215 protein-coding genes and 3 tRNA genes (2 of these 218 running past the window's edge) are annotated in these 230686 nt (G+C 31.4%); 85 read left to right on the forward strand and 133 right to left on the reverse strand.

Features of this window, described 5'->3' with window-relative positions:
* A protein-coding gene (locus HNV10_RS02150) for a GEVED domain-containing protein (protein WP_173299682.1) crosses the window boundary here: on the forward strand, positions 1-1202 show its end. 4294 nt of this gene lie to the left of the window's left edge; the window shows 1202 of its 5496 coding nt (coding positions 4295-5496); its start codon lies off the left edge, out of view; the stop codon is at positions 1200-1202.
* A gap of 115 nt (positions 1203-1317) precedes the next feature.
* Positions 1318-1662, forward strand: a complete 345-nt coding sequence (locus HNV10_RS02155) for a hypothetical protein (RefSeq protein WP_173299683.1) — start codon at positions 1318-1320, stop codon at positions 1660-1662.
* Positions 1663-1793: 131 nt separating this feature from the next.
* Here the strand turns inward: HNV10_RS02155 and HNV10_RS02160 are convergent, their stop codons facing one another.
* The 3 genes from HNV10_RS02160 to porZ form a co-directional block, all read right to left on the reverse strand.
* On the reverse strand, positions 1794-4163 hold the full coding sequence (locus HNV10_RS02160; protein ID WP_173300044.1) for a TonB-dependent receptor plug domain-containing protein: 2370 nt from the start codon (positions 4161-4163) through the stop codon (positions 1794-1796).
* Positions 4164-4252: 89 nt separating this feature from the next.
* Positions 4253-4972, reverse strand: a complete 720-nt coding sequence (gene recO, locus HNV10_RS02165) for a DNA repair protein RecO (RefSeq protein ID WP_173299684.1) — start codon at positions 4970-4972, stop codon at positions 4253-4255.
* 1 nt (position 4973) lies between these two features.
* On the reverse strand, positions 4974-7358 hold the full coding sequence (gene porZ / locus HNV10_RS02170) for a type IX secretion system anionic LPS delivery protein PorZ (protein WP_173299685.1): 2385 nt from the start codon (positions 7356-7358) through the stop codon (positions 4974-4976).
* 81 nt (positions 7359-7439) lie between these two features.
* Between porZ and HNV10_RS02175 the strand changes: the two genes are divergently transcribed.
* Positions 7440-8849, forward strand: a complete 1410-nt coding sequence (locus HNV10_RS02175; protein WP_173299686.1) for an MBOAT family O-acyltransferase — start codon at positions 7440-7442, stop codon at positions 8847-8849.
* A complete protein-coding gene (locus HNV10_RS02180; protein WP_173299687.1) occupies positions 8846-9907 on the forward strand; it encodes a DHHW family protein in 1062 nt (353 codons plus the stop codon). Before HNV10_RS02175 ends, HNV10_RS02180 begins: the two co-directional genes overlap by 4 nt.
* A 33-nt stretch (positions 9908-9940) precedes the next feature.
* Here the strand turns inward: HNV10_RS02180 and gdhA are convergent, their stop codons facing one another.
* A complete protein-coding gene (gene gdhA / locus HNV10_RS02185; protein WP_173299688.1) occupies positions 9941-11284 on the reverse strand; it encodes an NADP-specific glutamate dehydrogenase in 1344 nt (447 codons plus the stop codon).
* 304 nt (positions 11285-11588) lie between these two features.
* On the opposite strand from gdhA, the gene HNV10_RS02190 reads away from it, so the two are divergent.
* Positions 11589-12404 (forward strand): THC0290_0291 family protein, encoded by an 816-nt coding sequence (locus HNV10_RS02190; protein ID WP_173299689.1) that lies wholly within the window; start codon positions 11589-11591, stop codon positions 12402-12404.
* A 79-nt stretch (positions 12405-12483) separates the two neighbouring features.
* Here HNV10_RS02190 and HNV10_RS02195 read toward each other — a convergent pair whose 3' ends face one another.
* On the reverse strand, positions 12484-13623 hold the full coding sequence (locus tag HNV10_RS02195; RefSeq protein ID WP_173299690.1) for a cystathionine gamma-synthase: 1140 nt from the start codon (positions 13621-13623) through the stop codon (positions 12484-12486).
* 114 nt (positions 13624-13737) lie between these two features.
* Between HNV10_RS02195 and HNV10_RS02200 the strand changes: the two genes are divergently transcribed.
* Positions 13738-14457: a DUF3298 and DUF4163 domain-containing protein gene (locus tag HNV10_RS02200; protein WP_173299691.1), complete on the forward strand. Its 720-nt coding sequence runs from the start codon at positions 13738-13740 to the stop codon at positions 14455-14457.
* Here HNV10_RS02200 and HNV10_RS02205 read toward each other — a convergent pair whose 3' ends face one another.
* Entirely contained in the window at positions 14458-15702 is a 1245-nt protein-coding gene (locus tag HNV10_RS02205; RefSeq protein ID WP_173299692.1) for a cation:proton antiporter, read from the reverse strand.
* A gap of 83 nt (positions 15703-15785) precedes the next feature.
* Between HNV10_RS02205 and HNV10_RS02210 the strand changes: the two genes are divergently transcribed.
* Entirely contained in the window at positions 15786-16142 is a 357-nt protein-coding gene (locus HNV10_RS02210) for an arsenate reductase family protein (protein ID WP_173299693.1), read from the forward strand.
* Positions 16143-16251: 109 nt separating this feature from the next.
* On the forward strand, positions 16252-17385 hold the full coding sequence (locus HNV10_RS02215; protein WP_173299694.1) for a peptidogalycan biosysnthesis protein: 1134 nt from the start codon (positions 16252-16254) through the stop codon (positions 17383-17385).
* Between the two features lie 8 nt (positions 17386-17393).
* Here HNV10_RS02215 and HNV10_RS02220 read toward each other — a convergent pair whose 3' ends face one another.
* Entirely contained in the window at positions 17394-17873 is a 480-nt protein-coding gene (locus tag HNV10_RS02220; RefSeq protein ID WP_173300045.1) for an acyl-CoA thioesterase, read from the reverse strand.
* A 133-nt stretch (positions 17874-18006) separates the two neighbouring features.
* Between HNV10_RS02220 and HNV10_RS02225 the strand changes: the two genes are divergently transcribed.
* The 3 genes from HNV10_RS02225 to nadD all read left to right on the forward strand — a co-directional run bounded on the left by HNV10_RS02225 (position 18007) and on the right by nadD (position 20147).
* Positions 18007-18864 carry a YicC/YloC family endoribonuclease gene (locus HNV10_RS02225; RefSeq protein ID WP_173299695.1) on the forward strand — a complete coding sequence of 286 codons (858 nt, stop codon included), beginning with the start codon at positions 18007-18009 and terminating at the stop codon, positions 18862-18864.
* 24 nt (positions 18865-18888) lie between these two features.
* Entirely contained in the window at positions 18889-19479 is a 591-nt protein-coding gene (gmk, locus tag HNV10_RS02230; protein WP_173299696.1) for a guanylate kinase, read from the forward strand.
* Between the two features lie 89 nt (positions 19480-19568).
* Positions 19569-20147 carry a nicotinate (nicotinamide) nucleotide adenylyltransferase gene (gene nadD, locus HNV10_RS02235; RefSeq protein ID WP_173299697.1) on the forward strand — a complete coding sequence of 193 codons (579 nt, stop codon included), beginning with the start codon at positions 19569-19571 and terminating at the stop codon, positions 20145-20147.
* A gap of 49 nt (positions 20148-20196) precedes the next feature.
* Here the strand turns inward: nadD and HNV10_RS02240 are convergent, their stop codons facing one another.
* The 5 genes from HNV10_RS02240 to HNV10_RS02260 form a co-directional block, all read right to left on the reverse strand.
* Positions 20197-20556 (reverse strand): YraN family protein, encoded by a 360-nt coding sequence (locus HNV10_RS02240; RefSeq protein ID WP_173299698.1) that lies wholly within the window; start codon positions 20554-20556, stop codon positions 20197-20199.
* Positions 20557-20558: 2 nt separating this feature from the next.
* Positions 20559-21584: a S66 peptidase family protein gene (locus HNV10_RS02245; protein ID WP_173299699.1), complete on the reverse strand. Its 1026-nt coding sequence runs from the start codon at positions 21582-21584 to the stop codon at positions 20559-20561.
* A gap of 175 nt (positions 21585-21759) precedes the next feature.
* Positions 21760-21833, reverse strand: a tRNA-Asn gene (locus HNV10_RS02250).
* Between the two features lie 91 nt (positions 21834-21924).
* A complete protein-coding gene (gene rseP, locus HNV10_RS02255) occupies positions 21925-23268 on the reverse strand; it encodes an RIP metalloprotease RseP (protein ID WP_173299700.1) in 1344 nt (447 codons plus the stop codon).
* Positions 23269-23360: 92 nt separating this feature from the next.
* Positions 23361-25295: a M1 family aminopeptidase gene (locus tag HNV10_RS02260; protein WP_173299701.1), complete on the reverse strand. Its 1935-nt coding sequence runs from the start codon at positions 25293-25295 to the stop codon at positions 23361-23363.
* A gap of 84 nt (positions 25296-25379) precedes the next feature.
* Between HNV10_RS02260 and HNV10_RS02265 the strand changes: the two genes are divergently transcribed.
* The 5 genes from HNV10_RS02265 to HNV10_RS02285 all read left to right on the forward strand — a co-directional run bounded on the left by HNV10_RS02265 (position 25380) and on the right by HNV10_RS02285 (position 28795).
* A complete protein-coding gene (locus tag HNV10_RS02265) occupies positions 25380-26060 on the forward strand; it encodes an SCO family protein (RefSeq protein WP_173299702.1) in 681 nt (226 codons plus the stop codon).
* Between the two features lie 98 nt (positions 26061-26158).
* Entirely contained in the window at positions 26159-26386 is a 228-nt protein-coding gene (locus HNV10_RS02270) for a FeoA family protein (protein WP_173299703.1), read from the forward strand.
* The gene (feoB, locus tag HNV10_RS02275; protein ID WP_173299704.1) at positions 26379-28478 is read left to right on the forward strand and encodes a ferrous iron transport protein B; all 2100 of its coding nucleotides are present in this window, start codon (positions 26379-26381) and stop codon (positions 28476-28478) included. The genes HNV10_RS02270 and feoB overlap by 8 nt, the downstream gene beginning before the upstream one ends.
* A 9-nt stretch (positions 28479-28487) precedes the next feature.
* Positions 28488-28658, forward strand: a complete 171-nt coding sequence (locus tag HNV10_RS02280; protein WP_173299286.1) for a hypothetical protein — start codon at positions 28488-28490, stop codon at positions 28656-28658.
* Positions 28655-28795, forward strand: a complete 141-nt coding sequence (locus tag HNV10_RS02285; protein ID WP_173299705.1) for a FeoB-associated Cys-rich membrane protein — start codon at positions 28655-28657, stop codon at positions 28793-28795. Before HNV10_RS02280 ends, HNV10_RS02285 begins: the two co-directional genes overlap by 4 nt.
* A 33-nt stretch (positions 28796-28828) precedes the next feature.
* Here the strand turns inward: HNV10_RS02285 and HNV10_RS02290 are convergent, their stop codons facing one another.
* Positions 28829-29488 carry a metal-dependent transcriptional regulator gene (locus HNV10_RS02290; RefSeq protein ID WP_173299706.1) on the reverse strand — a complete coding sequence of 220 codons (660 nt, stop codon included), beginning with the start codon at positions 29486-29488 and terminating at the stop codon, positions 28829-28831.
* Between the two features lie 99 nt (positions 29489-29587).
* Between HNV10_RS02290 and HNV10_RS02295 the strand changes: the two genes are divergently transcribed.
* The 6 genes from HNV10_RS02295 to HNV10_RS02320 are packed head-to-tail and all read left to right on the forward strand — an operon-like array spanning position 29588 to position 36249.
* Entirely contained in the window at positions 29588-31840 is a 2253-nt protein-coding gene (locus tag HNV10_RS02295; RefSeq protein WP_173299707.1) for a TonB-dependent receptor, read from the forward strand.
* 40 nt (positions 31841-31880) lie between these two features.
* The gene (locus HNV10_RS02300) at positions 31881-32798 is read left to right on the forward strand and encodes a metal ABC transporter solute-binding protein, Zn/Mn family (protein ID WP_173299708.1); all 918 of its coding nucleotides are present in this window, start codon (positions 31881-31883) and stop codon (positions 32796-32798) included.
* An 11-nt stretch (positions 32799-32809) separates the two neighbouring features.
* Positions 32810-33547, forward strand: a complete 738-nt coding sequence (locus HNV10_RS02305; protein ID WP_173299709.1) for a metal ABC transporter ATP-binding protein — start codon at positions 32810-32812, stop codon at positions 33545-33547.
* A gap of 23 nt (positions 33548-33570) precedes the next feature.
* The gene (locus tag HNV10_RS02310; RefSeq protein ID WP_173299710.1) at positions 33571-33963 is read left to right on the forward strand and encodes a VOC family protein; all 393 of its coding nucleotides are present in this window, start codon (positions 33571-33573) and stop codon (positions 33961-33963) included.
* Between the two features lie 5 nt (positions 33964-33968).
* Positions 33969-35096, forward strand: a complete 1128-nt coding sequence (locus HNV10_RS02315; RefSeq protein WP_173300046.1) for a metal ABC transporter permease — start codon at positions 33969-33971, stop codon at positions 35094-35096.
* Entirely contained in the window at positions 35089-36249 is a 1161-nt protein-coding gene (locus HNV10_RS02320) for a metal ABC transporter permease (protein ID WP_173299711.1), read from the forward strand. Before HNV10_RS02315 ends, HNV10_RS02320 begins: the two co-directional genes overlap by 8 nt.
* On the opposite strand, the gene HNV10_RS02325 is transcribed toward HNV10_RS02320, so the two are convergent.
* Positions 36250-37044 (reverse strand): TerB family tellurite resistance protein, encoded by a 795-nt coding sequence (locus HNV10_RS02325; RefSeq protein WP_173299712.1) that lies wholly within the window; start codon positions 37042-37044, stop codon positions 36250-36252.
* Positions 37045-37219: 175 nt separating this feature from the next.
* Here HNV10_RS02325 and HNV10_RS02330 point away from each other — a divergent pair, with 175 nt between their 5' ends.
* The 6 genes from HNV10_RS02330 to HNV10_RS02355 all read left to right on the forward strand — a co-directional run bounded on the left by HNV10_RS02330 (position 37220) and on the right by HNV10_RS02355 (position 42110).
* Complete coding sequence (locus tag HNV10_RS02330; RefSeq protein WP_173299713.1) at positions 37220-37630, forward strand: BrxA/BrxB family bacilliredoxin; 411 nt, start codon at positions 37220-37222, stop codon at positions 37628-37630.
* Between the two features lie 106 nt (positions 37631-37736).
* Entirely contained in the window at positions 37737-39197 is a 1461-nt protein-coding gene (locus HNV10_RS02335; protein ID WP_173299714.1) for a vWA domain-containing protein, read from the forward strand.
* A gap of 48 nt (positions 39198-39245) precedes the next feature.
* Complete coding sequence (locus HNV10_RS02340; RefSeq protein WP_173299715.1) at positions 39246-39644, forward strand: hypothetical protein; 399 nt, start codon at positions 39246-39248, stop codon at positions 39642-39644.
* Positions 39645-39696: 52 nt separating this feature from the next.
* A complete protein-coding gene (locus tag HNV10_RS02345; RefSeq protein ID WP_173299716.1) occupies positions 39697-40434 on the forward strand; it encodes a lysophospholipid acyltransferase family protein in 738 nt (245 codons plus the stop codon).
* A gap of 23 nt (positions 40435-40457) precedes the next feature.
* On the forward strand, positions 40458-41438 hold the full coding sequence (locus tag HNV10_RS02350; protein ID WP_173299717.1) for an acyl-ACP desaturase: 981 nt from the start codon (positions 40458-40460) through the stop codon (positions 41436-41438).
* A 9-nt stretch (positions 41439-41447) separates the two neighbouring features.
* Positions 41448-42110 carry an HD domain-containing protein gene (locus HNV10_RS02355; RefSeq protein ID WP_173299718.1) on the forward strand — a complete coding sequence of 221 codons (663 nt, stop codon included), beginning with the start codon at positions 41448-41450 and terminating at the stop codon, positions 42108-42110.
* 6 nt (positions 42111-42116) lie between these two features.
* Here the strand turns inward: HNV10_RS02355 and HNV10_RS02360 are convergent, their stop codons facing one another.
* On the reverse strand, positions 42117-42290 hold the full coding sequence (locus HNV10_RS02360; protein WP_173299719.1) for a hypothetical protein: 174 nt from the start codon (positions 42288-42290) through the stop codon (positions 42117-42119).
* Between the two features lie 16 nt (positions 42291-42306).
* The gene (locus tag HNV10_RS02365; protein ID WP_173299720.1) at positions 42307-43185 is read right to left on the reverse strand and encodes an AraC family transcriptional regulator; all 879 of its coding nucleotides are present in this window, start codon (positions 43183-43185) and stop codon (positions 42307-42309) included.
* A gap of 248 nt (positions 43186-43433) precedes the next feature.
* Between HNV10_RS02365 and HNV10_RS02370 the strand changes: the two genes are divergently transcribed.
* On the forward strand, positions 43434-43991 hold the full coding sequence (locus HNV10_RS02370; protein ID WP_173299721.1) for a hypothetical protein: 558 nt from the start codon (positions 43434-43436) through the stop codon (positions 43989-43991).
* Positions 43992-44397: 406 nt separating this feature from the next.
* On the forward strand, positions 44398-44955 hold the full coding sequence (locus HNV10_RS02375) for a hypothetical protein (RefSeq protein WP_173299722.1): 558 nt from the start codon (positions 44398-44400) through the stop codon (positions 44953-44955).
* Positions 44956-45396: 441 nt separating this feature from the next.
* On the opposite strand, the gene HNV10_RS02380 is transcribed toward HNV10_RS02375, so the two are convergent.
* The 6 genes from HNV10_RS02380 to hemH all read right to left on the reverse strand — a co-directional run bounded on the left by HNV10_RS02380 (position 45397) and on the right by hemH (position 52277).
* A complete protein-coding gene (locus HNV10_RS02380; protein WP_173299723.1) occupies positions 45397-46473 on the reverse strand; it encodes a PA0069 family radical SAM protein in 1077 nt (358 codons plus the stop codon).
* 329 nt (positions 46474-46802) lie between these two features.
* Positions 46803-47585: an enoyl-CoA hydratase/isomerase family protein gene (locus HNV10_RS02385; RefSeq protein ID WP_173299724.1), complete on the reverse strand. Its 783-nt coding sequence runs from the start codon at positions 47583-47585 to the stop codon at positions 46803-46805.
* Positions 47586-47705: 120 nt separating this feature from the next.
* Positions 47706-49118, reverse strand: coding sequence for a sensor histidine kinase (locus HNV10_RS02390; protein ID WP_173300047.1), 1413 nt, complete (start codon positions 49116-49118; stop codon positions 47706-47708).
* Between the two features lie 155 nt (positions 49119-49273).
* Positions 49274-49822: a CopD family protein gene (locus tag HNV10_RS02395; RefSeq protein ID WP_173299725.1), complete on the reverse strand. Its 549-nt coding sequence runs from the start codon at positions 49820-49822 to the stop codon at positions 49274-49276.
* 62 nt (positions 49823-49884) lie between these two features.
* Positions 49885-51240: an MATE family efflux transporter gene (locus HNV10_RS02400; RefSeq protein WP_173299726.1), complete on the reverse strand. Its 1356-nt coding sequence runs from the start codon at positions 51238-51240 to the stop codon at positions 49885-49887.
* A complete protein-coding gene (gene hemH / locus HNV10_RS02405) occupies positions 51240-52277 on the reverse strand; it encodes a ferrochelatase (protein WP_173299727.1) in 1038 nt (345 codons plus the stop codon). Before hemH ends, HNV10_RS02400 begins: the two co-directional genes overlap by 1 nt.
* Before the next feature lie 221 nt (positions 52278-52498).
* Here hemH and HNV10_RS02410 point away from each other — a divergent pair, with 221 nt between their 5' ends.
* Positions 52499-56014 (forward strand): TraB/GumN family protein, encoded by a 3516-nt coding sequence (locus HNV10_RS02410; RefSeq protein WP_173299728.1) that lies wholly within the window; start codon positions 52499-52501, stop codon positions 56012-56014.
* A 319-nt stretch (positions 56015-56333) separates the two neighbouring features.
* Here HNV10_RS02410 and HNV10_RS02415 read toward each other — a convergent pair whose 3' ends face one another.
* A complete protein-coding gene (locus tag HNV10_RS02415; RefSeq protein ID WP_173299729.1) occupies positions 56334-57233 on the reverse strand; it encodes an AraC family transcriptional regulator in 900 nt (299 codons plus the stop codon).
* A 209-nt stretch (positions 57234-57442) separates the two neighbouring features.
* Between HNV10_RS02415 and hemA the strand changes: the two genes are divergently transcribed.
* The 7 genes from hemA to HNV10_RS02455 all read left to right on the forward strand — a co-directional run bounded on the left by hemA (position 57443) and on the right by HNV10_RS02455 (position 65038).
* Positions 57443-58690, forward strand: a complete 1248-nt coding sequence (gene hemA, locus HNV10_RS02420) for a glutamyl-tRNA reductase (protein WP_173299730.1) — start codon at positions 57443-57445, stop codon at positions 58688-58690.
* A complete protein-coding gene (gene hemC / locus HNV10_RS02425; RefSeq protein ID WP_173299731.1) occupies positions 58683-60263 on the forward strand; it encodes a hydroxymethylbilane synthase in 1581 nt (526 codons plus the stop codon). The genes hemA and hemC overlap by 8 nt, the downstream gene beginning before the upstream one ends.
* A 116-nt stretch (positions 60264-60379) precedes the next feature.
* Positions 60380-61411, forward strand: a complete 1032-nt coding sequence (hemE, locus tag HNV10_RS02430) for a uroporphyrinogen decarboxylase (RefSeq protein WP_173299732.1) — start codon at positions 60380-60382, stop codon at positions 61409-61411.
* A gap of 171 nt (positions 61412-61582) precedes the next feature.
* On the forward strand, positions 61583-62350 hold the full coding sequence (locus tag HNV10_RS02435) for an EI24 domain-containing protein (protein ID WP_173299733.1): 768 nt from the start codon (positions 61583-61585) through the stop codon (positions 62348-62350).
* A complete protein-coding gene (locus HNV10_RS02440; protein ID WP_241695443.1) occupies positions 62347-62895 on the forward strand; it encodes a GNAT family N-acetyltransferase in 549 nt (182 codons plus the stop codon). Before HNV10_RS02435 ends, HNV10_RS02440 begins: the two co-directional genes overlap by 4 nt.
* A 696-nt stretch (positions 62896-63591) precedes the next feature.
* Entirely contained in the window at positions 63592-64494 is a 903-nt protein-coding gene (gene hemF, locus HNV10_RS17200) for an oxygen-dependent coproporphyrinogen oxidase (protein ID WP_173300049.1), read from the forward strand.
* A gap of 157 nt (positions 64495-64651) precedes the next feature.
* Positions 64652-65038 carry a YchJ family protein gene (locus HNV10_RS02455; RefSeq protein WP_173299734.1) on the forward strand — a complete coding sequence of 129 codons (387 nt, stop codon included), beginning with the start codon at positions 64652-64654 and terminating at the stop codon, positions 65036-65038.
* A 177-nt stretch (positions 65039-65215) separates the two neighbouring features.
* Here HNV10_RS02455 and HNV10_RS02460 read toward each other — a convergent pair whose 3' ends face one another.
* Complete coding sequence (locus HNV10_RS02460; protein WP_173299735.1) at positions 65216-67852, reverse strand: DEAD/DEAH box helicase family protein; 2637 nt, start codon at positions 67850-67852, stop codon at positions 65216-65218.
* Between the two features lie 112 nt (positions 67853-67964).
* On the opposite strand from HNV10_RS02460, the gene hemB reads away from it, so the two are divergent.
* A complete protein-coding gene (gene hemB / locus HNV10_RS02465; RefSeq protein ID WP_173299736.1) occupies positions 67965-68957 on the forward strand; it encodes a porphobilinogen synthase in 993 nt (330 codons plus the stop codon).
* 86 nt (positions 68958-69043) lie between these two features.
* A complete protein-coding gene (locus tag HNV10_RS02470) occupies positions 69044-69451 on the forward strand; it encodes an Lrp/AsnC family transcriptional regulator (RefSeq protein WP_173299737.1) in 408 nt (135 codons plus the stop codon).
* A gap of 2 nt (positions 69452-69453) precedes the next feature.
* On the opposite strand, the gene HNV10_RS02475 is transcribed toward HNV10_RS02470, so the two are convergent.
* Positions 69454-70182, reverse strand: coding sequence for a GLPGLI family protein (locus HNV10_RS02475; RefSeq protein WP_173299738.1), 729 nt, complete (start codon positions 70180-70182; stop codon positions 69454-69456).
* Between the two features lie 132 nt (positions 70183-70314).
* Here HNV10_RS02475 and HNV10_RS02480 point away from each other — a divergent pair, with 132 nt between their 5' ends.
* The 6 genes from HNV10_RS02480 to HNV10_RS02505 are packed head-to-tail and all read left to right on the forward strand — an operon-like array spanning position 70315 to position 74790.
* Positions 70315-71433 carry a CNNM domain-containing protein gene (locus HNV10_RS02480; RefSeq protein ID WP_173299739.1) on the forward strand — a complete coding sequence of 373 codons (1119 nt, stop codon included), beginning with the start codon at positions 70315-70317 and terminating at the stop codon, positions 71431-71433.
* Positions 71433-71906, forward strand: a complete 474-nt coding sequence (locus HNV10_RS02485) for a methylated-DNA--[protein]-cysteine S-methyltransferase (protein WP_173299740.1) — start codon at positions 71433-71435, stop codon at positions 71904-71906. The genes HNV10_RS02480 and HNV10_RS02485 overlap by 1 nt, the downstream gene beginning before the upstream one ends.
* A 5-nt stretch (positions 71907-71911) precedes the next feature.
* The gene (locus HNV10_RS02490) at positions 71912-72433 is read left to right on the forward strand and encodes a PaaI family thioesterase (RefSeq protein WP_173299741.1); all 522 of its coding nucleotides are present in this window, start codon (positions 71912-71914) and stop codon (positions 72431-72433) included.
* 25 nt (positions 72434-72458) lie between these two features.
* Positions 72459-73598 (forward strand): serine hydrolase domain-containing protein, encoded by a 1140-nt coding sequence (locus HNV10_RS02495; protein ID WP_173299742.1) that lies wholly within the window; start codon positions 72459-72461, stop codon positions 73596-73598.
* Between the two features lie 9 nt (positions 73599-73607).
* Entirely contained in the window at positions 73608-74087 is a 480-nt protein-coding gene (locus tag HNV10_RS02500; protein WP_173299743.1) for a hypothetical protein, read from the forward strand.
* On the forward strand, positions 74077-74790 hold the full coding sequence (locus HNV10_RS02505) for a 3'-5' exonuclease (protein ID WP_173299744.1): 714 nt from the start codon (positions 74077-74079) through the stop codon (positions 74788-74790). Before HNV10_RS02500 ends, HNV10_RS02505 begins: the two co-directional genes overlap by 11 nt.
* 59 nt (positions 74791-74849) lie before the next feature.
* On the opposite strand, the gene HNV10_RS02510 is transcribed toward HNV10_RS02505, so the two are convergent.
* Positions 74850-78848: an immunoglobulin-like domain-containing protein gene (locus HNV10_RS02510; RefSeq protein WP_173299745.1), complete on the reverse strand. Its 3999-nt coding sequence runs from the start codon at positions 78846-78848 to the stop codon at positions 74850-74852.
* Between the two features lie 156 nt (positions 78849-79004).
* On the opposite strand from HNV10_RS02510, the gene HNV10_RS02515 reads away from it, so the two are divergent.
* The gene (locus tag HNV10_RS02515) at positions 79005-80696 is read left to right on the forward strand and encodes an ABC transporter ATP-binding protein (protein WP_173299746.1); all 1692 of its coding nucleotides are present in this window, start codon (positions 79005-79007) and stop codon (positions 80694-80696) included.
* Here the strand turns inward: HNV10_RS02515 and HNV10_RS17275 are convergent.
* From HNV10_RS17275 to HNV10_RS02560, 10 genes are all read right to left on the reverse strand, one after another.
* Positions 80691-80816, reverse strand: a complete 126-nt coding sequence (locus tag HNV10_RS17275; protein WP_262887121.1) for a hypothetical protein — start codon at positions 80814-80816, stop codon at positions 80691-80693. The genes HNV10_RS02515 and HNV10_RS17275 overlap by 6 nt on opposite strands.
* Positions 80817-81059: 243 nt before the next feature.
* Entirely contained in the window at positions 81060-81713 is a 654-nt protein-coding gene (locus HNV10_RS02520) for a CoA transferase subunit B (protein WP_173299747.1), read from the reverse strand.
* A gap of 2 nt (positions 81714-81715) precedes the next feature.
* A complete protein-coding gene (locus HNV10_RS02525; RefSeq protein WP_173299748.1) occupies positions 81716-82417 on the reverse strand; it encodes a CoA transferase subunit A in 702 nt (233 codons plus the stop codon).
* Positions 82418-82510: 93 nt separating this feature from the next.
* On the reverse strand, positions 82511-84868 hold the full coding sequence (locus HNV10_RS02530; protein WP_173299749.1) for a penicillin-binding protein 1A: 2358 nt from the start codon (positions 84866-84868) through the stop codon (positions 82511-82513).
* A gap of 5 nt (positions 84869-84873) precedes the next feature.
* Positions 84874-85389 carry a gliding motility lipoprotein GldH gene (locus HNV10_RS02535; protein ID WP_241695444.1) on the reverse strand — a complete coding sequence of 172 codons (516 nt, stop codon included), beginning with the start codon at positions 85387-85389 and terminating at the stop codon, positions 84874-84876.
* Entirely contained in the window at positions 85361-86638 is a 1278-nt protein-coding gene (locus tag HNV10_RS02540) for a PSP1 domain-containing protein (RefSeq protein ID WP_173299750.1), read from the reverse strand. The genes HNV10_RS02535 and HNV10_RS02540 overlap by 29 nt, the downstream gene beginning before the upstream one ends.
* Positions 86639-86798: 160 nt before the next feature.
* Positions 86799-87029 (reverse strand): ferredoxin, encoded by a 231-nt coding sequence (locus HNV10_RS02545; RefSeq protein WP_173299751.1) that lies wholly within the window; start codon positions 87027-87029, stop codon positions 86799-86801.
* Entirely contained in the window at positions 87029-88273 is a 1245-nt protein-coding gene (locus tag HNV10_RS02550; protein ID WP_173299752.1) for a peptidase U32 family protein, read from the reverse strand. The genes HNV10_RS02545 and HNV10_RS02550 overlap by 1 nt, the downstream gene beginning before the upstream one ends.
* 7 nt (positions 88274-88280) lie before the next feature.
* Complete coding sequence (gene trhO / locus HNV10_RS02555; protein WP_173299753.1) at positions 88281-89354, reverse strand: oxygen-dependent tRNA uridine(34) hydroxylase TrhO; 1074 nt, start codon at positions 89352-89354, stop codon at positions 88281-88283.
* A gap of 368 nt (positions 89355-89722) precedes the next feature.
* Positions 89723-91210: a RagB/SusD family nutrient uptake outer membrane protein gene (locus HNV10_RS02560; protein WP_173299754.1), complete on the reverse strand. Its 1488-nt coding sequence runs from the start codon at positions 91208-91210 to the stop codon at positions 89723-89725.
* Between the two features lie 242 nt (positions 91211-91452).
* Here HNV10_RS02560 and recA point away from each other — a divergent pair, with 242 nt between their 5' ends.
* The 4 genes from recA to HNV10_RS02580 all read left to right on the forward strand — a co-directional run bounded on the left by recA (position 91453) and on the right by HNV10_RS02580 (position 95176).
* Entirely contained in the window at positions 91453-92457 is a 1005-nt protein-coding gene (gene recA / locus HNV10_RS02565; protein ID WP_173299755.1) for a recombinase RecA, read from the forward strand.
* A gap of 101 nt (positions 92458-92558) precedes the next feature.
* Positions 92559-93011 (forward strand): hypothetical protein, encoded by a 453-nt coding sequence (locus HNV10_RS02570; protein WP_173299756.1) that lies wholly within the window; start codon positions 92559-92561, stop codon positions 93009-93011.
* A 24-nt stretch (positions 93012-93035) separates the two neighbouring features.
* Positions 93036-93581 carry an RNA polymerase sigma factor gene (locus HNV10_RS02575; protein WP_173299757.1) on the forward strand — a complete coding sequence of 182 codons (546 nt, stop codon included), beginning with the start codon at positions 93036-93038 and terminating at the stop codon, positions 93579-93581.
* Positions 93581-95176 (forward strand): outer membrane beta-barrel protein, encoded by a 1596-nt coding sequence (locus tag HNV10_RS02580; protein WP_173299758.1) that lies wholly within the window; start codon positions 93581-93583, stop codon positions 95174-95176. Before HNV10_RS02575 ends, HNV10_RS02580 begins: the two co-directional genes overlap by 1 nt.
* 81 nt (positions 95177-95257) lie before the next feature.
* On the opposite strand, the gene HNV10_RS02585 is transcribed toward HNV10_RS02580, so the two are convergent.
* Positions 95258-95995, reverse strand: coding sequence for a lysophospholipid acyltransferase family protein (locus HNV10_RS02585; RefSeq protein ID WP_173299759.1), 738 nt, complete (start codon positions 95993-95995; stop codon positions 95258-95260).
* Between the two features lie 116 nt (positions 95996-96111).
* Between HNV10_RS02585 and trpS the strand changes: the two genes are divergently transcribed.
* Together trpS and HNV10_RS02595 are read left to right on the forward strand one after the other, a co-directional pair.
* Positions 96112-97080 (forward strand): tryptophan--tRNA ligase, encoded by a 969-nt coding sequence (gene trpS / locus HNV10_RS02590; protein ID WP_173299760.1) that lies wholly within the window; start codon positions 96112-96114, stop codon positions 97078-97080.
* A 19-nt stretch (positions 97081-97099) separates the two neighbouring features.
* On the forward strand, positions 97100-97264 hold the full coding sequence (locus HNV10_RS02595) for a hypothetical protein (RefSeq protein ID WP_173299761.1): 165 nt from the start codon (positions 97100-97102) through the stop codon (positions 97262-97264).
* Here HNV10_RS02595 and dprA read toward each other — a convergent pair.
* On the reverse strand, positions 97257-98360 hold the full coding sequence (gene dprA / locus HNV10_RS02600; protein ID WP_173299762.1) for a DNA-processing protein DprA: 1104 nt from the start codon (positions 98358-98360) through the stop codon (positions 97257-97259). The genes HNV10_RS02595 and dprA overlap by 8 nt on opposite strands.
* A 122-nt stretch (positions 98361-98482) precedes the next feature.
* Between dprA and HNV10_RS02605 the strand changes: the two genes are divergently transcribed.
* The 3 genes from HNV10_RS02605 (at position 98483) to HNV10_RS02615 (ending at position 100530) form a co-directional block, all read left to right on the forward strand.
* Positions 98483-98842, forward strand: a complete 360-nt coding sequence (locus HNV10_RS02605) for a hypothetical protein (RefSeq protein ID WP_173299763.1) — start codon at positions 98483-98485, stop codon at positions 98840-98842.
* A gap of 138 nt (positions 98843-98980) precedes the next feature.
* Positions 98981-99922: an HU domain-containing protein gene (locus HNV10_RS02610; protein WP_173299764.1), complete on the forward strand. Its 942-nt coding sequence runs from the start codon at positions 98981-98983 to the stop codon at positions 99920-99922.
* A gap of 98 nt (positions 99923-100020) precedes the next feature.
* Positions 100021-100530 carry an acyl-CoA thioesterase gene (locus HNV10_RS02615; protein WP_173299765.1) on the forward strand — a complete coding sequence of 170 codons (510 nt, stop codon included), beginning with the start codon at positions 100021-100023 and terminating at the stop codon, positions 100528-100530.
* On the opposite strand, the gene HNV10_RS02620 is transcribed toward HNV10_RS02615, so the two are convergent.
* The 25 genes from HNV10_RS02620 to HNV10_RS02740 all read right to left on the reverse strand — a co-directional run bounded on the left by HNV10_RS02620 (position 100527) and on the right by HNV10_RS02740 (position 123321).
* Positions 100527-101780: a murein hydrolase activator EnvC family protein gene (locus tag HNV10_RS02620; protein ID WP_173299766.1), complete on the reverse strand. Its 1254-nt coding sequence runs from the start codon at positions 101778-101780 to the stop codon at positions 100527-100529. The two genes, HNV10_RS02615 and HNV10_RS02620, sit on opposite strands and share 4 nt — an antisense overlap.
* 27 nt (positions 101781-101807) lie before the next feature.
* Positions 101808-102602 (reverse strand): DUF4292 domain-containing protein, encoded by a 795-nt coding sequence (locus tag HNV10_RS02625; RefSeq protein ID WP_173299767.1) that lies wholly within the window; start codon positions 102600-102602, stop codon positions 101808-101810.
* A complete protein-coding gene (locus HNV10_RS02630; protein WP_317166872.1) occupies positions 102603-103967 on the reverse strand; it encodes a tetratricopeptide repeat protein in 1365 nt (454 codons plus the stop codon). It abuts the gene before it with no gap.
* Positions 103968-103971: 4 nt separating this feature from the next.
* Positions 103972-104271 carry an antibiotic biosynthesis monooxygenase family protein gene (locus HNV10_RS02635; RefSeq protein ID WP_173299768.1) on the reverse strand — a complete coding sequence of 100 codons (300 nt, stop codon included), beginning with the start codon at positions 104269-104271 and terminating at the stop codon, positions 103972-103974.
* A 41-nt stretch (positions 104272-104312) separates the two neighbouring features.
* Positions 104313-105332: a sugar phosphate nucleotidyltransferase gene (locus tag HNV10_RS02640; RefSeq protein WP_173299769.1), complete on the reverse strand. Its 1020-nt coding sequence runs from the start codon at positions 105330-105332 to the stop codon at positions 104313-104315.
* Positions 105333-105410: 78 nt separating this feature from the next.
* Positions 105411-106379 (reverse strand): tetratricopeptide repeat protein, encoded by a 969-nt coding sequence (locus HNV10_RS02645; RefSeq protein ID WP_173299770.1) that lies wholly within the window; start codon positions 106377-106379, stop codon positions 105411-105413.
* Positions 106380-106396: 17 nt separating this feature from the next.
* On the reverse strand, positions 106397-106831 hold the full coding sequence (dut, locus tag HNV10_RS02650) for a dUTP diphosphatase (RefSeq protein ID WP_173299771.1): 435 nt from the start codon (positions 106829-106831) through the stop codon (positions 106397-106399).
* 48 nt (positions 106832-106879) lie between these two features.
* On the reverse strand, positions 106880-108340 hold the full coding sequence (locus HNV10_RS02655) for an oligosaccharide flippase family protein (protein ID WP_173299772.1): 1461 nt from the start codon (positions 108338-108340) through the stop codon (positions 106880-106882).
* 164 nt (positions 108341-108504) lie between these two features.
* Complete coding sequence (locus tag HNV10_RS02660; RefSeq protein ID WP_173299773.1) at positions 108505-109527, reverse strand: hypothetical protein; 1023 nt, start codon at positions 109525-109527, stop codon at positions 108505-108507.
* 96 nt (positions 109528-109623) lie between these two features.
* Entirely contained in the window at positions 109624-110082 is a 459-nt protein-coding gene (locus HNV10_RS02665; protein WP_173299774.1) for a hypothetical protein, read from the reverse strand.
* A gap of 110 nt (positions 110083-110192) precedes the next feature.
* The gene (gene atpG, locus HNV10_RS02670; protein ID WP_173299775.1) at positions 110193-111053 is read right to left on the reverse strand and encodes an ATP synthase F1 subunit gamma; all 861 of its coding nucleotides are present in this window, start codon (positions 111051-111053) and stop codon (positions 110193-110195) included.
* A gap of 77 nt (positions 111054-111130) precedes the next feature.
* Positions 111131-112711 (reverse strand): F0F1 ATP synthase subunit alpha, encoded by a 1581-nt coding sequence (gene atpA, locus HNV10_RS02675; protein ID WP_173299776.1) that lies wholly within the window; start codon positions 112709-112711, stop codon positions 111131-111133.
* Positions 112712-112768: 57 nt separating this feature from the next.
* Entirely contained in the window at positions 112769-113305 is a 537-nt protein-coding gene (atpH, locus tag HNV10_RS02680; protein WP_173299777.1) for an ATP synthase F1 subunit delta, read from the reverse strand.
* 5 nt (positions 113306-113310) lie between these two features.
* The gene (locus HNV10_RS02685; protein WP_173299778.1) at positions 113311-113811 is read right to left on the reverse strand and encodes a F0F1 ATP synthase subunit B; all 501 of its coding nucleotides are present in this window, start codon (positions 113809-113811) and stop codon (positions 113311-113313) included.
* Between the two features lie 99 nt (positions 113812-113910).
* Complete coding sequence (atpE, locus tag HNV10_RS02690; protein WP_013993139.1) at positions 113911-114099, reverse strand: ATP synthase F0 subunit C; 189 nt, start codon at positions 114097-114099, stop codon at positions 113911-113913.
* A gap of 39 nt (positions 114100-114138) precedes the next feature.
* Positions 114139-115317, reverse strand: coding sequence for a F0F1 ATP synthase subunit A (atpB, locus tag HNV10_RS02695; RefSeq protein ID WP_173299779.1), 1179 nt, complete (start codon positions 115315-115317; stop codon positions 114139-114141).
* 89 nt (positions 115318-115406) lie between these two features.
* The gene (locus HNV10_RS02700) at positions 115407-115799 is read right to left on the reverse strand and encodes a DUF6168 family protein (RefSeq protein WP_173299780.1); all 393 of its coding nucleotides are present in this window, start codon (positions 115797-115799) and stop codon (positions 115407-115409) included.
* A complete protein-coding gene (locus HNV10_RS02705; RefSeq protein ID WP_173299781.1) occupies positions 115792-116013 on the reverse strand; it encodes an AtpZ/AtpI family protein in 222 nt (73 codons plus the stop codon). Before HNV10_RS02705 ends, HNV10_RS02700 begins: the two co-directional genes overlap by 8 nt.
* Positions 115997-116425 carry a bactofilin family protein gene (locus tag HNV10_RS02710; protein ID WP_173299782.1) on the reverse strand — a complete coding sequence of 143 codons (429 nt, stop codon included), beginning with the start codon at positions 116423-116425 and terminating at the stop codon, positions 115997-115999. The genes HNV10_RS02705 and HNV10_RS02710 overlap by 17 nt, the downstream gene beginning before the upstream one ends.
* Positions 116426-116442: 17 nt before the next feature.
* Positions 116443-119019 (reverse strand): type IX secretion system periplasmic lipoprotein PorW/SprE, encoded by a 2577-nt coding sequence (gene porW / locus HNV10_RS02715; RefSeq protein WP_173299783.1) that lies wholly within the window; start codon positions 119017-119019, stop codon positions 116443-116445.
* Between the two features lie 233 nt (positions 119020-119252).
* Entirely contained in the window at positions 119253-119975 is a 723-nt protein-coding gene (locus HNV10_RS02720; RefSeq protein ID WP_173299784.1) for an ABC transporter ATP-binding protein, read from the reverse strand.
* Positions 119976-119987: 12 nt separating this feature from the next.
* Positions 119988-121466, reverse strand: coding sequence for a DUF5687 family protein (locus HNV10_RS02725; protein ID WP_173299785.1), 1479 nt, complete (start codon positions 121464-121466; stop codon positions 119988-119990).
* 51 nt (positions 121467-121517) lie between these two features.
* Positions 121518-122207, reverse strand: coding sequence for a hypothetical protein (locus HNV10_RS02730; RefSeq protein WP_173299786.1), 690 nt, complete (start codon positions 122205-122207; stop codon positions 121518-121520).
* Positions 122208-122930: a hypothetical protein gene (locus HNV10_RS02735; RefSeq protein WP_173299787.1), complete on the reverse strand. Its 723-nt coding sequence runs from the start codon at positions 122928-122930 to the stop codon at positions 122208-122210.
* A 58-nt stretch (positions 122931-122988) separates the two neighbouring features.
* Positions 122989-123321 carry a PadR family transcriptional regulator gene (locus tag HNV10_RS02740; protein WP_173299788.1) on the reverse strand — a complete coding sequence of 111 codons (333 nt, stop codon included), beginning with the start codon at positions 123319-123321 and terminating at the stop codon, positions 122989-122991.
* Positions 123322-123479: 158 nt separating this feature from the next.
* On the opposite strand from HNV10_RS02740, the gene HNV10_RS02745 reads away from it, so the two are divergent.
* Positions 123480-124541 (forward strand): ferredoxin--NADP reductase, encoded by a 1062-nt coding sequence (locus HNV10_RS02745; protein WP_173299789.1) that lies wholly within the window; start codon positions 123480-123482, stop codon positions 124539-124541.
* 174 nt (positions 124542-124715) lie between these two features.
* Here HNV10_RS02745 and HNV10_RS02750 read toward each other — a convergent pair whose 3' ends face one another.
* Genes HNV10_RS02750 through HNV10_RS02760 form a run of 3 tightly spaced genes read right to left on the reverse strand, consistent with a single transcriptional unit; the run spans position 124716 to position 126919 of the window.
* Positions 124716-125246: a hypothetical protein gene (locus tag HNV10_RS02750; RefSeq protein WP_173299790.1), complete on the reverse strand. Its 531-nt coding sequence runs from the start codon at positions 125244-125246 to the stop codon at positions 124716-124718.
* Positions 125243-126259 carry a glycosyltransferase family 9 protein gene (locus HNV10_RS02755; RefSeq protein ID WP_241695445.1) on the reverse strand — a complete coding sequence of 339 codons (1017 nt, stop codon included), beginning with the start codon at positions 126257-126259 and terminating at the stop codon, positions 125243-125245. The genes HNV10_RS02750 and HNV10_RS02755 overlap by 4 nt, the downstream gene beginning before the upstream one ends.
* A gap of 51 nt (positions 126260-126310) precedes the next feature.
* Complete coding sequence (locus tag HNV10_RS02760; protein WP_173299791.1) at positions 126311-126919, reverse strand: DUF4254 domain-containing protein; 609 nt, start codon at positions 126917-126919, stop codon at positions 126311-126313.
* Positions 126920-126991: 72 nt separating this feature from the next.
* Between HNV10_RS02760 and upp the strand changes: the two genes are divergently transcribed.
* Positions 126992-127651 carry a uracil phosphoribosyltransferase gene (gene upp / locus HNV10_RS02765; protein ID WP_173299792.1) on the forward strand — a complete coding sequence of 220 codons (660 nt, stop codon included), beginning with the start codon at positions 126992-126994 and terminating at the stop codon, positions 127649-127651.
* Here upp and HNV10_RS02770 read toward each other — a convergent pair.
* Positions 127640-128557 carry a DUF6427 family protein gene (locus tag HNV10_RS02770; RefSeq protein WP_173299793.1) on the reverse strand — a complete coding sequence of 306 codons (918 nt, stop codon included), beginning with the start codon at positions 128555-128557 and terminating at the stop codon, positions 127640-127642. The two genes, upp and HNV10_RS02770, sit on opposite strands and share 12 nt — an antisense overlap.
* Positions 128558-128632: 75 nt before the next feature.
* On the opposite strand from HNV10_RS02770, the gene HNV10_RS02775 reads away from it, so the two are divergent.
* Positions 128633-128860 carry a DUF6341 family protein gene (locus tag HNV10_RS02775; RefSeq protein ID WP_173299794.1) on the forward strand — a complete coding sequence of 76 codons (228 nt, stop codon included), beginning with the start codon at positions 128633-128635 and terminating at the stop codon, positions 128858-128860.
* A gap of 13 nt (positions 128861-128873) precedes the next feature.
* On the opposite strand, the gene purD is transcribed toward HNV10_RS02775, so the two are convergent.
* Positions 128874-130145, reverse strand: a complete 1272-nt coding sequence (gene purD, locus HNV10_RS02780; RefSeq protein ID WP_173299795.1) for a phosphoribosylamine--glycine ligase — start codon at positions 130143-130145, stop codon at positions 128874-128876.
* A gap of 85 nt (positions 130146-130230) precedes the next feature.
* On the opposite strand from purD, the gene HNV10_RS02785 reads away from it, so the two are divergent.
* Positions 130231-131538, forward strand: a complete 1308-nt coding sequence (locus HNV10_RS02785; protein ID WP_173299796.1) for a phenylacetate--CoA ligase family protein — start codon at positions 130231-130233, stop codon at positions 131536-131538.
* On the opposite strand, the gene HNV10_RS02790 is transcribed toward HNV10_RS02785, so the two are convergent.
* From HNV10_RS02790 to HNV10_RS02895, 22 genes are all read right to left on the reverse strand, one after another.
* Complete coding sequence (locus HNV10_RS02790) at positions 131528-132301, reverse strand: glycosyltransferase family 2 protein (RefSeq protein ID WP_173299797.1); 774 nt, start codon at positions 132299-132301, stop codon at positions 131528-131530. The two genes, HNV10_RS02785 and HNV10_RS02790, sit on opposite strands and share 11 nt — an antisense overlap.
* Before the next feature lie 8 nt (positions 132302-132309).
* Positions 132310-133665: an exopolysaccharide biosynthesis polyprenyl glycosylphosphotransferase gene (locus tag HNV10_RS02795; protein ID WP_173299798.1), complete on the reverse strand. Its 1356-nt coding sequence runs from the start codon at positions 133663-133665 to the stop codon at positions 132310-132312.
* A 204-nt stretch (positions 133666-133869) separates the two neighbouring features.
* On the reverse strand, positions 133870-134469 hold the full coding sequence (locus HNV10_RS02800) for a hypothetical protein (RefSeq protein WP_173299799.1): 600 nt from the start codon (positions 134467-134469) through the stop codon (positions 133870-133872).
* A 551-nt stretch (positions 134470-135020) separates the two neighbouring features.
* Positions 135021-136109: a DUF1972 domain-containing protein gene (locus tag HNV10_RS02805; protein WP_173299800.1), complete on the reverse strand. Its 1089-nt coding sequence runs from the start codon at positions 136107-136109 to the stop codon at positions 135021-135023.
* On the reverse strand, positions 136084-137835 hold the full coding sequence (locus HNV10_RS02810; RefSeq protein ID WP_173299801.1) for an O-antigen ligase family protein: 1752 nt from the start codon (positions 137833-137835) through the stop codon (positions 136084-136086). The genes HNV10_RS02805 and HNV10_RS02810 overlap by 26 nt, the downstream gene beginning before the upstream one ends.
* Positions 137822-138919: a glycosyltransferase family 4 protein gene (locus tag HNV10_RS02815; protein ID WP_173299802.1), complete on the reverse strand. Its 1098-nt coding sequence runs from the start codon at positions 138917-138919 to the stop codon at positions 137822-137824. The genes HNV10_RS02810 and HNV10_RS02815 overlap by 14 nt, the downstream gene beginning before the upstream one ends.
* Complete coding sequence (locus tag HNV10_RS02820; RefSeq protein WP_173299803.1) at positions 138916-140241, reverse strand: hypothetical protein; 1326 nt, start codon at positions 140239-140241, stop codon at positions 138916-138918. The genes HNV10_RS02815 and HNV10_RS02820 overlap by 4 nt, the downstream gene beginning before the upstream one ends.
* 59 nt (positions 140242-140300) lie before the next feature.
* Complete coding sequence (locus HNV10_RS02825; protein ID WP_173299804.1) at positions 140301-141656, reverse strand: hypothetical protein; 1356 nt, start codon at positions 141654-141656, stop codon at positions 140301-140303.
* Positions 141657-141681: 25 nt separating this feature from the next.
* Positions 141682-142338 carry a hypothetical protein gene (locus tag HNV10_RS02830; protein WP_173299805.1) on the reverse strand — a complete coding sequence of 219 codons (657 nt, stop codon included), beginning with the start codon at positions 142336-142338 and terminating at the stop codon, positions 141682-141684.
* A gap of 709 nt (positions 142339-143047) precedes the next feature.
* Positions 143048-143584, reverse strand: a complete 537-nt coding sequence (locus HNV10_RS02835; RefSeq protein WP_173299806.1) for a GNAT family N-acetyltransferase — start codon at positions 143582-143584, stop codon at positions 143048-143050.
* On the reverse strand, positions 143581-144645 hold the full coding sequence (locus tag HNV10_RS02840; RefSeq protein ID WP_173299807.1) for an N-acetylneuraminate synthase family protein: 1065 nt from the start codon (positions 144643-144645) through the stop codon (positions 143581-143583). Before HNV10_RS02840 ends, HNV10_RS02835 begins: the two co-directional genes overlap by 4 nt.
* The gene (locus tag HNV10_RS02845) at positions 144632-145516 is read right to left on the reverse strand and encodes an SDR family oxidoreductase (protein ID WP_173299808.1); all 885 of its coding nucleotides are present in this window, start codon (positions 145514-145516) and stop codon (positions 144632-144634) included. The genes HNV10_RS02840 and HNV10_RS02845 overlap by 14 nt, the downstream gene beginning before the upstream one ends.
* Positions 145513-146208 carry a pseudaminic acid cytidylyltransferase gene (gene pseF / locus HNV10_RS02850; protein WP_173299809.1) on the reverse strand — a complete coding sequence of 232 codons (696 nt, stop codon included), beginning with the start codon at positions 146206-146208 and terminating at the stop codon, positions 145513-145515. The genes HNV10_RS02845 and pseF overlap by 4 nt, the downstream gene beginning before the upstream one ends.
* A 7-nt stretch (positions 146209-146215) precedes the next feature.
* Positions 146216-147235 (reverse strand): UDP-N-acetylglucosamine 4,6-dehydratase (inverting), encoded by a 1020-nt coding sequence (gene pseB / locus HNV10_RS02855; protein ID WP_173299810.1) that lies wholly within the window; start codon positions 147233-147235, stop codon positions 146216-146218.
* Positions 147236-147490: 255 nt separating this feature from the next.
* A complete protein-coding gene (rfbD, locus tag HNV10_RS02860) occupies positions 147491-148342 on the reverse strand; it encodes a dTDP-4-dehydrorhamnose reductase (protein ID WP_173299811.1) in 852 nt (283 codons plus the stop codon).
* Positions 148336-148884, reverse strand: a complete 549-nt coding sequence (gene rfbC, locus HNV10_RS02865) for a dTDP-4-dehydrorhamnose 3,5-epimerase (protein WP_173299812.1) — start codon at positions 148882-148884, stop codon at positions 148336-148338. The genes rfbD and rfbC overlap by 7 nt, the downstream gene beginning before the upstream one ends.
* A 1-nt stretch (position 148885) precedes the next feature.
* Positions 148886-149749, reverse strand: coding sequence for a glucose-1-phosphate thymidylyltransferase RfbA (gene rfbA / locus HNV10_RS02870; protein WP_173299813.1), 864 nt, complete (start codon positions 149747-149749; stop codon positions 148886-148888).
* A 10-nt stretch (positions 149750-149759) separates the two neighbouring features.
* The gene (gene rfbB, locus HNV10_RS02875) at positions 149760-150776 is read right to left on the reverse strand and encodes a dTDP-glucose 4,6-dehydratase (protein WP_173299814.1); all 1017 of its coding nucleotides are present in this window, start codon (positions 150774-150776) and stop codon (positions 149760-149762) included.
* The gene (locus tag HNV10_RS02880) at positions 150769-151821 is read right to left on the reverse strand and encodes a hypothetical protein (protein WP_173299815.1); all 1053 of its coding nucleotides are present in this window, start codon (positions 151819-151821) and stop codon (positions 150769-150771) included. The genes rfbB and HNV10_RS02880 overlap by 8 nt, the downstream gene beginning before the upstream one ends.
* Positions 151822-151824: 3 nt before the next feature.
* A complete protein-coding gene (locus HNV10_RS02885; RefSeq protein WP_173299816.1) occupies positions 151825-153516 on the reverse strand; it encodes a DUF6909 family protein in 1692 nt (563 codons plus the stop codon).
* Positions 153517-153543: 27 nt separating this feature from the next.
* Positions 153544-155046, reverse strand: coding sequence for a GH3 auxin-responsive promoter family protein (locus tag HNV10_RS02890; RefSeq protein ID WP_173299817.1), 1503 nt, complete (start codon positions 155044-155046; stop codon positions 153544-153546).
* Positions 155046-155915, reverse strand: a complete 870-nt coding sequence (locus HNV10_RS02895; RefSeq protein WP_173299818.1) for a M23 family metallopeptidase — start codon at positions 155913-155915, stop codon at positions 155046-155048. Before HNV10_RS02895 ends, HNV10_RS02890 begins: the two co-directional genes overlap by 1 nt.
* 114 nt (positions 155916-156029) lie before the next feature.
* Here HNV10_RS02895 and HNV10_RS02900 point away from each other — a divergent pair, with 114 nt between their 5' ends.
* Positions 156030-156212 carry a Sec-independent protein translocase subunit TatA/TatB gene (locus HNV10_RS02900; RefSeq protein ID WP_173299819.1) on the forward strand — a complete coding sequence of 61 codons (183 nt, stop codon included), beginning with the start codon at positions 156030-156032 and terminating at the stop codon, positions 156210-156212.
* A gap of 108 nt (positions 156213-156320) precedes the next feature.
* On the opposite strand, the gene HNV10_RS02905 is transcribed toward HNV10_RS02900, so the two are convergent.
* From HNV10_RS02905 to HNV10_RS02915, 3 genes are all read right to left on the reverse strand, one after another.
* Positions 156321-157301 carry a DUF4837 family protein gene (locus tag HNV10_RS02905; protein ID WP_173299820.1) on the reverse strand — a complete coding sequence of 327 codons (981 nt, stop codon included), beginning with the start codon at positions 157299-157301 and terminating at the stop codon, positions 156321-156323.
* 24 nt (positions 157302-157325) lie between these two features.
* Positions 157326-158885, reverse strand: a complete 1560-nt coding sequence (locus HNV10_RS02910) for a lytic transglycosylase domain-containing protein (protein WP_173299821.1) — start codon at positions 158883-158885, stop codon at positions 157326-157328.
* A gap of 72 nt (positions 158886-158957) precedes the next feature.
* A complete protein-coding gene (locus HNV10_RS02915) occupies positions 158958-160145 on the reverse strand; it encodes a phosphoglycerate kinase (RefSeq protein WP_173299822.1) in 1188 nt (395 codons plus the stop codon).
* A 232-nt stretch (positions 160146-160377) separates the two neighbouring features.
* Here HNV10_RS02915 and HNV10_RS02920 point away from each other — a divergent pair, with 232 nt between their 5' ends.
* Positions 160378-161532: a DNA polymerase III subunit gene (locus tag HNV10_RS02920; RefSeq protein WP_173299823.1), complete on the forward strand. Its 1155-nt coding sequence runs from the start codon at positions 160378-160380 to the stop codon at positions 161530-161532.
* Position 161533: 1 nt separating this feature from the next.
* Here the strand turns inward: HNV10_RS02920 and HNV10_RS02925 are convergent, their stop codons facing one another.
* The 8 genes from HNV10_RS02925 to HNV10_RS02960 all read right to left on the reverse strand — a co-directional run bounded on the left by HNV10_RS02925 (position 161534) and on the right by HNV10_RS02960 (position 171927).
* Positions 161534-162676 carry an MFS transporter gene (locus tag HNV10_RS02925; protein ID WP_173299824.1) on the reverse strand — a complete coding sequence of 381 codons (1143 nt, stop codon included), beginning with the start codon at positions 162674-162676 and terminating at the stop codon, positions 161534-161536.
* Between the two features lie 85 nt (positions 162677-162761).
* Positions 162762-163295, reverse strand: coding sequence for an OmpH family outer membrane protein (locus tag HNV10_RS02930; protein ID WP_173299825.1), 534 nt, complete (start codon positions 163293-163295; stop codon positions 162762-162764).
* 256 nt (positions 163296-163551) lie between these two features.
* A complete protein-coding gene (locus HNV10_RS02935; RefSeq protein WP_317166873.1) occupies positions 163552-164412 on the reverse strand; it encodes a class I SAM-dependent methyltransferase in 861 nt (286 codons plus the stop codon).
* Between the two features lie 33 nt (positions 164413-164445).
* Positions 164446-164943 carry a hypothetical protein gene (locus tag HNV10_RS02940; RefSeq protein ID WP_173299826.1) on the reverse strand — a complete coding sequence of 166 codons (498 nt, stop codon included), beginning with the start codon at positions 164941-164943 and terminating at the stop codon, positions 164446-164448.
* A gap of 74 nt (positions 164944-165017) precedes the next feature.
* The gene (gene mnmG, locus HNV10_RS02945) at positions 165018-166889 is read right to left on the reverse strand and encodes a tRNA uridine-5-carboxymethylaminomethyl(34) synthesis enzyme MnmG (RefSeq protein WP_173299827.1); all 1872 of its coding nucleotides are present in this window, start codon (positions 166887-166889) and stop codon (positions 165018-165020) included.
* Between the two features lie 79 nt (positions 166890-166968).
* Positions 166969-167382, reverse strand: a complete 414-nt coding sequence (gene ybeY / locus HNV10_RS02950) for an rRNA maturation RNase YbeY (RefSeq protein ID WP_115815501.1) — start codon at positions 167380-167382, stop codon at positions 166969-166971.
* Complete coding sequence (locus tag HNV10_RS02955; RefSeq protein ID WP_173299828.1) at positions 167375-170980, reverse strand: DUF4175 family protein; 3606 nt, start codon at positions 170978-170980, stop codon at positions 167375-167377. Before HNV10_RS02955 ends, ybeY begins: the two co-directional genes overlap by 8 nt.
* 8 nt (positions 170981-170988) lie before the next feature.
* Positions 170989-171927 carry a hypothetical protein gene (locus HNV10_RS02960; RefSeq protein WP_173299829.1) on the reverse strand — a complete coding sequence of 313 codons (939 nt, stop codon included), beginning with the start codon at positions 171925-171927 and terminating at the stop codon, positions 170989-170991.
* Between the two features lie 213 nt (positions 171928-172140).
* Here HNV10_RS02960 and gltX point away from each other — a divergent pair, with 213 nt between their 5' ends.
* Positions 172141-173649, forward strand: coding sequence for a glutamate--tRNA ligase (gene gltX / locus HNV10_RS02965; protein ID WP_173299830.1), 1509 nt, complete (start codon positions 172141-172143; stop codon positions 173647-173649).
* 6 nt (positions 173650-173655) lie between these two features.
* Here the strand turns inward: gltX and HNV10_RS02970 are convergent, their stop codons facing one another.
* Together HNV10_RS02970 and HNV10_RS02975 are read right to left on the reverse strand one after the other, a co-directional pair.
* A complete protein-coding gene (locus HNV10_RS02970; protein ID WP_173299831.1) occupies positions 173656-174108 on the reverse strand; it encodes a nuclear transport factor 2 family protein in 453 nt (150 codons plus the stop codon).
* 69 nt (positions 174109-174177) lie between these two features.
* Positions 174178-174855 (reverse strand): hypothetical protein, encoded by a 678-nt coding sequence (locus HNV10_RS02975; protein WP_173299832.1) that lies wholly within the window; start codon positions 174853-174855, stop codon positions 174178-174180.
* 97 nt (positions 174856-174952) lie between these two features.
* Here HNV10_RS02975 and HNV10_RS02980 point away from each other — a divergent pair, with 97 nt between their 5' ends.
* Together HNV10_RS02980 and HNV10_RS02985 are read left to right on the forward strand one after the other, a co-directional pair.
* Positions 174953-175885, forward strand: a complete 933-nt coding sequence (locus HNV10_RS02980; RefSeq protein WP_173299833.1) for an SPFH domain-containing protein — start codon at positions 174953-174955, stop codon at positions 175883-175885.
* Entirely contained in the window at positions 175878-176393 is a 516-nt protein-coding gene (locus tag HNV10_RS02985; protein WP_173299834.1) for a hypothetical protein, read from the forward strand. Before HNV10_RS02980 ends, HNV10_RS02985 begins: the two co-directional genes overlap by 8 nt.
* Positions 176394-176457: 64 nt before the next feature.
* Here HNV10_RS02985 and HNV10_RS02990 read toward each other — a convergent pair whose 3' ends face one another.
* Both HNV10_RS02990 and HNV10_RS02995 read right to left on the reverse strand, forming a co-directional pair.
* Positions 176458-176946 (reverse strand): DUF1761 domain-containing protein, encoded by a 489-nt coding sequence (locus HNV10_RS02990; RefSeq protein WP_173299835.1) that lies wholly within the window; start codon positions 176944-176946, stop codon positions 176458-176460.
* Positions 176947-177061: 115 nt separating this feature from the next.
* Positions 177062-179071: a glutamine--tRNA ligase/YqeY domain fusion protein gene (locus HNV10_RS02995; protein WP_173299836.1), complete on the reverse strand. Its 2010-nt coding sequence runs from the start codon at positions 179069-179071 to the stop codon at positions 177062-177064.
* A gap of 157 nt (positions 179072-179228) precedes the next feature.
* Here HNV10_RS02995 and HNV10_RS03000 point away from each other — a divergent pair, with 157 nt between their 5' ends.
* The 3 genes from HNV10_RS03000 to HNV10_RS03010 all read left to right on the forward strand — a co-directional run bounded on the left by HNV10_RS03000 (position 179229) and on the right by HNV10_RS03010 (position 180092).
* On the forward strand, positions 179229-179429 hold the full coding sequence (locus HNV10_RS03000; RefSeq protein ID WP_173299837.1) for a zinc ribbon domain-containing protein: 201 nt from the start codon (positions 179229-179231) through the stop codon (positions 179427-179429).
* 102 nt (positions 179430-179531) lie between these two features.
* Positions 179532-179894, forward strand: coding sequence for a dihydroneopterin aldolase (gene folB, locus HNV10_RS03005; protein WP_173299838.1), 363 nt, complete (start codon positions 179532-179534; stop codon positions 179892-179894).
* 127 nt (positions 179895-180021) lie between these two features.
* Positions 180022-180092: transfer RNA gene (locus HNV10_RS03010), tRNA-Cys, on the forward strand.
* 139 nt (positions 180093-180231) lie between these two features.
* Here the strand turns inward: HNV10_RS03010 and HNV10_RS03015 are convergent.
* The 7 genes from HNV10_RS03015 to rnr all read right to left on the reverse strand — a co-directional run bounded on the left by HNV10_RS03015 (position 180232) and on the right by rnr (position 185468).
* Entirely contained in the window at positions 180232-180777 is a 546-nt protein-coding gene (locus HNV10_RS03015; protein WP_173299839.1) for a GldL-related protein, read from the reverse strand.
* Between the two features lie 6 nt (positions 180778-180783).
* Positions 180784-181176, reverse strand: a complete 393-nt coding sequence (locus tag HNV10_RS03020) for an RDD family protein (protein WP_173299840.1) — start codon at positions 181174-181176, stop codon at positions 180784-180786.
* A 6-nt stretch (positions 181177-181182) separates the two neighbouring features.
* Complete coding sequence (locus tag HNV10_RS03025; protein ID WP_173299841.1) at positions 181183-181866, reverse strand: LysE family translocator; 684 nt, start codon at positions 181864-181866, stop codon at positions 181183-181185.
* Between the two features lie 44 nt (positions 181867-181910).
* Positions 181911-182582: a head GIN domain-containing protein gene (locus HNV10_RS03030; protein WP_173299842.1), complete on the reverse strand. Its 672-nt coding sequence runs from the start codon at positions 182580-182582 to the stop codon at positions 181911-181913.
* An 11-nt stretch (positions 182583-182593) separates the two neighbouring features.
* Entirely contained in the window at positions 182594-182830 is a 237-nt protein-coding gene (locus HNV10_RS03035) for a hypothetical protein (RefSeq protein WP_173299843.1), read from the reverse strand.
* A 2-nt stretch (positions 182831-182832) separates the two neighbouring features.
* Complete coding sequence (locus HNV10_RS03040) at positions 182833-183132, reverse strand: YbjQ family protein (RefSeq protein WP_173299844.1); 300 nt, start codon at positions 183130-183132, stop codon at positions 182833-182835.
* 101 nt (positions 183133-183233) lie between these two features.
* On the reverse strand, positions 183234-185468 hold the full coding sequence (gene rnr, locus HNV10_RS03045; RefSeq protein ID WP_173299845.1) for a ribonuclease R: 2235 nt from the start codon (positions 185466-185468) through the stop codon (positions 183234-183236).
* 712 nt (positions 185469-186180) lie between these two features.
* On the opposite strand from rnr, the gene rpiB reads away from it, so the two are divergent.
* Genes rpiB through HNV10_RS03060 form a run of 3 tightly spaced genes read left to right on the forward strand, consistent with a single transcriptional unit; the run spans position 186181 to position 187983 of the window.
* Entirely contained in the window at positions 186181-186615 is a 435-nt protein-coding gene (rpiB, locus tag HNV10_RS03050) for a ribose 5-phosphate isomerase B (RefSeq protein WP_173299846.1), read from the forward strand.
* 25 nt (positions 186616-186640) lie between these two features.
* Positions 186641-187540: a cation diffusion facilitator family transporter gene (locus tag HNV10_RS03055; RefSeq protein WP_173299847.1), complete on the forward strand. Its 900-nt coding sequence runs from the start codon at positions 186641-186643 to the stop codon at positions 187538-187540.
* Positions 187540-187983: a GNAT family N-acetyltransferase gene (locus HNV10_RS03060; protein WP_173299848.1), complete on the forward strand. Its 444-nt coding sequence runs from the start codon at positions 187540-187542 to the stop codon at positions 187981-187983. The genes HNV10_RS03055 and HNV10_RS03060 overlap by 1 nt, the downstream gene beginning before the upstream one ends.
* Positions 187984-187987: 4 nt before the next feature.
* Here HNV10_RS03060 and HNV10_RS03065 read toward each other — a convergent pair whose 3' ends face one another.
* The 3 genes from HNV10_RS03065 to rnpA all read right to left on the reverse strand — a co-directional run bounded on the left by HNV10_RS03065 (position 187988) and on the right by rnpA (position 191009).
* Complete coding sequence (locus HNV10_RS03065; RefSeq protein ID WP_173299849.1) at positions 187988-188824, reverse strand: OmpA family protein; 837 nt, start codon at positions 188822-188824, stop codon at positions 187988-187990.
* A 64-nt stretch (positions 188825-188888) separates the two neighbouring features.
* Complete coding sequence (locus HNV10_RS03070) at positions 188889-190523, reverse strand: S41 family peptidase (protein ID WP_173299850.1); 1635 nt, start codon at positions 190521-190523, stop codon at positions 188889-188891.
* Between the two features lie 66 nt (positions 190524-190589).
* Positions 190590-191009, reverse strand: a complete 420-nt coding sequence (gene rnpA, locus HNV10_RS03075; RefSeq protein WP_173299851.1) for a ribonuclease P protein component — start codon at positions 191007-191009, stop codon at positions 190590-190592.
* Between the two features lie 134 nt (positions 191010-191143).
* On the opposite strand from rnpA, the gene HNV10_RS03080 reads away from it, so the two are divergent.
* The 4 genes from HNV10_RS03080 to HNV10_RS03095 all read left to right on the forward strand — a co-directional run bounded on the left by HNV10_RS03080 (position 191144) and on the right by HNV10_RS03095 (position 195540).
* A complete protein-coding gene (locus HNV10_RS03080; protein ID WP_173299852.1) occupies positions 191144-192988 on the forward strand; it encodes a CBS domain-containing protein in 1845 nt (614 codons plus the stop codon).
* A gap of 5 nt (positions 192989-192993) precedes the next feature.
* Positions 192994-194184, forward strand: a complete 1191-nt coding sequence (locus tag HNV10_RS03085; protein ID WP_173299853.1) for a succinylglutamate desuccinylase/aspartoacylase family protein — start codon at positions 192994-192996, stop codon at positions 194182-194184.
* Positions 194185-194287: 103 nt separating this feature from the next.
* Positions 194288-195055 (forward strand): threonine/serine exporter family protein, encoded by a 768-nt coding sequence (locus HNV10_RS03090; RefSeq protein ID WP_173299854.1) that lies wholly within the window; start codon positions 194288-194290, stop codon positions 195053-195055.
* Positions 195052-195540, forward strand: a complete 489-nt coding sequence (locus HNV10_RS03095) for a threonine/serine exporter family protein (RefSeq protein ID WP_173299855.1) — start codon at positions 195052-195054, stop codon at positions 195538-195540. Before HNV10_RS03090 ends, HNV10_RS03095 begins: the two co-directional genes overlap by 4 nt.
* 101 nt (positions 195541-195641) lie before the next feature.
* Here the strand turns inward: HNV10_RS03095 and HNV10_RS03100 are convergent, their stop codons facing one another.
* Genes HNV10_RS03100 through HNV10_RS03110 form a run of 3 tightly spaced genes read right to left on the reverse strand, consistent with a single transcriptional unit; the run spans position 195642 to position 199926 of the window.
* The gene (locus tag HNV10_RS03100; protein ID WP_173299856.1) at positions 195642-197444 is read right to left on the reverse strand and encodes a M1 family metallopeptidase; all 1803 of its coding nucleotides are present in this window, start codon (positions 197442-197444) and stop codon (positions 195642-195644) included.
* A gap of 5 nt (positions 197445-197449) precedes the next feature.
* Positions 197450-199048: a S8 family peptidase gene (locus tag HNV10_RS03105; RefSeq protein ID WP_173299857.1), complete on the reverse strand. Its 1599-nt coding sequence runs from the start codon at positions 199046-199048 to the stop codon at positions 197450-197452.
* A gap of 17 nt (positions 199049-199065) precedes the next feature.
* Positions 199066-199926, reverse strand: a complete 861-nt coding sequence (locus tag HNV10_RS03110) for an MBL fold metallo-hydrolase (protein ID WP_173299858.1) — start codon at positions 199924-199926, stop codon at positions 199066-199068.
* 170 nt (positions 199927-200096) lie between these two features.
* Between HNV10_RS03110 and HNV10_RS03115 the strand changes: the two genes are divergently transcribed.
* Positions 200097-200435, forward strand: a complete 339-nt coding sequence (locus HNV10_RS03115) for a DUF202 domain-containing protein (RefSeq protein ID WP_173299859.1) — start codon at positions 200097-200099, stop codon at positions 200433-200435.
* A gap of 9 nt (positions 200436-200444) precedes the next feature.
* On the opposite strand, the gene HNV10_RS03120 is transcribed toward HNV10_RS03115, so the two are convergent.
* Positions 200445-202637 (reverse strand): SulP family inorganic anion transporter, encoded by a 2193-nt coding sequence (locus HNV10_RS03120; protein ID WP_173299860.1) that lies wholly within the window; start codon positions 202635-202637, stop codon positions 200445-200447.
* On the reverse strand, positions 202634-203482 hold the full coding sequence (locus HNV10_RS03125; RefSeq protein ID WP_173300054.1) for a universal stress protein: 849 nt from the start codon (positions 203480-203482) through the stop codon (positions 202634-202636). The genes HNV10_RS03120 and HNV10_RS03125 overlap by 4 nt, the downstream gene beginning before the upstream one ends.
* A gap of 131 nt (positions 203483-203613) precedes the next feature.
* On the opposite strand from HNV10_RS03125, the gene HNV10_RS03130 reads away from it, so the two are divergent.
* Positions 203614-205464, forward strand: coding sequence for a cation:proton antiporter (locus tag HNV10_RS03130; protein WP_173299861.1), 1851 nt, complete (start codon positions 203614-203616; stop codon positions 205462-205464).
* 24 nt (positions 205465-205488) lie between these two features.
* A complete protein-coding gene (locus tag HNV10_RS03135; RefSeq protein ID WP_173299862.1) occupies positions 205489-206214 on the forward strand; it encodes a hypothetical protein in 726 nt (241 codons plus the stop codon).
* A 111-nt stretch (positions 206215-206325) separates the two neighbouring features.
* On the opposite strand, the gene lepA is transcribed toward HNV10_RS03135, so the two are convergent.
* Complete coding sequence (gene lepA, locus HNV10_RS03140) at positions 206326-208122, reverse strand: translation elongation factor 4 (RefSeq protein ID WP_173299863.1); 1797 nt, start codon at positions 208120-208122, stop codon at positions 206326-206328.
* 176 nt (positions 208123-208298) lie between these two features.
* Between lepA and HNV10_RS03145 the strand changes: the two genes are divergently transcribed.
* Positions 208299-210704 carry an outer membrane beta-barrel family protein gene (locus tag HNV10_RS03145; protein ID WP_173299864.1) on the forward strand — a complete coding sequence of 802 codons (2406 nt, stop codon included), beginning with the start codon at positions 208299-208301 and terminating at the stop codon, positions 210702-210704.
* Positions 210705-210707: 3 nt separating this feature from the next.
* On the opposite strand, the gene HNV10_RS03150 is transcribed toward HNV10_RS03145, so the two are convergent.
* Positions 210708-211823, reverse strand: coding sequence for a TolB family protein (locus tag HNV10_RS03150; RefSeq protein WP_173299865.1), 1116 nt, complete (start codon positions 211821-211823; stop codon positions 210708-210710).
* A gap of 61 nt (positions 211824-211884) precedes the next feature.
* Here HNV10_RS03150 and HNV10_RS03155 point away from each other — a divergent pair, with 61 nt between their 5' ends.
* Together HNV10_RS03155 and HNV10_RS03160 are read left to right on the forward strand one after the other, a co-directional pair.
* Complete coding sequence (locus HNV10_RS03155; RefSeq protein ID WP_173299866.1) at positions 211885-213129, forward strand: M28 family peptidase; 1245 nt, start codon at positions 211885-211887, stop codon at positions 213127-213129.
* Between the two features lie 69 nt (positions 213130-213198).
* Complete coding sequence (locus HNV10_RS03160) at positions 213199-213786, forward strand: hypothetical protein (RefSeq protein WP_173299867.1); 588 nt, start codon at positions 213199-213201, stop codon at positions 213784-213786.
* A gap of 145 nt (positions 213787-213931) precedes the next feature.
* On the opposite strand, the gene HNV10_RS03165 is transcribed toward HNV10_RS03160, so the two are convergent.
* On the reverse strand, positions 213932-214465 hold the full coding sequence (locus HNV10_RS03165; RefSeq protein WP_173299868.1) for a hypothetical protein: 534 nt from the start codon (positions 214463-214465) through the stop codon (positions 213932-213934).
* A 138-nt stretch (positions 214466-214603) separates the two neighbouring features.
* Between HNV10_RS03165 and HNV10_RS03170 the strand changes: the two genes are divergently transcribed.
* Both HNV10_RS03170 and dusB read left to right on the forward strand, forming a co-directional pair.
* A complete protein-coding gene (locus HNV10_RS03170; protein WP_173299869.1) occupies positions 214604-215257 on the forward strand; it encodes a hypothetical protein in 654 nt (217 codons plus the stop codon).
* An 11-nt stretch (positions 215258-215268) separates the two neighbouring features.
* Positions 215269-216264, forward strand: coding sequence for a tRNA dihydrouridine synthase DusB (dusB, locus tag HNV10_RS03175; protein ID WP_173299870.1), 996 nt, complete (start codon positions 215269-215271; stop codon positions 216262-216264).
* Between the two features lie 7 nt (positions 216265-216271).
* On the opposite strand, the gene HNV10_RS03180 is transcribed toward dusB, so the two are convergent.
* The gene (locus tag HNV10_RS03180; protein ID WP_173299871.1) at positions 216272-217474 is read right to left on the reverse strand and encodes an ABC transporter permease; all 1203 of its coding nucleotides are present in this window, start codon (positions 217472-217474) and stop codon (positions 216272-216274) included.
* Positions 217475-217873 carry a 30S ribosome-binding factor RbfA gene (gene rbfA / locus HNV10_RS03185; protein WP_173299872.1) on the reverse strand — a complete coding sequence of 133 codons (399 nt, stop codon included), beginning with the start codon at positions 217871-217873 and terminating at the stop codon, positions 217475-217477.
* A gap of 134 nt (positions 217874-218007) precedes the next feature.
* Here rbfA and mce point away from each other — a divergent pair, with 134 nt between their 5' ends.
* Entirely contained in the window at positions 218008-218412 is a 405-nt protein-coding gene (mce, locus tag HNV10_RS03190; protein WP_173300055.1) for a methylmalonyl-CoA epimerase, read from the forward strand.
* A gap of 82 nt (positions 218413-218494) precedes the next feature.
* A tRNA-Ile gene (locus HNV10_RS03195) sits at positions 218495-218568 on the forward strand.
* Positions 218569-218678: 110 nt separating this feature from the next.
* On the opposite strand, the gene HNV10_RS03200 is transcribed toward HNV10_RS03195, so the two are convergent.
* The 8 genes in view from HNV10_RS03200 to HNV10_RS03235 are tightly spaced (at most 58 nt apart) and all read right to left on the reverse strand, a layout consistent with a single transcriptional unit that may run on beyond the window.
* The gene (locus HNV10_RS03200; RefSeq protein WP_173299873.1) at positions 218679-220055 is read right to left on the reverse strand and encodes a sugar porter family MFS transporter; all 1377 of its coding nucleotides are present in this window, start codon (positions 220053-220055) and stop codon (positions 218679-218681) included.
* A 58-nt stretch (positions 220056-220113) separates the two neighbouring features.
* Positions 220114-220935 carry an endonuclease/exonuclease/phosphatase family protein gene (locus tag HNV10_RS03205; RefSeq protein WP_173299874.1) on the reverse strand — a complete coding sequence of 274 codons (822 nt, stop codon included), beginning with the start codon at positions 220933-220935 and terminating at the stop codon, positions 220114-220116.
* Between the two features lie 10 nt (positions 220936-220945).
* Positions 220946-222793: a family 43 glycosylhydrolase gene (locus tag HNV10_RS03210; RefSeq protein ID WP_241695446.1), complete on the reverse strand. Its 1848-nt coding sequence runs from the start codon at positions 222791-222793 to the stop codon at positions 220946-220948.
* A gap of 3 nt (positions 222794-222796) precedes the next feature.
* Complete coding sequence (locus tag HNV10_RS03215; protein WP_173299875.1) at positions 222797-224503, reverse strand: sulfatase family protein; 1707 nt, start codon at positions 224501-224503, stop codon at positions 222797-222799.
* A complete protein-coding gene (locus HNV10_RS03220; RefSeq protein ID WP_173299876.1) occupies positions 224504-227107 on the reverse strand; it encodes a glycoside hydrolase family 2 TIM barrel-domain containing protein in 2604 nt (867 codons plus the stop codon). It lies immediately after the preceding gene.
* A 10-nt stretch (positions 227108-227117) separates the two neighbouring features.
* A complete protein-coding gene (gene bglX, locus HNV10_RS03225) occupies positions 227118-229460 on the reverse strand; it encodes a beta-glucosidase BglX (protein ID WP_173299877.1) in 2343 nt (780 codons plus the stop codon).
* Positions 229461-229463: 3 nt separating this feature from the next.
* A complete protein-coding gene (locus HNV10_RS03230; RefSeq protein ID WP_173299878.1) occupies positions 229464-230249 on the reverse strand; it encodes a carboxylesterase family protein in 786 nt (261 codons plus the stop codon).
* A 13-nt stretch (positions 230250-230262) separates the two neighbouring features.
* A protein-coding gene (locus tag HNV10_RS03235) for a glucoamylase family protein (RefSeq protein WP_173299879.1) crosses the window boundary here: on the reverse strand, positions 230263-230686 show its 3' portion. Its footprint extends 935 nt past the window's final position; only the last 424 of its 1359 coding nucleotides appear in the window; its start codon lies off the right edge, out of view; its stop codon occupies positions 230263-230265.

Consider the following 230686-nt stretch of genomic DNA (forward strand, 5'->3'; position numbering starts at 1 on the left):
CAATGCTTCCTGGTGTTGGGTATGCTGCAACGGCAAATACATTAGGCATGTTACCTGCTCTTCAACAGTTTCCTTTTGTAGGTGCATTTAATAATGGTGTAATTACACCAACTGTAGCTCATGTAACAGGAAGTCCTTATTCGGATTGGAATTTTATTGGTAACCCTTACCCAAGTGCTATTGATACTGCTGTGTTTTTTAGTGTGAATTCTGGCACTGTAAATACCATCTATTTATGGAGTCATGCTACACCAGAAAACATTAATGCTTCTGGTAATGAAGGTGCTAATTTCTCTGCCTCTGATTATGCTATAATTTCTGGTAGTGGTGTAAATACCGCTGGTGGATCTGGTGTAATACCAAATAATTTTGTACCCTCTGGTCAAGGCTTCTTTATTGAAACTTTAGACACCTCTCCTATTACCTTTAATAATGCCATGAGAGTCACTGGTGATAATGACCAGTTCTTTAGAAGTGAAACCACTGAAACTAGCAGAAACGTATTATGGTTAAATTTAAGTTCTGACAATGGTGTTTCTAAACAAATTGCAGTTGCACACTTAGATGGTGCAACGGATAGTTATGATGGCTCATTTTACGATGTTACTGAAAACAAATCATCAGCGCTTGCTGCAACATTCTATTCTATTATTTCTGATAGCGCAGATGAACAATTTGTGATTCAAGGAAAAGACCTAAATAGCTTGGACCTTGATGAGATTATTCCTCTCGGATTTAAAACTACTATTGATGTTGCAACGTTATACACTATTTCAATAGCACAATTTGAAGGTGGTTTCTACACAAATAATAATATTTACATAAAAGATAACCTGTTGAATTCAACTCATAATTTAAAAGAATCTGATTATACCTTCACCTCAGAACCAGGTGAATTTAACGACCGTTTTGAAATTGTATTTACAACACAAGCACTTTCTATTGAAGATGCTGTAATAAATGCCAATACTATTACTATAGTAGAATTAAATGATGGTAATGTAGAATTTAACCTTAACACTAAACAATTGAGCATAACTAATGTTGAAATTTTAGATGTTTTAGGAAGACGTATTTATAACTTTAAAGGCAATAGCGCAACAGAAGTGTATAACTTATCTAAGCTAAGCCAAGCGGCTTATATTGCTAAAATCACCTTATCTAACGGACAAATAATTAGCAAAAAGGCCATTAAAAAATAAGAGATATTAGTACATCACAGAAACAATAAATACTTTCTTGATACCTGTATTGAGAAAGTATTTTTTTTATCATTTTTTAAAAACGTAAAGAATCACCTTCCATATCACTACTATTATGAAAAAACTATTTCGACTTACATGTATAGCTAGTCTAATAATTATGACCGCTTGTTCTTCAACAAAAAATGCAAATAAAACAGTAAAAGACGAAACCAATTCAACCCAAAAAATTGATAATACAGGACGTGATGGAAGTTCTTTTGAAAAAGCAATTATTGTTAAAAGCATCAATGAAGAATATGCATTTGTAAAGAAAGACTGTATTAATTGCACTATGCTTGGACAAGCCTTAGTTTACAATGAAAAGAAACCGTTTGATATTCTTAGACTTAAAAATGCAGAAGGTAAAGAAGTCGCGTATTATTTTGATATCTCTTTGTTTTTTGGAAAAGGGTTTTAACCACTTTTTTACAAAATTCTAGCTAAGAGCTCCTTCGGGTATGCGTCGGGTGTCCTTCGGGTATGCGTCGGGTATGCGTCGGGTCAGCATCAAATACCGTTTTATTCGTTTTTAAAGTGTAATAACTTCTATTAGAGCGTATATTTTAAAGCCAGTATTAAATTTCTTCCTGGTGCAGATATACCAGAAGAATAAGGTCTGTAACGTTGGTCAGTTATATTTTCTAAACTAGCTGTAAGACTCCAATTTTTATTATACTGATATTGGGTTCTTAAATTAAAGGTGTACCAAGATGGCACATAAGGATTACCGTCGCTATCTTTAGCGTAGATATAATCTTTAGCAGCTTCAGATGCCGCTAATTGGCTATTAGAAAAAGCATTGTTGTAGACTAAAAAAGTATCTATTAAAAGTTTCTTTGTCTTCCATTTTAAATGGGTTTGCCCAAAATTTGGAGCCACATGTCTTGTAGGTTCTTCAACGCCTTCATTGTCTTCTGTTCCGCCTATAATGTTATATTGAGATTGTAATTTTAAGTGTTTAGAAAAATTAATAGACATACCAACTTCAAACCCATAAATCCATGCTTTAGACGCGTTTTGTATGGCTTGTACTGTACTTAATTCGCCATCGTATAAGAGTTCCGTTTCACCATTTAACTCGTAATCTCGTCGTATTAAGGCATTATCTAAAAAGGTGTAATAGGTGGCCAAATCTATAACCACATGGTCATTAAAATTCAATTTTAATCCTAATTCACCACCATAAGCATATTCAGCTTTTAAATCTTTATTAGGTACAACAACAGCTCCTGGTTCAGAATCAAAAACCTTACCTATGTCATCAATATTTGGCGCTCTAAAGGCGGTTGAAGCATTTAGTTTCCATTGTATCATAGCACTTGGAGACCAAGTAATACCTGCCGTACCTGTTAATGCACCAGTATCTACCCTTGCATCATCAAAAGGTAAGTTTAAAAAGACGTTATTGGCTGTAAAATCGGCTTTAGCTATAACATGGTTGTAACGCAATCCAGACTGAAACACAAACTTAGTATTGGCTTTATATTTTAAACTCGTATAAGCTGCAAACGATTGCCAACTAGAACCATCAGGATAACGTGTTACAGCAGCAGTTGCAGTTTGGATGTCAATATTTTGCTCTTCGCCATGAGAACCAACTAAATTATAAAGGTATTCCGCACCATAAAAAAGGGAGACTTTACTGTTAAAACGCTTCTCTAAATCTACGTTAAATGAAATAGCATCAACCTGCTCTTCTCTCACATCTCTAATAGCTGACTGAAAATTGCGGTCTCGTCTACTCTCTTTAAAATTCTGGTAAGCTACTGTGGCTTGGATTTTATTATAAAAACTCGATTTGCTACTCAATTTAGTTAACTGAAAATTACTCATAAACCATTGTTGTGGTCCATAACTCCATTCTGCAGAACGTAGATAATCACCATTATAACGCAATAATCTATCGTACCTAGAATAATCGGATGTACTAGAATAATAGACACCTAAATCAAAATCAACATTATCCGAAGGTTCATAACGCACCTTTTGCATTAAATTTATTTGATTGTAACCTGTAGGATTCTGAACTTCTGGATTAGAATTAGCAACAATAACATCTTCGCCATTTTGTTGGTCTACATATTCTAATCTCAAATAATCATCTGGCCCATGACTGCCCATTCTTAAATCACCAAAATCAGTGAAGCTAGCACTGGTTAAAAATGCCCACTTTTTATAACCAAGATTAATATCTAAATGACCTGTTTTTTCATTGCTTGCCGTAGCAAAACGCGTCATAGCATTGGCACTTAAATACATCTCATCTTTGTAGGAAAGCTGAGGTTTTTTAGTGTAAAAACTCATTACACCACCAATGGCATCACTACCATATACAACAGAACCTGCACCAAGAGTTACTTCTGTATGATGTATAGACAATGGATCTATTGAAATTACATTTTGTAGGTTGCCGCCTCTAAATATGGCATTATTCATACGTACACCATCTACAGTAATCAATAAACGGTTAGTAGAAAACCCTCTAATCATAGGACTCCCTCCTCCTAATTGACTTTTCTGTATGTAAATATGTCCTGTGCTTTCTAATAAATCGGCACTGGTTTGTGGCTGAGCAAAAGAAATATCTTTTGCGTTAACACTAACAATCGTTTGTGGAATATCGCGTTTATTTTGCTCAAATTTTGAAGCAGAGATGACAATCTTTTTTAAATATTCTACCTTAGGTGTGAGGTAAACAGTATCATTAAGTTTGGCAATGGCTAACTTTGTTAAACTTCTTTTTTCATATAGAAAATTCTTAAAAACAATGGTCTCTTTAGCTTTAAAACTGTCTAGAGATGCCTGTCCGTTATAATCGGTAACTAGCGTTTTACTTTTATTAGGATTGTATATTGAGACACCTAAAATAGGCATATTAGTATGTTCTTCTAATACAGTAACTGTTTGCCCAATTACCATTTGAAGTAAAAAAAATGAAATGATACTAAATAGATAGTTATTCTTCACGTGTAAACTTATTATCAATATAAAATCGTTTTGGCCAACGTTTAATGAAATACCTCGTTAAGTACTTGCAAAGATTTTGGTTTTTTAAAACTGCCCAAATGTAATTCAAAATAATACAAAAGCATATTCAAAAACTCTTGTCTTTGTATGGCATTAATTTTTATACTATTTAATGCATCAAAATTTATGCCCAATAACCGTTTTAACAGTGTTAAATTTGAACCAGAAATGGAGTAAATTCCATTATTAGAAGATTCAAAAATGCCAGACTCTAAATTAAAATAGGTGTAATTATTATCAATGTTTTCTGGCTGAAAACCTAAATAACGGGTGAGCTTTAAAAGAAATAACAAGTGGAAATTAGAAAATTGGTCTTCGTTATCTAAATATTGAAGTGCTACTGTTATAAACTCATATAAACCTTCATTCTGTTCTTCTTCCTTTAAAACATTTGAAAGAATTTCAGCTAAAAAAAAAACTATAGAACTCTTGTATATGTTGGTATGCAGGCTTTTATAAATATAACTAAACTTTACTTCTTTTATAAAATGAAGTGTTTGGTTAGGTTTATAAGATTCTTCTATTTGAAGTTGAGAGAGTGCCTGATAATACACTGTTTTAGACAACCCCTTTTTGGATTTTAAAACACCTTTTAGCAAATAACTAACAACGCCACGTTGTTGCGTATAACACTTTACAATAAGATCGTACTCTCTATATTTTAGTTTTGAAAGTACAATACTGTTGTTTTTTGAAAGCATGTTATCTAACTATTAAGACTTTGAGAACTTTAGTTTCAAAAGAATCTAAATCTGAAATTAGTATTAAATAAACACCTGTTCTAACTACGGAATTTCCTAAGTTTTTGCCATTCCAAACAGCGGTACCACCATCAATAGCAAAATTATAATTAGCATTAGATGATCTTAAATTAATATTAGACTGTGCCTCTGCTACTAAATTACCTTCAATATCAGTAATTTTAATATTAACATTATCTGTAAGCCCACTAACCTTTACCCCTTTTGTAATATCATTAAGGTCATTAAAGCCGAGAATATTATACTCTGGCCGCACAGGATTAGGGTATACAAAAGCCTCTTCTAAAGTGTCTTCTGTCTTAGATCCACCAGCTTTAAAAGCTAATAGTCCTTTGTTGGATGCGATATAAACAATTCCGTTATCGCTATCTAAAGAGACATCATTAATAGTATTAGATGGTAATGGAGAATTATCTTCTGTAAAATGATAAATAGTAGTTTGCCCATCTGATGAAAAATAAAAGACACCTGAGTCTATAGTGCTAATCCATTTGTTGTTTGATCCATCTACTTCGATATCTGTAATAATTTGGTCATCTAACAATTCTTTAGCAATACCATCTTCTAAAATAATAATTTGGCTTAAGGTTGGGCTAGGATCGTTATAAAAACCTAGTGTATTATAGAGCACTCTTAAGCCTTTTGTAGTACCAATCCACAGTTGATTATTATTATCTATTGCTAAACTGATAAACCTAGTAAATGCCTCTACATTTTGTGCTGAAGAATTAATGTTTCTTAAGGGATTATTAGAAACACTTTCATTATAAGCCAGCAGTCCATTATCGTAAGAACCAATCCATTTGGTGCCATTATTGTCTATTTCAATATCGAAAAAACCATTTTCTTCACTTGGTGGGTCAATTAAATCTGAAAAACTATAGGCTTGCCAATTTCCAGAAATAGGGTTATATGACTTTAATGGTTGATCTACAAAGCTTGTTAATGTCCACAATAAACCATTTACATCAAACTCAGTAGCAGACACTCTTATATCAACATAATTTGGATCAGAATCTAAAATTAAGCTCTCCAACCCACTATTTGTTTCATTATACAATATTGTAGGTTCAAAATTATTAATCTCTAATAATCCATTAAAAAAGGAACTTATAAAAACTTGGTTGGGATTAAAAACATTTGGAGTAATCACGTTTAATTCACTAGCTTGAAAAAGGCTATCGTACGGTAAACTCTCCCAAACATCATTGTATAAATAACTAATTCCTTTTGATGTTATAGGGTATGGATTTAATGCGCTTGTATATTCACCGAAACTTGCCCAAACCGTGTTTGTTGTAGCATCTAATTTAAATATATTATTTTCTAAAGGGCCACTTGGCCTAATTTCGGTATAATCTGTTATGTTATTAATTCCAACTTTTATAACACCTTTATCACTAGTTCCTATATAAACATTGTCATCTAATCTAATTGCTGAAGTAAAACTATCTGAACTAGTTTCAGAAGATTGAAAACTATTAACTAATTGCAAGTTTTCATTATAAACATAAGTAGCATTTGCTGCTGTATATATAAGATTTGATTCAGAAATTTCTCCATCTAGTGGAAGCATTTCAAAATTTAAAACAGTGGAAAAAGCGTTTCCATCAATCTCTAATAAAGAATTATCAGTCTTTACTGAATATACTTTATCATTAAAAGTACTGATAGTAAGAAAACTGCCATAAGCTATATTTTGCCATTGGTTATAGTCAATAAGATTAGGATTATTTAAATCTGCCTTCTTAATACCATTACCATAATAACATGCAGCATAAATTTCGTTATTAAAAATTGTTGTTTGTTTCACCGAAATCTGAGATCCATTATCGCCAATAAAGTATGTATCACCAAATTCTAATTGGTCTAAATTATATACAGAAATTCCGTAATCCGTAGAGATATAAACTAAACCATCATATTCGTAAAAATGATTAATAATTTTATTTTCAGATGTAATATTCTGTTTTTCTACAATATCTACAACAGATAATACAGATTGATCAACATCAGAATACACCTCTATCAACCCAGATTGGTATCCAATTAATAACCTCTCACTTATTTCACTATAATAAATGGTAGAAATATCCTCTCCAGACAATCCTTGTACAGTAGTAATCGTATTTATTTGGTTGGTCTGTGGGTCATAAATCAATATGGCATTTTGAGCGGCACCATATATTTTATTTTGTCCTACACAAACATCATTTACTTCATAGAACGAAAAATGACCTTCCCATAAATTCGAAAAATCTTGTGAATAATTAAATTGAAACCATAGAATAATACTAAAAAAAGTAAGTGATTTAATAAATTTCATTAGTTATGATTTATGACTCTGAAAGAAGAACCAAAAATACTATAATTTATTGTATTTTAGGGCACAATTAATAGCATCCAAATGCTCTTCAGTAGCTCAGTATTTTTATTTCTCTTTTTACCAATTACAATAATTACATATTATGCGTCTCCTAGTAAATTAAAAAACTTCACTTTACTATTATGCAGTCTATTCTTTTATACTTGGGGAGAAGGTATAATGGTACTTTTAATACTACTATCTACTATAGTCGATTACTTCAGTGCACTAATTATTGAAAGGGGTAAAAAAAAATTAGGGCTTATTTGTTCTTTAACCTTTAATCTAGGAATCTTAATATACTTTAAATACACCAATTTTATTTTTAAAAATATTAATGGTATTTTATCCTATTTAAACATTAAAGATTCCGACACTACACAACTAGCAACTATTATTCTGCCTATAGGAATTAGTTTTTTTACTTTCCAAACCATGTCTTACACAATTGATGTTTATAGAGGAAAAGTAAAAGCCAATAGAAATCTAATTGATTTTGCAACCTATGTTGCTTTATTTCCACAATTAATAGCAGGACCAATTGTTAGATACTCAGACATTAAGAAAGAATTATCTAATAGAAAACATAGTTTTTCACAGTTCTCAGAAGGCATCAAACGTTTTATAATTGGGTTATCAAAAAAGATGTTGATAGCTAATAATTGTGGTTTTATAGCTGATGGCATGTTTAGTTTAACCAATAGTGATCTCTCTATTGGCATGGCTTGGATAGGACTATTAGCTTATACGCTTCAAATTTATTTTGATTTTTCTGGTTACTCAGACATGGCCATTGGTTTAGGAAAAATGTTTGGTTTTAATTTTCCTGAGAATTTTAACTTCCCGTATATATCAAAATCTATTCGCGAATTTTGGAGGCGTTGGCACATAACTCTGTCTAAATGGTTTAAAGACTACCTATATATTGCGCTTGGAGGAAACAGAAAAGGTAAATTATGGACTTACATAAATCTTTCCATAGTATTTTTTATTACTGGTCTGTGGCATGGTGATAACTGGACCTTCATTTTATGGGGACTTTTTCATGGGTTTTTTATTATAGTAGAACGTGTTAAATTACAAAAGCTTTTAGAAAAAATACCATCCGTTTTCTCACACATTTATCTCATATTAATAGTTATGCTCTCTTGGGTGCTATTTAGATGTGAAAGTATTGAGCATGCACTTTATTATTACAAATCCCTATTCTCATTTACCACACCATTAAACAATGACTATTTAAATTTTTACCTAACAGTAGAAGTTATTATTAGTATGGTTTTGGGTATTTTATTCTCTTTACAACTACATAAGTTTTTTAAGGATTATAAACCCTTTAATCCATTAATCAAAAATATTATAGATACCTCAGTAATTGCTCTATTATTTATTCTAAATATGTTTTATATCGCTAATGAAAGTTACAATCCATTTATTTATTTTAGATTTTGAACGACAAAATAACATATCGATTCTCACAAATATTAACTATTGCATTCATAGTTGTTTTAATAGTACCAGGCTTTATTTTTATAGTCCAAGATTTTTTTGGTGAACAAAATATTTTCGAAATTCGTTTAACACAACCAAAAAAAATTAAGCATGATATTAGAAATTATTACTCAGAAAAATTTTTGTTTAATTCTCCATTTGTAAATCAATATCTTAAATTTAAAACGGACGTACTACAAGAAAACCCTATTCCGTTTAATGTAATTAAGGGTCTAAATGGTTGGTATTTCCTAGGAAACAATTATTATAATACACTTAACGATGCTTTTGGAAATGACAGTTTTAGTACAAATGAATTGACTACTATAAAAAACAACTTATTAAGTATAAATTCCTATTTAAAATCAAAACACATAGCTTTTTATGTAGTGGTTGTTCCTAATAAAAATAGTATTTACAAAGAACATTTACCTTATAAATTAAAACAGAAAAGCACCAAACTAATAACATTACAACATCAATTAGGTAATACTGATATCTCATTTATTAATCTTACAGAGCATTTAAAATCGGCTAAATCTCAACAACAATTATATTATAAAACGGACTCTCATTGGAATACCTTTGGTGCCTTTATTGGATATGAGAAAATGATGGATCATTTTCAAAATAAGTTTTCGGTAGAAGCAAATATCATCAGTGATTACAATATTGAAACTGATTTTGAGATATATGGTGACTTAACAAGACTTCTAAAAATTAATATACCAGAAAATTCAATTTATGTAAAAAAAATAAATGACAACTTATCTGAAGATTATACAAAACCTATTCTACGCTACTCCAATGGAATAAATGACATAAAACTATTAATGTTTAGAGATTCTTTTGCTAATAACCTTATTCCTTTTTTAAATGACACTTTTGGAGAAACATTATATCTAAAAGACTATACAATAAATGAAAATTTAATAGAAAAAGAAAAACCAAATATCATTATACTTCAAATTGCAGAAAGAAAATTAAGAACATTATTAAATTTAAAAAGTCCCATATAATATGGGACTTTTTATTTAAAAAATTATATCCGATTAAATCACACCTTGTGCCAACATGGCATCGGCTACTTTAACGAAACCTGCAATATTTGCGCCTTTTATATAGTCTATTGAACCATCTTCATTGGTACCATATTCTACACAAGAATCATGTATATCTTCCATAATATCCTTTAATCTAGAATCTACCTCCTCTCTAGACCAGCTTAAACGTAATGAGTTTTGACTCATTTCTAAACCAGAAGTTGCTACACCTCCAGCATTTGAAGCTTTACCTGGTGCAAATAAGATTTTTGATTTTTGAAACTCATGAATGGCTTCTGGAGTTGACGGCATATTTGCACCTTCTGATACACATATACAACCATTATCTATTAATTGTTTTGCCTCTTCTCCATTTAACTCATTTTGAGTTGCACATGGCAAAGCAATATCACATTTTACAGACCAAGGTCGTTCTCCTGCAACATATTTAGCATTAGGATAGGTCTCTAAATATTCACTTATTCTACCACGTTTTTCATTTTTAATATGCATAACGTGTTTTAGTTTTTCTGCAGAAATACCTTCCTCATCATAAATATATCCACTAGAATCTGATAATGTTAAAACTTTAGCACCTAATTCTATTGCTTTTTCAGCTGCAAATTGTGCAACGTTACCAGACCCAGAAATAACTACCGTTTTACCATCAAAAGAATCACCTTTTCTTTGAAGCATATTTTGCGCAAAATATACATTTCCGTAACCAGTAGCTTCTGGTCTAATTAATGATCCTCCCCAAGAAGCACCTTTACCTGTTAAAACACCTGTAAACGTGTTGTTTAATTTTTTATACATACCAAACATAAAGCCTATCTCTCTAGCACCAACACCAATATCTCCAGCTGGTACATCCGTATTATGACCAATATGTCTAAATAACTCCGTCATAAATGCATGACAGAAACGCATAATTTCATTATCTGACTTTCCTTTAGGGTCAAAATCAGATCCTCCTTTACCTCCACCCATTGGTAACGTTGTAAGTGAATTTTTAAACACTTGCTCAAATGCTAAAAACTTCAAAATGCTAGCATTTACAGTTGGGTGAAAACGTAAACCTCCTTTATAAGGCCCTATGGCAGAATTCATTTGAATCCTATATCCTCTATTAACTTGTATTTCTCCAGAGTCGTCAACCCAACTCACTCTAAAAGATATCAGTCGTTCTGGTTCTACCATCCTTAAAAGAATGTTCTTTCCATTATAAATATCATGCTTAGCTATGTAAGGAATTACTGTTTCAGCAACCTCTTGTACAGCTTGTAAAAATTCTGGCTCGTGACCATTACGCTCTTTAACTAAGTCTAAAAAAGCTTCAATCTTTTGTTTCATATTTATGTTTTATTACATTTTATGTTTAAATTGTTGGCAGTAATAACAATTATTACTTTACCTAAATTATATAAAAATCAATATATTAGACAAATTTTAGTAAATTATAATATATTGCCTGCAAATATACATTATCTATAAAAATAAGTGTGTATTTTTTTATTATTCTCAAATTGTTTTTTTTCTCTACGTCTTCATATTTTTCTTTTAAAAATAATAATTTGTGCATTTTATCCGTTTTATTTGGTATTTCATCGAGTTTTTATATATTTGCTCGGTAATTATTCATTAATGTGAAAATTAGATGATACAAAACATAAAAAAAATAGTCATTCCATTTATATTGCTATTGTCAATTCAGGTTGGTTATTCGCAATTAGGTTTCTCCCATGAGATAGGAATTATCGCTGGTCCCGTAATTTACCAATCAGATTTTGGTGTACGGTCTGACCTTGAAACTAACGTTGGTAATTCTGGTATTGGCTTAGGTCTGGTACATTATATCAATTTTGCATATAGAGCAGATTGTAACTGTTACACTACTGACAAATACTTTAATGATCATTTTAAATTACGTAGTGAATTATCTTGGAACAAAACAGCGCTTTCTCATTTTGGAAAATGGGTGGATCCAGATAGAGATTCTGATAACGCAGACCGTTTAAGAGGTCATACTGGAGAAGCACAAAACTGGGATATTGGTATGCAACTAGAATTTTTCCCTAGAAGTATTAGGGCTTTTGCCGCAGGTGTGAATAAATTTGCCCCTTTTGTAAGTCTAGGCGCACATTATGTTTCTTATCGTCCAGAAACCTTTACAGACTATGTAAGTGCAGACCCTTTAAACCCAAATGACATTGGTAATCCAGATGACCCAAATAACTTTTACTCTGGTTGGGATCCAGGTTCTGTAAATGATATGAGTGGCTCCACATGGTCTATTGTAAGTAGTGTTGGAACTAGATATAAGCTTTCTGTACTTTCTGATTTTATGGTCGACTTAAGATTTCAATATTATTTTACTGATTGGACAGATGGTTTAAACCACCAGCTTGAATCTAATAAATCTAATGATTGGATGGTATGGTTAAACTTTGGATACATTTATTATTTAGATTAAAAACATATTATAACATAAACAAAAAGACCAAATCAAAGGATTTGGTCTTTTTTTATATTGAACTTTTATGTTTGTTTAATTACCCAATAGCTTGTTTTAAATCTGCAATTAAGTCAGCTTCATCTTCTATACCAACACTTAAACGTATAAGAGAATCTACAACACCTATTTTTTCTCGTTCTTCTTTAGGTATACTCGCATGCGTCATACTTGCTGGATGACCAGCTAAAGATTCTACACCTCCAAGAGATTCAGCGAGCGTAAACACCTTTAAATTTTCAATAATCTTAATGGAAGCCTTATAATTATTTCCTTTTGTAGTAAAGGAAACCATACCACCAAAATCCTTCATTTGTGATTTTGCGATTTTATGATTAGGGTGATTTATAAAACCTGGCCAATACACATTCTCTATTTTTGGATGAGATTGTAAATATTCTGCAACAGCTCTTCCGTTTTCACAATGACGTTGCATTCTTACATGTAGCGTTTTTATGCCTCTTAATGCTAAAAAAGCATCTTGAGGTCCGCAAATGGCACCACTTGCATTTTGTATAAAATACAATTGGTCTGCTAATTCTTTATCTTTTACCACCAATGCTCCCATTACCAAATCACTATGACCACCTAAATATTTTGTTGCTGAATGCATTACAATATCTGCACCTAAATCTAAAGGCTGTTGTAAATAAGGTGTAGCAAACGTATTATCTACAGCAAACAAAACCTTATGCTTTTTTGCAATTTTTGCAGTTGCAACAATATCTATAATATTCATCATTGGGTTAGTTGGTGTTTCTACCCAAATTAATTTTGTGGTTTTAGAAATGTAGTTTTCTATAGAATTTGCATTTTTCATTCCAATAAACCGAAATTTTATACCGAAGTCTTCATATATTTTAGTGAACAAACGATACGTTCCTCCATATAAATCATTAGTAGAAACAACTTCGTCTCCAGGTTTTAATAATTTTAAAACAGCATCAATTGCTGCTAAACCAGAACCAAAAGCTAATCCAAATTTACCATTCTCAATACTAGCAACTGCCTCCTCTAAAGCATTCCGTGTTGGGTTGCCAGAACGTGCATATTCATAACCTTTATGTTCTCCTGGTGATGTTTGTGCAAAAGTAGAGGTTTGATAAATTGGTGGCATAATTGCACCATAAGCAGCATCTGGTTTTTGGCCACCATGTATTGTTTTTGTATTAAACTTCATAATAAAAACGTATTGAAAATTTCTATCTATAATCACAACAAATTTAAAGGATTATTCGTTCTATTTAAATCTATACAATACCTTTATTGTTTATAAAATATAATCCCATTTATTGTGAAACACATCCCTTCTATTTTGGTATTTATTTTGGCTTTAACGTCTTGTACCTCTGATATTAAACCTGCAACTTTTAAAACTATTTCTGTTAATGAAGTTTTTGATGCTCAAATCACCGCAACTTATAGCAAAGCTGAAGGCGATAGCGAACTTAGTAATACAATAAATACAAATGTTGAAAATGTTATTATTGAAACCTTAAGTACACCAGAAAATAAAATAGATTTAAAAACCCTTATTCAAGATTTCAATACTGAATATCTAAAATTTAAAAAGAACTTCTCGGAAGAATCTGAACCCGTTTGGGAATTAGATATAGAATCTGAATTAACTTATCAATCTGAATCTGTTATCTCTATTGCTATTAGTATTTATGAATTTAAAGGTGGTGCACATGGTAATGACCAAATTAAATTTTTGAATTTAGATGCTAAAACAGGAAGGGTTTTAGATTTAAACGATATTATTGAGAATAAAGAGGAATTTAAAACACTTGCTAAATCACATTTTAAAAAAACATTTGAATTAGAAAATTCTACCGTAAATATGGAAGACTTTTTCTTTGGAGAACCATTTCAATTGCCAGAAAACATTGGTTATAGCGACGAAGGTCTAGTTCTACTTTATAACGTTTATGAAGTAGCAACCTATGACCAAGGTTATATAGAGTTTGTGATTCCGTTTGAAGAGCTTGATTCTATTTTAAGAATTCTTTAATCATTTAGTTCTTGTTAAACGCTGTATAATTGGACCAACCGTTAATCCTTGGCCAACTATAGAGACAACTACCACAACGTAAGTAATTACTAAAAATAACTCTCTATGCATTTCTGCTGTAAGACTTAAAGCTAATGCAATTGATATTCCACCTCTTAATCCTCCCCAAGTCATTATTAAATTTGTTTTAGGCACAAAATCTAATCGTTTTTCAAAGAATTTTATAGGTATAAATAATGATATATAACGGCATAATAATATAATAGGAATTGCTAATAAACCAGCATATATATATTTGCCCTCTAAAGTTAATATTAACATCTCCATACCAATCATTACAAATAAAATGGTGTTTAACAACACATCTACAAGCTCCCAAAATTTATCAACGTAAGTTTCGGTGGTTTCTGACATAGCCGTATTTCTCACGGTATCATTACCTACTATTAATCCTGCAGTTACCATGGCCAAAGGCGCAGATAAATGAAATTGATGAGCCAACATAGTTCCACCCATTACAGTTGCTAGTGTAAGAATTACTTCTATTTCATAATTATCAATAGATTTCATTAAACGATACGTAATCCAACCTAAAAAGAGTCCTAAAAGGATGCCTCCAATAACTTCTTGCCCAAATAAAGTGGCTATATCAGAAAACTCAATAGCAGCATCTGGTTTTGATGCAATAGCAAAAATGGTTAAAAAAACTACTACTCCAACACCATCGTTAAACAATGATTCTCCAACTATTTTGGTTTCTAGCTTTTTAGGAGCTCCTGCTTTTTTCAAGATTCCCAAAACTGCAATAGGATCAGTTGGTGAAATTAAAGCACCAAATAATAAACAATAGATAAAATCAACCTCTAAACTCATCAGCTTTAAAACATAAAACATAGCTATACCAACTAAAAAGGTAGATACCAAAACACCCAATGTTGCAAACGCCATAATTGGCCATCGTTGTACTTTAAGTTGATCAAAATTGGTATGCAAAGCACCTGCAAATAATAAAAAACTCAACATTATATCGAGTAGAACAGTTTCAAAATCTATTAAGGCTATAAATTTTCGTTCTTGGACTAATAAAGTATCATCAAATTGAGCAATACCAACCAATACAACTGTAAAAACAATGGTAATAATCATTAAACCAATTGTTATTGGTAATTTTAAAAACCTAACGTTGATGTAACCAAAAACAGCAGATAGCACTATTAAAATGGTGGCAATTGAGTAGTAATCCATAAAATATTAATTTTCTTAAATGTACTTAAATTTCATTTTAAATACGGTTACTTTGTAATCTCAAAATTATATAGATTTCCGATATGAAAAAAATATATTATTTAAGCTCTTGTAATACCTGCATGCGAATTATTAATGAAATCAGCTTACCAGAAGATTTTATACTACAAGACATAAAAACGGAACCCATTACCTTAGAGCAGATTGAACAGATGCGAGCGTTAACAGATAGTTACGAAAGTCTCTTTAGCAAACGCGCTAGACTATACAAAGAACTAGAGCTAAAAGACAAGTCCTTAACTGAAGTCGATTACAAAAACTATATATTAGAACACTATACATTTCTAAAAAGACCTGTATTACTATACAATAACCAGATATTTATTGGTAATTCTAAAAAAACAGTAGCGGCTGCTAAAACAGCTATACATGCACAATAGATTATTTGTGTTTGTCGTCTTATTAAGAGTTAGGTTTAGGCGTCTCGTTAATTGTTCTAATGTTTTCTGGTGTATATTTAATTAATCTTAAATAATAAAAATTGCCAATTTGTCTTTAAAATCTGAAGTATTTAAAACCATTAATACTATTCCTAAAAATTATTGGGAAAGCGTAAAATGCTGCACCAATATTTACTATTCGCCAGAGTTTTTAGAGGCATTTGAAATAGCTAATAAAGATATTGAGTTTAATTATATTTTTATTTTAAAAGACAAAGAAGCCATTGCATTTGCAAATACTCAAATCGTTACTATTGGTATAGAAACCATTACCAAAAACATTTCTATGTCTAAAAAAATTAGACGATTTGTAAATAGAATGTTTTGTAATAATCATATAAGCGTTTTATTTTGTGGCAACGTCTTTTTAAGTGGAGAATACGGTACATTTCTCAAAGATGGCGAAGACAAAATTAAAACCTTTAATGCGATTGCAGAAGGTGTAAAAAAGCTATCTAAAACAACAAAAAAACTAAGTGCCATTTTTGTAAAAGATTTTGAAAACGAATCTCTTAAGATTACCAACCAACTTAAGTTGTTCGACTATGCTACTATGCAAGTTGAACCAAATATGATTATTTATTTAAAACCTGAGTGGCATTCTTTTGAAGATTATACCAATGCGTTAAAATCTAAATATCGTGTAAAAGCAAATAGAGCCGATACCAAAAGTAAATCCTTAGAAGCAAAATTATTTTTAGAAACAGATATTGAATTCTATAAATCTCAACTACAAGAATTGTATCATAACACTATTGATAATGCAGACTTTAATGCGCAAATATTAAATCTTGACACCTATATTAATCTTAAAAAAGCCTTCAAAGAGAAATTTATTGTAAAAGGCTATTTTCTAGAAAATAAATTAGTTGGTTTTTTGTCTGCTATGCAAAATGGATCACATTTAGATGCTCATTTCATTGGTATTAATTACAAAAAAAACAAAGAATTTGGTATCTATCCTAGAATTTTAAATGATTATGTACGCTTAGGTATAGAAACCAAATCAGACCAAATAAATTTAGGACGTACAGCGTCTGAAATAAAAAGTACACTTGGCGCACAACCTAAAGCGCTAACTTGCTATTGTAAGCACAAACGATATTTACCCAATCAAATATTAAAACCGTTTATACAGAATGTACATATTAAATCATTTAAACAACATTCTGTTTTTAAGTAGGTCATCTTTTATAATGTCATAGACTTTGGTTTCACACCATGCTTGCGCGTATCTGCCTTAGTTAATACTTTAAAACTTTCGGATTTAGGGAATGTATGAGCCAATTCTAACAACGTTTTTGGTAAACTCGTTAATTTTCTAGCTTTTAAATCTATCCAACCACCTTGCATTTCGCAATAAGCTAAATTCTCACCTTTATGATTATAAAAATTATGTTCAAACATAAATAGCATACCATCTTCACTTAAACCAGAAACTTCTATAGTTACTGTAATTGGTGTTCCAATAAAAGACTCTTTAAAATAGTACATGTGCTCATAAAATACCACAGGGCCAACGTTATATTTCATTATTTCTGGCATTGAAAAACCTTGTTCAGAGAAAAATGACATCCTAGCATGGCTCATAAAGTTAGTATACGCAGAGTTTGCTAAATGACCATTTGCATCCACATCACTCCATCGTATTTCAAACTGTTTTTTATACATCTTCATAACTTAAATTTAAAATAACAAAGTTACTAAAGAATCCTATGCACGCATAAGAGTTTGTAATAATTTTAATACGCACTTAAAACAGTTCAATTTTGTACCTTTGCGCAACTTTAACAGTAAAGACTTAATGATACAATCCATGACAGGTTATGGGAAATCTGTACTACAGCTCCCAACTAAAAAAATCTCAATAGAATTAAAATCTCTAAACAGTAAAAGTTTAGACCTTAACGCTCGTATGCCATCTATGTATAGAGCAAAAGAATTAGAGATAAGAAAACTTATTGCCAAAAATCTTGGTAGAGGTAAAGTAGATTTTTCGCTTTTTGTTGAAATCACTGGAGAAGACACTAGTTCTAAAATTAACAAAACTGTAGTTAAAGAATATATTAAACAACTAAAAGACGTAGTAGATGGTGATGCTACAGAGTTACTTAAAATGGCTATAAGATTACCAGATGCTGTAACTACAGAACGTGATGATATAGACGAAGAAGAATGGTCATTAATCAGTAAAGAGATTAATGAAGCTATTTCTAAAATAATAAGCTATAGAAAAGATGAAGGTGCCACTTTAAAGCAAGACTTTACAGATAGAATATCTAAATTAAGAAGCTTGTTAAATGAAGTTATTGAGATGGATCCAGACCGCATTGAAGGTGTAAGAGCAAGATTAGAAAAAGGAATATCTGACATTAAAGAAAAAGTAGATGAAAACCGTTTTGAACAAGAATTAGTTTATTACATCGAAAAATTCGATATTACTGAAGAAAAAGTAAGATTAGATAATCATTTAGAATATTTTATAAAATCCTTAAATTCTGATGATTCTAACGGAAAAAAATTAGGTTTTATCTCTCAAGAAATTGGAAGAGAAATTAATACAATTGGTTCAAAATCTAACTATGCACCAATGCAAAAATTAGTAGTTCAGATGAAAGATGAGCTTGAAAAAATAAAGGAACAATTGTTAAATGTACTTTAGTCGTATTTATTAAAATTTTATATTTTGTCTGAAATTAAAAACAAACCTCAAGGTAAACTAATTGTATTTTCGGCACCTTCAGGCTCCGGAAAAACAACCATAGTACGTCATTTATTAAAACAGCCCGAACTAAATTTAGAGTTCTCAATTTCTGCAACCTCTAGAGAAGCACGTGGTAACGAACAACATGGCAAAGACTACTATTATCTATCCTTAAAAGAATTTAAAAATAAAATTAAAAATGACGAATTTTTAGAATGGGAAGAAGTCTATAGAGATAATTTCTATGGCACTTTAAAATCTGAGATAGAACGCATTTGGGCAAAAGGAAAACACGTTATTTTTGACATTGATGTTTCTGGTGGATTACGTATTAAAAGGAAATTTCCAGAACAAACAATTGCAATTTTTGTAAAACCACCAGATTTAAATGAATTAGTAAGACGTTTAAAAGAAAGAGGTGAGGAAAGTGAAGAAAAAATTAGTATGCGTGTTTCTAAAGCACCTGCAGAATTGGCAACAGCTCCACTTTTTGATGAAATAGTAGTTAACTCTAACTTGGATGAAGCATTAGAAAAAGCATATAGTTTAGTGTCCGATTTTATAAAAAAATAGTTTTGTCATTCCTGCAAAGGCAGGAATCTACATTGAAACTAAAATTTATTAATTAAAAGATTCCTGCTTTCGCAGGAATATAGCATAAAATGAAAGTAGGTCTTTATTTTGGTACGTTTAACCCAATCCATAATGGTCATTTAACTATTGCAAATCATTTAGCAGAGCATAGTGATTTAGATCAAATATGGTTTGTTGTAACGCCTTTAAGTCCTTTTAAAAAGAAAAGTAGTTTGCTAGATAACTATCATCGTTTAGAAATGGTGTATTTAGCCACAAAAGAATACGATAAGCTAAAACCTAGTGATATTGAATTTGGTTTAAAACAACCTAATTATACTATTGACACACTTACTTATTTGTTTGAAAAATTTCCGAATCACCACTTTTCCTTAATTATGGGAGAAGACAATTTAAAGAGTTTTCATAAGTGGAAAAACTATGAACTTATTTTAGAAAACCATAGCATCTACGTTTATCCAAGATTATCCGAAGGTAAAATAGAAACACAATTTAACAACCATCCTAAGGTTATAAAAGTTGATGCACCAATAATGGAAATTTCTTCAACCTTTATTAGAAATGAAATAAAAGAAGGTAAGAACATAAGGCCAATGTTACCAGAAAACGTTTGGCATTTTATTGACGAGATGAATTTTTATAAGTAAAATACTGCGTAAGCAAGAATCTTATAACGAATTACCTAAATTTTGAAAATTAAAAGTGATAAAAAGCGTCTTCATAATGCGTTAAAGACTCCGTAGTTTTGTTCTTTAAAACAGCAATAATATCAAATCTAGTTTCTAAGTCTATATCATTTTCAGTAATAAAAGCATCCATTGCTTTTACCAACAATTTTATTTTACTTGGAGTTACAAATTCTTGTGGATCTCCAAAAAAGTCAGAATTTCTAGTTTTTACCTCAACACAAATCATGGTATTATTATGCTTTGCAATGATATCTATTTCCGCCTTCTGAAATACAAAATTTCGCACTACAACCTCATAACCCTTTGCTAACAGATAATCAGTTGCTAATTGCTCACCTAATGCACCAAGTTCGTTGTGTTGCGCCATTTTTAATCTTTATAAATAACTTCACTCTTAGCCTTTGTAACCTTCAAGCCTACCGTTTTACCTAAAACCAAGGCTCTATTGTCTTTTTCATGTCCTGCAGGCATATTAAAAGCTATTGGGAAATCATATTCTGCTAAAGCATCAAGTATTAATTGCTCTACAGAAGTTCCCCAAAGCGTCGTGTTTTTACGCATTTTAGTCATATCACCAACTACAAGCCCTTTTAAATTATCAAAATATCCTGCACGCTTCATACTTTGTAACATACGGTCAATATGATATTTATATTCGCCAATTTCTTCAATAAAAAGGATTTTATCAGTAGTATCAAGGCTGGTATCAGAACCCAACATGGTATGTAACATAGTTAAGTTTCCACCAACAATTTCACCAGAGGTTTCTCCTATTCTATTATATTTAGACCCTTCTAAAGTGTAATTCTCAGGGTTGCCAAAAATTGCAGATTTAAACGTAGAAATAGCCTCTTTAACCTCACTTAAATCTTTGGTTAAACTTACGCACATTAATGCATGTAGGGATTGAAATCCTTTGTTATGAATTTGGTTGTGCAAAGCTGTAATATCACTATAACCAATAACCCATTTTGGGTTTTTCTTAAATTCTGTATAATTTAATTTATCTAAAACTCTAACTGTTCCGTAACCACCTCTTGCACACCAAATAGCACTAATTTTAGGATTATCCATAGCATTTTGCAAGTCCTCGCAACGTTCATCATCTGTACCAGCAAAATGATTTGCCTTACTAAATACATGTTTACCTACAATAACATGCAATCCCCAAGTTTTAAGTAAATCTGTAGCTTGTTGTACTTCACGTTCTCTATTTTTTAAAATTCCTGAAGGTGCAACAATTGCAACAGTATCACCAGCTTTTAAATATGGCGGTTGAATTAGTTTTGAAGTCATTTCTGTAAAATTATCGTTTTGGTTTTGTGCTTTAACATCCCTATTTACAAATACAAGCAGAAATAAAGTTAAATACAGAAGGTGCTTTTTAAAAATCATAAAAAGAGTTTTTGTAAATATAAAAAGGAAATTTTGAAGCTTAGCGAAATTAAATAATTAATAAAATATAAGGAGTTGACTTTACCTGTACATAGAAATTGTATTAGCTCTTTTAAGATAGAAATACAATATAGTAAACACAAAAAAGCCACTACTTTCGTAATGGCTTTGTTTGCTCCTCTTCTTAGGCTCGAACTAAGGACCCTCTGATTAACAGTCAGATGCTCTAACCAACTGAGCTAAAGAGGAAGGTTATTTTTCGCGTTAGCGAGCGCAAATATAAATCATTTTTTTTATTCAAACAAAATGAAATTATATTTTTTTATGTTAAAATAAAAAATTATTTAGTGATGGCTTTAAAAATATCATTTCCATTTGCAAATAATACCAAAGCAATTAAAATAAAGAAACCTACCATTTGTGCACGCTCTAAAAATTTCTCACTTGGTTTACGACCAGAAATCATTTCGTATAGCAAAAACATTACGTGTCCACCATCTAAAGCTGGTATTGGTAATAAATTAAGTATTGCTAACATAATAGATAGAAAAGCTGTTAATCCCCAGAAATCTTGCCAAATCCATTGATCCGGGAAAACATCGAAAATAGCTTTAAATCCGCCTACCCCTTTATATGCTCCTGTACTTGGTGTAAATATCTTTCCTAATTGACCAAAATAATCTGTTACTTGTTCTTTAAATTTATCTACGCCTCCTCCAAAACTTTCTAAAAACGTATAATCTTTATGGATAATATCAAAATAACCTAATTCTGCAAATCTAGAATTATGAGTTGCAAGACCAACTTCAAATTTGGCATCGTCACTTACTTCTAAAGTTCGGTCTATTTTCTCATCACCTCTTAAAAATGTCGCCTTTACTGATTGATCTTTGTACTGTAACAGTTTATCTGCAACTTGATCAAAATAACGAATGTTTTGCCCATTAAGTGAGAGTAAAATATCTCCCGTTTTAATATCAACACTTTTATTTAATGATGTATCTGGTACATCACCTACCATAAATGGTATTCTTAATCTAAAGGTTCCATTTTCTCTCTCTGCTGAGGACAATTGACCTAAGAAATCTTCTGGAAGAACAATTTCTTTAGTTTTACCATCTCTTACTATAGAATACTTTTCACCTTTAACTAAGTTTTTCCTTACTTCACTATAAGTACTAACTTTCTGATCATTAATGGCTACAATCTTATCTCCAGTTTTAAAGCCTACGTCTAATAATAATTTATTTTCTATCCAATAACCATCTTTCATGCTATCTGTAGTAACATCTGTATCTCCATAAACAAAAGACAATGCTACATAGATAAAATATGCTAAAATGAAGTTTACAGTTACACCACCTAACATTATAATTAAACGTTGCCAAGCTGGTTTAGAACGAAACTCCCAAGGTTGTGGTGGTTTGGCCATGGCTTCTTTATCCATGCTTTCATCAATCATACCAGCAATTTTTACATAACCACCTAGAGGTAACCAACCAATACCATAAACGGTTTCTCCTATTTTTTTCTTAAAAAGAGAGAATTTAACATCAAAAAAGAGATAAAATTTTTCAACCTTAGTTTTAAAAAGTTTGGCTGGTATAAAATGTCCAAGCTCATGCAACACTATAAGCAAGGATAAACTGAGTAAAAATTGAGATATCTTTATAATAAATTCCATGTCGTCATTTCAAAATTCGATTTGCAAAAGTACGTTTTTTAAATCAAAAATTTTTATTAAATTATTTGACCTAATTTGGATGAATTTCTTTCCTAATTTTTTATAACTCTTTTGTTGATAGTCTTATCTCCTGCTTTAATTTGTAAAAATAATAAACCTGATGCTATCTCGTTTAGATCTATCTGAGAAGACCATTTAGATTGTACTAACAATTGGCCTAAACTATTATATATTTTTATACTTTCTATTTCTAATTGTTCTGGTTTTAAAATATGAATGACTGATGATGTTGGATTAGGATACACACTAATATCTTCGTTAAATTCAAATTCTAAATCACTTAAGGTAACAGTATTGTTTTTTGAAATAAGATGATAATCTGGGTCTAACAAAACCTCTTGAACCGTAAAATTAATGGTTTCAAAAAATTGCTGATTATTATTAGTGTGGTCTAAAATAATATCTAATGTTTCCCCTAAAGTTCCTATAACCCTTATTGGGACACCTGCTTCAAAAAAGGACACTGATAAATGACTTTGGGTTTGCGAAACAAGCAATTCTAACTGATTTCCATTTTGATCCCAATTCACTGTATAGCTTGGGTAGCCTTCATTGTAAATCCAATCATTAAAAAATTCATCTAAAATTTCGCCTGTAGATAATTCCATCACGTCAATAAAATCTTCTGTTTTCGCAAAATCAAACGCTAAAGCTGGCGTGTCTAAATAATCTTGTAAACCTTGATAAAATGGTGTATCACCCAATTTTCGCCTTAACATATGCAAAACCATTGCGCCTTTACTATAACTTAATCGACCACTAAAGATTCGCTCAACAATTGTGGTGTCTTGATCCGTAAGATAAACGGCTCCATCTGGTTGAGAGGTTATACTATTAATAGATTGTTGCCTCCAACTTTTAAAATTAGCTTCACCATCTAAATCTTCTATTACTAGTGCTGCCAAATACGTCGCAAAACCTTCATTTAACCAAATATCTTTCCAGCTACCACATGTTATTTTATTTCCAAACCATTGATGTGCAAGTTCATGAGCTATGAGCCCTCTGCTAAAACCACCCATAAATGAAATTGTGGTGTGCTCCATTCCTCCTCCCCAACCAAATTGTGCATGGCCATATTTTTCATCTGAAAAAGGATATTCTTCAAACAAATCAGTAAAAATATCCATAATATCTACTGTAATTTCTGTACTGGTTTGCGCTGTTACTAAACTTTCTGGATATACATAATTTATTATATCAAATGGATTTCCGTTATTAGGAACTGTATGTGAATAAACCTCATAGTTGGTTACAGCAAAAGCAATTAAGTAAGCAGGAATGGGATGACGGTGTTTAAAACGAGTAGTTTTCTCAGAATTCTCAACCACCTGACTAATTTCTAATCCATTAGAAGCCACAACATAAGTTTCATTTGAAGAATTAAATTCTGGTGTAGTGACAAGTACATCTATAGAATCAATTTTATCTATTAAATCTTGTTTGCAAGGCCACCAACCTTTAGCTCCATAAGGTTCAGAAAGTGTCCACATTATTGGGTCTCCATTATGCGTAGTTTGTTCAAAAGACCCAAAACCAGAACTAATTGGATTACCAGAATAAATTACAGATAAAGAATCTAAAATACCTTGTGCTTGTGTAGTTGGTAATGTAATAACTAATTCATCATCTGTATTTTGTACAAAACTTAAACTAGCACCACGTTGTAAAACTTGAGTAACCGTCATATTATCTGCCAAATCAAAAGTAATTTCGGTCATGGCTTCGTTCGCTTCAAAATACGTTGTGATTTCACCAGAAATTTGAGATACCGCTGGATTAACATTTAAGTCTAATCGATGATATTTAACATCATAGTTTGCTGTATTTGCATTTATGGTATTCATCATTTGACGTAATGCCATATTAGCTTCAGAAGACCGAATAGCTTTTAAGTTTTCATGATAATCTTGTGCATTTGTTTGTATAGCAAATAAGAAGATAATACATCCCAAAAATCGTTTCATAGCACTCATTTTAATGTTAAAAATAAAGCTTTTATTGAGATTCGGTCGTATTTTTGCTGCTCAACTTTCTCTAACTTATTGATAATGTCATTTCTTTCTTTTTTTAAGGGCTATAAAAATTTTGCAATCTTCTTTTCGGTTCTTTGTATTATAATTATAACAATAATTTATAATGTATTAAATGTAAAACAGCCATTGCCTATTTATCAGCCAGCCATGGTAAGTGAAGAATTAGTAGATAGCACTATTCAACACCAATTAAAATATCATAAAATTGCCGATTTCAGTTTAATCAATCAAAATGGCGAAATTATAACGCAAGAAAATTATAAGAATAAAATATATGTCGCAGATTTTTTCTTTACAACTTGCCAAACCATTTGTCCTGTAATGACTAAAAACATGGAGCAAATACAAAAGGAAATTATAAATGATGATGATGTTATGCTACTATCACACTCAGTAACTCCTAAAATTGATAGTGTTGCACAATTAAAAAAATATGCCAAAGAAAAAGGCGTTATAGACCGCAAATGGAACTTAGTAACTGGCGATAAAAAACAAATTTACGAACTTGCTAGAAAAAGTTACTTAGCTGTAAAAACTGATGGTAATGGCGATGAATATGATATGATTCATACCGAAAATTTTATGCTAATAGATAAAAAGCGCCAAATTAGAGGTTTCTATGATGGTACAAAACCAGAAGATATTGAGCGTATATTAGATGATATTAAAACGTTAAAATATTTTGACGACTTGTAATAAATTTGAAAAGCCATTAAATATTCATAGCGTAGTTTTTTACACTAATAAATTTCTCTTACTTTTGCTTCTTTAAAACTATTCTAAATAAGCAACGATTGACATTAGCAGAATTAAAACGAGGACAAAAAGGTGTAATCACTGATGTGTCTTCTATTCATATTCCATTAAAACTTCTAGAAATGGGCTGTTTACCAGGCAACTCGGTTGAGCTTGTGCAAGTTGCCCCTTTTGCAGACCCAATGTATCTAAATATTAATGGAACGCATTTAGCAATTAGAAAAGAAACTGCTGTTCATATCATAATTGAAACTATACATGAGTAAGCAGATTAATGTTGCATTAATAGGAAATCCAAATACTGGGAAAACATCTGTTTTTAATGCCCTTACAGGTTTAAACCAGAAAGTAGGTAATTATCCTGGTATTACTGTAGAAAAAAAAGAAGGTATTTGTAAACTACCTCGAGGTGTAAAAGCTCACATTATAGATTTACCAGGCACGTATAGCTTAAATGCATCTTCTTTAGATGAAAACGTAGTCATAGAATTACTGCTTAATAAAACTGATAAAGACTATCCAGATGTTGCCGTTGTTGTAAGTGATGTAGAAAATTTAAAGCGAAATCTATTATTATTTACTCAAATTAAAGATTTACAGATTCCTACAATTTTAGTGATTAATATGTCTGACAGAATGGAATATAAAGGTATTTCATTAGATATTCCATATTTAGAACAACAATTAAAAACTAAAATTGCTTTAATAAGTACAAGAAAGAACAAAGGAATTAATAAACTAAAAGAATTAATTGCCTCACACAAAGAGCTTTCTGTAGAAGCTTGTTTAGATGCATCTATTATAGATACGACCTATTTTAATAATTTAAGAAAAGCTTTTCCGCATCAGTTATTATACAAACTTTGGCTAGTTATTACCCAAGATGTTAATTTCGGAAAAACAGACCGTAAAACTTACGATGCTGTTGAAGATTTTAAAACCAAATCTAAAACAGATTTGAAACGTCTTCAGCAAAAGGAAACTATAAAGCGATACCAATTTATTAATGAAACGCTAAAAAAAGGACAAACTATAGACCTTAAATCGGCAAAAGACTTACGCATTAAATTAGACCGAATTTTAACGCATAAGGTTTGGGGATATTTAATTTTTGGTGTTATTCTTTTAACTATTTTTCAAGCTATTTATGATTGGTCTAGTATTCCAATGGACTTTATTGACAATTCATTTGCCTCATTAAGTGAATGGACAAAAGACACATTACCAGAAGGTGCATTCACCAATCTATTGGCAGAAGGTATAATTTCTGGACTAGGAGGTGTTGTAATTTTTATTCCACAAATTGCTTTTTTATTCCTATTTATCTCTATTCTTGAAGAAAGTGGATATATGAGTCGTGTTGTATTCTTAATGGATAGAATTATGCGGCGTTTTGGTCTCAGCGGAAAAAGCGTTGTGCCATTAATTTCTGGTACAGCATGCGCAATTCCCGCAATTATGGCAACCCGAAATATTGAAAGTTGGAAAGAGCGCTTAATAACAATCCTTGTTACGCCATTTACAACTTGTGCAGCCAGATTACCAGTATACTTAATAATTATAGCTCTTGTTATACCAGAAGGTCGTGTTTTTGGTCTTAGTTACCAAGCATTAACTCTAATGTTGCTATATCTTATTGGCTTTGGAGCTGCTGTTGGATCTGCATGGATTTTAAATAAAGTTTTAAAAATAAAAAGTAAAAGTTTCTTTGTGGTAGAAATGCCAAATTACAAATTACCTTTACTTAAAAATGTAGCACTAACAGTTTTAGAAAAAACAAAAGCCTTTGTATTTGGTGCAGGTAAAATAATCCTTGCCATTTCTATTGTACTTTGGTTTTTAGCATCTTATGGTCCTGGTGATAGCTTTAATAATGCTGAGCGTATAGTTACAGAACAATATGCCTCAGATAATCTAACTGAAGAAGAATTAAACCAAAAAATAGAATCTCATAAACTAGAGCATTCCTTTATCGGTATTGCAGGCCATGCTATTGAGCCAGTTATTAGACCTTTAGGTTACGATTGGAAAATAGGAATTGCCATTGTGAGCTCTTTCGCTGCACGTGAGGTATTTGTTGGAACTTTAGCGACTATTTATAGTGTTGGTAGTGACGAAGAAGAAACTATAAAAAACCGAATGGCAGGTGAGGTAAATCCTGTTCTTGGTGGCCCTTTATTTAACTTTGCTTCTGGTATTTCACTGTTATTATTTTATGCATTTGCTATGCAATGTATGAGTACACTTGCTATTGTAAAACGAGAAACTAATTCTTGGAAATGGCCAATGTATCAATTACTAATTATGAGTGGATTTGCGTATATTGTAGCATTAATCGCCTATCAAGTATTAAAATAGATGATTATAATGAATAAATACAGAATAAGTCTTGGCTTAATACTGATTGCAACCGGAATTATACTAAATCAATTAGAGTTGCAAAATGATTTAGTAGATTTTCTTATGGGAATTTTGGTTGGCTTAGGTCTTGGCATTCTTATATCTGGACTTGTAAAATCTAAACCAAAACTAAAATGAATACACTAATTCAAAATATATTAGTCTTTTCAGCACTGGCATTTGCTCTTGTATTCTTAGTTCGTAAATTTATTTGGTCACCTAAGAAAAAACCAGCTAAACCATGTGGAGGCGACGATGGTTGTGGATGTCATTAACATTATGGTAAGTATTCAAAATATCTAAAGCACTTAATTAACCATCTCTAAATAAAGGTTTTTGGCAACACTTTGAGAAACCACTATTTCAGTATCATCTAGTCTTATTTTTATAGAATTATCATATGGTTCTTTATGTATTATTGTAATTAATGTTCCTAAAGCAATTTTATTACTATCTAAATATTTTAAAAAACTTGTAGACGTATCATCTACTCCTACACATTTATAAACAGTCCCAATTTCCGCTTTAGATAATACTATTTTTTCAATATGATGAAAGTTACCTTCTTTATCAGGAATAGGGTCTCCATGAGGATCATGTTTAGGAAATTCCAAAAAAGCTTCTAACTGATTAATTAATTTTTCAGATTTAATATGTTCTAAATGTTCCGCTACTTCATGTACTTCATCCCAAGAAAAGTTTAACTTTTCCACTAAAAAAACTTCCCATAGCCTGTGTTTTCTAATAATATTTATAGCAACAAACTTTCCGTCTGCTGTTAATGTTACACCTTGATATTTTTTGTAATCTACATAGTTCTTTTCTGATAATTTTTTAATCATATCTGAAACCGAGGATGCTTTAGTGCGCATTTCCTCAGCAATAGCATTTGTATTTACAATATTTTCGCCATTATTTCCAAGATGATAAATAGCCTTAATATAGTTTTCTTCTGTAAGTGTAATCATAAGATAAAAGTCTACTACAAATATAGAAAATATATATTTCTTAAAATATTTTTAGTCTTATCTAAATTTTATTTTAAATTTGCTTTAAAATAATTCAAGGTGAAACTAATCAAATTAATATTTTTAATATTATGTTCTTCCGTAAATGCGCAATCCGCTTACAATATAGAAGGAAAAGTTTTATCCAATGGAGAACCTCTCCCTTTTGCTAATGTATATATAGAAACCACCGAAAAAGGAGCTATAACAAATGAAAAGGGTCACTTTATAATTAAAAATGTAGATAAAGGAACATACGCTGTTGTTGCTTCTTTTACAGGCTATAAAACACAAAAACAAATTATAGAGGTATCTAGCAAAACTATTTTTGTAACCTTCTATTTAAATGAAAGCGAAAATCTAGAAGAAGTTATAATTACAGGAACATTAAAAGCAGTATCCAGATTAGAAAGCCCTGTTCCTGTTGAAGTCTATACTCCAACATTTTTAAAGAAAAATCCAACCCCTAATATTTTTGAAGCACTACAAAATGTAAATGGAGTTCGTCCACAACTAAACTGTAATGTTTGTAATACAGGAGATATACACATAAATGGTTTAGAGGGTCCTTATACACTTGTTTTAATCGACGGAATGCCTATTGTAAGTGGTTTATCTACGGTCTATGGTTTATCCGGAATTCCGAATTCGTTAATAGAACAAATTGAAGTAGTAAAAGGACCAGCATCTTCTTTATACGGAAGTGAAGCTGTTGGAGGATTGATAAATGTTATTACAAAATTACCAGAAAATGCACCTCGTTTTTTTGCAGATGGCTTTGTTACAGGTTTGGGAGAAGTAAATTTAGATACAGGCTTTAAGGCAAACGTGGGCGAAAAAGCAACTGTTTTGTTTGGCACCAACTATTTTAAATACAATAATATTATTGACAATAATAACGACAATTTTACTGATTTAACGCTACAAGACCGTATTTCTATCTTTCAGAAATGGGACTTTAAAAGAACAAGTAAAAAGAAATTATCTCTAGCTGGTCGCTATTTTTACGAAGATCGTTGGGGAGGAGAATTGCAATGGACTAAAGCTGATAGAGGCGGAAACGAGGTTTATGGAGAAAGTATTTATACCTCTCGTTTTGAAATTCTAGGAAATTATGAACTACCAATAAGCGAAAAAGTAAATTTTCAATTTTCATATTCTAATCATAATCAAAACTCCGTTTATGGAGATACACCATATTTAGCACAACAACGTATTGCATTTGGTCAGTTTATTTGGGATAAAACAATCAATAAACACGATTTACTCTTTGGCTCTGCAATCCGCTATAATTATTACAATGATAATACCTCAGCAACACTCAATGCAGACGAGGTTACTATTCCTTCATTATTTTTTCAAGATGAAATCAAATTCAGTAAAAAACAAAGTTTATTACTAGGCATACGTTATGATTATGATAACAGACATAGTAATATTATTACGCCAAGAATTGCCTACAAATACAAACCAACAAACAATGATATTATTAGATTAAATGCTGGGACAGGTTTTAGAGTCGTAAATTTATTTACCGAAGAGCACGCAGCACTAACAGGAGCAAGAGACGTTATAATAGAGGAAGAATTAAAACCAGAAGAATCATATAACGTAACACTTAATTATTTAAAAAAAATATATTTAAAAAATGGGATGTATTTTACGGTTGATACTTCTGCTTGGTATACTCATTTTACAAATGCAATTATTCCAGATTATGATACCAACCCTAATCAGATTATATACGATAATTTAGATGGCTATTCTACATCAAAAGGTTTTAGTTTAAATATTGATGCTGTTTTAAACAGCGGAATTAAAGCATCTATAGGTGCAACATACCAAGATGTCTCACAAACTGAAAACGAAAAACATATTAGACAAATTTTAACTGAGAAATTTTCTGGAGTATGGTCTTTTAGTTATAAAAATTACCCAACAAATCTCTCTGTAGATTATACCGGAAACATTTATGGACCAATGCGACTGCCTCTTCTTGGTGATTTAGACCCAAGGCAAGAATATTCACCTACATGGAGTACTCAAAATATACAAATGACATACGATGGATTAGAAAATATTGAATTTTATGCTGGTGTTAAAAACCTATTAAACTGGACACCCAATAAGGGAAATCCGTTTATAATAGCTAGATCAGATGACCCTTTTGATGAGAACGTTCAGTTTAATGCCAATGGCGAAGTTATTGTTACTGCAGACAACCCATATGCACTAACCTTTGACCCTTCATATGTTTACGGACCAAATCAAGGCATTCGTTTATTTTTTGGCCTTAGATTTAAGTTAAAATAACCACCGATTTTTAGTACTTTCGTAATAAACATTTAGATACATGAAAAAAGTAATTATTCTCTTCGCTATAACTATCATTCTAACAGCCTGTAAAAACGATAACGACACTAAAGTCAATAAAAAACTCAATGTAGTAACCACTACAACAATGATTACAGATTTAGTAAAAAACATTGGAGGAGATTCTATAAATGTTCAAGGTTTAATGGGAGCTGGTGTAGATCCACACTTATACAAAGCAAGTGAAGGTGATGTTTCTAAATTAGTAAATTCAGATGTCATTTTTTATAACGGATTGCATCTAGAAGGCAAACTAGTAGAAGTTTTCGAGAAAATGAAAGGTGCAGACAAAACACCAATTGCATTAGCAAATGAACTTAATAAGAACCGACTTATCGGTTCGGACTATTTTGCTTCAAATTATGACCCACACGTTTGGTTTAATATTAATTTCTTTGAGCAATTTGTAGAAAAGGTAACACTTGTTTTATGCGAAAAAGACCCAAAAAATACTGAAACCTTTAGAGCCAATGAAAAACGTTACTTAGCTGAATTAGAAAATTTAAAAGAAGAAGTGCAAGATGCCGTAAATGGTTTAGATCCTGAAAAAAGAATTCTAGTAACAGCTCATGATGCTTTCAATTACTTCGGTAAGGCCTACGATTTTAACGTGGTTGGTTTACAAGGTTTATCTACTGCAACGGAAGCAGGTGTTCAAGATGTACAAAAATTAGCCAATTTTATTATTGATAAAAAAGTAAAGTCTATTTTTATTGAAAGCTCTGTACCTAGAAGAACCATAGAAGCGCTGCAAGAAGCAGTAAAATCTAAAGGACACGATGTTAAAATTGGAGGAACATTATACTCAGACGCATTGGGAACTGAAGGAACACAAGAAGGCACTTACATTGGTATGTATCGCTACAATATTAAAACCATTATAAGTGCTCTAATGTAATAACGATTATTATGAAACCAAAAATAGCCGTAAAAGTCGATGATTTAACAGTAGCTTACAATTACAAACCTGTACTTTGGGATATTGATTTAGAAATCCCTGAAGGCGTGCTCATGGCTATTGTAGGACCAAATGGCGCAGGAAAATCTACACTAATAAAATCTATTTTAGGTATTTTAAAACCCATAGCAGGTAGTGTTTCTATTTATGGTAAACCTTATGAGAAGCAAAGACAATTAGTGGCTTATGTGCCTCAAAAGGGAAGTGTTGATTGGGATTTTCCAACCACAGCTCTAGATGTTGTGATGATGGGAACATATGGTAGTTTAGGGTGGATAAAACGTCCTGGTCAAAAAGAAAAAAAAGCAGCATTAGAAGCACTAGAAAAAGTAGGAATGTTGGCTTTTAAAGGTAGACAAATAAGTCAGCTATCTGGTGGGCAACAACAACGTATTTTCTTAGCAAGAGCATTAGTTCAAAACGCAGCCATTTATTTTATGGACGAACCTTTTCAAGGTGTAGATGCAACCACAGAAATTGCTATTATTAATATTTTAAAAGAATTAAGGAAAGCAGGAAAAACGGTAATCGTAGTTCATCACGATTTACAAACAGTACCAGAATATTTTGATTGGGTCACCTTTTTAAACGTGAAAAAAATTGCCACAGGACCTGTAAAAGACATTTTTAATGATGATAATTTAACGAAAACTTACGGTATTAATTATAAAGTGAGTATTCAAGAATAAAAGTGAATTAACAAACCGTAAATATGAAATACGCATACACCATTTTATATGTAGAGGACGTCCAAAAGACAATTTCATTTTATCAATTGGCATTCGGGTTTCAAAAAAAATTCATCACTCCAGAAAATGATTATGGCGAATTAATTTCGGGCGAAACAACAATTGCTTTTGCTTCAAATTCTTTAGCAGAATCAAATTTTAAAAGCGAATTTAAAAAGCTATCAAAAGAAGACAAACCAAATGGAATAGAAATGGCTTTTACGACAGAACATATAGAAGACGATTTTGCAAAAGCAATAAACGCTGGAGCTATACTTTACGAGAGTATAAAAGAGAAACCTTGGGGACAAAAAGTTGGATACCTAAGAGATAATAACGGGTTTCTAATAGAAATATGTACACCTATTAAAAATTAAACATTATAGACTTTTTAGAATACATAGAACTCGTTTTTACAGACTATACCCTAAGAACAATTACTTTAGGAACGGCCATTTTAGGTGCTGTAACCGGTATGTTGGGTAGTTTTGCTGTGCTAAGAAAACAAAGTTTATTGGGTGATGCTATTTCGCACGCAGCATTACCAGGCATCGCCATAGCTTTTTTAATTACAGGTGCAAAAGATACTAATACGCTACTCATTGGAGCTTTAATTAGTGGCTTAATTGGTACGTTTTGGATTAGAGGAATCATTACTAAAACCCATTTAAAATCGGATACCGCATTAGGATTAATACTTTCCTTGTTTTTTGGATTCGGAATGTTGCTACTCACTTTCATTCAAAAACAACCTAATGCTAACCAAGCTGGCTTAGATAAGTATCTTTTTGGGCAAGCAGCAACTTTAGTAGAAAGTGATGTTTGGCTAATGGCAATTGTCACAGGTATTTGTCTCTTAGTAATGTTCACCTTTTGGAAAGAATTTAAAATCCTATTATTTGATGCCGATTATACCAAAACACTCGGCTTTAACACTAAATTTATAGATATTCTTATCACCACTTTTATAGTTTTAGCTATTGTTTTGGGCCTTCAAACCGTTGGTGTTGTTTTAATGAGCGCTATGCTTTTGGCTCCTGCAGCTGCTGCAAGACAATGGACAAATAGTTTATCCGTAATGGTATTTTTGGCAGCAATTTTTGGTGCTTTTTCTGGTGTTTTTGGTACCGCAATAAGTGCAAGCCAAAATAATCTATCTACAGGACCTGTAATTGTATTAGTCGCAGCTGTATTTGTAGCATTCTCATTTATATTTTCACCAAGTCGTGGATTACTATTTAAGCAAATTAGGTTTATAAAGAATCGACGCGATTTAGAATTACATAAAACACTTGCTTTTATGCATCATATTGCGGAAACACACCAAGACATTTCGCATCCACATACAATTAAATTACTTAATAATTTTCAAGGCTATACAAAAAGTACTCTTCAAAAATTAGTAGAAAAAGATTACGTAAAATTAAATGGAAACATGTGGAGTTTAACTAAAACAGGTTTTGAAACTGCAGAGAATTTGTACACTAAACAAACTACAGAAGATGAGTAGCGCACAAATAGAAATACAACTTATAGCGACTATCGTTGCTGTTGCATGTGCTATTCCTGGTACATTTTTAGTGCTGAGAAAAATGGCGATGATTAGCGATGCTATTAGCCATTCTATATTACCAGGAATTGTTGTGGGCTTTTTTATCACACAAGATTTAAACTCACCATTATTAATTCTTTTAGCCGCATTTACAGGAATTATAACTGTGGTATTGGTTGAGTATATTCAAAAAACAGGATTAGTAAAAGAAGATACAGCCATAGGTTTAGTGTTTCCGGCATTGTTTAGTATTGGTGTTATTTTAATTGCTAAAAATGCTAATGATGTTCATTTAGATGTTGATGCCGTGTTATTGGGAGAATTAGCTTTTGCTCCCTTCGACAGATTACTAATTGCAGGCACAGATGTTGGTCCAAAGTCGCTTTGGGTTGTAGGTACTATTTTACTCGTTACGATTACTTTATTAGTCCTATTTTTTAAAGAATTAAAAGTAAGTACATTTGACAAAGGCTTGGCCGCTTCTTTAGGGTTTTCGCCAGCTATTATTCATTACGGATTAATGTCAGTATCATCAATTACCACTGTTGGAGCTTTTGATGCTGTTGGCGCTATTTTAGTGGTAGCTTTAATGATTGCACCTGCTGCTACGGCTTATTTAATGACCACAGATTTAAAGAAAATGCTAGCTTTAGCAATATGTTTCGGGATTTTTAGTGCAATTTTTGGTTATTGGGTAGCACATTGGCTAGATGCTTCAATAGCTGGCTCAATTACAACAGTTCTAGGATTAGTGTTTTTACTAGTTTATTTATTTGCACCATCAAAAGGAATCATTGCTGTAATGTATAGAGAAAGACAACAACAAACAGAAGTGTCTCTTCTTACATTTTTATTGCATCTAAAGAACCACGATGAAATTAAAGAACGACACGTCAATCACCTTTACGAACATATTAATTGGCAAAAAGTACGAGCAAAAACAGTTCTAGATTTAGCACAGAAAAATAATATGATTCAAATTGAAAACAATGTTGTTTCATTAACCAAAAAAGGTGATGATTTTACCTCAAAAGCCATCGATTATATAATTACAAACGAAGATGCACAGATTGAAGACATGAAAGATGATTTCTTTTTGTTTAGAGGGTAGTTATTTAAACCCACGCTCCTTCTGAATATGCTCATAAGCTTCTTGTACTTGTCTAAACTTAGCTTCTGCACCTTCTTGATGTTCTTTACCTAAATGACCAACACGGTCTGGATGGTATTTTTTAGCCATGGCTCTGTAGGCCTTTTTAACTGCATCGTCAGAGACAGACTTATCAATTTCAAGAATTTTGTATGCATTATCACTAGAGTTGTAAAACATAGCTTTAATACTTTCATAATCTTTACTACTAATGCCCAAATAACCTGTAATAGTATAAATCTGTCTTAACTCATCTTCGGTAACATGACCATCGGCTTTCGCAATTCCGAATAAAAAATGCAGCAATTGCAAACGCGATGCATGATCCATCATTTGCCTAATTTGAGTAGCAACTTGGCGTGTAGATATATTTTGTTTAGTAATGCGTTTAAACAACTCAAAAGCTTTATTTGCTCTGTCTTTTCCATACATATTGGTAAACTGCTGACGCACAAAGTCGAGTTCTCTTTCGTCTTGTTTACCATCAGCTTTTATAACAATAGAAGCTAAAATCAGTAAACTCACCTCAAAATCACCAGATTGTGTTTTTGGACGAGACGATGTACGTTTACCATAATTTGGCATTGTTCTATAAGGATCTCGCTGTCTTCTCCCAGTTTGACGTTCACCAAGCAAAGGTGTTCCATTCTCAGTTAAATTATCAACAAAACTACCAATAGCTAATCCTATAATAGCACCTATTGGACCTCCAAAAGACCAACCTAAAGCGCCACCAATCCATTTTGCAAAACTCATATTTATTTATTTTTTTGAAATTCAAATATACTATTTGTTAGTCTATATTTTGTTGTTTTTGTTACTATTCAAAACATTAATAGTAGCATTTAAACTGCTAACTATAGACAATGCAATGCCTATAATTTTTCATTACCTTTGCAATTCAAATTAAGAATAATTAAAATATAGAAATATGTATCCAGCAGAATTAGTAAAACCAATGCGTGAGGATTTAACTAACGTAGGTTTTGAAGAATTACATACAGCAGAAGCCGTAGAAGAAGCACTGGCAAAAGAAGGTACAACTTTAGTCGTTGTAAATTCTGTTTGTGGTTGTGCTGCAGCAAATGCTAGACCAGGAGCAAGAATAAGTTTAGATAATACTAAAAAACCAGATAACATTGTAACTGTTTTTGCAGGTGTTGATAGAGAAGCCGTTGATGCAGCTAGAGCACACATGATTCCTTTTCCTCCAAGTTCACCAAGTATGGCTTTATTTAAAAATGGAGAATTAGTACATATGTTAGAGCGTCACCATATTGAAGGTCGTCCTGCAGAATTAATTGCAGAAAATCTAAAAGATGCTTATAACGAGTATTGCTAAGACAAGTCTCATAAATAGATTAAAAAACCACGAAATAACTCGTGGTTTTTTTTTGTTTTAGACGCAACCATTTCATGATTTCTTCATCTATTAAAAAAGCCATATCATGAAATCAATCAAACCAATTATTCTCAGTTTTATTTTAATTCTATTTTCTTGTGAATATGACGAAACAAACACTGAATCATACGTAGATTTTTACAATATTGAATTTGCCGGAGATCAATATAATGAGAATGGAGAAAACCAATTCATTAGTACGGAAACCATTCCTATTTCTACATTTTCAATAGATGCTGATGGTGCTTCATATTCCAATATTAGACGATATATTCAACAAGACCAATCATTACCTCCTGTTGCGGCTGTAAGAACAGAAGAACTCATTAATTATTTCAATTTAGATTACGCCTATAATGATGCTACACATCCTATCAATTTAAATGGTGAGATCAGTTCTTGTCCATGGAATACTGATCATAAACTGTTTAGAATTGGCATGAAAGCCAAACCTTTAAACCTAAATGATACACAAACCTCAAATTTTGTATTATTAATAGATGTATCAGGATCTATGGGTAGTGAAGACAAATTAGAACTTTTAAAAAGCGGTTTTAAAGATTTTGTAGACCAAACCTCTGATACAGATAAAATTGCCATTGTTACCTATGCTGGTTCTGCAGGTCTTGTTTTACCATCTACAGCATGTTCTAATAAGCAAACAATTAAAGATGCTATTGACAGCTTAGGTTCTGGAGGTAGCACAGCTGGTGCAGAAGGTATTATTACCGCATACGATATTGCTATTGAGAATTTTATTACTAATGGAAATAATAGAATTATAATTGGTACGGATGGCGATTTTAATGTTGGCATTAGCAACCAAGATGACTTAATAAGTTTAATTGAAGAAAAGCGAGATTTAGGTGTTTTTCTGACGGTTTTAGGAGTTGGACGTGGAAATCTTAATGACGGTACATTAGAACAAATTGCAAACAAAGGCAATGGCACTTATGAGTATATTGATACTATAGAGCAATTAAGAAAAGTCTTTATTTATGATTATAGTAAGTTTTTTACAGTAGCTAAAGATGTAAAAGTGCAAGTAGAATTTAATCCAGAAATCGTTGATACTTATCGCCTAATTGGCTATGAAAACAGAGCCTTAAATACAGAAGATTTTGAAGATGACACAGAAGATGCTGGAGAGATTGGTGCCAACCAAAACATAACAGCGATTTACGAAATTGTACCAACTGTAGAGGCCAACCTTCTTAACGAAAAAGCTTTTACAATTGCAGTGAGATATAAGCTACCAGATACTGATACTAGTATTCCAATGACTTTAGATATCTACGACCAAGAAGTTGCTTTTAGTCAATCTTCAGATTTTATGAAATTTACAGCAAGTGTTGCCTCGTTTTCAATGTTAATTACTGATTCTGAATTTAAAGGAGATACCAGTTATTCTAACATTTCAAATTGGCTGAATCAAACTAGTCTTTCAGATGAGTACAATTTTAAGAATCAATTTAAAACTATAGTCTTAGACGCATCATCTCTATAATTCTTTTCTATTTCTTTTAAATTAGAAAAACCTCTTAAAACTATTCACATGAAAAAAATTATTTTTTATCTCACATTTATAATTGTAACAAGTACAATCTTTATTGCTTGCAGTCTACCTGACGACGATCCTGTAACATGCGAAGAAATGATTGCAGAATTACAACAATTAAAAATTACAATTGAAGAATACGCAGCAACTTCAACTTGTAGCGAAGAATTTGAATGTCAATACATAGCCTTTGGTTCTAAACCATGTGGTGGTCCTTGGGAATATCTTATTTACACAACATCTATAGATACTGAGCAACTAATTATTATGGTTAATGAATATAATGAACTAGAAAATAATTACAATGAAATTTGTGGAGCGATTTCTGATTGTTCAGTACCAATTGAACCAACTGGCTTTACTTGCGAAGATAATAAGTGTATTCCTATTTTTTAAACTTTAAAAACTTAGTTATTTAGTTATTTTTGTATCACTAAACCTCGTTGTTGTGCAAAAAATACTCGCCTATCCTCTTTCGGTTCTTTTTTATTTATGCTTTGGCTTAACCTTAGTTGTTTTTCAATTTATACAGTGGTTTTGCCACAAAACATTTGGTTATAAAGGCCTTAAGAATGCCGTAGACGTTTTACAATTTGCCATAATGCGATGCCTTAATATTTTAGGTACTCAAATATCTTTCAATAATCCATATAATATTAGCACAGACCGACCATTAATTATTGTTGCTAATCACCAAAGCATGTACGATATTTCACCAATATTATGGTATATGCGCAAACATCATGTAAAATTTGTTTCTAAAAAAGAACTAGGAAAAGGCATTCCCAGTATCTCTTATAATTTACGTCATGGTGGTTCCGTTTTAATAGACCGAAAAAATCCAAGACAAGCCTTACCTGCCATGATGAAATTTGGCGAGTATATTGAAAAAACGAAAAGAGCAGCTGTAATATTTCCTGAAGGTACAAGAAGTAAAGATGGTAAACCAAGGCCATTTAAAACAAAAGGCTTAGAAATGTTAATGAAAAAAGTACCCTCTGCTTTAATTGTTCCCATTACTGTAAATAACTCTTGGAAGATGTTGCGCTATGGCACTTTTCCGATGGGAATAGGAAATCATATTAAATTTACTGTGCATAAGCCCTTAGAAATTACTAACTTTACTGATAAGGCCGAATTAATTCAGCAAGTTGAAAAAACTATTGTTGAAGCCATTGAAAGTTAAACACAAAAAAACTACTATAAAATATGTCATTGAAAAATGTAAGATTGGAAGTGATGCAACATCTCGAAAAAGATGTACAATCACTTATTGAAAAATATTTAATACCTGTTGAAAAAATTTGGCAGCCTACCGATTTCTTACCCGATTCTACAAAAGACACATTTTTCGAAGATGTTAGAGAAATAAGAGAACTTTCTAAAGAATTACCTTATGATTTTTGGGTGGTTTTAGTTGGTGATATGATTACAGAAGAAGCCTTACCAAGTTATGAATCTTGGTTAATGGATGTTGAAGGTATTGACCAAGTAGAACGAAACGGTTGGTCTACATGGTTAAGACATTGGACAGGAGAAGAAAATAGACATGGTGATGTTTTAAATAAATATTTATACTTATCTGGACGCGTAAATATGCGCGAAATTGAAAAAACAACGCAATATTTAATTAATGATGGTTTTGATATTGGTACAGGTAGAGATCCATATAAAAACTTTGTTTATACCAGTTTTCAAGAATTAGCAACATACATTTCTCATAATCGTGTAGCTAAAATCGCAAAACAAAAAGGAAATAAGCAATTGGCTAAAATGTGTAAAATTATAGCAGGTGATGAAATGAGACACCACCATGCATATTCAGAATTTGTTGAACGCATTTTTGCTGTAGATCCAAGCCAAATGATGATGGCCTTTTACGACATGATGAAGCGTAAAATTGCCATGCCAGCTCACTTTTTAAGAGAATCTGGTGAAAGTATTGGTGCCGCTTTTGAGGAATTTTCTTTTACCGCACAACGTATTGGCGTTTATACTTCTAACGACTATGTAGACATTTTACAAAAACTTATTAATCGTTGGGAAATTGACAAAATTACAAGTCTTACAGATGAAGCGGAAAGAGCTAGAGATTACTTAATGAAATTACCTCCTAGAATGTATCGTTTATCCGAACGTATGAAGATTCCAGAAAATTCGTTTCAATTTAAGTGGGTAGATCCAGCATAATCAATTAGAATGACGATTTCTGAAACAAAACTCATTGCGTCTACTATTAATTTTGTTAAAACCAAACTTAAACATGCTGAAGGTGGACACGATTGGTTTCATATAGAGCGAGTTTATAACAACAGTTTGTTAATTGCAAAGCAAGAAGATGTAAATACCATTATTGTTGCCTTAGCAGCACTATTGCATGATATTGCCGATTCTAAATTTAATGATGGAGACGAAACCATTGGTAGTAAAATAGCTAGTAAATTTTTATTGAGTGAAAATGTAGATAGTGAAATCATTGAGCATGTTTCTAAGATTATAGATAACATGTCCTTTAAAAATTCCTTTGATTTAAATACAAGATTTACTTCCAGGGAAATGGAAGTAGTACAAGATGCCGATCGCTTAGATGCTATTGGAGCTATTGGTATTGCACGTTGCTTTAATTATGGTGGTTTTAAAAATAGATCACTCTATAATCCAGAGATAAAGCCAAATCTTAACATGACAAAGTTGCAATATAAAAACTCTGATGCGCCAACAATTAATCATTTCTATGAAAAACTTTTGCTTTTAAAAGATCAGATGAATACAAAGACTGGAAAACGAATTGCATTAGAAAGACACAACTACATGAAAAATTTCTTAAATCAGTTTTACGCAGAGTGGAATGGTGAAAAATAAAAGGCCTTAATTTTCCTTTGCTACTTCTAGGGCTGTTAACTTGTATTCAATAATAGCCATCTCCTCACCATATTGAATAATTTGATCTGCTGTTAAATTATCGCTAGAGTTTACAGTATCTATAATATCCTGACCTTTTTTAGTATAATAAGCAATTGTAATATCAATTTTATCTTCCACAACTATTACGATTAAATTATTGAACCATTAGTTTTAACTCACTTCTATATTTTGAAGCACTTTTGCCAGTAAACTCTTTGAATAGCTTATTGAAATGCGAAAAATTATTAAAGCCACACTCAAAACTAACATCCGCAATACTCATTTGGCTTTCCGACAGTAATTTTGTTGCATGTACAACCCTGTACTCATTTACCATCTTTGTAAACGTCTTTCCCGTTACTTTTTTAAAGTAACGACAAAAAGCAGGTACCGTCATACTAACCTTCTCTGAGATTTCATCTAAACTAATGTGCTCTTTAAAATTTTCATTGACATGTTTAAAGACAATATCTATCTTAGCACTATCTTGTGGTTCGGTTTCAAACGCAAAGCCATCTACATTTAATAAGGTATAATCTTCAGCTTTTGCTAAACCATGCAAAACTTCTAATAAAATCAAGATTTTTTTAAATCCTTCTTTCTCATTTAGTTTTTCAATTTTAGGACCTAGTTTTTGTTTTGTTTTTATCCCAAATAAAATTCCCTTTTTTGATCGTTCAAATAGTCGATTAATTTTACCCATTTCTGGTATATCAAAAAAATGATTTCCTAAAAACTCAGGCTTAAACTGTATTAAGGTTTCAGAACCGTTAATGGTTAATCGATCCGTAAAACCATTATGAGGTAAGTTAGGTCCTATTAATAATAACTGACTATTATTAAAATAAGATAAATGATTGCCAATATGACGCTTTCCTTGGCCTTTATTAACATATACAAGCTCTATCTCAGGATGAAAATGCCAAAATGGTTTTGTTTCACCCTTGTACACATCCATCTTATGTTTCTTAACTAATAATGAACTTCCAAACTCCGGGCTTATTTTTTCTAATGTAGGTTTTCTTGGTTTCATTTCAATTTCATTATATACAAAGTTAAACCTATTTATAATGACATACTATATAAAATTATCAATAATATATACAATATTAACCCTTTATGGTTTTATTAACATGTCTTAGGTTAATTTTGAATATATAATTACCAAAATTGATGTTTTTTACAACTAAAAGCTCCTATAGATTTGCAGTGTACAATTAATTAAACGGATTGCTTAGAAAAAGAAGCATTAGGTTTTAACCCCAAAAAATTGAAAACATTATGAAAAATTTATTTAGAAACATTTTAGTATTAGCTGTAGTATTAGGATCATATAATAGCTACGCCAACGAAACCTTAAAAGTTGCAACAACTTATAAGCATGTAAAGAAGGGTCAAGAAATTTCTGTATATGATGAATCAGGTGAAATGATTTATAAAGGAACAATAAAGTACAACGGAAATTTAACTAGACTTTTTGATTTTTCGCAATTAAAAGATGGTAAGTATACTGCAGAAATTACAAAAGGTTTTGAAATAGAAGTGACTACTATTAAAGTAAAAAACAACTTAGTATCTTATTCAAACGTTTCTGGAGTAAAAATATACAAGCCAGTGTTTAGAATAGAAAATGAAAAAGTGATTATTACAAAATTAGCTTTTGAAGCTAAGAAAATGGAAGTTAAACTTTATTATGAAAATGAATTAATTCATACTGAAACTGTAAAGGGTGATGAAGTTTTAAACCGTGTTTACAAATTAGACGAATCTCAAAGTGGTAGTTACACTGCCATCGTAAAAGCTGAAGGTAGAGTTTTTGTTGAGCATTTTACAATATAAATTGTTGTTTATATATTAGTTTATTAGTCAAAAAGTGGGCCTTTTAAGAGCCCACTTTTTTAGTTTTATATCTTACTAAAGTATCGTTTTTATATATCTAATCCTTATATTTTTCTCCAGTACCTAATTTTATCCACAATCAATAGAACAAGAAAACAGAATAAACTCTAAAATCTAATTCTATTATATTATTTCCTTTTAATTGCTAGCTTCTAAATTAACATTTTAAATAACTTAAAATATTAAGACTAAATGCAATTACCCTAAATATATTCTAAATTAACCCTATTGTAATGACACAAACCTATATCGGTTAATAATGCATATAAATTGAATAAAATTGATGTTTTTTGAAGTCACAATACCCTATACATTTGTATTAGTAATCACTAAATACATTATTATTATGAGAACAGTATTTAAAAACATTTTAGTATTAGCTGTAATGTTAGGAACATGTACAAGCTACGCAAACGAAAAGTTAGAAGTTAAATCTTCTATTACTTACTTAAACAAAGGAAATCAAATTTCTGTATCAGATGCTTACGGAGAAGTTATCTATAGTGGAGAGGTTAATTATAGCGGAAACTTAACTTCTCTTTATGATTTTTCACAATTAAAAAACGGCACCTATGATGTAGAAGTAACTAATGGTTTTAAAATTGAAATTAGTACTATAAAAGTTAACCAAAATATCGTTTCTATTGTAGATGCAAACAAAAAAATCATTTATAAACCAGTAGTTAGAAATCAAAACTCTTCAGTTTTAATTTCTAAATTAGATTTAGATAAACAAGGCATGACCGTAGAACTTTATTTTGAAGGTAATCTAATACACTCTGAAAATGTAGAAGGAGATTCAGTTCTAAACCGAGCTTACAAATTAGATAAAAACGCTAAAGGTAGTTACACAACTATTATAACATCTAACGGTCGAGTTTTTATAAATAACTTCAAAATCTAAACCAACTTAAATCCCTAATGTTAAGTAAAAAGTGGTTGCAATAGCAACCACTTTTTTTGTATAAAATTATACACTACAAATAAAATTGATTAATTAATGATTTATACACTTAATTAAGCATATTATTTAACTAAAAACCTGCTATTTGTTAATTGAGTATATAATTATGGCAAAATCGATGTTTTTTAAGACCTCAATAGCTTATATCTTTGTTTATATACTTAATAAAGTATTAAGGTAATAAGTTCTATTAAGACAAAAGAATTTTAAGCCTTGTGTAAGTAAAATTAAATGACGCTCTTTAAGAGAAATTACACAATCAATAATAAGTCTAACGACTTAATAGTCATTTATAGTTAAGAATATAAATTGTTGTTTATATATTATTAGTTTATTTATTTAGTTAAAAAAGTGGGTAGTAGAGAACCCACTTTTTTTTGTTTAAAACAATTTTAATTGTCCTGTTTTATAAGCCTGATGAAGACCTGTATTTAGTACTGGCATAGTCTTATCTTTAAAATACTTACGTTTAGCTAATTTTACCAAATCATTAATTTGTTTTGCTATTTGCCCTTCTCCATGCATACGTTTGCCAAATCTGCTTTCATTTAATGTTCCTCCATGGCAATTTTCAATTTGACTTAAAACTTTATTTGCGCTATCTGGCATTGTTTTTTGTATCCAATCTGTAAAAATCTCACCAATCGCACCATTTAACCTTACAATTGTGTGAGACAGAGCCAAGCCTCCTGCGTCTGAAACTGCCTTTGCAACTGGTAATATCTCGTGACTATTAATTGATGGAATGATTGGCGCTAACATTACATTAACAGGAATCCCTACATCGCTCAACACTTTTACTGCATGTAATCGTCGTTCTATAGTTGTTGTTCTAGGTTCTAAAATTCGCCTGGTATCTTCAGATAATGATGTAATAGAAATGTTTACTGCTACTAAATTATCCTTTGCTAAGGCTTTCAAAATATCCAAATCTCTTAATATTAAAGCATTTTTAGTTATTATTCCTACAGGATGCTTATACTTTAAAAATACCTCTAAGCATTTTTTTGTTATTTGAAATTTCTTTTCAGCAGGCTGATAACAATCTGTATTACCAGACATCACAATAGTTTGCGCTTTCCAACTTTTCTTTTTTAAAAAGGTCTCTAACAGTTTTGGTGCCTCTTTTTTAACTAAAATCTTGCGTTCAAAATCTAAGCCTGGACTATAACCCCAAAACTCATGTGTATTACGAGCATAACAATAAATGCATCCATGTTCACAACCTTGGTACATATTCATAGAATAAGCCATACCAACATCTGGACTCGTCACTTTATTAACAATGGTTTTTGGAAATACACTAAGATATTGTGTTCTGTTTTTGTCTGCTAGTTCTCCTTCTTTATTACAGAATTCTAAGAAATCCTTTCTTATTTCATGAGAATATTCAAAAAAACGGTTGTGAATATTTTTCTGAGCACCTCTACCTTTAATTTTAGATTTGGAATTTTTCATACTTTAAAATTAGTATGAAATTATATTCAACATAGCTACAGCTTGTAGTTTTAACCATAATTAATATACATAATTATGCAAAATGAGAAGTTTAGCCAAAAAGAGTTAATTGTGTCTAGTTATCAGGTAAAAAAAGTGTTTTTCAGATTAAAATGAGACAATACATTTGTCAAAAATAAACACTAAAAATTATGTTCAAAATTTACAAAATACAATTGCTAATTATGAGTCCGCTTTTAGTAGCTAGCTTCATTTTAGTAGCACCTATTTATTATCTTAGTAAAATAGGACTAAAGAAATCTGTGGTAAAATAAATTTATTACAGATTTCTATTTACCAGGAAAATCAGCCTTTCGCTTTTCTAAAAAAGCAGTTGTACCTTCTACAAAATCTTCAGTACCAAAGCATTTTCCAAATTGCTTTATTTCAATTTTATAACCATCTTTTCCGTCTTTATAATTGGCATTAATTGCTTTTATTGCTTTACCAATAGCAACCGATGAATTGCGCATTATTTTACCAGCTAACTTTTCTGCAAATGGCACTAATTCATCTTGAGCTACTACATGATTTACTAAACCGTAGTTCAATGCTTGGTTAGCATCAATCATTCCGGCTGTCATTATCATTTCCATTGCTCTGCCTTTACCTACTAATTGAGGTAAACGTTGGGTACCACCATAACCAGGAATAACGCCAAGTGACGTTTCTGGTAATCCCATTTTTGCATTTGTACTTGCAATTCTAAAATGACTTGCCATGGCTAATTCTAATCCTCCACCAAGAGCAAACCCATTAACAGCTGCAATTACTGGTGTTTGTAAATTTTCTATAAAATCAAATAATAATTTCTGTCCTTCCGCTGCTAATTTACCACCTTCCTTAACACTAAAATCTGCAAATTCACTAATGTCTGCGCCTGCAACAAAAGCTTTTTCTCCACTTCCTGTTATTATAATAACTTTGGTATCTTCATTATTATTAGCATCATCAAAGGCGTTATGTAACTCTTGAATTGTATCTCTATTTAGAGCATTTAGTTTTTTGGGTCTATTAATTTTTATGGTTGTAATACCATTAAAATAGTCGACTAATATATTATCGTAGTTCATTTAAGTATGTTTTAATTCTACCAAAAAAGGGAATTTTCTGTTTTTAGACCACTAAATGTATAAATCTAATTGCAAAAAAATAATCTCTTAAATTCTTAGAGCCTGTAATGACAGTAAATTTTATTGATTTTTAGGAAATGAAACTGTAAAAATCGTCCCTTCTCCTAATTGTGAGGTAAAGGTAATACTTCCTTTATAAGTTTCCACAATATTTTTTACCATTGCTAAACCTAATCCCATTCCGCTTGATTTGGTTGTAAATTTAGGTTCAAATATTTTCGATTTTGTGTCTTCCGCAATTCCTGTTCCATTATCTTCTATGGTAATATTTACAGCATCACCTTTGCTAAAAACATGGACTTTAATTTTTGGGGTTTCAGTCTCACTAGGAATTGATTGAATACCGTTTTTAACCAAATTGGTTACTACTCGTATTAACTGAGTTCTATCAAATTTTGCAATAATTTCTTCTTCTTCAGAATGAAATTCAATATAATTTTCATTGAAAATATCGAGGGCTAATTTTACAATATTTACCACATTAAGGTTTTCACTTTTTTGAGCAGGCATCTTAGCAAAATTAGAAAATGCTGAAGCAATAGAACTCATTATGTCTATTTGCTGAATTAAGGTATTACTATATTCATTTACCTTTTGGTGAATATTCTCATCTTCGGGATTAAACTTACGTTGAAAACTCTGAACCGTTAATCGCATTGGTGTTAATGGATTTTTAATCTCATGGGCAACTTGTTTTGCCATTTCTCGCCAAGCTTGTTCTCGCTCATTTGTGGCCAAAATAACAGCACTAGCTTCTAACTCATCAATCATACTATTATAGGCATTAACTAAGGCTTCAATTTCTTCACTTGTAGATTCTATTTGTATTTTTTTATTCCGCTTTTCTAAACGTGTTTCATTCATCTTATCACTAATGGTTCTTAGAGATTTGGTGATAAAATTAGATATAAAATAAGCGAAAATAATGGCGACAATAATTAACACTAAATAAGCTAAAGCTAAACGCATTAAAAATTCTTTTAGTTCCTTATTTAAAAAATCATCATTTTCTAAATAAGGTAAGTTTAAGATCGCTAAATTTTTAAACTTCTCATCTGTTATATAGGTATAAGAGGATTGAAAGGTTTGTCCTGCTTCAACATTTTTAAACACATACCTATGATCTATTGTATTAGCTAAATTATTTAAAATTTCGGGTTTTATACAAGTATCTGTTGTGTCTCGATGAATTGTTCGTTTAGAACTTTTTAATAATTGACCATCTAAGTCGTAAAGGTTAATTTGTAGGTTGTGTATGGCATCAATATCAAAAATTTGATCTTTAAATATCAGTGGAATATTCTCAGTAGTAACAGGGTAAGTTGTTTCTCTTATAACAAAATCTATACTCTGTTTAATGGCTTTTTCCTTTCGCTCTAATCGTTCTACGTGGTAATCCTTAGCTTCTTCTCTATATTGATAAATGGTTACAGCAGCTATTAAAACCGACGCAACCAATACCAAAAGTATCATGTTTAAAATGATTCGAGCTCTTAAGGACAGACGTTTTTTTATCATTGGAATATGCTTGAAAGCTGATTTTTTTTCTGAATTATAAGTTTAAATATAGCAATAATCAATCCAAAGGCGTTAGTGTATTTTTAAATTTGAAAATTCTATTAAAAAAATTAAGCATCCGGATTTTTAGACCTAATATTTTTGTACAATTTAAAACCTAACATAATTAAGACTCCCAGAACAACCATACCAACAATTCCAAAAACCCAATTAATAGAACTTTTAAGTATCACTAAAAAAACAACGGCAAATAGAATAAATGTTGCACCTTCATTCCAGATACGCATAAAACTAGAAGTGACCTTAACTTCATCATTTTGAAGTTGCTTATAATAAACATGTGTTTTATAGTGATAAATAAAAAGTAGAAGAACAAAGAGTAGCTTTATGTGCATCCAACCCATTTGAAACCAACTTGGCATTAAAATCATTAACCAAATAGCAAATAATGTTGCTAGTACTGCAGAAGGCCATGTAATAATGTACCACAAACGTTTAGACATTAGCTTTAGTTGCTTGCCTAAAATTTCTTTTTCTGGTGATGGTTTATGAAATGCTTCTATCTGATAAACAAATAATCTAGGAATATAAAATAGACCTGCAAACCAAGTGATTACAAATATTAGATGTAAGGATTTTATGTAGTTGTAGTATTCCATTTTGTAAAAATCATAGATTGAAAGTTGATTTACTTTTGAAAACTAAAATTACGGATTAATAATTATTCTATAACTTTAGTATTAAGGTTTAATTTTACTTCGCGATGTAAAAAATATGCCGTTACTAATGTTGAAAGCACATCGGAAATCGGAAACGCCATCCAAACACCCAATGCACCATAATATTTGGGCAAAATAAAAATTAACGGAATAAAGAAAAACCCTTGACGCGTTAAGGTTAACAATAACGCAGGTATCGCTTTACCAACAGCCTGAAAATACGCAGAACCAATTAATTGAACTGCAATAATTGGCGTTGCCGCAAAGACCCAACGCATCGCTGGAGGTGTTTCCAAAAGTACCTCTGCATCTTGTGTAAATAACTTGGTTATAGCTTCTGGAAAAATCATTAAAAACACAAATATTAAAGTTGCTAGTAAAGCTGCATATTTAATAGCAGTAATAATAGTTTTCTTAACCCGATCAAACTTTTCTGCTCCATAATTAAAACCGGCTATTGGTAAAAAACCTTGAGTAATACCATACACCGGAAACAAAGCAAACATTAACATTCTTCCTACAATGGCATAAGCCGTAATAGAAGTTTCGCCACCGAGATCAAATAAAATATTATTCATCAATAAATAAGTGACACTCACAATAGCTTGCCTAGTTAAGGTTACAAAACCCAACGCACCAATCTCTTTAACAATAGGTTTATCTAAACCAAGATGTTTAAAATTAATTTTTAATTCCGAATTTTTAGATAGAAAAAACCAAAGAATAAACACAAAGCACAAAATGTAAGATCCAGTTGTTGCCCATGCTGCTCCTGCCATTCCCCATTCAAACACATTAATAAACAATACATCTAAAAGCAGATTTCCAACAGAAGGAAACATCATGGCATACATGGCGAATTTTGGTTTACCTTCTGCTCTAATGACGGTATTTCCCATCATGCAAAGTGCTAAAATTGGCACGCCATACAAAACAATTCTATAATAAGTTTTTGCAGGTTGAAAAATGGTTCCTTTTCCTCCAAAGGCTGGTACAATATCATTAATATACAATAAGCCAAAAATCACAAAAGTTACGGTTACCAAAATAGTAAGGGTAATCTGATTTCCAAATGTTTTTAATGCTTTAACCGAATTGTCAGAACCTAAAGCTCTAGAAATTATTGAAGAACCTCCAATACCTATCGCCATACCAAGTGCAGCAATAAAAAATGAAACTGGAAGCACTACATTAATTGCGGCTATGGCTGTTGGCCCAATCCAATTACCAACAAAAATAGTATCTACCAAGATATTAAGAGACATCACCAAAATACCTATTGATGCAGGTACGGCTTGCTTTATTAGTAATTTACCAATGGGCTGATTCCCTAATTCTTGAGATGATACTTTTGCCATTAAACGGCTTCTATTTTAGTCGTTGCCCATTCCTCTACAATATTGGCTAATACTTGAGCAAAATCTTCACGATCATTTAAACAAGGGATAACTGTAAATTCCTTTCCTCCCATTTCATGGAAAATTTCTTCTCCTTCCATAGCTATTTCTTCTAAAGTCTCTAAACAATCGCTAACAAAAGCAGGCGTTACAATAGCCATTTTTTTAGTGCCATTCTTACCCATTCTCTCTATTGTACGATCTGTATATGGTTTTAACCATGGGTCAAAACCAAGCCTTGATTGAAATGTGGTTGAATACGTGCCATTTTTTAAACCTAATGCTTTAGCAACATTCACAGTTGTAATTTCACATTGATGACGATAACAAAATTCGTGTTGTTTACTTCCCTTTTTAAAACAGCATTTGCCATCCATCTTACAATTACCGTTAGTAATATCACTTTTTCTAATATGTCTTTCTGGAACACCATGGTAGCTAAAGAGAATATGTTCATAATCTAAACCGTCTAATGTTTCAGCAATACTCTTAGAGAGTACATTTATATAATCTTTACGATGGTAAAATGCAGGTGTTCTTGAAATTTTTATACCCGGAAAATGTTCTGCTACTAGTTCATCTACTTTTACATCAATGGTTTCTGTTGTTGCCATGGCAAATTGAGGATAAAGCGGAACTGTTTTTATTTCCGTACAACCTTTATCTACCAATTCTTGTAAGCCCTTTTTAATTGTCATGCTACCATAACGCATAGCCAATGCAACAGGATACTCTAATTTACCTTGTAATTTATCTTGTAAGCGCTCAGACAAAACAATCAATGGAGAACCTTCTTTCCACCATATTTTTTTATAAGCTGCCGCAGATGCTTTTGGCCTAGTATTTAAAATAATTCCTTTTACCAAGAGAGTTCTCGCCCAAAGCGGTACATCTATAACGCGTTCATCCATTAAAAACTCACCCAAATAACGTTTAACATCCTTAGGGTTTGGGCTATCTGGAGACCCTAAATTGACTAATAAAATTCCTTTTGACATAATTTTCTTTTTCAAATACAAAAATACAACTCTCGTTGTAATACTTCGCCATCGTTATTATAGGTTTTATTTATTATAGTATCATCAAATATTTTATAACTTTTAAGGTTATCTTAATATAAATAAACAACTATATTTCTTACTTTTTAACGAGTTTCACTAATTCTATATGGCTATTTAAAGGATTTAAATATCTTTACAAGCCTTGACACGAATATATTATGAAAAAAACCCTATCCATATTTCTTACCTTATTTACAATAATAGCTTTCTCCCAACAACAATATCAGAGTTTACTTTGGAAAATTACAGGAAATGGCCTTGAAAAACCATCTTACCTTTATGGAACCATGCACGTTAGTAAAAAAGTGGCTTTCCGATTAGACGATGTGTTTTATAAAGCGCTCGAAGAAAGTGAATGCATTGCTTTAGAATCTGACCCAACAACGTGGCCTGGTTTTAATTATGAAATGATGTTAGACCAAATGGCTGCTTACAGCGATTATAGTAATGAGTTTTATACTAACTTGTTTAAGTTAACACATCCAGAAGAGATGGCAATTAGAGGTTCGGTTAGAATGGACAATAATGCTGTAAACGCTTATTTATACAGAAAAAATTACGCTTCAGATAATTTTGAAGAGGAAACATATTTAGATATGTTTATTTTTCAAGCCGGAAAGAAAAACAGTAAAGATATCTATGCTTTAGAAGACTTAGCTGAATCTCGTTATTTAACCACAAAAGCAGCTTACAATGCTAACAAAAAAGAACTAGATCCTTGGGTACAGAAATTATATGCTAAGGAGAACCCATATTTAATTCAAGAAAACCTGTATCGTGATAGAAATTTAGATTTATTAGATTCAATTGGTGCAGGTGTAAATACAGAATTCTACAGAGAAAATATGCTGTACATAAGAAATAAAAATATGGTTGTTGCTTTGGCAGAATTAATGCCTACAAAATCTGTTTTTGCTGGTGTTGGCGCAGCGCATTTACCTGGTGACCAAGGGATGATTAATATGTTGCGAAAAAGAGGTTATAATGTAGAAGCGTTAACTTCTGAGCAAACAGATTACAGTAAAACCGAAAAAACAAAACTAGACAGCTTATTTATTGCACCAGAACTTAAAAACCATAGTACTCCAGATAATTTTTTGAGCATTAACTCGTATGATAAACTACGTGAATTCTCATATGGTGGACAAAAATATTACTTAGATCCAGACATGACTAATGGTGCTTATTTAAGCATGAACAGAATTAGTCGTTTTACTTATTTACCAAATGAAAAGGAGAATATCACACTATCAGATATAGACCATTTATTATATGAAGATATCCCTGGAGATATTATTAAAAAGGAAGAATTAACCAAACCTTATCCTGGCATTAGTATTGTTAATAAAACCAAGAAAGGTGAATTTCAGAAATACCACATATACCAAACACCATTAGAGATTATTATTATAAAGTTTGCTGGTCGTAGTGATTTTGTTCTTAAACATCAAAACAAAATATTCGAATCTATAAAACTCAAAAGACCAACAAACAATACACAATTATTTGTTTCTCCTAATAACAAATTTCAAATAGATTTCCCTGAGTATTACGTAACTAGTAATATGCATAATTACGGTAAAAAACTAATTGAGGGCTATAAAAATGATGCTTATTATTTTCTAGAAGAGGCGGTTTTAAATGACATTTCTTATATCGAAGAAGATAGTTTTGAAGCTAAATATTTTCATCATGCGTTATACAAAAATTACAAACTCCAAGAAGTAGATGGTGGCTTTAAAGCAGGCGATTATAAAACTTATGAATCTAAAGCGCTTTTAGATTCTACTTCTAATAAAAACTTGCATTTAAAAACCATTGTAAAAAATGGTAGTTACTATTTATTGGGTTATGTTGGTACTAACGAAGCTGATAAAACTGAATTTTTCAACTCATTTAAATTCAACAAAACAAATTATTCTGGGTTTAATAAAATAATAGACACAACATTACATTTCTCAGTACATACCAATTCTAAAGCACCTGCTCCTAATCCATATAATTATGGTTACAATAGCGGAAAAAAAGATAAAGATTACGAAAGAAAAGTGAATGAAACCACATATTCTACTAATGCCAATGAGCAAATAGCAGTGTCCAGAACCAAGTTTCATGATTTACAAATGTATCATAATGTAGATAGTCTTTGGGCTGAGATAGAAAAGAAAGTAAATTATGGACCATATTATTACAATGCCCATAAAAGTTTTAAAATTTCTAACCGTTCTTCCTCAAAAAAAGATTCAATTTACACCAACTATTTTACTTACACAGATTCTGCAAGTGCAAAGCAAGTTTTGGTAAAAAATATTTTAAAAGAAGGCGTACTTTTTGAATTAAAAACGTTGGTAGATTCTATAAGTGGACCTTCACAATTTGTTACAGAATTCTACGATTCTTTTACACCAATAGACACCCTTATGGGTAAAAGCGTACTTAAAGATAAAACAGGTCAGTTTTTTGAAGCCTTAAGAGCTAAAGACAGTATTATTTTAGACTCTTATGGATTAATTAAATTTAAAAAACACAATAGTAAAAACATTGTTTCAGTACTTAAAGATTTTGAATTTGATAAAGAGCGCTTAGATATTAAATCTCATTTGGTAGGAGAGTTGATTAAAATCGATTTAAAAAATAACTTACCATTTATTAAACAGTTATATCACGACAGTTATTCTGATACACAGACACAAACCGCAATCTTAGATGGACTTTTTGAGTCTAATAACCAAGAGAATTATAAAATAGCCTTAGAATTAATGGAACGCGACTTACCATTAGGTAGTGTGAGCAGTATGTTCTATAATAATTATGGCAAAGACTCTCTACAATTAAAGGCCTCACTTTTTCCTAAAATACTAGAATACTCTACAATTTCAGAATACAAACAACCCTTGTATAATTTGTTAGCAAGAGTTACAGATAGTGGTTATGTTAAAACAAAGTCTTATAAAAAGTATAAAAACCAATTAATTAATGATGGTAAAATTGAAGTAAAACGTAGCTTAGGAAACAATAGTTACGGCTATAATTCTTACTCTTACACTTTATCGACTTACGTTAGACTTATTTTCCCGTATAGAACTGAGCGTTCTGCGCAAGATTTCTTTGAGAAATTATTGAATGTGGACGACACAAACGCACTAGTTAAATACTATGTATTGTTAACTAAAGCAAAAGAAGTCATTCCACATAAATTAACCGAAAAGCTGGTTGACGATGAAGAAAATCAATATTTACTTCTAGAAGAATTAGATGACGCTAAACTCTTAAAGAAATTAAAATCCTTTAAAATTAACCAGCAGCAATTTGCTAAATCTAAGCTGTTATCTGATGCTAATTTTGAAAAGGAAAAAGACTCAATTCAATTTCTATTTAAACGCGATTTTGTTACCGACAAAGGCAGTAAAAATGCCGTAATGTATTTCTTTAAAATAGATAAAGACGATGATTACTCTGGTAAGGTTGAAGCCTTACATTACATCTCTTTTATTAAACCAAAAGACCCAAAAGAATTGGTGGTAGATTATTATTCTAAATCTGAAAGCTACGGAACCATTGTAGATAAAACCAAGGAACTAGAAGAGCAATACACAGAAATTATCAATTTAGCTATCTACAAGGATCGCGAACGTGTAACACCAAGTGGACGTGATAATTATTATGATTATTAATTAGATATATTATTAAAACCACTCATTTAGGTGGGTGGTTTTAATTAACAATTATAGAATAATATTACAAATATATCTGAAGAATATTATTTGCAAAATTCAATCATTGTATTAATATTGAAAACACCTTCATTCAAAATAAACCTTTCATTACTGAGCCCAAATTTGTTAGAAAATTAATTCGCTTAGGTTTAATTAATGGATTTGCTTTACAAGCAAAAGAAGACGATTTAAATTTCAGAGATTACTGTTATTCACTTTTTTCGAAATAAAGAATAAAACCAATAATAAATTTATCCGTTTAAATTCTTACAAGCATTTAACTAGAACCCATAATATACTTCTTAGGCGTAGTTCCAAATTTCTTTTTAAAAGCTGCAATAAAATGGCTTCCTGTACTGTAACCCACTTTTAAGCCAACTTCGTTAACGTTATAATCGCCAGATTCTAAAAGTTTACGCGCCACTTCCATTTTATAATCAAATAAAAAACTAAAAACCGAATCGCCATAAATCTGCTTAAAGCCTTCTTTTAATTTTTTAAGGCTTAAATCTATTTCATCAGCCAATTCTTGTAACGTTGGTGGCTCAGCCAAATTGGCAATAATAATGTCTTTTGCCTTTTTTAGTTTCGCTACATTAACCTCATCGACTAAATAAGGACATTGTTCAATATCAGCATCTTCACTTCGGTTAAAAAACAAGCTTAATAACTCATATGCCTTACCTTTAAAATATAATGCCTTAATAGAACTATTCAGATTAAAACTAATCAACTGGTTTAAAACTACAGCCATTGATGGCGAAATTATACCATCTTTATAATATTTTTTGTCCTTATTATCATCCGTTAAAAACGTAACATAATTGGCATCATCTGAAAAAAGAGCATGAAATTTTTCTATAGAAATAACCAAGGAAACTAGCCAAGAATGAGGTTGTAATTCTAAATGAATTGGTAAATCGTGTTGCGGATTATAAAGCAAAAGAGAGGTCTCTTCATTTATATTTAAGGTATAACTTCCTTGATTAAACATAAAAGCTGCAGAACCCTTATTACAAAAATGAAACTGAATATAACTGCTATCAATCTCACGTTCAATAACTTTGGTATTGATACCATCATTTTTGCTAGTTAAAACAAAAAAGCCTTCTTCTAATTTAACCTCATCAAAAGTACCTGTAGCGATACTTTTTAACGTTGATTTTTCTAATTTCATTTTAAAGTTATTTAGATTCGTTCTAAACAAGAGCTGTCAAAAGCCTTGATTTTACTACAAAAATATGATAATAATCATGTTTACTTAAAAAAAGGTAGTTAAAAACCACAATCGATACTTAAAGTTCCTCTAGCGTTATTTTTTTATAAATATCAAATTTACATTTGCGCTGTTACTTTTATAAGTCAGGTAAACGAGTAAAGCAACACATGCCAAATAGAAGCAAATATTTTTACGCTATAGGTCTCAGCTATAAAAAAGCTGATGCGCGCGTACGTGGTCATTTTAGTTTAAGCGACGATGCAAAACAAAACGTTTTGTCTCAAGCTAAGCAAAATGGCATAAAAAGTCTTGTGGTTATTTCTACATGCAACAGAACTGAACTTTACGGTTTTGCAGAACATCCTTTTCAATTGATTCAATTATTGTGTGACAATACAAAAGGAACAGTTGAAGAATTTAGAGAAGTTGCCTACGTTCACAAAAATAAAGATGCTATTAACCACATGTTCCGAGTTGGTTCTGGTTTAGATAGTCAAATTCTTGGCGATTTTGAAATTATAAGTCAGCTTAAGTTTGGCGCCAAAGCATCACGTAAAGCCGGATTATTAAATTCATTTACGGAGCGTTTAGTGAATTCTGTAATTCAGGCAAGTAAGCGCATTAAAAACGAAACTGAGCTTTCTTCTGGTGCAACATCTGTTTCTTTCGCTTCTGTTCACTATATAATGAACAACGTAGAATCAATTTCAGAAAAGAACATTCTACTCTTTGGAACAGGAAAAATAGGTAGAAATACTTGTGAAAATTTAGTAAAACACACTAAAAATTCGCACATTACATTAATCAACAGAACTAAAACTAAAGCAGAAGAAGTTGCAGGCAAATTCAATTTAATTGTAAAAGATTATGAGAATTTAACCGAAGAACTTAACGTTTCAGACATTGTTATTGTTGCCACTGGTGCACAAAATCCAACAGTTTATAAATCTTTAATTTCAACCGAAAAACCTTTATTGGTTTTAGATTTATCAATTCCAAAAAATGTAAACGAAGATATTAAAGACCTTTCTAATATTACATTGGTACATTTAGATGATTTAGCCAAAATTACAGATGACACTTTAGAAAAAAGAAAAGCATTTATTCCTGCGGCCGAGTCAATTATAGAAGAGATAATGGCAGATTTTAACATATGGTTAGACACGCTTAAATTTGTACCTACCATACAGGCTATAAAACATAAATTGACAGATTTTAAAAATTCTGAATTCAATACACAACGCAAAAAATTAGCTGATTTTAATGAAGACCAAGCCGAATTGATTACTAATAATCTCATTCAAAAAATTACTAATCAGTTTGCACACCACTTAAGAGAAGACAGCAATTCTTCAGATGAAAGCATTGAGCTTATCAAAAAAATATTTCAGTTAGAAACTACCGATAATGTCTAAAATAATTCGCATTGGCACACGCGACAGCCAGCTCGCTATGTGGCAAGCAAAAACTGTTCAATCTCAACTTGAACATTTAGGTCATAAAACCGTTCTTGTGCCTGTAAAATCAACAGGAGATTTAGTTCTAGATAAACCATTATACGAACTCGGAATCACAGGAGTTTTTACAAGAACTTTAGATATTGCCATGCTCAACGGTAGTATTGATATTGCGGTTCATTCACTAAAAGATGTACCAACCGTTTTACCAAAAGGAATTGTGCAAGCTGCCGTTTTAAAACGTGGAAATATCAATGACACCTTAGTTTTTAAAGACAATGAAGAGTTTTTATCTGCTAGAGATGCCGTTATCGCAACCGGAAGTTTAAGACGACGTGCACAATGGCTCAACCGTTATCCAACACACACAATTGTTGGTTTACGTGGTAATGTAAATTCTAGATTAGAAAAACTTGAAACTAATGAAGATTGGAATGCCGCTATTTTTGCAGGCGCAGGCTTAGGTCGCTTAGGTATTACACCCGAGAATTCAATTAATTTAGGTTGGATGATTCCTGCTCCAGCTCAAGGCGCTATAATGATTACAGCTTTAGAGGCTGATGAAGAAACAAGAGAAATCTTGAATGAAATTAATGATGAAGTCACTCAAATCTGTACCTCTATTGAACGCGAATTCCTAAACCGTTTAGAAGGTGGTTGTACAGCACCAATTGGTGCTATTTGTTACATCAATAAAGAAGAAGAGGTTAATTTTAAAGGAATTCTTTTAAGTAAAGATGGTACCAAAAAGATTGAAGTCACTAAGGTTGCTGCTTTAGGAAGCCATCACAATATTGCAGAATTCTGTGCCGATTATATTATTGGAAAAGGAGGTAAAGTACTAATTGACGAATTAACACAAGGCGACAAAATAACCAACATCTATTCCACTAAAAAATTAACTAACGACCAGGTAGCTAAGTTTCATGACGATGTGGTTGCACAAAGCAACGATTCTGTAAAAATTAATCCTAATCGATTAACAAAAAGCATCGTTCGTAACGAAATTGAAAACGTGATTATTACAAGTCAGAATGCCGTTGAAGCCTTATTGACTAATTTTTCTGCTGTAGAATTACAATTCAAAAATATTTATTGCGTCGGTAGAAAAACGAAGCGTTTAGTAGAGAAAAAAATAGGAAAAGTTAAGCATTACGAACAGTATGCTAAAGGTTTAGCCAATCATATGGTTGAATTTATGGATGGTTCTGAAGCCACATTTTTCTGTAGTAATTTGAGATTAGATACCATTCCAGATATTTTAGAAGAAAACAATATAAAAGTCAACGAAGTTGAAGCTTACGAAACAAAGTTTGATGCTGAAAAAGTAGAAGGCGATTTAGATGGTGTAATGTTTTACAGTCCATCTACAGTTCAAAGTTTCTTAAAACAGAATAAAGCAAAAGGTATTGCATTTTGTATTGGCGAAACCACTGCAACAGAAGCTAGAAAGTATTTTGAAGAGGTAAGAGTTGCCAAGGTACCTTTGGTGGAAAGTGTTGTGGAATTGGTGAACGCGTTTTATGAGTAACTGTTGGCTTTTAGCCTTTAGCTGTTAGCACCACTGTTGTCATTCCTGCGCAGGCAGGAATCCAAAAAATAAAGTACAATTAAATAGATTCCTGCCTTCGCAGGAATGACAGAACGATGATAAAAAACGATTTATTCTTAAGAGCATTAAAAGGCGAAACTGTAGAACGTCCGCCAGTATGGATGATGCGTCAAGCTGGTAGATACTTACCAGAGTTTATGGAAATCAAAGCAAAATATGATTTCTTTACACGCTGCCAAACACCAGAATTAGCAAGTGAAATTACAGTACAACCGATTCGTCGTTATGGTATGGATGCTGCTATTCTGTTTTCAGATATTTTAGTGATTCCTCAAGCCATGAATATTGAGGTACAAATGAAACCTAATTTTGGACCTTACTTACCAAATCCTATTCGTTCTCAAAAAGATGTGGATAATGTAATCGTTCCTGATGTAAAAGAAGCTTTAAACTACGTTTACGAAGCCATTAAAGCGACTAAAGAAAAACTAAACGATGAAATTCCGTTAATTGGTTTTGCTGGTTCACCATGGACGATACTTTGTTATTGTGTCCAAGGACAAGGCTCTAAAAACTTTGATAAAGCTAAAGAGTTTTGTTTTACAAATCCGATTGCTGCACATCAATTATTACAGAAAATTACAGATACTACAATTACTTATTTAAAGGAAAAAGTAAAAGCTGGTTGTAATGCTGTACAAGTTTTTGATTCTTGGGGAGGCATGTTATCACCTGTAGATTATCAAGAATTTTCTTGGCAATATATTCAACAAATCATTGATGCGTTAAAAGACGATGCACCAGTTATCGCCTTTGGTAAAGGGTGTTGGTTTGCTTTAGATACTATGGCCAAATCTGGAGCGTCTGCTTTAGGTATAGACTGGACGTGTTCTGCAAGTAACGCACGTTACCTCACAGGAGGAAATATTACACTTCAGGGTAACTTTGACCCAACACGTTTATTTTCGCCACCTGCTGAAATTAAGAAGATGGTTACTCAGATGATTAACGACTTTGGAAAAGATAAATACATCGTTAATTTAGGGCATGGTATCTTACCAAATATTCCATTAGAGAACGCAAAAGCATTTATTGATGCTGTTAAAGAATATAAAAGCCCATCCTAGCCTTCCCAATTGGGAAGGAACTCAAACTCAGGCGGCTTATTCATTTTAAGAAAGTGGTTAAATTCTTAATTTTGAAATGAACTTTTAAAGCATTACAAGTTTAGTCATCAATTATTGTAACTTAAAGCCTGTTTTTGCGTCTTTTAAGTAATCATCATCAAAAACAATAATATGATAAGGAACATATTAAAAGGTATCCAAGCTTATACCGGAACTTTTGCTTTAATTTCTCAGTTAAAACTTTGGAAATACTTCGCCATTCCTATTATAATTAGTGTTGTAACAGCCTTAATGATTGGGTTATCTGCTTACGGATTATCTGACAACATTGGACGTTTTATTGCTAACATTTGGCCATGGGAATGGGGAAGTGAAACCTTCACCTCAATTTCTACATTTATTGGTGGCATTGTTGTTATTGCTATTGGACTAATTCTATACAAACACATCATCATGGCTTTTTCTGCGCCATTTATGAGTCCGGTTTCAGAAAAAATTGAAGCACATTTGACAGGTGTAGAAAGACACAACCATAGAAAAACGTCTTTTCAAGAACAATTATGGAGAGGTATTAGAATAAATATTAGAAATTTAGGAAAAGAATTACTCTTTACAACACCTCTATTACTATTGAAATTTATTCCAATAGTCAATATATTTTCAACCGTATTATTGTTTTTATTGCAAGCCTATTATGCAGGTTTTAGTAATATGGATTATACTTTAGAACGACATTTTAAATATAAAGAAAGCATCAATTTTGTTGGAAGACATAAAGGCATTGCAATTGGTAATGGTATTGTTTTCATGCTCTTTTTATTAATTCCGGTTGTAGGTGTAATTTTGGTTTTACCAATGAGTGTAACAGCTTCTTCAATAAATACCGTAAATCTATTAGAACAAGAAAATTCTCTAAACCACAATAGCGTCACAGTATGATGGTTGCAAAATTTAATGATTTCGAAATAAACCCAATACATAAAGGCGACGCTTGGAAGGTTTGTGATTTGTGTGTGGCAAATGCAGATAGATTAAAACGTTATTTTCCAAAAACCTTAGAACAGAATTTAAACCCAACCTTATCTCAACTATTTGTTGAAAAAATGGTAAAACAGTTTGAAGACAAAGAAACATTTCTATTCACTTTAAAACATTCTGAAACTAGAGAACTCGCAGGACTTATTTATATCAAGGAACTCGATTGGAACATAAAACAAGGAGAATTCGCCTACTGCATTGGTTATCCTTTTGAAGGGCAAGGCTTAATGTCTAAAGCTATTAATCAACTATCTCAACATGCATTCACTAATTTGGGTCTAGATACACTTCAAATTATTGCACACAAAGACAATTTACCAAGTGTAAAGGTGGCTTTAAACAATGATTTTAAATGGATTAAAACTTTAGTCAATGAGTTTACACCAAATGGAGAAGCACCTTTGGATATGGAGTTATATGAATTACACAGACCTAGCAGGTTTTAAAAATCTAATAGCAAATGTCATAATCCTGCAAGGTTTCCAAAACCTTGTAGGTATTTAAGAGAAAACACCATGAAACTAGAAACTTTAGAAAAAGACCATTATTATCATATATATAATCGCGGAATTGATGGCTGTAATATCTTTAATTCCGATGAAAACAAACGTTATTTTCTAGAGTTAACAGGAAAATATTTAGACAACAAAATAAAAATTTCAGCTTATTGTCTTTTAGATATTCATTTTCATTTTCTAATTCAAATTAATGCTGAAACAAAGGAAGCTACTCAAGCTTTTTCTAATCTTTTCAATGCTTACTCTAAAGCATTCAATAAGCAAAACAACAGAACTGGAAGTCTTTTCGAAAAACATTTTAAGCGAAAAAAGATAGCTTCAGAAGCTTATTTTAAAACTGTATTTTGTTACATTCATCGTAATCCTAAAAATGATTGGCAACATTACAAATTCTCTTCTTATTCTTTTTATCATCTTGAAAAAACACCGAAATACTTTAATTTAGACAAAAATTACAGTTTGGATTTATTTAGTGATTTAAACAATCTACAGTATGTCCACAACCAATATAAAATAGAAGACCTACAAGGTTCTGAAAACCTTGCAGGTCAAAATAACAACAATCATAAATCTCACAATCTACAAGGTCTCAAAGACCTTGTAAGTTTTAAACCCAACAATATTATCAAAAACAAATTCTTCAAATACATACACCAATTACAAGACACTATCACTTCTAAACTAGAAGAAGTAGATGGCAAAGCAAAATTCCAAGAAGACCTTTGGGACCGACCTGAAGGTGGTGGTGGAAGAACACGCGTAATTGAAAACGGAAACGTTTTTGAAAAAGGTGGTGTCAATATCTCTGGCGTTCATGGAAAATTACCAGACAGCATGCAAAAATACTTCGGTGTAGAAGATGCTGATTTTTTTGCTTGTGGTTTAAGTTTAGTCTTGCATCCTACAAATCCAATGGTTCCAACGGTTCACGCGAATTGGCGCTATTTTGAAATGTATGATAAAGAAGGTAACATTGTTGACCAATGGTTTGGTGGTGGACAAGATTTAACGCCTTACTACTTATTTGAAGAAGACGCCAAACACTTTCATCAAACTTGCAAAACGGCTTGCGACAAACATAACCCGGAATTTTATTCAAAATACAAGTCGCGTTGCGATGAATACTTTTACAACGCTCATAGAAATGAAGGTCGCGGTTTAGGCGGTTTATTCTTTGATTATTGCAAAGCCACAGACGAGATGAGTATGCAAAACTGGTACGATTTTGTAACCGAAGTTGGAGATAGTTTCTTAGAAGCTTATGTACCAATTGTTGAAAAACGAAAAGCATTAGAATACACCAAACCTCAACGCGACTGGCAAGAAATTAGAAGAGGACGTTATGTAGAATTCAATTTAGTGCATGATAAAGGCACATTATTCGGGTTGAAAACTAATGGACGCATAGAAAGTATCCTAATGAGTTTACCACCACATGTACAATGGGTTTACGACCATCAACCAGAAGCCGGAAGTGCGGAAGAAAAACTAATTAAGGTATTGCAAAATCCAGTAGATTGGGTGTAAGAAGCTCCTTAATCCCCAAAGGGGAAACTGTTATGCCGAATAAAACTAATCAAGACCTTGCAGGTTTTTAAAACCCAGCAGGTCTAACAACAACAAACACCTGCAAGGTTTCCAAAACCTTGTAGGTATTAATCAGAGAAATATTATAAATTCAACCATGAACTGCTACTGCGGAACCAATAAAACTTATCAAGACTGCTGCGAAGTTTTCCATCTTAACAACGGAAAAACAGAAACAGCCGAACAACTCATGCGTTCTAGATATTCCGCTTTTGTTCTTGCCAATGGCGATTATTTAATGGCAACACACCACCAATCGACAAGACCAATAAAAGAGAAAAAAGCCATTGTGAAATGGGCAAAATCCGTACAATGGATTAAACTGGAAGTTTTAGACACTTCAAAAGGTTCTAAAGACGACATTGAGGGAACAGTAACCTTTAACGCTTATTTCTTTGAGAATGGAAAAGTAGATGTTATCCATGAAAAATCGGCTTTTGTAAAGGAAGGTAATCTATGGTATTACTTAGGATTGAGTAGATAAGCAGCAGGACCTTGCAGGTTTTTCAAACCTAGCAGGTCTAAAATTATCCAACCATACTATAATTTGATTGTTGAATAATTACAATTTGGATTTATTAATAGGTAATAAAGGTAGATGTATTACAAAAACTTTTACTAGACCTGCTAGGTTTTTAAAACCTGCTAGGTCTGTAAACTATCACTTCCAAACCATCACTTCCTTAGTCACTTCTTTAAACGCATTGTAAACATGAAACAATCGTGCTTTTAAAAGCAATTTTCTACCTTCAACACTTCGTGTGAAAACCAGTTTGTTTTTACCTAAATACTGTTTCCAATGTTTTTGAAACACTAAGGCATTTTCTTTTTTATCACCAAACAATTCCGGAACTGGATAAAAATTTTCAACATCTAATCGCTTTCTGAAAAAATTGGTCTTTACAATTAAATATCTTGGCGATTCAATAGGTTCTAAAAGCTCAGTCAATGCTTTAGCGAATAGCGAATTTTCAAGCGCATTGGCACCAACCAAATTACAAACCACATCACCTTTTCCTAACACGTAAGAATTCACGTTTATATTTTCTTTACCAGAAGTGATATAACCCAATTCATCTAAAGTATCCAAAATGGCTAATCCCATTTTCCCGATTTTTTTATACAAATAGCCATGACGAATGTAGAGTTTTAACGCTTTCCAAAGCTTAAAACCGAACATAGCCACAAACGCAGCAAAAAATGCATAGACAAAATAAAGCACACCTCGTTGTAAAATGAGATTGAAACTATTAGCTATAAATTCTACATAAAAAAGCGTAATAGTAATTAATAATTCCACCACAAAAAACCGAAGTACATCAAAATAATAGATTTGTTTTTGTTTTTTAAATGGTCGCTTTCCTTGATGTAAAACCTTTACTTCTTTGGTTAGCTTCGTGCCATTTCCTATCGCATTATTCCATTTTTCGGTAATTAAAATCCGCTTTGTTGCAACATTTAATGTCGATTCGTTTAATGCTTCAATAGATTCTACAGGAATCTCATCAGGAATATTCAACCGTTCAAAGCCATTAGAAATAAACGGAATCGTACTGTTTGTAACACCTACAAAAGCTTCAAATCGTCGTTTTAAAGTATCTACTTCTTTTCCGCCATCTAAATCGGTTGGGTCCACACAAGCTAAGTGCCAAATGTTTCCGGTTTTTTTAGGCGAATATGCATCTTTCCGAATCGCTCTACCTCGCATTTGGTTAGACGATACAAACGAACCAATAAACGAAGCCAGAATTAAACTGTTTATAGATGGCGCATCCCAACCTTCGCCTAATAAGGATTTTGTACCAATTAAAACTCTAATATAACCTGCTTCAAAAAGTTGTGTAATAATACTAACAATAGAATTTTTTGGCTTTCCTTTTGAAGTTACTAATAAGAAAGATTCATCTATTTGTAATGGCGAAAATGAAAAATAATCTAAAGATTCAATCGCTTCAAAATGTCTTAAAATAGATTGATGAATGATGACGATACTGCCAGACAGCACTCCTAATTCTTCAGGTTTATCGCAATAATGACGTACATATTGAAAAATAGGAAGCATACCAATTTTGTCTATGCCTTCTATTTCTTCAGTTTTAATATTTAAAAATTCCTTTCGGATATAATCCGTTAGAATCACACATCTTAAATCGCGTTTTAAGCTTTCGCGTTCTGCTTTAACAATACTAACGATGCTTTTCAACTTACTTGGACTGTTAGACAAGGATTTGTAAAGCAGTTGTTCCCCAATAAAATCAACTGAATTCCGCTCAAAAACATGAAGTCGTCTAAGTCGTTTTTCTAAAGTTGACACATACTTCTCTTGCTCTATTAATTGTTCTCTATCGGAAACTAAGATATTCTGAAACAAAATACCAAGCCAATGTAAATTGAGCTCAGGAAACTGAATCTTTTCCTTTTCATCAAAACCAAGAACTTCCAATTTTTGATGGTCAATTTCAAAACCACAGGCATACAAAAAGATGAGAATCGCAGAAAAATATTCGGTATTAGAATAGAGTTCATCCAAATGCCAATTTGGATTTTTATAAAAACGATGTTCAATTAAGAATTTGATAAAGGTTTCATCCTTTAATAATTCATCTTTAAAATCTGAAATATTTCGTCTGTAATCAACGATAAAATTTATCTCTAAATCTTCGGGTTTTGAGAAGTACACAAAATCTTGATGTGGACTCAAATCCCCTTCGCGCACTAAATCTGGCACTGCAATTTCATCATCAACTTCGCCACAAAGCGTAAAATATTTAGACACTTCTGCTCTACTGCTATCATAAGGTGGTGTTGCGGTTAATGCTACGATGTAAAACTCAGAATTCCGTTTTAAATCCATTAAGCAATTCCACCATGCATTTTTTAAATGATGCGCTTCGTCTAAAACTAAAGTTTCAATATTGTGTTTTTTAAAGAATTGATAATAATCGGTTTTATCTTCAAAAGTTTTATAAAAAGCATGAAGCGATTGATAAGTAGAAAACGTAACATCACTTGGATTTTTAATATCGAATGAATAGGCTTTAAAATCACAATTCTCAGTAAAAAAAGATTGTAAACGGTCTTCCCATTGATTTCTTATGGTCAAGGTTGGCGCTAAAACCAGTGTTTTCTTCCCTAATTTCCTAACTATTTCTAATCCTAAGATCGTTTTTCCAGAACCTGGAGGCGCAATTACATGAAAATGGTTGTCTGCAATATGACCATTAAAGTGTTTTAAAAGTTCTGCCTGATAGCTTCGCCATGGAAAAATAAATTCTAAATCATCTAAGGATTTGAGCACTCAATAATAGGTTTTAATCGTTAACTTTGTATTTGATAAAAGTAATCATAATCCTCATACATTAAAACCCGTTAGGTTTCTAAAACTTAACAGGTCTACAAAATATAAAATCATGTTTCCAATTAGAAGAAATCGAAGACTAAGAACTAACGAAGCCATTAGAAGTATAGTTAGAGAAACTTACATTACACCGAATGACTTTTTAGTACCACTTTTTGTTGTTGAAGGCAAAGGTGTAAAAGAAGAAATTGCATCGATGCCAAATTACTATCGTTTCAGTTTAGATTTACTAAAAGAAGAGGTGAAATTATTATGGAGTTTAGGTTTAAAATCAGTTTTACTATTTGTAAAAGTTGATGATAGCTTAAAAGACAACAAAGGTACTGAAGCATGGAATCCTAATGGTTTAATGCAACGTGCTATTAAAACGGTAAAAGAAGTTTGCCCAGGAATGTTAGTAATGACAGACGTGGCTTTAGACCCATATTCGTCTTACGGACACGATGGTATTGTTGAAGGTGGAAAAATTATAAACGATGCAACCGTTGAGGCGTTAGCTGAAATGAGTTTGTCTCACGCAGAAGCTGGTGCTGATTTTGTGGCACCAAGTGATATGATGGATGGTCGTATTATAGCTATTAGAGAAGCCTTAGACCAATCTAACCTTATTGATGTTGGTATTATGAGTTACTCGGCTAAATATGCCTCTGCATTTTATGGCCCTTTTAGAGATGCTTTAGATTCTGCACCTGTGGATTTGATAGATGTTCCTAAGGACAAAAAAACTTATCAAATGGATTTTGCTAATAGAGACGAAGCTATTAAAGAAACCGAAATGGATATTAACGAAGGAGCTGATATTGTAATGGTAAAACCAGGTCTTTGTTATTTGGATATCGTACGCGATATTAAAAACAATTTTAATGTTCCTTTGGCTGTTTATCAAGTATCTGGTGAATATGCGATGCTAAAAGCTGCAGCCGAAAAAGGGTGGTTAGACCATGACGCTGTAATGATGGAACAAGTAACGTCTATTAAGCGTGCTGGTGCAGATATTATTGCTAGTTATTTTGCTAAGGATGTGGTTAAGTTACTTAATAAGTAACGAATATAGAATACTAAACAAATTATTTTTACTACCTTTAGTTTCGAATCAATTGAATAACCAATTAATTGATTTCGAAACTAAAAATGGACACTATTGACGAAAAAATCATAAAAATGCTCAATGCAAACGCACGAGAGTCATTTGCAACCATCGGAAAATCTGTAGATTTATCGGCTCCAGCTGTTGGAAAACGCGTAAAACAATTGGAAGAAAAAGGTTTTATTTTAGGGTATTCGCTTCGTGTTAATCATGAAAAATTTGGAGTTAATGTTAAGGCTTATATCAATCTAAAAATCCATCAATCTAGTACTTTAAGAACAGCCTCTAATCAAATTAAAAATATCGACGAAGTTCAGCGTTGCGATCGCATTTCAGGTGAAGATAGTTTATGTATTCTTGCTTATTTTAAAAGCAATAAGGACTTAGTCTTTTTATTAGAACGTATTTCTCAATATGGTGTTCCAAATACCAGAATAATTCTAGAAAGTTAAAATTAATCTTCAGTAAAAGGATTACCACAGAACTCTTTAAATTCTTCTTTGGTCATTAAATCGCCTTCAACTGGCTCTAAAATGTCATCAGCTTCCGGACTATCAAAATCTATTTTAATGGCTTTCCATAAGTAAATAACATCCTCAATTTCCATAATTAAACCTGGTAAACCATGAAATCCTTTTGGTCCATGTTTCACCGGTATTTCGGGTGTATACCATGCCTTTAACTTTTTATCATTAAGCTTATCAATTGTGGCTAAATAACAGGTGTAACCATCAATAACTTTAGATTCTTCTGTAATTGTCCACTCTTTAGGTTTTTGAATCACTCTTACCGTTGGACCCATTATTTTATTTTGATTAATAATAAAATCGCGACTCATGTCATTGTAATGTGTAGAATTTCCACCAGCCAATGACCATGATATATTCATTTTACTTCTTGTTATTATAAGACCATCACTTCCATTATTCCATCCAGGAATATCAATTTTTGGCTCTACATTATAAATAGAAACACTATCATTAAAGACCAAATAACCTTCAACAGGCTGAGAATCTTGAAACATTTGCAAGGCCCTATTTTTGGCCTCTGAGTTTTTTAAATTCTCAAAAGACTTCTCAATACTATCTTTAATTGCTTCAATTCGGTAGGTTACTTTTCCCTTATTTTGAGCCGATAAGGCGTAGGTTCCTATTAAACAGATTATTAAAATATAATTTTTCATGCTTCAATTTACAAAATATATTAATTCGATGTTTACTACTAAAAAATATAACTTGGTAATAACTATAAAATTAGCTAGCTTTAAATTAGTATTCATTTTGTAACTTTGTACATCTAAAACTTCAAAACATTAATGGGCTTACTCATTTTTTACGCCGTCATATCCATTTTCTTTTCATTCTTATGTTCTATTTTAGAAGCTGTGCTTTTAAGTATAACGCCAACTTTTCTTAATCTTAAAAAGAAAGAAGGCAAAGCTTATGCAGAAGAATTAGAGGAACTAAAAAAGGATGTCGATCGTCCTTTAATCGCCATATTAACTTTAAACACCATTGCACATACGGTTGGTGCCATTTTAGTTGGTGTACAGGCAAAAGTAGCTTATGTAGAGCTTTACGGCTCTAGTAAACGAAACATTTTAGGGTTTGAATTTACAGAAGAAATTATGGTTGGTGTAGTTTCTACTATAATGACTATTCTTATTTTGGTTGCCTCAGAAATTATACCAAAAACCATTGGAGCAACCTATTGGAAACAGTTAGCAAATTTTACAACCAAAGCTCTTAATATTCTTATCTTTCCTCTAAAATGGACAGGTATTTTATGGTTACTTCAATTGACTACAAAATTAATTGGAGGTAAAGGTCATGGTAGTGTTTTAAGTAGAGAAGGTTTTGTTGCTATGGCTGATATTGCTCATGAAGAGGGTGTTTTTGAAGAAAACGAAAGTAAAGTTATTAAAAACTTACTCACCTTTAAAGAAGTACAAGCCAAGCATGTAATGACACCTCGTACTGTAATGAAAACTGAAGATGAAAGCATGACTGTAGAAGATTTTTTTAATGCTAATTCTAATATTCGTTTTTCTAGAGTTCCTGTTTTTACAAATGACCCAGATAATATTACAGGTTTAGTTTTAAAAGCTGAGGTTTTTAAAGAAATGGCTCTTGGTAATGGCTCTAAACCATTATCTGAAATAAAAAGAAGTATTATTATTGTAAATAGAGATTTACCAATACCAATATTATTTGAACAATTAGTAGAAAGCAGAAATCATCTTGCCTTAGTAGTAGACGAGTATGGCTCTGTTAGTGGTTTAGTAACTATGGAAGATGTTATAGAAACTCTTCTAGGACTTGAGATAATGGATGAGAGTGATAATGTTTCGGACTTACAGCAATTAGCCAGAAAAAGTTGGGAAACAAGAGCAAAGCGCTTAGGTATTATTGATAACGACAAGCCAGAAAATTAATGCAAACCTGCTATATTGAAACGCCTTTAGGACATGCCAAAATAGTAGGAAACGAAAATGGTATTACTTCAGTTTCAATAGTAGATAATCATGTAGAATTATCAGACACTATACCAGAATCTTTATTAGAATGTGTTATTCAGCTTAAAGAATACTTCAATGAATCCCGAAGAACCTTCGATTTAAAACTTAATCCCGAAGGCACCACATTTCAAAAAAAAGTATGGAACCAACTGGAAACGATTCCTTTTGGTAAAACCATATCGTATTTACAATTATCTAAACAATTAGGAGACATTAAAGCCATAAGAGCAGTAGCTAATGCTAATGGAAAAAACCCGCTTTGGATACTAATTCCTTGCCATAGAGTCATAGGAAGTGATGGTAGTCTAACTGGTTATGCTGGTGGTCTATATAGAAAACAATGGTTGCTAAATCATGAAAGTGACTACAAACAACAATCTTTATTTTAGGTTTTATGTACAAAATTGCAACCGAATTTTTAAAACGGTTTTTTAAAACCTCTACTATTTATAAATATGGTTTTAATTGGTCGCCAATGTACAGACGTACTACGGCAAAACTTATAGAAGTTAGTGATGATTTACATTATGTAAAAATTAGATTGAAACTTAGTTGGAAAAATCGCAATTACGCTGGCTCACTTTTTGGTGGTAGTATGTTAGCTGCCACTGATCCAATTTATATGATTCAACTCATTCAAATACTAGGTAACGACTATGTAGTATGGGATAAAGCTGTTGAGGCGCGTTATAAAAAACCAGCAAAATCTACTATTTATGGAGAATTCATCTTTTCGGCTGAAGAAATTACAACTATAAAAGAGCTTATTTCAAAAGACCAAAAAACCGATATTATAAAAACCATGAGTTTAGTTGATGACAAAGAAAATATTATCGCTACTTTTAAAAAGACCATTTATATTGCTCACAAAGCATTTTATAAAGAAAAGCTAAAGACGATAAAATTAAAATCATAAACACTTAACTTATCCCATCTTAAATATGAAATTCATTAAAAAACTATTAAAATGGCTCATCGGAATTATTGGTGCGCTTGTTATAGCCTCTTATATTTTTGATTACGATTACATTTTAAAAGGAATACGTGTTGTTTACTTTACAGGCCATACCACAGCTTATATAGATGACTATCCGCATTTTGAAAATGATACTATTAAAAAAGGAAGCACTACAGATAAATGGCCATTACATAAAAATTACAATTCTGTAAATGCTACACAAAGATTAGCTGATACAAACAAAGAACTTGGCACTATTGCCTATCTTATCATTAAAAATGATAGTATTTATTATGAAAACTATGCAGAAAATTATAGTGTAGATTCTAAAACCAATTCGTTTTCAATGGCTAAAAGTATAACAACGTCATTACTTGGTAAAGCTATAATGGATGGTTATATAAAGAGTTTAGACCAACCTATCAGTGATTTTTATCCGCAATATAAAGGCACTAAAACTACAGTTGGCGACTTGTCATCCATGGCATCTGGTTTAGATTGGGTAGAATCTTATACAAGTCCTTTCTCCATAACTGCTAGAGCAAATTATGATGATGATTTAGCCGAAACTATTTTAAATCAGAAAGTCATAAAAACACCAGGTAAAGATTTTGAATATTTAAGTGGCAGCACACAACTGCTTGGTATGGTTATTAAAAAAGCTACCGGAAAACAATTAGCAGATTATCTTTCTGAAAGTTTCTGGCAACCACTAGGAGCAAAAAGTGATGCCTTGTGGCAATTAGATGATGACAAAAACAAACTAGCAAAAGCCTTTTGTTGTATTTCTAGTAATGCACGCGATTTTGCACGTTTTGGAAAACTCTATAAAGACCATGGAAAATGGAATGGTAAACAAATACTAGATTCAACGTTTGTAAACACGGCAACCCAATCTAGATTTAGCGGTCAACCTTATGGCTACGGATTTTGGATAAGTGATTACAATGGAAAGCACACATTTGCAATGCGTGGCATTTTAGGGCAATATGTAATTGTGATTCCTGAAGATAATTTAATCATTGTTAGATTAGGACATCACAGAAGTACTGAAACGTTAAATTCCTTTCCTTTAGATTTTTATGTTTATATTGATGAAGCTTATGAGATGATGGGAGAATAATTTTAAAATTTGGATAAATTAATAACAAAACAGCATCTACTTTTTTTAGTAATAGGAGGCTTTAGCATTCTATTAACTGCTGAATTCGCATTCTTTTTAGGTCACATTACACATCAATTATTTATTATAACCAATCAAAATCCACTGTATACAATAATAGCTAAGGAAATTGTTCAATTAATAGTATTTATTATTTCCGTTTTTATCATTTTAAAACTAATTACAAAACAAAAAGTACTCAATCAAAAACATCTCAAAAGGCAAATAATTTGGCTCATTGCTATTTATTTTATAATTCAAATTTTACAAGTTCTTTATAATTTATATGGTATTTCCGCTTTTGAAGGTTATAATGATAAAATAAAAAGTTATAGTGAATTTATAAAAGAAAACTATCTCATATTAATTAGTTCATCTATTGTATATTATCTGCAATTAATATTTTTTGCCTTTATTATAATAAATTATTCTATTAAAGATGATAAATAAACTCAACCTAGAGAACATTCTATTCTTAGATATAGAAACCGTTCCGGAAACAGAAAACTTCTCTGACTTAGATAAAACCAAACAAGACCTTTGGGATGCAAAATCGCGTTACCAGCGCAAAGAAGAGTTTACAGCTGAAGAGTTTTACGACAGAGCAGGTATTTGGGCCGAGTTTGGAAAAATAGTTTGTATTTCTGTTGGATATTTTAAAATGGCAGGCGAATCTCGAAATTTTAGAGTAACGTCTTTTTATGGTGATGAAATTAAAATTTTAAAAGATTTTAAAAACCTATTGATTTCGCATTTCAGTTCTAATAAACATTTGCTTTGTGCACATAACGGTAAAGAATTCGATTTTCCGTACATAGCCAGAAGAATGATTATACATAATATAGAATTACCATACAAACTAAATCTCTTCGGGAAAAAACCATGGGAAGTACCTCATCTTGATACTTTAGAATTGTGGAAATTTGGGGATTACAAAACTTATACATCATTAAAATTATTAACTAATGTTTTAGGGATTCCGTCTCCAAAAGATGATATAGATGGTAGCGAAGTTTACCGTGTTTACTACAAAGAAAAGGAGATTGACAGAATTATTATCTACTGCGAAAAAGACACAATTGCCGTCGCACAGATTTTCTTAAGATTACGAGGAGACGAATTACTTCATGAAGATGAAATAAAACATATATAAAAAAAGTCCTGATTTAAAATCAGGACTTTTTCATTACTAACTACAATACTAAGGACCATTTATTCCTTAATAAAACGTTTTAATTGTTTCTTTTCTCCAATATTCAATTGTAAGATATAAACTCCATTTTCAAATTTTGATACGTCAATTGTAGAAGTGTAACGTCCTTTTGCTACAATTTGTCCTAACATATTTAATATTTCAAAGGTTTGCGCTTCATACCCAACTAAATCAACAATAAGTGTTTCTTTAACAGGGTTTGGGTGTACTTTGAAATATTGACCAGGATTTTCTGCAATTACACTAGCATTTAATCCGAAATTTGAACTAGAACTTCCTAAACAGAAATTAGTAGTCTCAGAACTTGTAAACGAACCGCCTGAAGCTAATAAAACTCCTGTATCAGAATTTGTTAACGAATACGAGCCATTTCCGTAAGAACAGCATATACCATCACCATAAGTGTCTGTAATTACAAAATCATAACAACCATCATCTAAACAACCAACATCAATAGTTAATGTGGACCCATCAGCTTGAGAACCGTAAGTTCCACCTGAAGCCACTGTACTACCAGAAGCATTAACAACACTCCATGCAGTTTCTTCTGGATAATTATCAAAAGTAATAGATAATGAAACATCAGAACAAGTTGGACCAGATCCACCACCTGTAGATAAACTTACAGCATCTACAGCCATATCACCTTGCCAAGTTGTGCCTGTAATACCATTAAAACGTAATTGAACCGAACTACCAACATAAGCTGCTAAATTAACACTAGCTGTTAACCAAGAATTCCCTTGATTTCCAGATGCGCTCCAAATGCTTGTCCAAGATGTACCATTATCATCACTCAATTCTAACGCTAAACTTCCCATTGAAGAAGCTCCATACATATGATATTTAAACTCAAATGTAGCCTGAGAAGCACTACTCAAATCGTAACAAGGCGAATTTAATATCGCTCTTTTTGTTGAATAATTTGGTGAAGAAGATTCCATATAAATATAATAAGAACCTAAATCTGCACTAGAAGGACCAGTATTGCTAGATGGTGTTGTTCCGCTTCTTGTTGCCCAATTAAAATCATCACCTGTTGCTTGTGTCCATGCGCCAAATGTGTTTTCAAAACTTTCAGAATAAGGGAATGAAGAAATACCACTTGTACAACCACTTCCTGTAGCAGGTTCTGTAACTATAATAGATCTTGTTCTTTGTGTTGCTTCATTTCCTGCTGCATCACTAACGTTATAATACCTTGTATATGTTCCTGCTAAATTTGTATTTACTGTACCTGTGATTACAATACTAGATGTTAAGTTACCATCTACATTATCCGTTGCAGTTGCACCTAATTCATTATAAGTATCTCCAACTTCTAAATTAATTGTAGAAGCTCCTGTTAATGTAATAACTGGAGCGGTTGTGTCTGCTGGCTGAGTTACAATGATAGTTCTTGTTACTTGCGCAGCTGCATTTCCTGCTGCATCGCTTACATTATAAAACTTGGTGTAAGTACCAGCAGAAGTTGTATTTACTGTTCCTGTAATTACAATACTAGACGTTAAATTGCCATCTATATTATCTGTCGCTGTTGCACCTAACTCATTGTAAGTATCACCAACTTCTAAATTAATTGTAGAAGCTCCTGTTAATGTAATAACTGGTGCAGTTGTGTCTGGTGTACCAGCAGAAAGGTTTACAGTGTAATCTTCAACTTCACCATAAGTAAACGATTGACATTCAGTTGGTACAGCATTATAACTCATTGAAACTCGCATTCTAGTATTTCCGATATAAGTTCCCGATGGAATTAAAAAACTACCACTAACTGGTGTTGTCTGCGTTGCCGCTTGCGACCAAACCTGTTCTCCTGAATCTGAAAAATCGCCATCGTGATTATAATCTATCCAAACAGAATAGCCTTCTGCATACACGGTTCCTGTCCAAGTAGGCGTTATTGTAATAGAATAACTCTGACCTTGACTTAATGCTGTTGACAGATTAGTGAAATCTGAATAAAACTGAGCACCAGATGTATTATCTATAGTACCTAATTGTACACGACTAATATATTCATCGTTAACATTACTACTTGTAGATGTACAATAATTTAATTGTACTTCGGTTGTTGTAAAACTTGCAGAACTTGTGTAAGACGACGTTGAATTATCGGCACAGATACTTCTCACTTGTACTTCATAAGCTGTTTCAGGCGACAAACCTGACAACGACGTTGATGCCGAAGAAACCGAAGATGTTGTCCATGTTGAAGTTCCTGTTTCGCGATATCTAAAATCATATGATGCTCCTGGTACGGCATCCCAAGAAACTGTCGCTGTGGATGACCCAAAACCATCAATAGATAATCCCGTTGGTGTGGTTGCACTACAAACTATTGGTGTACCAGATAAACCTGTTACAATTAATGAGTAGTTTTGGCTTCCTCCAGTTAATGAACCTTTGTGAGTAATAGTAATTGTATAAGTTCCGGTAGCATTAGCCACATCTACTCTTTCATAAGGATCTTTTGAGTTATCACCTTGTCCATTAGTAGAAACTCCTGTTAAACGCCAAGGACTATACGTTGTTCCTCCTTGAGTTACTCTAATATCTAAATCATTAACTAAGACAGCTGAATTAGAATTAGCTGTAGTTGTAGCAGTACCAGCTCTATCTGTCCAAGAAATGGATGCGTATAAATCATTAATACCATCAGAATCAACCGTAATTTGGTACGATTGTCCATTGGTTAATGTTAATTCCTCTATTTTAGATTCATTTCCATTATTAGTAATAGCTTCAGCAGCACTTTTTGTATTCATTAATCCCCAACCATAAATAGCATCTGGTCCCGTAGATCCAACATCATCAGCTGTGTGAAGTGCTAAACCTTTTAAAGTGGAAGCTCTTAAATAACTTCCATTAACATTATTAGCATGTTGTTGTAATAATAATAAAGAACCAGCCACATTAGGCGATGCCATAGAGGTACCTGTAATACTATTGTAAGCTGTATCACTAGACTCATATGTAGAATATACCGCAGTACCATTACCTGTAATATCTGGCTTAATTCTATAATCATCAGTTGGTCCTTCACTACTACTGCTATTAATAGTAACACTAACTAAGTTTCCATTAGAATCAATATTAGCGTCATTTGCATTAGCAACAACCATATTATTTTTTGCTGTAGCATGGCCCGAAAGTTTATCATAAGAAGCATTTCCGTCTAAAGGAGCACCATTTGCAGAATTATCAGATCCATCATTACCAGCAGCCACTACCATTAAATAGTAAGGTGCATTAAACATAATTTCATCCCAATCTCTAGAATCGGTAATATAACCTCCAAAATAATAGTCTGGTAATTGCGGTTGACCTAGTGAATTTCTAGCTGCATACCCATAAGAGTGATTAGAAATTAGCATTCCATTTCCTGCTGCACTTGTTGCTTCAGAAATATCATTATTCCATTCGTAACCAACGGCACTTGCTTGAGGAGCCATTCCTTTAGCATTAGCAACAACACCAGATGCAATAATAGTACCTGTAACGTGTGCTGAATGATAATTTAATGTTGTGGTACCATCACCAATAGAAAATCTATTGTTACCTCCTGCGCCATCGTACTCTTGGTGAGACGCACGAGCTAAACCACCATCCCAAACATGAGCTATCATATTCTGGCCATCTAAATTTAAGCCTAATGAACCTCCAGAATTTAAATGATTGGTTCTTGTTGATTCTGCCGCAGCCACATTAAACGTGGTATAATAGATTGGTTTCCCTTCTGTAGAAATCTTTTGAAGCTCTAAATATGAATTATCAGTCTTAATAATTAATGGCCAACCTTTTAATAATGCCATTTGTGTGGCTTTTGCCTTTTCGGCTTTTGCTTGTTCATTAAATTTTACACTTAAATCTTGAATTACTTTTAAATCATAACGACTAATAATCTCCTCTTTTTGAAGGTTTGTTTGCGAAAATGCTGGTAGAATACACAACAGAAACAACATTAAGCAAACACCATGAAAATAGTTTTTTCTCATACTAATTATTGTTTTTTTAAGTTAATTTTTATTAATTATTCACTGAAATTATTAAAATAATGTTAATAAACGAAAACGTTTTCGACTAAATACAGTAAAGTTTTTAGAGTTACGGTTTTACCACAGCACTATTGAAGAAATTGATTACATTTACCTATGGCAAATGAAAAATTACTCTCTGTTGATACGTTAAATATTTCTTTTTTTAAGGATAAAAAAGAGAAGCAGATTATTAAGAATATTTCATTTAATATTCAACCCAATGAGATTGTTGCCGTTGTAGGAGAATCTGGTTCTGGTAAATCTATTTCATCATTAGCTTTAATGGGTTTATTGCCAAAACAGATTTCTAAAATTACTTCTGGTTCTATTTTATTTGAAGACAAGGACTTAGTTAATTATTCTGAAAAAGAATTTCAAACCTTGAGAGGAAAAGACATTGCAATGATTTTTCAAGAACCAATGAGTTCTTTAAATCCATCGATGCGCTGTGGTAGACAAGTTGAAGAAATCTTAAAACAACATTTTAAACTATCAACTTCAGAAATTAAACTAGAAGTTCTAAACTTATTTGAAAGAGTAAAACTCCCTAACCCAGAACGTATTTATAAAGCCTATCCTCATGAAATTTCAGGTGGACAAAAACAACGTGTAATGATTGCCATGGCAATTGCGTGTAAACCAAAATTACTAATCGCAGACGAGCCAACAACAGCTTTAGATGTTACTGTACAAAAAGAAATTTTAGAATTATTACAAACCATACAAGCAGAAACCAAAATGAGTGTGCTTTTTATTTCGCACGATTTATCTTTAGTTTCTGAATTAGCCAACAGAGTTTTGGTTATGTACAAAGGAGAAATTGTAGAACAAGGTACAACTGATGTTATTTTTAATGCAGCAAAACATAATTATACCAAAGCCTTAATTGGTGCTAGACCTTCAACTGAATACCGTTTAAAAAAATTACCAACTATTTCAGATTTTATGAATAATAGTACAAATACATCTATTATCACTAAAGCTGAGCGCAAAATAAATCATGAAAAGCTCTATAACCAAACACCCCTTTTAGAGCTTATTGATGTAGAAAAAACATACTTATCTAAAACTGGTTGGTTTTCTAAAGATTTAAACTTTAATGCCGTTGATGGTGTTAGCTTTAAAGTTTATCCTGGTGAAACCTTAGGATTAGTAGGTGAATCTGGTTGCGGAAAATCTACTTTAGGAAACGCAATTTTACAACTAGACAAAGCTACTTCTGGTAAAATTATATACAAAGGAAATGATATCACTAAGTTGAAATCTTCTCAAATGCGAAGCTTAAGAAAAGAGATTCAAATCATATTTCAAGACCCTTTTGCTTCTTTAAACCCTCGATTAACGGTTGGTAATGCCATTTTAGAACCCATGAAAGTCCACAATATTGGCTCTTCAAATAATACAAGAAAAGAAAAAGTATTAGACATATTAGAGAAAGTAGGATTAGATGCTTCAGCTTTTAATCGTTATCCACATGAATTTTCTGGAGGACAACGTCAGCGTATTGGTATTGCAAGAACAATAGCCTTAGAACCACAGCTTATAGTTTGTGACGAATCTGTTTCTGCACTGGACATTTCTGTACAAGCACAAGTTTTAAACTTATTAAATGATTTAAAAGCACAATTTGGATTTACCTATATATTTATTTCGCACGACTTAGCCGTTGTAAAATATATGGCAGATCAACTGCTAGTAATGAATGAAGGAAAGATTGAAGAAATTGGCGATGCAGACCATATTTATGCATCACCCAAAGAAGCTTACACAAAAAAGTTAATTCATGCTATTCCAAAAGGATTATAGCATGAATACTTTTTTGGCTAACTTTAAAACATTTGAGACTAATTCAAAAGTGTTTTCTAAAATTGAAAATTCTTCATCTTCATTAAAAGTAGGTTCTGGTAGATTTGGTTTTGATTTCATAAGCAGTAATTCATGGTAGATTTGGGGCAAAAAGGTAAATTAAGTTTATGGTAAATCAGGTTAATATTATTCGTTTTATTTGGGACTGCAATATGTAACAATTTCTACATTTATCTGCTTAAATACATTATTAATCGATGAAATACATATATTTTTAACATTTTATTCCTTGCGCAGAGAAATTACGTACAAAAAAGTCGCTAAAATTAGCGACTTGTATTTTTTTTAAAAAAAGCAATTAATCTAAATCTTCATTTCAGGAATATCTCCATCAATAATTAATTCACCTTCGGTAGCATTTTTAATAGCTTCTACAGATACACCAGGTGCACGTTCTAAAAGCTTAAATCCCTTAGGTGTAACTTCTAAAACTGCCATATTAGTTACAATTTTCTTTACACAAGCAACTCCTGTTAAAGGTAAAGAGCATTTTTTCAACAACTTAGAAGCTCCCGCTCTATTGGTATGCATCATAGCTACAATAATATTCTCTGCACTTGCTACTAAATCCATTGCGCCACCCATTCCTTTAACCATTTTTCCAGGGATTTTCCAATTAGCTATATCTCCATTTTCTGAGACTTCCATTGCTCCTAGTATTGTTAAATCAACATGTTTTCCTCTAATCATAGAAAAACTCATAGCTGAATCAAAAAATGATGCGCCTGGCAATGTTGTTATCGTTTGTTTTCCTGCATTAATAATATCAGCATCTTCATCTCCTTCAAAAGGAAATGGTCCCATACCTAAAACGCCATTTTCACTTTGAAATTCAACTTCAATGTCATCTCTTACAAAATTGGCTACCAAAGTTGGTATTCCTATCCCTAAATTAACATAGTAACCGTCTTTTACTTCTTGCGCGATACGTTTCGCTATTCCGTTTTTATCTAACATAACTATGCTCTTTTTCTAACTGTTCGTTGTTCTATTCGTTTTTCAAAATGTGCACCTTTAAAAATACGTTGCACAAATATGCCTGGAATATGAATTTGATTAGGGTCTAATTCTCCAACAGGTACTAATTCTTCAACCTCAACAACGGTTACTTTAGCTGCACCACACATATTAGGATTAAAGTTTCTTGCTGTACCTTTAAATATTAAATTTCCGGCAGCATCTCCTTTCCATGCTTTAATAAAAGCAAAGTCTGCTTTAAATGCATATTCTAATACATGCATTTTACCATCAAATTCTCTTGTTTCTTTTCCCTCTGCGACTTCTGTACCGTAACCAGCTGGTGTATAAATTGCAGGAAAACCAGCTTGTGCTGCTCTACAACGTTCTGCTAATGTACCTTGAGGAATTAATTCTACATCTAGCTCGCCAGAAAGCATCTGACGTTCAAATTCATCGTTTTCACCAACATAAGATGAAACCATTTTCTTAATTTGCTTCTGTTGAAGCAACAACCCTAAACCAAAATCGTCAACGCCTGCATTATTAGAGATACAGGTTAATCCTTTTAAATTAAGTTTTACGAGTTGGGCTATCGCGTTTTCTGGAATACCAGACAAACCAAAACCACCAAACATAAAGGTCATATTATCAGAAACACCTTTAAGTGCTTCAGTAACATTCTCTACTTTTTTGTTAATCATATTGTTTAAAAATTTAGCTTTTTAAAAATACGAAACTAAGTACTTACTTTATAATTTAATGGTATTAAATACAGGTGTGACTATTGATAGATTTTAGAAATCTACATCAATATTATCTTCTGGAAGCTCTGAGCCTCCAATATCGCCTTCATCTCTAGCTTCACAATCAATATCAATTTTTAAGTCTGAAGGTTTATCAAATTTACCATCAGAAACATCTAGAGTTTTATCTGCATAACAAGCTTTCATGTATAATCCCCAAATTGGTAACGCCATTGATGCACCTTGACCATAATGAATGGATTTAAAATGCGCTGCTCTATCTTCTGCGCCAACCCAAACACCTGTGACCAAATTAGGTACCATACCCATAAACCAACCATCACTTTGGTTTTGAGTTGTCCCTGTTTTACCTGCTATAGGATTAGTTAACTCATATGGATAACCTGTCATAACTTCTTTATAAACGGATGAATTTGCAAGCCATTTAGAATTATGTCTAAGACGCTTACCTGAACCTGCTTGCGTTACACCTTCCATAAGATTAACTGTAACATAAGCAACCTCTTCACTTAATACATCTTTACTTTCTGGCTTAAACTGATAAAGAACCGTACCGTTTTTGTCTTCAATACGCGTTACCATAACAGGTTTATTGTAAACGCCTTTGTTAGCAAATGTTGAATAAGCCGCAACCATTTCGTAAATACTAATATCTGGTGTACCTAATGCAATTGCGGGAACGGGTAAAATCTCAGAAGTAATTCCTAATTTTTTTGCCATTTCTACAACAGGTTGTGGTCCAATTTCATTCATTAAACGTGCTGTAACCGTGTTAGTAGAACTTGCTAAAGCATCTTTAAGGGTTTGCTTACCAGAATATCTTCCATCCGAATTTTTAACCGTCCAAGGTTCTGGATTCCCATACTTATCAGCTTCAATTGTAATTTGTGTTCTTGGAAAAGAATCGCAAGGTGAAAATTGCAATTGATCAATTGCTGTTGCATAAACAAAAGGCTTAAAGGTAGATCCGACTTGACGTTTTCCTTGTTTCACCATATCGTACTGAAAATGCTTGTAATTCATTCCTCCAACCCAAGCTTTCACATGCCCTGTAAGCGGATCCATTGACATCATTCCTGGACGCAAAAAAGATTTATAATAGCGCATTGAATCTATTGGCTTCATAACCGTATCTACTTCACTTGCTTTGCCATCTACCCACTTAAAAACTCGCATTTGAGTAGGCTTTTCAAAGGATGCCTTAATTTCCTTATCTGACTTTCCTTGATTTTTAAGAATTCTCCAACGTTCACCTCGCTTCATTCCGTCATTCATTAACTTGGTTTCTTCGGCTTTGGTTAAATCTAAAAATGGTGCTGTTTTATTTCGATCTGGTGTGTTTTGATTATCAAATTCTGCTTGCAATCTTGGCATGTGCATAGCAATAGCATCCTCTGCATATTGTTGCATACGAGAATCGATGGTTGTGTAAACTTTTAAACCATCACTATATAAATCGTATTTGCTACCATCTGGTTTTCTATTCTTTTCATCATTTGCCCAATCTTTCATAAAGCCTCTAAGGTATTCTCTAAAATAAGTAGCTATACCTTGACTATGTGTTTCTGGAGTAAAATCTAAATCTAATTCTGTTTTTTGAAGCGAATCTTTTACTTCTTCCGTGATATAATCATATTTAAACATTTGAGACAAAACAACGTTACGTCTATTTTTAACGCCTACTGGATTTCTGGAAGGAATAGGGTTGTATAAAGAAGAATTTTTAAACATACCTACTAACATTGCAGATTCTTTTACATCTAAATCTATTGGTTCTTTATTGAAATAAATTCTAGAAGCGGAACGAATACCATCTGCATTATTACCAAAATCATAGATATTAAAATACATTGCTATAATTTCTTCTTTAGTGTATTGACGTTCTAATTTAATGGCAAGAACCCATTCTTTTATCTTTTGAGTTAACCTACTAAAAATGTTTCTAGATGCTACTCCAACAAACAATTGACGTGATAATTGTTGTGAAATTGTACTAGCACCTCCTCTTCCTCCTAAAAAGAAAAATGCTCTTAGTGTCCCTCGACCATCTATACCAGAATGTTCAAAAAAACGCGTGTCTTCAGTTGCAATTAATGCATCTACTAAATTTTTTGGTAATTCTTCAAAACCAATAGGTGTTCTATTATCGTCAAAATAAAATTTACCTAAGGTCTTATCATCAGAAGAAATAATTTCTGTCGCTAAATTTGTTTCAGGATTTTCTAATCTAGTATAATCTGGCATTTCACCTAAAAAACCCCATGATGCCAACAAAAATGGTAGTATTACAGCTGCAACACCACATAAAAAAAGGATCCAAAACCAACGTACATATTTTGTAAAATCTAAAGTCTCTTTTTTAGACTGAGTTGTTTTCTTTTTTGCCATATCTATTACTTTTGAGTCTGTTCTACTCTAAACCCTATATCTGTTATTCCCTCTAAATTAACGACACCATTAACTTCACCATTGTTTCTCATGGCATGCTGAATGTTCACTGTATAATCACCTTCTTCTGTAAATTTAAAAGGTTTCTTAAATCCTCTATACCACAATTTATTTTCTTTTATATCTGAAAAACCTGTGCCCAATAATTCTCCATTTGGTGCTGCCATTTTGTATTCTAAAGTATCTGTTACTGCTTTACCATTAGGATAATTTAATTCAACCAGAAGAAATAAATTACTAAATTTATAAGCATCTGTATTTCTTAAATTAACGTACAAATTGTAATTATTTAATGTATCTGGAGCAGTAAATTTGAAACTTGCAATAGAATCTTTATTCCATTGATTGGGTACAGATTGATACTCATCAAACACAGCTTTTGAGTCGCAACTTGTTATTATAAAACAACCTAGTAGAACTAAAACTAACCTGTTAGTCCTTTTTAGCATTAGATTTAGCATTTGTTCTGGCTTTTGGTTTTTGATTGCGGTTTCGATTTTGAGATTTATTTTTATTATTGGTGTTATTACCTTTGTTAGTATTATTCTTATTGTTGTTACTTCTGTTCTTGTTGTTTCGGTTATTCCTATTGTTTTTACGTTTCTTATTCGGTTTTGGACTATCGAAACGTGTTAAACTATCTTGACCTACAACGTTTTCAAACTCATTTTTTGTATCTTCTATATGCTCTGCTGCATACTCTTCTAGACTAGCTACTTTTTCCCTTTTCTTATTTTTCTCTATAATTTCATTAGCTTGCTCTGTAGTAATAATATGCCAATTCATCCATTCACCTTCATAAGCATACCACATTAAACCTTTAAAAATATCGGTCTTTTGGCACACTGCATTTCCTTTTTCAGTATATAATTTAACATCAGATTTTGGAAACGCTTTTAAGGCATCTAAATAAGCATCTAACTCATAATTAAGACAGCATTTTAGCTTACCACATTGTCCGGCAAGTTTTAATGGATTTAATGATAGTTGTTGGTAACGTGCAGCAGATGTACTTACGGATCTAAAATCGGTTAACCATGTAGAACAACATAATTCTCTACCACAAGAACCAATACCTCCAAGCCTTGCCGCTTCTTGCCTAAAGCCAACTTGTTTCATCTCAATACGTGTTCTAAACTCGCGCGCAAATACTTTAATAAGTTCTCTAAAATCTACACGCTCTTCTGCTGTGTAATAAAAAGTAGCTTTACTGCCATCACCTTGAAATTCAATATCTGAAATTTTCATTTTCAGATTTAAATCTATAGCAAACTGACGTGCTTTTACCTTCATTGGCTCCTCCTTATCTCTAGCAGCCGACCAAATATCAATATCTTTTTGTGATGCTTTTCGGTATATTTTTAAAACATTTTCAGCGTCGTCTAGTTTTACTTTTTTACGCTTCATTTGCACACGCACTAATTCGCCAGTAAGTGTAACCATACCAATATCGTGACCAGACTTTGCCTGAGTAGCCACAATATCTCCAATGCTTAATGTTAAGTTTTCTGTGTTTTTATAATAGTGTTTTCTGCCGTTTTTAAAACGTACTTCTACACCTATAAACGGTTTTTGTCCGTTTGGAAGTGACATGTTTGCTAACCAATCAAAAACAGTAAGTTTATTGCAGCTATCTGTGCCGCAAGTCCCATTGTTTTTGCATCCTTTTGGTTGGCCATCTTCTCCAGTTGCGCAACTGTTACAAGCCATAAAAAATTTATATATTAAATCTAGAGTCTTTAAAAAACTAGATATAGGATTCGTAAATAATTAATGAGTAAAGATAAGATTATTTCTTTAGCTTACTAAAACTCAATGTTTATTGTTTTTAATCTGAACTAGAAAACTGATTTAATTTATGCTTCTTTTATTAAATATTTTTTACCGAAATTATTTTTACAGGACATGCTTTTGAGGCGTTTTCACAAGATTCTAAAATTTCATAATCTTTAGATTTTAGGGTATAAAATCCTTTTTTTTCTTCGGAATGCAGCAATACAGATTTGCCGTCTTTTTTAGACATTTGAAACTGATTTGGTGCTAATTCTACACAATAATTACAGCCAATACATTTGTTGCGTTGTAGTGTAATAACAACCATTATGCTTCTACTTTATTTTCTACAATTTTGTATAATTTGTCTGATGGCCTAATTCTAAAATCTAATGGAATTGTAACAGAATCGCCTTTAGTGCCTTTTAATAATTTTTCATCATTAACCAACATTTCCTTCAATTGAAATTCTTTAGCTCCAGTTGTTGGACCTGTAATTAAAATAGTATCATCTATAGAAATATCGTACGCTTCAATTTTAAATTCACCAATTTTTGCTTTTGGATAAAAGTGAACACCTTTACCAATATAAACTTTCTTTTGTGTAGCATGGCTACCAGAACCTTTACTCCATTCGCCTAACTTCTGACCTAAATAATAACCACTCCAAAAACCACGATTATAGACCTTTTCTAATTCTTGCATCCAAGAAATTACTTGTTCTTTAGAATAATTATCATTAGCTATGCTATCGATGGCTTCCCTGTAACATTTTATAACCTTAGCAACATATTCTGGTGCGCGACCTCGACCTTCAATTTTTAAAACTTTTATACCAGCATCTGCAACTTGGTCTAAAAAATCTATAGTACATAAATCTTTAGGCGACATAATGTACTCGTTATCTAGTTCCATTTCTACACCAGTTTCTTGATCAATAACGGTATATTTTTTTCTGCAATTTTGTTTACAAGCGCCTCTATTTGCAGAAGAGTTATGTGCATGTAAACTCATATAACATTTACCAGAAACAGCCATACAAAGTGCACCATGACCAAATATTTCAATTTCTACTAATCGTCCTGAAGGCCCTTTTATTTGTTCTTTTTCAATCTGCTCAGTAATATGTTTTACTTGCCTTAAGCTGACTTCTCTACTTAATACCATAGTATCAGCAAATAATGCGTAGAATTTTACTGTTTCAATATTAGTAATGTTTATTTGTGTAGAGATATGCACTTCCATATTATGCTCTCTTGCAACGGCAATAACAGCTTGATCCATTGCTATAACAGCAGTAACATTAGCTTGCTTGGCTTGTTTAATTAATGTTTTTACAATTGATAAATCATGATCGTATATAATGGTATTTAAGGTAAGGTAGGTTCTTACATTTTTAGCTTCGCATCGTTTAACTATTTCTGGTAGATCTTCTAAAGTGAAGTTAATTGTAGCTCTTGCTCTCATATTGAGTTGCTCTACGCCAAAATAAATTGAATCTGCACCATTATCTAAGGCTGCCTGTAAGGATTCAAAATTTCCTGCAGGTGCCATTAACTCTATCTTTTGCATAACTAAATTAGATATTGTTAGGTTTCATGGTTTCAAAAATGTTGCGCAAATCCTTTTTATAAGGTAAATGATCTGCTCGTCCTTTTTTGAATATATCATTGCTATTACCTTGTCCTTTTCTTAGAGCTTTTTGCTCTTCGTATGGCAATTTACTTATTTCCATACAATTTGTAGAGCAACAATTCTCCATCTTTTCTTTACACGAGTCGCATTGTATAAACAGTAAGTGACAGGCTTCATTAGCACAATTGGTATGCAAATCTGCTGGCTCACCACATTGATGGCAATTGGCGATAACATCATCTGAAATGCGTTCTGAACGACGTTGATCAAACACAAAATTCTTACCTAAAAATTTATTTTCTAAACCTTCGGCTTCAATTTGACGCACATAATTAATAATGCCACCTTCTAACTGAAACACATTTTTAAATCCTTTGTGTTTGTAATACGCACTTGCTTTTTCGCAACGGATTCCACCTGTGCAATACATTACCAATTTCTTATCGTCTTTATGTTCTCTTAAATCTTCTTCAATTAAATCTAAAGATTCTCTAAAGGTATCAACATCTGGCGTTACGGCATTTTTAAAATGACCGATTTCGCTTTCGTAGTGATTTCTCATATCTACCAAAACCGTATTTGGATCTTCAATGAGCTCGTTAAATTTTTCGGCATTTACATGAATACCTTTATTAGTAACATCAAAAGAAGCATCGTTTAATCCATCTGCGACTATTTTATTACGCACTTTTACTTTTAGCTTTAAAAAGGCAAAATTATCATGCTCAACAGCAATATTTAATCTTACATTTTCTAAAAACGAAATGGTGTCTAAATGATTTTTGAAAGGTTCAAAATTTTCAGCTGGCACAGAGAGTTGTGCGTTAATACCTTCGTTTGCCACGTAAATTCTTCCTAAGACATCTAACGCGTCCCAAGCTAAAAATAGATGGTTTCTAAAAATTTCGGTATTACCAATTTTGGCGTACTTGTAGAAAGAGATTGTTAAGCGTTCTTTTCCGGCTTGTTCAATAAGTTCTGCTCTTTCTTTAGCACTTAAGTTATTGTACAGTTGCATGCTATACTAATTTTAAGGTTAAAGAATAATTAATAGTTACTTCAGTAATAGCTTTAGTAACATTGGGCAAAGGTAGACTTTTTAGTGAAAAGGCATAAAAAAAAGCACTTTGATAATATCAAAGTGCTTTTTAGATTAACTACTAACTTAAAAACTAAAAATTTACAAAAGTCAATCTACACCGGCTTTACAACTATAGAGGAATACACGATAATTGAAACACCTAATGTTTTTGTAATACGTTTAAAAAGAGGATGTTTGTTTATAAAAACTGCTCCATCTTTTTAATAGTATTCATAGCAATTTTTTCCTTTTTCATTTAGTAGATGCAAAAAGTGTAAAAGGGTTGCGTTAAAAATTGAAAAAAATTAATTTTGATTATTTATAAATTCGTTGTTCGCAATTACTATTTGAGGTATTTCAAAGGTTAATCTCTCATCATTGTGTGTAAAAGATTGCCCAGCTAAATAAAAGTGATTATCACCTCTTATACCTGTTGATCTATGATTTCGCTTTAAAGCTAAATACGTTTTTCCTTCTCCCCATAATTCAATACGTGTTTGTAGGTATATTTCATCTTGTAGTGCAGTACCTGACAAACCATTTAAATAAGATATATCCGGAATACGCTGTGATAAAACCTCAGACAAAGCGGTTCTGGCAGCTACATCTTGTCCTATTTTTGCCAATGATTCTGCCTTTAATAAATGTAATTCTGCAATTCTCATATAAATATAATCTGCTTTAATAAAGGGAATTATACCCTCCACTCCACCACCTACTAAAAGATCTGAATCGTAAAACTTACCTGTTGGCATCAAAAAAATCTCTGGAGAAAACTGAGTTTTTCTAATATCATTTGCAGGAATGGCATCATACAAATTCTGATCAATCCCTTTATGTTCACCTTCTGCAGCATAACCATAAGTATAATAATCCATTTGTCCCCACCATGAAGCATAAAGTAAACCTACCTCATCAGTTATATCTGCTCCCCAAAGCCATCCTGGTATCGAAACATCATTAAAACCTCCTGTAACCTCAGTACTATTCATAATAGTTGCTCCACTATTTGAAATAACAGCATCACACAAGGTTACTATTTCATCCATACGAGACACATCTTGTTGTGCAGCAATAGCATAAGCTAAAATTGACTGCGCCACGATTTTATTGACATGTTTTTTGTTGGGTCTATTGTAACCATCTAATAACAAAATAGCATTTTGAAGATCACCTTCAATTAACTCAAAGACCTCTGTTGTTGTTGATTTTCCGACATTAACATTAGAAACGTCTGTATATAGAGGTAGTATTTCAGCCGTTGGATTATAATCATTAGTCATAAATTGAGTTAGGTAAAAATATGAATGTGCTCTCATAGCTAATGCTTGCCCAAAAAAATGACGATTCTCATCGCTTACGAGATCTTCGTCTACTCCACCCAAAGCATCTATGATACTATTGGCGGTTTCAATTATACTATAATAATGCGTCCACACTAATTGGTTGTCTATTTTAGTAAAATCTACTGTACTTTCATATTTACAAACATCTTGATACCATCCATAAGGTAAATAGTTATAAACACCGACGGATAACGCCATATCTCCTGTTAATAAATCTGAATATATATCATAACCTTTATGGCCTAAATCATCATGACGAAATGAAATTCCTGACGTACCTCCAGTTCCAGGAGTATACATTTTAGCATATAGATCCTCTATTAATTGATTTACAACAACTGGATCAACGTTATTTTCCGTTGATTCATTTTCTAAATCATCGGAACATGAGAAAACTGTTAAAAAAAGAACTATTGTAATTAATGGTTTAGTAATTCTTATTTTCATAATAATTAGTTTTTGATTGGTTAATAAAAATGAAAAAGAATTGAGTTAATACTGCTTTTTAAAATTTTAATGAGGCTTCGAAGACTTGTACTATTTTTTACAACAACAGTAACAACAAGTTCTATTTCAATTATTAGATGTAAAATACGGAAAACGGTTGCGTCATAAAACTGAAAAAAATAAATAATAAATAAAATTAGCCGTATTTTTGAAATCAGATTAATTCAGAAAAAAAAGAACAAATGAGTAGCGAAAAAGATGCAAAATTAAAAGCTTTAAAATTAACTTTAGACAAGTTAGATAAGGCTTACGGAAAAGGAACAGTAATGAAAATGAGCGATCAAGCTGTGGTCGATGTAGAGGCTATCTCTTCTGGCTCATTAGGTTTAGATATTGCATTAGGCGTTGGTGGTTATCCAAGAGGTCGTGTTATTGAAATATACGGACCAGAATCTTCGGGTAAAACAACCTTAACATTACATGCCATTGCAGAAGCTCAAAAAGCAGGTGGAATTGCTGCATTTATTGATGCAGAGCATGCTTTTGACCGTTTTTACGCTGAAAAATTAGGTGTTGATATAGATAATTTAATTATTTCTCAACCAGATAATGGTGAGCAGGCTTTAGAAATTGCAGATAATTTAATTAGATCTGGTGCAATTGATATTGTTGTTGTAGATTCTGTTGCAGCATTAACACCAAAAAGTGAAATAGAAGGTGAAATGGGAGATTCTAAAATGGGATTACACGCACGTTTAATGTCTCAAGCCCTGAGAAAATTAACTGCTTCTATAAGTAAAACCAATTGTACAGTAATCTTTATTAACCAATTACGTGAAAAAATTGGTGTAATGTTTGGTAACCCAGAAACAACAACTGGTGGTAATGCACTAAAATTCTACGCTTCTGTTCGTTTAGACATAAGACGTTCTACACAAATAAAAGATAGTGACGGAAACGTAATGGGTAACAAAACCAGAGTTAAGGTGGTTAAGAACAAAGTTGCTCCACCGTTTAGATTGGCAGAATTTGACATTATGTATGGTGCAGGTGTTTCTAAAGTAGGCGAAATATTAGATTTAGCAGTAGAACATGATATTGTAAAAAAGAGTGGGTCTTGGTTTAGTTATGGCGACACGAAACTTGGACAAGGAAGAGATGCTGTTAAGCTTTTAATACAAGACAATCCTGATTTAATGGATGAATTAGAAGAAAAAGTGAGGACATTGATTAACGAGTCTAAATAATATAAAATTAAAAAAATCCTGAATTTCAGGATTTTTTTAATTTTAGACGCAACCCTTTTGCTTTTTTTGCATCTATAAAGTGAAATTGATTATAATTAAGTATGAAAAAAGTTGCCCTATTAGCATTTGCATTCATTTTAACCTTTACATCATGTAGCCTAGATGATGATCCTTCTGATAGTTTTTATTTAGAAGTGTTGCCTGTTGAAAGTGTTGAGATGCCTGAGTATTTTGTACATGGAGAAACGTATGAAATTTTAGTGACTTACACCAAACCCAATTCGTGTTATTACTTTAATGACTTTATTTACGAAATTGATGGACACGAAAGAACAATAGCTGTTGTAAATACTGTTTATTCCAATAATATAACGAACTGTGATGGTGAACCTGAACAAGTTTCTGTTAATTTCGATTTTACAGTAACAGGATACGAAACTTATGTGTTTAAGTTTTATCAAGGTGAAGACGAAAATGGTGAAGATCAGTATTATTTGGTAGAAATGCCTGTTATGGATGGTAGGTACATTTCTGACCAACCAGTAAGAGACTAATTATTAATTAATTCCTAGAATCATGTGAGTTTAAATCTACTCATAAAAAACTGTATTAATCAAGATGCTCAAGCTCAAAGCCAATTATACAAGCAATTTGCAAGTAAATTATTTTCGCTTTGTCTTAAGTACTCAAAAAACTATGCAGAAGCAGAAGATAATTTGCATGATGCATTTATAACTATTTTTAGTAAAATAGGTCAGTATAATAATAAAGGTTCTTTTGAAGGTTGGCTTAAACGTATTGCAATAAACACATCATTGCAACGGTATAGAGAAGATGTTGGTGTTTATGATATTATTAACGAAGGAAATATTGAAGACGTATCAGTAGATATTAATGAAGATGATGTAAGTATTGATTATTTACTAAGCATTATTCAAGAATTACCAGACAGATACAGATTGGTATTTAACCTATATGTATTAGATGGTTATTCTCATGTTGAAATTAGTGAATTAATAAATATTTCAACCGGAACATCAAAATCTAACTTAGCAAGAGCAAGGATGATTTTAAAACAAAAAATAGAAGATTATAACGCGAACTCAAATTCGCACTCAGTATAATGAACGATAAAAAGAACATAGATAGACTTTTTCAAGAAAAGTTTAAAGACTTTGAAGTTACACCTAACGATGCTGTTTGGGAACGAATTAGCGAAAGTCTTCCTAAGAAAAAGAAGAAACGTAGAGTTATTGCGCTTTGGTGGCAACTTGGTGGTGTTGCAGCTGCTATTGCCATAATGTTTACTGTTGGTGTTTCTGTTTTTAATAATGACAGAAGTAATTCGGAAGAATTCCCTATTGTAAATACACCAGATAAAAATGACACTAATTCTGAAATTGACAACACCAACAATTCAATAAATAAAGAGCAGAAGGATTTAATAAAAACTGATGAAGATAATTCTAAAGTAGCAGATTCAAATATGGATTCTAAACTAGAGTCAATATCTAAAGACTCTGAAAATGAAAATCTTCTTAATTCAAACGCTTCAAATCAAATAACAACACCTAATCATTCTGTTAAAACATCTAATGCAGTTGCCAATACAAATAAAGTAAAAGAAGCCTCTAAATCTATTGATAAGCATAGTAATCTTTCAACGGTTACAAACAAAGAAGAAAATAATAGTAAAGTAGCTAATCAAAAGACTTCAAATTCAACTTTAGAGTCTGAAAATAAAACGCAACTTAAATCTGAAACGGAAAGAAAATCTGCAATTAAAAAAGCTATTAATGAAAATAAAACAGTTATAGCAGAAAATCAATCTTCGCAAAAAATAAAAGAAGAAACAAATTTAAATTCTGCAGAATCCGCAAAATCTGAAGCTACTGAAGCTGAGAATTCACTGATTGAAGACCCAATAAAAGAATCTATAGAAAACGCTATAGCAGAAAATAATAAAACAATAAATGAAGAAGAAAAAGAAGATGACCAAAGCAGGTGGAGCATTGCACCAAATGTTGCACCTGTTTATTTTAATTCATTCGGTCAAGGTTCTTCATTAGACAAACAATTTAACGACAACGACAAAAGCAGTGATATTAATATGAGTTACGGTATTGCTGGAAGTTATTCTATTTCTAAAAAATTAAAAATTAGGGCTGGTATTAACCGTGTTAACTTAAACCAAACTACTTCTGATGTCTATGCGTTTACAGGAGCAGAAACGGCTGCTAGAGGTGTAGATGCAGAATTTAAAAACATTTCGTTTAATAATAATGAAGAACACGTGTCTCTTATGAGCACTGTTATGATGAATAGATCCTCTACTCCAGAGTTATTTAATACCAAAGAAACAGGTAGCATTGATCAAAAATTTGGCTTTATTGAAGTACCTGTTGAATTAGAATACCGCTTATTAGACAAAAAATTTGGTATTAATGTTATAGGTGGATTTAGTACATTCATTTTAAGTAACAATGAAATTTACGCAGATGTTAACGGCTCAACAACTTTAATAGGTGAAGCAAACAATATAAATGACACTAGTTTTAGTGCCAATTTTGGATTAGGTATGGATTACAGTTTATCAAAACAATGGAATCTAAATCTACAACCAACATTTAAATATCAAATTAACACATTCAATAATACAACAGGTGATTTTAAACCTTTCTTTATTGGTGTTTATACAGGCTTAAGTTATAAGTTTTAGGTTAGGTTATTGCAACAAAAAAGCTATGATGAATACAAATGCAATGATTATAAAAGCTACTCCTGGTTAGAGTAGCTTTTTTTATGCTTTTAATGAACTTAGTTCGTTATAAATTAAAGTTCTCGTTTTTTCATTTAAATGCTTTGTGTCTTGTGCTGTTAAACCTTCTGTTGGAATAAATTTGTGAATCTTAGCACGCATTTTACCTGGACTACCACTAAAAAACGTATAAGAAAATCGCTTCTTATTATCATAGAATGTTAAAGGCACAACTGGTATTTGATGGTTAATTGCTAAACGAAACGCACCATCTTTAAAGCTATCTAACAAAATATGTTCTTCTGGCACGCCACCTTCGGGAAATATACAAATACTAACACCCTGTTTTAATCGCCTTTGTGCTCTTAAAAACACAGCTTGTCTACTTTTAGCACTGCTTCTATCTACTAAAATACATGTTCTTTTATAAAAGAATCCAAACAACGGAATTTTAGCCAATTCTTGCTTACCAACAAACACAAACGGATTTTTAACAGCAACCAACATTAGCATAATATCTGCCATTGATGTATGGTTAGCTATAAACATATAACTCTTATCAGGATTTGGTATTTCTTCTCTTTTAATTTTATAGCCAAAGCCCATCCCTATTAAAATAAACTTAGACCAAATACGAGCAAGCCTAAAAAACAAAGGATACCATCGCTCTCTAGAAATTGAAATTATAAGAAGAGGAAACAATACAATAATCGGAATGGCTACTAAAACATAGAACCAAATACGATATAAAACCCAAAAAGGATATTTAAAAATTGTCATAACACCAAAACTAACTATTTAAATTAAATCGTTTCTAATTGTTCTGCTAAAAAATTTACCTTTGTTTTTTCAACTAAGTTTAATTTAAAAGATTCCTGTTTACGCAGGAAGTAAACATGGCAAGAATATTAACAGGCGTACAAAGTACAGGAACACCACATTTAGGCAATATATTAGGGGCAATATTACCAGCAATAGAAATGGCAAACGATGCTAATAACGATTCGTTTTTATTTATTGCCAACCTACATACGTTAACTCAAATTAAAGATGCTGAAGAACTAAGAAATCACACCTACTCTGTAGCTGCAACATGGTTAGCGTTTGGGTTAGATATTGAAAAAACAGTATTTTACAGACAAAGTGATATTCCGCAAGTAACAGAATTATCATGGTATTTAAGCTGTTTCTTTCCATACCAACGTTTAACTTTAGCTCATGGTTTTAAAGATAAAGCAGATCGTTTAGAAGATGTTAACTCTGGTTTGTTTACCTATCCAATGTTAATGGCTGCAGATATTTTATTGTATGATGCAGAAATAATTCCGGTTGGAAAAGATCAATTACAACATATTGAAATGACACGCGATGTCGCCTCTCGTTTCCATGCAAAAATGGGAGAAGCTTTTGTGTTACCTGAAGGAAAAATACAAGAAAACGGTATGTTGATTCCTGGTACAGATGGAGAAAAGATGAGCAAAAGTAGAGATAACTTCATCAATATATTTTTACCCGAAAAAAAATTACGTAAAAAAATAATGTCTATTGAAACTGACAGTACACCTCTAGAAGACCCAAAAGATTGGTCAACCTGTAACTGTTTTGCCATATATAGTTTATTAGCTTCTGATGACCAAATTGCAGAAATGAAAGTCAATTATGAAGGTGGAAACTACGGCTACGGACACGCTAAACAAGCATTATATGAATTGGTTTTAGAGCGTTTTTCTCAACAAAGAGAACGTTATGCGTATTATATGGATAATCTTGAAGAAGTTGATGCTGCCTTAGCTAAAGGCGCTGCTAAGGCTAAATTGGTTGCAGATGATGTTTTAAAGCGAGTTAGAGCTAAGGTTGGGTATTAATAACAGGTTCCAATGACAAATGAATAAATCACCTGTAACCTCTGTTCTTGTTATCATTGCCATGATTCTTGTAACCTTTTCAAGAATAAAGAATGGTTCTATAGATGCGTTGGGTTACGCAGCAATTGCAGTACTTCTGGCGAATGTGTTAAAATTAATTTTTATAGATAAAAAACCTAAATAACCTCAAACAATTTACCTGGTAAAGGCCTTACAACACCTTTCAATTCCATATTAAGCAATATGCCTGCTATCTTATAGGTTGGCATTTCGCATCGTAATGCTATGACATCTAGTAATTCTTTATTATTCTCTTTTAAAAAATTATAAATGATTTTTTCATCGGGTTCTAACTCTACAAATAATTGTTGTTGTACTGCTGGTTTTTTGTCTGATTCTAATTCCCAATTCAACATATAAGGCACATCCAAAGGATTAGATAATAAATGGGCTTTTTGGAATTTTATTAAATTATTACAACCTACGCTCTGGCTATCCGTAGTTCTTCCTGGTACTGCAAATACTTCTCTATTATAAGAATTAGCAATATCTGCGGTAACTAAACTTCCACCTTTTTCTGCTGATTCTATAACAATCGTTGCTTCACTAAGGCCTGCAATAATACGGTTTCGTTTTAGAAAATTATTTCTATCAAATGGGTCTGAACTCCAAAAATCAGTATAAAAACCACCATGATTTTCAATATCTGCCACATACTTTTTATGTACCTTAGGATATATTTGGTTGAGTCCATGTGCCAAACAACCAACGGTTTGCAAATTGTGTTTTACAGCAGCTCTTTGTGCTGTAATATCAGTTCCGTAAGCAAAACCAGAAACTATTATAGGATTAAACTGAGATAAAGATTCTACTAATTTTTCGCAAAATGCAATACCACTAGTAGTTATTTTGCGTGCACCAACAATACTAATAATACGTTGTTGTTTTATATTAATATTACCAGATTGAAATAATACAATAGGACCATCAATGCAGTGTTTTAAACGTTCAGGATAGGTATCATCTGTAAAATAATGCGAAACAATAGCGTTGTCTTTTATAAATTTTAATTCGCGCTCAGCTTCTTCTAAATGTATTTTATCAAAAAGCCCTTGAATTGTAATAGTACCAATACCATCTATTTTTAAAAGTGTAGATTGTTTTTCATTTAAAACCGCTTCTGCAGAACCACAATGATTAATTAACTTTTTAGCCGTTGTTGCTCCTATTTTTGGAACGTGTTGCAATGCTAAAGCGTAAATAAGTTGCTGGTCTGTCATTAATTAGAATTCTTTAGCGTGTAATTTAACGAAATACTTCTCAAGATAAAAGAAGGTTTTTCTTATTTTTATAACATCAATAATAACTTATGAAATCGCGCTCAATATTTATCTTCCTCTTAATGCTTTCTTTTATCGCCACAGCACAAAATTCAAAATTTAATAGTATTGAAGACTCTGTTACCATAAAACCAACTCTAACTTTAATGGATTTAAATGAATTTTCATTTTTCAAAAATGATACCTCTTCAATATTCAGCACTTTTGATTATTCTAAAAAATTGAACACACAACTTGTTGGATTGAAATTTGATATGGCGAAAATTGAAATCATGAGAGATGGGTTTATTGTATTTTATTCTAAAGGCCTAAAAAGTAGTTTCTTTAGAGACTTCAATATAACGTATAGACGTGCCGAACTAAAACGACTATTGCCAAAAATTCCTGATTATAGAAATTATGACCCACGCACAAATCTCTAAAAATAAGCGTCAATTTTAGTAAATATTTTGTCTAGAATTCATAGCAAATCAATCACATAGATAATTAATAATTTCGATGTTAATAACTAAGTCAAACTAAATTTCGTTCAGAAACAAAAATTTTTAACTTTGCGTTATATGCAGTTAGAGACTTACATTAGCGACCTTTTATACCGATACGATTGTGTTACTGTTCCTGGGTTTGGAGCTTTTTTAACACAGCGTGTTTCGGCTAAAGTACACGAAACAACACATACATTTTACCCTCCAAAAAAGGCATTGTCTTTTAACGAGCAGTTACAACAAAATGATGGATTGTTGGGTAATTATATTGCTGAGGTTGAGAAAATACCTTACGCAACAGCTCTTAATAATATCTCTAAAAAAATAAAGTCTATTAAATCTCTTTTAACTGACGGTGAAACTGTAAAGTTTAAAAATATTGGTGATTTGGTATTAAATACTGATGGTAAAATTCAATTTGACCCATCTAGTCATATCAACTACTTAACGGATTCTTTTGGCTTATCTCATTTTACGTCTTCTGATGTAAATCGTGAGATATATTTAGAGAATGTTGAAAATATAGAAGTCCATACACCAATTATTTTAACTCCAGAAAAACGTGCAAACCATAATTGGATAAAATATGCTGCTGCAGCCGTGTTTGTTATAGGGTTCAGTAGTTTGGCACTTATTACTTACTCAAAAAACAATAAGATTGCAAATCAAAACCAATTAGCGCAAGAACAAGCTTATGAGCAACTCGATGCTAAGGTGCAAGAAGCTACTTTTGTTATTAGTAATCCATTACCTGCTGCTACGTTAAATTTAGAAAAGCAAAGTGGTAATTACCATGTTGTTGCAGGTGCTTTTAGAGTTGAAGCTAATTCTGATAAAAAAGTAAATCAGCTTAGAAACAAAGGCTATCGTGCCAGAAAAATTGGTGTAAATCGTTATGGTTTGCATGAGGTAGTTTACGGCAGTTATACATCTAGAGAAGAAGCTCAAAAACAACTTTATAAGATTCGAAGAGAGCATAATCGTGATGCCTGGTTGCTAATTAAGAAGCTTAAGTAAGCTTTTTACATATTGTCTAACGAGTTTTTCTACTTTTTATACTTATTCATACAACGCGTTATAAAATCGCTCTATATTTGCACAAATTTTAATCTTTTATGCAATCTAGAACAGCTTCTCAATCTAAAACAATTGTTACCGATTTAGTTTTACCAAGTGAAACCAATCCTATCAATAATTTATTTGGTGGCGAACTATTAGCACGTATGGATAGAGCTGCTAGTATTGCTGCAAGACGACACTCTAGACGCATTGTTGTTACAGCGTCTGTTAATCATGTAGCTTTTAATAGAGCAATTCCTTTAGGCAGTGTAGTTATGATTGAAGCAAAAGTTTCTAGAGCGTTTTCATCATCTATGGAAATCTATATGGATGTTTGGATTGAAGACAGAGAATCTGGCGAACGCATTAAAGCAAACGAAGCTATATATACCTTTGTTGCCGTAGATGACACAGGACGACCAGTAAAAATACCAGAATTAGTACCAGAAACTGAATTAGAAAAAGAACGTTTTGATGCAGCTTTAAGACGTAAACAATTGAGCTTACTCTTAGCTGGTAAAATGAAACCAGCTGATGCAACAGAGCTTAAAGCACTTTTTGATTAGTATTTAGCCAGCCAAGGTTCTGGGTTAAGAACTTGATCGTTTTTATAAATTCTGAATCCTAAAAGTGATTCTCCAGATGATTTGTTAGAGAAAACCTTACCTATTACTTGCCCAGTTTTTATTTTATCGCCTTTCTTAACCTTTACTTCCGCAAGGTTCATGTAAACACTCAAATAACTACCATGTCTAACCAAAATGGTAGGATTACCACGTTTCATTACGTGAATTTCAGCAACCACACCATTAAAAACAGCTTTTACATCTGAGTTAGTATCTGTTGCTATGTATATACTTTTATAATTTTGGGTAATGGAATTATCGGTTAATGAGCGTCTTTTTCCAAACTTACCTTTAATAACTCCTCTTGCAACAGGCCAACCTAATCTTCCTCTATTAGATTCAAAATTCGCTGATAGTTTTTTTGCTTCAGGTGTTTCTACAAACTTACCTTTAGTTGACGTTTTACCCGTTTTCTTATTAGCCGCAGCAATGGTTTCTTTAATTAAACGATCAATCTCTTTATCTAAACGTGCTGCTTCTTGTTTTTTCTTTTTAATCTGAGCGGAGAATTTTCCCATTTCAGATTTAATAGATGCCATTAAAACTTCTCGTTCTTTTAATTCGCCTTCTAATTCTCTTTTAGCAATACGGTTTTCTTCTATTAGTTTCTGCTTGTCCTCTTTTTGTTTAGACAATTCAACATTTAATTGCTCTAACTCTTTAGTCTTAGATTTTATGGCTTCGCCTTGTTCCTTTTGGTAATTAGAATATTGTTTTATGTATTGCAACCTTTTGTATGCTTGCTGAAAGTTACTAGAAGATAGCAAAAACATTACTTTGCTTTGCTCAGATTTACTTTTATAGGATTTTACTACCATAGCAGCATAATCATCTTTAAGCTCTTTTAACTGCGTTTTTAAGCTCGTAATTTCGTTTTGATTGTTATTGATTTCTCTAGTCAATAAATTGGCTTGCTCGTTAGTTATTCTAATTAAATTTTTACGAACACTTACTTTGTAATTGATATCTTCTATTAAAGTAATTGCCGATTTTTGCTCTTTCTTTTTTGTATATAATAATGCATTTATGAGTTTTATTTCTTTTAATTTTTGCTGACGTTGTGCTTCTAATTTTTTTTGCTTGTCACTTTGTGCAAAACCCGTAGTAGTAGACATTAAAAAACCTAACAAAAACAAAACGCATGTTAGTTTTTTTACAGCAATTATAAGGTGAGATTTCTCGTCGTTCATATTTCAATTTGTCGAAAGGACAACCAATTATTTTAAAACAATTTCTTTATAACCTGAAGGGATTTTAAACGGAAACCGCACTTCATCATTCAAAGATACAGATTTAAACTCCATAGCAACAGCAACCTCATCACTATCATCAACAGCAATAATTCTAATATTTTTAGGAATGATTTGTTTATCTACTTCTTGATACGTTGCGTAATCTACTTGAAGCATTCGTTTTTTTAATTGTTGTTGCAATTGCAAACTATCCATTTTAAAATGCGACGGATTAATTAGATAAAACAATTCCATAAGCGCACTTTGGTCTTTTGGACTTACTGCATAAGAATTACCGTTTACCGCAACTTGATGTGGCTCTGATTTTAAATTATAAATTGCCTGACCCAATAAAATGTTTTGCACTTTCATAAAATCTAAATCTATACCAACAACATCGCTTAATAGTTTGTAATCACCATCAAAATATTGATTATCTAATTTGTTGTAAAACTTCACTTTGTCTGGTGTAATCATCATACGAGCCATTCCTAAAACAGATTCGCTAAGCCAAATCACTTTATCTTTTTCTATACGAAGTGAAAAACCAGCACCTTGTGTTTTATCGTTTTGAGTCAAATCTATTTTAACTCTAGCTTTTAAGGTTTTAAAATCTGTACTATTTTTATCATACTGTTTTATAACTTGTTTTACAGAAAGTTTATCACTCGCTTTACCAGATGCAATAACATTTTTAGCAGAATTACAACTGAAAGTTAACAGTATAAGCAAAGCACTAATAGTAACTTTGAATTTGTTATATATTTTAGGAGATTTCATTTATTGTTGAAGTTTTAGGGCTTTTGCTTTTTTAGCAAACGTTTCAGATTTACTAATATTATTTAGGGCTTTGTAGGCCATACTTAATTCTGAATAAAAATCGGATTCCATGTTTGGGTTATCGATTAAATAATCTAATCCCATTTCTAAATACTCAATGGCTTTTTTAGAATTCCCTAATTTGTTATTAGCAACACCTGTTACTAAATACAAAATAGGTTGTGCAGGATATAATTCTAAAGCGCTTTCCCCATCAATTACAACCGCTTTATAATCCTCAATATCTATTTGAAGCAACAATACGTCTTTTATTAATTTAAAGTCGTTAGGACTTTGTTTTAAAGCTTCTTTAAAATTTGACAGTGCTTTTAATTTATCACCTGCTTTTAAATAATAATGACCTAAATCGTTATGGGTTTGTGCATCTTTGTTTTCGTCTATTAATGATGTAATTTCTATTAAATCAGATTCGTACTCTGGATTTCTACCTACAAATGCCACGAAATCTTTTAAAACTTTTGCCTTGGCATCTGCGTTAATCTCTGGACTTGTTAAAACCGTTTTTACAGAACTTATTGCATCATCTACCTTACCTTCTTGAAGATAAAACTTATACAGCGCTAAATGCACAAATTTAGAATCTGGCTTTACTTTTAATAAGTTTCTAGCAGCTTTGTAGGCATTTTTACGATCACCAGATTGACTGTATCTATAAATCAGTTTTAAATGATTGTCTTCATTATTTGGGTTATTAGCAATACGTTGCTCTAAATTTTCAATTCTATCATCTGCATTACCAGTAATACTATAAATATCATTACGCATTGCGTCTCTAGATTCACTCAATCCATATTCTTCATCTAATTCATCTAAAATATCTAAAGCTTGTTTGTATTTTTCTTCTCTAACATAAAGAGCTGCTAAATCTTCTTTATAATCTGGATGATACTTTACCAATTGCTTTATTGTTTTTAAAGCATTTTTAATATCATCTTGCTGAAAATACACATCGTAAAGCTCATCTAAAAACCAAACATTATCTGGTTGCATTTCTATTGCTTTTTTTAGATTGTCTTCTGCTGCACCAAAATTTTTAAGCTTATTGTAGTTTTTACCAAGTTCAAAATAAATAACAGGAAGCTTACTATTAAGATTTAAACACTTATGAAGCTCATCTACTGCACGATCATAGTTTTCAATTCCTTTTTGTTTTAAAGCTTCAAAAAAATGTTCTTGAAATTCGTCTTCATAATTCCCTAAGTCATCATCTGGTCTTTTATTAAAATCTACTTGAGCATAACTTGCCTGCGGAACGCTTAACATTCCGATAAAAAAAACCAATATGAATATAAATTTCTTATTCACTTTCTTATTTTAGAAGGTCTTCAACGACTTCTAATTTTTCTAATACTTCAACTTTCTCACAAGCAGATTTCATTATTTCTCTATAACGGTTTGCTTCTTCTGGTAAATTTGCACCAGCCTTATCAAAAGTACTTTGATTTGGCCATTGTGCATATGCTAAATATTTTAAGTCATCTTTTTTATGTAATCTAGAGCCTAAACTTCCTTCGTGTTTGTAAATTAAAGAAGTTAACCCTTTCCAAGCTTCAATAAAACTATCTTCTTGATTAGGTTTTACTCTAAAAGCATACATTACAACATACATAATTACTCCATTTTAATAGCACAATTATTCTAATTCAATAACTATTCCATAGTGGTATAATCACCTATACTAATTTTTGTAAACTCACCATTATACTTTACATAATTACCAATCATAGCTTCATCTAAGTTAGCATTTTTTATTGCACTATGATTTTGTATTAAGCTATTTTTTATGGTTGAATTTTCAATAACACAATCTTTACCAATTGAGACATATGGTCCTACTGTTGTATTTTTTAAAACTGTACCTTTACCAATATAACAAGGCTCAATTACTTTTGAGTTCTCTAAAACGACAGAATCATCAATTAATTGCTCTTGGTTATCTGCTTTTAAGAAACCTAGCATTTTTGCATTTGTTTCTAGAGTTACGGCTTTGTTTCCACAATCCATCCACTCATCAACGGTTCCGGTTTTGAAGATTCTTCCATCAGCCATCATACGTTTAATACCATCATTAATTTGGTATTCGCCACCATTCATTATGTTTTCATCTAAGATTTCTTGTAATTTTTCTTTTAAAACGGCAACGTCTTTAAAGTAATAGATTCCGATTACAGCTTGATCGCTAACAAAGCTTTCTGGTTTTTCTACTAACTCAACAATATTTTTATCGTCGTTTAGTTTTACAACACCATAAGCTTCAGGGTTTTCCACACATTTTGTCCAGATTACACTATCTGCAGTTGGATCTAAATCGAATTCAGCTCTAATCAACGTATCTGCATAAGCAATAACCGCTGGACCAGAAAGTGATGGTTTAGCACTCATAATAGCGTGACCTGTACCTAAGGGCTGATCTTGTCTATATATTGATGCTTTTGCACCTAAATCTTCTGCAAGTTCAGTTAAACTCTTTACAACGTCATCTCCAAAAAATGCTGGATCACCTAAAACAAAAGCGATTTCTCCAATTGGTTGCTTTAAAACTTTAGCAATATCCTTTACTAAACGATGCACTATTGGTTGACCTGCAACAGGAATTAAAGGTTTTGGTACTGTTAAACTATGTGGTCTTAGGCGAGATCCTCTGCCTGCCATTGGTACTATTATTTTCATTCTTTAAAAGTTTATTTGTTAAAATAGGTTTGACTATGCTGAACCTTTGCTATTTGTATTACGTAATTTTAAAAATACTTATTCTTCAAAATTTACATCTAGATTATTTTCTTTTGTTATTCTATTAAAATCTTCAAGTTTATCTAATTGTTTCATTTCTTGATATATAAAACCTATATGCTTCTGTGCATCTATATTGTACGGCGAATTCATTTCCGTATACAACCTATAAGCCTTAATCATATTCACCAAAGCGGGTTCAAAATCTTTTTGAAGATAATATATGTGACCTAAGCCATAGAATCCCTCAGGATCATTCTCATAAATATCACGATAATTTTTATATGCTTGTATGGCGTTTTTTAAATCATTGTTTAACTGATAAGCAACTGCAATATTCATTAATGGCATTTTGCCTTTTGGGTCTATTTCTAAAGATTCTTGGTAACACTTTATAGCTTGTTTATAGTTGTCTAATTTTCTATAACTATAGCCTAAATTATCCCATGCAAAAGCAAACTTCTTATCCTTTTTAACCGCTTTTGAAAACTGAACCACTGCTTCTACATAATTTTGGTTTGCAAATGCTGATTGCCCTTTTTCATAATATTTTAAAGCCTTTTTTTTATCTGATTTTGAATTCTCTGACTCAGTATTGTCTGTAAAGTAAATAGCTTTTAAAGCAGGACAATTGTCGTAAAGATATTCTTCAATCTCTTCGTAATTCTCGGATACATTGATAACAATATTTCTATCAGATGTTACTGCTATGGTATCCGATTTAGAAATACCATCTTTTTTAATAGAGTCCATTGCCTTTTCTAAAGAACCTAAAAGACTATTTTCTATTTGATAGCCCATACTAGCAGATTGAATACAGGTTTTGATGTCTTTGCTTTTTTCTTTCTTTGATTTGTCTAAATCAATTTTAGCAATGCACTCGCAGGCTTGTTCAGATACCTTTTTTATTTTATCTAGCCTTTGTTCAACTTGAGCATAATTTAGTACTGTAAAAAGACATAAGATTAATGTAATTGCCTGTTTCATAATTGTTTTTTATAATTTTATTTCACGCCTGTACTACCAAAACCACCTTCTCCTCTATCTGTTGAAGACAATTCACTTGCAACTTCCCATTCTGCACGTTCATGCTTTGCTATTACTAATTGAGCTATACGTTCTCCATTATTAATTGTAAAATCTTCATTAGACAGATTGACTAAAATTACACCAATTTCTCCTCTATAATCTGCATCAATTGTTCCTGGCGCATTTAAAACTGTAATGCCTTTTTTTGCGGCTAAACCACTCCTTGGTCTTACTTGTGCTTCTATACCAATTGGTAATTCTATAAATAAGCCTGTGCCTACTATAGTGCGCTCTAAAGGCTTTAAAATTCTAGATTCTGATAAGTTGGCACGCAAATCCATACCTGCAGACGCAATAGTTTCATAATGCGGTAAAGCATGACTGGATTTGTTAATGATTTTTATTTTCATGTTGAATTTTCTCTTTTGAGATTACTTCTTATTGCTTTGAATGGTATTTTAACTTCTCTTCAAGAATTGTTTTAATTCTCTCTTTTCAAGTATAATAACTAAGCCCAAAAATACAATTAACATTGCAATTCCGATAATATAATTCTCTCGATAGTTATAGAAAAATATAAATGAAAATAGAATAGATACCACAAGATATAGACTAATTTTCTTTAAATCGTAAGGGACAGGATAATATTTTCGCCCGAAATAAAAGGATAGTAACATCATTATTGCATAGGCAGAGAGTGTTGCAATTGCAGAGCCTTTAAAACCAATAATAGGAATTAAAATATAATTTATTAGTAATGTTACAATAGCTCCAAAAATTGAAATATAGGCACCAAATTTAGTACGGTCTGTAATTTTATACCAAACAGAAAGGTTATGATAAATACCCAAACAAAAATTTGCCAAAAGAATAAAAGGTACAATCCACATAGCTTCATAATAAGCTTCACTTAAAATGACATAAGGTTTTAATAGGTCTGCAAATACTACAACTACTAAAAATATAACAGAACCTAAGGCAACAAAATACTCTAATATTTTGGCATAATTTTTTTGAGGATTTTCGGTTTTAGAATGACTAAAAAAATAAGGTTCAATACCTAAACGAAATGCTGTTGCAAACAGGGTCATAAATAAAGCCAATTTATAACAAGCAGAATACATTCCTATTTGTTTTTCTGCGACATCACTTGGCAATAAGTACTCTAATAAAATACGATCAAAGGTTTCGTTTACAGAATATGCAATACCTGCAATTAATACAGGCAAAGCATAACGCATCATTTTTTTCCATAAAACGGTATCAAATGTCAGCTTAATTTTTAAGTAAAATGGAAGTAAAACTAATAATGTTAAACCGCTAGCCACTACATTGGATATGAAAATATAGCTAATTTGAAAATCTGGAATATACAGGTTGTTAAAAAACGAATTCCCTTCAGCCAAATGTTTTAAATATAGAAGTAGGAATATATTAAGCCCTAAATTTACGGCTACATTAAAAATTTTAATAATAGCATATCGCATTGGTCTGGCTGTAGCTCTTAACCAAGCAAAAGGAATGATTACTAGAGCATCAAAAAGCAAAATTATAAAGACTAAATTGAGATACTTAAGGTCTATATTAATAAGTGATGAAATCTGATTTCTAAATAGAAAAGCAATTCCCATTAAAGTAAAAGAACTTATAATTAAAGATATTGCAGACGTGCTTGTTACCTTTTCTTGATTTTCTTCTTTGTTGAAAAATCTAAAAAATGCAGTTTCCATTCCGTAAGCCAAAACGACATTAAACAAGACAAAATAAGCAAAAATGAATGATACTCTACCGTATTCTTCAACAGATAATACTTCTGGATTTGTATAAAGAGGAACTAAAATAAAACTCAACATTCTAGGTAAAACAGTCGCTAAACCATATATAAATGTTTGTTTAAAAAGTGATTGAAATCCGCTCAAGAGTATAGTTAACAGTAAAACTCAAAAGTATTAAAATAATACATGCTACACTTATCTAACTAAAGAATTATTTATAAAGCAAACCTAATTAATAAAGAAAAGATAGTACTCTCAATACCCAAGTAAAAAAGTATGTCACTAAAATGTATTAAATAATTTTAAATTTAAAAATTGGCTAATAATTTACGTTTCTTTTTAAAATTGCTTAAAAATGCTTTAATAACGGTTTTCTTAATAGATGCAATCATATTAGATTTTCGTTTTCTTTCATAGATTTTTGGAGGACCGTTTTCGTAATAAACACCTCGTTTTTCACTAAGGTCAGTTACTTTAACATACTTAACTTCTCCATTTTCTACAAAGCTAATTGCACATTCATTGTCTTCTAAGGTAAACGGAAAATTGGGATCACGTTCCGCTTTTTTAAAAGTATAATAAGGCGATTTATTTTTTAAAACAGCCGTATATCTACCAGAATCTTCTACTAACTTAGCCTTTAGGTTTCTAAAATAAACACTATCTATTTTTATATTTTCTTCTTTATTAACAATTGGAACAAAAACATTTAACCCAGTACCACCAACTTTTATACCTGCATACCATTCTTGAAAAGATATAGTTTTTACCTTAAACGTTGTTGAGGGTTGAAATGTTGGTTTGGCTTTAATGGGCAATTCCTCTGATACAATCATTGCTTCTCTGCGCCTTTGGTAAGCTAATGGTGGACCATCTTTATAATATATTCTTTCTTTTTCAGTCACATTAGAGACTTTTAGATATTTTATTTCGCCATTTTCTTCATATCTAATAACACATTCATCCTCATCTAAAGTAAATGGATACGTTCTTAATTTAGTTGTATTTTCTAAAGAGTTATGTTGCGAATTATTTTTTAATACAGCTGTATATCTGCTGTAATTTCTAACTAACTGTCCTTTAAAGTTCCTAAAATAGATACTGTCTATTAATACGCCATCCATTTTATTAATAATTGGAACATAAACGTTAATCCCTGAACTTTCTTCATTTTCTCCAGCATACCATTGTTGGAAAGAAACAGGTTTGACTTTGAAAGCGGTTGTTTCTTCTTTCGTTTTATATACTCCTCTAGAACTTGAACACTGAAAGTTTAATGATAAAACCAAAAATACAGCTATAACGAAAAAAGCCTTTTTAAGATGTTTCATTTGTATGTAGGTTAAAGATTTGGACGTGCAATATACAAATAAATCTATTAAAAACACAATAAATCCGACAAAAAGCAATTATTTGTAGGAATAAAACTAAATTTTAGTAGGATAAATTGGATAATTTATAGTTTCTTGTATCTTAATATTACTTATTTTATAATATAATTGCGTTTTATTCTTTTGTCTTGAATAACGAATTACACATTCATTATCATTAATTTGAAAAGAACTAAGCGATGAATCCTTTAAACTAATAGGCTTTTTTATTTGTGAATTAAATTGCGCTATAAACAACGTACTATCGTGTTGACTATTCTTAAATCTAGAGACTTGTCCTCTAAAGTATACCAAATCTAGAACTATATTATTATCTCGTAATTTTACATATAAATCAATACCAGAATCTCCATTTTTTAAACCTGAATTCCATTTTTGATAATAAACCTCTTTTAGAGCCTTAGGAGCGTCTTTTTGAAGTTTTGGTACTGATGAACAATGATTAAACAGTAGTACAACTAAAAGAGTAGCAATAGTGTTTCTAAGTGGTTTCATAACTTTAAAAGTAATACCCAGTGAATTAAACTCACAAAAAAACCTAACTCGTAAAAGTTAGGTTTTTAGTTGTTATTAGGATTAATCACTCAAATTAAGAGTGACAAAAGTTAATTATTTAAAGCTTCCGCACCACCAACAATCTCTAGGATTTCGTTAGTAATAGCAGCTTGTCTTGCTTTGTTATAAGTTAATTTTAACTGATCTCTTAACTCTGTAGCGTTATCAGTTGCCTTGTGCATTGCCGTCATACGTGCACCATGTTCAGAAGCAAAAGAATCTCTAATTCCCTTGTATAATTGGGTCTTTAAAGACTTAGGAATTAATTCTTCAACAATTTCTATTTTAGATGGTTCAAAAACGTAATCTAAATTTACGTTAGAATCATTTTCAACAGGTACTATCGGTAAAAATTGTTCAGTTAATATAATTTGAGTTGCTGCATTCTTAAAGTGGTTGTAAACCATCTCAATTCTATCAAACTCACCAGAAACAAATTTCTCCATTAACATTTCAGCGATTTCAGAAACATTTTCAAACGTTAAGTCATCAAATAAATCACTTTTGTTAGCAATAACCTTATTGGTTTTTTTAAATGCATCATTAGCTTTCTTACCTATTGCTAAATAAGATACATCTTTATTAGCATAAGTTTCATTAGTAAGTTTGTTAACTTGTTTAATGATGTTAGAGTTAAATGCACCAGCTAAACCTCTGTTAGAGGTTACTGCAACAATAAGTACCTTTTTTACCTCACGTTGAACTGAATATTTACTTCCAGAATCTTCATCTAAAGTAGCACTTAAACTCTGAAGCAATTCTGTTAACTTGTTAGAGTAAGGACGCATTGCTGTAATAGCATCTTGGGCTTTCTTTAACTTTGCAGCAGATACCATTTTCATGGCACTAGTAATCTGCATCGTTGAGGATACCGATGATATTCTGTTACGTATTTCTTTTAAATTAGCCATTCTTTATATTATAAAGACTCTTCTACATTTAACTTACGCATTACGCAAGTGTACTTAGAGTGACATTAGTTTAATGATTAAGCTCTATACTTGCCTGAAAGATCTTTTGCTACACTTGTTAATGTATCAATAACCTCGTCAGTTAATTTACCTGCTTTAAGTAAATCTAGAGTTCCTCTATGATTTGCATTTAAAAGCTCTAAATAATCGCGTTCAAATTCTTTTACTTTCTCTACAGGAACATCTTTTAATAAGTTCTTAGAACCAGCATATATAATTGCAACTTGATCTTCTACTTTAAAAGGATCATTTTGTGCTTGCTTTAAGATTTCAACGTTACGTTTACCTTTATTAATTACATTCAAAGTAACAGCATCTAAATCAGAACCAAACTTAGCGAACGCTTCAAGTTCACGGTATTGAGCTTGATCTAATTTTAAAGTACCAGATACCTTTTTCATAGATTTAATCTGAGCGTTACCACCAACACGAGATACAGAAATACCAACGTTAATTGCTGGACGAACACCAGAGTTAAATAAATCACCATCTAAGAAAATCTGACCATCTGTAATAGAAATTACATTGGTTGGAATATAAGCAGAAACGTCACCTGCTTGAGTTTCAATAATTGGTAAAGCTGTTAATGAACCACCACCTTTAACCATCGGTTTTAAAACATCTGGAAGATCATTCATTTCTTGAGCAATAGCATCATTATTAATAATCTTAGCTGAACGCTCTAATAATCTTGAGTGTAAATAAAATACATCACCAGGATATGCTTCACGTCCTGGAGGACGACGTAATAATAAAGATACCTCACGGTATGCAACAGCTTGTTTTGATAAATCATCAAAAACAATTAAAGCTGGTCTACCAGTATCTCTAAAATACTCTCCAATAGAAGCCCCTGTAAAAGGCGCATATACTTGCATTGCAGCAGGATCTGATGCATTTGCAGCTACTATTGTAGTATACGCTAAAGCGCCTTTTTCTTCTAAAGTTTTAGCAATTAAAGCTACTGTTGAAGCTTTTTGGCCAATAGCAACATATATACAATAAACAGGCTCACCTGCATCGTAAAATTCTTTTTGATTTAAGATAGCATCAATACAAACTGCTGTTTTACCAGTTTGACGGTCACCAATTACCAACTCACGTTGACCTCTACCTACAGGAATCATAGCATCAATTGCTTTAATACCTGTTTGTAACGGTTCTGTTACTGGTTCTCTATAGATAACACCAGGTGCTTTACGCTCTAATGGCATTTCAAAAGTATCACCAGAAATAGGTCCTTTTCCATCAATAGGGTTACCCAAAGTATCTACCACACGCCCAACAATACCTTCACCTACTTTAACAGATGCGATACGTTCCGTACGTTTAACTGTAGAACCTTCTTTAACGCCTACTGAAGTACCTAAAAGTACAATACCTACGTTATCTTCTTCAAGGTTAAGTACAATACCTTCTGCACCACCTTCAAATTCAACTAATTCACCATATTGCGCATTAGCTAATCCGTAAGCACGTACAATACCATCACCTACAGTTAATACTGTTCCTACTTCGTCTAATGAAGCGCTCGCTTCAAAACCTGAAAGTTGTTGTTTTAAGATTGCTGATATTTCAGCTGGTTTTACTTCTGCCATCTTATTTTAGATATTAGATTTTGATTCTCTTAGCAATGCTCTAAGAACAAAATCAATTTAGTTTAATGTAAATTCTCTTTTTAATTTATTTAGTTTATTTGAAATACTCGCATTATACTGAATATCTCCAACTCGTAATATGAAACCACCCAAAATGCTTTCATCTATAATGTTTTCTACTTCTGCTTCTTTTCCTGTAAGTTCTTTAACTTTAGCTAACACTTTAGTTTTTAAATCTTCAGTTAACGGAATCGCTGTAGTTACTGATGCAACTTGACTCCCTCTCATCTCATCGTACAACTGTATGTAACTTGAAGCTACATCATTTAATAATGGTAACCTTTTATTAGCAATTAAAGTATCTATTAAATTAATTGTAGCTGTATTTGCATTTTTAAATACAGAGATTAATACCGATTTTTTATCAGATGATTTAACAATAGGACTTTGAAGCATCTGGTTTAAATCTTCACTACCCGAAATAGCTTTAGTAATAGATTTCATATCACTATTTACTACTTCAGCAGATTTTTGATCCGTTGCTATACTTAATACGGCTTTAGCATATCTAATGGCTGCTCTTGATCCTGACATTTATCTTAGTTTAAAGTTGCTTCACCTAACATATCTTCTACCAACTTAAGTTGCTTGTCTTTGTTAGATAATTCATTACGCACTACTTTTTCTGCAATATCTAAAGATAAACCTGCTACATGACTTTTTAATTCTGCCATGGCTGCTTTCTTTTCGCTAGTTATAGCTTCTTGTGCTTGAGAGATCATTTTATTGGCTTGTGCTTTTGCTTCAGTTTCTGCATCTGCAATCATTTTGCTTTTAAGCTCACGTGCTTCTTTAAGCATTGTTTCGCGCTCTAAACGTGCTTCTTGCAACAACTTTTGGTTATCTGCTTGAAGATTTGCCATTTCACGCTTTGCCTTTTCAGCAGCATCTAATGCACCTTGAATCCCTTCTTCTCTTTCATTTAATGAATTAAGAATTGGTTTCCATGCAAATTTTACCATAAGTGCAATTAATGCCAATAAAAGTATTGTTGACACTACAAATAAACCTGGTGAAAAATCGTTTAATAACTTATCCATATTATTAAGTAATTAAGTGTTTTGTCTTTTTTTAATTTAAAAACACGTCCTGCAACCAACCGTTACAGGATAGTGTTTTTGTAAATTTTGATTTGGTTCTTATTTTCCTAAGAATAAAGCACCAAATGCTAAACCTTCTAAAAGTGCTGCAATGATAATCATCGCTGTTTGAATTTTACCTGTCGCCTCTGGCTGACGAGCAATACCTTCCATTGCTTTTCCACCAATTTGACCAAGTCCAATACCTGCTCCGATTACGATTAATCCTGCTCCAATTAAATTGTACATAGTAAATAAATTTATATAGTTAAATTAAAAAAACTCTTATTAAATGAAATCTCCTCTTACGTCTTCCGCAGTTGCGACTTCGTGCCCATGCTCATCGTGCTCGTGTTCATGATCATGTTCTGCCACAGCCATACCAATAAATAAAGCTGAAAGCATTGTAAAAATATATGCTTGTAAAAACGCTACTAAAACTTCGATTAGTAATATAAAAAATGACAACACAAATGATAATCCCATTGCACCAGGAACAGTTAAAGACTCCTTTAACGTAAACATAATGGCAATTAAACTCATTACTACAATGTGACCAGCAGAAATGTTAGCAAATAAACGAACTAATAATGAGAATGGTTTAATAATTAAGGCACCTGCTAATTCAATTATAGCTAAAACCGGGCGAATTAAGACAGGAACACCTGGCATCCACAAAATGTGCATCCAATAATCTTTATTCCCACTAACCGTATATATTATAAGTGTGAAGATAGCTAAACAAGCTGTTACCGCTAACTGACCAGTAACGTTAAAACCTAATGGTGTTAAACCTGCAAGGTTTAAAAACCAAATAAAGAAAAATACAGTTAACAAATAACCTGTAAATCTTCGGTAATGCTTCTCTCCAATATTTGGTCTAGCGATTTCGTCTCTAACGTAAAGTACTAAAGGCTCTAATACACGACCAAAACCTGTTGGGATTTGTTTTTTCTTGTATTGTCTTGCTAAACTAGAAAACCAGAATAACATTAACAGACCAATAACCAAAACACCAAACACACTTTTTGTAATTGAAAAATCTAATACTTTATGTGCATTAGTTGCATGGTGATCTGCATCAAAATTTACAGCAGTAGCTCCTTCTTCTAATTCGTATATTTTTGAATGAATTTTCGCGAATTTTAAACCGTCTTTTTCAACAATTACGTGCCCATCATCATTATGATGAAATTCAGAAGACATAAAAGTTTTTAGTCCATCAGAAGACCAAAGTATAACTGGTAACGGAAAACCAAAATGCTTACGCTCACCTTCGTCGCTTGTGTAAGAAAATAAAGAGAAGTCATGGGAGTCTTGGATATGATGTAATATATAATCCTCTACTTCTTTTTTAGTATCTACTTGTCCACCATCCTCGTTAGAAGATTTTGCGTAAATAGATGTAGATAAGAACACTAAAATTGCAAGTGCTAAAAATTTAAAACTTTGTTGAAATACCTTCATTGTTATAAAATCAAAAAAACCACTCTTTTCAAATTCGGTGCAAAAGTACGTAATTTATTAAAATAACAATGGGTTTTTGTGCTTATTATTTAGGTCTCGTTTTTAGAAATGGTTTTTACGACAAAATACACTTCTAGACCTAAGAACAAGAATAGGGGAATTAGAAGATTTAATCGTTCTACAGTTGATAAAGTTTCTAAATCAAATACTTTAGATTGAAATAATATATAAAAGAAAATACCTTTAACAAAAAGAGTCGGTAAATAGATGAAGCCTAATTGTGGCTGTAGGCTCTTTTTTAATGAAAAGACTTTAAGATGAAAACAAATTACTAAAGATGATACTGCAAAAAACAAATTGATATCCCAAAGGCTATATCTTACTGTTATATCAAAATAATTTAGAATAAAATCTTGAAAAAAATGAACGCCTAAAAACAATACCATAAAAGATATTATGTAGACCATAAGTGTTTTAATCATCTTCTTTAGAAACTTTTATAACTTGAGATATCACCAAATACATGGAGGCAAATACAGAAAAAAGAGTGATTGTAGTTTCCCAGAAATCTTTGTCGTATTTAACATCTAGCCATTTTCCTAAATAATTACCAAGAAAAATTGTGCCTCCCATTTGAAACGCAACTGAAGTAAATCTTAAAAACTTACTTGGACCGTTTTTATTTAGCTTGGGCACTTTGCGTTGGTTGTGGTCTACTTGCTTCGTTAGATAATGACTTAACTGTACCTTTCATACTGCACGTTGCGTTAAACGTTGCGCCTGGCTCTACAGCTAATTTAGTTATATGTACTTCGCCTTCAATATGTGCAGTTGACTTCAAGGACAAAGTACCAGACAATATTAATTTACCAGAAAATTTACCTTCAAAATCTGCGTTTTCACCTTGCAAGGTACCTTTAATATAGCCTGATTTACCCACAACCACTTTACCTGAGGTTTTAACATTTCCTTCTACAGTTCCGTCAATTCTAAATGGTCCTTGACTTGCTATATCACCTACAATTTTAGTGCCTTGAGCTATTATATTTTGTTGTGTGGTTGCTTCCATGCTTGAGTGTTTTTGTTTTTTTTTGTCTGGAGAAAACATGTTGATTTGGTTTTAAATTACTCTAATTTTAAATACGCATTTAAGTTTTTATGCCTTTGAATTATAGCATAATTTGGTGATGAAATTGCAAAATAAGGTCGTGTAATTTTAGGTTTAATTGGTCGTCCTCTTTTATCTTTTTCTTCTGTTTTTAGCAGTTCTGCAAATCCTTTTGCACCACCTATACTTTTTAATCCATGAACAACTACAAATGTAGTGTTTTCGTCGTAAACGTCTTTTGATGTCCTAAGGTCAAAGTATTTTACTTTAGCGACTTCTTCATCTAAAATTTTAATAAAGCCATCGATATCTTCTTTTAGACTATTTTGAAATTGAAAAATCACATTAAATTTCTCAGTAGTATCATCTGCTATAAATTCCTTTTTCGCTAACACAGGAAAAGCATTATCTATTATTTCTTGTGCCTTTTTTCCTTCTTCTGTATTAACATAAGTTAAAGCAATGTAATTTATACCTTCTTTATAAGCTTCAAATCCATAAAGTCTCCCTTTTGCTGAAGCTTTTAAAATTTCGAATTTAGGAACAAAATTATCACCTTCTAATCGTTTTATTTGTGTTTCTGCTTCTGTAATTACTGACGCATATTCTTCATCATTAAACTGCTGATATAGCTTTGTATAAATAGCCTCAGGACTATTTTCGTCTTTAGATAATTCTGACTGTGGGTTTAAAAGAATTTCAGCATAACGAGAGTCTGGATACTCATTAATTATCGCTGTTTTAATGGCATCTGCTTTTCTAATTAATCCTAATTCTTCATAAATTCGATACAAATTATATTTTGATGGTAGAATTAATCGGTCTTCTGGGTTGTTACTTAAAAGCTTTTCTAGTTTTGATTTTGCTAATTCTAACTCTTTAAATTTTTCTTTATAAATGATACCCAATTGGTAATAAGCAAAGTTTCGCTCTTTAGCTATGCTATCTATTTCGGTTTGTTTAGTAGGTAAAGATGCTAAATAAGTTTCAGGATTAAAACGTAAATCTTCTACGCTAGAATCTGTTAAACTATCACTTTTAACAGTATTTGTTACGTCTGCCCTTTGATTTGAATGCCTCCAATTATCTTGAAGTTTACGGTCTCCCCAAATTTTCAAAAATTCACTTTTACCATAAGCTACTGTTGTTGTGTTGTAAAAGTAAAATGTGCTATTGTTTTTACTTCCACTTAATGTTTGCAAATCTCTAGTTGTACCTGCAGGATTTCCTATGCCTTGACTCCTTTGGTTATTATTAACAGAGGTAATTGGGCTCGATTGACTCTTCTGTCTTTTTAAGGCGTCTTCTTGTTCTTTTTTTGCCTCTATCTCCTTTAACTTTTGGTCTTCTGCAAATTTTGTATAAATCGCTAATTGCTCTGCCTTTGGTAAACTAACCATTTTTAGAATACTGTCGTTGGTTTGAGCAATACCTTCGTAATAAATAACATCATCTAGGTTATCGCGTTTCTTTTTTATAACTCTATATGGTTTGGTGTTTTTAACCATCGCAGTTAACGTAGAATCATAATATGCACCTGCAGTTTTGTAAACATTCTTATCAAAATACATATTACCTAAAGTTTCATAACTAAGTGACTTTAAGTACTTATCTGAAGTTGTTTTTCTTAGTGATTTATTATAATAAACCTCAGCAAGACTATCTGACATTTTATTACGATGATATTCTGCAATACGATAATAAATTTTATCTAAAAATGGTCTGTTTTCTCTGTTCTCCTCTAATTCTGTAAGATATTCCTCAAACTCAATATCATCTATATTTGAAGCATCTGTGTTATAAGACTTTTCTAAATGAGCATTAATGTAAAAAGACCTTGGTACTTGGCGATGCATCTCTATTATAGCATCAAACTCTACGTTTGCACTATCTTTTTCACCAAATTGATTATATAATTGACCTTTTATAAAATGATAACGCGCTTTTTCTCTTTTGATTTTTGTGTTTTCAGCGGCTATCGTTAATTGAGCAATAGCACTATCATTAGATTTTGTATTTAAGTAAGCCTGAGCTAATGCTGCTGCTGCATCTGCTAAATCCTGACCTTCAATATCTTCTTTTTCTTCTTCTAATAGTCGTTTTAATTTTTCAATGGCACCAGCATTATTATCTAAACGCATATTGGTTTTTTCGCGCCAAATTTTAACCTGATTTATTTTATCGCTTGTTGGATATTTATTTAGAATATTATTAAAAGCTGCCATAGCTGGCACAAAACGCTGATCAAAATAACGTGCTTGACCCAAAAGTAAATAAGCCTCATCTATTTGAGGATTTTTTTCCTTTCCTCCAATATTCATTCCGTGGACTTGAATGGCTTTGATGGCTTTTTCTTCTGCACGTTCAAAATCTGCATTTTTTGTCTGACCAGGAAGAAAAATATCTTCGGACACATCCATCCTTTCTATTGGTAAAAGCTCCCAGAAGTTCTCTGTATACTCATTGTTCACACCTTCTATACCACGTTGCAATGCAATATTGCCGTTATATAGCACATTATATTTTGTAGCTGTGGCATGAAACTTTCTATTTAAGAATTTATCATTTTTACGCGAACAGCTTTGAATAAGCATTACGACGCAAAATAGGGATAATATGATTTTGTAATAGGTTTTCAAACGTTGGTTCTATTTGGTTAATAGATAACTGAAAAACACTTTGTTTAGTGTGTTGGTTGGTAAAAATAAGCATCTTTTTGAATTTTTGATGTTATTTAAAGGATTTTCGAGCTTTACAATAACTATGAAGCACAAAAAAACTCGTAACTATTGAAATAGATGCGAGTTTAATATTTTATAAAGGCTTATTATTCTTCCTCTTGAGAAACAATTGCACTGCTTCCAAAATGAGCCTCGAGTTCTTTTAAAGTTGTAGGATTGGTTTCTAAATCTTTAATCACATTTCCTTTTTCTAACACAACTATTCGTTCACAAACGTCTGTAACATGCATTAAATCGTGGCTAGACACTAAAACGGTTACACCTTGTTTTTTGGCCAAATCTTTTATAATTTGTTTTAGTCTTATTTGTGTGGTTGGGTCTAGGTTAGCGAATGGCTCATCTAAGATGATGACTTCAGGATTACCAATTAATGCGGCTACAATTCCGGCTTTCTTTTGGTTTCCTTTACTTAAATCTCTAAGGTATTTTTTCTTTCCTATAATTTCTCCGTTAAAGAAATCTTCAAACTGAGCCGTTAAACTATCAACATCAGCCTTGTTTTGTCCTCTTAATTCTCCTATAAAATAGAAGTATTCTTCTGGTGTTAAGTAACCTATTAAAAAACTCTCATCTATAAATGATGACGTAAATGGTTTCCAATCTTCACTTTGATCAACAACTACTTCATTACTTGTAATATTTCCTGTAGTAGGTTTAATTAAATCTAGTAATAGGCTGAAATAGGTTGTTTTTCCTGCGCCATTATTTCCAACTAAACCAAAACTTTGGCCTTTAGGAATGGATAATTCTTCAATATTTAGAACCGTTGTTCCTTTATATGCTTTTGAAAGGTCTTTTGTATAAATCATGGTTGTATTGTATTAGTTATCTTGACTAAAAGCGTCAATCATTTTGTATTTAGAATCGAGGTATTTTTTAGTAATGCCTTTCATTAATTTTTTATGAAAAACAATGCCAACAACACCAAGAAGAATTAATAAAGCTATTGCAGCAGCAAAACCAGCTAGCCAGTTTACAAGTCCAAATAGTGCCATTGGAACCAACATTAGCGGAATACCAATTAACCATTGTACTGCTCCCGTACCTTGATAATTAAAGGCTGCTTTTTTATCTAATTCTATCTTTTTTCTATTAAAAGATCCACCCCAAAGTATTACATGTGTGTTTACTCCTATATTATAAATAGCTGCGGCAAAATGTGCAATTAAAATTTTGTATCCAAAATATACATAAGGAATGCCTAGTACAAAAAGTAGCACCACACTAATAATCATTAAGATAAATTTTGATCGTAAATATTGCTCATATTTAATATTTTGACTCATTAGTAGTTTGTAATAACCACTATCCCAAGCTGGAATAAATTGTCCGAAATTGATTAGGAAAAAGCCTGTTGAAAAAATCCCAATAAAAGCAGACATAAAAGGCAAGTCTCTATACATAGGTTGTGGATAAAAGAACAAACCGTACAGAACACCAATCAATAATAAAAACGCCATGGATTTTGTACGTTTATTTCTCCAGATAAGTTTTAAATCTAACTGCATAAATGGAGCAACATCTCCAAAACGCTCTGTCCAAGATAAATCTGCAGCATTAACTTCTGCTACTTTAGATTTTAGTGAGCTATCTAAAAACAGTTTGCTTTTTAAAAGTTTAAAATTGAATGCATAACATATTACCAAAATGGTTATAGGAATAATAATAAGAATTGGATTATTAGCAATTGACATCAGCGCATCACCAATTAACGTATTCATTGGTAAGAATCCAAAATGATTTAACCCAAATAAAACACCTACAACCGAAATGATAGGTAGAAATGATAGTTCTTTTTCAGCAGAAAAGGCTTCTATTATAAAGTTTAAGAAATTAATAATAAGCACCAAAATAATCATGGTAAACATCCATGTTAAAACCATAGAAGTAGAAAATCCATCTTCAATTAGCATAATACTAAATGGAATAATAGCAAATAGTGGTAAAAAATTAAAAAAGGACACTACTGATTTTCCTAAAACAAAATTTACAACTGTTGAGCGTTTAATAGGAAGTGTTAAAAGTGGTTTAACACTCATTACAGGCAGTTTCTGTAAAAAGAAGCGCATCATTAAATCTACTATAATCCAGTAAAAAATAAAACCATTAACAATTACAAATGGATCTTGGTCTGGAAACGTTTTTTTAAGAATAAAAAGTAATCCAAAGCCTAAGCCTAGGAACATGGCAATAAAATAAAGCGCAAAAAATACCAATAAGATATTAATGGCTAAATTTTTTTGCCAATACGAGGAACGGAAATACTGCTTCCATTCTAGATTAAGAAAATGTTTTATCATAATGTTATGATGGGTTGGTTTGCGTAATAAGTATTAAAAAGTGATGTTTTGTTACAAACTAAATTCTGGATAGGTTTCATTTAGTAGTTTTTCGGCTTTGTTTGGGATGAGTTCAAAACTTATGTAATAAACTAAAGCAATTATAGTAAACGCCATTGATAACAATATAATTACATAAGAGTTAGATAAAAAATCTCCTGTCAATAAATGAATATTATAAATCTGAGACAAAAAAAATAATGAAGCACCTCCTGCCTGTTTAAAAATCATTTCTTCTAATAGCCATTTTTTATTGGATGCTTTTTTTCTTCGTTTAAATTGTTTGTTCAACATAAAGCTCTTTGTCATAGACCAAACAACTACGATAACATAATATGCTATTGCCAACTCAATTGCGAATGAAGATGTGAAAGATAAATAAAACACAAGAAACAAACATATAATCGCAAATACCTGCGGAATCTCGAACCATTTTTTTAACTCGTTCCACAAATAACCTCTGTAACGTTTATTCATCGCCTTTCCTTTTTGCTCAATGGCATCCATAAAACCAAAAATGCCAAATTTTTTAAAGGCCTTGTTTTTGGCATTTTCAAAACTGAGTTTTGGTTGCTCTTGCCACTGCGTTTCAATATCATTGGCTAAATGATCTACGAGTTCGGTTTGTAAATCGTAGTGCTCTACAAAATGTTGCCTTGTAAAGGTGTAGAGTTCTTGTATTTGGGATTCGGTTAGTTTCATTTACGATAATTTGAGATTATAGGTTCGTTTATTTTCCTCATAAACTTTTTTATAAACTTCAAGATTGATTCTTATCATTGGATAAAACAAGCAAGCAACAACTACAAAATAAATCTGAGGCATATCAGCAACATTGTCATAATTCTCCTTTAATATGTAGAATGAAAGGTTATAAATTGACCAAACTGCCATTGCTGAACTTGTAGCCATCGCAAAGTTTAAGGATTTTCGCGTAGATTTATTTTTAAAGTAATAATAAGCAGAATAGAAAGTAGGAAGTACCAACACTAACAATCCAGTAAAAAAACAAGCTTTTGGAAAATACTTATAAATAAAAACAAAGAACAGAATAAGGACTATATATTCCATTAAAAACTTTACACTAGTGAGCTTTATTTTAAGTTGTTTCCAAGTGATTTTTCTATACTTTCTACCTAGTTCTTTTTGTTTTTGTCTTGTAAACTTCTTAAATCCAGCATTACTCTGATACAGTCCTTTTTCAAAAATCTTATTTTTTGAAACACCAAATTCAATAAATTGATTACCAAAACCTCTATGAACATCTAGCAAAGCTTCATTGAAAGAAATTCCTTCGTTAGTCATTTTATCTTCAACCGCAGAAACAATGTGGTCTAGTAATTCTAAACGCACATCCCAAAACTTAACCTCGTTTTTAATGAGGTAGTTGTCTATGAATTGTATTTCTTGTTTTGTTAGTTTCATTATTTAATAATCAAATTTAGACCTGCTAGGTTTTGAAAACCTGCGAGATCAACCATGATTAAGCCAATTTAGGATTTACTAAGGCTTGCATCGTTTTAATATAGTCTGCTAATTCTTCAAGCTTATTAACCGTTTCTTTGGTTCCGGTTTCAGTGAGCTTGTAATATTTACGCAATCGGTTGTCTACTTTTGCGACTTCAACATCTAATAAACCTTCAGCTTCTAACTTGTGTAACGCAGGATATAAGGCGCCTTCTGTTATCTTAAGTTCGCCTTTGGTTAATGCCTTTACTTTTTGGGTAATCTCGTAACCATACATTTTATCGTGCTCATTTAAAAGCTTTAAAATAATAGTGTTTAAACTCCCTTTATATAATTTTGAATTGCTCATTGTACTACAAATATATACATAATTTTCTTATGTATAAGAAACTTAGGTATGTCTTTTGTCATTTTTAAAACCTACATGCATGGTGAAACCTTGCAGGTCTTTACAAAAACCTATCAGGTCTCTAGAAGATTAGTTATCTTTGCACAAAATTATTTATAATGTCACAATTTCATTCACTCACTATAAAATCAGTTGATAAAGTAACGGACAGTTCTGTTGCTATTACGTTTAATATTCCTGAAAATCTTAAAGAAAAATTCAGCTTTAAAGCCGGACAATATATCACCTTAAAAACCACTATTAATGGTGAAGACATCCGCAGAGATTACTCTATTTGTGCTTCTCAAGGTAGCGGAAATGTAACCGTTGCTGTTAAAGCCGTTGAAAATGGTACTTTTTCTGTTTGCGCTAACAATACATTAAAAGCGGGTGATACATTAGAGGTTGCAGAACCAAATGGTAGATTTATATTTGAAGCAAATGCTGCTAAAACCAGAACTGTTGCTGCTTTTGCCGCAGGAAGCGGAATTACACCAATTCTAAGTATTGCTAAAACGCTGTTAGAGGAAGAACCTTTCAGTAATTTCATATTGGTTTACGGAAATAAAACCTTAAATGATACCATGTTTACTGATCAATTACTTCAGTTAGAAAAGACATATGGTAATCGTTTTCATGTTCATTTTATTTTCAGTCAGGCGCAAGAAGAAGACGCTTTATTTGGACGTATTGAAAAGAGTACAGTTAACCTTATTGTTAAAAACAAGTACAAAGGTGTTACCATAGAAAATTTCTATCTGTGTGGACCAGAACAAATGATTCATACCGTAAAAGATGTTTTAATTGAAAATGGTGTGAAAGAAAAAGCTATTAAGTTTGAATTATTTACAGCACCTGTTAAAGCTGAAGCTGAAGTTTCTTCAACAGATTTACCTTCTGGTGAAACAAGGATTAAAGTAATAGTAGATGAAGAAGAATTTGAATTCAACATGTCTCAAAAACAAACAATACTTGATGCAGCTCTAAAACAAGATATTGATGCACCTTACTCTTGCCAAGGTGGAATTTGTAGTAGTTGTATAGCGAAGCTTACAGAGGGTACAGCTGAAATGCGTCAGAACAATATTTTAACGGATAGCGAAGTTGCAGAAGGATTGATATTAACTTGTCAAGCACATCCTACTTCAGCTACGGTTGCTGTTGATTATGATGATGTTTAAATAGCCTTCCCTAACCCTTCAAAAGGAAGGGAACTAGCTACTTATGTAAAAAGAAACTGCGACCTTTCATGTTTTAAAACATGAAAGGTCGCAGTTTCTTTACAGCAGTTATTAATGAAAACCCTGAAAAAGTAGTCAAATAAATTCAGTGCAAGTTGTTTTTTAACAAAGTCTTTACCACTTCCAAGAAAGATAATCAGCCATTGGGACTTTTAAGTCTTTCCATTTTTGTTTGACTAATTCTATATTTTCAATTCCTCTTTTAGGTATTATTAATGTCGGATTATTTAAAATATTTATAAAAAAATTGTCTTGTGTTTCATTAATAATTTGAATCTCTGAGACCTTAATTTTACCTGCTCCAATTTTAGTATTTGTAATTAAATAGTCATTTTCAAATTCTATAGTTTCAAGTTCTCCTATTCTGTTAGAATTATCTCTTTTTACATTCTCTGAATAGAATTTTTTTAATTTTGATTTATACAATTTACCAAAAAAAAGAAAAAAAGAAACAGCAACACAACCTGCAATAATTGCTAAAAACATTCTACCTTGATTATATATTTTATAACTCATAAAAATAAAAGCAACAGTAATTCCAACTCTCAAAAAGTTTAGAAATATTTTTGATTGTTTACTTTCTGAAATTAAAAACAAGTGGTAATTAACAAAATCATCTTGCTCTAACACATACTCTAACTTCATAAACTAGTCTTAATTTTTTTTATAATATCTTCAATGAGCACAGTACCTGCTACATTTTCATAACCTTCGGGATATTTGTTTCCATAAATAGATGTTGGAATCAAAGGAAATAGTTCTCTATTAGCTGTGAGCGCAAAATCTTTTGGTTGATTAAATGGCGCAAAACCAGCAAAAGGATGTGTAACGCCCCAAATAGTAATCACTTTTTTACCCAACATTGCAGCCATATGTGCATTGCCAGAATCCATTGCTAGCATTAGGTCTAAATTTGAAATAAGATTTAATTCTTCATCTAACTTTAATTTTCCTGCTACAGATTTTACGTTGTTGAATTTGGTTTCAAACTGACTTAAAACATCCTCTTCCTTTTTTCCACCTCCAAATAAAATAATATTATAATTTTTAGAAAGTTCTTTTATTATACTTTCCATTTTTTCTAAAGGATACATTTTACTTTGGTGAGCTGCAAAAGGTGCAATTCCTATAGTTTTTAAGTCTGCTGTTGAAATAAAAGATTTTAATTTTTCAGATAAAGATTTAGGTTTTGCAAAGCTTGGTTCCGTTAAATCTACTGAGCAACCCAAAGCCTCAAAAACATCAGCGTAACGTCGATGTGTGGTTTTTAATTGTACAAACTTTTGGCCAGTAACTAATGCTTTTTTTTCAGCTCGCCCTTTGTTTAATTGCACTACTTTTTTTCCGAAGAAAAAGAATTTTAAAATCTTACTTCGTAAAACATTATGTAAGTCGGCAACAGCATCAAAATTTAGTGCTTTTAGTTCCTTAGATAATTTATAAAGTCCTAAAACGCCTTTGTGCCTGCCTTTTAAATCGGCTTCAAAAACACTTACATTTTCTAAATCTCGAAAAAAAGGTTTGAAGAATGCTCTGGTAACAACGGTGATAGTAAGTTTGGGATACTGCTTGGTCAATGCTCGCAACACAGGCACTGTCATTGCTACGTCTCCCATTGCAGAAAACCTAAAGACTAGTATGTGTTTTGGTTTGGGCATGTTGTACCAAACCTATCTAGTTTTAAAAACCTGATAGGTTTATTTAGATAATTATTTCTGTCCTCTTAAAACAGGATTAAGTTCATCGTCATTGTACATCTTCATTTGTTTATAAACTTTCATGTACTTATCCCCTTTAGATATATCTTCTAATAAATCATCAATAGCAGTGCTTAAATCTACACGTTGCTCTAACAATACATCCAATTTCTTCTGGCAAGCTGCTTTGTGTGCCTCACTTGCATCTTCTCTTACGGTTTCGAGATGCATATGGTAAATTTTAAGCGCTAAAATTGATAGTCTATCAATTGCCCAAGCCGGACTTTCAGAATTAATTTTAGCGTCACTTTTTACAGTAACGTCTTTATATTTATCTAAAAAATAACTGTCAATAAATTCTACCGTATCTGTTCTATCTTGGTTAGAAGCATCAATCATTCGTTTTAACTTTAAAGCCGCAACAGGATCAATGTTTGGGTCTCTAATAATATCTTCGTAAGCCCATTGAACAGTATCTATCCAAGATTTTCTGTAAAGTAAATGCGCTATTAAATCCTGGTCCTTATCGTACTTATTTGTAAAAGGCTGATCTACAGTATTTAAAACTTTGTAGTTTTTTATAACCTCTTGAAAAATGGAGTTTGCTTTTTCTGAAAACATAATGAAATCAATTTATTATATGCAAATATAGTTTGAATTATTAACTTTAGCGACAGAACTAATTTACATATTATGCAAATTCATAACCTATCTAAAACACCTTCAATTTTAAATACTTTTATGTCTGAATTAAGAGATGAAACAACTCAAAAAGACAGTATGCGTTTTAGGCGAAATATTGAGCGTATTGGTGAAATTATGGGTTATGAATTGAGTAAATCGCTACAATTTGAGCCACATAATATTGAAACACCTTTAGGCACTTCTACAACTGTGTTACATAAAAAAGACATTGTACTATGCTCAATTTTAAGAGCAGGTGTTCCGCTTCATAATGGTTTATTAAATTATTTTGATGCTGCTGAAAATGCTTTTATTTCAGCTTATAGACAGCATAAACATAATCCAGATAGTTTTGAAATTATTGTTGAATATTTAGCGTGTCCTAGTTTAGAGGGTAAAACTTTAATTTTAGCGGATCCTATGTTAGCTACAGGACAATCTATGGTTGCTACTTTTGAGGCCTTAAAACCATTTGGAACACCTAAAGAGATTCATTTAGTAAGTGTTATTGGTGCTGAGGAAGGTGTTAATTATGTTTCTAATGCGTTTAATAAAGATGTTCATTTATGGATAGCAGCAATAGATGATAAACTCAATGAAAAAGGGTATATCATTCCTGGATTAGGTGATGCAGGTGATTTAGCTTTTGGTAATAAATTACAGCAATAAACTAACAATTGGAATAATAATAAATAGAGCGATAAAAACTTCTTTAAACCATCGTTCTGAGATTACTTCTATATAATTTGCCATTATTATAGAAAATGGAACAAACAAAAACAGGTATTCACTTCCGTTCTTTATTGGAGCAATAATTGCAACTAATACAGCTATAATAGAAGTCCAAGCAATTAAAAAATAAGAGGGTTTTAGTTTTTTGTTTTTATCCGTAAAGTTTTTAAAAAAATACAATAGCGTCCAAACAAAGGAGCTAAATAACATAGTAAATCTTAAAATATTTTCTTTACTATTATAAGCTGTAAAATCTAAACTAGCATAGCGCTCAAAATCTGTACTTCTAAAATATTCATCATATATAATAACATTGTAAATAGAGAACAATATTAATGCCGCAATAAACCCTGTAAATGGAACAATTACATTTTTAAAATCGTTCTGAGAATAATAAATGAGTGCTACAATCACCAAAGCAAAAAACAAAATTGACCAAAAAAAGAAAAATGATGCAATGGTAATCCAAAATGCAGCATCAAACAGCTTCTTTTTAATGTTTAATTTAGTATGTAAACTAATAAGCCTTCTTAAAGCAAAAAGTATAAATAAATTAGATATTAATATCTCTAAATGTGCCATAACTTCTGGGAAAACGCCTAGTAGCAGCCCAAAAGTCATTATAGCGTAACTATTTCTTTGAGTTAAATTGTTTTTAGCAACAATAAAATCGAGTAAAAAAATTAAAAACAACGTAATTACCCAGTTAACAAGTGTAAATAAAGTCGTATTTAAGTCTAAAAAAAGATTTTTATATGAAGAAAACACAAAAAGAAGCGACACATAAACTGCAACAATTATGAAGTTTATGGGCTTAGATTTACTAAAAATACTTGTAATCATGAACTCTTTTTGTATTTTTGCTGCTCGATTCCAATTCTATATTAATAATTAGAATTGCTGTAAATTTATAAAGTTATGAATGATTTCTTTAATGGAATAGCGGATTTATTTGTGAATGTATTATTCGCACCTTTTGATGGCCTTAGAGCATTAGAATTAGAAAGCTGGTTTGGCGCTAATTTTATGTCTTGGATTTTTATGGCTGTAGGCTTTGTGGCAATGGTATATTGGATGCTACAACTTAAAAAGTACAGTGATAATAATGAGGAGGACAAAAGTATTTCTTCTCACTCTTATTTATAAATCTCTTATTGGTTTATAAATCGAAACCAATATCTTTACGATAATTCATCTTATCAAAGTTTAGTTTATCTATACTTTGGTAAGATTTTTTTATGGCCTCTGGATACGTATTTCCGTAAGACGTAATTGCCATTACACGACCTCCTGATGTTACCACTTTACCATCTTGAGACTTTGCACCTGCATGAAAAACAATTGAATCTGTAATAGTCTCTATTCCTGTAATTTCTTTACCTTTCTCGTAAGCTTCAGGATATCCACCAGATACTAATACCACAGTTGTAGCAGCACGCTCATCAATTTCAATATTAACTTTAGATAAGGTTTGATTTGCCATCGCTTCAAAAACATCTACCAAATCTGATTTTAATCTTGGTAAAACAACTTCTGTTTCTGGATCTCCCATTCTTACATTGTATTCAATCACTTTAGGCTCATCACCTACTTTGATTAATCCAATAAAAATAAAGCCAACGTATGGTAAATTATCTTTCTTTAAACCTTCAACCGTAGGAATTACAATCTGGTTTTCAATTTTATCTAAAAATTCTTTTGTTGCAAAAGGTACTGGTGACACAGCTCCCATTCCGCCTGTATTTAAACCTGTATCTCCTTCTCCAATGCGCTTGTAATCTTTTGCAGTTGGTAAAATTTTATAATCCTTTCCATCTGAAAGTACAAAACAACTCAGTTCAATACCATCTAAAAATTCTTCAATTACTACCTTAGTACTAGCTTCTCCAAATTTAGAATCTACAAGCATGCTTTTAAGTTCGTCTTTAGCTTCTTGTAAATCATTAAGAATTAATACGCCTTTACCAGCAGCTAAACCATCTGCTTTTAAAACGTATGGTGCACTTAAGGTTTCTAAAAATTTATAGCCATCTTCCACATTAGCTTTTGTAAAACTCTCGTAAGCTGCTGTAGGAATGTTATGGCGAACCATAAATTCTTTAGCAAATTCCTTACTTCCCTCTAACTCAGCCGCTGCTTTCTGTGGTCCAATAACTGAAACATGTTTTAAAGCTTCATCTTGCAAAAAGAAATCGTGAACACCTTGCACTAATGGATCTTCTGGTCCAACAACTACCAAATCAATTTTATGATCTAAAACGGCAGATTTAATCGCTTCAAAATCGGTAACACCAATATTTAAATTGGTAGCAATAGCTTCTGTTCCCGAATTTCCTGGAGCAACAAAAATAGCCTTGCAACGACTACTTTGAGCTAATTTCCATGCAAATGTGTGTTCTCTTCCGCCAGAGCCTAGTACTAAAATATTCATGATAAAAAAATCTTTGGACAAAAATAATTGGTTTTACGCTTAAAAAACAATTATTTTACACAAACCTTAACAGCAAAAACACACCTTGCGACTATTCGATTTTTCTTTAAAAGTTAATGGCTTTAAAATAGACGAGGCTAAAGCTGCTCTGTCTAAAATTCAGGCTAAAAACGATTCTGATTTTCAAGCTTATGTAGAGGAGCAGAAAAAGTCTATTATTTCTTATCATTTAGAACATAATTCGTTTTACAAAACCTTAGGAACGTCTATTAAAATAAATGATTGGAATTCTGTACCAATAATCACTAAACGTAATTTACAACAACCTATTGAGCAACGATTAAGCGATGGTTTCACAACTAAAAATGTTTATTTAAATAAAACATCTGGCAGCTCTGGAGACCCTTTTATTTTTGCTAAGGATAAATGGTGCCACGCGATGACTTGGGCTGAAATTATGAGTAGATTTGCTTGGTATGGCATTGATTTTAATAGTTCTAGACAAGCGCGTTTTTATGGGATACCGTTAGACAAAAAAGGCTATTATAAAGAACGATTAAAAGATTGGTTTAGCAATAGATTTAGGTTTTCGGTTTTTGATTTAAGTGATGCTACTTTTGAAACGGCTTTGACAAAGTTTAAAACTGATAAATTTGATTTTATTAATGGCTACACAAGTCCTATTGTGCAATTTGCTAAATATTTAAAGCAAAAAGATGTTATTTTAACCTCTGTTTGCCCTACTCTAAAAGTTTGTATTGTTACATCAGAAATGTTATTTGATGATGACAAAACATTAATGGAAACTCAATTTGGCGTGCCTGTGGTTAATGAATATGGAGCTTCAGAATTGGATTTAATTGCTTTTCAGAATACTAATGATGAGTGGCAAGTAAATAATGAGACATTATATGTTGAAATTCTCGATGTTAACGGCAACGTTTTACCGTTAGGAAAAGAAGGCAGAATTGTAATTACATCATTATATAACAAAGCACATCCATTAATAAGGTATGATGTTGGTGATATAGGAATCCTTTCTGAAAAATCCACTTTAAGAAAGCCAATTCTAAAAAAGCTAGTAGGAAGAACAAATGATATTGCTATTTTACCAAGCGGAAAAAAAGCAGCTGGTCTAACCTTTTATTACATAACTAAAAGTGTTATTGAGAATGATGGTAATGTTTCAGAATTTGTAATAGAACAATTAGCACTAGATAGCTTTATGATTCAGTTTGTAAGTAGAACAGAACTTTCTAATGTACAAAAAGAAATCATTACGGCAGAAATGGAACGTTATTTAGAACCTGGAATTAAGGTTAATTTTGAACGTGTACCTCAACTAAAACGAACTAAAGCCGGAAAACTAAAGCAGTTTATTTCTAAACTATAGATTTAATTAAACGGGTTTTAATGAATAAATGTTCAAACAAAAATTGAATTAAATAAAGTGAAGATTTAAAGTAAGAATAGCCTAAACCTTTATAATACACATTAAAATTATGCTTTATTAAATTGGTTTTATTTGAAGATAACGAGCCTTCCGCAATACGATAATACGCAATGGTCTCTTGAATACTAATTGCTGGTTTATCACTTCGTTTTAAAGCCTCTAACCACAATAACCAATCTTGACGTTTTTTTAAATCTTTAGTGTATATTTTTCCGAGTTTTTCGCAATTATAGATTCCTGTTAAATTTCCAATATAATTAGCTTTAAGCAATTTATTATAACTTAATTCTTTTAAGGCGACTACTCTTTTGTTTAATGGTTTACTTTTAGCATCAATCCATTCATAAGTTCCGAAACTAACATCTGTAATATTATTTGTTAGTTGTCTAACCTGAAGCTCTAGCTTATTCTCTTTCCAAAGGTCATCTGCATCTAAAAAAGCGATGTAATTTCCTGTTGCCACTTTAGTCCCTAAATTGCGTGCTTCTGCTGCGCCTTTATTTTGATTGTGTTGAAATAGTTTAACTCGTGAGTCGGATTCCGTAAATGGCTTTATAACAACCATAATGTCATCTGAAGATGCATCATCAATTAGCAATAATTCCCAGTTAGTATAAGTTTGATTAATAACACTTGTTATAGTCTCTATTATAACATTCGCGTTATTATAAATTGGAGTTATAATAGAAACTAAAGGTTGCATATTATCAATTAATAGGCTTTTTCATCACCTTTTATAGCATTAACAAATGTTTGAAAAATAATTTTGATATCTAATAAGATTGACCAATTTTCGATATAGAAAATATCAAATCTTACTCTGCCAATAATATCCTTATCGGTTTCTACTTCGCCTCTAAATCCACTTGTTTGTGCTAAACCTGTTATACCTGGTTTAACAAAGTGTCTTACCATAAATTTATCTATTTTTTTGGCATACATATTTGTGTGGCTCACCATGTGTGGTCTTGGTCCAACCACAGACATATCTCCAAACAAAACATTAAAAAATTGAGGGAGTTCATCTATGCTTGTTTTTCTAATAAATTTTCCAACCTTAGTAACACGCTCATCACCTCTGGTCGCTTGGTATAAATGGGCATCTTCATTTGGCATCATTGATCTAAATTTATAGCAATCAAATTCTTTGTAATTAAAACCATTTCTAGATTGCTTAAAGAAGACAGGTCCTTTAGATTCTAATTTAATTAAAATAGCTATAAGTGGTGTTAACCATGATAACACAAAAACTATCATAAAGCTGGCAAACAAAATATCAAAACCTCTTTTCAAAAACTTATTTACAGAATCTTCAAGAGGAATAGTTCTAAGTGTTAGTATAGGAATATAATCGTAATACTCGTATTGAAGTTTCTTGGCGTAAATTTCCTTACTGTCTGGAATAAATTTTAAAATCTTTAAATTGTTATCTGCAAAATCTACTGTATCTGCTATTTGCGCATTCGTTAATTCGGAAATTGAACAATAAATTTCATCAATATTTTCGTCTAGAACATATTGAAAGCAATCTTTTAAAGAATAGTCTTTTTTCTTAAAGTCAAAAGTTTTTTTATGAGAATAACCATATTCTGGATTTTTATTAAAAAAATTATCTAAAGCGATTGTTTTTTTATTTAATCCAAAAATAACGGTAGTTCTAAAATTTCCCCCTAAAGAGGTTCTATATTTTTGCAGCAAATAATAAACGGCAAACTTTAAAATTGTAATAAATAGAAAACAAAGTAAGGTGTATTTTACTATTGGTCTAGGATATATTTTTAATTCATGGTACAAACCTGAAAACGCGAAGACAAACAATAAAAATAAAATCGTTTGTTTTACAATCAATGAAAGTATAGTAATAGGTCTTGTATATCTATAAACTTCATAGAACTGTGAATAGACTGATAACAAAACCCAACCTACTGAAATAAAAATTGAAAAAATTAATGGGTCTTTTCCACTTAACAAATAAATTATGGCAATACTATTTATAATGCATAAATCTATTATATATGAAATAGGTCTTAAGTATCCTGAATATCTTCCCTGCTTAAATAGACTCAAATTTTTCTTTTATTTTGATATTGAAATAATTATAACCAATTTATTATCAGCTGACTAAAATCAAGATGACAATAAGTAGTGTTATACTAAAATTACTTATCAAGTAAAACTCAATTCACTTAATTTGATGAAACTTATTTCACAGTAATTATAATGATTTTTAATCAAAGATTACAAGATTTATACAATACACTTTATATTTTATTATGCTATCGGGTTAATTTTAATAAAATCTTCATCTTTACTTAAACACAACAAAGTTAATACTATAAGCAATGAAGACATAGGTATATAAAATAAATTCCCAATAAATATAGATGTAATTATTACTGTAAGCAGTAAAATGACTGCTAAATATTTTTTCTTTATTATTTTATATATACCATAGATAAAATAAGAGTACACTGCAAAGCCTATAATTCCAAAAAAAAGAAAAATATCAATAATTTGCATTTCTAACCTGACTTTCTCAATACCTGTAGCTCCAATGAGGTAATTAAAATTATCTTTAGTTATTAAAGAAATAAGCTCTTTTGAGTATTCAATTCTATAAGAAAAAATTGCAGTAAGTAATCTATCGGACTTTATTAACTCTTTAAAAGGTGATATATTCAATATTACCATAGTAACAGTTGTAAAACAGAAAAAGAGCACCAATATGCCTTTAATTTTAAAAGCTTTACTAAGATTTTTATCATAAAAAACAATTAGTGTCAATGCTATAAACTCAGCTAAATAGACACCTTTTACACCTGAAAGAAAGCTAATTAATATAGTAACAATTAGCATTTTTTTATCCTTCATATACCAAAATAACACGGTAGCAGATAAATAGAAAAAAGGAGTAAATCCTTGACTTAAAAGCATTCCATTAAAACCAAACCTATTTGCCTTATATGTTTTAAATACCTGTATATCATAAACTAAACCTAATAAAACAAGTACTGTATTTATAATTATAATATATTTAAATAATTGATAGAGCTTTGTAGTGAATTTAAAATTACCATTTGATATTACATAGAAAATTAGAGGAAATGAAGCAAGTAAAAAAGCGTATCGTAGAAATTCCATTTTGTAAACATTGTAATTTCCTACCTTTAATAGATATATAATAGTAAGTAATAGTAATGTTATTAAAACAAACCTTATAGTTTTTACAAAGAATTTAAAATGTATAACAAAGACACTTAGAGCATATAAAAGAAAAGTGAACTTAAGAACTCTATTGAACTTTATAAAATTAATGTCATTATAAATATAAACCTTATCAATAAAATCAAACAAGAAGCTAAGAGTTAAGAATAAAAATAAAACAGAGCTAGGATTAAATACTGTAGTCAACTTATTTAATTTCATTTTAATTTTTCTAAAATAAATTGTTCATATTGAGAATTTATAGTTTTCCAATTATAAAAACTATTAATTTTTTCAATATTCGATTCTGAAAAAGCTTGCTTTAAATGAAATGATTCATCTTCATTCAGAAGTTTTTCAATATCAGTTGAATTATCAAAATATAAGGCATCTTCCTCTAATATGCTTTTATTAAAAATATTATTATTAGCAATAATCAGTGCATTAGAAGCCATTGCTTCTAATAAAGATGGATTGGTACCACCTACAGAATGTCCATGAAAATAATACCTAGAATAATATCTTAGATTGTTCAACTCTTCTTGATTATAATTGGCACCTGCAAAGATAATTCTTGGATCTGATCCGTATTTAGCCTGCAAGTTTTTTCCGTAAGTATTTAAACCTCCAAAAATGATTAAAGGATATACCGATTTAGATTTTACATAGCCTTTTATAATCGTTTCTATATTGTTTTCTGGCTCAAGCCTAGCCAAAATCATACAATATTGATACTCTTTAAAATTATACCTTTCTAAAACCGTGTTCTTAGGATTAGCAAAAACGGTTGCTCCATATGCAATTAACTCAGAAGATTTATTATACGTTTTTAATATATAATCTCTAATACCTACAGAATCTGCAATAAGATAATCACTGCTTTTAACCGCCAATCCTTCGGCATATTTTAGAAATTTTCTAACTTTTTTTGAATACTTAGAGCGCTTCCACTCCATCCCATCCATATTGGTAATAATAACGGGTTCTTTTGGTAATAGCTTATGCCAAATAGAATTTGAGGTATACCCTAATTGTAATATAATATCAAAGTTTCGTTTTCTAGAATCTCTAATACAATTGAAATCATAAATGAATTGTCCTACAGTTCCTATTTTAAACTCTGGATCGAATGCATGAATAATATTTACTCCTTTGTATTTAGTATCTTGGTAAGGATGGTCATGGGAATTATAAACGTACACCTCATGATTATTTTCTTTAAGATATACTGCAAAATATTCTGCAAATTGCTCAAATCCACCGTGATTATTTGGTATTCCTCTAGTTCCTAATATTCCTATTTTCATGCAACTGACTACTATTTATTAAAATAAGCATTACGGTTGTGAAAAAATAAATGCCGTTTACTCTACCAAATATTGATTCTGAAAACATAACTGCTATCATAAAAAGAGAAAACTGAATCAATAATTTGTCTTTATTTCTTAAACCGAGTACAAAGCTATATAAAGGAATCGCAATTAAAACAAAAAATCCTAAAAATCCAGTTCTCCAAAATGTATCTACATATTGATTGTGTGGATTAAAGCCAATATGTTCTTTAAGTCCTAATTTCTCTAATCTAGCATTTAATAGATGATTGGTTTCTTTTGAAACTCCTTTTCCAAAAAAGAAGTCCTTAAACCTCATGGTTTCAAGAGTTTCTCTCCATAATATTAAACGCAAAGTTAGACCATTAATGCGAGTATCATATGGGTTTTCGATATGTTTCTCATTAAGAATAGTAAAATCATCGATTTTTAAAACCTCATTAAATCGATTTTTTATTGGTGAAAACATAAAGACAACAATTAGTATTGGAAAAATTAAAAATAGAACCTTTATATTCTTTATAAAATTAATAGTAATAACCATTAATGAGAATAAAAATACCATTTTGGATCCACAAAAAATTAAAAACATAAATAAAATAAACTCTAAAATATACTTGTGTTTTCCCTTATAATTTAAATCTATAAAACAAATGGAAAAAAACAGGAGATATGAAAAATATACAGGATGCAGGTATTTTGTAAAAAAATCAAAAGATAAAAACTTAAAATTCTGATGTATATAAACATCAAAAACTGAAGTAGATAACAACCAAAATCCTATACAAAGCGCTGAATAAGGAAACAAGGATAAGAATTTTCGATTTGATATTCCTGGTAATACTATTCCTAATATTATCAATGGCAAAAACCTTTCTATGGTGGATAGTTCATTAAAACTCTCTCCCGAAACAAAAAGGTTGTTTAAGAGGTATATTGTAAATAAACCTAATATTAATATATTTGTCTTTTGAGATTTAATAGCTATCCATGAGATGTTTTTTATGTTTAAAACAGCTATTATTATTAACGTAATATTATATATAGGGGCAGGCAAAAATATACTCAAAAGAAACAAAATCATTGATAAATTGCCGATACAAAACACCTCAAACTCAATGGGATTTAAAATCTTTAATACTATTATAATTAAAACCCAGAGAACAAAAAATGATAAAACAAGTTGGTAAATATTTATAAAGTCTGATTTATAAATATAAGTTTCAGGAAGCTCAAAATATCCATTGACAATATGCGTCTCAAGTTTTAATTCATTAGGCCGTTCTATAAATTTAATGCCAGCGCTTTTCTTAAATTTTTTTAGTAGAATTGAAATCTCATCATTTCCTGATTTAAGTCTAATTGATTTTATTCCAACGGTCTTATTTGGATGAGGAAAATAAAGTCTAAGTTTACGTAGTTTTTTTTTATCATCAAGAAGACTTTGGTAAACTAAATTTTCGGTGTTATGAAATCTATAAACTTTTGTGAAACTTATTTCAGATTCTTTGTTGCTAGAAATATAAACTATTGGTATTTCTTCTTTAGTAACTTTGTCACTAAAAACCAATTCAATAGATTTTATTGGGTTTGATAATAAATAATACTGATTGAAGACATAATAACAAACTACAATTGCCATTAATAAAAACAAAAAATGATGCTTTATTTTTATTTGACTAATCGGACTAAAGTTTTTCAAAATGATTACTTATTATTTCTTTATAATTTTCTGCAATTACTTTCCAATTAAATTTTGAAAGAATAGTATTGTAAATATTATCTAATTCAAAATCTTTATGTAATTGTTCTTCTATCTTAGTTTTAATTTCATTGATGTCATGAGGATTAAAAGTAACTTCATCAGGAAGCCCAAAATCTGCCATAGCGGTATTCTTGGAGCATAATACTTTCTTTTTAAATACCATCGCTTCTAAAGGAGGTATGCCGAATCCTTCAGCAAAAGAAGGAAACACAAACAGCTCACAGTTTTGATAGTATAGTTTCAAATCCTCATCAGCAATATTCTCTAACCATATTATGGCTTTTTTATCAGTTTCCGATAAGTTGTCTAAAAAGAATTTGAGATCATTAAATATAACCTCCATTTTACCAATAAAAATTAGTTTAAACCCTTTTGACACCAAATTTAGCTCTGTAAAAGCCTTGAGTAAATTTAAATGATTCTTTCTGGGTTCAACCCTAGATACATACAAAATATACTTACCTAATTTTTGAATGGCCTTATTATCTATTAAATTTGAATTAGTTAAACTTACAGCATTCGGAGTAAGTTTTATATGATCTTTATCTATCTTATATAATTCAGAGATTTTTCGTTTAGAATACTCGGAAACAGTTAGCAAAATATCTGCTCTTTTAGCCGATGTCTTAAATAAATAGCTATTTATCAACCTATATTTTAATGGGAAAAATGCTTTAAATTCCTTTTGCTCAAACAATATATCGTGATTGGTTATAATTTGTTTGCAATTTTTTATTGGAGGAGAGATATATTGATAATGAGCATAATTAATATCGTGTTTTTTAATTATTAAAGGTAATTCTATTAGTAAACGATAAAATTTATTCTGACTCTGTAACTCAACATAAATTACATTTTTATGAATACCAAATTCCTTTTTTAAGTTCTCAATATTATTAGCTATTAAATAAAAATTCCATTCTGGTGCTAAGAGAATAAGCTCAGAATATAGTCCTTTTAAATATGTTCTAGTGCCTTGAGGTTTATCATCAAAAACATGTGTATCAACTAATATATTCATACTTTAACAGAATCAATTTGTTTAATATTTGAGTTACTTAAAGCATAATACACTAAAATAATAACAAAATAATAAAACCCTTGTTTGGGTATATCAGTTCCAATAACATTTATATAAAACCCAATTAAGAAAAATAATGACAGTCGGTTTCTATTCCTAAAAAATATTTCAGAAAAGGAGAATAGCATTAATAAAAATCCGATAATTCCTTTTTCTGCTAACGACATGGCTAAGTAGGCATCTGTGACTTTATAATAATAAATTTTATCTGGTACTTTTTTATGAAAATTTGTTAATCCTGTAAAAATTTTATTTTCTGCATTTGGTGAAGATAATGATCCTATTCCACTACCTAGTGGTTTTTCATAAAACTTATTTAATGAATAATTTGTAAATCCACCACGTTGTGAAAACACATTTTTCTCACCAAACGGGTTTAAAGTACCCACAAATTCTTGAAGATTCTCATTATTCAATACATACACAATACCACTAATCATTAAAATAAAAGTTGAGCAAATGACTAACAAAACTCTTCTGGTAATTCTAATTTTTTCAGGTAAATAAATAGCCAATAACAAAAGAACTAAAATCATTAACGGCCCTCTAGAGAAGGTTAAAATAGCTACTGTAATCAAAAGTGCAATGTCCCAATAGCTTTTAGTTTTATTTAAATAATACAATAAAATTAAGTACAAACAAGCCAATTGTCCCATAATTCTAAAATCAAAAACAAATCCTGTATTTCTAGGAATGGATTGACTAATTCTTAATGCTATGGTATATGTTGGCTCTTTAAAAATAATTGCACCAGAGAATAAATGACGCATTTGATCATAAAAATGTGGTGACAAATAAATGACAACACATGCCACAAACGTGTATCTAAAAAACTTTAAAAGATAAATATAGTTTATTTGCTCTACTCCGTTGGATAATACAACAAGTAAAAATAAAATTAATGGAAGTATCTCCTTTGGGAATTCTGATATCGCATAAGAAGGGTGTATAACACTTAATAGCAACATCATTAATAAAAAGAGAATCGTCCATTGTAATGATTTAATTCTCTTGATATTAATACGCTTTAAAGTAATAAAATTATAGGTTAATATAATAAAGATAGGTATATAATTACATGCTGCATTTAGTATATTAAAAGATATATCATTATTTATAATTAAAGGTCCCATTATGAGCCTTGAAGATAGCATTAGAATTAAGACTGTGGTAATACTTCTTTTAATAATAATCTTATAATATGAAATAACTAATACAGGGATTATAAGTATAAAAGCATATTCTGGTATCTTGAATACCATTATTATTAGTAAACAAATTATAAGGAGATAATAATCAACTTTTAAATGTTTCAAAATATTTATTTAATAACTGTTAAAAATGCTTTGCTTAGTGCTTTTATATTGTCTTTGCTTACACTCCTTGGGTCACCAAAAGCATCAGACATAATCCCTTCATAAGAATTTTCGAGAAGCCAATTAGAAAATTCTGAATAATCTAGGCCTTCTCTGTTCCCTTTAATAAGATGCTCCAAGGTATGCTCTTTAAAATCCGTCCATCTTATTTGTTTACAGCCTTTTAATTTATTAAAAAATGTCGGTGCAAAAGTGAAACTTTGTTTGTTTTTTAGTGCTGCTTCATATGCTATTGTACCAGATACTGTAAAAACGGCACTTATAGAATCTAATAACTGATGTGTGTCCGCTTTATTATCTATTAGATACGTATTTGGTAATTTTTTTACACGCTTATAAAAATCAAAATTTCGATCTCCAATGGCATTAGAATGTTCCTTTACCAATAAGATATAGTCTTTGGGTAATATTCTCCAAATATTATGAATTAAATCTAACTGGTTTTCATAATAACGACCAATAACATCTATTGATGCTTCTGGCTGTTTATGCAAGGTAAATAATACGCGCTTTTTATCTTTTGGTAAAGAGGCTATAGCTGTTTCTGAAATGAAATTTTTAAATATAACCCGATTATAAATTTCAGCTGTTTTAACTTTAAATTGACAAAATGGGTTGCTATAAAGCGTTGGATCATTACTGTCTTGATTAGTTCTAAAGATAAAGTTTTTTAATAAAACCAAATTATGAGATAACTTACCTTTTTTTGCTAGTAACTTATCATTTAAAGCAAGATAAGCGGGCTTTTCGAGTTTAATAAAATCACCTTTTACATTTAAATTTTTATCTGCTTCTAAAATATTAGATTGAAACTCATTTGTAAAAAAAGTAAAACGTCCATTTGGTATTCTAATGGTGTGTGGATTTAAAAATTCACAGTTTAGTGCTTTATTTTGTGAAAGCAATCTATATGCAATAAGCTCATGTGCCCAAGTTAATTCTCCAAATACATAACTAATGTTATTAGCGGTTATAAAGTCGCTATAAAGAGGGCTAAGCTTGTTTAAGTAATCATAAGACCATTTAGATGATTCGTGCTTTAAAACGCGATCTCCATAAACCAATTCATTAACCTTAAAATCTATTTGGTCTTCAATATTATTATTTGATGATAAAACCTCTTTTTTTCCTATGTATAGTAGTTGATTCATAGGAAATATGTCTTGAAGCTCAACGTATTGTTTTTTGTTGGGAATTATCCAAAAGCTTTCAATATTATGATTTTTTAAAGTCTTTGCTATTTCTACAAATACTTGAGTTTTGTAATAATTAGAAATAAAACATATATTCTTTTTCTTCATTCTACTCTGTTGAATATCATCTTAATTAAACTAGCTTATAATTTCTTTTATAGAGTGTTGCAACACTTAATAAAAGTGAGGCAAATGTACTAATAAACATTGCTAATGTTATTTTTTCTAAGAAATCAATTTTTAAGAACATTAATAATGAGAAAAACAAGACAGCTCCAAAAATAGCCAGATACAATTTAATTATATTTTTGTTTTCTCTCCCGTAATTCAATTCTAAGTAAGCGTAAACACAACTCATGAAAGTTTGTAATATAATTAGTGTTGCTATAAATATTGGTCTTTGTACATTATTTTGATCATAATTATAAACTAAATAAATACCACTTATTAACATTACAATAATCATCGTAATTATTAATAATCCTAGGTATTTAAAAAGTATACTTTTATTGATGCCTAATATGTTTTTTTCTACATATATTGATTTTACCATATAGGCCAATAAAGAAGAGTGGGTAAGAAATATAACCATTGAAAAACGTTGAATAAGAGATAAAAGTACTCCGTCTTCGATAGGCATATTTGTTAAAGCATGAATCTTACCATAATTAGTAATATACATTATTAAAAATATCTGAATAATAGTTGGCCAAGAAAACAACACCGACCCTTTTAGTATTGTTTTTGTTTTATTTAAACTTACAGTAGATTGTTTTCTTAAAAAAACCATGTTGGCACTTTTAAAAAAATAAAATACTGAAAATAGAATTTGTCCGGCAAAGATTAACCAAAGCGAAAAATCGTAATCAAAAAAGAAATAAAAGAGAAGAAATGAGAGTGATATAAAATTAGATACTAAGGTGATTAAAACTACTTTTTCTGGCTTGTTTGTTAATCTATAATACGATGCCAAAAATGTAGTAACTAAAACAAAAAGTACCCTAAAAATTATAAAAACAATAAATTTCTCGTATTCAAAGACAAAGAGATTTAGCAGTATTGCGAATAACCCTAAAAAAGAGATCACTAAATAAAGCTTCTGAAACACTTTTTTAAATGTTTCTACTGTATTATTATGATTGTCAGAGTTCCTATATTCATAGAAAAAGTAGGTAGATAATCCTAGGTCTATTAAAGGAACTAATACTATGGTAATCGAATATATGTACTCAATTGAGACATAGACAGTTTTATCTCTAAAAAAAAACAAAACAATTATTGGAAGTAAAAAAATAACAGCTTTATCTATATAGCTCAAGGCCATAAAACTGAATAGTCTTTTATTCTGTTTAAAAAAATTTATGATCTTTATCAAGGACAATATCTAAGGCTATTTTAATTTTTAGTAAAACCCTTAAGTTAAACTATTATAAAATGTAACTATACAACATCAGTACTTTCAAAAAGTTACATACTACATATTGTAGATTTTCATCATACTACATCTTAAAGTCCTTACTTAATAAAGATATTAAATAAGAATCCCAATATTTACCGTCTTCAAAACAGTTTTCTCTCAATAACCCATCTTGCTTAAAGTTAAACTTATTGGTAAAAATATCTATCTTTTTGGTATCGAACTCATACAGCTCCATCCAAATTTTATTAAGGTTTAAGTTATAAAAACCGTACTTTATTAATAGATTCACAGCTTCTAAAGAAGCGTCTTTATCGTCAATATAGATATCGTCTTTTCCAATATAAAATGAAAAATCTGCAGATCTATTAATCCAGTTTATATAGAGTAAACCAGCAGCACCAATTGGCTCATTGGTTTCTAGATCTACAATAGTAAACATGAAATTGATGTGTTTGGTATTTTGAATACTTTCAAACCACTTTTCTTGATCGGTTAGAGACAATTCTCTTACTTCTCTAAAGTTTCTTCTAAAGTCTTCTCTATTTCTCCAATCTCTTAAAAACTTTAAATCCTCTCTTTCTAAAGCTCTTAGGCCAACTTTCTTTCCTTTTATCATACGATACTTTCTTTTGTAAAATGCTCACCAAACACAATATCTTTCTTCAATTTCTTTCCAATTAATACCTCTAATTCGTACGGTTGATAACCGCCTTCTCCTATAGGTCTAAGTGGTTCTAAATCTTCTTTAGACAATACATGTCCTGCTTTTAAATTAGATGCTGCACAAATACATCGTCTTTGCACAACATAAGCTTGCTTCTCATTATCTTCTACTCGCTTTACTCCATCACCCAAAGCAGCCAATAACTCATAAGATCTATCTACCATACCTCTCCAAGTTGATGGATTCATTGCAAACCCATGGTCTGGACCAACTTGATTGTTATTGTCGGTAAAGTGCTTTTCAATAACTCTAGCTCCTAATGCAATACTACCAAGAACTGTTGCGTGACCGCTAGTGTGATCCGATAATCCTAATATGGTGCTAGGATACATTTCTTTATAAGCTTTTAAAACATTTAAATTACAAAATTTAAAGTTCTCTGCACTACCAGTATAATTTGTATTGCATTGCATTAATACAATATCGTTGGTTTTGCTTAGCGCTAATGCCATCATTCGTTTTACATCCTCAAGATTACAAGCTCCTGTAGCTAACAATGTTGGTTTGCCCTTACCTAATACGTAATCTATAATTTCTAACCAAGAGGCATCTCCCGATCCTATTTTATATAATTCCACAAAAGGATCTACCAAATCAACAGATTCAAAATCATAAGGACTAGTAAAATAATCTAATCCTACTTTATCGCATTCTGCTTTTAAAATAGGTGTCCAATCTTTATTAATACTTGCATCTTCATAAACTTCAAAAACTGACTTCTCCCAATTAGATTGATGCGAAAGTTTACCTTTCATATTCTCAAATCCCAACTTGCTAACAATCTTCTTAGCTGAAAAGTTTTGAAATTTTGCTGCATCAGCTCCAGCTTCTTTAACTAAATGAATTAACTCAATAGCTTTTTCTAGAGAACCGTTATGATTTGCACCTATATCTGCAATAAAATATAACGTATGGTCGTCAACTATTTTATTTCCTAATTTAATCTGCTTCATAATATTGATTTATGCTTTGTAACGTATCTGAAAGTTTTGGTAGTTTTCTATTATATTTCTCTTGGTAATAGTCACAACTTAGAGTTTGATCATTACATCGTTTCGCTCTATCTTTAAAAGAAGATATTAGACCACTTTTTATTGTGGTGGTGTCTAAATTTAAATGCTTTAATAATTCGATGCCAAATTTATATTTGGTTACAATCTCGGTTCCTGAAATGTGTAATATTTCATTCGGAAAATCTTTTAATGAAACAATGTGTTTAATTTCATTACCTAATTCCCAAATAGAAATCGGGTTAAATAGAACATCGTCAAACAAAGAAATGTCCTCAGCTGTTTTAGAGGCATTAATGATCCACTCTACAAAACCTGATTTTTTAGAATTTATGTTTAACCCAACAATTGTGGTTCGGATGATGCAAAACTCTCTATCACTCAATTTAGCGAAAAACTCACCCAACTCTTTTGATTTTCCATAGACGTTTTCTGGGGAAACGCAATCGGACTCTTTTGCTAAATGAAGCGCAGATGGAAAAACAGCATCAGTTGAAATATAAATAAATTTTACATTAGCATCAGTAGCTTCGGCAAACTTTTTAACGGATATTCCGTTAACACTAAATGCTTTGTCTGGATTATTATTACAGTAATTACCATTGGTTAAGGCACCTGATAGTACTATAATTTCTGGCTTAGACCATTTAATAATATCTTGGTAATTATTAGAATTTAAATCTAAAACTTTATAATTTTTAGGCCGCTCATCAAAGTTAGAATTTCCAGTGCCATAAACCTCATGTTCCTCCTCTAGCATATTAGCTAAAGTCGCTCCTAACATTCCTGAAACTCCTGTGATTAAAATCCTCATTTTATATTTTTTAAATACTTATACTTAAATTCGGCAAGATTCCAATCTTCAATAGTATCTATATCATGTGATTCTATTTCTTTTAATTCTATAAAGCCTGTATTATCATTCCAAAGTCTGTTATCTGAAATGATTTTTTCGGTTTTAAACATATAAAACTGACCTAAATCGTGATATGATGCTTCCAAATCTTGCGTTCTTATCTGCATATTTTCTGGCGCAATCATTTCTATTCTATTATTTGCTTTAACTTTTAATGCCCTTTGAATAGGGTGACCGTATTTTAAAACTGGAAAAACACAATCTAAATGGTCATCTTCAAGTTTAGAAAAACTAGAAATTAAAATCTGGTCGGTTACAAATGGAGCACATGGATATATACAACAGGTATAATCAAATATTCGCCCTTCTTTTTTATATGCTTCTATAACTTCTGCAATAACATCTATGGTAGTTGCAATATCGTTAGAGTTTATTTCACTTCTTAAGAAAGGGACTTTTGCACCGTATTTAATTGCAATTTTAGCAATCTCATCATCATCTGTAGACACCATAACCTCATCAAAAAGATTACTTTTTAATGCAGCTTCAATAGAATATGCTATTATGGGTTTATCGATAAAGAATTTTATATTCTTTCTTAAAATACGTTTGCTTCCTCCTCTTGCTGGTATAATAGCTATTTTTTTCATGTTAAAACTACACTTCAAATGTTGGATCTACATGTTCTTTTATCAATTCTCTTAAGCTCTCTATAGTTTCCCAATCTTCATTATCTCCAGAATTGTAACTAAAGCCCTGTTTTACTTTTTTTGCGTTAAAAGCTTTTACAAAATCTTCTGTTTTCCATTGGTGCATTGCAGGTAAAATAGTGTAATATTTACCAAGATCGTATGTGTAGAAAGAATCGGATGACGTTATCATTTCTTCATGTACTTTTTCGCCAGGCCTTATCCCAACAATTGGTTTTTCGCAATTTGGACCAATAGCTTCTGCCACATCCATAATTTTATATGAAGGTATTTTAGGTACAAATAATTCTCCTCCCCAAGCATGTTCTAAAGCATGCATAACCATATCTACACCTCCTTGAAGTGATATATTGAAACGTGTCATGTTAGGGTCTGTAATTGGCAATTTGTTTTCTTCGTTTTTCTTTTTAATAAAAAATGGAATTACCGATCCATTAGAACCCATAACGTTACCATACCTTACCACCGAAAATTTAATAGGCTTATCTCCCTTTATATTATTAGCAGCAATAAATAATTTATCTGAAGTCAATTTTGTGGCTCCATACAAATTAATAGGCGCACAAGCTTTGTCTGTAGATAAGGCTACAACACGTTCTACATTAGTTCTTAAGCAGGCATCTACAACATTTTCTGCTCCGTTTATGTTGGTTTTTATACATTCGTCAGGATTATATTCTGCTATATGAACGTGTTTCATCGCAGCTGCATGAATCACATAATCAATGCGTTGAAAGGCTCTAACTAAACGTTCCTTATCTCTAACATTACCAATAAAGAAGCGAATTTGTGGAAAGCGCTCTGGCGGATATTCTTGAGCCATTTGAAACTGCTTTTGCTCGTCCCTAGAAAATATGACTAGCTTTTTTATATCTGGATAGGTCTCAAAAATATGTTTTGTGAGTGCCTTTCCTAATGAGCCTGTACCTCCTGTAATTAATATAGATTTATCCTTTAAGCTGAACATAAATACGTCTTATTTATTGTAATATTTTTTTATTATAATTTCAAAATTATAATGGTAAACAAAAATACTATTATTAATGGACTCAACAATATATTGCTCTACTAAACACTCATTAAAAATTCATTTAATTGTTCTAATTAAAATCAATAATTATTGTAGTAAAGTAAAAATTAAAACTCTAATTACAAATATTAAGATAATATTAGCACCTATTTTGCCAAGTAGATTATTCATTTAGCAGTTTGATAATTATAATCAATTATTTATATTTAAAATAGCCTTAAACAAACTATCCTTCCAGTTAGAAATATAGGTAAAGTGTTTAATTTTTGAAGTATCCAAAACACTGTACTTTGGCCGTTTTGCTTTAGTTGGATAATCTTTTGTTTCTATTTTATTTATTTTTATAGTGCTTTTACTAAGTCTAAAAATCTCTTTTGCAAAATCATACCAACTAATAACACCCTCATTACTGTAATGGTAAATGCCATAAGATGTGTTTCTGTCTTGAATTAGACCAAGAACAATATTTGCTAAATCAATAGCGTATGTTGGGCTACCAATTTGATCACCAACTACACCTATTTCGTCTCGTTCACTAGCTAATCTTTGCATCGTTTTTAAAAAGTTGTTTCCAAACTCGGAGTACAACCATGATGTTCTAATAATAAAATAATTATTAAGCTTCTCAATAATTTCCTGTTCACCTTCTAACTTTGTTTTTCCATACACACCAATAGGATTAGTACTATCGGTTTCCTTATAAGGGTTTGAAGCATTACCATCAAACACAAAATCTGTTGAAATATGAATTAAAGTCACTTGATGTTTACTACAAGATTCCGATAAATATTTTGGCCCTAATACATTAATAATATGAGCTAATTCCGTTTCGGCTTCTGCTTGATCTACATTGGTATATGCTGCACAATTAATGCAATAATCATATTGTTGATTATTAAAAAAAGACTCAACTTTAGCTTTATTAGTTATATCTAATTCTGAGGATGCTTTAAAGTCAAATTCTAGGTTAGGATATTGATGTGCAACACTCTTAATACATTGTCCTAATTGACCGTCCCTTCCGGTAACCAGTACTTTTAACATTTCTCTGCATTTTTAAATTGTGGTAATACTAAATCTTTATTGGATAGTATAAAATCAGAAACTGGTAATTGCCAATTAATATTCAAATCGGTGTCGTTATAGATTACTCCTGCTTCAGATGCCTTATTATAAAAATTATCGCATTTATAACTAAAAATAGTTTCGTCTTCTAGAACAATAAATCCATGAGCAAAACCTCTAGGAACAAATAATTGGGTTTTATTAGCTTCCGTTAGTTCTATAGAAATATGTTCACCAAAGGTTTCTGAGTCTAACCTCATATCTACAGCTACATCTAAAACACTTCCTTTAACGACACGTACAAGCTTAGCTTGAGCATAATCACCCATTTGGTAGTGTAAGCCTCTTAAAACACCTTTAGAAGACTGAGATTCGTTGTCTTGCACAAAATTAATATCTAAGTTTAATTTTGAATTAAATGCCTTTTGGTTAAAAGATTCTATAAAATACCCACGTTTATCACTAAAAATGGTAGGCTGAATTATATAGCAACCTTTTAATTTCGTTTCCTTTATAGTCATTCTATTCAGATACTAAGCTTATTAAATGTTTTCCGTAGCCACTTTTTGTTAATGGCTCAACTATTTTTTTAAATTGATTTTTATCTATATAACCCATTTTGTATGCGGCCTCTTCTAAAGCACCAATCTTTAAACCTTGTCGTTCTTCTATAACTTGAACAAATTGCGACGCTTGCATAAGCGATTTAAAAGTTCCTGTATCTAACCAGGCTGTTCCTTTGTCTAAAACACTAACCTTTAAATTTCCCTGCTTTAAATACGTCTTATTTATATCTGTAATTTCTAATTCTCCTCTTTTACTAGGCTTTATGTTTTTTGCAATTTCAACAACAGAATTATCATAAAAATAAATCCCAGGAACGGCATAGTTAGATTTAGGTACTTCTGGTTTTTCTTCGATTGAAATTGCCACTTCATTCTCATCAAACTCTACAACGCCATAACGTTCTGGGTCATGTACATGATATGCATAAATAATTCCGCCATTTGGATCGTTATTTTGTTGAAGTAAATCAGCTAAACCAGATCCATAGAAAATATTGTCACCTAAAATTAAAGCTACCTTATCGTTACCGATAAATTCTTCTCCAATTATAAAGGCTTCAGCCAAACCATTTGGGGATTCTTGCACTGCGTATTGAAAGTTACAGCCATAACACTTTCCGTCTCCTAATAATTTCTGAAATAAAGGTAAGTCTTGAGGTGTTGAAATAATTAAAATCTCCTTAATTCCAGACCACATCAATGTAGAAATTGGATAATAAATCATCGGTTTATCATAAATAGGCATTAATTGCTTACTTACGGCTAAGGTTAATGGGTGCAATCGGGTGCCAGATCCACCAGCCAAAACTATTCCTTTCATCTGTTTAATTTTATTCCTTTTTGTATTTATTTAAATACCACTTAATAGTTTTTATAATACCTGTTTCAAAATTTTCATCAGCTTTCCAATTAAGTTCCTTTTCAATTTTAGAGGCATCTATAGCATATCTAAAATCATGTCCTGGCCTATCTTTTACAAATGAGATTTGCTCTGAATAAAGTTTTGATTTTGGTAATAATTCATCTAAAATATCACAGATTTTATTTGCTATGTATAAATTATTACGCTCATTTTTTCCACCAATGTTATAGGTTTCTCCTGTTTTTCCATGTTTAAAGGCTAAATAAATGCCTTTACAATGATCTTCTACATACAACCAATCTCTAATATTTTTACCATCGCCATAAATAGGAATTGCTTCATTATTTATAGCCTTTCTAATGATTGTAGGAATCAGCTTTTCATCATGTTGTTTTGGACCGTAATTGTTACTACAATTTGTGGTAACCACATTCATGCCATATGTATGGAAATAACTTCTCACAATAAAGTCTGATGACGCTTTTGAAGCACTGTAAGGGCTATTAGGTGCATAAGGTGTCTCTTCTGTAAATAAACCTGATTTCCCTAAAGTTCCATAAACCTCATCTGTAGAAACGTGAAGGAATCTGTTTTCTCCACAACCCTCTTTAACTGAAAAAGGAGCATTCATCCAATAATTTTTAGCAATATTTAATAAATTAAATGTGCCATAAACATTGGTATTAATAAAAGTATCGGGATTCTTTATTGAATTATCTACATGAGATTCTGCTGCAAAGTGAATCACGCCATTAAACTTATAAGTATCAAAAAGCTCATTTACTAATTGAGTATCACAAATATCACCTTTTACAAAAGTGTAATTCTCGTTTTCTTCTTGCTCTTTTAAACTCGAAAGATCGCCCGCATACGTAAGTTTATCTAAATTTACTATTTCTATTTGCTTATTAGTGTTTAATAAATAAGCAATAAAATTAGACCCTATAAAACCAGCACCTCCTGTAATTAGAATTTTTTTATTCATAATTCTTAATAAAACTAAAAGCTTTTAATGCTAGAAAAGCAAGAATAAAAAACACGATGGTCATAAAAGGAAACAACACACTGTATCGTCGCTTTATACTACTATCTTTTTTACCCACTTTATCAAACGGAGATAGTACATCGTAAAACGTATTTTCTTCTGCTATGGTTTGATCTATTCTATTCAATTCTCTCCTTAAACTTATTTCTTTTAAATATAAATCGAATTCTTTCGTTGCTGTTTTCTCCTCTTGAAGCGGCAATACACTACCTAAACCAAGAGATAAGTTTGGACTTTTAGAGTCATTTTTAATAGCCTCTAAATATGTTTTTTGAATACTATCTAATCGATCTAACTGAATATTTATTGATTGACGATCTATATAAGCTAATGTATCTCTAACTCTCTTTTTGTGTTCCGAAAAATCATTCTCAAACGTCTTTCTAAACCCTTCGTGTAAATGTGGAAAAATATCAACCTTGGAAGATTTGGCTTTTATGGCAAACAACCTACCAGACATTAAGTCTCTATTTTTTATATATTCAATATAACTTAATTCATCTACTAAAGATGTATCTATCGATTGCACATACTCATCATATTCTACAAATAAATCATTTTGTGTTTCTGGTCCAGCTTTCAACTCAAAACCAACTAATGTCTTTGCTTCTACCGTATCAATTTCAAAAATATTGGATAATTCGGTAAGGTTATTTGAATTTATTAAGGTATTAAAATAACCTATATTACTAGAGAGTTGGTATTTAGAATCAAAGTAAGGCTCAACAACCATCTCAGAAGAATAAATAGGCTCTTTAGTTTTTTCATAAGCATAACCCAATATGGCAGTTAATACTAAAGCAACTGCCACCAATTTAAAGTTGTCTACTAGTGGCTTTATAGTATAAATTATAGCTGAAAAAATGCCCTTAAAAATACTACCTATAAAATTGAATAATCTTTGAAATAAATTTCCAATTGCATTAAATAATTGCCCTAAATCAACCTCTTCGCTTTGAGGTTGTTGTGGTAATTTTTCACTCATATTTTATGAATTAAATATTTGTTCTAATATCTTTTTTGTAATTACGTAAGTTGGTTTTACGCCTGAGGTTCCTAAACCACCAGAGGCTAATGTACTGCCTGTTTCTAACGGATTGTCACTAGCGTAATAAGCATATCTTACTTTTACGTCTTCATTTATACTACCTCTTACTCGAGATGCTGCTTGTATTGCTTTTTGGTAATGTGCACCTTCCATTTCTAAGCCAATAACATTCCAAGTTGAATTCTTAAAGAACTTCAATATCTCTTTGTTTTGAAGCGAAGTTCCCAAAACCGTAACCATTGTACCTTCATAAACATCAACTCCACAATCTGATAAATCATTTTTGCTCAATTCATTTTTAAAAGGGTAATTATCTGCAGTACCTTCAAAAATGTGAGCATTAGGTATCATTACATCACCTTTTCCTCCTTCTAAAATTCCGGCTTTACCCATTATTGAAATAGACTTTACATCTAAATGTATTTTTTTACCATCAACCTTTATTGGTTTTAAAAATTCATCTAAGGTTTCATAGGCTTGCTCTCCAAACGCATAATCCATAACAAAAATGACAGCTTTTTTCTCTACTGCTTCCTCTAAATATTTAAAATCTGATTTAGAAAAATCGATTTTATCGGTGTCAAAAATCTGAACATCAATATTAGTCCCAGAACTATCTTTTATTTGAATCATTCCACTTTGCAACGCTGATTTCTCTACTTTATTGCGTAAAGCCGAATTTTTAGAATCACTTAAAGATTCATAAGTTTCAAATATATCTTTTTTAACCTCAGCGCCTTTAAGTGTTCCTTTTGCAAATAAAGAATTCATTACACTGTGCATATTTGCACTAATAATGTGTATTGGACGCTCTAATAAACCATGTTTATGTAAGGTAGATTTAATAGTGTCTGCCCAAATTTCTCCATGAATATGATGCCCTAAACGTTCTCTTAAAACCGGGCTAAAAGTAATTGTACGCTTATTGTTATTAATTGTTTCTTCAATAGCCAATTTACCTAACCAGTATACAATATGTAATAATCGTTCTGGCTGAGTTTCTGTAGCAAATTTTGGGTAAGCTTCTGTTAATTCATTAAATGTTCTACCTAAAATATTGGCTGTATGCGTAATGGCAATTTCTCGTTCTTTTTGAGTTAATTTCTTTGTAGATTTAACTGCATTTTCTAATTTAACCCAATCTCTAACTGTTCCTCCATCTTCATCTATAATAACGCGTTTGCTTATTTTATGAGACTCAACAAACAAGAAAGTAAGGTGTGTTAAAATGTCATATATTTCAGAACGACCTCTTGTAATTTCTATGTTCATTTGCTCATCGTCTATACGATAGCAGTTACGTCTTCTTTTAGGTGGAATTATAGCTTTGAAGTGAGAATTAGCGTAACCTTCATCACTGGTTAAATTTATAAAAGTACATTCTTCAATACCTTGTGGTAAACGGTCTACAACATATAGTAAACCCTCTAATTCTGCTTTTTCTTCACCAATAGAACCATATATTTCTGGTCGTAAAAGCAATAAAGCCTCACGTAATGTTTCTCCGGAAACTCCCATCGGTTTATAAAACCCACGATTAAAGAGGTGACGCATTGTAATATACATGCGTTCTATGGCACTTGAGCTTTCTTGAGCTCTAGTTCTTTTATCTATTTTTTTCATTGTACTCATACGTTACTTTAACAAACAAATATAGTTTTATTTAGTTAGATTAAGTTGGTATAGACTGTCTGCTATTTTTCGGTCGTTAGATAATCTCGGAATTTTGTTTTGTCCGCCAAGTTTTCCAATAGATTTCATGTAAGATTGAAAACCATCTTTTTTTATTTTCGTTATTTTTAAAGGCCTTAAAACTTTACCATCTATTAAATCTAAATAGTAAGAGTTTTGTTGTTTTAAAGACGTTTCTATAGCGTTAATTAATTCCTGTTCATTTTCTGGTTCAATTTCAAATTCAATTAACCATTCGTGGAATGGCAAGCCTTCTTCTGGATTTATTTGAGGTGCAACCGTAAATTCGTTAACAGAAATAGAAGTGTTTTCTGTAGCTTCTTTTAAAGCCTGTTCGACTTCTTTCCCAATAACATGTTCGCCAAAGGCGGAAATAAAATGCTTAATTCTTCCACTTACAATCACTCTATATGGTTTTAATGATGTAAACTGAACAGTGTCTCCAATATTGTATGCCCAAAGTCCGGCTGTAGTAGAAATAATCATTACATAATTTACGTCTAACTTTACATCTGCAATGGTGATACGTTTTGGATTCTCTTCAAAAAAATGATCCGCTTCTACAAATTCATAAAAAATGCCAGAATTAAGCTGAAGTAACATGCCTTTTTCATCTTGTTTATCTTGAAATGCAAAAAATCCTTCGCTTGCAGGATACAGTTCTATACTGTCAACTTTTCTTCCTATTAAATTTTCGAATTTAGCTCTATAGGGTTCATAATTTACACCTCCAAAAATGAAAAGGTTGAAATTCTTAAAAAGGTCACCAACGCTTTTTCCTGATTTTTCAATAAGTTTTTCAAAATACATTTGCACCCAAGACGGAATCCCAGAAATGATACTCATGTCTTCATTTATAGTTTCTTCTACAATGGCATCAACTTTAGTTTCCCAATCGTCAATACAATTTGTTTTAAGACTTGGCATTCTATTTTTCTGAAGATATTTAGGAACATAATGTGCCACAATACCTGAAAGTCTACCTAATTTAATACCATTCTTTTCTTCTAAAATAGGACTCCCTTGAAGAAAAATCATTTTACCGTCTACAAACTTTGAATTTCCTGTTTCGTGAATATAAAGTAGAATAGCATTTCTGGCTGCTTCTACATGAGTTGGCATACTTTCCTTGGTAATAGGAATGTATTTTGCGCCAGAGGTGGTACCAGAGGTTTTAGCAAAATAAATAGGTTTGCCTTTCCATAATATATTTTCTTCACCAGCAACAACACGTTCTACATAAGGTTTTAATTCTTCGTAATCTCTAATTGGAACTTGCTTATGGAAGTCTGTAATTGATGTAATTGAACTAAAATTATGGTCTTTTCCAAATGCCGTATACCTAGCCTCTTCTATTAAATTTTTAAAAACTTTTTGTTGAGTTTCAACAGGTTTATTAGCCCATTTTTGAATAGACTTATAAACACGTTTTGCAAATGGTTTTGCTAAGGCTGCTTTTATTGATAACATTATTCAAAATCTATAAAATTGGTTGGGTTTACAGGATACCCTTTACTCCACAATTCAAAATGAAGATGTGGTCCTGTGGTTAATTCTCCACTGTCGCCAGACATGGCTATAACTTCTCCAGATTTCACTAAATCACCTTGCGATTTTGTAATTGCTGAATTGTGCTTATAAACAGAAATTAATTCTCTATTGTGCTCTATAATAACCACATAACCTGTTTCAACTGTCCACTCTGCAAAAATTACGGTTCCGTCTGCTGTTGCCTTTACAGGTGTATTAACAGGTACAACAACATCTACCGCAAAATGTTTTTCTTCCAAATTATAACCCTCAGAAATAGTACCATTTACAGGAGGAAATAAAACATAATTAGATTGATCACCTGCAACCTCAAATAGATTATACTTATCTTCTTTATCAACCTTTTCTCTTAATAAAGAATCTTCTCTACTTGTTGGTACTTGTAATATATCCAAGTCATTTTTTGAAGCCTCAATTAAAGAATCTCTATTAAACTCTAACGTGGAGACATCTCCTGTTAATACTTTTCTAATGGAAGCAAAGTATAATTTATCGACTTCCAATTTTTGTACTAATGAGTCCGTTTTGTAATTTAATAGTGTAGCTTCCTTTTTTAACTTAGCGGAAGAATAACCAGGAATATATTCTCTTAAAGGTGTAAATGCAATGAGAAGCACAGTAAAGAATATAAGAGATATTGCAGAAATAGATGTTAAAACAAACACGTTTAAACGAGTTAGTTTTATTGCAAAACGTTCTTCAAAAGTATCTTCATTTAAAATGACTAAACGATACTTATGAAGTAGTTTTTTTGCTAATTTTTTTTCCTTTTTTTTCTTTTTTGCCATTAAAACAAAATTAGTTAAAATACTCAAATAGTACCATGATAAAGTCTTAAAGTTGCTATTACAACGCAATAATTAAACTATAATTACTAACTTTGTATTCTAAAATTTATAATTATGATTTTCAACAATATATTTTTGTTTATTGGACCATGGCAGTATGTAATTATTGGTCTTGCAATACTTTTGTTGTTTGGTGGTAAAAAAATTCCAGAATTAATGAAAGGATTAGGTAGCGGAATTAAAGAATTTAAAGATGCTAGCAAAGAAGATTCTAAAGATTTAAAGGAAAAAGAATAGTATAGAAACGATTCAGAAAAACCAATAAAAAAATCTTCTAAATTTTAATATTTAGAAGATTTTTTTTGTCTTATAATTGAAGGTAATGGTAAGTAATTAATACTCGCTTTATTTAATTTTAATCGATTTAATCATTGCTTCTAATTCAAAAATATAATCTCTTTTTGGTAATGATGGTGCATAAACATAACCATCTGCAACTAAATAACGGTTGTTAATTTTATCTTCTATTGCATAGGTTATAAACGGTCCTCCCATACTATAACCTTGCATATCCCACATACCTCTTACCTCGTAAGCTGGTTTGTTATCTATAATTGTTGTGAACAATGAAGGAGCATATGCTTCTTCTACAGCCATATAAATACCATCTTCACCAATAATTTTTGTTTTAGTAATATGATTACGCATTTTTACGATATCTACTATTGTGCTATCGCCTTCAGAAATGCTTTCCATAGGTACTTCATAAAGCATAAGGTCAATTGTTTTTGAACTTGATAGACTCTTTCTTATCCAGAAAAATTTGTCTTCTTCTGTAGCAGTTCTATACACAGAAGGAATATCTATAGTAATGCCCAATTTTTCTTCTATTGCTTTATCATCTAATGGTGAAAGATTAATCCTTCTTAAATTTTCTTTTACTTCTTCCTTATTAAAAGCATCTAATATTTTTGCTTTATTTTTTGTTAACTGTGTAATAATTTCTTTATCTGTCTTACCAGCTACAATGACAACGGTTTGTGGTTTAGCGAATGCATCATTCGCTATTTTTGTAGAGGCTTCAACGTCTTCTTTTTCTATTTTTAGAACTAATCTACTTCGAGCCGCAAAACCATCAAAAACTTGTGGTGGAATTTGTCTAATGCCATACATTGGCTCATCCGTAGGTAAACCATTTAATGGTGCTGCAAGAAAATCTCGGATATTTTCTCCTACATTATCTTCCCATAATATGTTATCTACTACAACTGAAATGGTATTTAAATTTCCATTAGAATCTGGTAAATACTTTTTACTATCATCCTTTTTTGTTTCGCCACATGAGACTAACAATGCACAAAATAATACGGTAAAAAACGCTCTCATAAGTTTAAAATTTTGTTGGTTTAACTATTCAGAAACAATTAACGTCGTTCCTATTTTGAGTTTATTACTACTAATATCGTTCCAATCTTTAATATTTTGAACAGAAACTCCAGAAAATTTTTGTGCAATAGTCCAAAGTGAGTCTCCAGATGCTACAATGTAGGTTTGTTTTCCTTCGGTATTAATTACTTTTTTGGGAGGTTCTGATTTACTAACAGCTCCATGCTGTCTTGGATAAATTGTTAACCGCTGTCCTATTTTAAGGTTGTTGCTTCGTAAACCATTCCATTGTTTTAATTGACTAACTCTAACACCGTGTTTTCTCGCTATTTTACCTAAATAATCACCATCTCTTACTCTATATCTAATTTTAGTATCTGAACTAAAAACTTGTGGCAATGGTTTTTCTCGCTGATTAAATTCTGCTTCAGCAAATTCATAAATACGATCTTCATTGGTAACAAACGCACCAATAGCTTTACGTGGTAATCTTAGGGAATATGTTTTTCCTTCAATCTTAGGGATTATATCTAATTTATAAGATGGATTTAAAAACTGTAATTCTTCAATTTTAATTCCTGTTGCTTCGGATACATGATCTAAAGAAATCATTTTTTTTACATGAATTGTATCGGTTTGAATCAATTGAAAAGGTGGACGTTCAGGTTTAAATCCGTGTTCTTCTGCATATTCAAAAATATACATAGTAGCTAAAAAAGCAGGAACATAACCAGCTGTTTCTCTTGGTAAATTACTTCTAATATTCCAATAATTCTTATAACCACCAGAACGCCTTATGGCTTTATTTACGTTTCCTGGACCAGAATTATAAGCGGCTAATGCCAAATCCCAATCGCCAAAAATGCGATACATTCTTCCTAAATATTCTGCTGCTGCCTTAGTAGATTTTATTGGGTCACTTCGATCATCAACGTAGCTACTTACATCTAAATCGTGTTCTTTACCTGTTCCATACATAAATTGCCAAATACCTGTAGCACCAACTCTAGAGCGTGCTCTTGGTTTTAAAGCCGACTCAACAATTGCTAGATATTTCATTTCTAACGGAATATCATGATTGTCAAATTCTTGCTCAAACATTGGGAAGTAAAAATGGCTTAATCCCATTAGTCTTTCCAATGAAGTACGCCTATGTTTTAAATACCCTTTTATAACACTTTCTAAAGAGGTGTTATACTCTACATTAAAAGGTGTTCTGGCATTTAGCCTTGCTAACCTTGCTTTTAATGTGTCTGTAGAAAGCTCAGGATAATAAACTGGCTCATAGTCTAGCTCTGTAACCGATTTATAAATGGTATCATAAAGTGAATTACTATATAACTCCTCTAACCATTTCGCATCGAGTTCGGCGGCTTCTGGTAAATCCTTAAGATTTTTAACTTCTAAAGAGTCTGTTTTGGCTTTAATCCTCTTATCTAAGGAAAAAAGCTTACCATCAACAACTTCTCCTTTTACTGAAACATCTTTAGAGATTGTATCTGAAATACTATTGATTTTAGTTTGTGCATTGCCACTATAAATAGACAGACAAAGACCTACCAATACGAACATTTTTAATGTCATGGTTACAAATTGATTCTTAATAAACAACGCAATATAAACGTTAGAATCTCTAAAAATAGTATTTTTTTGAAATTAACCTAATATAGCGGCAATTCCTGGTAAGGTTTTCCCTTCAAGGCTTTCTAACATTGCGCCTCCACCTGTACTTACATAACTTACTTTGTCTTCAAAACCAAATTGTTTTACAGCAGCGACAGAATCACCACCTCCAACTAAAGAAAATGCGCCGTTTTTAGTTGCATTTGCTATTGAGTTACCAAGTTCTATTGTTCCGTTTGCAAAGCTTTCCATTTCAAAAACACCTAAGGGACCATTCCAAAGTATTGTTTTACATTGGTTAACAACAGCATCAAAGTTTGCTATAGTTTTTGGTCCTGCATCTAAACCTTGCCATCCATCAGGAATATTCATTACATCACAAACTTGAGTATTTGCATCATTACTAAAAGCATCAGCGGCAATTACGTCTACTGGTATGTGTATTTGTACACCTTTTGCTTTAGCTTGTTTTAAAATATCTAAAGCCAGTTCCATTTTATCATCTTCGCAAATAGAATCTCCTATTTTTCCACCTTGGGCTTTTATAAAAGTAAACGTCATACCACCACCAATAATTAAGTGGTCTACTTTATCTAGTATATTTTCTATTACTGTAATTTTAGAAGATACTTTAGCACCTCCAAGAACTGCTAAAACTGGTTTTTCACCATCTTCTAACACTTTTTTAATGCTTTCAATTTCTTGAGCTAAAAGCTTACCAAAGCATTTTGCTTCAGGAAAAAACTCTGCTACTATTGTTGTTGATGCATGCGCTCTATGTGCAGTTCCAAAAGCATCGTTTACATAAATATCACCCAGTTTAGATAATTGTTCTGCAAATGCCTTATCGCCTTGCTTTTCTTCATCATGAAAACGTAAATTTTCAAGTAATAAAATTTCTCCTGGCTGTAAAGCACTAGCCATTTCTTCTGCTTCTGCACCAACACAGTTACTCGCAAACTTTACTTCTACTCCCAAGATGTCTTCTATCTTATTTACAATATGCTTTAAAGAGAATTGGTCTTGCACACCTTTTGGACGACCTAAATGCGACATTAAAACACAGCTACCACCATCTTCTAAAATCTTAATAATTGTTGGTTTTGCTGATACAATTCTGGTTGCGTCTGTAACTTCAAAACTATCATTTAATGGTACATTAAAATCTACTCTGATTAATGCTTTTTTATTTTTAAAATTGAAATCGTTAAGTGTCTTCATGAGAATATAAATAAGATGTGAAAAATGTTTTATTTTGAATAACAAATATAAAGATTTGAAAGTTAAAAAATAGACTTTACTGGATCCCATTTAACTAATAATACACTATTATTTACGATAACCTTTTCGTGATTACAAAAATTTTAAATGAAATATTCAATTAAAGATTTTAAGTATATATTCCATTTAAAATTTAAATAATAGATTAATAAAAAAAACATAGTTTTGCTTTATGCAATTTTCTGAGGTTTTAGGTCAAAAACATATTAAGAATCATCTTACCACGAGTGTTGATGCTGGTAGAATAGCGCATGCACAATTATTTGTTGGTCCGGAAGGTTCTGGCACTCTGCCAATGGCTTTAGCTTATGCTCAATACATTTTATGTAGTAATGTAAATGGCGAAAATACAGGAGGTAATGACTCTTGTAATATAAAATTTAAAAATTTTTCGCATCCAGATTTACATTTTGCTTTTCCGGTAACCACAAGTGATAAAGTAAAAAGTAAGCCCGTTTCTAGTTTTTATCTCGAAGAATGGCGACAACTTTTAGACCAACAACCTTACGGAAACCTATTTGATTGGTACAAAATGCTTGGTGTTGATAATAAACAGGGGCAAATAGGTGTTGAAGAAGCCTTACAAATTGTAAAATCTCTGACACTAAAATCTTATGAAGGTGGTTACAAGGTAATGCTCATTTGGATGGCCGAAAAAATGAATACAGCAAGTGCTAATAAACTGTTGAAATTAATTGAAGAGCCTCCAGAAAAAACAATTTTTATACTTATTGCAGAAGATGAAGAGCAAATTATAAATACTATTCGTTCGCGATGTCAAATTTTACATTTTCCACCATTAGCTGAGGAAGCTATTTCTGAAGCTTTGGTTAAAAATTATCAAATAGAGCAATCTGTTGCTATTAAAATTGCGCATCAAGCCAATGGAAATTACAACAAAGCTTGCGATTTAATATATCAAGATAGTGAAGATATTCAATTTGAAAAATGGTTTGTTATTTGGATTCGTTCAGCCTTTAAAGCTAAAGGTAATAAAGCTGCTATTCACGATTTGATTTCCTGGTCTGAAGAAATTGCTAAAACAGGACGAGAAACTCAGAAGAAATTTCTCAACTTTTGCTTAGATTATTTTAGACAGGCCTTACTTCTTAATTATAAGGCTAATGAATTGGTTTATTTAGAACCAAAATCTGACAATTTTAAGCTTGAAAACTTTGCACCTTTTGTTCATAATTCTAATATTATGGAAATTTCAGAAGAGCTACAAAATGCGATATATCATATTGAGCGCAATGGGAATTCTAAAATTATTCTCACCGATTTATCAATTAAACTTACTCGATTATTGCACAAAAAATCTGAATAATCTACAGGTTAGCTTTTTGAGTTTTAAAAAACAATTGAGAAATTGGTATAAACATTACTCCACAAAACACTAAGATAAAAAACGCGTTTTTCAAGCCAAAAGTATGTGATAAATATCCTATTAAAGGTGGACCAATAAACATCCCTACAATTGCATAAGTTCCAATTATAGAAATAGCCATTCCTGCAGAATATTTTTTTGATTTACCTGCCAAAATATAAGTCATTGGGAAAATGGCAGAAACACCAATTCCTACCAAACAAAAGCCTATTAAAGCAGTCCAAAATTGCGGAAACAAAATAGTCGTTAAAGTACCTGTAGAAATTAATAATCCACTAATTATATACAATTTTGGCATCCCTATTTTGTCTAAAACTCTGTCTAAAAAAAATCGTGATGTTGCCATAAAGATCATAAATAGAAGATAACCATATGTAAAAACGTCTTCCTTTACTACTTCTTTAAAATAGATACCACTCCAATCAAACATACCTCCTTCGCAAATGGCAGCGAAAAAAATAAGTAAACCCAAATAAAAAATAAACGGGTCTGGTTTCCCTATAATAAGCTTATTTCCGGTAGTAGATTTATCCTTTGTTAGCGAATATTTATAGGCTATTATAGTCGCTAAAATTGTAACTAATGCAATAATTAAAAAGTGATTTTGAATAATTACATTATACTCTACCATAATAGTAGAAAACAGCACTCCTATTACGCCTCCAAGACTCCAAATTCCATGAAAGGAGCCTATAATATTTTTGTGATAAAAGGCTTGTAAGGTTATAGATTGCGCGTTCATTGCTATATTTAAAATACGCATACAAATAGAAAATAGAGCTAAAATAAAAATTAACAGTAAAGCACTATTAACCAGACTAATACCTAACAATGCAAAGGCAAAAAACAGAAAAGAAAACAAGAGTAAATCTCTATTGTTGAATCTAGAAATTAGCCATCCTGAAGATATTGTACCTATTAAAGCAGCAATAGGCATCACTAATAAAATACTTCCTAATTGAGCATCATTTAAATTAAAAGATGCCTTCAATGTAGGTATGCGTGATGCCCAAGTGGCAAAACACAAACCAGACAGAAAAAAATAGACACTTAGGGCAATTCTATTTATTTGTTTTGTTTTCAAATTTAATTGTGATTTCTACTTAAACTGAAAAGAGTCAGGCTTAACACCTGACTCAAATTTATTCTACATATCAAAAATCTGAAATTTATTCTTCAGACTTAACTTCTTCTTTTTTGGAATCTTTATTAAGGGCATTAAGAATTTCTTCTGTTATATCGTTTGCATCATCACCATACAATACACTTCCTGCTTCATTAGCTCCTAAAATATAAGTATACCCTTTAGTTTTACCGTAGTCTTTTATAAAAGCCTTAACTTCTTTTACTAAAGTATCTAGTTGTTTTTGACCTTCTGCAGATAAAGCTTTTTCTTCATTACTTATTTGATAATCTTGCATTTGCTTTTTCTGCAACAACGCATTGTATTTTTCTTCTGCTACACTCTGTTTCATTTTAGATGCTGACGCTTGAAAAACTTGAGCCTCTCTTTGAATCATTTGGTTAAGACTATCAGCCTTTTTATTAAAAGCATCAATTTTTATTTTAAAACTTTCCTCAAAATCAACCTTCTTGTTAAATTCATTAACCACTTTTGTATTGTCTACAAATCCGATTTTTTGTTGTTCTTGACATGATGCGGCTCCAACTAAAACCATTAAACCTAAAATTATTTTTTTCATTTTATTATGTTATTAAATATTTATGTTAGCTAGAAACTTTACTATTTAAGTTTCAATTTAATTTTTGCAAATGTATAAAAGTTAGTCTGTGAAATGCCCAATTTTTTAACTATTGATAATTTCAATAACAAATAGATTTAAATATTTTCAAAAACTATTAAAAATGACACTGTTTAAAGCGTTCTAAGCGCACTTTAAAATTTCCCCATGTTATTCCATATTTATGCATATGATATAAAAAATAGCCTTACTAAAATTAAGAATTAGCATTCTGTAAGACATAAATATGCGAAGAATACTCCTTAGAGTGTTTTGCCTTACGATTAGATTGCCATCCTATCCAAAATGCTTTGATCGGATTCATAAATCCAGATTTATATTTTTCCGAAAGTAAACAGACATAATAAGCGTCAAATTTCATTGGTAAGGTTTTTACCAATTTCATATTCTTAGTTTTAAATATTTCTGAAATTGAAGTTTTAGAAAAATGCCAAAGATGTCTTGGCACATCAAAAGCTGCCCAAAAATTTTTATAATAGTGTGCATCGTAACTTTTATAATTAGGAACAGCAATTACCAAAGTGCCATTTGTTTTTAAAAGTGATTTAAATAATGTAGTATGCATTTCTAAATCTGGTAAATGTTCTAAGACATGCCAAAGTGTAATAACGTCAAAACTATTAGGTTTAAGCTTCTTTAATTTGTCTGTTTCAAAAACCGAATTACTTGTTTTTGAATTTGCTATTTTACGCGCGCTTTCGTTTGGTTCAATTCCTGTAACCTTCCATTTATCATTTAAAGCCGTTTGTAAAAAATCACCTGTTCCGCATCCAATATCTAAAAGTGATTTAGTTTCTGACTCAAAAGAATTAATCAATTTCAATTTTCGCTTTAGAGAAATTTCCCTCACCTTGTGGTATGCAAATTCTAATAGATTTCGCTTTGTATCTGTGTGTGAAATATAGTCTTCACTTTTATAATATTCAGATAACTTTTCTCCCTTTGGTTGGGGAAAAGTTTCTAGCATATCAAGTTCCTTATTGTATAATAATTGGAACTGGTCGCCAGAAACTGAATGGTCTTTTAGGGTTAGGAATGTTTGCTTATTGTTTGGCACGAATTCTATTTACATTTTAAATAATTCACAATATCAATGATATAATATTTCTTCAATTTGTCTAACAAATGAAACATTATCCTTTTTTGAAATGAAAAATGCGGAAGGATTAAGCGCACCTGTAAGGGCCAAAATTCCATAATTTTCATTAAATAGGATGGGTTCTATTCCATCAACTATTGGATTCTTCATCTTATAACAATCAAATGAATTTCCTTCTGAATCGGACAATACTTTTAATTTATCTACTTCATATTGAGAGCCAATATCAAAACTCAAAATTTTAGAATTCAAATTATAGCCAATCTTTAAACTTCTTGACAAGTCTGTTTCGCTAATATATTTATACATAATTACTGAATCTGTAATTGTTTTACTTAGTCGATATTCAGTTCTTAGTTTTAAAGAATCATTAAACAATCCATACAAATACCGTGTTTCAGAAATGGTAGGATTTTGTACAAAAGTCTGTTCATTATATTTTTCTTGGATATCATTAAGCATATAAAAAGCAAATCCAATCGTTGACAAAACAACAATAGCAAAAACAAAAATCAGTATGTCTTTAGTTTTATTCAAATGATTGTTTCACGTGGAACATTATTTTATCTTCCTAAATAAACCAGTAAAACAGAAATATCATTAGGTGAAACTCCACTAATTCGAGATGCCTGAGAAATGGTCACTGGTTGTATTTTATTTAATTTTTGTCTAGCCTCTATACTCATAGATTTCAATTTTGAATAATCAAAATCAGCAGGAATCTTTAAATTTTCTAATCGATTTAATTTATCAGCATTGTTCTTTTCCTTCTCAATATACCCAGCATACTTTACTTGAATTTCGGTTTGCTCTATTACTTCATTATCTAAATCATTAGCCTGAATATAATTTTCAACAGCTTCAAATTTACGTACATCATCTATTGTAATATTTGGTCGAGCATATAACTTAAACATTTTATCTTGCTGCTTAACAGTTGCAGAATTCTTAGATTCTAAAACAGGATTAGCCTCTTCTGGTGTTACACTAGTGTCTCTAAAAAATTGGACAAAGGCTTCTGACTTAGATTGCTTTTCTTCCATACGTCTTAATCGTTTTTCCGAAGCTAAACCTAAATCATAACCTTTTGGTGTTAATCTAAAGTCCGCATTATCTTGTCTTAAAAGCGTTCTATATTCAGCGCGAGATGTAAACATTCTATAAGGTTCTTCTGTACCTTTTGTAATTAAGTCATCTATTAAAACACCAATATAAGCTTCATCACGTTTTAATGTAAACGCCTCCTTTTCTTGCACTTTTAAACTCGCATTTATACCAGCCATTAAACCTTGAGAAGCTGCTTCCTCATATCCTGTAGTTCCATTTATCTGACCAGCGAAATATAAACCTTCGACTAACTTTGTTTCTAAAGTATGTTTCAATTGTGTAGGTGGAAAATAATCATACTCAATAGCATAACCAGGTCTAAAGAATTTCACATTTTCAAAACCAACTACAGAACGCAAGGCTTTAAATTGAACATCTTCTGGAAGCGAAGTTGAGAAACCGTTTATATAATATTCGCATGTATTCCACCCTTCTGGTTCTACAAATAATTGATGTCTATCCTTATCAGCAAACCGATTAATCTTATCTTCAATTGAAGGACAATAACGAGGGCCAACACTTTTAATTCGGCCATTAAACATTGGCGAACGGTCAAATCCTTCTCGCAACAAATCGTGAACCAATTCACTTGTATAAGACATGTGACAAGAACGTTGTTTGGTTAATGGTTTTGTAATATCTAAATATGAAAATTTTTCAGGATTCTCATCACCTGGCTGTTCAACCATTTTAGAAAAATCTAAAGAACGACCATCAACTCTTGGTGGTGTTCCTGTTTTCATTCTTCCAGATTCGAAACCTAAATTAACAAGTTGTTCTGTAATTCCGGTTGCAGCTCTTTCACCTGCTCTTCCTCCTCCAAAATTCTTATCGCCAATATGAATTAATCCATTTAAAAAAGTTCCGTTAGTAAGTACAACTGACTTTGCTCTCACCTCAACTCCGAGTGATGTTTTTACACCAACCACTTTGTGATTTTTAACAATAAGACCAGATACCATCTCTTGATAGAAATCAAGATTTTCAGTTCCTTCTAAAAGCATTCTCCAATCTTCTGCAAAACGCATTCTATCGGATTGAACTCTCGGACTCCACATTGCAGGTCCTTTAGATTTATTAAGCATCTTAAATTGTATAGCAGATGTATCTGAAACGATTCCGCTATAACCTCCAAGCGCATCAATCTCTCTAACAATTTGTCCTTTTGCTATTCCTCCCATTGCAGGATTACAAGACATCTGAGCGATGTTTTGAAGATTCATGGTAATCAATAATGTTTTGCTTCCCATATTTGCAGCAGCAGCAGCAGCTTCACTTCCTGCGTGACCTGCACCAACAACTATAACATCATATTCCTCGTTAAACATATTGAACTTTTATTTTGTTCCACGTGGAACAATTAAATTATTAAAATTTTGGATTTGCAAATATACGCTGAAATCGTGACTATAGATTGCGCTTTGCTAAGTAGTAATCCTCTTTAGACCTCATCATCTTTTCATCGTCTTCCGATTTATCTTTGTAACCACAATAATGCAGCACTCCATGAATGATTACTCGCGCCATTTCATCATCAAAAGATACTTTAAAATCTGAAGCATTTTCCTTCACTCTATCCACTGAAATATAAATATCACCATGTAGTTCTTTTCCTACTGAATAATCGAAGCTAATAATGTCCGTTAGTGTATCGTGATTTAAGAAATCAACATTCAATTTGTGTAAATAATCGTCTGAACAAAAAATGTAATTTATCTCTCCTTCTTTACAATGTTCTTCTAAAATAGTATTGCTAATCCAGTCTGAAAAACCTTGTTCTTCGTCTAAATTAAAATCGGTTTCGTAGTTAAAACTAATCATTGGTTTTCTTAAAATACTCTTGAATTTTTATCTTTAAATGATTTTGCAAAGGTAATGCTTGACGATTTAAAATTTCAGTGGTATTAAAATATTGTTTTGCCGTAGGAATCTGACTTGGATTATTTTGATTAAATTCTTCTTTATTAGTTTCAGATTTACGCTTGGTATCTTGACCTTGCATAAAAGTCGCGTTCTCCATTTTTAATAATTTATGTTGTACATCCATCATTTTTTGAAGCGTTTGGTTTGTAAATCCTGTATTCAACAAATCGAGTTCAATCTCTTCCATTTGCTTTATTAGTTGTCCGGCAGATTCAATTTTTCCTTCCTTACCAAGTCTGTCTTCTAGTGCTTGACGCAATAATTGTTGTTTCTGATAAATCTTAAATAATTCTCCATTCTGCTCCTCGCTTCCACCTTCGCCATAACCGTCATTTTTTTCACCTTCACCATTTCCATCACCTCCATTTTTACCATCTTTTCCAATCTTTCCCTTACCTTCTCCATTTTTACCTTGACCATCACCTTCTTTCTGTCCACCTTCATTGCCCTCACCTTTCTGTTCTCCATTCTTACCAGACTTTCCTCCTTTTCCACCTTTTCCTTGTCCTTCTCCACTCTTACCGTTATCACCGCTTTTACCGTCCTTTCCTTCTTTTCCAGCTTTACCCTTATCACCTGATTTTTCACCTTCACCTTCTTTTCCCTCCTTGCCATCTTTACCAGGTTTCTGTCCATCACCTTCTTTACCCTCTTCGCCTTTCTTCACTCCCTCTTCCATCTTTTTATTGAGTTCTTCTTGACTCATAATAATATCTTCCAATTGAGATTCTCCTTCGCCTTCACCTTGAGACGGATTCATATCCATTTCCATATTATCTAAAACATCACTTAAAAAACTCGCTAATTCATTAGTAGAAGTTACCGCGTATTGTTGTGCACCAACGCCTTGGTACAATCGATTTTCTGAGAGCTGCTCTAACGCTTTATCAATGTTAAAATAAACCTCTGTAATTTGCGAATTCACTTTTTCAGAAATCTTAGGTTGTCTCAAGGATAAGGCAAACAAACTATCATCTATATGTTCAAAATGTTCTCTTAAATTACTTTGTTGAATAATGTACTTTCCGTAGTTATTATTATTGATTCCTATACTTTCAAAAGTTTCCATAAGAGCCTCTTGGTCGAAAGAATACAGTAACAAATTTTCTAGTATTTGACGTAACGCATGAATATCTTCTGCCGCTTGGTCTCCACCACCTCCTCCACCAGCTGCAGCTTTCTTTAGCATATCACTGATTTCCTTCATTTTCTTAGCAGCTTGCTTTTGCTTCTTTTTAGCCTTCTCTTGCTGTTCTTTAGCCTTTTCAGCATCTTCTTTAGATTCACTACCTTCTTTCTGTTCTAAGGCTTCTTTGGCTTCCTTTTGGTCGAATTTTATTTCATCTTCTAAAAATTCATCTCTAGCAATCTTCATAGGTTTTTGAAGTTGCCTGTCTTCGCGTTTTAAATCTTCTAAATCTTTTTGAAGTTTATCAAACTCCTCGTTCAATTTTTCTTGAGCTTCTTTGGTGTTTTCTTTTTCCTTTTTGGATAATTCTTCTTGTCCTTCTGCTAGTTTTTCTAATTCACTTGAAACTTTCTCAGCCTTCTTCATCACATAGAAACGTTTGGTCAACTCTAAAAGTTGCTTCATGCTACGTTTCTTATTCTTGTTTTGTTTGGCTAATTCTTCAAGTTTTTGTGTGAACTCTTCCTTGTTGATTTTATCCTTTAATTCTTCAAGCTCTTTGAGTAATTCTTCGTCTTTCTTTAATTGTTCTTCATTCTCTTTTAAACGTTCCTTTAAATCTTCTTTAAATTGGTCATCTTTCTTTTCGTCCTTTTGAAATTCTTCTAAATTATCTTGAAGTTTTTTGTTGAAATTTTTCATCAACTGTTCCTGATTTTTCTGACGTTTTAAGAACTCTTCAAATTTCTTCTTGTCATTAAAATTTAGACTCTCTTTTTCCTTTTGCGTTTTAGATAATTCTTCGAGTTTTTTATCTTGCTCTTGAAGCTTATCAAAAGTTTTACTAATATCTTTTATAGTTTCATTTTGCTCGTTAAGCTGCTTCTGCTCTTCTTCATCTTTAGTCAATTTTCGGTAACTAAATGTTGAACTTTTTGTACGCTTATAATTATGTAGTGCATCGTTATCAAAAACTTCAAAATACAATTGGTAGCTTACACCATCTTCTAGATTGAATTGATTTGGAAACGCGCTTACAAATTCAGAAAAATTAGATTTTGAAATATTAATAGGTTCTACCACTTTTTTAGACTCATCGTCCGTTGGATAATAAACCAACTGTAACTTGGTTAATCCGTAATCATCGCTCGCTTGTCCATAGAAATATAAACTCTGTTGGTCTACTGAATCTTTTTGAACCTTGATTTTCATTTCAGGATAAATATCCTTGACCACGTTGATGTTGTAGGCTAAATTTTCGTAATCTTTTAAATCATCATTACTGGTTGTGATGCTGTAATTGTAGTTTTTATAAAGTCGTTTTGAGGCTTCAAAATTTCCATTATCATTCGACTTAAAAGTTAAAGTATCTTCAGCATAGATTTGAACACCTGTTGTAGATTTTGTCTTTGCTTTCCATGTGATATTAGTACCGTCTGGAATTACAGCAGAACCTGTACTTTTTAAAACTTCATCTTGTTTTTTGGTGTGCGATGGGTAATCTAATACCATTTCAAAATTCACCAAATTTGGTGTGTTCACTACAGTTAATTTATACGGTTTTGATGTGACATCATTTGCTGATAAGGTGAACTCAACAGCTTCTTTTGGAAGATTGAATGTGTACTCAAATTCGCCAGCTGCAATTTGTTGCAAAAAGTACGATTGACCGTTAAATTTAATTTGTGCGTTCTCAGGAATCACATTTCCTGCTGTTGAAACTTGTAACTTAAAATCTTTATTTTCAATAGCTTGAAGCGATTCGTTCAATACAAAAAACTGAAAAGGTGCTGGTGGCTCGTATGCCGTTTTGTAATTAACAACACGTTCATAACTATCACTAAACCAATTTATTTTTCCGGTAACAAACGACAACAATAAAATAGCAATAGGAATAGCTGCATATTTTAAATATTTGGTATTTGATTTAAAGTTAATCGCAGATTTAAAAGGAATGGGTTGTAACTCTTGAGACTTCTGCTCTATACTTGCTAATAGTAAATCGGATTGTTGAGGGCTTTGATTAAGTTGAAGTACGTTTAATAATTTATCGTTCACTTCTGGGAAATGATTTCCTATAAGTTTTGAAGCCGTTTCAAAATTGATGCCTTGTTTTAATTTGAATAAATGTGACAACGGAATGGCTATGAATTTAACGAAGAGTGCTAATTCTACTGCGATAAACGTCCAAAATAATATCGTTCTAGCTGTTGGATTAAGCCATAACACATATTCTACGAATAATGTAATTATAAGATATAGTAAACCAATGGCAAAAAATAAGATAGCACCTTTTAGTAGTTCATTGGTGTAATACCTTTTAATGAATTGCTCTAGCTTTTGTTTTATGGTTTCGAAATTGCTCATTTAGCCAATTATAATTCTTCTTTTAACATCCAGTTTATCAAATTATCTTTATCAACAATAGACCAACTGTGTGGATGACGCTCTCCATTAGAACGGTAACCTTTATTTTCTGTTGCAATATACTGCACGTCTTTAAACCCAAAATCCTTCAAAGATTCAGATAGGCTTTTTATATAATATGCATTCATTTCATCATATTTAGCCATTGTTCTTTCTTTCCACCAAAGCGTATCTGGTTCTGTATAAAGTCTAATTCTTGTGTTTTTTAAGTTTTCTATATTATCAAAATTATTTGTCTCTGACGTAAACACAGCAAACGCTTCATAGTTAGAAATGTTTTTATGAGGATTACCAAATTCTTTACTTAATGTTTGCAGTATCCATGTGCTTTCTTCCATTGTAGAATTAGACAAATTACGCTTTATGTTTTTTTCTGCAGTCTTATACAAAGCTACTAAATCAATAGGCGAATCAACAATAAAAACACCTTCTGGAACTAAATTAGAATTTCCATTAGTCATGTAATCACTTATTAAAAGTGCCATATTTCCACCACTAGAAAATCCACCTATAAAAATATTATCTTCAGGCAATTTATGCTCATTAAAAATAAATTGAAGTTCCTTAGTTAGTTCTTCTAATTCACTTTTTCCGAGCCATAATTTTCTATTATAGTTCATATACAAAACGGCAACGTCATTATTTTTAGCGTTTTCAAGTATTTTAAATTCTCGCTTTACATCTTTAGCCGTTTCAGGAAAACCTCCAAAAAGCACTAAGCTTGCTTTTATATTTTTTGTTGGTTGATGTAATTCATAATTATCGCGCTTTATCTCTATAAACTTTTCTTCTACTAAGTTCTCTGTTTCCTCTTTTACCTCTTTCACTTCATTTTTACATGAGATAAAAACAGTAATTATTAATAGTATTACTAAAAGCTTCTTCATGGATTCAATTGTAAAATAAAAAATGCTAAACTACACTCTATATTACCTTTAACTGACTAAACTACAAATTTATTTTAATCGAAAATAGTTGAAAACTAATAAGATTGTGTTAATATAGAAGAATTAACGCTTAAATACGGTAAAACTTAACAACTGCTTATTTTCTTTGTTCTAAAAATCTATCAAACTATCTTTGCGCTTTAATATACAATTATGTCTAAAAAAGTACGTGTGCGTTTTGCACCAAGTCCAACAGGACCATTACATATTGGTGGTGTAAGAACCGCTTTATTCAACTATTTATTTGCCAAAAAACATGGTGGTGATTTTGTCCTCAGAATTGAGGATACAGACCAAAATCGTTATGTTGAAGGTGCTGAAGATTACATCGTTGAATCATTAAATTGGTGTGGCATTTCTTTTGATGAAGGCCCAAATAAAAACGAAAAATTCGGTCCTTACAGACAAAGTGAACGAAAGGATCTGTATAAACAATATGCAGATGAATTAATAGCAAGCGGAAATGCTTATTATGCTTTTGATACTGCAGAACAATTAGATGCTGAGCGTAAAGGACATGAAGAAAAAGGTAAAACTTTTATCTACAACTGGCATAACCGTGAAAGAGGACGTTTGGTTAACTCTTTAGTTTTAACTGAAGCCGAAACGAAAGCTAAAATTGAAGCTGGTGAGGATTTTGTAATTCGTTTTAAATCGCCTCAAGATGAAACGTTACATCTCACAGATATTATTCGTGGTAACATAAAAATTGATACTAATGTTTTAGATGATAAAGTGTTATTTAAAAGTGATGGCATGCCAACCTATCACCTAGCAAATATTGTGGATGACCATTTAATGGAAATTACACATGTTATACGTGGTGAAGAATGGTTACCTTCATTAGCATTACATAAATTATTATATGATGCATTTGGTTGGGAAGCACCAGAATTTGCACATTTACCATTAATTTTAAAACCAACAGGAAAAGGAAAACTAAGCAAGCGTGATGGCGATAAAATGGGCTTTCCTGTATTTCCTTTAGAATATACAGCACCAGACGGAACGGTTTCTAGAGGTTATAAAGAAGATGGCTATTTCCCAGAAGCGGTTGTAAATTTCTTAGCCTTTTTAGGATGGAATCCTGGAACGGAACAAGAGATTTTCAGTTTAGAGCAATTAGTTGCTGATTTTGATTTAGCAAGAGTAAATAAAGCTGGCGCACGTTTTGACCCAGATAAAACCAAATGGTTTAATCATCATTACATGCAACAGCAATTAGATTTAGAATTGGCTGAGCAGTTTAAAGCTATAAGACCAGAATTATCAGACATCGATGTTAATTACATCGCTTTAGTTGTTGGGTTAATTAAAGAACGTGCAACGTTTGTTAATGATTTTTGGGATTTGAGTCATTTCTTTTTTACAGCGCCAACAGCTTATGATGAAAAAGCCTCTAAAAAGGCTTTAAAAGAAGGAACAGCTGATGTAATGACAAAGGTTATTGAACTTGTTAATGCCACTGATGACTTTACGGTTGAAAATCTTCAAACCAACATTAAAGGTTGGATTACTGATAACGAAATTGGTTTTGGTAAAGTAATGATGCCTTTAAGACTCGCTTTAGTTGGTGCATTACAAGGGCCAGATGTTTTTGATATTATGTATATGATTGGTAAAACAGAAACGGTTAGTCGAATTGAAAATTTAATCGCTTAAAAACCATTATTTAAAACTTCTCAATAGGTTTATTAACGACAACGGATAAACTTCTTTTTTATTAATTGTTACTAAACTTATTGAGTTGCTTAAATGCATAATTTTAAAAGAACCTTCATGAGGTTTTAGTACAAAAACTGTTCTCATTTTATCTATTTCTGGAATATCTTTAAAATAAGGAATATCCCAAAATGAGATTACAGTACCAATGATAATTCCATTATTATCCTCTCTGGTATCAAGATCTATTAGACTTATTTTAAAAGGGTTTTTAACTTGTTGAAAATCGTTATGTATGGCCTCAATCCACTTCTCTTTATTGTATATTATCTGAGTAATACCATCTAAACCAATAAAGTCTTCTGTTATAAATTCTGATATACTTAAATCTCTAGCTGAATAAAGTTTAAAATAGTTTTTAATAAAACTTTCGGCTGTTTCCTTGTTGATTTGTTCCATAAAAAATAACTTAAATAAATCTACTTATAAAATAAGTATAAATAATGAAAACAAAAAATAAGCCGGTAATTAAAGTGTAATGATAGCGGTAAAAGCAAGTAAAGATTGATTTCCTTCAAACTTTTTATTAGTAACAAGATTAAAATCCTTATCATTTAATTTACCTAAAATATTAGTAAATCCATAGATATATTGCGCACGAAACTGAAATCTTCTTATTCCAAATGATAAACCAATTGCTCCATTAGCGTTAAAATTTGATATTTCTCTAATATCTTCCGTTAACAAATTATTATAGCCGGTTAAAATATAACCTTGTTTAGTTTCATCATTAAGTTCTAATTCACTATTATATTGTAGCATTGGACCAACATCTAAAGTGAAGTTATTACTTATTAATTTTATATGGAGTAAAAAGGAAATATTAGCTGTAAACATTTTGTATTCTACAAACTCATTAGTTAAAAGCCCAACTTCTGAAGCGCTTATATCTATATGATTTTGAGATAATTGTATATTATAACTTACGTTATACCACTTGTGAGGAAGATCTACTGAAGCAGACATTCCGCCAATAAATCCTGTATTAGATTTGGTTTCAAAATTATCTGTAAGAATATCAAATTGGGTAATACCTCCTTGTAAACCAATACCATTTTTAATCTTATAATTTTTGCGTTGTGCAAAACTCATTGTAACAAAAAGGATACTAATGATGACTAATATAATAGATTTTGTGTTTTTCATGCAAAAAAATTAAAAGCTAACAGAGACAAACCTAATTAAAATAATTTATATTACTTACTTTTAAAGTCTCGTATTATTTAACCTTAAAAACAATGTTATGGGTCAATTTATTCTAATTCCAATTCTATTTTTTGCAGTCGTTATTATAATTTCATCATTTTTTGTGGTGAAACAACAAACCTCAGCCATTATTGAGCGCTTTGGTAAATTTCAAAGTATTAGACATTCTGGCTTACAATTAAAAATCCCTATTGTAGATAAAGTAGCAGGAAAATTAAGTCTTAAAATTCAGCAATTAGATGTTATTATAGAAACTAAAACTTTAGATGATGTATTTGTACGACTCAAGGTTTCAGTACAATACAAAGTTATTAGAGATAAAGTATATGATGCCTTTTATAAATTAGATTATCCACATGATCAAATTACATCTTATGTATTTGATGTGGTACGTGCTGAAGTTCCAAAAATGCGATTAGATGATGTTTTTGTTAAAAAAGATGATATTGCATTAGCCGTAAAAGCCGAATTGAATGATGCTATGTCAGATTATGGTTTTGATATTATTAAAACCTTAGTTACTGATATTGATCCAGATGCACAAGTAAAAGCAGCTATGAACCGAATTAATGCTTCTGAACGCGAAAAAACTGCTGCACAATATGAAGGTGATGCTGCAAGAATCTTAATCGTTGAAAAAGCAAAAGCAGAAGCAGAAAGTAAACGTTTACAAGGACAAGGTATTGCAGACCAAAGACGTGAAATTGCGCGCGGATTAGAGGAGTCTGTAGATGTTTTAAACAGAGTTGGTATTAACTCACAAGAAGCATCAGCGCTTATAGTAGTAACACAACATTATGATACACTTCAATCCATTGGGCAAGAAACCAATAGTAACCTTATATTATTACCTAATTCTCCACAAGCTGGTAGCCAAATGTTAAATGATATGGTGGCTAGTTTTACAGCAAGTAACCAAATTGGAGAAGCTATGAAAGCCTCTAAAAACAAAAAGAAAAACGATGAATAAATTAAAGAACATTTTATTTTTAGCAATATTAGCATTAGGTTCTATTGCTTACTCTCAAACTAAAGAAAGTGCATTAAAAGATGCTAGCGCAACTTTAAAAGCCAACATGGACATGGATTATGATACCATGATAAAACACTCTTTGCCTGCAGTGTTAGATATGATGGGCGGAAAAGATGCAGCATTAAAAGTTCTAAAGGCTACTATGGAAGGCGCAAAAGCACAAGGTCTTGTAATTGAAAAATCTGAAATTGTTAATGTCTCTGAACTTACCAAAGAACAAGGACAATCTCGTTGTATTGTTTTAGGAGATACACAAATGACCATGTCTGGACAGCGCGTAAAAACTAAAATTCATTACATAGGTATTTACAATGATGTTGATAAATACTGGTGGTTTGTAGAAGCTAAACAACTTAAAAATAAAGTTTTAGCTAATAAAATACTACCAAATTTTGAAACTAGTCTAGAGATACCTGAAGATGATGTGCAGGTTGAAAAAATTTAATAAATACCATTACTAATAAAAAAAGCCCTCCATCTTTTTAGAGGGCTTTTTTAATTTAAATATATTATAAACCACAAAGAATACTTCCCATTACGGTTAATGTAACAATCCAATAACCAGCATTCACTAAAATGTACTTTGTGCTTTTACGCTCAAATAAAGCAATCGTTCCTATAATTGGAAGTGCGCCAAGTATGCCAAACATAGCACCATGTAATGCACCATGTTTATAAGATCTAAAAGCATTTCCGTAATCTGCCATAAACGCTTTAAACGATGGTTCTGCTAACTCTGGTTCTGCTCCTACCATGCTAAAAGCTCCCCATTGATGGTTTGTAAATTGCATTAATAAGAAACTTAACATGGCCGCAAAAATTAAGGCTAAACCAAAAATAACTGTAATATTCCCACTCTTCATTCGCTCTTCTGTCATGCCTGATTCTCTCATCCAAATAATTCCGAATCCAAATTTAGGATTATACCATAAAGCACCAATAAATAATGCTGCAACAGCTGCTATTGGTATGGCAATTAAGTTTATAGGTAATTCCATAATATTATATATTTTATTAGTTAGTTAGTTTTAAATGTACAAAAAAACCTCTAAAGTAAACATTTAGAGGTTTATAACGTATTGCCAAACAGTATTTAGCAAATAATCTTTGTAATCAAATTTCAGAAGCTTCCGCAACTAAGATGTCGTTTTTATCTTCTTTTGCTTTTTTAATAAATTCAGTAATAGCTTCGTTTTTTTCTAAGCCATTTTTAAGCAATTCTTTTAACGCAATTAAAACAACGATACGTGTACCAGCTTTTTTTACTGCAGTGCCAAATAACGGCTCTAAATCATCATAAGATACATCTTTAGCTAACTCTTGTATTTCAGCTTTAGCCTTTAGTTGTTTTTCTTCAGTAAATTTAGTGTATTTCTTACCAAATTGTTGAATAACACTAATCGCAGAACGTTTTTGTTGTTGTGGATTGGGTTTATTTTGGTTTTGGTTATTTTGAGGTTTAGGCTTTTGTTTTGCCCAACTATCTCTTAAACCAACCGTTTTATTGAAAACTAATTTCTCTGCTGTGGAATCATCATCCACATTAAAATAGCCTAAACGTTGAAACTGAAACTGCTCTCCTACCTTAGCTTCTCCTAAACTTGGTTCTAAATAACCTGTTTTTATGGTTAAAGAATTCGGGTTTAAGAATTCCATAAAGTCTTTGTCACCATGACTATCTGGAGCTTCATCATTAAATAAACGATCGTATTCTCTAATTTCTGCTGTAATAGCATGTTTTACAGAAACCCAATGCAATGTCCCTTTTACTTTTTTAGAAGTATCCTCATCATAAGTACACTGAATTTCTAAAATATCACCATTCTGGTCTTTTCTAACCTCATTAGCTTTAATGATGTAAGCATTTTTTAATCTTACCTCACCACCTAATTTTAATCTAAAAAAATTGTTTCCGGCTTCTTCTTTAAAATCTTCTCTTTCAATATAGATTTCTCTAGAAAATGGTACTTTTCTATATCCGGCTGAAGCATCTTCCTGATTATTTTCGGCTTCTAACCATTCTTCTTTATCTTTAGGATAATTAGTAATTACCACTTTTACTGGATCTAAAACAGCCATTACTCTATTTGCTGTTTTATTTAAATCTTCACGAATACAAAATTCTAACAACGAAACATCAATGACGTTTTCGCGCTTAGCAACACCTACTTTTTCAATAAATTTTCTAATAGAATTTGGTGTATAACCACGACGACGCAAACCAGAAATTGTTGGCATACGTGGATCATCCCAACCAGAAACAATTCCATCTTCAACTAAACGCAATAATTTACGTTTACTCATAATGGTATAGCTTAAATTTAGTCGAGCAAATTCGCGTTGTTTTGGTGGTAATGGAAAGTTTTCCTTACTGTATTCATACACATTATCCTTAAACCAATCGTAAAGTTTTCTGTGAGGTTTAAACTCTAAAGAACATAATGAATGCGAAATTTGTTCTAGGTAATCACTTTCACCATGCGTCCAATCGTACATTGGGTAAATACACCAATCGTCACCAGTTCTATGATGATGAGCATACATAATACGATACATAATAGGGTCTCGCATTAACATATTTGGATCTTCCATGTCTATTTTAGCACGTAAAACATGTGTACCAGCAGCAAATTTTCCGGCTTTCATACCTTCAAATAATTCTAAATTTTCTTCTACACTACGATCTCTAAAAGGGCTATTTGTACCTACTTGTGTTGGTGTTCCTTTTTGCTCTGCCATAACTTCTGAAGATTGAGAATCTACATAAGCTTTGCCATCTTTTATCATTAAAATGGCCCAATCATATAACTTCTGAAAGTAATCTGATGAGTACAATTCATTTTCCCAAGTATAACCTAACCAAGCAATATCGCGTTTTATAGCATCTACATATTCTTGTTCTTCTTTTGCAGGATTAGTATCATCGAATCTTAAATTAACAGGTGCATTATACTTCTCACCTAACCCAAAACTAATACCAATAGCTTTGGTGTGACCAATGTGTAAATACCCATTTGGTTCTGGCGGAAAACGAAAACGTAGCTTTTCTTTTGGTAAACCATTAGCTAAATCTTCTTCTATAATATGCTCAATAAAATTGAGTGATTTTGTTTCTTCTGACATGTTTAAGGTATTAGCTGTTGGCTATTAGTGTTAAGCAAAAATATATACATAACTCCAAACAAACAACATCATTATTCCAGTTGGCAAAATTAAGCAAAATGTAACATTTATTTACTTTTTTAGACTGATAGTATAAATCAATAATTATAGGAAAATTATGAATTATAGATGTCCAAAATGTGATAATCCAACTTATGAAGTTAGCGAAATGAGAGCCACTGGTGGAAGATGGTCTAAAATATTCGATATTCAGAATAAAAAATTTAGCTCGGTAACCTGTAAAAAATGCAGTTATACAGAATTTTATAAAGCTAAAACTAGCGCACTTAGTAATGTATTTGATTTGTTTACTAATTAATACTACTATCCTATTAGAGGCAATAACAAATACATATTATCGTAACGGATAAAAATTGCATTAGAAATTCACTTTAAATGAACTTAGTATTATTTTTGTACAATGGGAATAATAAAAGTTGAAAACATACGTGTATTTGCAAATCACGGTTGTTTAAAAGAAGAAACAGCTATTGGTAGTGATTATAGAGTAGATTTAGAAGTAAAAGCTAATCTAAAAACATCATCAAAAACGGATGAGTTAAGAGATACTGTAGACTACGTATTTTTAAACAAAGTAGTTAGAGAAGAAATGGTAAAACCTTCTAAACTTCTAGAAACGGTTGCTAAACGAATTTTAGATCGAATAATAAAGGAAGACGTCTTAATTAATAAAGCAACAATTGCTGTAAGTAAAATAAATCCTCCAATTGGTGGTGATGTTGAGATGGTTACTATAAAAATGACTAAAAAGCGAAAAAAGTAATACTGTTTTACTAAAAATAGATTGAAACCATAAAACATAGCACAAAATATAATTGTTATAACGTATATAATTTTTATATTTGCGCTCTCGTTAATTTAATGAGAATCCTAGTTAAATAGGAAATAAGGGTGTCGTGGCCGAGTGGCTAGGCAGTGGTCTGCAACACCATCTACAGCGGTTCGAATCCGCTCGACACCTCAAAAAGCTTCTAAGTTCTCTTAGAAGCTTTTTTGTTTTTTAAATTCTAAGAAAATTTGCATTAATAAGTACGCGATTCTTCCTTAACCTATAGATTAAAACACCTCAATAAAGAGATACCTAAAAGTGTCTCTTATTTTTATCTTATATCTATTCTATTTTTTTGACTTCTATCAATTATAAAATAATCAAAAATTAACAACATACTTAATTGTAAAACACCAAGTGTAAAGAGTATTGCACCATATGGCCAATGTTGAATTTTAAATATAATTCCGCAACCTAAAGTTAGAAATGTTACTACAATAAAGACGTAATAAATACCTTTTATAAATTTATTACTCCTGTATTTTCTGTTTCTAAAATAATCTATGCCTTCAACAAAAAACCAGTAGATAAAGAGTATAACTAATAGTATTTCAAATAGAAATGGTATGTAAAATAAATGAAAAGCTTTAATTAAATAACTAAAAACCCAGATTAAAATTAGACTTAACTTTACATAATCTAGCTTAGATTTATCTACTTTTTTTATAAAACGAATACTATATAAAATACCTATTAAAACTTCACCAATTAACATTAATTGTGTTGCATAAGGCCAATGCATAATTTTAAATAGAGCTCCAAAAATTAAAATGATTAAAGATAGACGTAAAGGAAAGGTTAATATTTTATTAGGCATATATAACTAATCATTTAAAACAACAGAGTTTACAACTTTATCGTGTATAGCCTGCTTTTTAACAGTTCCTGTAACACTTAATAAAGAAACCCAACCTAAAAAAAACTTTAATATAAAACGTAATACTGCCAATGGAAAAGCTATATTTTTAATATGATTGTTTTCTTTTTTTACTTTTATATCAAAGTAATAATGACCTGCAGTAAAGCCTAAAATTGAAACCATTAAAGGTTCGTATAAAAAAAAGAATAGTATAAATAAATACATTCTTAAGGACGACGGTACATTATTAAAAAATTTAAGAATTTCTGTAATGCTATACATCATTACTATTAATAGAATACTATCAATTACAGCTGCTTTTATTCTATTCTGTAAATTAGCATATATAGAATTCATCTTTGTTTAATTAATAGGATTTACCTTTTCAATTTGTTCTTTACTTTTTTCATACAACTCAGGGAATAAACCTTGAGTTAAAAGAATAATACCAAATACCAAAATTACCAATGAAACTATTTTTTTAGTTTTAAAAATACGTCTTGGAGTAAGTTTATTTCTTAAGCGTTTAGCAGCAGCTATTTTAACTAAATCGGTTAAAAAATACGCAATTAGCATGGTTGTTATAAAAATCGTTACGCCATTTTTAGAGGTTGTAATAGACGTACCTATAACTATAAAACCTAACCAACCCAATAGCACACCAATATTGATAAAATTGAGTAAAAATCCTTTTATAAAAAGTTTACCATAATCTTTTTTAGGAAGTTCTATTCTATGATGTTCTCTTACTATAGACCGGAAAGATTTTGATGTTTTTATAAAACTTATAAAACCATATGCCACTAATAAAACACCTCCAAAAACTAATAATTTTGGATCGTCTTTTATTTTATCTAGTAGGGAATCTGTACTTTTAAAAATGACGAAAATAAATACAATATCAGCAAAAATAACGCCTAAATCAAATATAACAGCGCTTGTAAAGCCTTTAGTTGCACCTGTTTCTAGTAAAACAAAAAAAACAGGACCAATAGTAAAGGCTAAGATAATTCCAAAAGGAATGGCTGCTAAAATATCGTCTAACATGTATAAAATTTAGCTTTACACAAATGTAAGAAACTAAGACGAATTTACATACGTTTTATTCTACCACCAAGTAGTGTGTTTTCTTTAATTTGCTTTGGCTCTCCATAAATAAATACATCTCCTCCAGCTTTAATTCTTACATTTACTGTGTCTGTTGCATTTACATAAGCTTCCCCAGCAACATTAATACTAACTTCAGTATGTTCTGTTATAAAATCCTCTCCATTAAAAACACCACCTGTATAAATGGAAATATCTTGATTTTTTGAGTTTCCTGATACATTTATAATACCTCCTGTAACGGCTCTAATATTAGCATAAGTAGTTTCTAAATTTATTGTGATTTCAGCTCCTTCTTGGGTTCTTAAATCAACTTCATATTGCTTTAGAGTTTCTTTCATAGTTATTTTAGCGCCTTCATTAGCATCTATAACATCTACAGAAGTAAAATATAATTCTACAACAGTATCGTTACCATCATAACTTTCTTCAAGATTCATGCGTATTTTAAGTTTTCCGTTGTTATTTACAACTTCAACATCCTTTCTGTTTTTACCAGAAATAATAACTTTATTTTGATCTGATTCAATCATTTTAACATGAATTAAATCAAACACTTTTACCGTTGTAAATTCACCAATTGTTTTTTCAATAGCATCTTGAGCATTTGCAGAAAAACCAAAAGCTATAAGAATTAAAAATATTATATGTTTCATTTTTAAAAAATTTATTTTAAGATAATCACTTTATTACTAAATAACCATTTAAGCTGAATTTCATCTCCAGATCGTTTCTTAACAATACGTCTTTGTGGAGATAATAACAAAGTTAATAACGCAGAAATAGCTGTTAATATATATCTGTTTATATCTTCAAATATCATTTGAATTCCGAATCTTATAACCAAATATGTTACTAAGAAGATTAAGAAAACGTATATACTTGCTTTTGTAGATGTTTTCATAATTAAATCGCCACTTTTACAGCTGTTCCTGTTACTGAAACCATTGCATAATTACTAGTAGTTAATTCTATTTCTACTTTTATACCAACTACCGCATTTGCCTTTAATTTGGCTGCATTATTTTGTAACGTTTGAAACGCTTCTTCTTTTACATCTTCTATACTATTCTGTATTTTAGTGTAATATTTAGACATACTAAATCCCATAGATAAAACTTCTTTATTCATGGCAACACCTGTTACAATACCTAAATAATCTACTATTTTATGGTTTTCTATTGAGTTAGTTGTAGTCAGTATCATATGTTGAATATTTTCTTATTAGTATTTTATAATACTGTAAAGTTACAATTCTATTTGTATTGATTCCGGTTTAAAACGCATCATAACAACTAAAATTAAAGTTATTCATTTTCTACTTCTGGTTTACCAACCATATAAAAATCTAGATGTTTCTTTGTTAAGTCTGTATTTTTAACTTTTACAATTACCTCATCTCCAAGTTGATACACAACTCCAGAATTTTTACCAACCATAGCATATTGATCTTGGTCAAATTGGTAGTGATCATCTTTCATATCTCTAACACTTACCATACCTTCACATTTATTAGAAATAATTTCTACATAAATTCCCCAATCTGTTACACCAGAAATTACACCCAAAAAATCTTCGTCTTGATGATCTTGCATAAAACGAATTTGCATGTATTTAATAGAATCGCGCTCTGCTTTGGTGGCTAAATATTCCATGTTACTAGAATGTTTACATCGATCCTCGTAAATTTCTTGATTAGCTGATTTTTCACCATCTAAATACTGTTGTAATAAACGATGTGCCATAACATCTGGATAACGACGAATTGGCGATGTAAAATGACTGTAATACTCAAATGCTAAACCATAATGACCAATATTGTGTGTGGTGTACTCTGCTTTAGACATGGTTCTAATCGTTAACGTATCTACTAAATTTTGTTCTTTTTTACCAACAACATCCTTTAATAAATTATTTAAAGAAGAAGCTATACTTCCTTTATCCTTAAAATTTAGTTTGTGTCCAAATCTACCAACAACAGTTTGTAATTGTGCTAATTTAGATTCGTCTGGTTCATCATGCACACGATATACAAAGGTTTTCTTTTGTTTACCAACAAATTCTGAAACTTTTCTGTTAGCTAATAGCATAAATTCTTCAATTAATTTATTAGCATCTTTACTTGTTTTAAAGAACACACCAACAGGATTTGCTTCTTCATCTAAATTAAATTTTACTTCAACTTTATCAAAAGAAATAGCACCTTCTCGCATACGTTGTGAACGCATTTTTTTAGCGAGTTCATTCATTTTTAATACTGCAAAAGCAATATCATTTGATGTTTTATATTCTTTTCCCGTCAGTGAAACTTCTAATGGGATTATCGTATTGATTGATGAGATTCCTGCCTTCACAGGAATGACAGGATTATTTTCTATAATAGCCTGTGCTTCTTCGTATGCAAAACGCGCATCAGAATAAGTAACTGTTCTACCAAACCATTCGTTTTTAATTTCGCATTTTTCATTCATTTGAAACACTGCAGAAAACGTATATTTTTCTTCGTGTGGACGCAATGAACAGGCTCCATTAGATAAAATTTCTGGTAACATTGGCACTACGCGATCTACTAAATAAATTGAGGTTGCACGCTCGTACGCTTCATCGTCTAAAACGGTTCCTGGTTGTAAATAATGAGACACATCTGCAATATGTATTCCTATTTCATATAAACCATTTTCTAAAACTGTAAAGGATAACGCATCATCAAAATCTTTTGCATCTTTTGGATCTATGGTAAAGGTTAAATCTTTACGCATATCGCGTCGCTTCGCTATTTCTTCTGGTTTAATTTCTAAATCTATATTATTAGCATAGGCTTCAACCTCATGAGGAAACTCCATTGGTAATCCATATTCTGCCATAATAGAGTTAATCTCAGTACCATGTTCACCTGGTTTACCAAGTACTTCAATAACTTTACCATTTGGAGAATCTGATTTATCTGGCCAATCTTCTAAAGAAACTAATACCTTATCACCATCTTCGGCTTTGTTTATTTTATTGATAGGTACAAAAATATCAGTGTACATTTTGTTACTATCTGGTACTACAAAGGCAAAATTCTTTTTTTCATGGATTTGAATAGTACCAACATATTCGGTTTTTGCTCGTTTAATAATATTGGTAATTTCTCCTTCTTGTTTACCTCTATGCTTTCTTTTGTACGCGTAAAATTCTACTTCATCACCATTTAAAGCTTTATTAATATTGTTTGAAGCGATAAATACGTCTTCTTCAAAATCATCGCAAATAATATAACCGTTTCCTTTAGATGCTAAATCTAAAATACCTGTATGATATTCTGTATTTACAATAGCTTTAAATTTACCGCGTTCTACTTCTTCAATTTCTTGTTTTGCTTTAAGCTGATGAAGTTTTTTTATAATCTGATTACGACTACTGGCATCATTAACACCAAGAATAGCTGCAATTTGTTTATAATTAAAAGTTTTGTTTCTGTCTTTTTTTAAAATACCCAGAATAGTATTTGTAAGATTTGAAATCCCTTTTTTAGACTTCTTTTTTTTCTTTTTTGTCATTTAATTTGTAATCATATTCATTTCCTATAAGTGATAGGAATTCTAATTTAAAACTTAATATAAAGCGAAGAGAGGTAATTAAGTTTACTACAAAGTTACGTTTTAATTTTTTAATGTTGTTTAGAGAACGTTAAATTAATGAAAATTGATGTTATCAACATATATCAACATATTATCATTTTTCTTTTAAAATTTAAAAAATAAAATAATGGTTATTATAGCTTGTTAATAGCTAGTATAACTTTTTTAGGTTTTATTTTGAGAAGTGACTTATTAGAATTACTTAATACTTAGTTAACATTAAGTTTACATATAACTACTTCATTCTAAAGGTTATTTTAAAAGCTATTAACAACTGTTAATAACCGTTGTTAATAGAAATGACTGATATGTTTTTTATAAAATACTGTTCATTTCACTATAAATGATCTTTAATAACTCAATTTAAAAAAAGGACTAACTTATTTGGTAATCTCATCTGTATTTTGGTTTGAAAAAATAAGTGGATAATCCTAATTTTAATTTTAAAGAGTTGTGAACAGTTATTAACAAGTAGTGATCATTTTAAATTACACTTATCAACATAGATAATGTTTATTAACATGTCATTTGTTTTTCAAACTTAAAATTTATAGATAAGTAACACGTTATAAGTTATGCTTACTTATAAGCAATTGTTAACTTTGAAGTTTAATAAGATAATTTACATATTATGACTATTTCAATAGGAAACGACCACGCAGGACCAGATTATAAATTTGCCATTGTAAAACATTTAGAAGCTAAAGGGTATACTATTAACAATTACGGAACCGATACTTTAGATAGTGTTGATTACCCAGATTTTGTACATCCTGTTGCTAAAGATGTTGAAGCTAAAAAAGTAGATTTTGGTATCTTAATTTGTGGTAGTGCAAATGGTGTAGCCATGACTGCTAATAAGTATCAACATGTAAGAGCTGGTGTTTGTTGGACTAATGAAATTACAGAATTAACACGTTTACATAACGATGCTAATATTATTTGTATTCCTGCGCGTTTTACATCGATTCCTCAAGCTATTAAAATGGTAGATACGTTTTTAGAAACAAAGTTTGAAGGTGGTCGTCATCAAAACCGTGTAGATAAAATTCCTTTATCATGTTAAATATCAATTTTTAGATTGATACAAAATGAGTCAATCACATAACCATAAGGACTTACAAGGACAGAAACTTTTAATTTCAATATTATTAAATGTTGTTATTACTGTTGCCCAAGTAATTGGAGGTTTAGTTTCTGGTAGTTTGTCTTTGTTAAGTGATGCATTACATAATTTTAGTGATGTTATTTCTTTATTAGTAAGTTATATAGCTTCTAAATTATCTAAACAAAAGGCCTCAATAAATAGAACTTTTGGTTATAAACGTGCTGAAATCTTAGCCGCTTTTATTAATGCAAGTACTTTAATTATAGTTGCTATATTATTGATTATTGAAGCTGTAAAACGTTTTAATAATCCGCAAGAAGTAGAATCTAATCTTGTAATTTGGTTATCTATTATTGCAATTATAGGTAATGGTTTAAGTGTTTTATTATTAAAAAAAGATGCTGAAAATAGCATAAATATGCGTTCTGCATATTTGCATTTACTCACAGATATGTTAGCGAGTGTTGCTGTTTTAATTGGTGGCTTATTAATGAAGTATTACCAATTATTTTGGGTAGATAGTTTGTTAACCTTATTAATTGCTTTGTACTTAATATGGGTAGGTTACGATTTATTAAAGGTATCTACGAAGATGCTTATGTTGTTTACGCCAGATGATATTGATATAAAAAACGTTGTAAGAGCTGTTAATAAATTACCTAAGGTAAGTAAACTACACCATGTACACATTTGGAATTTAAGTGACAATGAACTGCATTTAGAAGCGCATTTAGATTTAAAAGAAAATATTTCTATCACAGAATTTGATAATTTACTTTTAGATATTGAGAATGTGTTACACGATGAGTTTAATATTAACCATGTCACTATTCAGCCAGAGTATAATAAAGAAGATCCAAAAGAAGTAATTGTACAAGACTAATGATAGATATAATTATAATAACTTTTACTGAATTAACAACACAACAACTCTACGAGTTACTTCAATTAAGAAGTGAGGTTTTTGTTGTAGAACAAGATTGTGTTTATCAAGATATTGATGGTAAGGATCAAAACGCACTCCATGTTTTAGGTTACAAAAACAATACATTAGTCGCTTACACAAGGATTTTTAAACCAGGTGATTATTTTGATGAAGCTAGTATTGGTAGAGTAGTAGTGAAACAAAGTGAAAGACAACATAAGTATGGTTATGATATTATGAATGCTTCTATAACAGCAATTAAAGCCTATTATAATAAAACTCAGATAAAAATTTCTGCACAAGTATATTTAAAACGCTTTTATAATAACCTAGATTTTAAAGAAATAGGAGAGGAATACTTAGAAGATGGTATTCCGCATATTGCGATGTTACGAGAATAATAATTTATTTCTTCTCGTAAATTTTTGTCACCAAAATTTCTACACGTCTATCTAATTCTGGTTCGCCACCAAGTGGAAATTTACGTCGCATACCAGCAAATTTCATTCGGTAAGGTTTTACACCTGCTTTTACTAAATAATCATATATATATTTAGCTCTTGCCATAGAGAGGTTACGTTTTTTGGTTTTACGATCAATAGCATCTCTTGTACCTTCTGTACAACATACATGACCTTCAATAGTAAAATAAACATTGGTACGGTCTACTAGTATTTTTGCAATTCCGTCTAAAACTACTTTAGACTCCTTGGTTAAATAACTATAACCAGTTCTAAACAAAAGATTTTGTAGTAAAATTTTATCACCTTCTTTTAAATCGCCTTTTAAAATATCTTCTGTATTTGGTTTATCGGACTTTTCTTCTACCGGTTTAGGAGGAAAAACAGGTGTTACGATTATTTCAACTTTACGATTTAGGCCACGTATTTTACTTAAGTTTTCTTCTTGTACAACGTTTACTAAAATTTCTCCTTTACCATCAACGTTTGTAATTACAGATTCATCAAATTCGTTATTAGAAAATACTTCTTTAATAGAATCTGCTCTATTTTGAGATAATACAAGGTTATAATTATCACTACCTCTATCATCTGTAAAACCGTAAATAGAAATTTTCTCTATATCTAAATCTTCTATTTCTGTTAAAAATAGTAATAATCTGCTGTGTTCTGTTTCGGGAATATCGTGCTTATCAGTTTCAAAATAAACTTCGTGTTTCAATTCTTTTTGGGCAAAAGAGATTTGAAAACATAAGCATAAAAGGATAACTAGGGACTTCATTTTATAATAATTTTCTTACTAACAGAAAATGTTTATGACTATAAATATAGAAAAAAAAATACGTTTATCTCAATATACTAGCATATTGCTTTGGATTATTGAGGATACTTAAGGCTTTTTTAATTTCATTATTATTAGCCGTATAGTAGGTATATAATCCTTCACTATAAAAATAACGTTTAATAATTTCGTCTGTTAGTAATGTTTTTAATTGTTTTTTATTACTGTCAATAGCATTAGCTTTATAAGTTTGTAGAGCATTGGTTAAATCTGTATATTCAGATTTAATAACGGCATCTAATTCTTCTTCTTTTGCTACATTAATAGCGTTTGTTAGAGCTTTTTCTGTTTTAGTTTTAAAATTAAAACCACTTGTTTTTATATAGTTTTTAAATTTTTTAAAGTCTGAATCTGCTAATTCAAATCCTTTTAAGTCTTCAACTTTATGATTGTAATAATAATTTGTTGCAAAATTAAAGACGAGATTTTCATTAGATATTGCTTTAGTAATTGGTGTTTGTTTTGCAAATTCTACTTCAACATCTGGTTGTACGCCTCCACCATCAAAAACGGCTCTTCCATTTTTAGTTTTAAAAGCATTATAGTTTTCTTCTTGTGTTCTAGTTGCTTTTCCGTTTTCATCTCTATTCCAATAATCTAATGCTTGTATACAACGACCAGAAGGTGTATAATATCTGGATATTGTAATTTTCATTTGCGTACCATAGGTTAATGGTTTTGGTCGTTGTACTAAACCTTTTCCAAAACTTCTGGTTCCAACTACTACAGCACGATCCATATCTTGTAAAGCACCAGATACAATTTCACTTGCGGAAGCACTGCTTCCATCTATTAAGACTACTAGCGGAATTTGCGTATCTATAGGTTCTCTTTGGGTGTGATATGTTTTATTATATTTTTTTACTTTAGATTTTGTAGTAACTACTAACTGATTTTTAGGAACAAAAATATTAGTAACATTTACTGCTTCGTGTAATAAACCACCAGGATTTCCTCTTAAATCTAAAATAAGTTGCGTTGCACCTTGATTTTTAAGGGCTTTAATAGCTCTAATAGTTTCTGAAGAAGCTTTATCATTAAATTTTCTTAGTACTACATAGCCTGTTTTATCATCTACCATAGAGTAGTGTGGTACAGCTTTAATTTCTAAAGATTCTCTAATAATTTTTACCGTATTGGTTTTACCTTGACGTCTATATGTTATTGAAACTTCTGTGCCTGCTGCTCCTTGTAATAAATTAGCAGCGTCATCTTTAAAATCTGCAACCGTTACCTTATCTACTTGTATAATCTCATCACCAGCTTTAAGACCAGCTTTATCTGCTGCATAATTTTGGTAAGGTTCAACAATTACTAATTTGTCTTTTAAAGTTAAAACCTTTGCACCAATACCTGTATAATCTCCTGCATTGTTAATTCTTGAGGCTTCTACATCTTGCTCGTTATAAAATTGAGTATAAGGATCTAAATCATCTAACATACTTTTTATAGCTGTATCCATTAAATCACCTGGATTAGTATCATCAACATAATTCATGTTAATTTCTTTAAAAAGCGTTGTAAATATTTCTATTTGTTTTGCGATTTCAAAGAAATCATTTTTAAATGCTGTTGTACCAAAAAAGATAACTACTGCTATAAAAGGAAATAGTATTTTTTTATGTAAAAGTCTTTTCATGAGAATATTTATATTGTTGTTAAAGTTTTAAACACAACTTTAGTATTTAAAATTACAATTTTCATACTATTGATCCATAGAATCAGAAGTATTAGATTTAGAATTTTCTACCAAAAGGTCATTTTTAGCGATGAATTTTTTAAACAACAATTTCATACTATGGTTAAGTTTATCAAAAGTTGTTCCATCTTTACTAAGATATAAAATCATAAACGCAAAAGAAGACGAACTATTGTTAAAATAAAGTGGTTTATTAAGTCTGTAAGTTTCTCTTAATAAGCGTTTAATTTGGTTTCTAGACACTGCAGTTTTATGTAATCGCTTACTAACGGAAACACCAGTTTTTAATTGAGAACCATCATTAAAACTAGTTTTAATATATATAAGTTTTAGTGGATAAGCGTTTATTGCCTTGCCTTCAGTAAAAAGTTGCTCAATGAGCTTCTTACTTTTTAGTTTATCTTTTTTATGGTATTTAAAGGACATTTAAAATTCTTAAAGGGTATAAATTTAAACATTGTTTTTACCTAATATCTACTATGATATGCTCTATGATAAAAGTCATAATTTAAAGCTTTAATAAAGAGTATCTTAAAAAATAATATTTACCATGCTTGGTTATGGGACATTTAGATGTAAAACAACTTAAAAACTCTAAAGATAAAGCATTATATATTCATCATCTTATAAAAGATCTTGAAGCTTTAGATATTATGCTAAATAAAGGATTAATTGAAAAGTCTCCAATAAGAATTGGTGCTGAACAAGAGTTTTGTATAACACACAAAGATTTTTTTCCAAATAACAATAGTATAGAGGTTTTAGAAGCTATAAATAATGACCACTTTACTACTGAAATAGGTAGTTATAATCTTGAAATTAATTCGGACCCTTTAGAATTAAAAGGTGATTGTTTTAATAAATTAAATATTCAATTTAAGGATTTACTAAATAAGGCTCAAAAAGTTGCCAAAGCAAAAGATTCTAAAATTATATTAACAGGTATATTACCCACTTTAAGGTTAAAGCATATAAAAGAAAATTATATGACTAAAAAACCTAGATATTCAGTTTTAAACAATGCCTTAAAATCTTCACGTAGAGCGCATTTTAATATTCATATAAAAGGCGTTGATGAATTAAAGCTTAATCACGATAGTATAATGCTAGAAGCTTGCAACACAAGTTTTCAAACCCATTTACAGATAAATCCAGAGGAGTTTGTAGAAAAGTACAATTGGGCACAAGCTATTTCTGGACCAGTTTTAGCTAGTTGTGCTAATTCTCCTATTTTATTTGGAAGAGAATTATGGGCTGAGACCAGAATTGCTTTATTTACGCAAAGCATAGACACAAGACGAAATTCATTTATACATCACGAAAAACAGTCGCGTGTAAGTTTCGGTGCAGATTGGGAACATGGAACAGTAACTGATATTTTTAGAGATCATATATCAAGATTTAGAAGCCTTTTAACCTCCAATGAGCATGATGATAGTATTAAAATATTAGAGAAAGGGCAGATTCCAAAACTAAAGGCTTTACAATTACATAATGGTACCGTCTATAAATGGAATAGGGTATGTTATGGAGTTGGTAAAGGTAAACCTCATTTAAGAATTGAATGTCGTTATATTCCATCCGGACCAACATTAACCGATGAAATTGCAAATATGGTTTTTTGGGTTGGTCTTATGCTTGGGCAGCCAGAAGAATACCAAGAAATTCATAAAAAAATGGATTTTAAGGATGTTAAAAACAACTTTTTTAAAGCAGCAAGAAACGGAATGGATGCCCAATTTAAATGGAATAATAAACTAATAACCTCTAAAGATTTAATTATTGAAGAGTTTCTTCCTATTGCTAAAAAAGGGCTACAAAAAGCTAATATAACTGAAGCCGATATAACTAAATACCTATCAGTTATTGAGCGTCGTACAAACACTAAAAATGGTGCTCAGTGGATAGTAGATAACTACAGAAATCTTCAAAAAAGTAAAACCAATTTTGAAGCGCTTCAAAATATTACAGCTTATATGCATAAGCATCAATTTGAAGACAAAACAGTAGATGAATGGAAATTGTTTAATCCTGATGAGAATTTAAAAATAGATGTTAGCCGCATTGTTAAACATAATATGAATACTAAAACGCTTTTGGTAGAACAAAATGACAGTTTAGAATTGGTAAGTAATATTATGAAATGGAAAAATATACACCATATACCTGTAATAAATAATAAAAAAGAATTAACCGGTTTATTAACTTGGACAGATTTAATTAAACTTGGTAATAAAGATTTGCTATTACAAGTTAAAGATGTGATGACAAAAAATTTAATTACCATATCTCAAGAAGCACCATTAGAAGAAGCAAAAGCCCTTATGAAGAAACATAAAATAAATTGCTTACCTGTAGTTAGAAATAATGAATTACTAGGTATTTTAACAACAAATGATTTATAAGTAAAATGCAAATTAGCCCTGAAACTAATATTAAAAAAGAGATAATAATTAAACGGGTTTTTCATCATATAAAAAGTGAAATAAAAGGCTCAACTATCGTTTTTTTTGCAGGAATACATGGCAACGAAGTTGCAGGTGTTAGTGCACTAAAAAATATATTTAAAACCATACACCAAAATGATATTAGTGGCGAAATATATGCTGTCTACGGTAATATAAAAGCATTACAGAAGAACAAACGTTATTTAGAATATGATTTAAATAGATTATGGACACCCAATAAACTAAATACATTAAAAAACAAGGAAATTTTAAATAAGGAAGAGGAAGAACAAGTAGAATTATTCCAATTTATTAATCAGCTTTTTATTACAACTAAAAACCCAATATATTTTATAGATTTACACACTACCTCAAGTAAATCACTCCCGTTTATTACCATAAATGATGCTTTAATTAACCGTAAATTTTCTAGCTGTTTCCCTGTACCAACAGTATTAGGTATCGAAGAGTATTTAGAAGGTCCTTTATTAAGTTATTTAAACACTTTAGGATATGTTTCTATTGGTTTTGAATCTGGTCAACACACAGATCCAGAGGCAATAAAAAATTGTGAGGCGTTTATTTTTTTAGCACTTAAACATGCTGGAATATTAAAAAATAATGAAGTTGAAAAGGTTAAAAAGAACGAAAACATCCTTGAAAATTCATCAAAAAACATAGCTTCTATTTTTGAAATTATTTACAAATACCATATAAAGCCTAAAGAATTGTTTACTATGAAAGAAGGATTTGAGAGTTTTCAAAATATAAAAAAGGGAACAGTTTTGGCAACAACAAACGGAAAGTTTATTTATTCGGAATATAGCGCAAAACTATTTATGCCATTATACCAAAAATCTGGAGATGATGGATTCTTTATTATTCAAGAAATACCAACATTTTTTCTTAAACTATCTGCGATTCTTAGAAAAATACGTGCAGATAATTTATTAACTGTTCTTCCGGGAATTTCTTGGCACAACAAGCGCTCTGGTATATTAAGAGCTAACTTAAAGGTTACACGTTTTATGGCTAAATCTATTTTTCATTTATTTGGTTATAGAAACAAACATATTGATAAGACATATTTACTTTTATACAATAGAGAGCGTGTTGCCAAAAATAAAATGTACAAGAATGAAAAATGGTACTAAAACAAAAACGACTTCTAGTTAATAAGATAAATCAAAAAATATTTAATAAAAATCAGACTATTTAACTTCATAAAAATCATAAATTTGACTATATTTTACTTAAATGAAGACTAAGAATAGGTTAGAGGGTATAGCCGATTTACTACTAGAAATAGCATCAATATTAATGGTTTCTGGTGCAAATACTAATAGAGTAAATGTAAATATTGATCGTTTTGCCTCCGTCTTAGATTGTGAGTCTTATAGTCTTATAAGTCAAAAAACGATAATACTTACAGTAATAGATAACGAAACCAAGGAGAATTATACCAAGGTAAAGAATTTACCAGGTCATAAAATAGACTTTACAATAATCTCTTCTATAAGTAAAGCAAGTTGGAAAGCCATTGAGGAAGATTGGACACTTTCTCAAATTAAACAAGAAATCAATACTGTTATAGAGCAAAAAAGGTATTCAAACTATATTGTTTTAATAGCTGTAAGTTTTTCTGGAGCTGGTTTTTGTAAAATATTTGGAGGTGATTATCTTAATTTAGCTTTAGCATTTATAAGTACATTTGCTGGGTTGTTTATGCTTCAATCAGCACATAAAAGACATTTTAACTCCTATATCAGTGTTTTTTTGGCTTCATTAACAGCATCGCTATTGGCCTCAATAGGTGTTTATTTTAATTTAGGAACACAACCAGATGCAACATTAGCAACTTCTGTTTTATTTTTAGTGCCTGGTGTAGCTTTAATCAATTCTTTTACAGATTTTATAGACAAAAACGTATTAAATGGAATGGTAAGATTTGCTAATGGACTAATGACAGTTTTAGCGATTGCACTTGGCTTATTTGTAGCGATGTTAATTTTTCAATTAAAATGATAACAACTTTACTAGAATTATTAGAAGTATCAGCTTGGGCAGGCATTGCAGCTGTTGGTTTTGGAATATTGTTTAATATTCCACGAAAAGCAATATTTACTGTTTTTTTGTTAGGGTTTGGAGCAGGTTTTATAAAGTTTATTCTCTTACATTTTGATATTAATATAATATTAGCAAGTTTTATAGCCGCATCTTTTGTTGGTATTTTAAGTTTACCTTTAGCTCATGGTATTCACCAACCTCCTGTAGTATTTTCTATACCAGCAGTAATACCTATGATACCAGGTTATTTTGCATATGAAACCGTATTATCCATTATGTCTTTTACTTTTTTAGATAAAAACGATTCTAAACGAATTGTTTTTATGGAAGACATATTTTCTAATGGGTTTACTATGTTATTTATATTAATCTCTCTAACTATTGGAGTTTCACTTCCACTATTACTTTTAAGAAAACATACGGTTAAAAGAACTGATAATTAAAAGGTCTTTATTACCCATTTTGTCACTACGTGGATCGCGTAAATATTGACAAAAAAAGTTGCAAAGATTATTTGCAACTTTTTTCACTTGTTTATTTCAGGTTAATTTAAACCGTAAACGTTATTTTTTCTATTAACATCTGCCATCATTTGAGAGGCATCTATTTCAACTGATTTTACAGGCTTTTTAGCTTCAAATGAGTAGTTTGGCATTGCCCAAGCCCAATCCTTAATTATAGTAGCTGAGGTCGGTTTTTCACCACGCATCATTTGCAAAGGAATGTAAAAATCTTCTGTAGTTCCGTCAGTATAAGTTACAGTAAGATCAATAGGCATTGGCATTAAACCAATACGTTCTAATGTTATTGTTTTTCCTTCAACGGCACTAACACTATAGTCAATGGTATTTGTAGTTTGTGCAAAATCTATAAAATACCAATCGAGTTCAAAGTCAGTAATACGTTCTGCAGTTCTAATAATATCAAATGGTTTTGGGTGTTTAAATGAAAAATCATTAAAATACTTTTTAATGGTTTTTTCTAAATTATCTGCTCCAATTACATAACCTAATTGAGCTAAAAATACAGCACCTTTGTTGTATGCAGCAGCTCCATAAACTTGATTAAATTGGTATCTGTCAGAATGTGTTGTTAATGGTTGTTCATACCCAGAATTAGCTAAAGCAATATAACCTTTATAACTACTGGTAAGTGGGTTTGTTTTTTTATTCTCCTTTAGATAATTAACGGCTAATTCAGAAATATAACTTGTAAAGCCTTCATCCATCCACTCGTGTTTTGTTTCGTTAGATGCTAATAAAAACTGAAACCAAGTATGTGCTAACTCATGTGCTGTAACACCTACTAAACTTCCAAAGTTACGTTTTCCGGTTATTAAAGTACACATAGCGTATTCCATTCCGCCATCACCACCTTGAATCACGGAATATTGTTTGTACGGATACTGACCTACTTGAGTACTAAAGAAATCCATGAGTTTTGCTGTTTCAGCTGGTAATTTTTTCCAATTGTCTAAATACTTTTGTTCTAAATCTTTTTTATAGTAGAAGTGGAGTAGTGGACCATTTGGCATTTGAAATGTATCATGAATAAAATCTGGATCTGCAGCCCAAGTAAAATCATGTACATTTGGTGCTTTAAAGTGATGGGTTTTCTTTCCTGATTTTTTTATTGGTTCTCCTTGAAGATAGCCTGTACCTCCAACAATATAGTCCTTATCAATAGTTAATTTTACATCGAAATCTCCCCAAACACCATGAAATTCTCTAGCGATATATGGATCTGCATGCCAACCTTCATCATCATATTCAGCAAGTTTAGGGTACCATTGCGTCATTGATAAGGCCACACCTTCTTTGTTGTTTCTCCCAGAACGACGAATTTGAACAGGTACTTGTGCATCAAAATCCATATCAAAAGTTACTTTTTCACCTGGTTGAATAGGTTTATTTAGTTTTACCTCTAAAACCGTCCCAACAGTTTCATAAGCTATGGATGTGCCATTTTGCTTTAATGTATTAACTTTAATATAACCGATTTCATTAGGTTGTAGTTTACTAATACGATCTGCAATTTTTGGACTAGGATCTTTAATTGTACGAGAGCGCACATCCATTTCACTTCCTGGCTGAAAGGCATTAAAGTATAAATGGTAGTATACTCTATTTAATATGTCTGGAGAATTGTTAGTATAGACTAATTTCTGCTTTCCTTTATATTGAAAATTCTTAACATCCATGTCAATTTCCATAGAATAATCAACATGTTGTTGCCAATAAGTATTTTCTTCTGTTTTTACAGCGCTAGCATCTTGTATTGTTTTTTCGGTTGCATTACAAGAAAACATTATAGAAATAGCATATAGATATACTAAAAACTTCTTCATATTTATTAGAGTTTAGAGGCTAAAATTAATGCATTAAACGCATTGGCTATTTTCCCTGATTTTGATAATTCTGAAAATGGCTTAACGTTAGAAGCATCACCACCAACAACCACTTTAGTTGTTAATGAAAGGCCAGAATCTAATATAACTTGTTTTACTTGTGCAGCTGTTAATTTAGGATATTGAGAACGAATTAATGCAGCAATACCAGCAACAGCAGGAGCTGCCATTGATGTTCCTCCTATAGTTTCGTATTCATTTTCTGGGAAAGTTGAATATATAGCAGAACCTGGCGCAAAAATATCTACATTTTTCTGACCATAATTAGAAAAGTCTGAAACCATTTTTGATCCATATTTAGAAGTTAAAGAACCTACTCTAATATAACTGTTTGATACTTCAACAAAATTTACATTATCATCTGGAAAATTTGGTTTGATATCTACATTTTTACTATCGTTACCTGCTGCATGTACAAATACCACATCATTGTCTGATGCATATTTAATAGCATCTCTTACCCATTCTGAATGCGGTGAATAAGATTTACCAAAACTTCCATTAATTACTTTTGCTCCATTATCTACTGCATATCTAATAGCCAATGCAACATCCTTATCGTATTCATCTCCATTAGGAACGGTTCTAATAGCCATAATCTCTACATTATTTGCCACACCATTTGCGCCTAATCCATTATTACGTTCTGCAGCAATAATTCCGGCAACATGAGTTCCGTGTGATTCTGTTTTAACAACTGGTTTTACGTTTCCGTTGCCATATCCAGTATCAGAGAGGTTGTTAATATCATCTCCAGTTTTACGTCCTTTAAAATTTTTATTTAAGTTAAAATTTAAACGCTCATTAATACTTTCTAAACTTTTATCAATTTCTACAATAGCTTCTGCTAAGGTTAATCCATTTGCATTCATGCCTTGAGCAATCTGAACAGCTTGAGCTAAGGTTTGATCTTCTGTTTTTATAGCATTAACTTCTTTTAGAGTGTAATCACTTTTTCCAAAATGTTTAGTTAATGTATTATCTGCATTTTTTACAGCTTGTGCAATTTGATCGTATTGAGTTTTACGTCCTGTCCATAACTGGTAATCTTTATCGTACTGAGCTTTTGCATCTTCATATCTTGGGTTAGAAGTATCACCAGAAGCTAAAATACGTACATACTCTAGTTGTTCATTGTATGCGTCTCCTAAAAAATTCCAACCATGTATATCATCTATATAGCCATTATTGTCATCATCAATTCCGTTGTTTGGTTTTTCTTTTTTGTTTGTCCAGATAACACCATCTAAATCTTCATGATCAATATCTATACCAGAATCTATAACTGCAACAATAACCGTTTTACCTTTTTTATTTTTAATGATTTCGGTATAAGCTTTATCTACTGCCATACCAGGAATTGTATCTTTTACAAGATCTAAATGTCCCCAATTTTCTTTTTCTGCATCTGTTAGATTTGTTACTTTTAAGGGAGAGGTGTCTATGTTTTCAACTGGAGTAGAAATTATAGCACCAGTACCACAGCCAAAAAATAGTGTTCCGGCAAATCCTAAATATGCGATTAATCTGTAATTAAATTTCATTAGTTTTATTTTAAGCTTTAGTTAAATATTGAGTTTGTAGTAAATGTTTCATTTAGTCTTACACCTTTTTCAGTGTGTTTAACTGTAATAATTTCATTATGAGCATCGTGTTCTAAAAATAGATAAAAGTTGTTATCTGCAGCCATATTTAAAAACAGTTCTTTTTCATCTAATGTTAGTAATGGTCTGGTATCATAACCCATTACAAATGGCATTGGTAAATGACCAACGGTTGGTAATAAATCTGCCATAAAACAAATAGTTTTTCCTTTATAATTAATCATAGGAATCATTTGTTTATCTGTATGTCCATTGGCATAAAAAATATCAAACCCTAAGGCAGAATTTTTTAGAATATGTTGGTTGGGTACATCCGTAAATTTTAATTGTCCACTGTCTTCCATAGGCAAGATATTTTCTTTTAAAAACGATGCTACCTCACGTCTGTTAGGTTTTGTTGCCCAATTCCAATGATCTTGGTTACTCCAAAAATGTGCATTTTTAAAAGCCGGTTCGTAGCCAGTTCTATCTTTATTCCACTGTATACTTCCACCACAATGATCAAAATGAAGATGTGTCATAAATACATCTGTAATATCATCGCGATGAAATCCATAAGTAGCCAAAGATTTATCGATACTATCATCACCATAGAGAAAGTAATAACCAAAAAATTTATCACTTTGTTTATCACCCATACCAGTATCTATTAAAATAAGACGATTACCGTCTTCAATTAATAAACAACGAGATGCGATATCAATCATGTTGTTATTATCTGCAGGATTAGTGCGTTGCCAAATAGATTTTGGTACCACACCAAACATGGCTCCACCATCTAGTTTAAAATTTCCGGAATTTATAGGGTATAGTTGCATGTGTAAATTTTTTTAAAGTCATGCAAATTACTAAAAGCTTTAAAACTAATTGTTGTTAGTTACAATTAATTACAGGATTTTTAACAAATAAGAAGGAGATAATCTTATATCTATTCTCAAAAAATAATTACATTTATCTATTCAGATTATAGAACAATCAATTAAAATAAATGAAGGATCTTAAAAAGAAATCGAAGAAAAAGTATTTATTAAGTTTTGGTCGTGATTTTAATCCTGATCAAAAAGTAATTTTAAGAGATTATTTGGCTATTGAGCGAACACGTTTGGCAAATGAGCGTACACTGTTATCTTATGTGCGTTCTTCTTTATATTTATTACTTGGATCTATTGCGCTTTATCAACTTAAAGAATTTGCCAATTTTGAGTATTTAGCATTAGTTGCTTTAATATTTTGTGTAATCTTTTTTGTAATTGGAGTATATAGGTTTTCACTATTAAAGCGTAGTTTAAAGCGGTTATATTATAAAACAGAATCGCAAGAGGCGTAATTTAAGACCTTATGAAATCACTTGTTTTAAACGTTTGCCAAAATCAAATAAGGCTTTAATTTCTTTTATACTTGCTAAGCGTTCTTTATTAAAAACCAATAAACATTGACCATTAGATTCTATATGGTAATAGGGATTACTTTCAAAAAAATGAGTTATTTCATCATTAAAAAACGATTTAATGGCTGTTTCATTTTCACCGATTAGGTAAAAACGCTTGTTAAAATCTGAATGTTCTTGTATAGGAATATCTTTATAACCAGCTAACCCATAAACTTTTTCAAGAAAACCTTCTCGATCTAAGGTAAATTCGGGAATAGTTTTATTTAAAGTCATGTACAACATCGTAGTTTTTATGGTTTCTTTGGCAATCAATTCACCTTCAGAAAACTCGATATCAAAAATCTTAATATTTTTATTACTCGTTGAGAGTTTATTATAAATGTGGTTAACAACCTTAGTTCTAAAGAAATGAAATTTGTCTAAAAAATAGGTGTCTTTCTCATTTTTAGAATCGTAAATTAAGTTAAAGTTTTTGGCAATTTCCTCTAGTGTTTTTTGACGTTTTGTAAGTCCACTTTTTAGAATACCAGTAACAGGAAGTAAACGTCTTAATGCAAATGGATGTTCGGAATCTGAATCGTGTAAATCCAATCCAATGACATCAAAATTACCATCTCTTTTTATAAATAAATCACGATAATTATTTAGATTTTCCATAACTGTGTGATCCACAAATTCGCAAAGTGAAAAATCTATAATTACGTCTCTATTTTCTGGTACTGCATCTAACTTTTCTTTTAATCTGTAGAAATTTAAAAAACTACAAAAATGCTTAACACTTACGTAGTAATTACCATTATCTTGTTCTTGGTACATTAATACATTAGGTTTTAATAGGTTTCTAAAAAATAGTGAAGCACTTTTATTGATTATAATATGAATTAAAAATGTAACTAGCACACCAGATAAAATTCCTGTAATAAGTCCGACTTTTAAGGTTACAAAAAGTGTGACTAAAAATATAATAACCTGTTCTTTACCTATTAAAAATATTTTTTTTATAGTAGAAGGTGATGCTAATTTATAGCCTGTAAACACTAAAATTGCCATTAAAGCAGGTAAAGGAATACGAGTTAATTGTGTACTAAATAGCACAATAAAAATGACTAAAAAGGTAGCGTGAAAGAAGTTTGAAGAACGATTACTTGCATTATTATTAACGTTTACAGAACTTCTAGCAATAACGGTTACCACGTTTAAACCACCCAAAAAACCACTGCCAATGGTTGCTAACCCTAATGCTTTTAAATCTAAATTTACATTAGATCGTCTTTTTTCTGGATCTAATTTATCTACGGCTTTTATACTTAAAAGAGATTCTATACTAGCAATTAATGTTAAAGCCAAAACACTAGACCAAAATGGAAATGTACCAGCTTTTTCAAAATTTATAGTTGGCAATTGAGCTATAATATCTTTAAACTCCGGAATGCCAGAAATCATATATATAGAAGAAATTGGGTTGGCCTGATGAGCAATTAATTCAAAATAATAACTAAATCCAATAGATAGAATAACAATCCACATAGGAGCAGGTATCAATTGTAAATACTTGTTTCTAATTTTAGGGTAAAGCACCATAATTGTTAAACTAAGGATACCTGCAACTGCGGCATAAATTATACCCGTTTTATCATAATGCATTGCATCGTTAATTGTAAAAGGTATTTCAATTAGGTAATCTATAGTATCTGCTCGGTTTATTTTGTGCGCTAACATAATATGAAATTGCTTACCAAGGATAATGAGTCCTATAGCAGCAAGCATACCTTGTATGGCAGAAGACGGAAAAAAGTCAGCTAGTTTTCCCATTCGCAAAAAACCTAATGCAGCCAACAAAACACCAGAACATATTATTGCTGCGTATGCACTTTCTAATCCTAAGGTGGTTATTGCTACCAAAAGTACACCTACCAAACCGTTTCCAGGACCAACAATGGTTACATTACTTCCTCCAAATATAGAAACAACAACACCTCCTACTGCGGCTGCAATAACACCTGCAATTGGAGGAGCTTCACTTGCCATGGCTAATCCTAAACCTAATGGTAATGCAATAAGGCTCACTACAAAACCTGAGAAAATATTTTTAGGTAATGCCTTAAAAAAAGTTTTTAATTTATTTGATTTTGGACTCATTGAATAATTAAAACGTCTGTTGGTAATTCTGTTAATATGTGTTCAATATCATGAGGGAAAAGACGATCCCAAAACATCATTTTACTAGGTGAGTTCATTATTAACAAATCTGCCCTTGCAATTTGAGCATAATGACCAATTGAATAGCCCTTTTTACCAAAAATAGGCTGTGATTTTATAGTAATATTCTTTGTTTGCTCTTCTGGGATACCTTCAATAATTGCTTTTACACGTGCATTTTCTCTTAGTTTAATACGTTCTTTTACAATGTTTGCCATTCGTAACGATTTATCATCGTTTACTTTAACAGCTAATTCATCTTGTGTTATTTCTTCAACTATAGTCACTTTATCAACACCTAATGCATTTGCAACATAGAAAGCCGATGCGATAGTTTGTTTAGTTTTTGGATCTTTTAATCCATTTACAACGATATGTTTACAATGAATTCTTTTTACTGAAGGTTTTATGAGTAGTAAAATAGAACATTTAGCTTTTCTTGTAATTTTTCTGGCAATAGAACCAACATAATATTTTAAGAAATTTTCGCGTTGAAGCGCACCCAATATAAGCAGATCTATTTCTTTTTCTTCTGCAGTTGATAAAATAACATCAACCGGATTTCCGGGTTTAAATACAATTTCAACATTTAAATTAGTTTTTATAAATGGTTCTAAAATAGCCTTAAATTGAGCCTCTTTGTCCGCAGATTTATCACCAACATGAATTAAAACTAATTGTGTTTTAAACATTTGAGATAGCCTTGCAGCTTCATAAATATTAGCTTTTAGATTAGGTGAAAATGTAACACCAATTCCTATAGTATTAAAAGGTTTTAAAGACAAGGTTACTATTATTTGCTCGTTAGTTAATTTTGAAAGATAACCTATTTTTAAAAAACCCAAAGCCATTAAAGTAAATACAGAGATTTATATACTATATTTATTTAGTATTTTCACAAACAAAAAATATTTAAATGTTAGAATTAGCAGGAATCATTATATTAGGAATACTAGCACAGTGGGTAGCTTGGAAATTTAAAATACCAGCTATTTTACCTTTAATATTAATAGGGCTTTTAGTAGGACCAATTGCGGCTGAATTTCTAAGTGAAGATGGAACAAAATGGATAGAACCACTTTGGAATGGTAAAAAAGGCTTGTTTCCAGGTGAGAGTTTATATTACTTTGTATCATTAGCAATAAGCATTATTTTATTTGAAGGTGGACTAACATTAAAACGATCTGAAATAAAAAATGTAGGTCCTGTAATTACAAAGCTTATAACCGTTGGTTCTGCAATTACTTTTTTTGGAGCAGGTATTGTAGCCCATTTTATTTTTGAGCTAAGTTGGGATATATCATTTTTATTTGCTGGTTTAATTATTGTAACAGGCCCAACAGTTATAACGCCTATTTTACGAAATATTCCATTAAAAAAAGATGTGTCAACCGTTTTAAAATGGGAAGGAATTCTTATTGATCCTATTGGTGCATTAGTTGCCGTTTTAGTATTTGAATTTATAAGCGTAGGTGGTGATAGTGGCTTTACTAAAACAGCATTGATGGAGTTTGGTAAAATTGTATTATTTGGTACCACCTTCGGATTTACATTTGCACATGCTTTAGCTTTTGCTATTAATAGAAAACTAATTCCTCATTATTTATTAAATGTTGTTTCGCTTTCTACTGTTTTATTGGTTTTTGTAGAATCGGAAATATTTGCACATGAGTCTGGCCTATTGGCTGTAGTTGTTATGGGAATGGTTTTAGGAAATAGTAAGTTAGACAACCTTAAAGAGTTACTCTATTTTAAAGAATCACTTAGCGTATTATTAATTTCAATATTATTTATTCTTTTAGCAGCAAACATTGATATCGATGATTTACTGTTACTATACACATGGAAAACGGCAGCGCTTTTTGCAATAGTTGTTTTTGTAATAAGACCTTTGGCGGTTTTTGTAAGCACACAAGGCTCTAAATTGAATCTTAATGAAAAACTATTTATCAGTTGGGTTGGACCTCGAGGTATTGTTGCTGCAGGTATCGCGTCTCTATTTGGAAGCAAATTAATGAGACAAGGTGTTGAAGGCGCAGAATATATTACACCTTTAGTGTTTATGATAGTGCTAGGCACTGTTCTTTTAAATGCAACTACAGCAAGATTATTTGCAAGATTGGTTGGTGTGTTTTTAACCAAGTCTAATGGAATATTAATTGTTGGTGCATCTAAAGTATCTAGATTGTTAGGGCATTATTTAGAATCTAATGGAAGACACGTTGTACTTATAGATAGTAATCAAGGTAATATAGATAAAGCCCAAGAGCTAGGACTAGAAGCAATTAACACCAATATATATTCAGATATTCTTTCGGATAATATAGAATTAAATGATGTTGGTTATTTAATGGCAATGACCGGAAGTTCTGATATTAATAAATATGCAATTGATAAATTCCGAAATGAATTTGGTGAAAACGGTTCTTTTAGATTAGTAACAACTGATGAAATGAACAATCCAGAGAATAACCCAAAAGAAGGTTTGTTTTCTCCTACGGACGATTATATAACACTTAACGAAGTGACGCGTAAATTTCCGTCTATTCAAGAAATTGACATTGAGGATAAAGTTCAGTATGATAGCCTTATTGAAATCACTAAAAACAATAAAAATATGATTCCTTTATTTTTTAAAGATGAAGAAGGTGAACTTCATATAATTTCTTCATATAAATCAGATATAAAAGAAATTGGTAAAGGTTGTAAATTGGTTTATTTGGGTAAACCTTTTGATGTAGAAAAAGTAGCCAAGGAAGATGAGTAATATTAATAAATAGCTATAGATAGAATGAGTAAACCCTCTAACTTACGTGTTGATTATTCTAAATATCAAGTAGATGAGGTATCAGAAACAATTGCTGATGCTGTTTTCTTTCCACTTTATATAGGTAAAGTCTTAGGTACTAATTTGGTTATATTTTGGGCTTTGCTTACATTATTTTGTCTTTTTTTTATTGAAAATACGTTTTTAAGTATATTGTTTTGGGTTCTCACCTTTATAATATCCGTTCCTTCTATTTTGTTATTCTCAATAATTAGATTGTTCAGTACCATTAAAAATGATATTGATAATGTGTTTAAAATTACGTTAGAAACCACAAAACATGTTTATGAAGATGCAGGCTTATTAAAACAACAGCGTAAAGAAGATTTACCACTAAAAGCAACATTCTCTGATGTTTTTAAAGGTGTTGCCATGTATGTTATTAGACCTTCATTAAAAAAAGTACTCGAAAAGCGAATTAAATATTTTGCTTGGCCTTTAACGTTTTTAATAGATTTAATCTTTAAAAAAACGGTAATTAATGGCACTCCAGAAATAGGAGTTGAGCTAGATAATGAAGACCATATTGTTTTAAAAGAAAATACTACACTTTCTAAAATTAATAAAGGAAGTGAAAAAACAACATCAGTAGCTTTTACCGTTGTAAAATTTCCGTTTCGGTTAGCACTTATAATTTATGGTTTGGTAAATTATGTCCTAGTTTATCTATTGTATTTACTGTTTAGGTAGCAAGCAAATTCCTGCGAAGGCAAGAATCTATTTATTAGATTTCTATATTTAAGATTAAGCAATAAAATTAATAGAACCGTTTATGAGATTCCTTTTTTCAAAAGAATTACTTTAATCGTTCAACTTCAAAACAGCCATAAATGCTTGTTGAGGTATTTCTACATTACCTACTTGGCGCATACGTTTTTTACCTTTTTTCTGCTTCTCTAGTAATTTACGTTTACGTGAAATATCACCACCATAACATTTTGCTGTAACATCTTTACGTAAAGCTTTTACAGTTTCTCTGGCAATGATTTTTGCTCCAATGGCAGCTTGGATAGGAATATCAAACTGTTGTCTAGGTATTAATTCTTTTAACTTTTCACACATTTTTTTACCAATATAATGTGCGTTATCTGCATGAATTAGAGCTGAGAGCGCATCTACAGGTTGAGCATTTAATAAGACATCTAGTCTTACTAATTTAGAAACCTTCATGCCAATTGGGTGATAATCAAAAGAAGCATAACCTTTAGAGACTGTTTTTAAACGATCATAAAAATCAAAAACAATTTCTGCTAATGGCATTTCAAAAATTAACTCAACACGTTCTGTAGTTAAGTAGGTTTGGTTAACAATCATCCCTCGTTTTTCAATACAAAGACTCATAACGTTACCAACAAAGTCAGATTTTGTAATAATCGTTGCTTTTATAAAAGGTTCTTCAACACGATTAACCGTAGTTGGTTCTGGTAAATCACTAGGATTGTTAACTATAAAAGCTTCGTCAGGGTTTTTGTTGGTGTAAGCATGATACGATACGTTAGGAACTGTAGTAATAACCGTCATATCAAACTCGCGCTCCAAACGTTCTTGTATAATTTCCATGTGTAACATGCCCAAGAAACCACAACGGAAACCAAAACCTAAAGCCGCAGAACTTTCTGGCTGAAACACCAAAGAAGCATCATTAAGTTGCAGTTTTTCCATAGAGTTTCTTAACTCTTCGTAATCCTCAGTATCAACAGGGTAAATACCGGCAAAAACCATTGGTTTTACATCCTCAAAACCTTCTACAATATTAGTTGTAGGATTAGCAAAATCCGTAATAGTATCACCAACTTTAACTTCTTTTGCAGTTTTTATACCTGTAATTAGGTAGCCAACATCACCAGCTTTTACGCTTTGTTTTGGTACCTGATTTAATTTTAACGTCCCAACTTCATCTGCATAATATTCTTTTCCTGTGGCGACAAATTTAATTTTTTGCCCTTTTTTAATTTCGCCATTAAAAACTCTAAAATAAGTTTCAATTCCTCTAAATGTGTTGTAAACAGAATCGAAAATTAAAGCTTGTAATGGTTCATCTACATTACCTACTGGTGCAGGAATTCGTTCTATAATGGCTTTTAAAATATTTTCGACACCAAAACCTGTTTTTCCACTGGCATGTATCACTTCTTCTGGGTCACAACCTAAAAGGTCAACAATATCATCGGTTACTTCTTCTGGGTTTGCGCTTGGTAAATCTACTTTGTTTAACACAGGAATAATTTCTAAATCATTCTCTAAAGCTAAATATAAGTTAGATATGGTTTGTGCTTGTATACTTTGGGCAGCATCAACAATAAGCAATGCACCTTCGCAAGCAGCAATAGAACGAGATACTTCGTATGAGAAATCTACGTGACCAGGTGTATCAATTAGATTAAGGATATATTTTTCACCATTAAGTTCGTAATCCATTTGTATGGCATGCGATTTTATGGTAATACCACGTTCGCGTTCTAAATCCATACTATCTAAGAGTTGTGCTTGTTGTTCGCGTGCGGTCACAGAACCCGTAACATCTAATAAGCGATCAGCTAATGTACTTTTTCCGTGGTCAATATGTGCAATAATGCAAAAGTTGCGTATGTTTTTCATGTCTATTTCTAAGGCAATGAACTTTGTAAAAAAATAAGTTCTGTATGTAATTTGCAAATATAATCGATTTCTTGTGCTTTAAACTATCTATTATTACAATTAAAACACAAGCATTTACGGTAAAACCACATTAAAAAGTTAAAAACAATTAATATATTGCCGTACAATTTTTGTTAATGATTTCAAATTTTCGTAATTATTTTTGTTTCTTCTGCTTTATAATATCTTCTTTGGTAGTGGCTCAAGAATCTTCCATTTCTGGCAGAGTAGAAGATTCTGATCGTAATGCAATTTCTTTGGCCAATGTGATAGTATTAGCCGAAGATGGAAAAACATTTATAAAAGGTACATCTACAGATGACCAAGGTTTATTTAGAATTGATAACCTTTCTGCTCAAATATATTTTATAAAGATTAGTTTTATCGGTTTTGAAGAATTTCAGCAAAAAATTATCTTAACAGGAAACTTAGATTTAGCAAAAATTCAGCTTAAAGAAATTTCTGAAAGTTTAGATGAAGTTACTGTAATTGCAAAAAAGCCAACTGTAACTCGTAAGCCAGACCGATTAATATTTAATGTAGAAAATACAGCTCTAACAGAAGGTTCTACACTAGGCGTTTTAAAAAACACACCCGGAATTATAGTTTCTGAAGGCAGTATTAACATTAAAAGTGCACCAGCAGCGGTTTTTATTAATAATAGACGTGTGCAACTCACTTCAGATGAGCTTTTAACTTTATTAGAAAGCGCTCCTGCAAATAGTATAAAATCAGTTGAGGTGATTACAAATCCGCCGGCAAGTTATGATGCCGACTCTGGTTCTGTAATCAATATTATAATGAGTAAAAACCTGGTTACTGGTTATAGAGGAACTGTTTTTACCAATTATACACAAGGTGTTTTTCCGAGATATAATGGAGGAACAAGTCATTATTTTAAAAATAACAAAATCAACCTTAATTTAAACTATAGTTATTCTCAAAATAAAATAAATAGAGATCAAGATGATACTATTAACTATTTGGATGACTTAAATGAAATAGATCAAATTTGGAAATCTAATATTAACAGAAATACTTGGTCGCAGACGCATAATCTTAATCTTAATTTTGATTATTATATTAATGATAGTAATACGTTGAGTTTAACTACTACAGGACTTTACACACCTTATTACAAGTATTTAGTAAAAAACAGAACTAATATTTTCGATGAAAACTTAACGATTCAAGATCATTTTACTGCAGACAATTTATCTAGAGATAACAAATACAATATTGGTACAGATTTAATTTTTAGACACAGTTTTGATAGTGGTGCAAGCCTTACTCTAAATGGTCATTATACTATTTACGATTATAATAGAGACCAAAACGTCTTCACTAATAATTACGATGCGGATAATAATTTTGAAGACAGCTCAGAATTTAACACAGATGCCAACCAAAAAACCGATATTATTAATGGTAAAATAGATTATAGGTTGCCAATCAATGAAACCTCTGGTTTAGATGTTGGTGTAAAATATTCTAACGTAAATACAGAAAGCGATATTACAAGATTAGATATTATAGCTGGATCAGAAGTAATTAATACAGATAATACAGATGCTTTTATATATGACGAAAATGTTTTTGCAGCATATTCTAATTATTCAAAATCTTGGGATAAATGGAATTTAAGTATTGGTTTAAGATTAGAACAAAGTAGTATTGAAGGAACCTCTGAAACTTTAGGAGAAACAAATACGCAAGACTATTTAGATTGGTTTCCAAATGCGAGTTTATCATATCAAATTTCAGAAGATGTAGGCGTAACAACTAATTATAAAAGAAGCATTACAAGACCAAGTTATACAGATTTAAATCCTTTTACGTTCTTTTTAAACGAAAGCAATGTGGTTGTTGGTAATCCTAATTTAAACCCAACCTATAGAGATTATTTCTATTTAGGATTTAACTTTCTTGAGAATTTTACCATTTCTGGATATTATAGTAATTATGATGGTGATATTGTGGAGTTGCCAAGACAAAATAATAACACTAATATTATTGCATATACACCAACTAATCTCGAAAAAAAAGTAGAGTATGGCTTTGATTTTGAATATATAGCTGCACCATCAAATTATTGGGATTTATACTTTGTAACATCTTTTTACAATATAGCTGAAGAAGCTAGTTTTGAAGAAGGCTTTGTAGAGCAAAACCAATGGTCTAATTATAGTATTTTGTCTAACAGTTTTTCTTTTTTAGAAGATCGAAGTCTAAATGCCAGTCTCACTTTTACTTGGGTTGGTAAAAACTTACAGCAATTTCAAACTGTTGATGATAGACTCATCTCAGAACTCAGTGTTTCTAAAACTATTTTAAAGAAAAAAGGCGTAATTACATTCGCTGTTGAAGATTTCTTTAATCTTCAAGATTATAAATCTAGAACAAGCTATTTAGATCAATCAAGTTTTGGTATAGTTGATTCAGATAACAGATACATAAAACTTGGATTTAGCTACAAATTTGGTAACACTAAATTATCTACAAACGAACGTACTACAGATGCAGAAGAACGTGAAAGACTCTAAATTTTAATCTTGCCACTGTGCAATAAACAGATTAGTATCTCTTCCGCCTCCATTATTCCTATTAGAAGAAAAGGCTAAATATTTACCATCGTTAGAAAACACAGGGAATGCATCAAACGTTTCGCTATGCGTTACACGTTTTAAATTCTTTCCATCAATATCAATTAAATATAGATTGAATGGAAATCCGCGCTCAGACTCAAAGTTAGAAGAGAACAATACCTTATCTCCAGAAGGGTGAAAAAATGGGCTCCAATTAGCATTTCCTAAGTCGGTTAATTGTCTTAATTCAGAACCATCCGCGTTACAAATATAAAGTTCCATTTCTGTTGGCTCTACTAAGCCTTCAGCTAATAACTCTTTATATTCTTTTATTTCTTTTTCAGTTTTTGGCCTAGAAGAACGGAAAATTAATTTACTACCATCTGGTGAGAAAAATGCGCCACCATCGTAACCTAATTCGTTTGTAATTTGTTTTACGTCTGTACCATCAATATTCATGGTATACAATTCTAAATCACCACTTCTTGTTGAGGTAAAAACAATTTTATCACCTTTTGGAGAAACCGTAGGTTCTGCATCGTAACCAATTTCATCTGTTAATTGCTTTACAATATTACCCTCTAGGTCTGCAACAAAAATATCATAGCTATCATAAATTGGCCAGATGTATTTACCATTCTTTTTTAAAGGTGCATCCGGACATTCGTCTTGCTTTAAGTGAGTAGAAGCATAGATAATATGTTTGTTATCTGGCAAAAAATAAGCACAAGTAGTTCTACCTTTTCCGGTACTTAACATTGGTGGTGCTATACTGTCTGTAAAGGTTTCATTAGCATTCATTAAAAACATCTGATCGCAACCAACACCCCATTTTGCATTATTAGATTGAAAAACTAGTTGTTTATCATCAAAACTCCAGTAAGCCTCAGCATTATCGCCACCATAAGTCACTTGTCTTATAGATTTAAAGTGCGTTTCTTCAGGATAAATTAAGGATTCGTATTTTTCTGTTGCGCCAGATGTTGTATCAGCTGAGTCGCTAGAAGCATCAGATTGTCCTTTTTTACAAGATGAAAATGAGACGAGTAAGATTAAAATAAAAATGATTTTGTTCATAATAATGAATTATAATAAATGGCATATTATGCCTAATTTTGCGTAAAAATAAGATTTCAAAATGAAAAAAATAGTGTTTTTATTTCTTTTAGCGGGATTTCTATCTTGTAAAACAGAGCCAAAAGTTGCAGAGAATAAAATAAAAGAAGACGTAGCTTTTTTAGCAGATGATAAACTAGAGGGTCGTCAAACAGGAACTAAAGGAGAAGTCTTAGCCTCAGAATATATTACAAAAAGATTTAAAGCTATTGGATTACAGCCAAAAGGAACAGACGGGTTTTTACAATCGTTTTCATTTAAACCAAAAACAGATCCTCATAGCGAAGTAGAGTTTACAACTAATGCAGACAGCACAATTACAGGTCATAACGTTATTGGTTATATAGATAATAAAGCTAAAACAACTATTGTTGTAGGTGCTCATTACGATCATTTAGGTTATGGAGGTGAAGGGTCTTTATATCGCGGCAATGAAAAAGCAGTACATAATGGTGCAGATGATAATGCAAGTGGAGTAGCAGTGCTTTTAAACCTAGCAAGCCGATTAAAAGTAAAAAATGATAATGCCGAAATAAAAGATAAGAACAACTATCTATTTATGGCATTTTCTGGTGAAGAAATGGGATTGTTAGGATCTAATTATTTTACAAAAAATCCAACTATTGATGAGGAAACTATTAACTACATGATTAACATGGATATGGTTGGTAGAATTAAAGCTGATAGTACTTTAGCTGTTTATGGCACAGGTACATCTCCAATGTTTAAACAGACCTTAAAAGCTAATAATGATAATTTCAAAATTATAGAAAATGAAAGTGGCGTTGGTCCAACAGACCACACATCTTTTTATTTAATTGATATTCCGGTATTGCAATTTTTTACTGGTCAGCATGAAGATTATCACAAACCTAGCGATGATTCTGACAAGTTGAATTATGAAGGGATGAACCTTATTTCAGATTATATCTATAGTATTATAAATGACTTGGATGACAATGGTGAATTAGCCTTTAGAAAAACTAAGAATGAAAGTGAAGAAACACCTCGATTTAAAGTTGGTTTAGGTGTGGTGCCAGATTATTTATACGACGGAAAAGGTATGCGTATTGATGGTACTCGCGAAGAAACGCCAGCTTTTAATGCTAATCTAAAAAAAGGCGATGTTGTGGTTAAATTGGGAGATAGTACAATAACAGATATGATGAGTTATATGCGTGCGTTATCTGTTTTTGAAAAAGGCGATGAAGCTGCTATTACTGTAAAACGTGGAGACGAAGTTATTGATACAACGGTTAAGTTTTAATAGCGAATAAAAGGACTCAAAAAAATAATGTAGATTTGTGGTTAAACAGAAAATTAATTCCCAACTATTATGAAAAAACTTTTATCTCTTTTTTGTCTCTTTACTTTATTAACTGCTTTTACATGTGAAAACGAACCATTAGATGACGGAATTGAATCGGGATCAAATGATACAAATGTCGCGTTAATAGGTTCTTGGGAATTAGTAGATTTTGATGTAACGTTACAAACCTCTACAGAATTCATGGGAGAAACTTTTTCATCTGACATTGATATACAAAGTACAGAAGAAAACTATGTATTAACTTTTACAGAGAGTAATTTTACTACAGCTGGTGATTATACATATGATACCAATGTAGCAGTTAATGGTGCAACGGTAACTTCAGAACCTTATACTTTAGATAATGTAAGTGGAAGTGGTACGTATTCTACAAGTGGAAATGAAATGACTATTTATGGTTCATTTTTTGAATTTGAATTTGAAGGTATGGATGAAAATTTATTTCAAGATGAACAAACAACTTCATTTTCAATTTCTGCAGACGGACAAACACTTACTTTTACACAAGAGGAAACCGTTTCGCAAACAGACCCAATAACAGGTATAATTTCATCTAGTACAACAAGTGGAGGTTCTACTTGGACAAAGCAATAGTACCTCTATGAGGTATAAGAATTCAGTAGTATTATAATTACCTTAGTAAGGTATTATTTCTAGATTCTCTGTAATAAAAAAGCAGCTAAAACATTCTTTTGTTTTAGCTGCTTTTTAAGTATTGCAATAACGATGTGTATATAAATTAAACACCTAAAATCTCAGCATCAACTCTAAATTTAGTGTCTATAATAATATCGTGAGATTCATTTAGAGTTTCATCTGTAACAGTTTTTACACGTAGATTAAAACTATCCTTTTTAATGTATGCTTTCAGTTCCTCGCTAATAACATTTAATTCAACAATACTAGAATTGGTGTTTTCTAAATCAAAGACATTAGCAATTTCTAACTCATCTAAATCTTCAGCCTCGATATAAATGTGTACTTCTTTTAAAAAATTGAAATCACCATCTTCTGGAGCATCAATTGTAAGTTTTAAGCTCTTCAATTTAATACTTTCAATTAAATCTTTGTGCGTGTTATTGCTTTCAAAATTAGAATCAGATTCTGTTGTAATATCTGGAGTATCTAAACTAAAAGGTGTATTAATTATAGTTGTTGCTGCAACAGAATAATTAGTCTGGTAGTCTAAATCGAATTTGGTTAAATCATCCACAACATCGCAACTATTGAGTACAACAAATGCTAGGAATAAAGTAAGTAAGTTGTTTTTCATAAAAATAGATTTGGACGTAAATATACATTTTATAGTGAAACTACCTTAAAACACTCAAAAAAGAATACAAATTCTAAATTATTGAGGTTTACAAGGTTCATTGTATATTTGCAGCCAAATTAATCTAATTTAAAACTCATGTTTAAAAAATCAGTAGCAATACTTTCGTTGTTTTTAATAGTAACTTCTTGTTGGAAAGATAAAAGTCCAGAAGATTTAATCCGTTTAAAGGATAAGTTTAAATCTCAAGTATCTACATTCGAGAATAAAAAAGAAGTTGCAAATAAAAAGGTATCGCAAGGGTTAGAATCTTTAGGTGAGTTAAAACTAGCGTTAGAAGATGCAAAAAATGAAGATAAAGAATTCGCAAAAGTATATGGCGATTGGGAAAAAGTTAACAAGCGTGTAGAAAACTTAAATAAAGAGTATGAAGATTTAAAAACTAAAGCTTCAAACTTATTTACAGCCATGGAAACACAGACCAATAGTTTAAGCGATGAGAAAAGCCGAAACACCTTATTAAAAGCCATTAATAAAGCAAAAACTAAGTACAATGTAACATTATCTAATACATCTGAAGCAATTGGTAAATTAAGATTATTACACAAAGATGCTGTTGAAGTGGTTAAAGCTTTAGAGGTTGCGGCAGCTTTAAATTCGTTCGATTCTATAAACGGACAAATGAAAAGTATTGAAGATAGAGTAGATGGCATTATGCAAGAGTTAAACGTTGCTGTTGTTGAGAGTAAAAAACTCTATGAGAAAAAAATAACAGAATTAGGAGACGATTAAAAAAAGATAGATTGGTTAAAATAGGCGACATAGAATTACCCGATTTTCCATTGCTTTTAGCACCAATGGAAGATGTTAGTGATCCACCTTTTCGTGCTTTGTGTAAAGAGCAAGGCGCAGATGTGGTGTACACAGAGTTTATTTCTAGTGAAGGATTAATTAGAGACGCTGCAAAAAGCGTAATGAAATTAGATATCTACGAAAAGGAACGGCCTGTTGGTATACAAATATTTGGAGCCAACATGGAAAGCATGTTGCAAACCATTGATATTGTAGAAAAATCTAATCCAGATATTATTGATATTAACTTTGGTTGTCCGGTTAAAAAAGTGGTATCAAAAGGCGCAGGCGCAGGTATTTTAAAAGATATCTGTTTAATGGAACAGCTCACTGCAGAAATGGTTAAACGCACTAATTTACCAGTTACCGTGAAAACGCGTTTAGGTTGGGATCACAATTCTATTAAAATTGTTGAGGTAGCAGAACGCTTGCAAGATGTTGGTTGTGCAGCCATTTCTATACATGGAAGAACTAGAGCACAAATGTATAAAGGTGATGCGGATTGGAAACCTATTGCCGAAGTAAAGAATAATCCACGTATGCACATCCCAGTTTTTGGAAATGGCGATGTAACCTCACCAGAAAGAGCTGCAGAAATGCGAGATTCTTATGGTTTAGATGGTGCAATGATTGGAAGAGCTTCAATAGGAAACCCTTGGTTTTTTAAACAAGTAAAGCACTTTTTTGAAACAGGAGAACATTTAGCACCTATTTCTATGCCAGAGCGTGTAGAAGCGGCTAGACGTCATCTTAAAATGGCGATTGATTGGAAAGGGGAGACTTTAGGTGTTTTTGAAACCAGGAGACATTACACTAACTATTTTAGAGGTATTCCGCATTTTAAAGAATACAGAATGAAAATGGTAACCAGTGATGACTCTAAAGATGTTTTTGCTGCCTTTGATGAGGTTTTAGATAAGTTTGCAGATTACCAGTTTACGTCTTAAAAACTGATTAAGTTTTAATTAAACTTTGCGTAATTCGCTGAGAAGCAATTTTAGAAGCCACAATTCCTAAAGTGAAAATGGTAACTAAAACAACAATGACATTAAATAGGTTGAGACGAACAGGATAGGCTAAATCTGGAGTTAGCATAACCAATTCAAAATTCTGTTGTAAAACCACCACAATTAATCCAATAGTAACACCAATTAGTCCACTAACAATAGTCATTAAGCTTCCTTGTAAAAAGAAAATGGACTTAATGGTTTTGGTTTCTGTACCTAAATTAAAAAGGGTGTTAAGTGATTTCTTTTTGTCTAAAATCATCATAATTATAGCGCCAATGACATTAAATAAAGCTATAATTATAACTAAAGTAAATATGAGATAAATAGCTAGATTTTCGGTATTCAACATTTTGTATAACGCATCGTTTAATTCAGCTCTATTTTTAATGATAAATTTACTTCCAAAGGACGTTTTGAGTTGAGTTCTAATATCACTTTCATTAAAATTAGGATTCAATTTAAGCTCTATAGCACTTAATTGATTATCTGAATAACTTAATAATTGTTTTGCGAGTTCAATATCAGAGAAAACGTATTTGTAATTCATCTCTTCATTAATTTCAAATAAGCCAACATTATTTACATAAACAGAGTTATAATAGCCTTTAGGTGTGCTTGCTTGGCCAACACCAACTTTTGGTACGTAGAGTGATAATGGTTTTAGATAATCTAATATACCAAAAGAGAGATTGTTAGAAATTCCCCAACCAGAAACGACATCGTTACTGCCAGGAGTAATCCAACTTCCTTTAGTTACCATAGTATCAATACCAGTTACTTTTAAGTAATTTTTATCCACACCTTTTATAGTGGCAACTAAATTTTTGTTGTCGGATTTTATAAAGATGCGTTCTTCTATTATTTTAGAATAAGAGGCAATGCCCTCTATGTTAAGTAGCGAGGAATTGTCATTTTCTGTCCATTGAAACGATTTACCTTCGGAAGGTAAAAGCTTTAAATCTGGATCTACAAATGAAGAATATTTGAGGCTAAAATCTTTTAAGCCAGCAAATACAGACAATACAATTAAAAGCGCTGCAGAAGCAATAATAACGCCTCCAGAAGCAATTAATGTCATAATATTAATGGCATTATTACTGCTTTTAGAAAACAAATATCGTTTTGCTATATATAAAGGAAAATTCACTTAAGACTTTTTGCGCTTACCTAATAAATCTGGGTTTTCTAATGGATTATCCTCACCTTTTAGAGAACGCTCTATACCATCAATATATTCTAAAGAGTCATCTATAAAAAATTCTAGTTGTGGCATGCGTCTAAGTTGGTGACGTGTACGTTGAGATAACTCATGTCTAATAAGTGGCTTGTTAGATTTAATACCTTCTAATAAAGTTTCGGCTTCTTTATTCGGAAAAATACTAAGATATACTTTAGCTACAGATAAATCTGTTGTAACATTAACTTTGCTCACAGAAATAATTACACCACGCAAACCTCCATCTGTAGCTGCTTTTTGTAATACTTGTGCTAAATCTTTTTGAAGGATGCCTCCTATTTTTTTCTGTCTCTGTGTAAATTCTTCCATAATGCCTATTCTAACTAAACTTCTGCAAAAGTAGATGATATTTAAGGATTATCTTATTTTTGATGGTAGAATTTGATTTTATGAGTCAATTACACTCTAAAAATAAAAATAGAACTGCTTTTACAGAAATAAAGATGAAAAAAATTGAACATATTGGTATTGCTGTTAAAGATTTAGAAAATTCTAATCAGTTATTTAAATCTTTATTTGGAAATGAACATTATAAAATTGAAGATGTAGAAAGCGAAGGTGTAAAAACATCTTTTTTTAAATGTGGGCCTAATAAAATTGAATTGCTTCAGGCTACTACAGAAGAAAGTCCTATTGCCAAGTTTGTTGAAAAAAAGGGAGAAGGTATTCATCATATTGCATTTGCGGTTGATGATATAGAAGCGGAAATAAAACGATTAACCAACGAAGGTTTTACAATGATACATAAAGCACCTAAAAAAGGTGCTGACAACAAATTAATCGCATTTTTACACCCAAAATCCACAAATGGAGTTCTTATTGAGTTGTGTCAAGAGATAAAGGAATAAAAATTCTTGTAGAGTTTTAAAATATGTAGTAATATTGCACACTCTTTTAAAATAAGAGATAAGATTAACAGCAATGTTAATTGGTCCCATAGCTCAGTTGGTTAGAGCACCTGACTCATAATCAGGTGGTCCTTGGTTCGAGCCCAAGTGGGACCACAACTTAAAGCCTTGAATATCATTTTGATATTCAAGGCTTTTTTATTTAGTTTCAGTAAGTATTTACGCCTTTTTGAAATAGCTGCAATTATATAATGCTCTATAAAATACTATTTCCAGAAGCCCTCTATTTCCTCTAAAGTTTTACCTTTTGTTTCTGGTATAAATTTATAGGTTACAAATACTATAATTAAAATAAAGACTATAAATATGTAGTATGGTAGTGAGCCATTCCATGTAGTACCATTATTTACTTCACTTCCCATTACCACAGGAAACGATTGTGAAACTACATAATTTGCTGCCCATTGAGCTGCTACTGCAATAGACATGGCAACACTCCTTATTTTATTTGGAAACATTTCTGACAATAAAACCCAAACTACTGGTCCCATAGACAGCGCAAATGAAGCAATAAAAAGTAATACACCTATCAATGATAAAACACCAACACTATCCGTTTGAAGCGTTATTGCTAAGAGTAAAAAGCCAATAATCATTCCGGCAGAACCAATATAAAGCAATGGTTTTCTACCAAATTTGTCTACCGTAAACATGGCCACAAATGTAAATACCAAGTTAACAAATGCTAATAATATTTGCTGGGCAAGCACATCTTCTTTACCAAAACCGAGGGCTTTTTCAAAAATATCCGCACCATAATAGAGAACAGCATTAATACCCGTAAATTGTTGTAGGACAGAAAGAACGGTTCCTATTATAATTATAGCTAGAATTCCTTTTGCAAAATAATTGACTTTTACACCATCATTAGATTCATTTAAAGATGCTTTGATTCTTGCCATTTCTTCAGAGGCTAAATCATTTCCGTTTATTTTTTTTAGAATAGCTAAAGCATCAGAATCTTTACCTTTTAAGGCCAGCCACCTAGGACTTTTAGGAACTATAAATAATAATACTAAAAATAATATACTCGGTATTAATTCTGACCAAAACATACGACGCCAACCAAATTCAATATTTTCTGCTTCGCTTAAATCGTTTCCAATAAAATATGTGGCTAAGAACACTACAAAAAACCCAATAACAATAGCCAATTGATAATAGGTTACCATGCGTCCTCTAATATTTGAAGGTGCAATTTCTGCAATATACATTGGTGCATTCATAGATGCTACACCAATACCCAAACCACCGATAATTCTAAAAACAACTAGCATAGTTACCGATTGAGGAAAAAGATCTGGTAAACCCGATCCGTAAGCAGAAACCGTAAAGAATATAGCAGATATGATTAATGACCATTTTCTCCCTATTTTAATACTCAATGGTCCTGCGATAACAGCGCCTACAAAACAACCTAAAAGTGCGCTTCCTACAACCCAACCTTTTAACCCATCACTTAAATCAAAATATTCTGTAAGATAAAATTGTGCGCCATTTATAACACCTGTATCGTAACCAAAAAGCAAGCCACCTAAAGCGGAGACCGCAGCAATTAACAATAAGAAAACTCCTTTTTTCATTTTTTTAAATTTAATTAATAGTTAGTTTAATATATTTTAAGAGGATAACTAATATGATTTATAAATTGATTTTTATTAAAACTGGCAGATGATCCGAAGGGTATTGTAAGTTCCAATTATCACTTAAAACAGCGTATTTAGAAACAGTAACATCATTACTTACAAAAGCAAAATCAATGCGTCTTGCTACGGGTTTATCAAAATGAAAGCCATTAAATGTGCCTTCTGGACCGAAATCTAGCTCTGCAATTTCTTTTGAATCTTTCAATTCCGTTTTTATATATTTTATACTTTTATGATTTGGTTCCATATTAAAATCACCAGTCAATATTACAGAATGATTTTTAGAATTTAGTGCTTTAATTTTTTTAATTATTAACGTAGCACTGTTTTTTCGAGCTTCTTCACCTACGTGATCAAAATGTGTATTAAATACATAGAATTTCTTACCTGTGGCCACATCTTCAAACAAACCATAAGTACATACTCTATTGCAAACGGCATCCCAACCCATAGACACTTCTTCTGGTGTTTCGGATAACCAAAACGTATTAGTATCAATAACTTTAAACTTATCCTTTTTATAAAAAATAGCAGAATATTCGCCTTTATCTTTTCCATCATCTCGTCCGACACCAACAAAACTGTAATCAATTAAAAGACTGTCCATTTCTTTCATTTGATTTGGCATAGCTTCTTGCACACTTAAAACATCTGGCTCATAAAATTTAATTTGATTGATAAAAAATGGTTTCCTATTCGCCCAACTATTTTTACCTTCTTTAGGGTAATCTAATTTTATATTATAGCTCATTACCGAAAAGTCTTGAGCAAAACCTAGGCTAGAAATAGTAAAACACAATAGAAAAAGATATCTCATAACTAATAATTTATTTAATATATTGAATGTCACTTAAGGCCGAAATTCCATTTTCATTAAACGCTTCAATGGTAAAATAGTAAGGTGTGTCGCGATCTAAACAACGCATAAAATGCGAATCTGTATCATACACTTGCCAAGACTGGTAAAGTTTGTCTTTTGCAATTCCCCAACGTATGTTATAACCTTGCGCACCTTCAACTGGTTGCCAAGAAAAAGAAGCATCTCTACGGTCGGTTTCTCTTTTAATTTTAAATCCTGAAACTTGTTCTGGCTTATTCCCTAATCCTAAACCAAAAACTCTAATTTCGGACATGGCAAAATTGTTTCCTGGCACTTCAATATTATTATATCTTACATATTTTGCAGTGACTGGTTGGTCTAAAACAATGTATGCATTGGGTGCATCTTTTTCACTTTTACTTCGATCTACAACGGTTTGCCAAGTTGTACCATCTTTGGATGTTTCAATTGTAAAACGATGTTTTAAACCTTCAACACGTGTATATATTCCAGATTCATAATCATGAAAATTTAGCTGTAAGGCTTTTATGCTTCCTGCGTTTTTCATTTCTATTGTCATCCATTGTTTATCATTATTGGCTTCAGCTACCCAAAACGTTTTTGGATTTTCATCGGTTAAAACTTTAGAAGTAATTTGTCCGTCTTCGTTTTTCCGTAGCGGTAATTCATTCACTTCAACCTCATCGTCGTTAGACATAAATTTCATCACTTGTTTTAAAGATGAAGACACGGTTACATCGCCTTTGTAAGACAAGAGCATCCAACCATTATGCTGACCAGCTTTGGTAGGATGATTAGCACCAAAGCGAGGATAATCGCCATAATCTGTTGTAGAATACATTAAACCATCATCATCAAAATAAGTAGGAAACATGCACAATCTGCGTTCCCATTGCGCATTAGAGGCTAAAGCCATTGTGGCAAAATGCCAATATTGTCCATTGGTCTGTTTTACAGTAATGCCGTGACCTGCACCATTAGTAAATCCGCCAGGTTTAAAACTCATAGGATTATTTTTCATGTACGTAAATAGACCTGTTGGTGTGTCTCCTATATAAACACCATCTGCATAAACATTAAATTGAGTTCCTGGTGCTGCGTATTGCAAATAATACTTTCCGTTGTGTTTGGTCATAGAAGCACCTTCCATGTAGCCTTCTTTTAACGTAGGATGAAAATTATTTTCGCCAAAACGCTCCCAACCATGTTCTTCTTCATTTAGATTTATAAGTTCTTTTCGCTCACCAACTTCTAAGAAACGGTCATCTTTATTCAACATTTTAACACGAATAGGATGAACGTTGGACGATCCCCAAAACAGGTAACTTTTACCATCGTCATCTATAAATAATTCTGAATCTTGAATGTTATTAGAAATCGATGCGGTTGGTGTCCAGTTGCCTTCTTTTGGATTATCAGTATATAAAATACTGCCGTAACCTGCAGGATCACCTGCAAAATAAACTAGTGAATCTTTATAATTAAAAGCTGTTGGCGCGTTGCTTCCTTCAAAAAACCATTGTTTTGGTTTGATGAAATTCCAGTTCACCAAATCGGTAGAATGCCAATAGCCAAAAGAACGCGTTACAAACATGTAATATTCGCCTTTAAACTCAATAACTGCAGGATCTGCACCAGAACGATAGGATTGATTTCTACTAGAATTATAAACCATATAGGTATAATCTATATCCAATGGGTTGCAATAGGTCTGCTGATTCACAACGGTTTCTGAAACTTCTTTTTCATTAGATTTTTCATCAATCTCTTTTTTATTTTCATTATTACATGAAAACATAAAAGCTATTACAATGAAGAAAAATATATTTTTCATGGTTTATAATTTTGTGTCTTTATTAGTTTCAGGATTATAAGAAGTGCCTGTATGTCCTCTTAATCTTTCAAATTGTTTAAAGGCTTTTTCAACATCAATTTTAGGCGCTTGCTTAAACTCTTCTTCAGTTACTTTGTATTGTTTTTGAAGTTCGATTAACCTGTGTCTTAATTCATCTTCAATTTTATTGTATTCCGGATTATCAATTTGATTATGAATTTCTGAAGGATCCTCCTCTAAATCATATAACTCCCAAGTATTTATATCATCATAAAAATGCATTAATTTGTAACGCTTAGTTCTAATGCCATAATGTTTCTTCACCATATGAAATGCTGGATAATCGTAATAATGATAATACACAGCATCTCTAAAATCGTCAGTTTCATTAAACGTGTTTTCTAATAGAGGACGTAGCGATTTACCTTGCATATCTGCAGGAATTTCAGCCTGTGCATAATCTAAAAACGTTTCTGCAAAATCTAGATTCTGCGTTAAATCTTCAATTACAGTGGCTGGTTTTATAGCTCTAGGATATTTTACTAATAATGGCATTGCTAGTGATTCTTCATACATGTAACGTTTATCAAACCAGCCTTTTTCTCCTAAATAAAACCCTTGGTCTGTGGTGTAAATAACAATTGTATTTTCCGCCAAACCGTTTTCTTCTAAATAATCTAAAACACGACCAACACCTTCATCAACCGACGCAATTGTTGCTAAATACTCTTGTAAATAGCGTTGCCCTTTCCATTCTGCTAAAGCCTTTCCGGATAAATTAGCATCATGAAAAGCATCATTTTTTGCCTGATACGCTTTATCCCAAGCAGACCGTTGTTCTAGTGACATACGCTCAAAATCTGATTTCCATGGATTCCAAGCCAATTCTGAACTTCCTTTTTTGGTAGTCATTTTTAAATCGTGCCCTTCATACATATCTTTATAAATCGTCTGTAACTGCGCTTCTGAAGCTTCAGAACCATCATGGTTTGTAAAATAGGTGTCTGGTAATGGGAATTGTATTGAATCGAATTTATTTGCATGTCTTAATGCAGGCATCCAATTTCTGTGTGGTGCTTTGTGTTGCAACATTAGCATAAAGGGTTGGTCTGAATCTTTAACACGTTTTAGATAAGATAAGCCTTCTTCTGTAATAATATCGGTTGCATAACCTTTAATCCTAGTTGTATCAGCAAGTTTTGTTGTTTCATTTAAGGAAATAAAATCAGGATTATAGTAATTACCTTGGTCAGTGAGAATATTCCAATAATCAAAACCTTCTGGGTTGCCATGCAAATGCCATTTACCAATAACCGCTGTATGGTAACCTGCTTTTTGTAATAATTTTGGGAAGGTTTGTTGTTTGCCATCAAAACGATTTCCATTCATTTTAAATCCATTTTGGTGGCTAAATTTCCCTGTTAACACCACTGCTCTGCTAGGTCCACAGATTGAATTGGTACAAAAGTTATTTTTAAACAATGCACCATCATTAGCAATTCTGTCAATATTAGGTGTTGGTGCTATTTGACTTATAGGATGACCATACGCGCTAATGGCTTGTTCTGCGTGGTCATCTGCCATAATGTAAACGATGTTTGGTCGTTTATAATTTTCAAAATTGTTAGATATGTCAGCATCTTTATTCGTTTCGTTTTTACACGATTGAAACACAAATAGACACATTAATAGGATTGATATTTTTTTCATTTAGTCTAAGTTTTCAATTAAAATACCACTTAGAACGGTTTCCCCCTTTATAGGATTAAGCTGAATTGTTAAACCTTCGTTCTTGGCAATATTTACTTCTGACGTTTGCGTTATTCCGTATTTATCATCATACATTTTTGCCATATTAAACTGGCTGCTTATTGTTTTAGCATTTAATTTAATATCAAAAATTCTATGCATCACATCTGCTTCAGAATCGTCATTGGCTTCTTTTAAATTGAATAATACTTTGGTTTTATTGTTTAATTGAGGTTCAACAAAATATAAAGTCACTTTGTATTTACCATCTGGTACATCAACCTTATAATCATTACAATCTACAAGTACAGTCTGGTAAACAGCTTCATTTATAGTATTACTGATATTAAAGGGAATTAACTTTTTATTGCACTTACCTGAATTTGGTAGATAACCATATAAATTATCAGAATAAGGTCTATCCTTTAAAAACGTTACACCCAAAATAGCATCTCTAAAACTAATATGTGTACCAACATTAATAGCCAAAACAGATTTTGGATTGGTTTTTAAATTTTGAAATAATTCAACATTAAAATCAGTTTCATCTGTAGTGTTAGCTGTTTCAACCTTTACTGTATTTAAACCTTGCTTAAACGGAACTTCGATTTTTGCTATACCTAATTCAAAATTAATGTCTTTGTATAAGACGTCGTTTACATAAAGTTTTCCTTTATTTTGATTTGAAAAAACAACGATTTCATGTGTATTGTTTTCTATAAGATTTAGTTGATTTTGGTAATTAGCAATATGGACAAAAGGTTCTTTTGTTTTTAAAACCGATTGGTACCAATAATACACTTCTTTTGGTTCTCTGTTATATTGCATTATGCCTTTTTGGTTAACATGCGGTATCGTTTCTCCTCTAAATTCCGAACCAAAATCTGCAAAATTCCAGGCTGTCATTCCGGTTACAAAATCACGTTCCATTACTTGACTGTAGTAACCCGAATGCAACAATAATTGATAGTCTTGTGAATAATCGTAACGCAAAGGTTCTGTTGTAGAAATGCGCACATCTGCTCCTGGACCATATTCTGAAATTAATAAGGAACGGTTAGGATAACGTTGGTGTTGGTCGTCTAAGAATACGCCCAAATCTTCAATAGTATCGTGGTACCAACCAAAATAAAGATTCCAACCTACTAGCATTGGCAAGTCTGCAATTTTTGTTTCGTTATACAGCTCATTAAAATGCAATGCCATTACTGTGATGTGGTTTGGCGCTTCTGTTCTCGTTAAGTCTTCCAACTGTTTTGCTAAATTGTACGTGAATTGCTTTCGGTCTTCCTTTTCTTCATCAGACTCTTTTTTATCGAAGGCTAGTCTTAGAAAAATCTCATTCATGTAACCTATCATCACTACAGAAGGAAAATTATAATACTGCTTAATATGTTCTTTTTGCATTTGTTTAGACACATTAAAAAATGCGTCTGTATTGGTCACTTTATTAACGATAGGAATTTCTGTCCAGACTAAAATACCGAGTTCATCGCATTTTTTATAAAGCTCGCGAGCATGCGGATAATGTGCAAAACGAATGACATTAGAACCCATTTCTTTTATAAGTTCAATATCTTTTTTCTGTAATGAAAGTGGAACAGCATTTCCGTAACTCTCGTAATCTTGATGCCGATTAACACCAACCAGTTTAATGGGTTTTCCGTTTAAAAAGAAACCTTTGTCTGCATCTACAGTTACCCAACGAAAACCTATATTTGAAGATTTTGAATCTAATACGTCACCCTTTTTATCAGTTAACGTAATTTCTAATTTATATAAATTGGGATTATTAGGCGACCATAATTTTGGGTTCTCAATTTCTGGAAATGTAATTGTAATGTCTTTTGATGTGGCTGCATTTAATTTGAAATCTTTATGTTCTTCTAAAATAAGTTGACCTTCCGCATCTAAAATTTTTAAATACAAATGATTTTGAGATTTAAACGAATCAAAATTATCAACCAATAACTTTACCTCAACACCAGCTTGCTCTTCAGAAACATTATAATAATTGATGTAATAACCATCTGAAGCAAAATCGGTTAAACTTAGATGTTGTTTTGGTACCGAAATCAATTCTACATCTCTATAAATGCCACCATAAAATGTAAAATCCGCATCTAATGGTGGAATATTTTCATTGTGAGAATTATCTACTGTAACTTCAATAAGGTTAAAATCATTAAAGTTTAGATACTTTGTAATTTCAAAATTAAAAGCAGTGTAACCACCTTTATGATTTCCTACGTTATGACCATTTACAAAAACAGTAGCTTCTTGGTTTACCGCATTAAATTTTAAGTAATGAATGTTTTCTTTTTCTTCTGAAGCTACAAAAATCTGCTTTTGGTAATATCCTAAACCTCGTCTGTAACCAGATTCATCATCAAAAGCATCCTTATTATTCCATGTGTGCGGAATATTAATAGTCTCCCAGTTTGCTTTATTTTCTGAATATTGCCAACCAGAATTTATAATTTTAGTTTGCGCAAATACATTAAAAGAAAATGCCACACAAATTAAAATTGATAGGGAATTATTAAGGTAAATTTTATGTGACATTTCTTAGCTACTAATCTATAAGTTTAAATGTTTTATTTAGTTCTACATTAGAATTTGTTCCGATAGCAACTTGAAAATCGCCAGGTTCCGCAACAAAATCTATATTAGCATTGTAGAATTTTAAATCTTCAACCGAAAGTGTAAAGCTTACGGTTTTTGTTTCGCCTTTTTTTAAGAATATTTTCTGAAACCCTTTTAATTCTTTTACAGGTCTAGTGATAGAACCTATAACATCTCTAATGTATAATTGAGCAACTTCTTTTCCATCATAATCACCAGTATTTGTAATATCTACAGACACTGTAACCATATCTTTTTGAGACATAGATGTCTTATCTAATTTTACATCACCATATTTAAAGGTTGTATAACTTAATCCGTAACCAAAAGGATACAATGGTTCATTACGAGCGTCAATATAATTGGACTTAAACTTTTCGAAATGTCCTTCAGAATTTCCTAATGGTCGTCCTGTGTTTTTATGATTATAGAATAATGGCACCTGACCAACATTTCTTGGGAAAGTCGCCGTTAATTTACCTGAAGGATTTACTGCTCCAAACAACACATCTGAAATAGATAAACCAGCTTCACTACCAGGAAACCATACGTTAAGAATAGATGGTACATTTTCGCTCTCTTCTACCAAAGTTAATGGTCGCCCAGTAAACAAGACTAACACAACTGGTTTTCCTGTTTTTAATAAAGCGTTTAATAAATCTTTTTGAACTTGTGGAATACCAATATCTGTACGGCTACTGCTTTCTCCACTTAATTCTGAAGATTCACCTATAGTGGCTAAAATCACATCTGATTTTTTTGCAACAGCAACAGCTTCATCTATCATTTGCTGGTCTGTTCTATTATCTCTCGGAATCGTTTTACCAAACATTGTAGCACGTTTCTCTAACTCAAAATCGTAATCAACGTTACTACCTTTAGCATATAATAAATTTACATCGTCTCCAACCGTTTGCTGTAATCCGTCCCAAACTGAAATACAATTTTCATGGTCTGTAGACACACTCCATGTACCAGCCATATTGTTACTGGCTTTAGCTAATGGTCCTATAACCGCAATTGTACCCGATTTTTTTAATGGTAATGTTTGGTTTTCATTTTTTAATAAAACGGTTGATTCTGCTCCAACTAAACGTGCGTAATCTCTATTCTCTTGTGTATAAATATCGTTCTTTGCACGTTCTTCGTTACAATATTTATAAGGGTCTTCAAACAAACCAACTTGATATTTTGCAGTTAGTACGCGCGCTACAGCTTTATCAACATCGTTAATAGAAATGTCGCCATTATCTAAAGCGGTTTTTAAATTTTTAATAAAAGCGGCCGAAATATTTGGTGAATCGCCTGCCATATCCATATCTAAACCAGCTTTTAAAGCTAAAGAAGTTACAGCAACTTCGTCTCCCATTCCGTGTGCCATCATTTCGTAAATTCCGGTATAATCTGAAACTACAAATCCATTAAATGCCCAATCATCTCTTAATAAATCGGTAAGCAACCACTTATTACCAGTTGCAGGCACACCATCTATTTCATTAAAAGAAGCCATAACCGAACCAACACCAGCATCAACTGCAGCTTTATAAGGTGGTAAATATTCGTTGAACATTCTAACACGGCTCATATCTACAGTATTGTAATCTCTTCCAGCTTCTACTGCTCCATATAGCGCAAAATGTTTAACACATGCCATCATTGTATTATTAGCAGACATATCGTTTTGTTGGTAACCATTAACCATCGCTTTTGCAATTTCGCTACCTAAAAAAGGGTCTTCTCCATTGCCTTCAGAAACGCGTCCCCAACGTGGATCGCGAGAAATATCTACCATTGGCGAAAACGTCCAGTTAATTCCATTGGCACTAGCTTCCGAAGCTGCAATTTGAGCTGTTTTCTCAATCATTTCCATATCCCAGGAAGCAGATAAACCTAGTGGAATAGGAAAGGTGGTTTTAAATCCATGAATCACATCCATCCCGAAAATAAGTGGAATCCCTAAGCGGCTTTTTTCTACGGCTATTTTTTGAACTTCGTATATGTTTTTAATATCCTTAATATTGAAAAGACCACCTATTTTACCTTCTTCAATTTTTGAAACAACATCTGTACTTTTTGAAGAACCTGTTGTAATTGGACCTGTTGCAGGCAAATTTAATTGACCTAGTTTTTCATCTAACGTCATTAAACTAATAATGGAATCTACTTTTTCCTCAAAAGGATTATCGCTTTTAGATGCTGTTGTTTTTTTATCATTGGTATTGCACGACAACACGGTTAAAACACCAATTATTAGTGTGAAATATTTTATTTTGGCGAATTGAAGTTTTTTCATTTTTTATTTTTTTGATTTAGAGAAAAGCCATGTTAATAATTCTGGTTCTGCAAAGGCAGAATCCCAACTGTTATGATTGTCGTCAGCGTATAGCGTAAAATTAGGTTTACCTCCATTTTCTAAAATAGCGTTTACCATTTTTATTGAGCCTTTTGGGTCTACAACATCATCTTTTGCGCCATGAAAAATCCACATTTCTACTTTATTTGCATACAACTTAGCTAACTCGGCATTTCCATTGCCACAAATAGCAAAAGCAGCTGCAAACATATCTGGTTGTCTCGATAAAATTTCAAACGTACCCATGCCACCCATTGATAATCCGCCTACATAAACTTTAGCTTTGTTTACGTAATCTTTACGAGTTACCTCTTGCATTAAATCTATGACCAATTGCATTGGTTTAGTTGCTTCTTTATCCTTCGGAAACTCTAAACTTATAGGATAACTACTTCTATCTACATTGGCATTAGACCAATAACTATCTTGAGGACACTGAGGAAAAATAACAATTGCCGAAAATGCACCACGATTCATTTTATTGGTAAATAATTTACTGCCATGTGCTAATTGTTTGGTATTATCATCGCCACGCTCACCTGCTCCATGTAAAAATAAGACCACAGGATATTCATTATCTTCTGAGAAATTTTCAGGATACATAATGCGATATTTTAAAGTGTCTTCGCCTTTAATATGAACCATCTCTTTAAACAAATCCTTTTGTGCATATGCAATTGTCGAAGACAGCACCAAACAAAAGATTAAAAACGTTTTTAATTTTTTCATATTTTAAATTGATTTAATAGGTAAATCCTAATGCATCTAAACCATTTTGAACATCTTCATTCTGCATGAATAAATTCCATAATAGTTGCGACCTATAATTTTCTATCATTATAATTTCTGGTCCTTGGTCTATAGCTAAATAGCGTTCTGTAACCCAATCGTTATACTGTGGACTAAATGCATCGTAAAAACCAGCATTACCCAATAAAATTTCGTTTTTACTATAAAAATAATGCATAGCTGCTAATGACTTTTCTGGCGTATATGGAATAGAACTAATTGCTGCAGTAGGCGAAATAACACCTGTATCATTTTCTGGATCGTGAGCCGTATAACCTACAGAACCATCAGAATTTCTCGTATAACTTGCTGTTAAACCCCAACAATCTTCACCATAATCTACATAACTGTTTGGATTATCTACACAGTGTAGATAA

The sequence above is a fragment of the Winogradskyella litoriviva genome (genome assembly GCF_013249065.1).
GTDB classification, from domain to species: Bacteria; Bacteroidota; Bacteroidia; order Flavobacteriales; family Flavobacteriaceae; genus Winogradskyella; species Winogradskyella litoriviva.

Bases quoted from the DNA above. Each gene is read 5' to 3' on its own strand.
- HNV10_RS03115 (WP_173299859.1), top strand. From the start codon at position 200,097: ATGAAGGATCTTAAAAAGAAATCGAAGAAAAAGTATTTATTAAGTTTT.
- HNV10_RS02470 (WP_173299737.1), top strand. From the start codon at position 69,044: ATGGACACTATTGACGAAAAAATCATAAAAATGCTCAATGCAAACGCA.
- HNV10_RS02280 (WP_173299286.1), top strand. From the start codon at position 28,488: ATGAATAAATACAGAATAAGTCTTGGCTTAATACTGATTGCAACCGGA.
- porZ (WP_173299685.1), bottom strand. From the start codon at position 7,358: ATGAAATTTATTAAATCACTTACTTTTTTTAGTATTATTCTATGGTTT.
- HNV10_RS02510 (WP_173299745.1), bottom strand. From the start codon at position 78,848: ATGAGAAAAAACTATTTTCATGGTGTTTGCTTAATGTTGTTTCTGTTG.
- hemC (WP_173299731.1), top strand. From the start codon at position 58,683: ATGTCTAAAATAATTCGCATTGGCACACGCGACAGCCAGCTCGCTATG.
- bglX (WP_173299877.1), bottom strand. From the start codon at position 229,460: ATGAAAAAACTTCAATTCGCCAAAATAAAATATTTCACACTAATAATT.
- HNV10_RS03055 (WP_173299847.1), top strand. From the start codon at position 186,641: ATGAGTCAATCACATAACCATAAGGACTTACAAGGACAGAAACTTTTA.
- rfbD (WP_173299811.1), bottom strand. From the start codon at position 148,342: ATGTTAAAAGTACTGGTTACCGGAAGGGACGGTCAATTAGGACAATGT.
- HNV10_RS17275 (WP_262887121.1), bottom strand. From the start codon at position 80,816: ATGAAATCAAAACCAAATCTACCAGAACCTACTTTTAATGAAGATGAA.
- trpS (WP_173299760.1), top strand. From the start codon at position 96,112: ATGGCAAGAATATTAACAGGCGTACAAAGTACAGGAACACCACATTTA.
- hemA (WP_173299730.1), top strand. From the start codon at position 57,443: ATGCCAAATAGAAGCAAATATTTTTACGCTATAGGTCTCAGCTATAAA.
- HNV10_RS02735 (WP_173299787.1), bottom strand. From the start codon at position 122,930: ATGAAACTAACAAAACAAGAAATACAATTCATAGACAACTACCTCATT.
- HNV10_RS02305 (WP_173299709.1), top strand. From the start codon at position 32,810: ATGAAACCAAAAATAGCCGTAAAAGTCGATGATTTAACAGTAGCTTAC.
- HNV10_RS03070 (WP_173299850.1), bottom strand. From the start codon at position 190,523: ATGAAAAGACTTTTACATAAAAAAATACTATTTCCTTTTATAGCAGTA.
- HNV10_RS02520 (WP_173299747.1), bottom strand. From the start codon at position 81,713: ATGTTAGATAAAAACGGAATAGCGAAACGTATCGCGCAAGAAGTAAAA.
- HNV10_RS03210 (WP_241695446.1), bottom strand. From the start codon at position 222,793: ATGAAAAATATATTTTTCTTCATTGTAATAGCTTTTATGTTTTCATGT.
- HNV10_RS02730 (WP_173299786.1), bottom strand. From the start codon at position 122,207: ATGAAACTAACCGAATCCCAAATACAAGAACTCTACACCTTTACAAGG.
- gdhA (WP_173299688.1), bottom strand. From the start codon at position 11,284: ATGAAACAAAAGATTGAAGCTTTTTTAGACTTAGTTAAAGAGCGTAAT.
- dprA (WP_173299762.1), bottom strand. From the start codon at position 98,360: ATGACAGACCAGCAACTTATTTACGCTTTAGCATTGCAACACGTTCCA.
- HNV10_RS02455 (WP_173299734.1), top strand. From the start codon at position 64,652: ATGAACTGCTACTGCGGAACCAATAAAACTTATCAAGACTGCTGCGAA.
- HNV10_RS03060 (WP_173299848.1), top strand. From the start codon at position 187,540: ATGATAGATATAATTATAATAACTTTTACTGAATTAACAACACAACAA.
- HNV10_RS02410 (WP_173299728.1), top strand. From the start codon at position 52,499: ATGAAAAAAACCCTATCCATATTTCTTACCTTATTTACAATAATAGCT.
- HNV10_RS02710 (WP_173299782.1), bottom strand. From the start codon at position 116,425: ATGTTTTCTCCAGACAAAAAAAAACAAAAACACTCAAGCATGGAAGCA.
- HNV10_RS02375 (WP_173299722.1), top strand. From the start codon at position 44,398: ATGAGAACAGTATTTAAAAACATTTTAGTATTAGCTGTAATGTTAGGA.
- HNV10_RS02895 (WP_173299818.1), bottom strand. From the start codon at position 155,915: ATGGCAAAAAAGAAAAAAAAGGAAAAAAAATTAGCAAAAAAACTACTT.
- hemH (WP_173299727.1), bottom strand. From the start codon at position 52,277: ATGTCAAAAGGAATTTTATTAGTCAATTTAGGGTCTCCAGATAGCCCA.
- HNV10_RS02365 (WP_173299720.1), bottom strand. From the start codon at position 43,185: ATGAAACCAAGAAAACCTACATTAGAAAAAATAAGCCCGGAGTTTGGA.
- HNV10_RS02160 (WP_173300044.1), bottom strand. From the start codon at position 4,163: ATGGTAATTGGGCAAACAGTTACTGTATTAGAAGAACATACTAATATG.
- HNV10_RS02505 (WP_173299744.1), top strand. From the start codon at position 74,077: ATGATAAATAAACTCAACCTAGAGAACATTCTATTCTTAGATATAGAA.
- atpE (WP_013993139.1), bottom strand. From the start codon at position 114,099: ATGTACAATTTAATTGGAGCAGGATTAATCGTAATCGGAGCAGGTATT.
- HNV10_RS03065 (WP_173299849.1), bottom strand. From the start codon at position 188,824: ATGAAGTCCCTAGTTATCCTTTTATGCTTATGTTTTCAAATCTCTTTT.
- HNV10_RS02990 (WP_173299835.1), bottom strand. From the start codon at position 176,946: ATGGAATTACCTATAAACTTAATTGCCATACCAATAGCAGCTGTTGCA.
- HNV10_RS02800 (WP_173299799.1), bottom strand. From the start codon at position 134,469: ATGAAGGATAAAAAAATGCTAATTGTTACTATATTAATTAGCTTTCTT.
- HNV10_RS02770 (WP_173299793.1), bottom strand. From the start codon at position 128,557: ATGATTACAAGTATTTTTAGTAAATCTAAGCCCATAAACTTCATAATT.
- nadD (WP_173299697.1), top strand. From the start codon at position 19,569: ATGAAAGTAGGTCTTTATTTTGGTACGTTTAACCCAATCCATAATGGT.
- atpH (WP_173299777.1), bottom strand. From the start codon at position 113,305: ATGTCAGGATCAAGAGCAGCCATTAGATATGCTAAAGCCGTATTAAGT.
- HNV10_RS03015 (WP_173299839.1), bottom strand. From the start codon at position 180,777: ATGCCTAATAAAATATTAACCTTTCCTTTACGTCTATCTTTAATCATT.
- HNV10_RS02815 (WP_173299802.1), bottom strand. From the start codon at position 138,919: ATGAATATATTAGTTGATACACATGTTTTTGATGATAAACCTCAAGGC.
- HNV10_RS03035 (WP_173299843.1), bottom strand. From the start codon at position 182,830: ATGAAAACATCTACAAAAGCAAGTATATACGTTTTCTTAATCTTCTTA.
- HNV10_RS03100 (WP_173299856.1), bottom strand. From the start codon at position 197,444: ATGAAGAAGTTTTTAGTATATCTATATGCTATTTCTATAATGTTTTCT.
- recO (WP_173299684.1), bottom strand. From the start codon at position 4,972: ATGCTTTCAAAAAACAACAGTATTGTACTTTCAAAACTAAAATATAGA.
- HNV10_RS02190 (WP_173299689.1), top strand. From the start codon at position 11,589: ATGATACAAAACATAAAAAAAATAGTCATTCCATTTATATTGCTATTG.
- HNV10_RS02985 (WP_173299834.1), top strand. From the start codon at position 175,878: ATGAATAAATTAAAGAACATTTTATTTTTAGCAATATTAGCATTAGGT.
- HNV10_RS03150 (WP_173299865.1), bottom strand. From the start codon at position 211,823: ATGAACAAAATCATTTTTATTTTAATCTTACTCGTCTCATTTTCATCT.
- HNV10_RS02835 (WP_173299806.1), bottom strand. From the start codon at position 143,584: ATGATAAAAGGAAAGAAAGTTGGCCTAAGAGCTTTAGAAAGAGAGGAT.
- dut (WP_173299771.1), bottom strand. From the start codon at position 106,831: ATGAAAATAAAAATCATTAACAAATCCAGTCATGCTTTACCGCATTAT.
- atpB (WP_173299779.1), bottom strand. From the start codon at position 115,317: ATGAAGGTATTTCAACAAAGTTTTAAATTTTTAGCACTTGCAATTTTA.
- HNV10_RS02325 (WP_173299712.1), bottom strand. From the start codon at position 37,044: ATGAGTTTTGCAAAATGGATTGGTGGCGCTTTAGGTTGGTCTTTTGGA.
- rnpA (WP_173299851.1), bottom strand. From the start codon at position 191,009: ATGTCCTTTAAATACCATAAAAAAGATAAACTAAAAAGTAAGAAGCTC.
- HNV10_RS02595 (WP_173299761.1), top strand. From the start codon at position 97,100: ATGAATAAATCACCTGTAACCTCTGTTCTTGTTATCATTGCCATGATT.
- HNV10_RS02995 (WP_173299836.1), bottom strand. From the start codon at position 179,071: ATGTCAGAAGAAACAAAATCACTCAATTTTATTGAGCATATTATAGAA.
- HNV10_RS03120 (WP_173299860.1), bottom strand. From the start codon at position 202,637: ATGAGTCCAAAATCAAATAAATTAAAAACTTTTTTTAAGGCATTACCT.
- HNV10_RS02355 (WP_173299718.1), top strand. From the start codon at position 41,448: ATGACGATTTCTGAAACAAAACTCATTGCGTCTACTATTAATTTTGTT.
- atpA (WP_173299776.1), bottom strand. From the start codon at position 112,711: ATGGCAGAAGTAAAACCAGCTGAAATATCAGCAATCTTAAAACAACAA.
- rbfA (WP_173299872.1), bottom strand. From the start codon at position 217,873: ATGGAAGAATTTACACAGAGACAGAAAAAAATAGGAGGCATCCTTCAA.
- HNV10_RS02350 (WP_173299717.1), top strand. From the start codon at position 40,458: ATGTCATTGAAAAATGTAAGATTGGAAGTGATGCAACATCTCGAAAAA.
- HNV10_RS02380 (WP_173299723.1), bottom strand. From the start codon at position 46,473: ATGAAAAATTCCAAATCTAAAATTAAAGGTAGAGGTGCTCAGAAAAAT.
- rseP (WP_173299700.1), bottom strand. From the start codon at position 23,268: ATGGAATTTATTATAAAGATATCTCAATTTTTACTCAGTTTATCCTTG.
- HNV10_RS02740 (WP_173299788.1), bottom strand. From the start codon at position 123,321: ATGAGCAATTCAAAATTATATAAAGGGAGTTTAAACACTATTATTTTA.
- HNV10_RS02240 (WP_173299698.1), bottom strand. From the start codon at position 20,556: ATGGCGCAACACAACGAACTTGGTGCATTAGGTGAGCAATTAGCAACT.
- HNV10_RS02530 (WP_173299749.1), bottom strand. From the start codon at position 84,868: ATGGCAAAAAAGAAAACAACTCAGTCTAAAAAAGAGACTTTAGATTTT.
- HNV10_RS03110 (WP_173299858.1), bottom strand. From the start codon at position 199,926: ATGCAACTATACCCTATAAATTCCGGAAATTTTAAACTAGATGGTGGA.
- HNV10_RS03085 (WP_173299853.1), top strand. From the start codon at position 192,994: ATGCAAATTAGCCCTGAAACTAATATTAAAAAAGAGATAATAATTAAA.
- HNV10_RS02525 (WP_173299748.1), bottom strand. From the start codon at position 82,417: ATGATTAACAAAAAAGTAGAGAATGTTACTGAAGCACTTAAAGGTGTT.
- rfbB (WP_173299814.1), bottom strand. From the start codon at position 150,776: ATGAATAAAAAAATTCTAATTACAGGAGGTGCTGGTTTTATAGGGTCT.
- HNV10_RS03160 (WP_173299867.1), top strand. From the start codon at position 213,199: ATGAAAAAACTTTTATCTCTTTTTTGTCTCTTTACTTTATTAACTGCT.
- HNV10_RS02545 (WP_173299751.1), bottom strand. From the start codon at position 87,029: ATGGTTGTTATTACACTACAACGCAACAAATGTATTGGCTGTAATTAT.
- HNV10_RS02905 (WP_173299820.1), bottom strand. From the start codon at position 157,301: ATGAGAGCGTTTTTTACCGTATTATTTTGTGCATTGTTAGTCTCATGT.
- HNV10_RS02490 (WP_173299741.1), top strand. From the start codon at position 71,912: ATGTACAAAATTGCAACCGAATTTTTAAAACGGTTTTTTAAAACCTCT.
- HNV10_RS02415 (WP_173299729.1), bottom strand. From the start codon at position 57,233: ATGAAATTAGAAAAATCAACGTTAAAAAGTATCGCTACAGGTACTTTT.
- HNV10_RS02475 (WP_173299738.1), bottom strand. From the start codon at position 70,182: ATGAAAAATTATATTTTAATAATCTGTTTAATAGGAACCTACGCCTTA.
- HNV10_RS03090 (WP_173299854.1), top strand. From the start codon at position 194,288: ATGAAGACTAAGAATAGGTTAGAGGGTATAGCCGATTTACTACTAGAA.
- atpG (WP_173299775.1), bottom strand. From the start codon at position 111,053: ATGGCTAATTTAAAAGAAATACGTAACAGAATATCATCGGTATCCTCA.
- porW (WP_173299783.1), bottom strand. From the start codon at position 119,019: ATGCTTATTCAAAGCTGTTCGCGTAAAAATGATAAATTCTTAAATAGA.
- HNV10_RS02805 (WP_173299800.1), bottom strand. From the start codon at position 136,109: ATGAAAATAGGAATATTAGGAACTAGAGGAATACCAAATAATCACGGT.
- HNV10_RS03000 (WP_173299837.1), top strand. From the start codon at position 179,229: ATGAATTATAGATGTCCAAAATGTGATAATCCAACTTATGAAGTTAGC.
- HNV10_RS02665 (WP_173299774.1), bottom strand. From the start codon at position 110,082: ATGAAACCACTTAGAAACACTATTGCTACTCTTTTAGTTGTACTACTG.
- HNV10_RS02625 (WP_173299767.1), bottom strand. From the start codon at position 102,602: ATGAAATCTCCTAAAATATATAACAAATTCAAAGTTACTATTAGTGCT.
- HNV10_RS02245 (WP_173299699.1), bottom strand. From the start codon at position 21,584: ATGATTTTTAAAAAGCACCTTCTGTATTTAACTTTATTTCTGCTTGTA.
- HNV10_RS02635 (WP_173299768.1), bottom strand. From the start codon at position 104,271: ATGTATGTTGTAATGTATGCTTTTAGAGTAAAACCTAATCAAGAAGAT.
- pseB (WP_173299810.1), bottom strand. From the start codon at position 147,235: ATGTTCAGCTTAAAGGATAAATCTATATTAATTACAGGAGGTACAGGC.
- HNV10_RS02700 (WP_173299780.1), bottom strand. From the start codon at position 115,799: ATGATTAAAACACTTATGGTCTACATAATATCTTTTATGGTATTGTTT.
- upp (WP_173299792.1), top strand. From the start codon at position 126,992: ATGCAAATTCATAACCTATCTAAAACACCTTCAATTTTAAATACTTTT.
- HNV10_RS02755 (WP_241695445.1), bottom strand. From the start codon at position 126,259: ATGCCCAAACCAAAACACATACTAGTCTTTAGGTTTTCTGCAATGGGA.
- HNV10_RS02435 (WP_173299733.1), top strand. From the start codon at position 61,583: ATGATAAGGAACATATTAAAAGGTATCCAAGCTTATACCGGAACTTTT.
- purD (WP_173299795.1), bottom strand. From the start codon at position 130,145: ATGAATATTTTAGTACTAGGCTCTGGCGGAAGAGAACACACATTTGCA.
- HNV10_RS02155 (WP_173299683.1), top strand. From the start codon at position 1,318: ATGAAAAAACTATTTCGACTTACATGTATAGCTAGTCTAATAATTATG.
- HNV10_RS02485 (WP_173299740.1), top strand. From the start codon at position 71,433: ATGCAAACCTGCTATATTGAAACGCCTTTAGGACATGCCAAAATAGTA.
- HNV10_RS03095 (WP_173299855.1), top strand. From the start codon at position 195,052: ATGATAACAACTTTACTAGAATTATTAGAAGTATCAGCTTGGGCAGGC.
- HNV10_RS02535 (WP_241695444.1), bottom strand. From the start codon at position 85,389: ATGCTAAATCTAATGCTAAAAAGGACTAACAGGTTAGTTTTAGTTCTA.
- HNV10_RS03030 (WP_173299842.1), bottom strand. From the start codon at position 182,582: ATGAAACATATAATATTTTTAATTCTTATAGCTTTTGGTTTTTCTGCA.
- HNV10_RS02610 (WP_173299764.1), top strand. From the start codon at position 98,981: ATGCAGTTAGAGACTTACATTAGCGACCTTTTATACCGATACGATTGT.
- HNV10_RS02960 (WP_173299829.1), bottom strand. From the start codon at position 171,927: ATGAAGAAGCTTTTAGTAATACTATTAATAATTACTGTTTTTATCTCA.
- HNV10_RS03215 (WP_173299875.1), bottom strand. From the start codon at position 224,503: ATGAAAAAAATATCAATCCTATTAATGTGTCTATTTGTGTTTCAATCG.
- HNV10_RS02370 (WP_173299721.1), top strand. From the start codon at position 43,434: ATGAAAAATTTATTTAGAAACATTTTAGTATTAGCTGTAGTATTAGGA.
- HNV10_RS02920 (WP_173299823.1), top strand. From the start codon at position 160,378: ATGCAATTTTCTGAGGTTTTAGGTCAAAAACATATTAAGAATCATCTT.
- HNV10_RS02205 (WP_173299692.1), bottom strand. From the start codon at position 15,702: ATGGATTACTACTCAATTGCCACCATTTTAATAGTGCTATCTGCTGTT.
- HNV10_RS02660 (WP_173299773.1), bottom strand. From the start codon at position 109,527: ATGAAACATCTTAAAAAGGCTTTTTTCGTTATAGCTGTATTTTTGGTT.
- HNV10_RS02260 (WP_173299701.1), bottom strand. From the start codon at position 25,295: ATGAAACGATTTTTGGGATGTATTATCTTCTTATTTGCTATACAAACA.
- HNV10_RS02820 (WP_173299803.1), bottom strand. From the start codon at position 140,241: ATGGTATTCAAGATACCAGAATATGCTTTTATACTTATAATCCCTGTA.
- HNV10_RS02615 (WP_173299765.1), top strand. From the start codon at position 100,021: ATGCAATCTAGAACAGCTTCTCAATCTAAAACAATTGTTACCGATTTA.
- rpiB (WP_173299846.1), top strand. From the start codon at position 186,181: ATGACTATTTCAATAGGAAACGACCACGCAGGACCAGATTATAAATTT.
- HNV10_RS02330 (WP_173299713.1), top strand. From the start codon at position 37,220: ATGTATCCAGCAGAATTAGTAAAACCAATGCGTGAGGATTTAACTAAC.
- HNV10_RS02390 (WP_173300047.1), bottom strand. From the start codon at position 49,118: ATGATACTTTTGGTATTGGTTGCGTCGGTTTTAATAGCTGCTGTAACC.
- HNV10_RS03170 (WP_173299869.1), top strand. From the start codon at position 214,604: ATGTTTAAAAAATCAGTAGCAATACTTTCGTTGTTTTTAATAGTAACT.
- trhO (WP_173299753.1), bottom strand. From the start codon at position 89,354: ATGCAACTGTACAATAACTTAAGTGCTAAAGAAAGAGCAGAACTTATT.
- HNV10_RS02910 (WP_173299821.1), bottom strand. From the start codon at position 158,885: ATGACATTAAAAATGTTCGTATTGGTAGGTCTTTGTCTGTCTATTTAT.
- HNV10_RS02790 (WP_173299797.1), bottom strand. From the start codon at position 132,301: ATGCAACCTTTAGTTTCTATTATAACTCCAATTTATAATAACGCGAAT.
- mnmG (WP_173299827.1), bottom strand. From the start codon at position 166,889: ATGTTTAACGAGGAATATGATGTTATAGTTGTTGGTGCAGGTCACGCA.
- HNV10_RS03040 (WP_173299844.1), bottom strand. From the start codon at position 183,132: ATGATACTGACTACAACTAACTCAATAGAAAACCATAAAATAGTAGAT.
- HNV10_RS02195 (WP_173299690.1), bottom strand. From the start codon at position 13,623: ATGAAGTTTAATACAAAAACAATACATGGTGGCCAAAAACCAGATGCT.
- HNV10_RS03230 (WP_173299878.1), bottom strand. From the start codon at position 230,249: ATGAAAAAATTAAAAACGTTTTTAATCTTTTGTTTGGTGCTGTCTTCG.
- HNV10_RS02830 (WP_173299805.1), bottom strand. From the start codon at position 142,338: ATGGTTTTTTTAAGAAAACAATCTACTGTAAGTTTAAATAAAACAAAA.
- HNV10_RS02300 (WP_173299708.1), top strand. From the start codon at position 31,881: ATGAAAAAAGTAATTATTCTCTTCGCTATAACTATCATTCTAACAGCC.
- lepA (WP_173299863.1), bottom strand. From the start codon at position 208,122: ATGAAAAACATACGCAACTTTTGCATTATTGCACATATTGACCACGGA.
- HNV10_RS03155 (WP_173299866.1), top strand. From the start codon at position 211,885: ATGAAAAAAATAGTGTTTTTATTTCTTTTAGCGGGATTTCTATCTTGT.
- HNV10_RS02750 (WP_173299790.1), bottom strand. From the start codon at position 125,246: ATGAAGTTAGAGTATGTGTTAGAGCAAGATGATTTTGTTAATTACCAC.
- HNV10_RS02210 (WP_173299693.1), top strand. From the start codon at position 15,786: ATGAAAAAAATATATTATTTAAGCTCTTGTAATACCTGCATGCGAATT.
- HNV10_RS02840 (WP_173299807.1), bottom strand. From the start codon at position 144,645: ATGAAGCAGATTAAATTAGGAAATAAAATAGTTGACGACCATACGTTA.
- HNV10_RS02725 (WP_173299785.1), bottom strand. From the start codon at position 121,466: ATGATAAAACATTTTCTTAATCTAGAATGGAAGCAGTATTTCCGTTCC.
- HNV10_RS02495 (WP_173299742.1), top strand. From the start codon at position 72,459: ATGAAATTCATTAAAAAACTATTAAAATGGCTCATCGGAATTATTGGT.
- rfbC (WP_173299812.1), bottom strand. From the start codon at position 148,884: ATGACTATAAAGGAAACGAAATTAAAAGGTTGCTATATAATTCAGCCT.
- HNV10_RS02480 (WP_173299739.1), top strand. From the start codon at position 70,315: ATGGGCTTACTCATTTTTTACGCCGTCATATCCATTTTCTTTTCATTC.
- HNV10_RS02580 (WP_173299758.1), top strand. From the start codon at position 93,581: ATGAACGATAAAAAGAACATAGATAGACTTTTTCAAGAAAAGTTTAAA.
- gltX (WP_173299830.1), top strand. From the start codon at position 172,141: ATGTCTAAAAAAGTACGTGTGCGTTTTGCACCAAGTCCAACAGGACCA.
- HNV10_RS03130 (WP_173299861.1), top strand. From the start codon at position 203,614: ATGTTAGAATTAGCAGGAATCATTATATTAGGAATACTAGCACAGTGG.
- HNV10_RS02640 (WP_173299769.1), bottom strand. From the start codon at position 105,332: ATGAAAATAATAGTACCAATGGCAGGCAGAGGATCTCGCCTAAGACCA.
- HNV10_RS02540 (WP_173299750.1), bottom strand. From the start codon at position 86,638: ATGGCTTGTAACAGTTGCGCAACTGGAGAAGATGGCCAACCAAAAGGA.
- HNV10_RS02515 (WP_173299746.1), top strand. From the start codon at position 79,005: ATGGCAAATGAAAAATTACTCTCTGTTGATACGTTAAATATTTCTTTT.
- HNV10_RS03200 (WP_173299873.1), bottom strand. From the start codon at position 220,055: ATGAAAAAAGGAGTTTTCTTATTGTTAATTGCTGCGGTCTCCGCTTTA.
- hemE (WP_173299732.1), top strand. From the start codon at position 60,380: ATGATAAAAAACGATTTATTCTTAAGAGCATTAAAAGGCGAAACTGTA.
- HNV10_RS02620 (WP_173299766.1), bottom strand. From the start codon at position 101,780: ATGAACGACGAGAAATCTCACCTTATAATTGCTGTAAAAAAACTAACA.
- HNV10_RS03105 (WP_173299857.1), bottom strand. From the start codon at position 199,048: ATGAAATTTAATTACAGATTAATCGCATATTTAGGATTTGCCGGAACA.
- HNV10_RS02880 (WP_173299815.1), bottom strand. From the start codon at position 151,821: ATGAGTGAAAAATTACCACAACAACCTCAAAGCGAAGAGGTTGATTTA.
- HNV10_RS02585 (WP_173299759.1), bottom strand. From the start codon at position 95,995: ATGACAATTTTTAAATATCCTTTTTGGGTTTTATATCGTATTTGGTTC.
- HNV10_RS02290 (WP_173299706.1), bottom strand. From the start codon at position 29,488: ATGATTACACTTACAGAAGAAAACTATATTAAGGCTATTTATCATCTT.
- HNV10_RS02645 (WP_173299770.1), bottom strand. From the start codon at position 106,379: ATGAAACAGGCAATTACATTAATCTTATGTCTTTTTACAGTACTAAAT.
- HNV10_RS02955 (WP_173299828.1), bottom strand. From the start codon at position 170,980: ATGAGCAATTTCGAAACCATAAAACAAAAGCTAGAGCAATTCATTAAA.
- recA (WP_173299755.1), top strand. From the start codon at position 91,453: ATGAGTAGCGAAAAAGATGCAAAATTAAAAGCTTTAAAATTAACTTTA.
- feoB (WP_173299704.1), top strand. From the start codon at position 26,379: ATGAGTAAGCAGATTAATGTTGCATTAATAGGAAATCCAAATACTGGG.
- HNV10_RS03025 (WP_173299841.1), bottom strand. From the start codon at position 181,866: ATGTTAGACGATATTTTAGCAGCCATTCCTTTTGGAATTATCTTAGCC.
- HNV10_RS02265 (WP_173299702.1), top strand. From the start codon at position 25,380: ATGTCATTTCTTTCTTTTTTTAAGGGCTATAAAAATTTTGCAATCTTC.
- HNV10_RS03020 (WP_173299840.1), bottom strand. From the start codon at position 181,176: ATGAATTCTATATATGCTAATTTACAGAATAGAATAAAAGCAGCTGTA.
- HNV10_RS03135 (WP_173299862.1), top strand. From the start codon at position 205,489: ATGAGTAAACCCTCTAACTTACGTGTTGATTATTCTAAATATCAAGTA.
- HNV10_RS02560 (WP_173299754.1), bottom strand. From the start codon at position 91,210: ATGAAAATAAGAATTACTAAACCATTAATTACAATAGTTCTTTTTTTA.
- HNV10_RS02550 (WP_173299752.1), bottom strand. From the start codon at position 88,273: ATGCAAAAGATAGAGTTAATGGCACCTGCAGGAAATTTTGAATCCTTA.
- pseF (WP_173299809.1), bottom strand. From the start codon at position 146,208: ATGAAAAAAATAGCTATTATACCAGCAAGAGGAGGAAGCAAACGTATT.
- rnr (WP_173299845.1), bottom strand. From the start codon at position 185,468: ATGACAAAAAAGAAAAAAAAGAAGTCTAAAAAAGGGATTTCAAATCTT.
- HNV10_RS02885 (WP_173299816.1), bottom strand. From the start codon at position 153,516: ATGAGTACAATGAAAAAAATAGATAAAAGAACTAGAGCTCAAGAAAGC.
- HNV10_RS02720 (WP_173299784.1), bottom strand. From the start codon at position 119,975: ATGATTTATACAAAAGACCTTTCAAAAGCATATAAAGGAACAACGGTT.
- mce (WP_173300055.1), top strand. From the start codon at position 218,008: ATGAAAAAAATTGAACATATTGGTATTGCTGTTAAAGATTTAGAAAAT.
- HNV10_RS02400 (WP_173299726.1), bottom strand. From the start codon at position 51,240: ATGGCAAAAGTATCATCTCAAGAATTAGGGAATCAGCCCATTGGTAAA.
- HNV10_RS03080 (WP_173299852.1), top strand. From the start codon at position 191,144: ATGGGACATTTAGATGTAAAACAACTTAAAAACTCTAAAGATAAAGCA.
- HNV10_RS02175 (WP_173299686.1), top strand. From the start codon at position 7,440: ATGCTCTTCAGTAGCTCAGTATTTTTATTTCTCTTTTTACCAATTACA.
- HNV10_RS02440 (WP_241695443.1), top strand. From the start codon at position 62,347: ATGATGGTTGCAAAATTTAATGATTTCGAAATAAACCCAATACATAAA.
- HNV10_RS02320 (WP_173299711.1), top strand. From the start codon at position 35,089: ATGAGTAGCGCACAAATAGAAATACAACTTATAGCGACTATCGTTGCT.
- HNV10_RS02745 (WP_173299789.1), top strand. From the start codon at position 123,480: ATGTCACAATTTCATTCACTCACTATAAAATCAGTTGATAAAGTAACG.
- folB (WP_173299838.1), top strand. From the start codon at position 179,532: ATGGGAATAATAAAAGTTGAAAACATACGTGTATTTGCAAATCACGGT.
- HNV10_RS03165 (WP_173299868.1), bottom strand. From the start codon at position 214,465: ATGAAAAACAACTTACTTACTTTATTCCTAGCATTTGTTGTACTCAAT.
- HNV10_RS02915 (WP_173299822.1), bottom strand. From the start codon at position 160,145: ATGAAGACACTTAACGATTTCAATTTTAAAAATAAAAAAGCATTAATC.
- HNV10_RS02970 (WP_173299831.1), bottom strand. From the start codon at position 174,108: ATGGAACAAATCAACAAGGAAACAGCCGAAAGTTTTATTAAAAACTAT.
- HNV10_RS02570 (WP_173299756.1), top strand. From the start codon at position 92,559: ATGAAAAAAGTTGCCCTATTAGCATTTGCATTCATTTTAACCTTTACA.
- HNV10_RS02890 (WP_173299817.1), bottom strand. From the start codon at position 155,046: ATGTTATCAATAAAAGCAGCCTTAGCAAAACCATTTGCAAAACGTGTT.
- ybeY (WP_115815501.1), bottom strand. From the start codon at position 167,382: ATGATTAGTTTTAACTACGAAACCGATTTTAATTTAGACGAAGAACAA.
- HNV10_RS02395 (WP_173299725.1), bottom strand. From the start codon at position 49,822: ATGGAATACTACAACTACATAAAATCCTTACATCTAATATTTGTAATC.
- rfbA (WP_173299813.1), bottom strand. From the start codon at position 149,749: ATGAAAGGAATAGTTTTGGCTGGTGGATCTGGCACCCGATTGCACCCA.
- HNV10_RS02685 (WP_173299778.1), bottom strand. From the start codon at position 113,811: ATGGATAAGTTATTAAACGATTTTTCACCAGGTTTATTTGTAGTGTCA.
- HNV10_RS02760 (WP_173299791.1), bottom strand. From the start codon at position 126,919: ATGTTTTCAGAAAAAGCAAACTCCATTTTTCAAGAGGTTATAAAAAAC.
- HNV10_RS02220 (WP_173300045.1), bottom strand. From the start codon at position 17,873: ATGTATAAAAAACAGTTTGAAATACGATGGAGTGATGTGGATGCAAAT.
- HNV10_RS02825 (WP_173299804.1), bottom strand. From the start codon at position 141,656: ATGAAGAAAAAGAATATATGTTTTATTTCTAATTATTACAAAACTCAA.
- HNV10_RS02335 (WP_173299714.1), top strand. From the start codon at position 37,737: ATGAAATCAATCAAACCAATTATTCTCAGTTTTATTTTAATTCTATTT.
- HNV10_RS03220 (WP_173299876.1), bottom strand. From the start codon at position 227,107: ATGTCACATAAAATTTACCTTAATAATTCCCTATCAATTTTAATTTGT.
- HNV10_RS02310 (WP_173299710.1), top strand. From the start codon at position 33,571: ATGAAATACGCATACACCATTTTATATGTAGAGGACGTCCAAAAGACA.
- HNV10_RS03145 (WP_173299864.1), top strand. From the start codon at position 208,299: ATGATTTCAAATTTTCGTAATTATTTTTGTTTCTTCTGCTTTATAATA.
- HNV10_RS02845 (WP_173299808.1), bottom strand. From the start codon at position 145,516: ATGAGGATTTTAATCACAGGAGTTTCAGGAATGTTAGGAGCGACTTTA.
- HNV10_RS02340 (WP_173299715.1), top strand. From the start codon at position 39,246: ATGAAAAAAATTATTTTTTATCTCACATTTATAATTGTAACAAGTACA.
- HNV10_RS02900 (WP_173299819.1), top strand. From the start codon at position 156,030: ATGATTTTCAACAATATATTTTTGTTTATTGGACCATGGCAGTATGTA.
- HNV10_RS03205 (WP_173299874.1), bottom strand. From the start codon at position 220,935: ATGAGATATCTTTTTCTATTGTGTTTTACTATTTCTAGCCTAGGTTTT.
- HNV10_RS02775 (WP_173299794.1), top strand. From the start codon at position 128,633: ATGAATGATTTCTTTAATGGAATAGCGGATTTATTTGTGAATGTATTA.
- HNV10_RS02225 (WP_173299695.1), top strand. From the start codon at position 18,007: ATGATACAATCCATGACAGGTTATGGGAAATCTGTACTACAGCTCCCA.
- hemB (WP_173299736.1), top strand. From the start codon at position 67,965: ATGTTTCCAATTAGAAGAAATCGAAGACTAAGAACTAACGAAGCCATT.
- HNV10_RS02980 (WP_173299833.1), top strand. From the start codon at position 174,953: ATGGGTCAATTTATTCTAATTCCAATTCTATTTTTTGCAGTCGTTATT.
- HNV10_RS02385 (WP_173299724.1), bottom strand. From the start codon at position 47,585: ATGAACTACGATAATATATTAGTCGACTATTTTAATGGTATTACAACC.
- HNV10_RS02930 (WP_173299825.1), bottom strand. From the start codon at position 163,295: ATGAAAAAAATAATTTTAGGTTTAATGGTTTTAGTTGGAGCCGCATCA.
- HNV10_RS02975 (WP_173299832.1), bottom strand. From the start codon at position 174,855: ATGAAAAACACAAAATCTATTATATTAGTCATCATTAGTATCCTTTTT.
- HNV10_RS02285 (WP_173299705.1), top strand. From the start codon at position 28,655: ATGAATACACTAATTCAAAATATATTAGTCTTTTCAGCACTGGCATTT.
- HNV10_RS02605 (WP_173299763.1), top strand. From the start codon at position 98,483: ATGCTTTCTTTTATCGCCACAGCACAAAATTCAAAATTTAATAGTATT.